General features: G+C 49.2%; 207 protein-coding genes, 7 tRNA genes and 2 pseudogenes (2 of these 216 cut by a window edge). 118 read left to right on the top strand and 98 right to left on the bottom strand.

Going from position 1 to position 230,686, the window contains the following annotated elements:
* Together CWE06_RS04230 and sohB are read left to right on the top strand one after the other, a co-directional pair.
* Positions 1–1,299 carry the 3' portion of a VolA/Pla-1 family phospholipase gene (locus tag CWE06_RS04230; protein WP_126791431.1) on the top strand. 1,143 nt of this gene lie to the left of the window's left edge, so 1,299 of the gene's 2,442 nt are visible here — the last part of the coding sequence; the start codon falls outside the window, past its left edge; the stop codon is at positions 1,297–1,299.
* Between the two features lie 158 nt (positions 1,300–1,457).
* Entirely contained in the window at positions 1,458–2,465 is a 1,008-nt protein-coding gene (sohB, locus tag CWE06_RS04225; protein WP_126791558.1) for a protease SohB, read from the top strand.
* A 45-nt stretch (positions 2,466–2,510) separates the two neighbouring features.
* Here the strand turns inward: sohB and CWE06_RS04220 are convergent, their stop codons facing one another.
* Genes CWE06_RS04220 through CWE06_RS04195 form a run of 6 tightly spaced genes read right to left on the bottom strand, consistent with a single transcriptional unit; the run spans position 2,511 to position 9,535 of the window.
* The gene (locus CWE06_RS04220) at positions 2,511–4,265 is read right to left on the bottom strand and encodes a BatD family protein (protein WP_157981129.1); all 1,755 of its coding nucleotides are present in this window, start codon (positions 4,263–4,265) and stop codon (positions 2,511–2,513) included.
* Position 4,266: 1 nt separating this feature from the next.
* The gene (locus CWE06_RS04215; protein ID WP_126791427.1) at positions 4,267–6,081 is read right to left on the bottom strand and encodes a tetratricopeptide repeat protein; all 1,815 of its coding nucleotides are present in this window, start codon (positions 6,079–6,081) and stop codon (positions 4,267–4,269) included.
* On the bottom strand, positions 6,074–7,069 hold the full coding sequence (locus CWE06_RS04210) for a VWA domain-containing protein (RefSeq protein WP_241972465.1): 996 nt from the start codon (positions 7,067–7,069) through the stop codon (positions 6,074–6,076). The genes CWE06_RS04215 and CWE06_RS04210 overlap by 8 nt, the downstream gene beginning before the upstream one ends.
* Complete coding sequence (locus CWE06_RS04205; protein WP_157981128.1) at positions 7,069–7,548, bottom strand: DUF4381 domain-containing protein; 480 nt, start codon at positions 7,546–7,548, stop codon at positions 7,069–7,071. Before CWE06_RS04205 ends, CWE06_RS04210 begins: the two co-directional genes overlap by 1 nt.
* Positions 7,548–8,576, bottom strand: coding sequence for a DUF58 domain-containing protein (locus CWE06_RS04200; RefSeq protein WP_126791423.1), 1,029 nt, complete (start codon positions 8,574–8,576; stop codon positions 7,548–7,550). Before CWE06_RS04200 ends, CWE06_RS04205 begins: the two co-directional genes overlap by 1 nt.
* Entirely contained in the window at positions 8,576–9,535 is a 960-nt protein-coding gene (locus CWE06_RS04195) for an AAA family ATPase (RefSeq protein WP_126791421.1), read from the bottom strand. The genes CWE06_RS04200 and CWE06_RS04195 overlap by 1 nt, the downstream gene beginning before the upstream one ends.
* Positions 9,536–9,658: 123 nt before the next feature.
* Here CWE06_RS04195 and fadI point away from each other — a divergent pair, with 123 nt between their 5' ends.
* Together fadI and fadJ are read left to right on the top strand one after the other, a co-directional pair.
* Positions 9,659–10,987: an acetyl-CoA C-acyltransferase FadI gene (fadI, locus tag CWE06_RS04190; RefSeq protein WP_126791419.1), complete on the top strand. Its 1,329-nt coding sequence runs from the start codon at positions 9,659–9,661 to the stop codon at positions 10,985–10,987.
* Entirely contained in the window at positions 10,987–13,119 is a 2,133-nt protein-coding gene (gene fadJ, locus CWE06_RS04185; RefSeq protein WP_126791417.1) for a fatty acid oxidation complex subunit alpha FadJ, read from the top strand. The genes fadI and fadJ overlap by 1 nt, the downstream gene beginning before the upstream one ends.
* A gap of 76 nt (positions 13,120–13,195) precedes the next feature.
* On the opposite strand, the gene CWE06_RS04180 is transcribed toward fadJ, so the two are convergent.
* From CWE06_RS04180 to nadK, 4 genes are all read right to left on the bottom strand, one after another.
* Complete coding sequence (locus CWE06_RS04180; protein WP_126791415.1) at positions 13,196–15,964, bottom strand: insulinase family protein; 2,769 nt, start codon at positions 15,962–15,964, stop codon at positions 13,196–13,198.
* Between the two features lie 120 nt (positions 15,965–16,084).
* Complete coding sequence (locus tag CWE06_RS04175; RefSeq protein ID WP_126791413.1) at positions 16,085–16,432, bottom strand: outer membrane protein assembly factor BamE; 348 nt, start codon at positions 16,430–16,432, stop codon at positions 16,085–16,087.
* 124 nt (positions 16,433–16,556) lie between these two features.
* Positions 16,557–18,257, bottom strand: coding sequence for a DNA repair protein RecN (gene recN / locus CWE06_RS04170; protein ID WP_126791411.1), 1,701 nt, complete (start codon positions 18,255–18,257; stop codon positions 16,557–16,559).
* A gap of 89 nt (positions 18,258–18,346) precedes the next feature.
* A complete protein-coding gene (gene nadK / locus CWE06_RS04165; protein WP_126791409.1) occupies positions 18,347–19,261 on the bottom strand; it encodes an NAD(+) kinase in 915 nt (304 codons plus the stop codon).
* A 237-nt stretch (positions 19,262–19,498) separates the two neighbouring features.
* Between nadK and grpE the strand changes: the two genes are divergently transcribed.
* From grpE to greA, 9 genes are all read left to right on the top strand, one after another.
* Complete coding sequence (grpE, locus tag CWE06_RS04160) at positions 19,499–20,113, top strand: nucleotide exchange factor GrpE (RefSeq protein WP_126791407.1); 615 nt, start codon at positions 19,499–19,501, stop codon at positions 20,111–20,113.
* A 98-nt stretch (positions 20,114–20,211) separates the two neighbouring features.
* The gene (gene dnaK, locus CWE06_RS04155; protein WP_126791405.1) at positions 20,212–22,134 is read left to right on the top strand and encodes a molecular chaperone DnaK; all 1,923 of its coding nucleotides are present in this window, start codon (positions 20,212–20,214) and stop codon (positions 22,132–22,134) included.
* Positions 22,135–22,241: 107 nt separating this feature from the next.
* Positions 22,242–23,387 carry a molecular chaperone DnaJ gene (dnaJ, locus tag CWE06_RS04150; protein WP_126791403.1) on the top strand — a complete coding sequence of 382 codons (1,146 nt, stop codon included), beginning with the start codon at positions 22,242–22,244 and terminating at the stop codon, positions 23,385–23,387.
* Between the two features lie 178 nt (positions 23,388–23,565).
* The gene (locus CWE06_RS04145; protein ID WP_241972464.1) at positions 23,566–24,411 is read left to right on the top strand and encodes a M48 family metallopeptidase; all 846 of its coding nucleotides are present in this window, start codon (positions 23,566–23,568) and stop codon (positions 24,409–24,411) included.
* 109 nt (positions 24,412–24,520) lie between these two features.
* Entirely contained in the window at positions 24,521–25,807 is a 1,287-nt protein-coding gene (locus CWE06_RS04140) for a dicarboxylate/amino acid:cation symporter (RefSeq protein WP_126791401.1), read from the top strand.
* Between the two features lie 17 nt (positions 25,808–25,824).
* Positions 25,825–26,637 carry a 4-hydroxy-tetrahydrodipicolinate reductase gene (gene dapB, locus CWE06_RS04135; RefSeq protein WP_126791399.1) on the top strand — a complete coding sequence of 271 codons (813 nt, stop codon included), beginning with the start codon at positions 25,825–25,827 and terminating at the stop codon, positions 26,635–26,637.
* A gap of 273 nt (positions 26,638–26,910) precedes the next feature.
* Positions 26,911–28,071: a glutamine-hydrolyzing carbamoyl-phosphate synthase small subunit gene (gene carA / locus CWE06_RS04130; protein WP_126791397.1), complete on the top strand. Its 1,161-nt coding sequence runs from the start codon at positions 26,911–26,913 to the stop codon at positions 28,069–28,071.
* Positions 28,072–28,085: 14 nt separating this feature from the next.
* Positions 28,086–31,313 (top strand): carbamoyl-phosphate synthase large subunit, encoded by a 3,228-nt coding sequence (carB, locus tag CWE06_RS04125; protein WP_126791395.1) that lies wholly within the window; start codon positions 28,086–28,088, stop codon positions 31,311–31,313.
* Entirely contained in the window at positions 31,310–31,786 is a 477-nt protein-coding gene (gene greA, locus CWE06_RS04120; protein WP_126791393.1) for a transcription elongation factor GreA, read from the top strand. Before carB ends, greA begins: the two co-directional genes overlap by 4 nt.
* 147 nt (positions 31,787–31,933) lie before the next feature.
* Here the strand turns inward: greA and CWE06_RS04115 are convergent, their stop codons facing one another.
* Complete coding sequence (locus tag CWE06_RS04115) at positions 31,934–32,206, bottom strand: helix-turn-helix domain-containing protein (protein ID WP_126791391.1); 273 nt, start codon at positions 32,204–32,206, stop codon at positions 31,934–31,936.
* A 100-nt stretch (positions 32,207–32,306) separates the two neighbouring features.
* Here CWE06_RS04115 and CWE06_RS04110 point away from each other — a divergent pair, with 100 nt between their 5' ends.
* A complete protein-coding gene (locus tag CWE06_RS04110) occupies positions 32,307–32,894 on the top strand; it encodes a hypothetical protein (protein WP_126791389.1) in 588 nt (195 codons plus the stop codon).
* A gap of 8 nt (positions 32,895–32,902) precedes the next feature.
* On the opposite strand, the gene yhbY is transcribed toward CWE06_RS04110, so the two are convergent.
* Positions 32,903–33,199, bottom strand: a complete 297-nt coding sequence (gene yhbY / locus CWE06_RS04105) for a ribosome assembly RNA-binding protein YhbY (protein ID WP_126791387.1) — start codon at positions 33,197–33,199, stop codon at positions 32,903–32,905.
* 166 nt (positions 33,200–33,365) lie between these two features.
* Between yhbY and rlmE the strand changes: the two genes are divergently transcribed.
* The 17 genes from rlmE to CWE06_RS04020 all read left to right on the top strand — a co-directional run bounded on the left by rlmE (position 33,366) and on the right by CWE06_RS04020 (position 51,443).
* Complete coding sequence (gene rlmE, locus CWE06_RS04100) at positions 33,366–33,995, top strand: 23S rRNA (uridine(2552)-2'-O)-methyltransferase RlmE (RefSeq protein WP_126791385.1); 630 nt, start codon at positions 33,366–33,368, stop codon at positions 33,993–33,995.
* A gap of 98 nt (positions 33,996–34,093) precedes the next feature.
* Positions 34,094–36,055, top strand: coding sequence for an ATP-dependent zinc metalloprotease FtsH (gene ftsH, locus CWE06_RS04095; RefSeq protein WP_126791383.1), 1,962 nt, complete (start codon positions 34,094–34,096; stop codon positions 36,053–36,055).
* Between the two features lie 147 nt (positions 36,056–36,202).
* The gene (folP, locus tag CWE06_RS04090) at positions 36,203–36,988 is read left to right on the top strand and encodes a dihydropteroate synthase (RefSeq protein WP_126791554.1); all 786 of its coding nucleotides are present in this window, start codon (positions 36,203–36,205) and stop codon (positions 36,986–36,988) included.
* A 1-nt stretch (position 36,989) separates the two neighbouring features.
* Positions 36,990–38,321, top strand: a complete 1,332-nt coding sequence (gene glmM, locus CWE06_RS04085) for a phosphoglucosamine mutase (protein WP_420808518.1) — start codon at positions 36,990–36,992, stop codon at positions 38,319–38,321.
* 119 nt (positions 38,322–38,440) lie between these two features.
* Positions 38,441–39,196 (top strand): triose-phosphate isomerase, encoded by a 756-nt coding sequence (gene tpiA, locus CWE06_RS04080; RefSeq protein ID WP_126791379.1) that lies wholly within the window; start codon positions 38,441–38,443, stop codon positions 39,194–39,196.
* Positions 39,197–39,200: 4 nt separating this feature from the next.
* Positions 39,201–39,518, top strand: a complete 318-nt coding sequence (gene secG / locus CWE06_RS04075; protein WP_126791377.1) for a preprotein translocase subunit SecG — start codon at positions 39,201–39,203, stop codon at positions 39,516–39,518.
* A gap of 32 nt (positions 39,519–39,550) precedes the next feature.
* Positions 39,551–39,637: transfer RNA gene (locus CWE06_RS04070), tRNA-Leu, on the top strand.
* A 113-nt stretch (positions 39,638–39,750) separates the two neighbouring features.
* A tRNA-Met gene (locus CWE06_RS04065) sits at positions 39,751–39,827 on the top strand.
* Between the two features lie 183 nt (positions 39,828–40,010).
* Positions 40,011–40,469: a ribosome maturation factor RimP gene (rimP, locus tag CWE06_RS04060; protein ID WP_126791375.1), complete on the top strand. Its 459-nt coding sequence runs from the start codon at positions 40,011–40,013 to the stop codon at positions 40,467–40,469.
* Positions 40,470–40,495: 26 nt separating this feature from the next.
* The gene (nusA, locus tag CWE06_RS04055; RefSeq protein ID WP_126791373.1) at positions 40,496–41,995 is read left to right on the top strand and encodes a transcription termination factor NusA; all 1,500 of its coding nucleotides are present in this window, start codon (positions 40,496–40,498) and stop codon (positions 41,993–41,995) included.
* 25 nt (positions 41,996–42,020) lie between these two features.
* On the top strand, positions 42,021–44,708 hold the full coding sequence (gene infB, locus CWE06_RS04050; RefSeq protein WP_126791371.1) for a translation initiation factor IF-2: 2,688 nt from the start codon (positions 42,021–42,023) through the stop codon (positions 44,706–44,708).
* Between the two features lie 542 nt (positions 44,709–45,250).
* Entirely contained in the window at positions 45,251–45,646 is a 396-nt protein-coding gene (rbfA, locus tag CWE06_RS04045; protein ID WP_126791369.1) for a 30S ribosome-binding factor RbfA, read from the top strand.
* 3 nt (positions 45,647–45,649) lie between these two features.
* Positions 45,650–46,579: a tRNA pseudouridine(55) synthase TruB gene (gene truB / locus CWE06_RS04040; protein WP_126791367.1), complete on the top strand. Its 930-nt coding sequence runs from the start codon at positions 45,650–45,652 to the stop codon at positions 46,577–46,579.
* Positions 46,580–46,665: 86 nt separating this feature from the next.
* A complete protein-coding gene (gene rpsO, locus CWE06_RS04035) occupies positions 46,666–46,935 on the top strand; it encodes a 30S ribosomal protein S15 (RefSeq protein WP_126791365.1) in 270 nt (89 codons plus the stop codon).
* Between the two features lie 207 nt (positions 46,936–47,142).
* Positions 47,143–49,263 carry a polyribonucleotide nucleotidyltransferase gene (gene pnp / locus CWE06_RS04030; protein ID WP_126791363.1) on the top strand — a complete coding sequence of 707 codons (2,121 nt, stop codon included), beginning with the start codon at positions 47,143–47,145 and terminating at the stop codon, positions 49,261–49,263.
* A gap of 331 nt (positions 49,264–49,594) precedes the next feature.
* Positions 49,595–50,512 (top strand): lipoprotein NlpI, encoded by a 918-nt coding sequence (gene nlpI / locus CWE06_RS04025; protein ID WP_126791362.1) that lies wholly within the window; start codon positions 49,595–49,597, stop codon positions 50,510–50,512.
* 19 nt (positions 50,513–50,531) lie between these two features.
* Complete coding sequence (locus CWE06_RS04020; RefSeq protein WP_157981127.1) at positions 50,532–51,443, top strand: hypothetical protein; 912 nt, start codon at positions 50,532–50,534, stop codon at positions 51,441–51,443.
* A 21-nt stretch (positions 51,444–51,464) separates the two neighbouring features.
* On the opposite strand, the gene CWE06_RS04015 is transcribed toward CWE06_RS04020, so the two are convergent.
* The 23 genes from CWE06_RS04015 to CWE06_RS03905 all read right to left on the bottom strand — a co-directional run bounded on the left by CWE06_RS04015 (position 51,465) and on the right by CWE06_RS03905 (position 75,744).
* Positions 51,465–53,879, bottom strand: a complete 2,415-nt coding sequence (locus CWE06_RS04015) for a S9 family peptidase (protein WP_126791358.1) — start codon at positions 53,877–53,879, stop codon at positions 51,465–51,467.
* A 187-nt stretch (positions 53,880–54,066) separates the two neighbouring features.
* The gene (lipA, locus tag CWE06_RS04010) at positions 54,067–54,978 is read right to left on the bottom strand and encodes a lipoyl synthase (RefSeq protein WP_126791552.1); all 912 of its coding nucleotides are present in this window, start codon (positions 54,976–54,978) and stop codon (positions 54,067–54,069) included.
* 109 nt (positions 54,979–55,087) lie between these two features.
* On the bottom strand, positions 55,088–55,738 hold the full coding sequence (gene lipB / locus CWE06_RS04005; protein WP_126791356.1) for a lipoyl(octanoyl) transferase LipB: 651 nt from the start codon (positions 55,736–55,738) through the stop codon (positions 55,088–55,090).
* 39 nt (positions 55,739–55,777) lie between these two features.
* On the bottom strand, positions 55,778–56,041 hold the full coding sequence (ybeD, locus tag CWE06_RS04000) for a DUF493 family protein YbeD (RefSeq protein WP_126791354.1): 264 nt from the start codon (positions 56,039–56,041) through the stop codon (positions 55,778–55,780).
* 15 nt (positions 56,042–56,056) lie between these two features.
* Positions 56,057–56,893 (bottom strand): D-amino acid aminotransferase, encoded by an 837-nt coding sequence (locus CWE06_RS03995; RefSeq protein WP_126791352.1) that lies wholly within the window; start codon positions 56,891–56,893, stop codon positions 56,057–56,059.
* Entirely contained in the window at positions 56,890–58,062 is a 1,173-nt protein-coding gene (locus CWE06_RS03990) for a D-alanyl-D-alanine carboxypeptidase family protein (protein ID WP_126791350.1), read from the bottom strand. The genes CWE06_RS03995 and CWE06_RS03990 overlap by 4 nt, the downstream gene beginning before the upstream one ends.
* Before the next feature lie 142 nt (positions 58,063–58,204).
* Positions 58,205–58,993, bottom strand: a complete 789-nt coding sequence (locus CWE06_RS03985) for a septal ring lytic transglycosylase RlpA family protein (RefSeq protein WP_126791348.1) — start codon at positions 58,991–58,993, stop codon at positions 58,205–58,207.
* Positions 58,994–59,003: 10 nt separating this feature from the next.
* Entirely contained in the window at positions 59,004–59,987 is a 984-nt protein-coding gene (gene mltB / locus CWE06_RS03980) for a lytic murein transglycosylase B (protein ID WP_126791346.1), read from the bottom strand.
* 17 nt (positions 59,988–60,004) lie between these two features.
* Positions 60,005–61,126 (bottom strand): rod shape-determining protein RodA, encoded by a 1,122-nt coding sequence (gene rodA, locus CWE06_RS03975; RefSeq protein ID WP_198679020.1) that lies wholly within the window; start codon positions 61,124–61,126, stop codon positions 60,005–60,007.
* Positions 61,110–63,119 carry a penicillin-binding protein 2 gene (gene mrdA, locus CWE06_RS03970; RefSeq protein ID WP_126791344.1) on the bottom strand — a complete coding sequence of 670 codons (2,010 nt, stop codon included), beginning with the start codon at positions 63,117–63,119 and terminating at the stop codon, positions 61,110–61,112. The genes rodA and mrdA overlap by 17 nt, the downstream gene beginning before the upstream one ends.
* A gap of 2 nt (positions 63,120–63,121) precedes the next feature.
* Positions 63,122–63,592 carry a 23S rRNA (pseudouridine(1915)-N(3))-methyltransferase RlmH gene (gene rlmH, locus CWE06_RS03965; RefSeq protein WP_126791342.1) on the bottom strand — a complete coding sequence of 157 codons (471 nt, stop codon included), beginning with the start codon at positions 63,590–63,592 and terminating at the stop codon, positions 63,122–63,124.
* A gap of 9 nt (positions 63,593–63,601) precedes the next feature.
* Positions 63,602–63,919, bottom strand: coding sequence for a ribosome silencing factor (gene rsfS / locus CWE06_RS03960; protein WP_126791340.1), 318 nt, complete (start codon positions 63,917–63,919; stop codon positions 63,602–63,604).
* An 88-nt stretch (positions 63,920–64,007) separates the two neighbouring features.
* Complete coding sequence (gene nadD, locus CWE06_RS03955; protein WP_198679019.1) at positions 64,008–64,694, bottom strand: nicotinate-nucleotide adenylyltransferase; 687 nt, start codon at positions 64,692–64,694, stop codon at positions 64,008–64,010.
* Positions 64,636–65,742, bottom strand: coding sequence for a DNA polymerase III subunit delta (gene holA / locus CWE06_RS03950; protein ID WP_126791336.1), 1,107 nt, complete (start codon positions 65,740–65,742; stop codon positions 64,636–64,638). Before holA ends, nadD begins: the two co-directional genes overlap by 59 nt.
* Before the next feature lie 2 nt (positions 65,743–65,744).
* Positions 65,745–66,215, bottom strand: coding sequence for an LPS-assembly lipoprotein LptE (locus tag CWE06_RS03945; protein WP_157981125.1), 471 nt, complete (start codon positions 66,213–66,215; stop codon positions 65,745–65,747).
* 43 nt (positions 66,216–66,258) lie between these two features.
* A complete protein-coding gene (gene leuS / locus CWE06_RS03940) occupies positions 66,259–68,838 on the bottom strand; it encodes a leucine--tRNA ligase (RefSeq protein WP_198679041.1) in 2,580 nt (859 codons plus the stop codon).
* 115 nt (positions 68,839–68,953) lie between these two features.
* Positions 68,954–69,166 (bottom strand): hypothetical protein, encoded by a 213-nt coding sequence (locus CWE06_RS03935; protein WP_126791331.1) that lies wholly within the window; start codon positions 69,164–69,166, stop codon positions 68,954–68,956.
* A gap of 55 nt (positions 69,167–69,221) precedes the next feature.
* Positions 69,222–70,742, bottom strand: a complete 1,521-nt coding sequence (gene lnt / locus CWE06_RS03930) for an apolipoprotein N-acyltransferase (protein WP_241972463.1) — start codon at positions 70,740–70,742, stop codon at positions 69,222–69,224.
* A gap of 57 nt (positions 70,743–70,799) precedes the next feature.
* Complete coding sequence (gene corC / locus CWE06_RS03925) at positions 70,800–71,660, bottom strand: CNNM family magnesium/cobalt transport protein CorC (protein WP_126791328.1); 861 nt, start codon at positions 71,658–71,660, stop codon at positions 70,800–70,802.
* Positions 71,661–71,717: 57 nt separating this feature from the next.
* On the bottom strand, positions 71,718–72,230 hold the full coding sequence (ybeY, locus tag CWE06_RS03920; RefSeq protein WP_126791326.1) for an rRNA maturation RNase YbeY: 513 nt from the start codon (positions 72,228–72,230) through the stop codon (positions 71,718–71,720).
* On the bottom strand, positions 72,223–73,302 hold the full coding sequence (locus CWE06_RS03915) for a PhoH family protein (protein ID WP_126791324.1): 1,080 nt from the start codon (positions 73,300–73,302) through the stop codon (positions 72,223–72,225). The genes ybeY and CWE06_RS03915 overlap by 8 nt, the downstream gene beginning before the upstream one ends.
* A gap of 13 nt (positions 73,303–73,315) precedes the next feature.
* Positions 73,316–74,749, bottom strand: coding sequence for a tRNA (N6-isopentenyl adenosine(37)-C2)-methylthiotransferase MiaB (gene miaB / locus CWE06_RS03910; protein WP_126791322.1), 1,434 nt, complete (start codon positions 74,747–74,749; stop codon positions 73,316–73,318).
* 83 nt (positions 74,750–74,832) lie between these two features.
* Positions 74,833–75,744, bottom strand: coding sequence for a DMT family transporter (locus CWE06_RS03905; RefSeq protein WP_241972462.1), 912 nt, complete (start codon positions 75,742–75,744; stop codon positions 74,833–74,835).
* Positions 75,745–75,801: 57 nt separating this feature from the next.
* On the opposite strand from CWE06_RS03905, the gene CWE06_RS03900 reads away from it, so the two are divergent.
* On the top strand, positions 75,802–77,031 hold the full coding sequence (locus CWE06_RS03900) for an FAD-dependent monooxygenase (RefSeq protein WP_126791320.1): 1,230 nt from the start codon (positions 75,802–75,804) through the stop codon (positions 77,029–77,031).
* A 155-nt stretch (positions 77,032–77,186) separates the two neighbouring features.
* Here the strand turns inward: CWE06_RS03900 and CWE06_RS03895 are convergent.
* The 7 genes from CWE06_RS03895 to CWE06_RS03865 form a co-directional block, all read right to left on the bottom strand.
* Positions 77,187–77,273 (bottom strand) — tRNA-Leu (locus tag CWE06_RS03895).
* A 21-nt stretch (positions 77,274–77,294) separates the two neighbouring features.
* Positions 77,295–77,369: transfer RNA gene (locus tag CWE06_RS03890), tRNA-Gln, on the bottom strand.
* Between the two features lie 58 nt (positions 77,370–77,427).
* Positions 77,428–77,502, bottom strand: a tRNA-Gln gene (locus tag CWE06_RS03885).
* A 26-nt stretch (positions 77,503–77,528) separates the two neighbouring features.
* Positions 77,529–77,613: transfer RNA gene (locus CWE06_RS03880), tRNA-Leu, on the bottom strand.
* Between the two features lie 23 nt (positions 77,614–77,636).
* Positions 77,637–77,713: transfer RNA gene (locus CWE06_RS03875), tRNA-Met, on the bottom strand.
* 219 nt (positions 77,714–77,932) lie between these two features.
* Positions 77,933–78,601 (bottom strand): SDR family oxidoreductase, encoded by a 669-nt coding sequence (locus CWE06_RS03870; RefSeq protein ID WP_198679018.1) that lies wholly within the window; start codon positions 78,599–78,601, stop codon positions 77,933–77,935.
* Positions 78,598–79,983, bottom strand: coding sequence for a class II fumarate hydratase (locus CWE06_RS03865; RefSeq protein WP_126791318.1), 1,386 nt, complete (start codon positions 79,981–79,983; stop codon positions 78,598–78,600). The genes CWE06_RS03870 and CWE06_RS03865 overlap by 4 nt, the downstream gene beginning before the upstream one ends.
* A 154-nt stretch (positions 79,984–80,137) precedes the next feature.
* Here CWE06_RS03865 and CWE06_RS03860 point away from each other — a divergent pair, with 154 nt between their 5' ends.
* From CWE06_RS03860 to CWE06_RS03845, 4 genes are read left to right on the top strand one after another with little or no spacing between them, the layout of a single operon-like run.
* Positions 80,138–80,824 (top strand): cupredoxin domain-containing protein, encoded by a 687-nt coding sequence (locus CWE06_RS03860; RefSeq protein ID WP_126791316.1) that lies wholly within the window; start codon positions 80,138–80,140, stop codon positions 80,822–80,824.
* Positions 80,814–83,132 (top strand): putative bifunctional diguanylate cyclase/phosphodiesterase, encoded by a 2,319-nt coding sequence (locus tag CWE06_RS03855; RefSeq protein WP_126791314.1) that lies wholly within the window; start codon positions 80,814–80,816, stop codon positions 83,130–83,132. Before CWE06_RS03860 ends, CWE06_RS03855 begins: the two co-directional genes overlap by 11 nt.
* Before the next feature lie 12 nt (positions 83,133–83,144).
* The gene (locus tag CWE06_RS03850; protein ID WP_241972461.1) at positions 83,145–83,987 is read left to right on the top strand and encodes a DUF3034 family protein; all 843 of its coding nucleotides are present in this window, start codon (positions 83,145–83,147) and stop codon (positions 83,985–83,987) included.
* A 9-nt stretch (positions 83,988–83,996) separates the two neighbouring features.
* Entirely contained in the window at positions 83,997–84,449 is a 453-nt protein-coding gene (locus CWE06_RS03845) for a group I truncated hemoglobin (RefSeq protein ID WP_126791312.1), read from the top strand.
* A gap of 77 nt (positions 84,450–84,526) precedes the next feature.
* Here CWE06_RS03845 and ychF read toward each other — a convergent pair whose 3' ends face one another.
* The 4 genes from ychF to CWE06_RS03825 all read right to left on the bottom strand — a co-directional run bounded on the left by ychF (position 84,527) and on the right by CWE06_RS03825 (position 88,037).
* Entirely contained in the window at positions 84,527–85,618 is a 1,092-nt protein-coding gene (gene ychF, locus CWE06_RS03840; protein WP_126791310.1) for a redox-regulated ATPase YchF, read from the bottom strand.
* 14 nt (positions 85,619–85,632) lie between these two features.
* Positions 85,633–86,223, bottom strand: coding sequence for an aminoacyl-tRNA hydrolase (pth, locus tag CWE06_RS03835; protein WP_126791308.1), 591 nt, complete (start codon positions 86,221–86,223; stop codon positions 85,633–85,635).
* A gap of 17 nt (positions 86,224–86,240) precedes the next feature.
* A complete protein-coding gene (locus CWE06_RS03830; protein ID WP_126791306.1) occupies positions 86,241–86,882 on the bottom strand; it encodes a 50S ribosomal protein L25/general stress protein Ctc in 642 nt (213 codons plus the stop codon).
* Between the two features lie 111 nt (positions 86,883–86,993).
* Entirely contained in the window at positions 86,994–88,037 is a 1,044-nt protein-coding gene (locus CWE06_RS03825; protein ID WP_126791305.1) for an alkene reductase, read from the bottom strand.
* A 174-nt stretch (positions 88,038–88,211) separates the two neighbouring features.
* Between CWE06_RS03825 and CWE06_RS03820 the strand changes: the two genes are divergently transcribed.
* Positions 88,212–88,655 carry a hypothetical protein gene (locus CWE06_RS03820; RefSeq protein WP_126791303.1) on the top strand — a complete coding sequence of 148 codons (444 nt, stop codon included), beginning with the start codon at positions 88,212–88,214 and terminating at the stop codon, positions 88,653–88,655.
* Positions 88,656–88,662: 7 nt separating this feature from the next.
* Positions 88,663–89,205 (top strand): EamA family transporter, encoded by a 543-nt coding sequence (locus CWE06_RS03815; RefSeq protein ID WP_126791301.1) that lies wholly within the window; start codon positions 88,663–88,665, stop codon positions 89,203–89,205.
* Between the two features lie 86 nt (positions 89,206–89,291).
* Here CWE06_RS03815 and CWE06_RS03810 read toward each other — a convergent pair whose 3' ends face one another.
* The 3 genes from CWE06_RS03810 to lolB form a co-directional block, all read right to left on the bottom strand.
* A complete protein-coding gene (locus CWE06_RS03810; protein ID WP_126791299.1) occupies positions 89,292–90,239 on the bottom strand; it encodes a ribose-phosphate pyrophosphokinase in 948 nt (315 codons plus the stop codon).
* A gap of 90 nt (positions 90,240–90,329) precedes the next feature.
* The gene (gene ispE / locus CWE06_RS03805) at positions 90,330–91,205 is read right to left on the bottom strand and encodes a 4-(cytidine 5'-diphospho)-2-C-methyl-D-erythritol kinase (protein ID WP_126791297.1); all 876 of its coding nucleotides are present in this window, start codon (positions 91,203–91,205) and stop codon (positions 90,330–90,332) included.
* Entirely contained in the window at positions 91,202–91,948 is a 747-nt protein-coding gene (lolB, locus tag CWE06_RS03800) for a lipoprotein insertase outer membrane protein LolB (RefSeq protein WP_157981124.1), read from the bottom strand. Before lolB ends, ispE begins: the two co-directional genes overlap by 4 nt.
* Positions 91,949–92,165: 217 nt before the next feature.
* On the opposite strand from lolB, the gene hemA reads away from it, so the two are divergent.
* From hemA to CWE06_RS03770, 6 genes are all read left to right on the top strand, one after another.
* Entirely contained in the window at positions 92,166–93,425 is a 1,260-nt protein-coding gene (gene hemA / locus CWE06_RS03795) for a glutamyl-tRNA reductase (protein ID WP_126791293.1), read from the top strand.
* Between the two features lie 3 nt (positions 93,426–93,428).
* Positions 93,429–94,523, top strand: coding sequence for a peptide chain release factor 1 (gene prfA / locus CWE06_RS03790; protein WP_126791291.1), 1,095 nt, complete (start codon positions 93,429–93,431; stop codon positions 94,521–94,523).
* Positions 94,524–94,554: 31 nt separating this feature from the next.
* Positions 94,555–95,415: a DUF3369 domain-containing protein gene (locus tag CWE06_RS03785; protein ID WP_157981123.1), complete on the top strand. Its 861-nt coding sequence runs from the start codon at positions 94,555–94,557 to the stop codon at positions 95,413–95,415.
* 26 nt (positions 95,416–95,441) lie between these two features.
* Complete coding sequence (gene kdsA, locus CWE06_RS03780; RefSeq protein WP_126791544.1) at positions 95,442–96,290, top strand: 3-deoxy-8-phosphooctulonate synthase; 849 nt, start codon at positions 95,442–95,444, stop codon at positions 96,288–96,290.
* Positions 96,291–96,426: 136 nt separating this feature from the next.
* The gene (locus CWE06_RS03775) at positions 96,427–97,062 is read left to right on the top strand and encodes a TetR/AcrR family transcriptional regulator (RefSeq protein WP_126791287.1); all 636 of its coding nucleotides are present in this window, start codon (positions 96,427–96,429) and stop codon (positions 97,060–97,062) included.
* Between the two features lie 50 nt (positions 97,063–97,112).
* Positions 97,113–99,428 carry an acyl-CoA dehydrogenase gene (locus CWE06_RS03770; protein ID WP_126791286.1) on the top strand — a complete coding sequence of 772 codons (2,316 nt, stop codon included), beginning with the start codon at positions 97,113–97,115 and terminating at the stop codon, positions 99,426–99,428.
* Positions 99,429–99,616: 188 nt separating this feature from the next.
* On the opposite strand, the gene CWE06_RS03765 is transcribed toward CWE06_RS03770, so the two are convergent.
* A complete protein-coding gene (locus CWE06_RS03765; protein ID WP_157981122.1) occupies positions 99,617–100,978 on the bottom strand; it encodes a S41 family peptidase in 1,362 nt (453 codons plus the stop codon).
* A 238-nt stretch (positions 100,979–101,216) separates the two neighbouring features.
* Here CWE06_RS03765 and nagZ point away from each other — a divergent pair, with 238 nt between their 5' ends.
* A complete protein-coding gene (nagZ, locus tag CWE06_RS03760) occupies positions 101,217–102,227 on the top strand; it encodes a beta-N-acetylhexosaminidase (protein WP_126791282.1) in 1,011 nt (336 codons plus the stop codon).
* A 9-nt stretch (positions 102,228–102,236) separates the two neighbouring features.
* Here nagZ and queC read toward each other — a convergent pair whose 3' ends face one another.
* Positions 102,237–102,923, bottom strand: a complete 687-nt coding sequence (queC, locus tag CWE06_RS03755) for a 7-cyano-7-deazaguanine synthase QueC (RefSeq protein WP_241972460.1) — start codon at positions 102,921–102,923, stop codon at positions 102,237–102,239.
* 80 nt (positions 102,924–103,003) lie between these two features.
* Between queC and queE the strand changes: the two genes are divergently transcribed.
* From queE to CWE06_RS03695, 12 genes are all read left to right on the top strand, one after another.
* Positions 103,004–103,675 (top strand): 7-carboxy-7-deazaguanine synthase QueE, encoded by a 672-nt coding sequence (gene queE / locus CWE06_RS03750; RefSeq protein ID WP_126791280.1) that lies wholly within the window; start codon positions 103,004–103,006, stop codon positions 103,673–103,675.
* A 118-nt stretch (positions 103,676–103,793) separates the two neighbouring features.
* The gene (locus CWE06_RS03745; RefSeq protein ID WP_126791279.1) at positions 103,794–104,108 is read left to right on the top strand and encodes a pilus assembly protein; all 315 of its coding nucleotides are present in this window, start codon (positions 103,794–103,796) and stop codon (positions 104,106–104,108) included.
* A gap of 2 nt (positions 104,109–104,110) precedes the next feature.
* Positions 104,111–105,358 carry a hypothetical protein gene (locus tag CWE06_RS03740; protein WP_126791277.1) on the top strand — a complete coding sequence of 416 codons (1,248 nt, stop codon included), beginning with the start codon at positions 104,111–104,113 and terminating at the stop codon, positions 105,356–105,358.
* A complete protein-coding gene (locus CWE06_RS03735; protein WP_126791275.1) occupies positions 105,355–105,981 on the top strand; it encodes a hypothetical protein in 627 nt (208 codons plus the stop codon). Before CWE06_RS03740 ends, CWE06_RS03735 begins: the two co-directional genes overlap by 4 nt.
* Positions 105,982–105,992: 11 nt before the next feature.
* A complete protein-coding gene (locus tag CWE06_RS03730; protein WP_126791273.1) occupies positions 105,993–106,610 on the top strand; it encodes a hypothetical protein in 618 nt (205 codons plus the stop codon).
* Positions 106,607–107,404: a Flp pilus assembly protein CpaB gene (gene cpaB / locus CWE06_RS03725; protein ID WP_126791271.1), complete on the top strand. Its 798-nt coding sequence runs from the start codon at positions 106,607–106,609 to the stop codon at positions 107,402–107,404. The genes CWE06_RS03730 and cpaB overlap by 4 nt, the downstream gene beginning before the upstream one ends.
* A 5-nt stretch (positions 107,405–107,409) precedes the next feature.
* Positions 107,410–108,924: a pilus assembly protein N-terminal domain-containing protein gene (locus CWE06_RS03720; protein WP_198679017.1), complete on the top strand. Its 1,515-nt coding sequence runs from the start codon at positions 107,410–107,412 to the stop codon at positions 108,922–108,924.
* A 59-nt stretch (positions 108,925–108,983) separates the two neighbouring features.
* Positions 108,984–110,228 carry a TadA family conjugal transfer-associated ATPase gene (locus CWE06_RS03715; protein ID WP_126791268.1) on the top strand — a complete coding sequence of 415 codons (1,245 nt, stop codon included), beginning with the start codon at positions 108,984–108,986 and terminating at the stop codon, positions 110,226–110,228.
* Positions 110,221–111,078 (top strand): type II secretion system F family protein, encoded by an 858-nt coding sequence (locus tag CWE06_RS03710; RefSeq protein ID WP_126791266.1) that lies wholly within the window; start codon positions 110,221–110,223, stop codon positions 111,076–111,078. The genes CWE06_RS03715 and CWE06_RS03710 overlap by 8 nt, the downstream gene beginning before the upstream one ends.
* Positions 111,078–111,641, top strand: coding sequence for a type II secretion system F family protein (locus tag CWE06_RS03705; RefSeq protein ID WP_126791264.1), 564 nt, complete (start codon positions 111,078–111,080; stop codon positions 111,639–111,641). The genes CWE06_RS03710 and CWE06_RS03705 overlap by 1 nt, the downstream gene beginning before the upstream one ends.
* A 25-nt stretch (positions 111,642–111,666) precedes the next feature.
* Complete coding sequence (locus CWE06_RS03700; RefSeq protein ID WP_126791262.1) at positions 111,667–112,080, top strand: DUF192 domain-containing protein; 414 nt, start codon at positions 111,667–111,669, stop codon at positions 112,078–112,080.
* Entirely contained in the window at positions 112,077–112,499 is a 423-nt protein-coding gene (locus CWE06_RS03695; RefSeq protein WP_126791261.1) for a hypothetical protein, read from the top strand. The genes CWE06_RS03700 and CWE06_RS03695 overlap by 4 nt, the downstream gene beginning before the upstream one ends.
* On the opposite strand, the gene smpB is transcribed toward CWE06_RS03695, so the two are convergent.
* The gene (gene smpB / locus CWE06_RS03690) at positions 112,496–112,969 is read right to left on the bottom strand and encodes an SsrA-binding protein SmpB (protein WP_126791259.1); all 474 of its coding nucleotides are present in this window, start codon (positions 112,967–112,969) and stop codon (positions 112,496–112,498) included. The two genes, CWE06_RS03695 and smpB, sit on opposite strands and share 4 nt — an antisense overlap.
* Positions 112,970–113,162: 193 nt before the next feature.
* On the opposite strand from smpB, the gene CWE06_RS03685 reads away from it, so the two are divergent.
* From CWE06_RS03685 to sixA, 3 genes are read left to right on the top strand one after another with little or no spacing between them, the layout of a single operon-like run.
* A complete protein-coding gene (locus tag CWE06_RS03685; protein WP_126791257.1) occupies positions 113,163–113,600 on the top strand; it encodes a type II toxin-antitoxin system RatA family toxin in 438 nt (145 codons plus the stop codon).
* A complete protein-coding gene (locus CWE06_RS03680) occupies positions 113,593–113,940 on the top strand; it encodes an RnfH family protein (RefSeq protein ID WP_126791255.1) in 348 nt (115 codons plus the stop codon). The genes CWE06_RS03685 and CWE06_RS03680 overlap by 8 nt, the downstream gene beginning before the upstream one ends.
* A complete protein-coding gene (sixA, locus tag CWE06_RS03675) occupies positions 113,941–114,423 on the top strand; it encodes a phosphohistidine phosphatase SixA (protein ID WP_126791253.1) in 483 nt (160 codons plus the stop codon).
* Between the two features lie 96 nt (positions 114,424–114,519).
* Here sixA and smrB read toward each other — a convergent pair whose 3' ends face one another.
* Positions 114,520–115,086: an endonuclease SmrB gene (smrB, locus tag CWE06_RS03670; protein WP_126791251.1), complete on the bottom strand. Its 567-nt coding sequence runs from the start codon at positions 115,084–115,086 to the stop codon at positions 114,520–114,522.
* 119 nt (positions 115,087–115,205) lie between these two features.
* On the opposite strand from smrB, the gene prmB reads away from it, so the two are divergent.
* From prmB to CWE06_RS03640, 6 genes are all read left to right on the top strand, one after another.
* Positions 115,206–116,141, top strand: a complete 936-nt coding sequence (prmB, locus tag CWE06_RS03665; protein ID WP_126791249.1) for a 50S ribosomal protein L3 N(5)-glutamine methyltransferase — start codon at positions 115,206–115,208, stop codon at positions 116,139–116,141.
* Positions 116,138–117,223 (top strand): chorismate synthase, encoded by a 1,086-nt coding sequence (gene aroC, locus CWE06_RS03660; protein ID WP_126791247.1) that lies wholly within the window; start codon positions 116,138–116,140, stop codon positions 117,221–117,223. Before prmB ends, aroC begins: the two co-directional genes overlap by 4 nt.
* Positions 117,224–117,277: 54 nt before the next feature.
* The gene (locus CWE06_RS03655; protein ID WP_126791246.1) at positions 117,278–118,444 is read left to right on the top strand and encodes an MFS transporter; all 1,167 of its coding nucleotides are present in this window, start codon (positions 117,278–117,280) and stop codon (positions 118,442–118,444) included.
* A gap of 87 nt (positions 118,445–118,531) precedes the next feature.
* Entirely contained in the window at positions 118,532–121,393 is a 2,862-nt protein-coding gene (locus CWE06_RS03650) for a S9 family peptidase (protein ID WP_241972459.1), read from the top strand.
* A 5-nt stretch (positions 121,394–121,398) separates the two neighbouring features.
* Positions 121,399–122,043, top strand: coding sequence for an elongation factor P hydroxylase (locus tag CWE06_RS03645; protein WP_126791244.1), 645 nt, complete (start codon positions 121,399–121,401; stop codon positions 122,041–122,043).
* Positions 122,040–123,200, top strand: coding sequence for an ATP-NAD kinase family protein (locus CWE06_RS03640; RefSeq protein WP_126791242.1), 1,161 nt, complete (start codon positions 122,040–122,042; stop codon positions 123,198–123,200). Before CWE06_RS03645 ends, CWE06_RS03640 begins: the two co-directional genes overlap by 4 nt.
* Before the next feature lie 26 nt (positions 123,201–123,226).
* Here the strand turns inward: CWE06_RS03640 and CWE06_RS03635 are convergent, their stop codons facing one another.
* Positions 123,227–123,547 carry a 2Fe-2S iron-sulfur cluster-binding protein gene (locus CWE06_RS03635; protein WP_126791240.1) on the bottom strand — a complete coding sequence of 107 codons (321 nt, stop codon included), beginning with the start codon at positions 123,545–123,547 and terminating at the stop codon, positions 123,227–123,229.
* 100 nt (positions 123,548–123,647) lie between these two features.
* Here CWE06_RS03635 and gpt point away from each other — a divergent pair, with 100 nt between their 5' ends.
* Positions 123,648–124,133: a xanthine phosphoribosyltransferase gene (gene gpt / locus CWE06_RS03630; RefSeq protein WP_126791239.1), complete on the top strand. Its 486-nt coding sequence runs from the start codon at positions 123,648–123,650 to the stop codon at positions 124,131–124,133.
* Between the two features lie 114 nt (positions 124,134–124,247).
* Here the strand turns inward: gpt and CWE06_RS03625 are convergent, their stop codons facing one another.
* The gene (locus CWE06_RS03625) at positions 124,248–125,969 is read right to left on the bottom strand and encodes a proline--tRNA ligase (RefSeq protein ID WP_126791237.1); all 1,722 of its coding nucleotides are present in this window, start codon (positions 125,967–125,969) and stop codon (positions 124,248–124,250) included.
* A gap of 84 nt (positions 125,970–126,053) precedes the next feature.
* On the bottom strand, positions 126,054–126,773 hold the full coding sequence (tsaA, locus tag CWE06_RS03620) for a tRNA (N6-threonylcarbamoyladenosine(37)-N6)-methyltransferase TrmO (protein ID WP_126791235.1): 720 nt from the start codon (positions 126,771–126,773) through the stop codon (positions 126,054–126,056).
* 195 nt (positions 126,774–126,968) lie between these two features.
* Here tsaA and CWE06_RS03615 point away from each other — a divergent pair, with 195 nt between their 5' ends.
* On the top strand, positions 126,969–127,595 hold the full coding sequence (locus tag CWE06_RS03615) for a DUF4097 family beta strand repeat-containing protein (RefSeq protein ID WP_126791233.1): 627 nt from the start codon (positions 126,969–126,971) through the stop codon (positions 127,593–127,595).
* 129 nt (positions 127,596–127,724) lie between these two features.
* On the opposite strand, the gene CWE06_RS03610 is transcribed toward CWE06_RS03615, so the two are convergent.
* On the bottom strand, positions 127,725–128,135 hold the full coding sequence (locus CWE06_RS03610) for an H-NS family histone-like protein (protein ID WP_126791231.1): 411 nt from the start codon (positions 128,133–128,135) through the stop codon (positions 127,725–127,727).
* 283 nt (positions 128,136–128,418) lie between these two features.
* On the opposite strand from CWE06_RS03610, the gene CWE06_RS03605 reads away from it, so the two are divergent.
* Positions 128,419–129,390, top strand: a complete 972-nt coding sequence (locus CWE06_RS03605; protein ID WP_126791229.1) for a hypothetical protein — start codon at positions 128,419–128,421, stop codon at positions 129,388–129,390.
* Positions 129,387–129,926, top strand: a complete 540-nt coding sequence (locus CWE06_RS03600; RefSeq protein ID WP_157981121.1) for an NUDIX hydrolase — start codon at positions 129,387–129,389, stop codon at positions 129,924–129,926. The genes CWE06_RS03605 and CWE06_RS03600 overlap by 4 nt, the downstream gene beginning before the upstream one ends.
* A 102-nt stretch (positions 129,927–130,028) precedes the next feature.
* On the opposite strand, the gene CWE06_RS03595 is transcribed toward CWE06_RS03600, so the two are convergent.
* From CWE06_RS03595 to CWE06_RS03555, 9 genes are all read right to left on the bottom strand, one after another.
* Entirely contained in the window at positions 130,029–131,678 is a 1,650-nt protein-coding gene (locus CWE06_RS03595; protein ID WP_126791538.1) for an electron transfer flavoprotein-ubiquinone oxidoreductase, read from the bottom strand.
* Positions 131,679–131,750: 72 nt separating this feature from the next.
* Complete coding sequence (locus CWE06_RS03590) at positions 131,751–133,946, bottom strand: putative bifunctional diguanylate cyclase/phosphodiesterase (protein WP_126791225.1); 2,196 nt, start codon at positions 133,944–133,946, stop codon at positions 131,751–131,753.
* 162 nt (positions 133,947–134,108) lie between these two features.
* Positions 134,109–136,064 (bottom strand): acetoacetate--CoA ligase, encoded by a 1,956-nt coding sequence (locus CWE06_RS03585; protein WP_126791223.1) that lies wholly within the window; start codon positions 136,062–136,064, stop codon positions 134,109–134,111.
* Between the two features lie 60 nt (positions 136,065–136,124).
* Complete coding sequence (locus CWE06_RS03580) at positions 136,125–137,018, bottom strand: hydroxymethylglutaryl-CoA lyase (protein WP_126791221.1); 894 nt, start codon at positions 137,016–137,018, stop codon at positions 136,125–136,127.
* A 12-nt stretch (positions 137,019–137,030) separates the two neighbouring features.
* Positions 137,031–139,007: an acetyl/propionyl/methylcrotonyl-CoA carboxylase subunit alpha gene (locus tag CWE06_RS03575; protein WP_126791219.1), complete on the bottom strand. Its 1,977-nt coding sequence runs from the start codon at positions 139,005–139,007 to the stop codon at positions 137,031–137,033.
* Positions 139,004–139,816, bottom strand: a complete 813-nt coding sequence (locus CWE06_RS03570) for an enoyl-CoA hydratase/isomerase family protein (protein ID WP_126791217.1) — start codon at positions 139,814–139,816, stop codon at positions 139,004–139,006. Before CWE06_RS03570 ends, CWE06_RS03575 begins: the two co-directional genes overlap by 4 nt.
* Before the next feature lie 11 nt (positions 139,817–139,827).
* The gene (locus tag CWE06_RS03565; protein ID WP_126791215.1) at positions 139,828–141,435 is read right to left on the bottom strand and encodes a carboxyl transferase domain-containing protein; all 1,608 of its coding nucleotides are present in this window, start codon (positions 141,433–141,435) and stop codon (positions 139,828–139,830) included.
* A 13-nt stretch (positions 141,436–141,448) separates the two neighbouring features.
* Complete coding sequence (locus tag CWE06_RS03560) at positions 141,449–142,621, bottom strand: isovaleryl-CoA dehydrogenase (RefSeq protein WP_126791214.1); 1,173 nt, start codon at positions 142,619–142,621, stop codon at positions 141,449–141,451.
* Positions 142,618–143,067: a MerR family transcriptional regulator gene (locus tag CWE06_RS03555; RefSeq protein WP_241972458.1), complete on the bottom strand. Its 450-nt coding sequence runs from the start codon at positions 143,065–143,067 to the stop codon at positions 142,618–142,620. The genes CWE06_RS03560 and CWE06_RS03555 overlap by 4 nt, the downstream gene beginning before the upstream one ends.
* Before the next feature lie 124 nt (positions 143,068–143,191).
* Between CWE06_RS03555 and CWE06_RS03550 the strand changes: the two genes are divergently transcribed.
* The gene (locus CWE06_RS03550; protein ID WP_126791212.1) at positions 143,192–144,373 is read left to right on the top strand and encodes a thiolase family protein; all 1,182 of its coding nucleotides are present in this window, start codon (positions 143,192–143,194) and stop codon (positions 144,371–144,373) included.
* Between the two features lie 385 nt (positions 144,374–144,758).
* Here CWE06_RS03550 and CWE06_RS03545 read toward each other — a convergent pair whose 3' ends face one another.
* Both CWE06_RS03545 and CWE06_RS03540 read right to left on the bottom strand, forming a co-directional pair.
* Positions 144,759–145,715, bottom strand: coding sequence for a PH domain-containing protein (locus CWE06_RS03545; RefSeq protein WP_126791210.1), 957 nt, complete (start codon positions 145,713–145,715; stop codon positions 144,759–144,761).
* A gap of 3 nt (positions 145,716–145,718) precedes the next feature.
* The gene (locus CWE06_RS03540) at positions 145,719–146,060 is read right to left on the bottom strand and encodes a PadR family transcriptional regulator (protein WP_126791208.1); all 342 of its coding nucleotides are present in this window, start codon (positions 146,058–146,060) and stop codon (positions 145,719–145,721) included.
* A 119-nt stretch (positions 146,061–146,179) separates the two neighbouring features.
* Between CWE06_RS03540 and CWE06_RS03535 the strand changes: the two genes are divergently transcribed.
* Positions 146,180–148,030, top strand: coding sequence for a hypothetical protein (locus CWE06_RS03535; RefSeq protein ID WP_126791206.1), 1,851 nt, complete (start codon positions 146,180–146,182; stop codon positions 148,028–148,030).
* A 2-nt stretch (positions 148,031–148,032) separates the two neighbouring features.
* Here CWE06_RS03535 and CWE06_RS03530 read toward each other — a convergent pair whose 3' ends face one another.
* The 6 genes from CWE06_RS03530 to CWE06_RS03505 form a co-directional block, all read right to left on the bottom strand.
* Positions 148,033–148,998, bottom strand: coding sequence for a metallophosphoesterase (locus tag CWE06_RS03530; protein ID WP_198679016.1), 966 nt, complete (start codon positions 148,996–148,998; stop codon positions 148,033–148,035).
* 39 nt (positions 148,999–149,037) lie between these two features.
* Complete coding sequence (rnk, locus tag CWE06_RS03525) at positions 149,038–149,454, bottom strand: nucleoside diphosphate kinase regulator (protein WP_126791204.1); 417 nt, start codon at positions 149,452–149,454, stop codon at positions 149,038–149,040.
* 163 nt (positions 149,455–149,617) lie between these two features.
* A complete protein-coding gene (locus CWE06_RS03520; RefSeq protein ID WP_126791202.1) occupies positions 149,618–150,475 on the bottom strand; it encodes an EamA family transporter in 858 nt (285 codons plus the stop codon).
* On the bottom strand, positions 150,460–153,549 hold the full coding sequence (locus CWE06_RS03515) for an efflux RND transporter permease subunit (RefSeq protein ID WP_126791200.1): 3,090 nt from the start codon (positions 153,547–153,549) through the stop codon (positions 150,460–150,462). The genes CWE06_RS03520 and CWE06_RS03515 overlap by 16 nt, the downstream gene beginning before the upstream one ends.
* Entirely contained in the window at positions 153,542–156,787 is a 3,246-nt protein-coding gene (locus tag CWE06_RS03510) for an efflux RND transporter permease subunit (protein ID WP_126791198.1), read from the bottom strand. The genes CWE06_RS03515 and CWE06_RS03510 overlap by 8 nt, the downstream gene beginning before the upstream one ends.
* Positions 156,788–156,820: 33 nt before the next feature.
* Complete coding sequence (locus CWE06_RS03505) at positions 156,821–157,888, bottom strand: efflux RND transporter periplasmic adaptor subunit (RefSeq protein ID WP_126791196.1); 1,068 nt, start codon at positions 157,886–157,888, stop codon at positions 156,821–156,823.
* 283 nt (positions 157,889–158,171) lie between these two features.
* Between CWE06_RS03505 and CWE06_RS03500 the strand changes: the two genes are divergently transcribed.
* Positions 158,172–159,467, top strand: coding sequence for an O-acetylhomoserine aminocarboxypropyltransferase/cysteine synthase family protein (locus CWE06_RS03500; protein WP_126791194.1), 1,296 nt, complete (start codon positions 158,172–158,174; stop codon positions 159,465–159,467).
* A gap of 53 nt (positions 159,468–159,520) precedes the next feature.
* Here the strand turns inward: CWE06_RS03500 and CWE06_RS03495 are convergent, their stop codons facing one another.
* Positions 159,521–160,387 carry a homoserine O-acetyltransferase/O-succinyltransferase family protein gene (locus CWE06_RS03495; RefSeq protein ID WP_126791192.1) on the bottom strand — a complete coding sequence of 289 codons (867 nt, stop codon included), beginning with the start codon at positions 160,385–160,387 and terminating at the stop codon, positions 159,521–159,523.
* Between the two features lie 162 nt (positions 160,388–160,549).
* Positions 160,550–161,830 (bottom strand): citrate synthase, encoded by a 1,281-nt coding sequence (locus tag CWE06_RS03490; RefSeq protein ID WP_126791190.1) that lies wholly within the window; start codon positions 161,828–161,830, stop codon positions 160,550–160,552.
* 296 nt (positions 161,831–162,126) lie between these two features.
* On the opposite strand from CWE06_RS03490, the gene sdhC reads away from it, so the two are divergent.
* The 10 genes and pseudogenes from sdhC (at position 162,127) to CWE06_RS03440 (ending at position 173,885) form a co-directional block, all read left to right on the top strand.
* Complete coding sequence (gene sdhC / locus CWE06_RS03485; protein WP_126791188.1) at positions 162,127–162,501, top strand: succinate dehydrogenase, cytochrome b556 subunit; 375 nt, start codon at positions 162,127–162,129, stop codon at positions 162,499–162,501.
* Positions 162,495–162,842 carry a succinate dehydrogenase, hydrophobic membrane anchor protein gene (sdhD, locus tag CWE06_RS03480; protein ID WP_126791187.1) on the top strand — a complete coding sequence of 116 codons (348 nt, stop codon included), beginning with the start codon at positions 162,495–162,497 and terminating at the stop codon, positions 162,840–162,842. The genes sdhC and sdhD overlap by 7 nt, the downstream gene beginning before the upstream one ends.
* The gene (sdhA, locus tag CWE06_RS03475) at positions 162,843–164,612 is read left to right on the top strand and encodes a succinate dehydrogenase flavoprotein subunit (protein ID WP_126791185.1); all 1,770 of its coding nucleotides are present in this window, start codon (positions 162,843–162,845) and stop codon (positions 164,610–164,612) included. It abuts the gene before it with no gap.
* Positions 164,613–164,625: 13 nt separating this feature from the next.
* Positions 164,626–165,339 carry a succinate dehydrogenase iron-sulfur subunit gene (locus CWE06_RS03470; RefSeq protein ID WP_126791183.1) on the top strand — a complete coding sequence of 238 codons (714 nt, stop codon included), beginning with the start codon at positions 164,626–164,628 and terminating at the stop codon, positions 165,337–165,339.
* Positions 165,340–165,500: 161 nt separating this feature from the next.
* Positions 165,501–168,305, top strand: coding sequence for a 2-oxoglutarate dehydrogenase E1 component (locus tag CWE06_RS03465; protein WP_126791181.1), 2,805 nt, complete (start codon positions 165,501–165,503; stop codon positions 168,303–168,305).
* A 15-nt stretch (positions 168,306–168,320) separates the two neighbouring features.
* Positions 168,321–169,889, top strand: a complete 1,569-nt coding sequence (odhB, locus tag CWE06_RS03460; protein WP_126791180.1) for a 2-oxoglutarate dehydrogenase complex dihydrolipoyllysine-residue succinyltransferase — start codon at positions 168,321–168,323, stop codon at positions 169,887–169,889.
* A 132-nt stretch (positions 169,890–170,021) separates the two neighbouring features.
* Positions 170,022–171,188 (top strand): ADP-forming succinate--CoA ligase subunit beta, encoded by a 1,167-nt coding sequence (gene sucC, locus CWE06_RS03455; protein ID WP_126791178.1) that lies wholly within the window; start codon positions 170,022–170,024, stop codon positions 171,186–171,188.
* Entirely contained in the window at positions 171,188–172,060 is an 873-nt protein-coding gene (gene sucD / locus CWE06_RS03450) for a succinate--CoA ligase subunit alpha (protein WP_126791176.1), read from the top strand. The genes sucC and sucD overlap by 1 nt, the downstream gene beginning before the upstream one ends.
* A gap of 504 nt (positions 172,061–172,564) precedes the next feature.
* Positions 172,565–173,284 (top strand): annotated as a pseudogene (locus tag CWE06_RS12620) (RHS repeat-associated core domain-containing protein); the annotation flags it as partial.
* 100 nt (positions 173,285–173,384) lie between these two features.
* Positions 173,385–173,885, top strand: a complete 501-nt coding sequence (locus CWE06_RS03440) for a hypothetical protein (protein ID WP_126791172.1) — start codon at positions 173,385–173,387, stop codon at positions 173,883–173,885.
* A gap of 191 nt (positions 173,886–174,076) precedes the next feature.
* Here CWE06_RS03440 and CWE06_RS03435 read toward each other — a convergent pair.
* Positions 174,077–174,261 (bottom strand): annotated as a pseudogene (locus tag CWE06_RS03435) (IS256 family transposase); the annotation flags it as partial.
* Positions 174,251–174,994: a tetratricopeptide repeat protein gene (locus CWE06_RS03430; protein WP_275065564.1), complete on the bottom strand. Its 744-nt coding sequence runs from the start codon at positions 174,992–174,994 to the stop codon at positions 174,251–174,253. The pseudogene CWE06_RS03435 and the gene CWE06_RS03430, both read right to left, overlap by 11 nt.
* A 384-nt stretch (positions 174,995–175,378) precedes the next feature.
* Between CWE06_RS03430 and CWE06_RS03425 the strand changes: the two genes are divergently transcribed.
* Complete coding sequence (locus tag CWE06_RS03425) at positions 175,379–175,567, top strand: hypothetical protein (protein WP_126791169.1); 189 nt, start codon at positions 175,379–175,381, stop codon at positions 175,565–175,567.
* 48 nt (positions 175,568–175,615) lie between these two features.
* Here the strand turns inward: CWE06_RS03425 and CWE06_RS03420 are convergent, their stop codons facing one another.
* Positions 175,616–176,530 (bottom strand): LysR family transcriptional regulator, encoded by a 915-nt coding sequence (locus CWE06_RS03420; RefSeq protein WP_126791167.1) that lies wholly within the window; start codon positions 176,528–176,530, stop codon positions 175,616–175,618.
* Between the two features lie 96 nt (positions 176,531–176,626).
* Between CWE06_RS03420 and CWE06_RS03415 the strand changes: the two genes are divergently transcribed.
* From CWE06_RS03415 to CWE06_RS03390, 6 genes are read left to right on the top strand one after another with little or no spacing between them, the layout of a single operon-like run.
* Positions 176,627–177,853 carry an acyl-CoA dehydrogenase family protein gene (locus tag CWE06_RS03415; RefSeq protein ID WP_126791165.1) on the top strand — a complete coding sequence of 409 codons (1,227 nt, stop codon included), beginning with the start codon at positions 176,627–176,629 and terminating at the stop codon, positions 177,851–177,853.
* A complete protein-coding gene (locus tag CWE06_RS03410) occupies positions 177,853–178,923 on the top strand; it encodes a phosphotransferase family protein (protein ID WP_126791163.1) in 1,071 nt (356 codons plus the stop codon). The genes CWE06_RS03415 and CWE06_RS03410 overlap by 1 nt, the downstream gene beginning before the upstream one ends.
* A gap of 3 nt (positions 178,924–178,926) precedes the next feature.
* Positions 178,927–179,661, top strand: coding sequence for a histidine phosphatase family protein (locus CWE06_RS03405; protein WP_126791161.1), 735 nt, complete (start codon positions 178,927–178,929; stop codon positions 179,659–179,661).
* Positions 179,662–179,693: 32 nt separating this feature from the next.
* Entirely contained in the window at positions 179,694–180,446 is a 753-nt protein-coding gene (locus CWE06_RS03400) for an SDR family oxidoreductase (RefSeq protein ID WP_126791159.1), read from the top strand.
* A gap of 3 nt (positions 180,447–180,449) precedes the next feature.
* The gene (locus CWE06_RS03395; RefSeq protein WP_126791157.1) at positions 180,450–181,277 is read left to right on the top strand and encodes a PhzF family phenazine biosynthesis protein; all 828 of its coding nucleotides are present in this window, start codon (positions 180,450–180,452) and stop codon (positions 181,275–181,277) included.
* Between the two features lie 43 nt (positions 181,278–181,320).
* Positions 181,321–182,256, top strand: a complete 936-nt coding sequence (locus CWE06_RS03390; protein WP_126791155.1) for an alpha/beta fold hydrolase — start codon at positions 181,321–181,323, stop codon at positions 182,254–182,256.
* A gap of 74 nt (positions 182,257–182,330) precedes the next feature.
* On the opposite strand, the gene CWE06_RS03385 is transcribed toward CWE06_RS03390, so the two are convergent.
* The gene (locus CWE06_RS03385) at positions 182,331–184,289 is read right to left on the bottom strand and encodes a PhoX family protein (RefSeq protein WP_198679015.1); all 1,959 of its coding nucleotides are present in this window, start codon (positions 184,287–184,289) and stop codon (positions 182,331–182,333) included.
* A gap of 197 nt (positions 184,290–184,486) precedes the next feature.
* On the opposite strand from CWE06_RS03385, the gene CWE06_RS03380 reads away from it, so the two are divergent.
* The 5 genes from CWE06_RS03380 to glnS all read left to right on the top strand — a co-directional run bounded on the left by CWE06_RS03380 (position 184,487) and on the right by glnS (position 189,241).
* Positions 184,487–184,927 carry a hypothetical protein gene (locus tag CWE06_RS03380; RefSeq protein WP_126791154.1) on the top strand — a complete coding sequence of 147 codons (441 nt, stop codon included), beginning with the start codon at positions 184,487–184,489 and terminating at the stop codon, positions 184,925–184,927.
* 3 nt (positions 184,928–184,930) lie between these two features.
* Positions 184,931–185,674: a 5-oxoprolinase subunit PxpA gene (locus CWE06_RS03375; protein WP_275065562.1), complete on the top strand. Its 744-nt coding sequence runs from the start codon at positions 184,931–184,933 to the stop codon at positions 185,672–185,674.
* A 91-nt stretch (positions 185,675–185,765) separates the two neighbouring features.
* Positions 185,766–186,524 (top strand): 5-oxoprolinase subunit PxpB, encoded by a 759-nt coding sequence (gene pxpB / locus CWE06_RS03370; protein ID WP_126791152.1) that lies wholly within the window; start codon positions 185,766–185,768, stop codon positions 186,522–186,524.
* The gene (locus CWE06_RS03365; RefSeq protein WP_126791150.1) at positions 186,524–187,450 is read left to right on the top strand and encodes a 5-oxoprolinase subunit C family protein; all 927 of its coding nucleotides are present in this window, start codon (positions 186,524–186,526) and stop codon (positions 187,448–187,450) included. Before pxpB ends, CWE06_RS03365 begins: the two co-directional genes overlap by 1 nt.
* Positions 187,451–187,567: 117 nt before the next feature.
* Positions 187,568–189,241 (top strand): glutamine--tRNA ligase, encoded by a 1,674-nt coding sequence (glnS, locus tag CWE06_RS03360; protein ID WP_126791148.1) that lies wholly within the window; start codon positions 187,568–187,570, stop codon positions 189,239–189,241.
* Positions 189,242–189,368: 127 nt separating this feature from the next.
* Here the strand turns inward: glnS and CWE06_RS03355 are convergent, their stop codons facing one another.
* From CWE06_RS03355 to CWE06_RS03330, 6 genes are all read right to left on the bottom strand, one after another.
* The gene (locus CWE06_RS03355; RefSeq protein WP_241972474.1) at positions 189,369–190,271 is read right to left on the bottom strand and encodes a saccharopine dehydrogenase family protein; all 903 of its coding nucleotides are present in this window, start codon (positions 190,269–190,271) and stop codon (positions 189,369–189,371) included.
* 199 nt (positions 190,272–190,470) lie between these two features.
* Complete coding sequence (fur, locus tag CWE06_RS03350; RefSeq protein WP_126791146.1) at positions 190,471–190,932, bottom strand: ferric iron uptake transcriptional regulator; 462 nt, start codon at positions 190,930–190,932, stop codon at positions 190,471–190,473.
* 109 nt (positions 190,933–191,041) lie between these two features.
* Positions 191,042–191,566, bottom strand: coding sequence for a flavodoxin FldA (gene fldA, locus CWE06_RS03345; RefSeq protein ID WP_126791144.1), 525 nt, complete (start codon positions 191,564–191,566; stop codon positions 191,042–191,044).
* Between the two features lie 33 nt (positions 191,567–191,599).
* Positions 191,600–191,875 carry a LexA regulated protein gene (gene ybfE, locus CWE06_RS03340; protein ID WP_126791142.1) on the bottom strand — a complete coding sequence of 92 codons (276 nt, stop codon included), beginning with the start codon at positions 191,873–191,875 and terminating at the stop codon, positions 191,600–191,602.
* A gap of 5 nt (positions 191,876–191,880) precedes the next feature.
* Positions 191,881–192,099: a DUF2788 domain-containing protein gene (locus CWE06_RS03335; protein ID WP_126791140.1), complete on the bottom strand. Its 219-nt coding sequence runs from the start codon at positions 192,097–192,099 to the stop codon at positions 191,881–191,883.
* Between the two features lie 125 nt (positions 192,100–192,224).
* Positions 192,225–193,016, bottom strand: coding sequence for an alpha/beta fold hydrolase (locus CWE06_RS03330; protein WP_126791138.1), 792 nt, complete (start codon positions 193,014–193,016; stop codon positions 192,225–192,227).
* 165 nt (positions 193,017–193,181) lie between these two features.
* Here CWE06_RS03330 and seqA point away from each other — a divergent pair, with 165 nt between their 5' ends.
* Together seqA and pgm are read left to right on the top strand one after the other, a co-directional pair.
* Complete coding sequence (seqA, locus tag CWE06_RS03325) at positions 193,182–193,754, top strand: replication initiation negative regulator SeqA (protein ID WP_126791136.1); 573 nt, start codon at positions 193,182–193,184, stop codon at positions 193,752–193,754.
* Entirely contained in the window at positions 193,751–195,388 is a 1,638-nt protein-coding gene (gene pgm, locus CWE06_RS03320; protein WP_126791134.1) for a phosphoglucomutase (alpha-D-glucose-1,6-bisphosphate-dependent), read from the top strand. The genes seqA and pgm overlap by 4 nt, the downstream gene beginning before the upstream one ends.
* Here pgm and CWE06_RS03315 read toward each other — a convergent pair.
* On the bottom strand, positions 195,385–196,680 hold the full coding sequence (locus tag CWE06_RS03315) for an MFS transporter (RefSeq protein ID WP_126791132.1): 1,296 nt from the start codon (positions 196,678–196,680) through the stop codon (positions 195,385–195,387). The genes pgm and CWE06_RS03315 overlap by 4 nt on opposite strands.
* Positions 196,681–196,877: 197 nt before the next feature.
* Here CWE06_RS03315 and CWE06_RS03310 point away from each other — a divergent pair, with 197 nt between their 5' ends.
* Together CWE06_RS03310 and hda are read left to right on the top strand one after the other, a co-directional pair.
* Positions 196,878–198,191: a DUF2066 domain-containing protein gene (locus CWE06_RS03310; protein WP_126791130.1), complete on the top strand. Its 1,314-nt coding sequence runs from the start codon at positions 196,878–196,880 to the stop codon at positions 198,189–198,191.
* On the top strand, positions 198,182–198,928 hold the full coding sequence (hda, locus tag CWE06_RS03305; RefSeq protein WP_126791128.1) for a DnaA regulatory inactivator Hda: 747 nt from the start codon (positions 198,182–198,184) through the stop codon (positions 198,926–198,928). Before CWE06_RS03310 ends, hda begins: the two co-directional genes overlap by 10 nt.
* On the opposite strand, the gene CWE06_RS03300 is transcribed toward hda, so the two are convergent.
* From CWE06_RS03300 to bepA, 3 genes are read right to left on the bottom strand one after another with little or no spacing between them, the layout of a single operon-like run.
* Positions 198,925–199,353: a DUF2069 domain-containing protein gene (locus CWE06_RS03300; RefSeq protein WP_126791126.1), complete on the bottom strand. Its 429-nt coding sequence runs from the start codon at positions 199,351–199,353 to the stop codon at positions 198,925–198,927. The two genes, hda and CWE06_RS03300, sit on opposite strands and share 4 nt — an antisense overlap.
* Entirely contained in the window at positions 199,350–199,706 is a 357-nt protein-coding gene (gene arsC / locus CWE06_RS03295; protein WP_126791124.1) for an arsenate reductase (glutaredoxin), read from the bottom strand. Before arsC ends, CWE06_RS03300 begins: the two co-directional genes overlap by 4 nt.
* A 50-nt stretch (positions 199,707–199,756) precedes the next feature.
* Complete coding sequence (bepA, locus tag CWE06_RS03290; RefSeq protein ID WP_126791122.1) at positions 199,757–201,241, bottom strand: beta-barrel assembly-enhancing protease; 1,485 nt, start codon at positions 201,239–201,241, stop codon at positions 199,757–199,759.
* Between the two features lie 202 nt (positions 201,242–201,443).
* Between bepA and CWE06_RS03285 the strand changes: the two genes are divergently transcribed.
* Complete coding sequence (locus tag CWE06_RS03285; RefSeq protein ID WP_126791120.1) at positions 201,444–202,520, top strand: AI-2E family transporter; 1,077 nt, start codon at positions 201,444–201,446, stop codon at positions 202,518–202,520.
* 240 nt (positions 202,521–202,760) lie between these two features.
* On the opposite strand, the gene bcp is transcribed toward CWE06_RS03285, so the two are convergent.
* Positions 202,761–203,222, bottom strand: a complete 462-nt coding sequence (bcp, locus tag CWE06_RS03280) for a thioredoxin-dependent thiol peroxidase (protein ID WP_126791118.1) — start codon at positions 203,220–203,222, stop codon at positions 202,761–202,763.
* A gap of 139 nt (positions 203,223–203,361) precedes the next feature.
* Between bcp and dapA the strand changes: the two genes are divergently transcribed.
* The 3 genes from dapA to purC are packed head-to-tail and all read left to right on the top strand — an operon-like array spanning position 203,362 to position 206,094.
* A complete protein-coding gene (gene dapA / locus CWE06_RS03275; protein WP_126791117.1) occupies positions 203,362–204,261 on the top strand; it encodes a 4-hydroxy-tetrahydrodipicolinate synthase in 900 nt (299 codons plus the stop codon).
* The gene (gene bamC, locus CWE06_RS03270) at positions 204,251–205,366 is read left to right on the top strand and encodes an outer membrane protein assembly factor BamC (protein WP_126791115.1); all 1,116 of its coding nucleotides are present in this window, start codon (positions 204,251–204,253) and stop codon (positions 205,364–205,366) included. The genes dapA and bamC overlap by 11 nt, the downstream gene beginning before the upstream one ends.
* Positions 205,367–205,383: 17 nt before the next feature.
* The gene (gene purC, locus CWE06_RS03265; protein WP_126791113.1) at positions 205,384–206,094 is read left to right on the top strand and encodes a phosphoribosylaminoimidazolesuccinocarboxamide synthase; all 711 of its coding nucleotides are present in this window, start codon (positions 205,384–205,386) and stop codon (positions 206,092–206,094) included.
* A gap of 76 nt (positions 206,095–206,170) precedes the next feature.
* Here the strand turns inward: purC and CWE06_RS03260 are convergent, their stop codons facing one another.
* From CWE06_RS03260 to CWE06_RS03245, 4 genes are read right to left on the bottom strand one after another with little or no spacing between them, the layout of a single operon-like run.
* Positions 206,171–206,431, bottom strand: coding sequence for a DUF2897 family protein (locus CWE06_RS03260; RefSeq protein WP_126791111.1), 261 nt, complete (start codon positions 206,429–206,431; stop codon positions 206,171–206,173).
* Complete coding sequence (locus CWE06_RS03255; RefSeq protein ID WP_126791109.1) at positions 206,432–207,130, bottom strand: M15 family metallopeptidase; 699 nt, start codon at positions 207,128–207,130, stop codon at positions 206,432–206,434. It abuts the gene before it with no gap.
* Between the two features lie 6 nt (positions 207,131–207,136).
* Positions 207,137–208,294 (bottom strand): succinyl-diaminopimelate desuccinylase, encoded by a 1,158-nt coding sequence (gene dapE, locus CWE06_RS03250; RefSeq protein ID WP_420808512.1) that lies wholly within the window; start codon positions 208,292–208,294, stop codon positions 207,137–207,139.
* The gene (locus CWE06_RS03245; RefSeq protein ID WP_126791105.1) at positions 208,284–208,634 is read right to left on the bottom strand and encodes a Spx/MgsR family RNA polymerase-binding regulatory protein; all 351 of its coding nucleotides are present in this window, start codon (positions 208,632–208,634) and stop codon (positions 208,284–208,286) included. Before CWE06_RS03245 ends, dapE begins: the two co-directional genes overlap by 11 nt.
* A gap of 319 nt (positions 208,635–208,953) precedes the next feature.
* Between CWE06_RS03245 and yfbV the strand changes: the two genes are divergently transcribed.
* On the top strand, positions 208,954–209,379 hold the full coding sequence (yfbV, locus tag CWE06_RS03240; protein ID WP_126791103.1) for a terminus macrodomain insulation protein YfbV: 426 nt from the start codon (positions 208,954–208,956) through the stop codon (positions 209,377–209,379).
* Here the strand turns inward: yfbV and xthA are convergent.
* Entirely contained in the window at positions 209,376–210,185 is an 810-nt protein-coding gene (gene xthA, locus CWE06_RS03235; protein WP_126791101.1) for an exodeoxyribonuclease III, read from the bottom strand. The two genes, yfbV and xthA, sit on opposite strands and share 4 nt — an antisense overlap.
* A 153-nt stretch (positions 210,186–210,338) precedes the next feature.
* Here xthA and CWE06_RS03230 point away from each other — a divergent pair, with 153 nt between their 5' ends.
* From CWE06_RS03230 to CWE06_RS03215, 4 genes are all read left to right on the top strand, one after another.
* The gene (locus CWE06_RS03230) at positions 210,339–211,409 is read left to right on the top strand and encodes a patatin-like phospholipase family protein (protein WP_126791099.1); all 1,071 of its coding nucleotides are present in this window, start codon (positions 210,339–210,341) and stop codon (positions 211,407–211,409) included.
* Between the two features lie 179 nt (positions 211,410–211,588).
* Entirely contained in the window at positions 211,589–211,792 is a 204-nt protein-coding gene (locus CWE06_RS03225) for a DUF3185 family protein (protein WP_126791098.1), read from the top strand.
* 132 nt (positions 211,793–211,924) lie between these two features.
* On the top strand, positions 211,925–212,785 hold the full coding sequence (locus CWE06_RS03220) for an AAA family ATPase (RefSeq protein ID WP_126791096.1): 861 nt from the start codon (positions 211,925–211,927) through the stop codon (positions 212,783–212,785).
* 37 nt (positions 212,786–212,822) lie between these two features.
* A complete protein-coding gene (locus tag CWE06_RS03215; RefSeq protein ID WP_126791094.1) occupies positions 212,823–213,989 on the top strand; it encodes a vWA domain-containing protein in 1,167 nt (388 codons plus the stop codon).
* Between the two features lie 31 nt (positions 213,990–214,020).
* Here the strand turns inward: CWE06_RS03215 and CWE06_RS03210 are convergent, their stop codons facing one another.
* Positions 214,021–214,824, bottom strand: a complete 804-nt coding sequence (locus CWE06_RS03210; protein WP_126791092.1) for a TlpA disulfide reductase family protein — start codon at positions 214,822–214,824, stop codon at positions 214,021–214,023.
* Positions 214,825–214,839: 15 nt separating this feature from the next.
* Positions 214,840–215,712, bottom strand: coding sequence for an MBL fold metallo-hydrolase (locus CWE06_RS03205; protein ID WP_126791090.1), 873 nt, complete (start codon positions 215,710–215,712; stop codon positions 214,840–214,842).
* A 250-nt stretch (positions 215,713–215,962) separates the two neighbouring features.
* Between CWE06_RS03205 and CWE06_RS03200 the strand changes: the two genes are divergently transcribed.
* The 10 genes from CWE06_RS03200 to CWE06_RS03160 form a co-directional block, all read left to right on the top strand.
* On the top strand, positions 215,963–217,756 hold the full coding sequence (locus tag CWE06_RS03200) for a putative bifunctional diguanylate cyclase/phosphodiesterase (RefSeq protein WP_126791088.1): 1,794 nt from the start codon (positions 215,963–215,965) through the stop codon (positions 217,754–217,756).
* Between the two features lie 64 nt (positions 217,757–217,820).
* Positions 217,821–219,182 carry an MBL fold metallo-hydrolase RNA specificity domain-containing protein gene (locus tag CWE06_RS03195; protein ID WP_126791086.1) on the top strand — a complete coding sequence of 454 codons (1,362 nt, stop codon included), beginning with the start codon at positions 217,821–217,823 and terminating at the stop codon, positions 219,180–219,182.
* Between the two features lie 10 nt (positions 219,183–219,192).
* On the top strand, positions 219,193–220,470 hold the full coding sequence (locus CWE06_RS03190; RefSeq protein WP_126791084.1) for an acetyl-CoA hydrolase/transferase family protein: 1,278 nt from the start codon (positions 219,193–219,195) through the stop codon (positions 220,468–220,470).
* 29 nt (positions 220,471–220,499) lie between these two features.
* Complete coding sequence (locus tag CWE06_RS03185; RefSeq protein WP_241972457.1) at positions 220,500–223,277, top strand: cation-translocating P-type ATPase; 2,778 nt, start codon at positions 220,500–220,502, stop codon at positions 223,275–223,277.
* Between the two features lie 7 nt (positions 223,278–223,284).
* Entirely contained in the window at positions 223,285–225,564 is a 2,280-nt protein-coding gene (locus CWE06_RS03180; protein WP_126791080.1) for a putative bifunctional diguanylate cyclase/phosphodiesterase, read from the top strand.
* Positions 225,565–225,614: 50 nt separating this feature from the next.
* Positions 225,615–227,198 carry a phospholipase D family protein gene (locus tag CWE06_RS03175; protein ID WP_241972456.1) on the top strand — a complete coding sequence of 528 codons (1,584 nt, stop codon included), beginning with the start codon at positions 225,615–225,617 and terminating at the stop codon, positions 227,196–227,198.
* A 113-nt stretch (positions 227,199–227,311) separates the two neighbouring features.
* On the top strand, positions 227,312–228,760 hold the full coding sequence (locus CWE06_RS03170) for a putative bifunctional diguanylate cyclase/phosphodiesterase (RefSeq protein WP_126791076.1): 1,449 nt from the start codon (positions 227,312–227,314) through the stop codon (positions 228,758–228,760).
* Positions 228,761–228,798: 38 nt separating this feature from the next.
* Positions 228,799–228,945: a hypothetical protein gene (locus tag CWE06_RS12370; protein ID WP_157981119.1), complete on the top strand. Its 147-nt coding sequence runs from the start codon at positions 228,799–228,801 to the stop codon at positions 228,943–228,945.
* Positions 228,946–229,013: 68 nt separating this feature from the next.
* On the top strand, positions 229,014–229,670 hold the full coding sequence (locus CWE06_RS03165) for a TetR/AcrR family transcriptional regulator (RefSeq protein WP_126791074.1): 657 nt from the start codon (positions 229,014–229,016) through the stop codon (positions 229,668–229,670).
* Positions 229,663–230,686 carry the 5' portion of an isovaleryl-CoA dehydrogenase gene (locus CWE06_RS03160; RefSeq protein ID WP_241972455.1) on the top strand. 641 nt of this gene lie beyond the right edge of the window, so only the first 1,024 of its 1,665 coding nucleotides appear in the window; it begins with the start codon at positions 229,663–229,665; its stop codon lies off the right edge, out of view. Before CWE06_RS03165 ends, CWE06_RS03160 begins: the two co-directional genes overlap by 8 nt.

Here is a 230,686-nt window from a genome sequence, read left to right as displayed (position 1 = left end):
CCATATGAAGCGGCAGCAGGTTCAGCATTGGCGCAACTTGACCGTTTCCGTCACTTAACGAAGTTCAACCCAATTCCACGTCCTACCACGATTAACTCTGTACCGTTATGGATGTCTGTCCCTGACGTCACAGTGGTGAACGCAGTGCGTGCTCAACTGGGTATGGACCCGATCACTATGCCTGCAGGCGGCTGGCCGGTCGTTATTTTCCAACACGGTATCACGGGTTCAAAAGAGAACTTCTTGCCGATCGCTGGTACTTTAGCGGTGTCAGGTCACGCAGTTGTGGCAATTGACCATCCATTACACGGTGAGCGTGGTTTTGAAATTACCGATGCTTCTGGCAACGTGGTTCGTGTGATTAATGCGACGACCGGTGAGGGTGGCTCGCCAACTGATTACTTGAACCTAGCAAGTTTGTTAACTGCGCGTGATAACTTGCGCCAGTCTTCAGCTGACTTACTTGGTTTGCGTGTTGGCCTAAACTTCTCAGATGTTGCTGGTGTTTTGATTAACCCAACGAATGTGAAGTTTGTTGGTCACTCGCTCGGTGCAATTGCTGGTACTAACTTTATGGCAGTGGCAAATACTCCGTTAACCGGTGATCTTGCGCAAGCACAAGGCTTGTTCCAAGTGCAAGCGGGTTCATTAGGTATGCCAGGTGGCGGTATTGCACCATTCCTAGTTGCTTCTGAACGTTTTGGACCAGTTATCGGTGGTCAAATTGCGTTCCAGTCATTTGAGAGCTTCCGTAACTATGCGATTCAAGAAGCTATGAGTGAAGGTATTGATCCACAAAGCCTTGCCTTCATGGACTTCTTACCAGTTGCTTACGTTCGCTTCTATCAGGGTGGTGTTGCCACTTCAGCTGACCAAGCGCAGTTACAAGCGACCTTAGGCCAGTTCCAATTTGCAGCACAAACTGTGGTTGACTCCGGTGACCCGATTAACTATGCCGCGAAATTACGTGCGACAGGCACTCCGTTGTATCTCATTCAAGCGAATGGTGACAAAGTTGTACCGAACAGCACGCCGCACCCACTTGGCGGTACTTTACCGTTAATTCGTGAACTTGGTTTACCGTTTATTTCTGGCCCAACCCAGTCACAAGACGGCAACCCAATTAGTGGTGCAGCTCGCTATGTTGGTGCTGGACACTCGTCGCTGTTGAACCCAGCAGACGCAGATGCCAACCCAGACACACGTGCTGCGATTACTCAAGACATGCAACAGTCGATTGGTGTGTACTTCGAATCAGGTGCTCGTATCCTGATGGTGACACCACAATTGCTTCAGTAAAGGCAATTAAGCACTGATAGAAGGGCTAGCAGCGATGCTAGCCCTTTTTTATTAGGTCGCACACGAGTGCGGATATGGTTGCATCACGGCGTAAATGTTCACATACTGCAACCATGCAAACGATGACCAAAACTTTGAAGTAAGGATGTTTTTCAATGATCGAATACTTAACTGAGTACGGTGTATTTTTACTGAAAACAATCACGATAGTGGTCGCCATTATTATAATTCTTGGCATGATATTTAATGCAGCGGAGCGACAAAAAGAGAAAAAGGGCGAATTGCATATTCACAATTTAAGTGAAGATTTAAAAGACATACAACAGCGTATGCAGTTTGCAATGCTTAGCCCAAAAGCGCGGAAACAGGCAGAGAAAGCGGCGAAGAAAGAAAAGCCAAAGGATAACGACAGCCAACGCGTGTTTGTCATCGACTTTAAAGGTTCGATGGATGCAAAAGAGACGGAATCATTACGCCGTGAAGTGACGGCTGTACTTGCTGTCGCTAACCCAAAAGAAGACAAAGTGGTTGTTCGTTTGGAAAGTCCAGGCGGTGTTGTCCATGGTTATGGCTTAGCAGCAGCGCAACTGAAGCGCTTGCGCGATGCAGAAATCCATTTAACGGTCGCAGTCGATAAAGTTGCTGCCAGCGGCGGCTACATGATGGCCTGTATTGCCGACCGCATTGTCGCTGCTCCGTTTGCTGTGCTCGGCTCGATAGGTGTCTTAGCGCAATTACCGAACTTTCACCGTTGGTTAAAGAGCCATGACATCGATTTTGAACAACTCACGGCGGGAGAGTTTAAACGAACGCTAACCGTATTCGGCGAGAATACCGAGCAAGGTCGCAAAAAGTTTCAGCAAGATCTTGAAGATGTTCATGGCCTGTTTAAAAACTTCGTCCAAGAACATCGCCAGAGTCTGGACATTGATGCCGTCGCAACGGGGGAGATTTGGTATGGAACACCAGCACTCGAGAAGGGGCTTATTGACGAAATTAGTACCAGTGATGATTTGTTACTAGCCTTAAATAAAGAAGCGCGATTATTTAAAGTGGAATATAAAGAGAAACTTAAGCTGGCGAATAAGCTTGCGCATGGTGCGCAAACGACCATTGATCGCTTGTTAATGAAGTGGTTCGAGCGCTTCAGTTTCTGGCGCTATTAAATTAGTCCCGAAGCCTCATGAATCTTGAGGCTTCGGGGGCTGGTTTTAGACCCGATAAAGCGGCGGTAACTTCGGTTGCGCTGCTTTTTTGCTACCTGTTTGATGCAGCTTTTGAATTGCTGACCAAAGCACCTTACCTTCATTCCAGTCTGGCTTATTGGCGCTATAAAGGCTTTCCTCAAGGGTGTTGATGGCTGTGATTAAACTCTCATGCCCCTCATAATCGGAAAGGTGACGACTGACGTCGCTCAATCCTTTGGCGACCTTGCCGGTGCGACTATGGTGCCACACAAGTAAGGCTTTACGAGCAGCGCTAGCGCGATTTTTCATACAGGCTTGCTTTAAATTTTGCAAAGGCTCACGAGCGTGCACAGGAATCTGTTGATTGCTCGTTGTTTTTTTCTTAGTGGCCGCCGTGCGTCGCCAAAAATAGACCAGAAGGGCGCAGGTCAACAGCCAGAGGCCTGCAAATGCCGCAGCAAGCCATCGCCACCAACTCGCACGTTCGACCTGCTCAGCGGGCTGCTCAGGAAGGCTCGGTTGCAGTTCTTGCGGATCAGCTTGAACGGGTTCTGGATCGACGATCGAGCCAGGCACCGTAAGTCCTCCGGGAGGTTCAATCACGTTAATTGTGCGCGCTGGAAGGACAGCAACCTCGGCTCGATCAGCTTCTGTGTTCCACCATGGTACTCGCACTTCCGGTAGTTCGAATTCACCCGGCGCGGCAGGCACAATAGCCGTTGCATAGACTATACGTGCCAATTGCGTACCCCGGGTCGCGACTTGTTCGCTTTGACCGCGATCAGGGTAGACTCTTAGCCCGTGAGGGTAGTCAACGCTTACTTCAGGAAGCTGCTCTGACCGCAAGCCGGCCGCGGTAAGGGTAATTCGTCGAGTAATTGGCTCGCCGACGGTAAAGGTCTGATTGTCCGGCTCCCACTGTTCTTCTAGTGTTAATCGAGGCGTCGGCAGCCAGTTACCGACCCAATTAGATGGCCGCGGCTTTACCATTAAGGAAATTGGGCGGGTGCTCATGCTCACTTGTTCGATGCGGCCGAGTGCACTGAATCCGGTTGCAGGTAAGCGGCGAATTTGGCCATCAAAATAAATAGCCGGTATAGTTAGTTCGCCACTGCGACGCGGGGTAAGCGCATAGTTGCGAGTAATAATAAGGTAGCGTTTACCGTCGATTAACTCTTGGGTTTGTTGGTCTTGACCAAGTTGCTCAATTTGTAAGTGTTCGACATCCGGAAAGTTGATTCCGCCGCCTTCGGGATTCATCGCAAAGTGCAAGCGCAATTGCGCACGAACTTGCTGTTGGACATAAGGTGATTCGGTATCCACCTCTAATGTAATAAAGTAATCAGGTGCTTCCCCCGTATCAACAGGCTCTAAAACCTCCAGTTCAATTGCTGAAGTTTGTGCATCAGCAACGACAAAAGAGGGAATCGTCGTGCGGCCTGGTTCACGCGCAAGCAGTGTGAGGCGCCATTCAGTCACGTGCTGAGTTTGACCATTAATCGTACTCATCGACTGCTGAAAGCTTGTATTCCGCAGTACTAACCGACCCAGGTCACTAGGAATAGTGAGAGCGTTGCGAGCCAGGGACTGGTCAGCACGAATGGTGAGCTGCAGTGATTCACCGGCAATGACAGGATTTTTATCCACGTTTGCTGTGACATTGAGCTGATTCGCTTGTACCGCCATTGTAGGCGTTAAGGTCATTAAAGTAATTAGCGTTAACAGCACAAGTGTGCCGATGAAAACCAAAGCGCGAGAAGGCGATAGCAATGTGCGCATTTTAAAATCCCCGTGGTGGTAACTGTTGTCGACGACGTTGTGCTTCGCGACGCAGTCGATTTTGCAACAATAAGCTCGGATCATCGTTTAGTCGATTGAGCAATTGCTGCAGTTCTTCACGCTCTTCAGCAGACAAGTTATCGACCTCAATCGCGTCTGCATCTGCGAGCTCTTGACCTTCGCTGTCTTGGTCTTGAGGTGCTGCATCGTTTTGCTCTGACTCTTGTCCTTCTTGAGCTTGTTCATCTTGACTGGGCTCTTGCGATTGCTCTTGATTCTGTTGGTCTTGCTCCGAACTTTGCTCTTCTGAAGGCTCGGGTTGGCCGTCTTCGCTTTCTTGAGGCTCACCATTTTCCTGTTGCTCACCTTGTTGTTGCTGCTCTTTTTCTTGTTGGTCTCGCAGTGCTTCAACGAGTTCTTTATTTTCCTGTAATTCACGCCAATCGGGCGCTAACGCGAGGCCCTCATCGTAGGCAGCAAGAGCAGCATCAAGGTCACCTAATTGAGCGAGTGCATTACCACGATTAAAGTGTGCCTGCGCATTCCCCTCAGCAGATTGAGCATAAGCTGCTGCAGACGCCGCAAAATCACCGGCTCGATAGAGCGCATCACCACGGCGCATGGGGTCTTTGAACCTCTCTGCGGCAGCCACGTAGTTACCCTGATCGAAAAGTTGTTGAGCTTGTTGTTCGCGGGTTAAAAACGGTCGCTGCCAAATAGGTATATCACGTCCTGACACCGTTGAACTTGGTTCTGACGCCGCAACGGCAGTGACTGGCATCTGCGTCAATACCAGCAAACTTAGCGCTGGCCACATCCATAGTTGTCCGCGACGCGCAAGTGGTAATAACCAGGGCAGCAACAATAAGGCGAGCCACGGTCCAGCGTCGAGCCAAATTTCGCCACTTAGGTCGCTCGCACTGATTTCACCTTCATGACGACTTGCGGATGCTTCAGCGTGCGCGAAGAGATTGGCAACGTCAGTGTTGTCGGCGGTCATACTTTGGAATCGACCACCGGTTTCAGAGCTTATACGCTGCAAATAATCCGGGATAAGTCGTGGCAACATGACGCGTCCACGCTGATCTCTCAATAACTCTCCTTGGGCGTCGCGCACCGGTGCACCTTCCGAAGTTCCTACCGCCAAGATATTAATGCGGTAGCTGTGGGCTCGGAGTAACGTGCGCAGTTCTTGCATGTCGCTTTGATTAATACCGGCGGTTAACCAAAAAATGTCGCCAGTTTGGTAGCCTGCGTTGGCTAACTGCGCAATCGCTGCTTGCATGGCCAGAACCGGATCATGGCCTTCGATGGGCATGATCTCTGGGGTGATTACTCGCAGGTTTTGCAGAATGGTCACACCGTCGCGGGTGAGCGGATTCACCGCAAATGCATCACCAGAGTAAGCAATAAAACCAAGCTGACCGTCTTTAAATTTCTCGACTAAATCGATAGCTTTGAAGCGCATTTGGGTAAATCGATCCGGCGCGATATCTTGCGCTCTAGTTTGCATACTGGCATCGAGCAACAGGACTGCACCACGGTCCTGGTTAAACACAGGCATGTCGACTTTATGTAATGCTGGCCCGGCAAGCGCAACGATGAGTATTGCGAAGAATGCCATACCACCTAATCCGCGCCACAGTTTGCTGTGGGGTTGTCGACCTTGAATCATCAATTGCTGCAAATGAGGCGCAATAATTTGTTCAAGTCCTAAGCGTTGGCGAACTCTCAGGATAATGAGTGGAACCAGCACAAACAGCCACGGAATCAGCAGCCACAAAGCTTGTGGGCGCAACCAAAATATCTCAATCATACGGCCTCCGAACTGTTCTCAGGCTGCCGAGACGAAGACCAAGCAGAAGCTGCAAGAACGCAAAAAACAGTGCTGCGGCGAGCGGGAAGGCGGCGAGACTCTGGAATGGGCGGAAATATTGCTCCGCCGCCGCAATAGGCTCAATTTCGTCAATGATTTGATAGATCTCTTCCATTTCTTCAGTGCTGCGGCCGCGGAAATATCGGCCTCCGGAAACTTGTGCAATGGTCGTAAGAAATTGTTCATCGAGGTCGGTACTTGGGTTAATTCGACGCTCACCGAACAAACCCTGCACCACCATTTCGTCAGAGCCGATGCCAATGGTATGAATCTTAACGTCATGATTTGCCGCTAAATGAATGGCCGCATTAGCATCAATGACACCCGCATTAATCATGCCGTCAGTAAGCATTAAAACAACTTTATTGTCGCTTGGTCGATCTTCAAAGTACTTAATCGCTAAACCAATGGCATCACCTAATGCAGTGCGTTGTCCGGCAAGTCCGATAGAGGCTTCTTCTGCTAGTGTTGCAACGGTATTCAAATCGGACGTGATCGGCACATAAACGTAGGCATCGTCTGCGTATACGATTAAGCCAATTCGGTCCCCGCTGCGACGGCGAATAAAATCGGCAAGAATTTTGTGGGCCGCTTCTAATCGAGTTGCCCGCCGACCATTGAGCGTCATATCGTCCATTTCCATACTGCCTGAAAGGTCGAGGGCAATCATAATTTCGCGCGCTTCAGGATTTAATGGAATCGGCTCGTCAAGCCAGCGAGGTTGCGCTGCAGCGCTAATTAATAAACTCCAAATTAGAATTGGAAGCAGCCAAGACCAACGTCGTTTTTGCCCGCTGCTCGCTGTTGGCACGAGATAATCTTGTTGTGGTAACCAGAGGGCCGCTTGTGGCGATCGCGGTAATAGCTTGCGAACAATAAAAGGTAGAGGCCAGAGCGCAAGAATCCATGGCAGTGCGAAAGTAAACACTAACGTACCTCCCGCTTCATGGTTATTAGGCGCGGCCACCAAGCGATCGTCACCCACTGCATGGCAATCTTGCGATAGTGTTCAACGAGTTCATCAGCTGGCTGAGGGCGATACAGCGCTGCGGTAATTTGTTCATAGTCATCAGCAACGTTGATCTGTTCTTTTGCTGGCCACGTGGCCAACCAAAACTCTTGCCAGGGTCTCCCTGTTAGTGCAGCAACAGCCGCACTTGGCCATAACATTAATGTTGCTCGCCGAACGAGGGTGTGAATGGCAAGTAAGCTATCGGCCTGCTCGAGCTGAGTGAGTATCTGCTGTTTTAATATTTGCTGCTGCCGGCGTTTGGCCAGTAAGACAAGAATATAAATGACGACGCCCAAGATTAGACCGAATAGCAGCCACCAACCCCAGCTAACTGGGGCAAACGCAACAGGTTCGGTGACTTGGATATCGTGTAAGTGGTCGAGCGGGTTCATCATTAGCGCACTCTCCCAAGGAACCATTGTTGCTGAACCGGCTCGGCCGCTGATATTTCAACATGAGCAATACCGGCACGGCGCAGCTGCGTGGTTAACTGTTGTTGCCGCGCGCTAGCGCTCTCTAACCAGTTCAGATGCACGCGATTTTGGCTTGCACTCAACTGGCTCCGTTCGTGTGCGGCATTGATGATATCGATATCTTGACGAAACTCAGGGGGTAACTGCCGTTCGAACGGATCAAAAATTTGCACTGCGGTCACACTATGATGGCGACGAAGTGCACGCATTAACTGTAACTCAGCGTCCTGACATTGGAAGAAGTCACTAATAATCACAATATCAGTGCCAGGTCGACAGATTTGTTGTAACCGGCGCAGTTGCGTGAGCAGCGTTTGTGACCCTAGCATTCTTTTGTTGGAGTCAACGACATTGCCACGTGATTCAGTCTCACCTGCGCAGTGACGTAACAACAGCAGTGCACCATGTTGGCGCCCCTGTGGCTTGATTTCGTGATGCTCAGAGTCGTTGAAGATTAGACCGCCAATGCGGTCACCGCGCTGCACCGTATGCCAAGCCAAGCCAGCGGCCACATGTGCCGCTTGCACTGACTTAAACAGGAGTTGCGAGCCAAATTGCATACTCTTGCTTAAATCGACGCACAGATACACAGGGCGTTCTTTTTCTTCACGATACAATTTGGTATGCGTTTTTCCTGTACGTGCGGTCACGCGCCAGTCGATAGCACGAATATCATCTCCCGCTTGATAATGACGAACTTCGTCAAACTCCATGCCGCGTCCACGAGTTTTACTTAAACGCTGACCACTTTGCACTGTGACCCCAGCACGTTTCGGTAAGGGCAGGCGTAATGGTTGTTGCCGATAGGCAAGAAGCTCCGTCAGGGTGACCGAGTGACCATTACTGTGCGCCTTTTCTAACCATGCACTGCGCTCATGTGCGGTCATTGGTTCGCGGCTTTCTTGCGCGGCAGCGCTGACCGGATTGTCCATAGCGTCGTTTTTCAACATTAAGGTGCTGGTACAGTTTCGAGTATGCGGTCAATGACCTGATCGGCATTAATGCCATCGGCTTCCGCTGCATAACTCAGAATGATTCGATGACGGAGAACATTATGAAGCAGACTTGCGATGTCATCTGGGGTGACAAAATCACGTCCAGCAAGCCAAGCTTTGGCGCGTGCGCAGCGATCCAGTGCAATGGTTGCTCGTGGGCTGGCACCAATGGCTAACCAGCTCGCCAAAGTTTCGCAGTAAGCACCTGGCTCTCGCGACGCCATAATCAGTGCAACCAGATAGGCTTCAACTTCGGGTGCCATATATATCGTCATGGTTTCCCGGCGCGCAGCAAAGATAGTTTCTTGTGCAACTGGCTCAGCCATCTCGATTTGACCTGCTAACGTTTCGCTGCGCGTTAAACGCAGTATTTCACGTTCCGTTTCAGCGTCAGGGTAACCTAGCGAAAGATGCAGTAAGAACCGGTCGAGCTGTGCTTCCGGAAGTGGGTAAGTACCTTCTTGCTCGAGCGGGTTTTGCGTGGCCATAACCGTATACAGCGCGGGTAGCTTGTAGGTATTACGACCGACACTAATTTGCCGCTCGGCCATTGCTTCAAGTAAAGCAGATTGAACTTTGGCCGGTGCACGATTGATTTCATCAGCTAGAATGAGGTTATGGAAGAGCGGCCCCTGCTGAAAGAGAAACTCACCGGTTTCTGGCCGATATACGTCAGTGCCGGTTAAATCAGCCGGTAGTAGGTCAGGGGTAAATTGTACGCGTTGAAAGTCACCTTCAATGCCACTAGCCAAAGCTTGTACGGCTCGAGTTTTCGCCAAACCTGGCGGTCCTTCAACAAGCAAGTGACCATCGGCGAGAATTGCAATGAGTAAGTGCTCAGTTAAACTTGGCTGGCCGAGAACTTGACTGTCGAGGTACGTTTGCAATTGGTGAAAAGCGTTTACTGCGCTCATAACTTCCTCATTATTTATTCGTGCGAACCGCTCATCTTACGGCTATGGTTTTATTTTTCTACATTTGTGTATAGAATCGTAAGATAATTTGTGGTCTGACCACTACGACAACAGGGGTAATCTATGTCAGCTTCAGGACATTCCGTAACCAAGCAACGCTTGCTTACTGCAAATGGCGACCGAATTGCAATCGTCGCCGGCTTACGGACACCGTTTGCAAAACAAGCAACTTACTTTCATGGTGTACCAGCTCTCGACATGGGGTCGATGGTGGTACAGGAACTCATTCAGCGTACCAATTTAGCCCCGGCATTGGTAGAACAATTAGTTTTTGGCCAAGTGGTCCAAATGCCGGAAGCGCCTAACATTGCCCGTGAAATTGTCCTAGCAACCAGTTTACCTGTAACTTGCGATGCATTTAGTGTTAGCCGCGCGTGTGCAACTAGCTTTCAGTCCGCGGTCAGTGTCGCTGAAGCCATGGCCGCAGGCACAATTAGTGTTGCCATTGCCGGCGGTGCAGACTCCTCTTCAGTGCTCCCAATCGGTGTCTCGAAGAAACTTGCTCGCGCTTTAGTCGACCTCAATAAAGCCCGCAGCCTTGGTCAACGCCTAAGCATCTTGAAACGGCTTGGACTCAAAGATCTGATGCCAGTTCCACCGGCCGTCGCAGAATATTCAACGGGCCTAAGTATGGGCCAAACCGCTGAGCAAATGGCCAAGAGCCATGGCATTAGCCGTGAAGACCAAGACAAACTGGCTCATCGGTCACACCAACTTGCGCACGAAGCGTGGGAAGCCGGTAAATTAGTCGACGAAGTCATGACGGCTCATGTCCCACCTTACAAAGATTACCTTAGCCGCGATAATAACATCCGTGGTAACTCTGAACTTGCTAGCTACGCTAAGTTGCGTCCAGTTTTCGATAAAAAGCATGGCACTGTCACAGCAGCTAACTCGACGCCATTAACCGATGGTGCGTCAGCGGTGCTAATGATGACGGAGAGTCGTGCGAAGGAACTAGGCTATACCCCGCTCGGTTACATTCGTAGTTATGCATTCAGTGCTATCGATGTTTGGGAAGACATGCTGATGGGGCCTTCATATGCGACACCGATTGCATTGGAGCGCGCGGGCATGACCTTAAATGACCTTACCTTAATTGACATGCACGAGGCCTTCGCGGCGCAGACGCTTGCTAACGTTAAAGCCTTTGCGAGTAAGAAATTTGCTGAAGAGAAGCTTGGTCGCAGTGAAGCAATAGGCGAGATCGATGAAGCTAAGTTCAACGTCATGGGAAGTTCGATTGCCTATGGTCACCCGTTCGCGGCAACGGGCGCGCGGATGATGACGCAAGCCTTAAACGAATTACATCGACGTGGTGGTGGCACTGCATTAACAACTGCATGTGCAGCTGGTGGATTAGGTGCAGCAGTAATATTGGAGACCGAATAATGGCTAGTTCAGAGACGAAAAGCGCCTTCCAACTCGACTTGCGCAAAGATGGCATTGGTGTGATCACAATTGATGTGCCCGGCGAAAGCATGAATACATTGAAAGCCACATTTGCTGATGAAGTGGCAGACTTGATGGCTCGCATTGAGCGGGAAACCGAGTTGAAAGGGTTAGTGTTTATCAGCGGTAAACCGAGCTCGTTCGTTGCGGGTGCTGATATTCGCATGATCAATGAATGTGAAACTGCAGCAGACGCAGAGAGCTTAGCGCGGCAGGGGCAGGCGTTATTTGACCGGATTGAAAGTTTACCGATTCCGGTGATTGCGGCGATTCATGGTCCAGCGCTAGGTGGCGGCCTTGAACTGGCGTTAGCTTGTCATGCGCGGGTGGTTAGTGACTCACCAAAAACAGTGTTAGGTGTGCCGGAAGTGCAGCTAGGGTTGTTGCCAGGTTCGGGCGGCACTCAGCGACTACCGCGCTTAGTCGGCGTGCAGAATGCCTTAACGCTAATGTTGACAGGTAAGCAGTTGCGTCCTAAGCAAGCGCTGAAAATGGGTTTGGCAGACGAGATTGTACCGCAAAGTATCCTTCTTGAAGCTGCGGTAAAACTGGCACTGAAAGGCAAACCAAAGAAGAAAAAGCCACAATTAAATTTTGTCGGTAAAGTCCTCGAAGGGCCGTTGAGTTCCGTGTTGTATAAAAAAGCGCGGGAACAAGCCCAAAAGAAAGCGCTTGGTAACTACCCGGCTATCGACAAGATTATCGATACAGTCATGTATGGCATGAGCAAGGGCATGCAAGCTGGCTTAGAGTACGAAGCTAAACAGTTTGGCGAACTGGCGATGTCAGACGTGTCTTATCAGTTGCGAAATATCTTCTTTGCCACAACAGAAATGAAGAAGGAAACTGGTGCTGAGGGTGTCCAGCCTGAGAAAGTGAAAAAAGCCGCGGTACTAGGTGGCGGTTTAATGGGCGGTGGTATTGCTCACGTCACTATTAATAAAGCCAAAGTACCTGTGCGATTGAAAGATATTAATCAAGAAGGCATTAAAAACGCATTGGCTTATCATCACAAATTATTGATGCCGCGGTTACAGCGCAAGATTATGCGCATGTCACAGTTTCAACAAGAATTGTTGATGTTGAATGGAACAGTTGATTACTCGGGCTTCAAGAATGCTGACATCGTAGTTGAGGCAGTTTTCGAAGATCTGAACTTGAAACAGCAAATGGTTGCCGACGTCGAAGAACACGCCGCAGCGCACACCATTTTTGCAACCAATACGTCGTCATTGCCCATTACGCAAATTGCGGCGAAAGCAGCCCGGCCAGAACAGGTCATTGGTCTGCATTATTTCTCGCCGGTTGAGAAAATGCCGTTGGCGGAGATTATTACCCATCCGGGTACTTCGGCGCAGACAATTGCAACAACGGTCGAGTTTGCCAAGCGCCAAGGTAAAACGCCAATTGTTGTGCGTGACGGAGCAGGTTTCTATGTCAACCGTATTCTTGCACCGTACATGAATGAAGCAGCGCGGCTTCTGTTAGCAGGTGAACCAATAGAAGTACTAGATAAGACATTTGTGAAGTTTGGTTTCCCGGTTGGCCCAGTGACTTTGCTCGACGAAGTCGGTATTGATGTTGCCAGCAAGGTTGCACCAATTTTAGCCAACGAATTGGGCGATCGATTTAAGGCACCAGATGCATTCAGTAAGTTGCTTGACGACGGCCGTAAAGGCCGCAAGAGTAACAAAGGCTTTTATGTTTACGGTAGCAAGAAGAAAGGCAAGCAAGTTGATAGCTCAGTGTATGCCTTGTTTGGCATAACGCCGGCCGCCAAACTCGATAAAGACGTCATGATTGAACGCTGTGTCTTACCAATGCTGAATGAAGCAGCGTGGTGCTTGCAAGAAGAGATTATTCGCTCACCGCGAGACGGCGACATTGGTGCAATTTTCGGGATTGGCTTCCCACCATTCCGTGGTGGTCCATTCCGTTACATGGATAGTTTAGGTGTGCAGCACGTTGTTGCACGTCTGCAGCACTATGCGGAGACTGAGGGTGAACGTTTTACGCCATGTCAGTTACTGTTAGATATGGCTGCGAAAGGAGAGTCGTTCTATAAGAAATAGCGATTTAAACGCTTAAGAGAAACCCGCGTCATGCGCTTAAATCAGTGCACCGCGGGTTTTTTATTGCTTGGTGAAATTACTCAGTATGACTACAGGACTGTAGCGTCATTGCACAGCGTTCGCTAAGAAAACGCCGCTGAAAAAATGCTTGAATTTGCGGCAGTGTCAGCACTTCAACGGTGTGACATATGTCGTTGGCGAGGCCAAAATTGGCATTGTTGTTAATAATGGCGCCCCAGTATCGCTGGGCTCGCACGCGTAAACTTGGTGCAGCCTCTTGCATTTGCCGAATCACACTGTGTTGGGCGCTCGTAAACTCGTCTTCACTCAATTGCTCGAGTACCTGATTAAAATCTGCGAGAAAAGCTTCCATGGCCTCATTGAGCACTGCCGGCGAGCTATGAGGCGACTGCACATAACAAAGTAAACCGGGTAAGCCATGCATGGGGACATAACTACTGCCGACTAAATAACCAAGTTGTTCCTGCGTTCGTAAACGATTAAAGAAACGCGGGCCGAGTAATTGATTGAGAATTAAAAATGATGCTTTTTCAGTGATCTCTGTTGTTTGCCCTTGTACAAATAGAGCGCAGGCATGATCAGAATGTTGGCTACTAAACTTCGTGCTCACAACACCTGAGCTTAAGCGTTTAACCGTGCGTTGTACCTGTAATCGAGGTTCGGCAACGATCGGTAGGGTGGTCTCCACCCAATGCGCGAGTTCTTGTGCCGTTTTCTCATCGATATCGCCATGAGCCAAAAGCGTTGCTTGAGCATCACGCAACATTCCGGGCAGAAGGTTACAGTAAAGCTCGAAGTCGAGGTCTTCAATGCTGGCCGCAAGCTCTTGGGCTGTATACGCACCATACTGCAATTGGTGGTGTAAAAGAGCGAACAAATGGTTAATCGGCTTGTTTTGGTTCATCGCTTGCCACTCACGAGCCAATTGATTGCGCACTGTTAAGAATTGCTGTTCGGTGCTGCGATGAGCATTTAAGCTTTGCATTAAGGCTTTGAATAGCTCTGACTGGCGGTCAGAGAAACCGGCTAAATGAAGCGTAACCCCCGACTGTTGCGGGTATAAATTAAAATGCATACCGGCTACTTCAGCAGCATAGAAGCGCTCATTAAGTTCTTCTAACGCCAGCTCACACCAAATACGGCTAATTGCATTGTTGCGCGCATTTGCTGTCGTCATTGGTAAGCGCAAGGACAAGTAAATATGCGCTTGCGGCTCGCGAAAGGTTGCGTCTTGCAGGTGCCAAAGTTCAACCCCAGTTTGCTTTTCGCTCGTTGAAGAGCTCTTTAAACTCGGCCAGTAACCATTGCGTTCATCACTTCCGGCAGAGGCGCTCGTGGCAGCTTGTTGGTCAAGTGGAAGTGGCTCAATGCGCTGCGGAATATATGGATTCGGCTGTGGTGGTTGTAATTCAGATGCATCTGCTGGCGCTTGGCGAAAATACTCAAGCTGCTCAGGCGTTAAGGGCTGAATAGTGTATTCCGCACCATAGTAATGCCCCATCTGGTTCGTTTCGACACTGCGGTGAATGACTGTGATACGACTTCTTTCCGGCGTCATTTCTGCAAGTAAGCGGCTGGCAAACTGGTGGCGCAAACCGTCCATCCGATAATCACCACTGATGACGTGCTGCGGATGATAATGCAGCATGTTGATCACCAACTGTGCGGCTAAATCAATAGGCCGCTGTGATTCTGGAAAGCGATAATTCAGCGCTTGCATTTGCTGCCGCTCGGCATAAATATCATCGCGCAAGCCTTGCTGAGCAACTACTCGAATATAGTGGTAACAGGTTTGCAGAATATCGTCGATATGCTCAAGCCCTAAATCGGTGAGCATCATATTCAAGTTGAAATCTTTAAAGTTATAGCCGCTCATTCCACCGCCAGCGGATAACTCGCTAATCCAATGTTTACTTCGGAGCAGGTGGCATAAACTACCGCGACCTTCGTCGCCAAGAATATGGGCAATAAACGAGGTGGTTTTATGCAAGTAGTCGCTATTAATTTCCGGAAATGAAAACGTGACGATCAGTCGGCTGGCGTCTTTCAATGGCCGCACGAAAATTTTACAACCAAGTTGTTCGGGCAAATAAATCGGTTGCTCTGGCATGGGTTCAGGTAGACGACTGCGCGGCAGAGATGCAAACACTTGTGCCAGAGCCGTCAGCTCAGCGATGGATTGCGGACCAATTAACACGAGCGCGGCGTTAGCCGCTGTATAGTAGGTTTGCCAGTAATCAAACAAGCGCTGGCGCACGGGTAGGTCGGGTAAATCTGCCAAGGTGGTTGCATTGCCCACGGAAAACTTGGCAAACGGGTGCAATGGGTTCGCTGTAATTTTGTGTACTTCGTATAACCGGCGCAGCTCATCGTTACGTTTTAACTGGTATTCGGCCTCGATCGACTGTCGTTCTTTTTCAACCCACTCGCTTGCTAGTAGGGGCTGCGTAAAAAGGCTACAAAAATGCTCGAGTATGGGCTCGAAGCGATCGGGCCGCACGGTTAAGTAATAATTGGTATGTTCGGTGGCCGTCCACGCATTATAGTGGCCGCTAGCAGCGTGTATGGCCTTCGCAAAGGCTTCAGGCTCAGGAAATGGGCGACTTCCGAGAAACAACATATGTTCGAGGAAATGAGCAACGCCAGCAGCGTCTTGAGGATCTTGAAAGTGACCGGCGTTGACCGCAAAGGCTGCGGCAGATTGCGTTAACTGAGGATTGTGCGCAAGGAGAACTGGCAGCCCATTATCGAGCCACAGCCATTGATATTCATGGCTATCATGTGGGCTCGATTCGGGGGTAAACGCATTTTGCGCACAGTGCATGCGGGTTAACCTTATAATTTATGCTAACTTCCTAATCTAAAAAGGTGCTAATACCGCATGCGCACCGTCAATTCCGTAACAACGAGATGACTTGATTTGGGCACAAAGTGCCCAGCGAACTTATTGTTCGATAGGAATATTGAAATCCGCGTGAGGTTCGTAATCACCGGTCACCGAGACAAGTTGACCATTCTCAAAATTGAGTGTCATTTGTCGTAATTGCACGTCACCACGACCAGGCTTTAAGCGAAACACGTAATGCCATTCGTCATGGTTAAATGCGTTTTCTGCAACTGGCGCACCAAGGACATAGCGAACTTGCTCGCGGGTCATACCCACGCGAAGATTATCAACATCACGTTGCTCAATATAATTGCCCTGAGGAATATCGATCTTGTACACCAAAGGATCGATTACTGAGCAATGTGTGAGTAGCAGCGTAGCCGCGATAGCAAGTGGTAATCTCATAATTCTTCCGTTTCTCTTAGTTAGGCACAAATCTTATCGCAAAAACCGCCTCGGATACCAGAGGCGAGGCGGTTATTTATTCAGGTTGCGAGTATTTGTCTCTAGCTGCGGTGAGAAGTTCCCTTTAACTAGCTAATAGCTCTCGTGCATTTGCTAAGGAATGGTCGGTCACTGCATCACCAGCCAATAAGCGAGCGAGTGCGTGGACACGATCGTTTTGGTCTAGAGACTGCATAAATGTCACGGTTTGGCCGTTACGCGACTCTTTACTTACGAATAGATGTTGATGGGCTCGCGCGGCAACTTGAGGTAAGTGAGTGACACAAATTACCTGATTTTGCTCGCCGAGTGCTTGCAGAAGTTTACCAACGGTGGTTGCTGTTGGACCACTGACACCGACATCCACTTCATCAAAAATGAGCGTTGGCATACCAGTCGCACGAGAAGATGCTTGATTCTTCGCATTTGTGCTTGCGGTTAAAACTTGAATCGCAAGGCTAATGCGCGATAACTCACCACCAGATGCAACCTTTGCAATCGGTTGTAGAGGCTGTCCTGCGTTCGCGCTCACGGTGAAGGTAATCTGGTCGATGCCTAAGGCCGAAGCGAATTCCTGTGCGCTCGATTGAATATTAACCTGAAACTCGCCGTCCGGAATGTTTAGTTTATGCATGGTGTCGGTTACTTTAACCGCTAGCTGTTCGGCTGCATGTTGACGACTCGTAGTTAATTCATTTGCCACCTTCACATAGGCTTTCTCAGCATCAGCAATGGCTGGATCAAGATCAGCCAGGCGAGTTTCAGCAGCATTTAATTCATTAAGTTCGGCCTGTAAACTATTGAGCAATTCACCAAGCTGTTCAGGCGCAACCTGATGTTTACGCGCAAGTTGCATTGCCGCACTCATGCGTTTTTCGCACTCGTTTAGCAATTCGGGATCGAGTTCAACATGGTCTTGATAATGGCGCAATTCACGCGCTGCTTCTTCAATTTGAACACTCGCTTCGTTCAGCAAAGCAACCATTGGCTGCAATTGCGGATCGAGTTCAGCACTGTTGGTTAATCGTTCGATGGTTGCTTGCACTAGGTTATACACATTATTGTGCTCACCGTCGTAGAGCGTGTTGACAGCATATTGACTGTCGGCTAATAACTCCGACGCATTGGCCAAACGTTTGTGCTCACTTTCTAACTCAGCATAAGCATCGGCACTAAGTGCGGCCTCTTGTAGTTCGTTCACCTGATAATCGAGCAATTGTTTGCGAGCTTCTTGAGCATCTTGTTGGCTTTGCAAGCGCTGCTTTTCGCGTTTAAGCTGGCGCCATTCGCGAAATAACTCAGCACAGGTGTTCAATAACTGACGGTGGCCTGCATATTGGTCAAGTAGCTGCATTTGATAGTCAGGTTTCATCAGTAAATGATGATCATGTTGGCCATGGATACTCACCAATAAACCACCGAGCTCTTTCAATAGGTTCATTGGCACGGGCGCACCATTGATGAAACCTTTCGAACGGCCTTCACTGGTAATAATCCGCCGTAAAATACATTCTTCGTCGTCAGCGACGGCCAACTCGTGCTCGTCTAACCATTTTTGCACGGCTGCCAACGCCTGAATTTGAAAACAGGCAGTAATTTCGGCTTTATCGCTGCCGTTACGAACCATGCCGCTTTCAGCGCGAGCCCCTAAACAGAGACTTAACGCGTCGAGTGCAATGGACTTACCGGCACCTGTTTCACCTGTGATGGCTGTCATTCCGTGACGAAAATCGATGCTAAGTTCATCGACAATCGCGAATTGACGAATATGCAGTTGTGTAAGCATGATTGAGCCTCGTGATAACGAATACTGTTGTTATATACAGTAAATATACAGTAGTTATCCAGTAGTGCAAGAGGCTGTTGAAAAAATATTCAGAACAGGCGGCTACCCCAGCTCAGTTTATTGCGCAAGACGTGGTAGTAGTTGTAGTGAAGAGGGTGGATTAAACGCAGTGGTTTCTGTTGCCGGTGAATGACAATTTCAGCGCCGGCAGCAACAGGCAACTTCAGGTGACCGTCACAACTGATGTGCAAAGGTTGGTCGTCAGGTGCAACCAGAATTCGCACCACACTGTCGCCACTGACGACGATAGGACGGCTGCTCAGTGTGTGTGGAAACATAGGGACCAAGGTCATGGCATCCAGTCCTGGCGTTAAGATTGGGCCGCCCGCTGACAGTGAATAAGCCGTTGACCCTGTCGGCGTAGCAACGATCAAACCGTCAGAACGCTGACTAAACACGAATTGACCGTCAACTTGAACTTCAAATTCGACCATGTGCGCAACCTGATCAGAGTGCAACACCACTTCATTCATTGCATTACTGCGCTGCACGATTTCGCCATTCTGTTCGACTCGAGCGTCGAGCAAGAAGCGATGTTCAGTGTGGTAGTGTCCTTGTAATACATCGCGCAATTGCGTGGCTGCGTCGTCGGGTGAAAGATCCGTGAGGAAGCCAAGGTTGCCCCGGTTTACACCAATCACGGCAATGTCATAGAGGCTTAGACAGCGCGCCGCTCCGAGCATTTTACCATCACCACCAATCACGATTGCTAGTTCCGCCCGTTGCCCTAATTCATCCAGCGAGCAGCGTTCAATTGTGGTCGGCAAGATGTGCACTGGACCACTTTCGTCAGCCAATACGGTATAGCCTTCTGCAATGAGTAGCGCAGCAATTTGCAGCAACGTTTCTTGTGCTGTATCCGAGTCATTTTTACAGAGTAAACCGATAACCCGGAACGGCGGGTGGTTGCTTGATTTGGCATTGTCTGCACTGTTTTCAGTCATTGCAAGGCTCCATTGGCGTTCTGTTGCATAAGCTACGGCCTTTAAGCGTTGAGATCAATAGAGAAGTTTGTTGCCAATTCGGTGTTATAGCGGTCACCAAATCACAAAAGAAAGTGAAAATTATTGCTTGAAATAAAAATCACCGTCCCCATATCCGAGGCAAGTTGAAAATTTTGGTGCGCAACGACCGTTCACGGACGCGTTCGCATGGGATTGAGTTTGAAGATGGAGAATGGCATGAGCACGCAAGGCCAACCAGAAGATCACAAGCAGAATCAAGAGACCGAGGTTGAAGCGGGTGCTGAACAAGTCACCAACGCTGCGGAAGAGATTGACGCGGACGACCAGCAAGAACAGTCAGAGGTGTTAAGCGAACGGGAAGCCGAGCTAGCACAACAAGTTGCTAACTTGCGTCAGGAGTTACAGAACGAACGTGACAAGGCTTTGCGAGTAGCTGCTGAAGCAGAAAATATTCGCCGCCGTGCGGCTCAAGAAGTTGAGAAAGCCCGAAATTTTGCGCTGGAAAAATTTGCCGGTGAATTACTTTCGGTGATCGATAACCTAGAGCGTGCTCTGCAAAATATCGACCACGATGACGCGGCACAAAAGAACGTCGCCGAAGGCATCGAAATGACGCACAAAGGCTTTGTGCACACCATTGAAAAATTTGGCATGGAAGTGGTCGACCCGCAAGGTCAACCATTTAACCCACAGCAGCACGAAGCAATGGGCATGCAAGAGAACGCAGAACTACCGGCGAATACTGTGCTGTATGTGATGCAAAAGGGTTACACCTTGAACGGCCGCTTGTTGCGCCCAGCCATGGTGATGGTTTCGAAAGCGCCAGAATAACTGGTCGTAAAAAAACCTTATTAAATGTATTGAAATCTTTACGGGTAGTCCCCAAATAGAAGACATCCCGGAACCAATTTGAAAGTGTGGAGATAGTTATGGGTAAAATCATTGGTATCGATTTAGGCACCACCAACTCTTGTGTTGCCATTATGGATGGTGACAAAGCTCGCGTGATTGAAAACGCGGAAGGCGATCGTACAACTCCGTCAGTGGTTGCTTTTGCCGATGACGGTGAAGTGTTAGTCGGTGCGCCGGCAAAACGCCAAGCGGTCACCAACCCGAAAAACACCTTATTTGCAATTAAGCGCTTAATTGGCCGTCGTTTTGAAGACGAAGAAGTACAGCGTGATATCGGCATTATGCCGTTTGGTATTGCCAAGGCAGATAACGGCGATGCGTGGGTGGAAGTGAAAGGCGAGAAAAAAGCGCCACCACAAATTTCTGCTGAAGTTCTGAAGAAAATGAAGAAGACAGCGGAAGACTACCTTGGTGAGAAAGTCACCGAAGCGGTTATTACCGTTCCGGCATACTTTAACGATGCTCAGCGTCAAGCTACCAAAGACGCAGGCCGTATTGCCGGTCTTGAAGTGAAGCGGATCATCAACGAGCCAACAGCTGCAGCGTTAGCGTACGGTATGGACAAAAAGTCTGGTGATCGCACGGTTGCTGTGTATGACTTAGGTGGTGGTACGTTTGATATCTCCATCATTGAAATTGACGAAGTGGACGGCGAACATACGTTCGAAGTATTAGCGACCAATGGTGACACTCACTTAGGTGGCGAAGACTTTGATAACCGTGTTATCAACTACTTAGTTGAGCAGTTCCAGAAGGACCAAGGTATCGACTTACGGAAAGATCCGTTAGCGATGCAGCGTCTGAAAGAAGCCGGTGAGAAGGCCAAGATCGAGTTGTCTTCAGCGCAACAAACTGAAGTGAACTTGCCTTATATTACTGCTGACGCGACGGGTCCGAAGCACATGGCAATCAAATTGACGCGCTCGAAGCTTGAGTCGTTAGTTGAAGACATGGTGCAGAAAACCCTTGAGCCAGTGAAGCAAGCCCTTGCCGATGCAGGTCTGAAAGTGGGTGACATCAACGACATTATTTTGGTTGGTGGTCAGACGCGGATGCCGAAAGTCCAGCAAGTTGTTGCCGACTTCTTTGGTAAAGAAGCACGTAAAGACGTGAACCCAGACGAAGCAGTTGCCGTCGGCGCAGCGGTGCAAGCTGGTGTACTTCAAGGTGACGTGAAAGACGTACTCTTGCTTGACGTGTGTCCGTTATCACTTGGTATTGAAACGATGGGTGGTGTCATGACCACCTTGATTGAGAAGAATACGACGATTCCAACGAAGAAATCGCAAACCTTCTCAACAGCGGATGACAACCAGTCTGCAGTAACGATTCATGTGTTACAGGGTGAGCGTAAGCGTTCGAGTGACAATAAGTCATTAGGCCAGTTTAACCTTGAAGGTATTCGTCCAGCGGCGCGCGGTGTGCCGCAAATCGAAGTGACTTTTGATATCGATGCCGATGGTATTTTGCATGTGTCGGCGAAAGACAAAGACACTGGCAAAGAACAGAAAATCACGATTAAAGCGTCTTCTGGTCTAAGCGATGACGAAGTCGAAAAAATGGTTCGTGACGCGGAAGCGCACGCCGAAGAAGACAAGAAATTTGAAGAAATGGTACAAGCGCGGAACCAAGCAGATGCTTTAGTTCACGCGACCAAGAAGCAAGTTGAAGAAGCTGGCGACGACCTACCTGCAGGTGACAAATCTGCGATTGAAGGTGCGATTAGCGAGCTAGAAGATGCAATCAAAGCGAGTGATAAAGAAGCTATTGAGGCGAAGTCACAAGCTTTGATGGAGAAGTCTGCGAAGTTGATGGAAATTGCTCAGCAGAAAGCTCAGCAACAACAAGCAAGTGGCGCTAATAGCAGTGCTGCGAGCGATGCGGCAGACGATGTCGTTGACGCTGAGTTTGAAGAAGTGAAAGACGACGAGAAAAAGTAAGACGCTCGCGTGATTCATGACTAAATAGCACGGGCGTATCCTTCGGGAACGCCCGTGTGTGTGTCTGCAACAGGCGCGAACAATCCAGTAAATTGTGGCGAGAATTTATGTCGAAACCTGATTATTACCAAGTCCTAGGCGTGGCCAAAGACGCAGGCGAGCGCGATATTAAGAAAGCATATAAAAAGCTTGCGATGAAGTATCACCCGGATCGTACCAAGGGCGATAAAGAACTAGAAGCCAAGTTTAAGGAAGTCAAAGAAGCCTACGAAGTCCTCAACGATCCGGACAAACGGCGCATGTATGATCAATATGGCCATGATGCTTTTGATCAATCGCGCGGCGGTGCCGGCGGCTTTGGCGGCGGCAGTGCGGATTTCTCGGACATTTTTGGGGATGTATTTGGTGACATTTTCGGTGGCGGACGCCGCGGCGGTGGTCGTCGAGCGCAACGTGGTGCTGATTTACGTTACGACATTGAAATGACCCTTGAAGAAGCAGTGCGCGGCAAGGAAATGGAAATTCGTATTCCGCGTATGAGTCACTGTGATGATTGTGACGGTACAGGGTCTGCGGACGGCAGCACGCCAGTAACCTGTGATTACTGTCACGGTGCAGGGCAAATTCAAGTGCGTCAGGGCTTCTTTGCCGTGCAGCAAACCTGTCCACAATGTCACGGTCGTGGCTCGATTGTGAAGAACCCGTGTCGCAGTTGTCACGGTCATGGCCGCGTTGAAAAGACCAAGACCTTGAACGTGAAAATCCCAGCAGGTGTCGATACTGGCGACCGTGTGCGCTTGAGTGGTGAAGGCGAAGCCGGTGAACATGGCGCGCCAAGCGGTGATTTGTACGTGCAAGTGCACGTGCGTGAGCATCGTATCTTTAAGCGCGATGGCAATAACTTATACTGTGAAGTGCCGATTAGCTTTACCCAAGCTGCACTCGGTGGCGAAGTGGAAGTGCCAACACTCGATGGTCGCGTTAAACTGAAAATTCCAGCTGAGACGCAAACCGGGAAGATGTTCCGCTTACGTGGCAAAGGGGTTAAGTCGGTTCGTTCCGGGGCAATGGGTGACCTCGTGTGTAAAGCGGTCATTGAAACGCCGGTGAACTTGTCAGCGAAACAAAAAGCGATGCTAAAAGAGCTCGAGGACTCCATGGGCGTCGGTGATGAAGCCGCTCGCTATCGGCCCAAGGAGCGTGGTTTCTTTGACGGTGTGAAGAAATTCTTTGATGACCTGACGGGAAATTAATCCAGTTATACGAAAATACCAACCTTGAATCAGGTTGGTATTTTTTTATCTACCGTCGTTCAAGTCTGCGAGCACGAAGCCGAGATTGTAAGAGATTGTTTAAAGTTAAAGTTAATACTTGGTATTGCTGAGTAGTGAACTCTATACTTTATGTCAATATGTGGCCAAGGAGAGTCTGATGAAATCTTTTATGAAGGTATTAACCGTGCTGATCACGGTGGCTGTGATTGCTGCCTGTACGACCTCACCGACTGGACGTAAGCAGTTAAACCTGTTTTCCGGGAGTGCGCTGAATTCAATGGGTTCCGAAGCATTTGCGCAAATTAAGCAGGAAGAAAAAGTTTCGACCGATCCGGCATTAAATCAGTACGCTCAATGTATTGCTAATGCGATTATTGAAGTTTTACCGTATGAATATAGCCATATTGAATGGGAAGTTGTGGTCTTCGAATCCGCTACAATCAACGCCTTTGCTTTGCCTGGTGGTTACATTGGCTTTTACACCGGCATTTTGAAATTGACCGAAAACCAGCATCAAGTCGCTGCAATCATGGGTCATGAGATAGGCCACGTCATGGCTGATCATAGTAGTGAGCGGTTGTCGACTAACCTGCTCATTAGTGCTGGTTTGCTGGCTGCTGACATTGCAACTTCTGATCGTTCGCCAGGCCAACGTGCTGCAATTATGGCTGGACTTGGTATCACCAGTCAGCTCGCTGTAGCGTTACCTTACAGTCGTCGACACGAGTCAGAAGCAGACGAAATTGGTTTAGATCTAATGGCGCGAGCCGGCTTCAAGCCAGAAGAGGCGCCGCGCTTATGGGAATTGATGGCACAAGCTGGAGGCGGCAGTACACCTGAATTATTATCGACGCACCCATCTCCCTCAAGTCGGATTCGTGACTTAACCAACCAAATTCCAGCCGTGATGCCTTACTATCAAGAGCGGGCTGCTCAGGGTCGCTTACCGAATTGCCCACGCCCAAGTGTGCTTGACCAAATGCACGAAGAAGAAAGCAACTAAAACAAATTGATCTAACCAAGATTAATCTATTCTTTCCGCAAAACCGTTCTGATCGATACAGTATAGGATCAGAGCGGTTTTTTGTTTTGTCTAACATCACGGGAAAGTTATGTTGAAAGCTTGGTTTGCAATTCCATTTTGGCAACGGGTACTTGGTGCCTTCGTTCTTGGCGCAGTGCTTGGTTTTGGCCTCCCTGAAATTGGCGCAGCCATGCAACCGCTGGGACAGTTGTTCGTGCGCTCGATTCAAATGCTAGTTGCACCGCTTATCCTGTTTGCAATCGTTAGTAGCATTACAAGCATGCAAAGCCAAAGTAATTTGGGGCGTTTAGCATCGAAAACGGTCGGGTTATTCTTGCTGACAGCTTTTATCGCTAGCGCAATTGGTTTAGCCGTTGGCACGTTCATGGATTTAACGCCAACGGTTGAATTAACCGCAGCTGAAGTTGTGGAACGTGACATTCCACCGGTTTCGCAAGTTTTACTGAGCGTCATTCCAACAAATCCGTTTGCTGCCTTGGCTGAAGGCCGAGTACTCCAGATTATCTTCTTTGCTGTGTTGCTGGCGATTGCGCTTAACGCATTAAAAGAAAAGGCCGCGCCGGTACGTGACTTCTTTCAAGCTGGCGCCGAAGTGATGTACCAAATCACCCGCTATGTACTTGAGCTGACGCCAATTGGCGTATTCGGTTTAATGGCATGGGTTGTTGGTACCTACGGTTTAGAAATGCTGTTGCCGCTTGGTAAGTTTATTATTGCCATTTACATTGCGTGCTTAATCCACATTATTTTTGTCTACGGCAGTTTGGTGCGTTGGGGTGCAAAAATTAAGCCGATGCAATTTTTCCGCGCGATTTTCCCAACCCAAGTTATTGCGTACTCGACGTCGAGTAGCTTCGGGACCTTGCCATCGACTTTGAAAACGACCACAGAACGTCTGGGCGTAAAGAAAGAGTACGCAAGCTTTTCGCTGCCGCTCGGAGCCACCATTAATATGGATGGCTGTGGTGGTATCTATCCAGCGATAGCCGCCATCTTCATTGCGCACTTGTATGGTATTCCGCTTGGCTTTACTGAATATGCAATTATCATGGTAACTGCAACGCTCGCGTCAATCGGAACCGCAGGGGTACCTGGCTCAGCGATGGTGATGCTTACCGTCACGCTATCGGCAGTTGGCTTGCCACTTGAAGGCATTGCATTTATTGCTGCAATTGACAGAATTATTGATATGATGCGCACAGCAACGAACGTAACTGGCGATATGGCCGTATCGGCTACCGTAGCGCGTTCAGAAAATATGATCGATGAGAGCGTGCTCGTGGCGGAACTTGAGCGCCAAAGCAATGGCGGACAAACGCAGAGAGATTACAGCTCCGAGCCACGCCAAAATTAGAAAAAACAAGGAATCGCATGACAGCATCAATCAAAGTCGCAGTAGTTGGCGCAAGTGGGCGGATGGGGCGCGAAGTGGTGCGTGCCGCAACGCAACAATCCAACTTTGAGTTAACCGCAGCAATTGGACGCGCAGGCTCGGATACTATTGGCCTTGATAGCGGTGTATTGGCAAGTGGGCAAGCCAATGGTGTTGCAATCACTGACGACTTAGCTGCGCTTGCTGGCGCAGACGTCATCATTGATTTTGCCTTACCAGAAGGACTAGCACAGCGCGCCGAAACTTATATTGAACTTGCCAAGCCGGTAGTCGTTTGTGTGACCGGGTTAGATGAAGCTGGACGAGATGCTTTAGCATTAGCCGCGACTTCCGTGCCGATCGTTTATGCAGCAAACACTAGTGTGGGTGTTAACTTGTTAGCTGCATTAACCGAGCAGGCGAGTGCAGTTTTTGGTGACCAAGCGGACATTGAAGTGCTTGAAGCACATCATACCCGCAAAGTTGATGCACCTTCGGGAACTGCGTTGTTGCTCGGCGAAGCTGCGGCACGTGGCCGAGGCCAAATCCTTAGCGATGTCGCTGAGCTTAATCGGAATGCGGACGACCATGTCTATGAAAAAGGCAGTATTGGATTCGCAACCTTGCGGGCCGGCGATATTGTTGGTGAACACACTGTTTATTTAGTGGTTGGCGGTGAGCGAATTGAGCTAACTCATCGCGTGGCAAACCGCAGTACCTTTGCTGACGGAGCGCTGCGTGCCGCAGCATGGTTGACGTTAGGGAAAAATCCGCAGATTTATGCAATGAAGGACGTTCTTGGGCTGGACTAGAAAGCCGATTTTACGTAAAATACGAACAATTTGCCGAACGCCGGCAAGCACAGGTGCAGCCATCCGTTCGTCGGTTACCTTTTTAACTTATTCAAGCATAAAACAATGCAAAGGAACGCTAAGCGTGCTCCTTTCGGCTGAACGCAAGCCGTGTTTAGGTGGGAAATAAGGGTAAAAGGTAGCGAAACTGAAGTGGGTCTGGCTGTGCATGATTCGGTGTAAAGCGGGGAAGTGAACGCAAACTTGCCCGTTTTTTTATGTTCGGAGGTACCCTTGAGTATTTCGGCGAGTAAGTCCACGCGTAGGGCCATTCTGGTTCTTGCTGACGGCTCTGTTTTCTATGGCACTGCAATTGGTGCGGAAGGGCAGGCTGTCGGTGAAGTTGTTTTCAATACGGCCATGACAGGCTATCAAGAAATTTTAACCGACCCCTCTTACGCAGAACAAATCGTTACCCTCACTTACCCACACATTGGCAATTACGGCACTAATCCTGAAGACACCGAGTCCGATCGAATTTGGGCTAAAGGTCTAGTCATCCGCGATCTTTCTCCAATTGCCAGTAATTTCCGCAGTACTCAATCTCTGAGTGATTATCTAAAGTCGCAAAACATTCTCGGTATTGCCGACATCGATACGCGTCGATTGACTAATCGTTTGCGTGAGACCGGTGCTCAAGACGGTTGTATCATGACCTATAATGCGGGTGAAGACGCACCTGTCGCTGCGGCACTCGAAGCGGCGAAAGCATTTCCAGGTCTTGCAGGAATGGACCTTGCGAAAGTTGCGACTTGCAGCAAACCATACCCTTGGACCGAGGGAACCTGGAAACTCGGACAGGGACACACGCAACAGGGCGAAACCAAATATCATGTAGTTGCCTACGATTTTGGCGCTAAGTTCAACATTCTGCGCATGCTAGCTGACCGCGGTTGCAAAATCACAGTGGTACCCGCACAAACGTCTGCTGAAGAAGTATTAGCATTGAGTCCGGACGGTGTCTTTTTGTCGAATGGTCCTGGTGACCCAGCGCCGTGTGATTATGCGGTAGCGGCTATAAAAGTATTCCTCGAAAAACAACTGCCAGTCTTTGGGATTTGTTTAGGCCATCAGCTTTTAGCGCTCGCTACCGGTGCGAAAACAGTCAAAATGAAGCACGGCCATCATGGTGCCAACCACCCGGTGCAAGACTTAGCAACTGGGCGGGTAATGATTACCAGTCAAAACCACGGGTTCGCAGTTGAAGAAGCCTCTTTACCAGCGCATTTAAAAGCGACGCACAAGTCGCTTTTTGATGGCACGCTGCAAGGCATTCATCACACTGACCTACCGGCGTTTAGTTTCCAAGGTCACCCAGAAGCGAGTCCAGGGCCGCAGGATGCTGCGCCACTGTTCGATCATTTCATTGAACTGCTTGAAGCTGCGAAGCAATAAGGACGGGTGCCACGATGCCAAAACGTACAGACATTAAAAGTATTTTGATTATCGGCGCTGGTCCTATTGTTATCGGCCAAGCGTGTGAATTTGATTACTCGGGAGCGCAGGCTTGTAAGGCACTGCGGGAAGAAGGTTACCGCGTTATTTTGGTGAACTCGAACCCAGCAACCATTATGACTGACCCAGAAATGGCGGATGCGACTTATATCGAGCCAATTCATTGGGAAGTGGTCGAGAAAATCATTGAACGTGAGCGTCCGGATGCCATCCTGCCAACCATGGGTGGGCAAACCGCATTGAACTGTGCGCTCGAACTCGACGCCCAGGGCGTTCTGAAGAAGTATAACGTTGAAATGATTGGCGCCACGGCAGATGCGATCGATAAAGCGGAAGACCGTGATCGTTTCGATAAAGCGATGAAAAAAATCGGTCTTGAAACACCGCGCGCAGAAATTGCTCACAGCATGGACGAAGCTTTCGATGTGCTCGAGCGCATTGGCTTCCCGTGTATTATTCGACCGTCATTCACCATGGGTGGCAGTGGCGGTGGTATCGCCTACAACCGTGACGAATTTGAAGAAATCTGTAAGCGCGGACTGTCATTATCTCGAACTAAAGAGTTACTCATCGACGAGTCGTTAATCGGCTGGAAAGAGTACGAAATGGAAGTGGTGCGTGACAAGAACGACAACTGCATCATTGTTTGTTCGATTGAAAACTTTGACCCAATGGGGGTGCATACCGGTGACTCGATAACCGTTGCACCAGCGCAAACCTTAACTGACAAAGAATACCAAATTATGCGTAACGCTTCGATGGCGGTACTGCGTGAAATTGGCGTCGAAACCGGTGGCTCGAACGTCCAATTTGGTATTTGTCCAGACACGGGACGCATGGTCATTATTGAAATGAACCCGCGGGTGAGTCGTTCTTCTGCACTGGCGTCAAAAGCGACCGGTTTCCCAATTGCTAAAGTGGCCGCGAAGCTGGCAGTCGGTTATACCCTCGACGAGCTCGCCAACGACATTACCGGCGGTGTTACACCAGCATCGTTTGAACCAGCGATTGACTACGTGGTTACTAAAATCCCACGGTTCAACTTTGAGAAGTTTGCTGGCGCTAACGACCGTCTGACGACCCAAATGAAATCGGTTGGCGAGGTGATGGCCATTGGTCGTAACCAACAAGAGTCGCTGCAGAAGGCGTTACGTGGCCTTGAATTGGGCATGAACGGTTTGGACCCAATTGTCGATTTAAATGAGCCGGAAGAAGCAAAAACCAAGATTATTCGTGAGCTAAAAGAGCCAGGTGCCGAGCGTATTTGGTACATTGGTGATGCCTTCCGCATGGGTATGAGTGTCGACGACGTTTTCAATTTAACTAAGATTGACCGTTGGTTCCTCGTGCAACTGGAAGAAATTGTGAAGTTGGAAAAGGAAGTCGGCCAACTTGGCTTAGCGGGAATGGACACGGACAGCTTGCGTTACCTTAAACGCAAGGGGTTCTCGGACGCGCGTTTAGCGGCAATTTTGGATGTTCATGAAAGCGAAGTTCGTAAACGTCGCGAAGAATTCGGGATCTTCCCGGTTTACAAACGTGTTGATACCTGTGCCGCCGAATTCGCGTCAGAAACTGCGTACATGTATTCAACCTATGACGAAGAATGTGAAGCGCGCCCAAGTGATCGTGAGAAGATCATGGTCATCGGTGGTGGTCCAAACCGCATTGGTCAGGGGATTGAGTTTGACTATTGCTGTGTTCACGCGGCGCTTGCCATGCGTGAGGATGGTTACGAGACGATTATGGTCAACTGTAACCCAGAAACGGTTTCAACCGACTACGACACTTCAGACCGCTTATACTTCGAGCCAATTACCCTAGAAGACGTTCTAGAAATTGTTCGTATCGAGAAGCCGAAAGGCGTCATCGTCCAGTATGGTGGTCAAACACCACTGAAACTAGCGCGAGACCTCGAAGCGAATGGTGTCCCAATTATTGGTACCTCGCCAGACGCAATCGACCGCGCTGAAGACCGTGAGCGTTTCCAGACGGCGGTGACACGATTAGGTCTGAAACAACCAGAGAACTCCACGGTAACAACCGTTGAGCAAGCGATGATTGAGTCAGAGCGCATCGGTTTCCCATTAGTTGTGCGTCCATCCTATGTTTTGGGCGGCCGCGCTATGGAAATTGTCTATGACCAAGCGGATTTACGTCGTTACTTGAATGAAGCCGTAAAAGTGTCAAACTCGGCACCGGTTCTGCTGGATCGCTTTTTAGATAACGCCATTGAGGTTGACATTGACGCAATTTGTGACGGTGAAGACGTGTTCATTGGCGGTATTATGCAGCACATCGAGCAAGCGGGTGTCCATTCAGGTGACTCAGCATGTTCGTTGCCACCGTACTCACTGAGTGACATTACCCAAGCTGAATTGCGTGAGCAAGTCCGGAAATTGGCATTTGAGCTGAATGTACGCGGTTTGATGAATACGCAGTTTGCGATTCAAAACAATGAGATTTACCTCATTGAAGTAAACCCACGCGCAGCCCGGACAGTACCATTTGTGTCCAAAGCAACGGGTATTCAGTTAGCCAAAGTTGCGGCTCGAGTGATGGCTGGCAAATCTTTGAAAGAGCAAAATTGCTTGGACGAAGTCATTCCGCCTTACTATTCTGTTAAAGAAGTTGTTGTTCCGTTTGCTAAATTCCAAGGCGTCGACCCAATTCGTGGGCCAGAGATGCGCTCTACGGGCGAAGTTATGGGGGTTGGCGAGAGTTTCGAAGAGGCTTATGCCAAAGCAAACTTAGGTGCAGGCCAAGCACTACCTGCGAAGGGTAAAGCCTTGCTGTCGGTGCGTGAAGGTGATAAAAAGCGCGTCATCGACTTGGCTCGTGGCTTGACTGCGTTAGGATTCAGCGTCGAAGCAACGCGCGGCACAGCCGAAGCCTTGCAGGCGCAAGGAATTCACTGTAGCGTAGTGAACAAGTTGCAAGAAGGTCGACCCAATATTGTCGATGCTGTGAAAAACGGCGAATACAGCTATATTATTAATACGGTGGAAGGGCGCCAGGCGATTGAAGATTCAGTCTACATTCGTCGCGAAGCGCTGCTGAATAACGTCAGTTACACCACCACATTGAACGCAGGTTTTGCGGCAGTGAAAGCCCATACTGTCAACGACCGAGCGCGGGTGAGCTCGGTGCAAGAACTGCACAAGAGGATTTTGAATCAATGACAAACATTCCGATGACAGTTGCGGGTGCGGAGGCACTACGCAACGAGTTGAAGCGTTTAAAAAGTGAAGATCGGCCGCGGATTATTCAAGCGATTGCCGATGCGCGTGAGCACGGCGACTTAAAAGAAAATGCTGAGTATCATGCTGCACGTGAACAACAAAGTTTCTGCGAAGGTCGAATTCAAGAAATTGAAGCCAAACTTTCGAATGCGCAAATTATTGATGTAACGAAATTGCAGAATAACGGCAAAGTAGTTTTCGGTGCGACAGTGACGGTATACAACACTAAAACCGACGAAGAAGTCACTTACCGTGTGGTTGGTGACGACGAAGCTGACATTAAGCAAAACTTGATTTCAGTGAACTCGCCACTTGCACGTGCCTTAATTGGTAAGGAAGTTGACGATGTTGCGGTGGTGACGACGCCGAGCGGTGAAGTCGAATACGAAATCGTGAACGTCGAGTACTTGTAAACGTAAGCGCTTGCTTTAAAAGAGCTTATCAATATAAGCAAAGCCCCAGTTAGTTGCGACTAATTGGGGCTTTTTCGTTGGCTTTGCTTGCATGAACCCATCTCAGTTAACGCTTTCTGAGGTTCACGCGAGTTGTTATAACACCGGTTAATCGTTCAGCAGCTTGGCCAGCTCAGCAGCCTTTTGTTCGCGAGCAGAATTTCCGCTGGGAAGAGGGTTGTGATAATCCTCAATATCTGGAAAAACCTCTTGTACAGGCATACCAATCGCTTTTGCTATCGCGTTGGCGACAATTCGCGATCGTGCCTTACGAGCTGCTACTTTAGAAATGAGGGATGGGCTACGCTCAATTGCAGCGGCGACTATCGAAAAGTCGTAGCCATTGGCCGCAAGTGCTTTTTTAATTTGATTTTTATCCATAATTAGTTTTACATACTGGCAGTTGTGAATTCCGTTTGAACTCATTTGAGTTTAGATTGCACTCAAATGAGTGATATTAAAATCAATAAAAGCACAGGCCATGATGAATAGCAAGGGAAAGGCGCAAGCAAACTCAATTAGTCTCGACCACTTCCTCCAAATGGGCCGGCAGGCTTCTGGTCTGAGCGATGAGTTAGATGTTTTAAAGTGGTATGGATTAACTCGTTCGGCGATTAATAACTGCCGGCAACGTGGACATGTGCCTTATTCAACACTGATTCCGGCGCTTCTCGACAAGCACATGTCGATTGATTGGATGTTGAAGCCGGAAGGCGGCCTTCGGGTGCCAGAATACGTTGTGTCAGAGAATTTGGTGGCTGCTTCTGCGACGAATGAGCGTGGGACCTATGCGAGTGGAGCCAATGCGAGAGGGAAAGCGAAGCCTTCCAAGCAAACTCAACAAGGTGATTCCGTGCAATCTAGCGGGGAATTCGGAAAAGCAGTCGCCTACTTCTATGCACTTTTGACGCGTCATCACGCACAAACGAGCGCCGAAAACTTGGAACTGTTATGGGCTGCGTATCGGGCCTTTCCGCAGGCCAGTGAGTTGCGCACGCAGGTGTTAGAGTCTCTAGCTGCTACTCTTGCCGGCCAAGAGCGAACAAGAGCAGCACGCCAACAACGATAAAGATTGCTTTAACCTTTCGGTAAACGCAGTTTTGGTTCCCGCGCAGGGCGATAAAGAACCAAGGTCTTGCCTATAACTTGAACTTGCGTTGCCGCCGTTTCACGCGCTATCGCTTCGTAGATAGCGACACGCAGCTCCCGATCTTCTTCAGGAACTTTCACTTTTATCAGCTCATGGTGCTCAAGTGCACTGTCAATTTCTGCGACAACACCTTCAGTTAACCCGTTAGCGCCGAGTAAGACGACTGGCTTGAGCGGGTGAGCCAAGCCTTTTAAGAATTGCTTCTGTTTATTACTAAGTTGCATGGTTGATGCCTGTTGTTAATCTGGTTATAAAATCGCCTTTCGATACAGACGAACAAGGCAATCGAAATGTTTTTACCTGAGTTCGCGAGCGAAACACTTGAATTTGCGGTATTCTACCGCCATCTCCTAATACGAGCCAGTCCGAGTTAGCAAAAGAAGAGGAAACATGGCGAAAAAGAAGCGTTCAGCCAGTAGTAGCCGATGGTTAAAGGAACATTTTGACGATCACTACGTGCAAAAAGCCCAAAAGCAGGGCCTGCGTTCGCGTGCAGTTTTTAAACTCGATGAAATTCAGCAGCGCGATAAGATCCTTCGGCCAGGTCAGGTCGTAGTAGATTTAGGTGCCGCACCTGGTGGTTGGTCGCAATTCGTTGCGGATCTCCAAAATGGCAATGGTGAAGTCATTGCTTGTGACATTCTCGATATGGACCCAATTGCTGGCGTTGATTTTCTGCAAGGCGATTTTCGTGAAGAAGCGGTCTTAAATGCCTTGTTAGAACGGATTGGCGGTGCCAATGTTGATGTTTTATTGTCAGATATGGCGCCAAACTTTAGTGGCACCGACGCTGTTGACCAACCTCGCTCCATGTATTTAGTTGAGTTGGCCTTAGAGATGTGTCGGTCGGTACTGAAACCTGGCGGTGCCTTTGTGGTCAAAGTGTTTCAGGGCGAGGGTTCTGACGTCTTCTTAAAAGAAGTTCGACAGGCATTCACCACGGTGAAAGTGCGCAAGCCCGATTCGTCGAGAGCACGCTCCCGTGAGGTGTATCTGGTAGCGACTGGATACAAAATATAGTACCCTGTTTTTAATATTTTGCGGTTTATGCTGTGTATAGGGAATGTAGAGTATAAACGAGTTAGCAGATTCTGCTTAGCAGTAGAGAGGAAATAACGTTGAGCGATATGGCGAAAAATCTCATTCTTTGGCTGGTGATTGCCGTGGTTCTAATGAGTGTCTTCCAAGGCATGAACCCAGGCACGAGTGACCAGCGAACCTATGCTTACTCGGAGTTTGTTCGTGATGTAAATCGCGGCTCAATCCGAGAAGTGACGATTAACGAGTCGAAGCGTTCAATTTCAGGTGTGCGTTCGGGCGGTGAGCAGTTCCGTACTGTCATGCCAGCGCAAGACCCAGACCTGCTGAATGATCTTCTGAATCAAAGCAACGTGACTGTTCGTTACGAAGAGCCAGAGTCGCGCAGCTTGCTAGGCACCATTTTCATTTCTTGGTTCCCTATGCTGCTTCTCATTGCGGTCTGGATTTTCTTCATGCGCCAGATGCAAGGCGGTGGTGGACGTGGCGCGATGTCGTTTGGCAAGAGCAAAGCACGCCTGATGGGCGAAGACCAAGTGAAAACAACTTTAGCTGACGTAGCAGGTTGTGAAGAAGCAAAAGAAGAAGTTGCTGAACTCGTTGACTTCTTGCGTGATCCGAGCAAATTCCAACGTCTTGGTGGTCGCATTCCCAAGGGCGTCCTGATGGTGGGTCCTCCAGGTACTGGTAAAACCTTGCTTGCGAAAGCAGTAGCCGGTGAAGCGAAAGTACCATTCTTTACTATTTCTGGTTCGGACTTCGTCGAGATGTTTGTCGGTGTTGGTGCATCGCGTGTGCGTGACATGTTTGAACAGGCCAAGAAGGCGGCGCCTTGTATTATCTTTATTGATGAAATCGATGCGGTCGGTCGCCAACGTGGTGCCGGTTTGGGCGGTGGCCATGATGAGCGCGAGCAAACACTAAACCAGATGTTGGTTGAAATGGACGGCTTCGAAGGCAACGAAGGTATCATTGTCATCGCTGCGACGAACCGTCCAGACGTTCTTGACCCTGCGTTATTGCGTCCAGGTCGTTTTGACCGTCAAGTGACCGTTGGTTTGCCTGATGTCCGTGGTCGTGAGCAAATTCTGAAAGTTCACATGCGTAAGGTTCCAATTGCAGACGATGTCGAGCCAGCTGTGATTGCCCGTGGTACACCTGGGTTCTCAGGAGCTGACTTAGCGAACTTGGTTAACGAAGCTGCATTGTTTGCCGCGCGTGAGAATCGCCGCATGGTTTCTATGGCTGAGTTTGAGAAAGCGAAAGACAAGATCCTCATGGGTAGTGAACGTAAGTCGATGGTCATGACTGAGGAAGAGAAAGCCATGACCGCTTACCATGAAGCAGGTCACGCTATCGTTGGTCGTTTAGTACCAGACCATGATCCGGTATATAAAGTGTCAATTATTCCGCGTGGTCGTGCGTTGGGTGTGACGATGTACTTGCCGGAACAAGATCGCGTGAGCCATAGTAAGCAGCATTTGGAAAGTATGCTGTCGAGCTTGTACGGTGGCCGTATCGCCGAGCAAATCATTTATGGCGACGAACATGTGACGACCGGTGCTTCGAATGATATTGAGCGAGCAACTGCAATCGCACGCAAAATGGTCACCCAGTGGGGCTTGTCGAGCAAAATGGGACCATTACTGTACGCTGAAGATGAAGGACAAGTGTTCTTAGGTCGCTCAGTTGCACAGAACAAACAAATGTCAGACGACACCATGCGTGCTATCGACGCAGAAATTCGGGAAGTGATTGACCGCAACTATGATCGTGCGAAGAAAATCTTAGAGGAGAATGTCGATATTCTCCATGCGATGAAAGATGCTCTTATGAAGTACGAAACGTTAGATGCCGGACAAATTGACGATTTGATGGAGCGCCGCGATGTTCGTGAACCATCTAACTGGCATGACAAAAATGACAGTGACAAGTCTTCGGGCGACGCGGCTCCCGTTGCGAAACCGAAGGCCAAAAAGAAAAAAGATGACGGTAACGAGCGCTTAGATATCGACGCACCGGATTCACCACCCGCCAAATAAGGGTTGGTTAGAAACAGAATAACCCCACGACGTTCGGCGCCGTGGGGTTATTTTTTGCAGCGAACTGCATTGTTTTTTGGTAGCATTGACCGCCGTGCAGGGTAAGACAAGGACTGAGCTTTGAAAAATAAACGTGCAATAGCAGTCATGGGTATTTTGAATGTAACGCCAGACTCTTTCTCTGATGGCGGGCAGTTTAATTCGCTCGATGCGGCTCTTTATCGCGCCGAACAAATGGTTAATGAAGGCGCTGCTTGGCTTGATGTCGGTGGTGAGTCGACGCGCCCTGGCGCTGTTGATGTCGCTGAAAACGAAGAGCTCGATCGTGTTGTACCTGTAATCGCCGCCTTAAGTGCGCGGTTTGATGTCAAGATCTCGGTCGACACAAGCAAAGCTGCGGTTATGACAGCTGCTGTAGCGGCTGGCGCTGATATGATTAACGATGTGCGGGCACTACGTGAACCAGGTGCTCTTGCAGCAGCTGCAGGAAGCAATGCGCTGGTTTGTTTAATGCACATGGTAGGGCAGCCCCGTACCATGCAACAGTCACCGAAATACGACGATGTGGTTGTTGACGTACAACGTTTTCTTGCCGAACGAATTGACGCATGTGTCGCTGCGGGTATTGCGGCCGAACGAATTTGGCTTGACCCCGGGTTCGGGTTTGGAAAATCGGTTGAACACAACTACCAATTGTTGGCACACTTAGCCGACTTGCACAAATTGGGTCGACCGTTATTAATTGGTGTGTCACGCAAGTCAATGCTCGGTGCAGTGACTGGACGCGACACCTCAGAACGTTTAGCTGCAAGTGTTAGCGCCGCAACCATTGCGATGCTGCAGGGCGCAGAGATTATTCGAGTACATGATGTTGCAGCCACGGTTGACGCCATGAAAGTGGTTCAGGCAACAATCGCAGGAGATGGAAGCTAGGATGGGTAAGTATTTCGGAACAGATGGAATTCGTGGTCGAGTTGGTGAACGGCCAATCACGCCTGACTTTGTTTTAAAGCTCGGGTGGGCTGCTGGTAAAGCGCTAGCTGCAAAGGGAAACACGAAGGTATTAATCGGCAAAGATACGCGGATTTCGGGTTATATGCTCGAATCGGCGCTTGAAGCTGGATTTTCCGCTGCCGGTGTCAGCGTTGAATTTCTTGGGCCAATGCCAACGCCCGCGATTGCGTATCTAACTCGAACTTTTCGTGCTGCCGCAGGCGTTGTGATCAGTGCGTCACATAATCCTTATTACGATAACGGCATAAAGTTCTTCTCTGATTCGGGCCACAAGCTATCCGATGAGCTCGAAGCGCGGATTGAAAGCTACCTAGACCAAGAAATTGACTGTGTTGAATCAGAAGAGCTCGGTCGTGCATCTCGGATCGAAGATGCAGCGGGTCGTTACATCGAGTTCTGTAAAAGTACCTTCCCAAGCCATTTATCCTTAGCTGGGATTAAGCTTGTGGTGGACTGTGCACATGGCGCAACCTATCACATTGCACCGAATGTATTCCGTGAGCTCGGTGCCGAAGTCATTGAAATGGGTACTACGCCAAACGGGCTGAATATAAATAAAGGCTGCGGAGCCACCGATTTAGCAGCACTGCAACAGCGCGTGCAAGCGGAAGGCGCGGCAATTGGCCTTGCACTTGATGGCGACGGCGACCGGATCATGATTATTGATGCCGATGGTCAAACCATCGACGGTGATGAAATCGTCTATGCACTTGTGCGTCAATCCATTCGTGATGGCAACCTAGAAGGCGGTGTGGTTGGTACTTTAATGACCAATATGGGCATGGAGTTGGCACTTGCTGACTTGAATGTACCATTCGTCCGTGCCAAGGTGGGCGACCGTTATGTCATGGAAGAACTGCGGAAGAACCGTTGGTGTATCGGCGGTGAAGGCTCAGGTCACGTCATCAACTTAAAGTATCACAGTACTGGCGACGGTATTCTGGCAGCGATTCAGTTTTTATCTGGCATGGTTAGAGAGGGGTGCTCAGCTCGAGACATGGTTGCCGGAATGAAGAAACTACCCCAGGTGCTCGTCAATGTTCGATTTACCCCAGGCACCGACCCGCTTAATGCGCAAAACGTGCAGTCAGCCGTGGCTGAAGTCGAAAAAGCATTAGCTGGTCAAGGCCGAGTATTGCTGCGCAAATCAGGCACAGAACCTTTAGTACGGGTCATGGTCGAAGGTCGTGATAGCAAACAAGTGAAGGCCTTCGCACAACAAATCGCCAGTGAAGTCGAGGCGGTTGACTAAGAAGAACGCGAATTGCTTAAAGCATGAGCAATTAACAAAATTTTCTCACGCGGTGCTTGTATCAAACCCTATTGTCGGGTACTATCTGCGCCGCTCAACGAACTGGACAGGAGCGTCTTGTGAGAACATCACTAGTCATCGCAAACTGGAAGTTGAATGGGGATGCCGAGCTGCTGAAAAGCTTTGCCGAGCACTTCCATCAGAGCGAAATACAGCAACACATTGGTGTCGCAATTTGCCCGCCAGCAGTTTATTTGAAAACCGCTGACGTTCTTCTTAACGCCATTGGCGTGAAGGTTGGAGGGCAAAACTGCAGCGAGTTCGAGCAGGGTGCATACACCGGTGAAATCAGTGCGCAGATGCTGGCTGATAGTGGCTGTCGTTATGTATTAATTGGGCATTCTGAGCGTCGCGCGTTATTTGCTGAAAGTGATGCAGTGATGGCAGGAAAAGTCCAACAGGCACAAGCGGCCGGCTTAACCCCCGTGTTATGTATCGGCGAAACGCTCGAGCAACGCGAAGCGGGTGAGCTCGAGCAAGTGATAGAGCAACAGCTCAGCAGTGCTTGTAAAGAAGTAGATTTTGAAAACCTAGTCATTGCCTATGAGCCAGTTTGGGCAATCGGTACTGGGAAAACTGCGACACCAGCGCAAGCACAAGACGTGCACCGACTGATTCGCAATTGGGTGGCAACAAAAGCTCCCGAAGCAGCGCAAAAGATACAAATTTTGTATGGTGGCAGCGTGAAGGCAGATAATGCCACTGAGTTGTTCTCGCAGGCCGATATCGATGGTGGCCTGATTGGCGGAGCAAGTTTGGACACAGAGCAGTTTGCTGCAATTTGCCAAGCCGCCAACGTAAAAAAGGACAGTTGAATTTATGTACGAAACATTATTAGTGCTGTATTTATTGGTCGCGATTGCTTTAATCGCTTTGATCATGATTCAGCAAGGTAAAGGCGCAGACATGGGTGCCTCATTCGGAGCCGGTGCTTCAAACACCGTATTCGGTTCTGGTGGTGCGGGAAATTTCCTAACCCGAATGACTGCGATTATTGCGGTAAGCTTCTTCTTGTTAAGTTTAATTCTCGGTAGCCTTGTTGCTGGCGAGCGAGCTCCTGCGGAAGACGACTTTATTGATTTAAGTGTACCTGCGACTCAGCAGTTACCGCAAAACGACTTACCGCCAGGAAACTAAATTCTAACGAACAGTTTTCTAGCAAAAGATTTGCCGAAGTGGTGGAATTGGTAGACACGCCATCTTGAGGGGGTGGTGCTCTTCTGAGCGTACGAGTTCGAGTCTCGTCTTCGGCACCAAAATATTGTTATGCTCTTGTTAATTCGCTTGTTTTCAACAAATTAAAGTCCGGTTTAAATTGCCGGTACGGTTGAAAACCTACCAGAAGAGAGTATAATGCTACCCATTCGGACGCGGGGTGGAGCAGTCTGGTAGCTCGTCGGGCTCATAACCCGAAGGTCGTAGGTTCAAATCCTGCCCCCGCAACCAGTTCGAGTTTAACCATTGGTATTTTGACAGGTTCAAATTACAATGTTTAAACTCAGGTCGAAAGGCGTGCCAGGTTTTAAGCCCCGACTTAGTCCGGGGCTTTTTGCTATCTAGCCTGACTGACATTAGTTTTGACACCGAAGAACTGGGCGTTACGCCCTTTTTTTGTTTCTGGAGGTTGAGTTGGCAACTTTGGTTGAACGACTGACAAATATGCTCGAACCGGCTGTTGCGGCAGCGGGTTATGAATTAGTAGGCATCGAATTCGTGCGTGCAGGTAAACATTCGACCTTGCGCGTTTACATTGATCATGAAAACGGTATCTCCGTCGACGATTGCGCTGATGTTAGTTATCAGGTAAGCGCTGTTTTGGATGTAGAAGACCCGATCAATACAGAATACAACCTTGAAGTGTCTTCTCCGGGTCTCGACCGACCGCTGTTTAATAGTGGTCATTATGAGCGTTTTATCGGCGAAGAAGCCTCTGTGCAATTGACGGCTGCGATTATGAATCGCCGTAACTTTAAGGCACAAATTAGCGCCGTAGAAGACGACAAGGTCACTTTCACTATTGGCGAAGAATCATTCACTGTACCAGTCAACGCAATTAAGAAAGCGAATCTGGTACCTAAGTTTGACTAAAATTAAAGCGTTGACGAGGCAAGATCATGAATAAAGAAATTTTGCTGGTTGCAGAGGCAGTGTCCAACGAGAAAGCGGTTCCGCGCGAGAAGATTTTCGAAGCGTTAGAAATTGCAATTGCGACTGCAACCCGGAAAAAATACGATGGGGATATCGAAGTCCGTGTGGCCATTAATCGTCAAACCGGCGATTTCGATACGTTCCGTCGTTGGCGCGTGGTTGAAGATCCAGACACAATTCTGGAAAACCCATATGCTGAGATTTCACTGTCAGCGGCCCAAATTGATGACCCTGAAATTCAAGTCGGCGAATACATTGAAGAGCAAATTGATTCAATCGTGTTTGACCGGATTACCACGCAAACTGCAAAGCAAGTTATTGTGCAAAAAGTTCGCGAAGCAGAGCGCGCACAAGTGGTTGAGCAGTATCAGGATCAAGTAGGCACGTTAATTAGCGGCATCGTTAAGAAAGCCACTCGTGACAACGTCATTCTCGATCTCGGCAACAACGCCGAGGCGGTCATTTTCCGCGATGATATGTTGCCGCGTGAAAGTGTTCGTCCAGGTGACCGCGTACGTGGTCTCTTATTCGCAGTGCGTCCAGAAGCGCGCGGCGCGCAGTTATTTGTTAGCCGTTCGCACCCTGACTTCTTAATCGAGCTATTCCGCATTGAAGTGCCGGAAATTGGCGAAGAAATGATCGAAGTAAAAGGTGCTGCACGAGATCCGGGTTCACGCGCTAAAATTGCTGTGAAAAGCAACGACCGTCGCATCGATCCAGTCGGAGCATGTGTTGGTATGCGCGGTGCACGAGTGCAAGCTGTTTCTAGCGAGCTTGGTGGCGAACGTGTTGATATCGTACTGTGGGATGACAATCCTGCACAGTTCGTCATTAACGCCATGGCACCAGCGGAAGTATCATCGATTGTGATGGACGAAGAAACGCACACCATGGACATCGCTGTTGAAGCCAGCAACTTAGCGCAAGCGATTGGTCGTAACGGTCAGAACATTCGATTAGCTAGCCAGTTAACTGGGTGGGAATTGAATGTGATGACGGTTGAAGACTTCAATGCACGTAACGAAGCTGAGTCGGAGCGCCTGACGTCGTTGTTTATGGAAGGCTTAGAAATCGACGAAGATTTCGCAGCTGTTCTGATTGACGAAGGCTTCTCATCACTCGAAGAAATTGCTTATGTACCAGCTTCTGAACTGTTGTCAGTTGAAGGTATGGACGAAGACATCGTGGAAGAGTTACGCAATCGTGCACGTGATTACTTAACGACCAAAGCATTAGCGAATGAAGAATCATTGGAAGGTGCTGAGCCAGACTCTACTTTATTAGAGCTGGAAGGCCTAGACCGTCACCTAGCTTACGAACTAGCGGCTCAAGGTGTACGGACATTGGAAGATTTAGCCGAGCAGGGAATTGATGATCTCGAAGCAATCGAGTCATTAACTCCGGAAATGGCCGGTGAGCTGATCATGAAAGCTCGTAATATTTGCTGGTTCAGCAACGAAGAATAATCGGTACAAGTGAGGGATGAATTAGATGGCAGAAGTCAAAGTCGAAAAACTTGCCAGTGATATCGGAACCTCCGTTGATCGCTTGCTCACGCAATTAAGCGAAGCTGGAATTAAGAAGTCCGGTGCAAGTGATACAGTTTCTGAAGATGAAAAGGCGCAATTACTGGCGCATTTGAACAAGGCTCATGGTGGCGACGGTAACGCCGCTCCGAGTCGGATGACACTGAAGCGGAAAACACGTAGCACCCTCAGCATTAATGCTGGCCCGGGTAAAGCGAAGGCAGTTCAAGTTGAAGTTCGCAAAAAGCGCACTTACGTGAAGCGTTCTGCAGAAGAAGAGCAGCGCTTAGAAGAAGAGCGTTTAGCTGCTGAGCAGGCTGAAGCCGAAGCGAAGGCGAAAGCTGCTGCGGAAGCAAAAGCAGCTGCCGAAGCGAAAGCTGCAGCTGAGGCAAAAGCCAAGGCGGAAGCCGAGGCGAAAGCGAAAGCAGATGCTGCGGCAAAAGCTGACGCAGCAAAAGCCAAAGAAAAAGCGAAGCCGCAACCAGAAAAGTCGCCAGAAGAAAAGGCGAAAGCTGAAGCTGCCCGCGCTGAAGCAGAAAAACTGCGTAAAGCACAAGAAGCTGAAGCGGCGAAGAAAGCGGAAGAAGAAGCCAAGCGTCAAGCTGAAGAAGCTCGTCGTTTAGCTGAAGAGAACCAAGCGCGTTGGGAAGAAGAAGAAGCCCGCCGCAAGAAAATGGAAGAAGAAGACGTTCACTTCACAACCTCTGCCACGGCTAAATTTGCCGAAGAGCAGCAAGACACTGAAGAAGAACGTCGTGGTCGTCGCACGCCGAAGAAAACCAAGCGTCGTGGTAAAGACGACGAAAAAGATGATTCGCCACGTCGTGAACGCCGCCGTAAAGGTAGCAAGCGCTCACCAAGTAGCATGCAGCATGGCTTTAATAAGCCAGCAGCACCGGTAGAGCGTGAAGTTCGGATTCCGGAAACCATTACGGTTGCGGACCTTGCGAACCGTCTGGCGATTAAAGCGACTGAAGTGATTAAAGCGATGATGAAGATGGGCGAAATGGTGACCATCAATCAGGTGCTTGATCAAGAAACAGCGTCGTTAGTGGTTGAAGAGCTAGGTCACAAATTCGTATTGGTAAATGACAACGAACTTGAGCAAGCAGTTCTTCTAGACCGTGGTGATGAAGGTGAACTACAGTCACGTGCGCCGGTTGTTACTGTAATGGGTCACGTTGACCATGGTAAAACCTCATTGTTGGACTACATCCGAAAAGCGAAAGTAGCAGCGGGCGAAGCAGGTGGTATTACTCAGCACATTGGTGCGTACCACGTTGATACCGGCCACGGTATGATTACTTTCTTAGACACTCCGGGTCACGCGGCGTTTACGTCAATGCGTGCACGTGGTGCGAGCGCAACCGATATCGTCATTCTAGTTGTTGCTGCAGACGATGGTGTGATGCCACAAACTGTAGAAGCAATTCAGCACGCGAAAGCAGCTGGTGTGCCGTTGGTTGTTGCCGTAAACAAAATTGACAAGCCAGAAGCTGATCCGGACCGTGTGAAATCTGAGCTTGCTCAGCACGACGTATTGTCTGAAGAATGGGGCGGTGAAGTTCAGTTCGTTCACGTTTCTGCGAAGAGCGGCGAGAACATCGACGGCTTGCTAGAAGCATTATTGCTGCAAGCCGAGATGCTTGACCTGAAAGCAAGCTTTGATGGCATGGCGAAGGGTATCGTTATCGAATCGCGTCTAGACAAAGGTCGCGGCCCGGTGGCAACCATTTTGGTCCAAAACGGTACGTTGAATCGTGGCGATATCGTTCTGTGTGGCTTGGAATACGGCCGTATTCGCGCTATGCGCAATGAGCTAGGTCAGGATGTTGAAACTGCTGGTCCGTCGATTCCAGTAGAAATTCTCGGTTTGTCGGGCGTTCCAGCTGCTGGTGACGAAGTTAACGTCGTGAAAGACGAGCGCAAAGCGCGTGAAGTCTCGAACTATCGCCAGGGTAAATACCGTGAAGTGAAGTTAGCACGTCAGCAGAAAGCGAAACTGGAAAACATGTTTAGCAACATGCAAGAAGGCGACGTTTCTGAACTGAACTTAGTGGTAAAAGCGGACGTTCAAGGCTCTCTCGAAGCTATTATCGAATCTTTGACTAAGCTCTCTACGGATGAAGTAAAAGTCAATATTATCGGTAATGGTGTCGGCGGTATTACAGACACCGACATGAGTTTGGCTGGTGCTTCGAATGCAATCGTAATTGGCTTTAACGTGCGTGCTGATGCAACTGCTCGCCGAACTGCCGAGAACGAAAGTATTGAATTGCGTTACTACAGCGTCATTTACGACTTGATCGACGAGATCAAACAAGCAATGACCGGTATGCTTGCTCCTGAGTTTAAGCAACAAATTATCGGCCTTGCTGAAGTTCGCGATGTCTTTAAATCACCGAAAATTGGTGCTATTGCCGGCTGTATGGTTACCGAAGGTATTGTGAAGCGTTCTGCGCCAATTCGTGTTCTACGTGACAACGTGGTGATTTACGAAGGCGAACTTGAGTCACTTCGTCGCTTTAAAGACGACGTGCAAGAAGTTCGTAACGGCATGGAATGTGGTATCGGCGTTAAGAACTACAACGACGTCCGAGTCGGCGACCAAATTGAGGTCTTCGAAACCATCCAAGTCGAACGCACACTGTAAAATGTTGAGGCAGCGCTTGCGCTGCCTCGCTTTTAAAAGTGGCATGATTGCAGCTTGTAGTTCGAGGTGAGTCTGCTTACGCACACCAGGAAACGGACTTTCGCAAAGACGCCGTGAACCCATCCATGGGGGCTTGTCTTCGCCATCCTTGGCTCAGACACTTTGCCAAAGTCCATTCCCTTCAGTGCTTGCAGACTAAATCGCCCGGCTTTGGCTGCACTCATGCCACTTTTTTAATCTGTTTGATTTTTTATCGTACAACGCTGATGGTTTATACCTGTAGTAGTCGAAAGATTACCGGTATCGGTTAACTGATACGCAAGCGAAGATGACAACGCTTACCGTGATCAATGACGGCGACGACTGCACCTGCAGGGTATTGCATAAGTGGGAGTCCGAGCCATGGATGGCGAGGCCAAGCCCCCATGGACGGGTTTACGGCGTCCCATGTTGCAATACCCTGCGGGTGCAGACAAAAGTCGACGTAACGCTAAACTATTAGCGTTGTTATCCGAGCTCGTAAGCAGGATTGAGGAGTATTTATGAAGAAGCAATTTAGTCGGACCGATCGGTTTTCGCAGCAGATGCAGCGCGAGATTGCGATGATTCTGCAGCGTGAAATTAAAGACCCGCGAGTTTTAATGCCGACTGTTAACGATGTGGAAGTGTCGAAAGACCTTGGCTATGCCAAAGTGTTTGTGACTTTCTTACAGGATGACCCAGAGCAGGTCAAAACAGCACTAGGTGTGCTTAACGAAGCGGCGGGTTATATTCGTTCGTTGCTCGGTAAGCGAATTAAATCGAGGGTGACGCCAGAGCTACGCTTTGTGCATGATGTAAGTTTGCTTGAAGGGATTCGCATGGCGAGCCTAGTGCGTGAAGCACGTGAGCGCGACGAAGAGCGAGCGAAGAACAATCCGGACGACGAACAGGAATAAGCTGTGGCGAGACGAACACGTGGTCGATTAGTCGATGGTGTGATCCTGGTGGATAAGCCGTCAGGGGAATCTTCTAATCGGATACTGCAACAAGTAAAACGAGCGTTCTACGCCCAGAAAGCAGGACACACAGGCGCATTAGATCCATTAGCAACGGGCATGCTACCGGTGTGTCTTGGTGAATCAACTAAGTTTGCTCAGTTTTTGCTCGACGCTGATAAAGGCTATCGAGTGGTTGCGGAGCTAGGTATTCGCACCAACACGAGTGACGCCGATGGCGAAGTTGTTGAGCGTCATGACGTGACGGTTACGCCCGAGCAGGTACGCGCTGCGATCACACCATTTATAGGCGATATTCTGCAAGTGCCGTCGATGTTTTCTGCCCTTAAGCATGAAGGTAAACCACTTTACGATTATGCTCGTCGCGGTATTGAAGTCGAGCGCAAAGCCCGTCCAATTACAATTTACTCGATAGACGTTGTCGCTATTGAGCTTCCTTTTGTCACGCTCGATGTACACTGTAGCAAAGGCACTTATATTCGCTCTCTAGTGGATGATCTTGGCCAAGCGTTAGGCTGTGGCGCCTATGTTAAAAGCTTGCATCGTACGCGCGTTGGCGACTATCCAGCTGACGCAATGCATTCTTTGGAAGAGTTGCAAGCGCTGGTCGCGGATCGTGACGATCCGGCTGAGTTTGATTATTCGACGCTTGACGCTTTTTTGCTCCCCATTGACGCTCCGGTGCAGCAACTTGCGGAAGTAAAGGTGTCTGATAAAGCCGCGGGTGGTTTCTTGCACGGCCAACCGGTCGCCGCGGAGACTACAACGCCATTATTACGTGTGCGTCGTGCCAGTGACGGAGTTTTTCTTGGCGTTGGTGAACGCCGAGAAAGCGACGGTTTATACTGGCCAAAGCGCGTTGTGGTGTTGTAATCGGCTAGTAACGCGCGTATAATTCGCGCTCCCGCTTGGGCTGAATTAGTGATCGGCTCGGGCATCATCAAAACTGGAGTAACATTATGTCACTAACAGCTGCTCAAAAAGCACAAATCGTAGCCGACTACGCACGTGGCGAAGGCGACACAGGTTCACCTGAAGTTCAGGTAGCTTTGTTAACTGCGCAAATCAACCACTTGCAAGGTCACTTCAAAGAGCACAAGCACGATCACCACTCACGTCGTGGTCTGCTGCGCATGGTAAGCCAACGTCGTAAGTTGTTGGACTACTTGAAGCGTAAAAATGAAGAGCGCTATGTAGACCTGATTAAGCGTCTAGAATTACGTCGCTAACAGTTTACATGCAAAGGGGCCTCAGGGCCCCTTTGTTATTTTTGGCGTTTGAATTGTGGTTTATGGTCAGGTTTTTGCTTAAAGATTGCGCACTTGCTTTCTTTAGGTGAGCTTATTCCGTTATAATGCAGCGTTGAAAGTAGTTAAAAAAGCACAGGGCCCGGGAAAAGTAGGGGCGAAATTAAGTAAGTAAAGGAAAAACAAAACGTGAATCCGATTATTAAGCAATTCCAATATGGTCAGCACACTGTCACTCTCGAAACGGGCGCAATTGCTCGTCAAGCGACAGCCGCTGTTATGGCAAGCATGGACGACACAACGGTATTAGTCACTGTTGTTGGTAAAAAAGAAGCGCGTCCAGACGCTGATTTCTTTCCGCTGACCGTTAACTACCAAGAGCGTACTTACGCTGCGGGTAAAATTCCAGGTGGTTTCTTCAAGCGTGAAGGCCGCCCTTCAGAGAACGAAACATTAACGAGTCGCCTTATTGACCGTCCAATTCGTCCGCTGTTTCCAGAAGGTTTCTTTAATGAAGTTCAGGTGATTGCAACAGTTATGTCGCTAAACCCTGAAGTTAACCCAGATATCGTTGCTTTGATTGGTGCGTCTGCCGCATTGACAATCTCTGGTATTCCATTCAATGGTCCAATCGGCGCAGCGCGGGTTGGTGTCATCAACAATGAATACGCTTTGAACCCAACGAAGACTGAGCTTGAGTCATCAGCACTTGACCTCGTTGTTGCCGGTACTGAAGCTGCCGTATTAATGGTTGAGTCAGAAGCGAACTTACTCAGCGAAGAAGTGATGTTAGGCGCTGTGGTTTACGGTCATGAGCAAATGCAGACAGTCGTTTCAGCGATTAATGAGTTTGCTGCCGAAGTCAATGCTCCGAAGTGGGATTGGGTACCGGCTGCTAAAAATGAACCACTGATTGCAAAAATCAAAGAATTGGCTGAGAGCAAAATCGGCGAAGCTTACCGCATCACCGATAAAGTTGAACGTAAAAACGCTTTAGGTGTGGCACTGAAAGAAGTGATTGAAGCACTGAAAGCGGACGACGCAGAACTGAATGAAAAAGAAGTGGGTGACATCTTCCACGAATTCGAATCACAAGTGGTGCGTCGTCGCGTTATCGCGGGTGAGCCGCGCATCGACGGTCGTGAACCAGACATGGTTCGTGCACTTGACGTAGCGACCGGCGTGTTACCGCGCGTTCACGGTTCAGCAGTCTTTACTCGTGGTGAAACTCAAGCAATCGTTGCAGCTACCTTAGGTACTGAGCGTGATGCACAGAATATCGACGAGATTATGGGTGCGCGCACGGATCGCTTCATGTTGCACTACAACTTCCCTCCGTACTGTGTTGGTGAAACGGGTATGGTCGGTTCACCGAAGCGTCGTGAAATTGGTCACGGCCGTTTAGCAAAACGCGGTGTGTTAGCGGTTATGCCAAGCCCAGAAGAATTTCCGTACACCATTCGTGTGGTGTCTGAAATCACTGAATCAAACGGCTCAAGCTCAATGGCTTCAGTCTGTGGTACCTCATTGGCGTTGATGGACGCTGGTGTGCCAATTAAAGCTTCAGTTGCTGGTATCGCTATGGGCCTTGTTAAGGAAGGCGACGACTTCGTTGTTCTTTCTGATATCCTTGGTGACGAAGACCACCTTGGTGACATGGACTTTAAAGTTGCTGGTAGTGCGACCGGTGTGACTGCATTACAGATGGACATCAAAATCGAAGGGATTACCAAAGACATTATGGAAAAAGCGTTGGCACAAGCAAAAGCTGCCCGTTTACACATTTTGTCGGTGATGGACCAAGCAATTAGCTCGGCGCGTGACGATGTCTCTGACTTTGCTCCACGTTTCCACATCATGAAGATCAACCCAGAGAAGATTCGTGATGTTATCGGTAAAGGCGGCGCGGTTATTCGCGAGTTGACCGAGTCAACCGGTACGAGCATTGAAATCGACGACGACGGCACCATTAAGATTGCTGCGACTGACGAAGCTGCTGCACAAGCGGCTGTGAAACGCATCGAAGCGCTTACTGCTGAAGTCGAAGTAGGTCGTATTTATGAAGGTAAAGTTGCACGTATCGTCGACTTCGGTGCGTTTGTAACCGTATTACCAGGTAAAGACGGCTTAGTTCACATTTCGCAAATCAGCGACAAGCGCGTTGAAGATGTGAACGACTACTTGTCAGTTGGCGAAGTCGTGAAGGTCAAGGTTCTTGAAATTGACCGTCAAGGCCGCGTGCGTTTGAGTATGAAAGAAGCGCAAGAGTCGACAGACAGTGCGGAAGCAACTGGCGACCAAGCCGAGTAATTCATCGAATAGGTGAAATGAAATAGCCCTGAGCATGATGCTCGGGGCTTTTTTTTGGGTTTTTGCTATGTTTACAAAATCTTGACGGAATAGGAGTGTGATCTGAGTCGTTATCTCAGTGTCATTCGCAATAACTGGAGGTAATGACGATGAAAAACTTACAAGCAACTTGGAACAAACCACTGGAGAATCAGATCAGGCGTTTACGCCAACAAGACTAAAGCATGCTGAAGTTTTATTGTTAGGTTTTGTTTAAAATTCTCCGCGCCCCTAGGCGCTCCGCTGTGGATGTGATTAAATGAGAATTCATGCTTGAAAGGCGGAGAGTACGGTGAAAATATTGCGTATAGTTGGTGTTGTTCTAGGACTGATATTGATCAGCGGTTGTACCAGTAGTGCGGGCTTAAACGGGGAACAGCAACCGGTTGAGCGTGTGCCAGACTCTATGGCCGGTTACGAACCAAATTTATACTTGGTTGAGCCTCTGCCCGTTAACCGAAGTATTGAGATTGAACTGCTTCAGTTAAACGAATTGCTCAGCTCCGGCAACCTCGATGATGAGCAACGAGCGTATTTACTGCAACGGCGTGCGGTGACACACGATCAACTTGGTTTGCGTACACTTGCGTTGGTGGATGCAAATCAAGCACTCGAATTAAAGCCAGACTTGGTCGATGCGTATCATGTCATGGGGATTTATTTGACCGCAATGGGCGATTACCAATCCGCGTTCGAAGCATTTGATAGCACAATTGAACTGGCGCCAGATCATGATTATGTCTATCTGAATCGCGGTTTAGCTGCGTACTACAATGGCCAGTATTTCCTCGCTCACACTGATTTTGCCGACTTCTACTTTCAAAATCCTGCCGACCCATTTCGAGTGATTTGGTATTACTTTGCTGGTCGCGAGCTCGATAGTGGCCGCGCCGAGACTCAGCTCCGTGAACATTGGCCAGCTGCGACGGAGAATCCTTGGGGCCAAGAGATTATTGCTTATATTCTTGGCGAAAAAAATGAAGAAGAGTTAATTCGCAGTGCATTTGAACGCAGCAATGATCAAGAAGAGTTGAATCATTATTTATGCGAAGCATACTTCTATATGGGAAAAATGGCTGCGACACGTGGGCAAACCTTTGCTGCGATTAATTATTTCAAGCTGGCCTTAGCGACCAACGCTTACAGCTACTTAGAACATCGTTATGCGCGAACTGAAATTCAAAAACTCCGCCAGCAACTCGAAGACTAGTCGCGCATTTGTTTGGCCCATGCTAGGGGTAGCATTAGGTGCTGCCTCTTTTGTCTGGTGGGCCAGCAGTTCCGATCAATGGCAAAGCTGGTTACAGAAAAAAGAATCATCACCGCAAACTATCGCCGCTTTTAGCAAGCAAGTTCCGGTGCAACTACCCGCGCCACACTGTGACGTTTTGCTGAATTTCTTTGGTCGTTTAGACGATCTTCCGTCTAGTCAGTCTTGGTTAGAAACCACTCAGAATTTGTATACTCATGAGGACGCAGAAGTGCGTTTTTGTGGACGTTTAATTACTGCAGTTTGGGCGGAAGAGTGTGCGGATCGAGATGGTCGAGCAACCTGTCAATTGCTTGATCCCGACACCTATGATCAGGTTTGGATGCAGCCGGCCTGGCCGGCGGCTCAGCAAGTGGACGTCGTACTCACTGATTCAGGTTTAGCGAATACCCGTAATGGTTTAGTGTTTATTGATCGCCAAGCGCGGGGTCGCGTGTTGGCTCATGAGCTTGGCCATACGCTGGGTTTAGCCGATGAATATCCAATGAGCCGTGATTTGGCTGAGCGTTTTTGTGCAGGTGAATTCGACTTTTCAGCGTTAAATATGATCATTACTGATCGTCAAGAGTTAACGACTGCGGAGCTGGTGAGTTTAACCCAAACGTTACCATGGGTGCAGCATCTGCAGCAGCCAATTGCGCAGAAACGCGCTGAGAATGTTTGGCAGTTAGGTTCAACCGACCCCTTGCGAGTAGGATTGCATCCGGTTGCAACTTGCGAAGATACAGGTTTCTACGCGTGGCGACCAGTTGGGTATGTCACCCTGATGCAGCAACATGAGGTGGGGCAAATGCCGAACGTTTACCTGCGTCTCATGCAAACTAGGCTAAATAAAAAGGCCAGTGATACCACTGGCCTTTATAGCGATTAGCTGGCGCTATCGTTACCGAAACTACTCGGCATTCTTAACAAACTCGTCAAGCCACTCGACGGTTTCCCACAACATGTGTAGGACCGACTCACGTGCACGGTAGCCGTGAGATTCAAGCGGCAGCATGACTAAGCGAACGGTGCCACCATTCCCTTTTACAGCTTGGTATAGACGCTCACTCTGCATCGGGAAGGTACCCGAGTTATTGTCGTCAGTACCATGAATGAGTAGTAAAGGCGTTTTCAGTTGATGCGCAGCAAAGAAAGGCGACATCCGCTGATACAGTGCTGGGTCATCCCAAATGGTCCGCTCTTCGCGCTGGAAACCAAACGGAGTAAGCGACCGGTTGTATGCACCGCTACGGGCGATACCTGCACGGAACAGGTCTGAGTGAGCAAGCACGTTTGCAGTCATGAATGCACCATACGAATGGCCGCCTAATGCAAAGCGATTTCGATCACTAACGCCACGCTCAACACCGTAATTGATGACAGCTTCTGAGTTCATAATTAACTGTTCAATAAAGGTATCGTTCGGGAGTTCGTCACCTTCACCGACAATCGGCATGGTTGCTGCGTCAAATACCGCATAGCCTTGAGTGGCTAAGAATTGCGGATTCCAATAACTAATGCGATTAAAGCGATAGGGTGAACCACTTACCTGAGCTGCGGCAGCTGTGCTGCGATACTCACGCGGATAAGCCCATACGATGGTTGGTAATGGGCCATCGCGCTCTTGGTCATAACCGGCTGGTAAGAATAGGTTCGCTGACATCGGTAGACCGTCCGCGCGCTCATAATTAACTAATTCACGGCTGATGTCCAAGGTATGAGGCATTGGGTGGGCAGTATTAGTTAATGCCACTAAGCTCTCATCAGTCAGATTACGAAGGTAGAAGTCAGGTGGCGTATCGACGCTTTCACGCTGGGTTAAGAATACCTTGTTCTCTAAATCGATCAGTGACCATGGGCGCTCGTAATAAGGTGCTTCTGAACGCCAGAGACGCTCTGTTTCGCCTGTTAAGAGGTTGCGACGGTCAATGAATGGACGATCACCTTCGTCTGAGGCGCCTGTACCAGTTAGAATTAAGTGACCGTCATCGAGCAGCAGCACGCGGCGACCATTTTCTAAGGTGGTGGTTAACGGCTGACCTGGATCATTGTAGCTGTCGTCATAAGCGCGTTCCCAAACAAGCACTGGTTCAGCGTCACCGTCTGGACTTATGCGCCATAAACGCTCTTGACGCTCAGCCCACCAGCGTTCCCACACGAGAGCGGTATTGCCGTCAGCTGCTAGTAAACGCGCGTAGCGAGTTTCTAATTCTGCTAATAACTTAGGCTCTGCGTTAAATGGTGCAGGTAATTGATAAACGCGGTCGCGAATATCAGCGGGGGCGCGTGAGTTACCGCCATCGCCGGCAACCGCCCAAACTAGGGTCGCGTCAGCGTCGTTACGCCAGCTAATGCTACGACGATCCGGAACAACGACGTCGAAACCGATCGGTAAGTTGTCCGCCACACCTTGTTCAACAACGGTATAGACTGGCTTACCTTGCTTATCCCAAACGACTGTATTGCGCGCGAAACGGAAGTGTGGCACCGCATAAGAATATGGTTTTTGCAGCGCAGTGACGAGGATAAACTCGCTATTTGGCGCCAGGCTGATGTTGTTAATCACACCAACTTTACCAAGGTTGTGGCTGCGACCACGTTGGTCGATGCGAGCAACTTGGCTAGAAAAATAATAGTCGAAAAGAGCAACGTCGTGGCTATCGGCGAGGAGGTCTTGATACGTCCGAGCAGGTGCTGAACGGCCACGAGATTCAGTTACAACCGGTGCTGCAGGTACGCGTGAACGTTGTGGTGCTGCGCCGCGCTTCGCGTCAACTAATAACGTATAGACCGATTGCGAGTCATGGCTCCACTCGATTTGCGCGCCCCAAACCGCATTAACTGCAGCTTTGCTCCACTGGCTAGCGCGACCTCGTTCAACGTCAATGCGCCATAAGTAGGTGCCGTTCTGTTCCATATTCAAGAATGCAATGGTTTTGCCATCCGGTGACCAGCTCATGCCCATAGCGCGCATGTTTTGCGGCAGACCACGAATAGTCCGGCTGGAGCCATCAGCGATATTTAGCAGGCGAAAGCCTGACACATAACGACTTTGGCTTATGGTTTGGTTGTCAGGATTAATTCGCATCCCGGCCAAGCGGTATTCACTGGCAGCCAAGTCCACTAAGGTTGGCAGCGCAGGGTAGTCAAGAACGAGAAGAACATCCCCATTCGGACTAAGGCTAGCACCAGGAGCTGGCGCCGCATCGACGATATCGATAATTTCTTGAGCGGGCTCTTGGTAACCGGTGTGAACCGGATTCGCAAAAGCGACGCTACTAAATATGAAGCACAAAAGTGCGAATGCACTAACTAAACGTGCCATGAGAGGTCTCCCTGAAGTATGAAACAATTCACCATGAAACCTGATTTTAATGCGGATGGCTAGCCTGATGAGATTAATTGATGAAATTAGCGATGGATGGCGTTTCGGCGCAGTGAACTAGAAATGAAAAAGGAGGCTAGGTTGCCTCCTTTCATGATTTAGTGAATTCACCTAAGGTTATTTAAGCTTATTTCACTTCAATACCAGCGGCCTGTAAATCAGCATGGTAGGACGAACGCACAAGTGGGCCAGATGCAGCTTGGGTAAAGCCCATCTTGTCAGCTTCGCGCTTAAACATGGCAAATTCGTCTGGGGTAACATAACGTGCAACCGGAATATGGTGACGGCTCGGTTGCAGGTACTGCCCAATCGTTAACATGTCGACGTTGTGACGGCGCAGGTCTTCCATGACTTCTAAAATTTCTTCGTTGGTTTCGCCAAGACCGACCATTAGTCCTGACTTGGTACGCACATCTGGGCGGCGCTCTTTGTATAGCTTCAATAAATCTAGCGACCACTGATAGTTGGCGCCTGGACGAGCTGCTTTATATAAGCGCGGCACGGTTTCTAAGTTATGGTTAAAGACGTCAGGCGCTTCACCTTCAAGAATATCTAAAGCCACGTTCATACGACCACGGAAATCAGGCACGAGTACTTCAACGCGAATCCCAGGACTGTGGGCACGGATCTCACGGATACAATCGGCGAAATGTTGTGCTCCACCATCGCGCAAATCATCACGATCGACAGAGGTAACAACGACATACTTAACGCCCATGTCGCGAATGGTCAGTCCCAGCTTGTGTGCTTCTTGCGGATCTGGCGGCAATGGACGACCGTGGGCAACGTCACAAAACGGACAGCGACGGGTACAAATATCGCCGAGAATCATAAACGTTGCGGTACCATGGTTAAAACATTCTGGTAGGTTAGGGCAGGAAGCTTCCTCGCACACAGAATGCAGCCCATGCTTACGCATCGCTTTCTTAATGTTATCAATTTTCTCAGTTGACGCTGGCAACTTCACTTTCAACCACTCAGGCTTGCGAAGCATTTGTTCACGTTCAACAGGAACAATTTGTACCGGAATCAAAGACATTTTGTCAGCGTCACGGAGCTTGGTACCCGCCTCAATACGTGCACTTTTAGCGGCAGTTTGTTTCGCGCTAGTTTGTTGACTTACTGGCTCAACTTTTACTACGTCTGAATTAGCCATGTTCTGGTAAACCTGTTTGTTCGTCGATTTCAGAGTATTGCAGCAGGCGAGCAAATTCGGATGTGACCAGCTCAGCAGCTTCTGCAAATGTGGTTGGCCCGCCATGGGCGCTTGTTTGTGTCATGACCATCCCTGCATAACCACAAGGGTTAATGCGCAGGAACGGTGATAAGTCCATGTTGACGTTAAGGGCTAAACCATGAAAAGAACAGCCGCGCCGAATCCTTAGTCCGAGTGAACATACTTTTTCTGCACCAATGTACACACCGGGTGCATCAGGTCTTGGGGCAGCGGTGACACCGTACTGCGCCAACATATTCACAATCGAATTCTCAATTTGTGTGACAAGTTCGCGAACGCCCATTTTGCGCCGGCGAATGTCGAGCATAAAGTATACCACGACTTGCCCCGGTCCGTGATAGGTCACTTGCCCGCCACGATCGACAGGAACCACAGGGATATCACCGGGCGCAAGCAAATGCTCTTCTTTCCCCGCTTGTCCTTGCGTGAAAACAGGTGGGTGTTCGACCACCCACAGCTCATCAACGGTTGACTCATCGCGAGCGTCGGTAAAAGCTTGCATTTTCTTCCAGACTGGCTCGTAATCCATACGACCGAGCTGACGAATAGTTAGTCGATTCATGTTCCGTGTTCTTTTTTAGCTCGCACAAGCGAATGTGACTTATAAGACGTAACGTACGTCGTCGATATCAGATAAGGATCGATATAATGTTTCAACGTGGAGTTTACTGGTAACGACCACAGAAACCGATACCGAATAATAGTTACCTTTGCTCGACGGCCGAATCTCTGGGCTGTAATCACCAGGCGCATGCTCTTGAATCACCGCAATGACTTCGTCTGCGAGAGTTTGTGTGGCAACGCCCATGATTTTAAAAGTAAAGTCACACGGAAAGTCGAGCAACTCGTCAAATTTGGTATTCATGCATTACTCCTCAAGTCACCGTGGGCGACTTGCTCTAAATCGTTCGATCAAAGTGCGGGTCACAGGACCGCACTGACCATTACCAATGACTTCTTGTCCAACTTGCCCAACAGGGATGATTTCCCGAGTGGCACTGGTCATAAAACACTCATCGGCGGCATACAGTTCAGCGGTTGAGAACGCTGCTTCTCGCACCTTTATATGGGCGTCAGCAGCCAATTTCAAGACGTGTTGGCGAGTCAATCCGGCAAGAATTAAGCTATCCGCAGGTGGTGTGATGAGCACACCGTCTTTGACGATAAAGTAATTGCACGACGCACCTTCGGTAATACGCCCGGCGCGGTGAAGAATCGGCTCTTGAGCACCCCCAGCTGTGGACTGGAGTTTTAACAAGATGTTACCGAGTAAACTGATTGATTTGATATCACAGCGTAACCAGCGAATGTCCTCAAGCAATTCAACACGCACCGGCGTTGGTTCGCCAACGGGTGGAGTGAAAGGTACTAAGTACGCCATCACAGTCGGTTGGATATCAGGACTTGGGGAATGATTACGAGGGAACTCACTACCACGGGTAATCTGCAAATAGAGAATCGCGTGGTCAAGCGCCTCTTCTGTTAGCAGGTGAGTAAGGATGCTGCGCCATTCATTTGAGCTTAACGGTGGAGTTATACCAACTTCGTGCAGGCTGTTCTGCAGACGTTGCATATGGCCGTCAAACATAAATGGCTGGCGATTATAAATAGGCACCACTTCGTAAATACCATCGGCAAACAAAAATCCCCGATCAAAGACGGAGATTTTTGCTTGTTCATGAGGAACATAGTCCCCATTGAGATAAATCAGGCTCATTCGTCGCTGAAGCTCTTCTTAATGCTATCGATAATCCGTTTGAAGAAACCACCTTCTTCAACGGCTTGCAGGGTGACGAGCGGGAAGCTGGCAATGTCACGGTCACCTAAAGTTAGATTTACCGTGCCAACCACTTCGCCAGCAGCGAGCGGCGCTTCAAGCGTGCGATCGAGAACAAAGTTAGCGCGTAAGTTCTGACGTTGGCCACGTGGCAACGTAACCACAACTTCAGTTCCTGTGCCTAAACGAATCTCGTCAACAGAACCGCCCCAAATCCGCTGGCTCACTAATTGTTCACCGGCCTCATAAGCTGTCACCGTTTCGTAGTAACGGAAACCATAGTTCAGTAGTTTTTTACTTTCAGCCGCACGCGCTTGCTCGCTTGCGGTACCCATAACAACGGTAATCAAGCGAGTATCGCCGTCCACTGCGGAGGTGACAAGGCTATAGCCTGACTCACTGGTAAACCCAGTTTTAATACCGTCGACATTCAGGCTGCGATCCCACAATAATGAATTGCGGTTGTACTGGCGAATACCGTTAAAGGTAAATTCACGTTCAGCATAGATGGCGTATTCTTCTGGGACGTCGCGAATTAATGCTTGCGCAAGGACAGCCATGTCGCGCGCTGTGGTGATTTGATCAGGATGTGGCAAGCCGTGGCTATTGGCAAAGACGGTGTTGTGCATACCAAGTTCACGGGCGTAGGCATTCATCAGGTTGGCGAAGGCGTCTTCAGTTCCAGAAATGTGCTCGGCCATAGCGACACAAGCGTCATTACCTGAGGCAATAATAATACCACGGTTCAAGTCTTCGACGCGGACTTGGCGACCCACTTCAATAAACATTAGTGACGAACCTGGGAAGTTACGTGCCCACGCATTGCGGCTTACGGTTACTTCGTCATCGAGACTAATGTTGCCGCTTTTGATTTCTTTGCCGATGATATAGCTCGTCATCATCTTAGTTAAAGAAGCAGGTCCATGGCCTTCGTCGATATTTTCACCGGCTATGATCTGACCGGTTTTATAGTCCATGAGCACCCATGCTTTGGCATTCACAGTTGGGGTCGGCGGGACTACGCCTTGTGCATGAGCGGGAATGGTGAAATGAGTGACGGTCAGGGTGACCGCGGCAACGAGACTTGCAACTAAACGGCTATTTTTCATGATCGAATACGTTCTCTGTTGTTTTGCGTTAGGCGAATAGCCTGCACTGTATGCGACTTTATCAGGGCACAGATTATGGGCAACGAGTATAGCAAAATGGTGATTCCGAGTAACTAACTCTGCTGCATAATTTATTCCGTTTTTACAGGCGTTCCTGCGGTAAACGGAATATCCCTTCAAAGCCGTCTGCTTGCAGGCGGTTCATCCAGTAGATGGTTTGACGATCGTCAAAGGGACCTAGTATCAACCGATTCAGACCTTGATGCACGCGAGTAGTTGCATCGAGGTCATAAATTTCTTGTAAACGCAGGCGCAACGCTTCTAAATTATTTAATTCGCGTGCGGCGGCGACTTGGATATAGGTTTGCTGGGTACTAACAGGCGTGGGTTGATCGAACTCGATCGCTTCTACTCGCACCGGCGCGGTACCGTGTAGGTGCATATCAAGCGCATAGGCGGCCGAGAATGACAAGTCGATAATCCGCTCAGCATGAAATGGGCCGCGATCATTCACACGAACAATCACCGATTTATTATTGTTCAAGTTAGTCACACGCACCCAACTTGGTAATGGCAAGGTTTTATGCGCAGCGCTCAAGCTATACATGTCATAAAACTCGCCATTCGAGGTTAAATGACCATGGAATTTTTTACCGTACCAAGACGCAATGCCTTCGGCAAAGTATCCCTCGGCAGTGTCACGAACCGAATAAGCTTGCCCATTCACTTGATAAGGTAGGTTGCCGCGCTGCGATAGCGGCTCAAGTCGCGGCGTCAGGGGAAACAATTCAGCAGCAGTTGGTGTTCGTGGTGGCGCATAATCTTGAGCGGTTCGATAGCGCTCAGTCCCAGCATTCGGACTACTCGCACAGGCACTCAATCCGAGTACTGCGAACATAGATATCAGCGACAAAACCAACGACTGCTGCATAATCGACTCCTTATCGGTGCGCTCGGAGTTGCTGTGCTAATTGATAAACAGCCATCGCATACAGCGGGCTGTGGTTATAACGAGTAATGGCATAGAAGTTCGGTAATCCCACCCAATAGGAGTGTGAACCGTCAGCTTCCTCAAACGCAAACAGGCGTGCGCGAGTTTCATCTGGCATGGCGGTAATGAACTTCACACCTGCAGCCTTGAGTTCCCCTACCGTATGAGTGAGTACTTGGCCGCGGCCAGCGGTGAGCTCAGTGACTGGCGTTTCAGCTCCAACCCAAGCAGGAATTGCAACCGGCTGGTTTGACTGCCATCTGTGCTCGGCAAAATAGTTCGCAATTGAGCCAATACCGTCAACGACATTTCCCATCAGGTCACGTACGCCATCACCGTCAAAATCAACGGCATAGTGTCGGTAGCTCGATGAAATGAACTGTCCGTAGCCCATGGCGCCGGCATAGGAACCTTTGATCGTGGTTGGGTCAATGTTCTCTTCTGTTGCAAGCAAAATAAACTGGCGCAATTCGCTACGGAAAAAGGTTTGTCGCGGCGGGTAGTGAAAACCTAGTGTATATAAAGCATCGAGCACACGATGGGTACCCATGACATTGCCGTAAAACGTCTCCACACCAAGTACGGCGACGATAATTTCAGCCGGCACACCAAATTTTTCTTCCGCCCGAGCGAGGGTGTCTTCATGTTTCGCCCAAAATTCAATGCCTTGTTGCAAACGACGCTCAGTTAGAAAGATAGGGTAATACTGGTGCCAAGGTCGCGCTTCCCACGGACGACTAATTGCATCAAGAATGGGTTGGCTTAATTGCGCTTGGCGCAGTAATTCTTCTGTCTTAGCGCGTGGAATATTGTGCTCAGTTTCCATTTGCGTAATGAACTCACGTTCAGCTGGAGACCAGTCGTTTGCAGTGACTGGAACAGAGAATAAGAGTGCGCAGGAGGCAGCGAGCGCGGGAATAATCGTTTTGAGCATACAAATTCCTTACGTAATTAACTAGGACTAATAACCAATCGGCGGTGGGTGGCAATGCCCATAAGAATGCCAAAACCTGCCATCATGGTGACCATGGAGGTACCACCGTAACTGATGAGTGGCAGGGGGACGCCCACCACGGGTAGTAATCCGGACACCATGCCGATGTTTACCAACACGTATATAAAGAATGTGAGCGTAATACTACCGCCAAGAAGGCGGTTAAAATTACTTTGCGCTCGCATTGAAATTAGCATGCCACGGAAAATGACAAAACCATAGAGGATTAACAATCCAATGACGCCATAAAAGCCAAACTCTTCGGCAAATACCGAGAAAATGAAGTCGGTATGCCGCTCCGGTAAGAATTCAAGCTGTGATTGTGTGCCTTGCAGCCAGCCTTTGCCTTCGACGCCGCCAGAGCCAATCGCTATTTTCGACTGAATAATGTGGTAGCCGGAGCCAAGCGGATCCGTTTCTGGATTTAAGAAAGTTAATACCCGTTGGCGTTGATAATCGCGTAATAGAAAGAACCAAAATATGGGCAGAGATGCAGCAGCTAAAAGGCCACCCGAGGTGACTGTACGCCAGCTCATGCCCGCCAAAAACAGAACGAAAAAACCGGAGCTTGCGACTAGGATGGCGGTACCTAAATCGGGTTGCTTCGCAATCAGCAAGGTTGGCACTAAGATAAAAATCAAGCCTAAAGCAACATGCTGCAAGCGAATGGGAATCTGGGAGCGAGAGCAATACCATGCCATGAGCATCGGCACGGATAACTTGAGAATTTCAGAAGGCTGAATACGTGTCACCCCAATATCGAGCCAGCGCTGGGCGCCTTTACCAACTTCACCAAAGAGCAGAACCGCAACCAACAAAAGCACGCCAACAAGGTAGATGGGAAGGGCGTAATGGCGGAAAGTCTTGGGGTTGATTTGGGCAACAATCAGCATGATGAAAAACGACACGCCCATTCGAATTGCTTGGCGCTGGACCAGACCACTGTCTTGCCCACCGGCACTGTAGATGACAAATAAGCTAATAATCGCTAAGGCAATTAAGCCGAGCAACAGAGGGCCGTCCAAGTGCACTTTGGCAAGCCAAGGATTACGCTGGCGTTCTTCAGTGGTTTGCATCATCTTGCGCTTGCCTCCGATTCGCTTCTTGCTCTGCTGCGGCACGAGCTTGCGCGCGTGCAGCCGCTCTTTCTTCTGCCTCGGCAAGAAGCTGACGATAATTTTCTGCTTGTGCTTTGAGTAGTGCCTGACGGCTTTCTTCGTCAGCGAAGTAATAATCCATCAGTGCACGTGCGATAGGAGCTGCATTACGGCCACCACCACCAACGTTTTCAATGGCCATGGCAATGACAATTTCTGGTTTGTCTGCTGGCGCATAGCCAATATAGGTGGCGTTATCACGCAAGTGTTCGGCGACATCTTCGATATCTGGGCGTTCGTTGGTTTCATCACTGAGCGCTGCGACCTGAGCCGTGCCGGTTTTTCCACCACTAGTATAGGTTGCGCCCCGAAATGCATTGCGGGCAGTCCCGTGCTGATCGGTGTGGGTCATTTCCATGCCGCGACGAATGGTTTGCCAAGCTTGCGGATTGCGCAGCACAATCGGTTCTTGCTCAATGAGTTCGCGAGTCGTCCGTTGCTCTCCTTCACCAACCGCATGTAATAGGCTAGGTTGAATGCGTCGTCCGTTGGTCACGAGTACGCTAGTCGACGTCGCTAATTGCAAAGGCGTGACGGTCCAGAAACTCTGGCCGATGCCTACTGATAAGGTTTCACCTTGATACCAAGGTTCATTGAAGCGAGCGCGTTTCCAACCACGGTCAGGCATCAGAGCAGGGCTTTCTTCGGCGATATCAATGCCGGTGCGTTCGCCAAACCCCATGCGTCGCATAAACGAGGAGATTTCATCAATGCCAAGCTTATGCGAGAGATCATAATAGAAGGTATTGCATGACTCAGCGATTGCTTTAGTGACATTGACCCAGCCGTGGCCGTGTTGGCGCCAGTCGCGGAAACGGCGAGAAACACCCTCAAGTTGATACCAACCTGGATCCCAAATACGTGTTTCGGCAGTAATTACACCTTGTTCGAGCCCAAGTAAGCCTAAGTGAGGCTTAATCGTTGACGCGGGCGGGTAACGGCCTTGGGTTGCTCGATTGATTAGCGGGTTAGCAGGGTTATTCAAGAGCTCACGATAATCCGCGCTTGAAATACCGTTGACGAATAAGTTCGGATCGTAGCCCGGATTCGAATACAAGGCCAGAACAGCGCCGTTATTTGCATCGAGAATGACAATCGCCCCACGCCGCGTGCCAAGTTGATACTGAGCGAGCTGCTGCATACCAATGTCGACTTCCAGGTAAATATCCTGACCCGGCTGTGGAGGGGTAAAGTCGAGAGTACGCACCACGCGACCACGGTTGTTTACTTCAACGGTTTGATAACCGACCTGACCGTGGAGGAGGTTTTCGTAGTAACGTTCGATACCAAGCTTGCCGATATTTCGGGTGGCGGCGTAGTTTGCATAAATTTCTTGCTGACGCAGGCGCGCAACATCTTGCTGGTTAATTCGGCCAACATAGCCAAGCGCATGGGTAAAGAGCTCACGGTGTGGATAAAAACGCTGCAAGCGGCCTTCGACATTAATACCTGGATATCGATGCTGAATGGAAGCGAATCGAGCGACTTGGTCTTCCGTCAGTTGTTCGGCGAAGGTTACCTGCGGGAAGCGGCGTGCTTGGCGCAAACGTTGATAAAAGTCATCGACCACGTTGGCATCGAGTTCTAGAATCGTTTGCAGTTCTTCAAGTGTCGCCCGCAAGTCGTGAACTTCTGTGGGTAATACTTCAAGGCTGTAAACTGGAATATTGTCAGCAAGTAGGACACCGTTGCGATCGTAAATAAGCCCACGATTTGGCGCTACCGGTAAGACCATAATGCGGTTGCTGTTGGAACGCGTTTGAAATTCTTGAAAGTTTTTAACTTGGAGGGTGTAGAGATTGTTCAACAACACCAAGAAGACGACGAAAACGATACCCAATGTCACTACGGCGCGGCGGCTAAATAAAGCGGCCTCGGCTTGATGATTTCTAATAGCGACGCGTTTTTTTGGCATTATTATTCGCGATGATAAGGGTGGTTATTTAATAAGCTCCATGCGCGGAACAAAGCTTCCGCAAGAATGACACGCACCATCGGATGTGGCAAGGTCAGTGGCGATAACGACCAGCGTTCGTCACTGCGCGCTTGCACCTCTGGTGCGAGGCCTTCTGGGCCGCCGACCATAAAGGCAACATTGCGGCCGTCGAGTTGCCATTGCTGAAGTCGCTGCGACAACTTATGGGTGTCCCATGGTTTGCCGTTCACTTCGAGTGTGACAACGTGGGTTGGGCCTTTCAAGGCCGCGAGCATCTTTTCACCTTCTTGCTGCGTAAGTTTGGCAATATCGGCTTTTTTTGCTCGCTTACCCGCGGTAATTTCGATCAGTTCCAGTGGTAATTCAGGGGGCATGCGTTTGGCATACTCGTGGTAGCCAGTGCTGACCCAGTCGGGCATTTTGTTGCCAACGGCAATTAGCTGCAAACGCATGCGAGTGAATTAACCCCAAAGTTTCTCTAGTTGGTAGAAGTCGCGTGTTGCATCCTGCATGACATGCACCACCACGGTACCAAAATCAACTAACACCCATTCGCCGTCGTTTTCACCCTCGACACCAAGTGGAGCTTCGCCGGCGTGTTTTGCTTCAGTAGCAACATGGCTAGCAATACTGCGAACGTGTGTTTTTGAATTTCCCGAGCAAATAACTAAAAAATCAGTTACATCAGTTTTTTTCCGAACATCTAATACTTGAATGTCACGGGCTTTTAAATCGTCTGCTTTATCGACAACGAAATCGCGCAATTGTTCAGTTTGCAAGGTTCACTTACTCCTCATGAATTTTTAACCGCGCAAGTGTACCACGAGTTCGGTCCGCGGTGCAGCATGAAGGCGGGTAAAGCCATCTTTAATTGTTTAAGGCCGCATCGTTATTATTGCTCATGGCGTAGAGGTTATGGGTGCGGATATAGTCCCAGACTGGCTCTGGTAACATGGCAGGGCATTCGGTTAGATTAACCAGTTGTTCACGCAGTTCCGTTGCGGAACTATCGACCGGTTCGCACTCGGCTAGATATATTTTACCGACGCCACCTCTGAATTCGTCGGCACTGACTTGACGTTGCTGCAATAGCTCAGTCAGTTCTGGGCGACATTGTTCGAGCTGATAGCCAGGGCGCGGCATCACCACGAAATTTGCGTAATCAAATAATCGCTCCCAATGCAGCCATTCAGGCAAGTTGAGTAGACTGTCCATGCCGATAACAAAGTATAGGCAGGCATCGGGACATTCTTGATGAAAATGTTTCAGAGTTGGTAGCGTGCGCGAGGGTAGACCTTGGCGTAGCTCCCAATCATCGACATGGAAACGACTATCGAGTGTTGCAGCAGCATCGAGCATCCCTAAACGGTGGGTATCGAGCACTTGCGGTTGCGCGCGATGAGGTGGCGCGCAGGTCGGCAACAAATGAATACGTTGCCAATCGAATTGGTCGGCTAGGGCAAGAACAGGTTTGAGGTGTCCCCAGTGAACGGGGTCAAAGGTTCCACCCAAAATGGCTATATGGCGAGTTGCTGTAGAATTCGTCTTTGGCATAGGTATTAAGTGCAAGCGCACGATTTCCTTGCTGAAAAAATAGAAGTCCTGCATGCAGGGCTAAGATGATTGGATCTTCGCCACTATCGCGTTTAATTGCAAGTTCGAGCCGCTCTAAAAGTTCAATTCGAGCATGGTTTCGCGTCGGACTATCGGCAGCTAATAGGGCTAAAAACGCAGACTGATTCTTGTCCCAAATTTGCTCAGACTCCATTGCTGCTTTTAACGGCTTATTCTGCCGTTGGGCGTGGCGAACCTTCTTTAAACTATTATGTACCCGTAGGAGCAGCCAATGCACGAGAACAATATCGGTACCGGTCTCGAGTAGTCGCTGTAGGCAATGCACGAATGCGCCGTAGTCCTGATTCAAGATGGCGTCTTGCAAAGCAAAAAGGTCGTAGCGACTATTGTCTTCAACCATACTCTGAACCTGGTCGGCCTGCAATTCGCTCGCTGGCGTATTGGCGCTGTCGAGAGAGAGTAATTGCAATTTTTCGAGGCTTTGCTGGAGAGCCAGTAAATTCCCTTCATACAGACTTGCAAGAAGCTGGACTGCATCGTTACTTAGCTGCAATTGCAATTGTTGCGCTCGAGTGCGGATGTAATTCGGTAATTGCGCAAGGCTCGGCGTGTAAACCGGAACAAAGACCCCGTTCTGGCTCAAAGTCTTGAACCATTTACTGTCTTTGTGAGCTTTTTTCAGTTGTGGCCCAAACAATAATAAGAGCTGATCTGGAGCCTGTTGCGCGGCAAAATCAATTAAGGCTTTGCCACCCTCGCGACCAAGTTTTAATTCAGGTAATTCGAGTTCAATCAGCTGTTGGCTACTGAATAAAGATAGCGTCTGACTGCTTTCAAACAGTGTGTGCCAGTCAAAGTCTTTGTCCTGAACGAGCCGTTTGCGTTCGTCAAACCCTTGTGTTTTGGCGGCCTGGCGAATGCGATCGCAGGCTTCGGCCACGAGAAAGGGGTCGTCTCCAAACACCAAATAGACAGGCACAAGCTTGTCTTGTAACTGTTGCGGCAGGCGTTCGGGATAAACTTGCATAGTTATTCCCGAACTGTACGATTCAAGAGCATAAGAAGGCGGCGCGCTGCTTCTGAGCGCATTTCCTGAACGAGTAACTCAAGTTCCCGAGTTTTTGCTAAGGCAAAATTAGGGTCGTCTTGGTAGTCACGTAGAATCTGGATGTTATGCTCATGGGCATCGCCATTGGCAAGGATGATAGTGACAGGCATGACGTAAATGAGCTCATATTCTGCGACTTGTCCGGACGCTAACATCGAGAGAATGCGCCGCTCGAGACGATCATCACCAAGAATGACGGCAGGAAAATAATCAGAGCCTTCTTTAAGCTCGACGGCGCGGCGCTCGAGGGCACCCGCAACGGCACGGTAGGCTTCGCTGCGGTTGTCGCCTTCGAGTCGTAAATGCTGAATTTCTGTGGCGATATGGTAGTCGTCACGCAGTTGGAAGCCACAGCTACTGACAGCCGCGGCAAGAACAAGCGCAAGTAGCACTTGTCCAGCCTTATAAAGGTGCTGATTTACTTTACGAGACGGATTAATTCGCAACGATATTCACCAATTTGCCGGGAACGTAAATGACTTTACGCACAGTCACATCTTCTAGGAACTTCTGAATCTGTGGTTGCGCAAGCGCTTCACGCTCGATGTCCTCTTTGCTAATGTCAGCCGGTACGGTAATTTTCGCTCGTACTTTACCGTTAACCTGCAACACAACAAGTTTCTCGTCTTCGATTAATGCAGCTTCGTCAAGGACAGGCCATTCGGCGAAGTTAATATCATTCGCGTGACCCAGCGCTTGCCACATCCGTTCACAGATGTGCGGTGTAATCGGTGACAGCATCAGCACAATAGCGTCAAGCGCTTCTTGCATCAAGGCTTTGTCATTCGCGGTCGCTAATGGTGCTTTCTGCAGGTGATTGCTCAGCTCCATGATAGCCGCGATGGCTGTATTGAAGTTTTGACGGCGACCCATATCGTCGGTTACTTTGGCAATTGCACGATGGATTTCGCGGCGCAGTGCTTTCTGCTCGCCAGTTAAAGTTGCCAGATCAAGTTGCTGTTGGCCAGCAAACTCTTGGAAATCGTAAACCAATTTCCAGACCCGGCGGAGGAAGCGGTGGGCACCTTCAACGCCGGAATCAGACCATTCGAGAGTGAGTTCTGGTGGCGCGGCGAACATCATAAACAAACGCACGGTATCGGCACCGTACTTGTCGACCATGATTTGCGGGTCGATGCCGTTATTCTTCGACTTCGACATTTTATTTACACCGCCGTGAATCACGGGGAGACCGTCTTTGACGTAAATCGCTTCGACCACTTCGCCTTTTTCATTCCGCTTGACTTCCACGTCAACTGGCGAGAACCAAGTCTTGCCGCCGTGTTGGTCTTCGCGATAGAAACTGTCTGCCAAAACCATGCCTTGACAGAGTAAGCGCTTGAACGGTTCGTCAGACTGCACAAGACCAGTGTCACGCATGAGTTTGTGGAAGAAACGCGCATACAGTAGGTGCAAAATAGCATGCTCGATGCCGCCAATATACTGGTCGACCGGTAGCCAGTAATTTGCTTTCTCTGGGTCTAGCATCGTGTCAGCATTCGGCGAACAATAGCGAGCATAATACCAGCTCGACTCCATGAAGGTGTCGAATGTATCGGTTTCATGCTCTGCAGGTTGGCCGTTGTATGTCGTCTTACGCCATTCAGAATCCGCTTTAATGGGTGATGTCACGCCGTTCATTACAACGTCTTCTGGCAAAACCACGGGTAGCTCTTGCTCTGGAACTGGCACTGATTCGCCATTCTCTAAGTTCAACATTGGGATTGGTGCACCCCAATAACGCTGGCGAGACACGCCCCAATCACGCAAACGATAGTTGACCTGGCGCTCACCAATGCCCATCGCAGCGAGCTTATCGGCGATGGCATTAAAGCCGTCTGCTGAGGTTAGGCCATCGAATTCACCGGAATTGATCAAGATTCCCTTGTCGGTAAAAGACTCAACTGCGAAGTCATGCTCACCTTCTAACGGTTGGATGACCGGTTTGATAGCCAAGCCGTAGGCTTTGGCAAATTCATAATCGCGCTGATCATGGGCAGGAACGGCCATCACTGCACCGGTGCCGTAATCCATGAGCACGAAGTTAGCGACCCAAATTGGCACTTGCTCGCCCGTTAACGGGTGGGTGGCTGTGTAACCGGTGGCAACGCCGCGCTTTTCCATGGTCGCAAGGTCGGCTTCAGCGACTTTTTGTTGTTTGCAACTTTCGACAAAAGCAGCAACTTCAGCATGTTCTGCTGCGGCAAGCTGTGCCAATGGATGCTGTGCGGCAACTGCCATATAGGTGACGCCGAAGAAGGTGTCTGGGCGCGTGGTGTAGACACTCACTTGCATGTCGATTTGGTCAACGTTAAAGGTAATTTGAACACCTTCTGAGCGACCAATCCAATTGCGTTGCATTGCTTTGACTTGATCGGGCCAGCCTTCAAGCTGGTCAAGATCTTGCAGTAACTCTTCAGCGTAGGCGGTAATTTTGACGAACCACTGAGGAATTTCTTTCTGCTCAACGATTGCACCCGAACGCCAGCCGCGACCATCAATCACTTGCTCATTGGCAAGCACGGTTTGGTCGACTGGATCCCAATTTACGGTTGCGTTCTTCTTGTATACTAAACCTTTTTCGTAGAGCTTCGTGAAGAACCACTGTTCCCAACGGTAGTACTCAGGGGTACAGGTTGCGAACTCGCGATCCCAGTCATAACCAAAGCCAAGGGCTTTTAGCTGGCCGCGCATGTCGCTGATGTTTTGGTAGGTCCATTTCGCCGGAGCGGTATTATTTTGAATCGCCGCATTTTCCGCCGGTAAGCCGAACGCGTCCCATCCAATTGGATGGAGTACGTTTTTACCGTGTAAGCGCTGATAGCGTGAGACAACGTCACTCAGTGTGTAGTTGCGAACATGACCCATGTGGAGTTTGCCGCTCGGATACGGAAACATCGAGAGGCAATAAAACTTCTCTTTGCTTTCGTCTTCATGAGCTGCAAATACTTGCTCAGCTTCCCAGCGCTGCTGGACTTCGCTTTCCAAGGCGCTCGGTTGGTATTGTTCTTCAATTCTCCGGGTCATGTATACTACCTGTATGCTCTGTATTTTTGTCTTTTAAAATTGGCTGGCTTAATTTTAATGGCTTACTTTAAATGGGCTAGCTCTTCGATTCGATTGAAACGATTTAGCTATTAAAAATGATGCCCAACCATAAAACCAATGCAACGACGATACCGCCAATGCCAAAAAAGAAATTCTCGATGCGGTATTTTACTTTGGCGTGCTCTTCGGTACTTTCTGGCGCAGGTAAAAAGCCGACGATTAAATATGCAATCCCTAAACCTGCAGCAGCTACGAGACCAGTAAATAAAACTGCATCAAACAAATGACTCATCATGCTCATATCCTCAACTTGACTAGCTCTTAAGTGTATAATCTTTACTATGAATTGACTACGCTGAATTTCGCTTTTTCCAGCGCCAACTCACGCTGGCAAGAAACAACGCAATTAGCCAGACAGGTGTGTCGCCAAAACGGGCAAAATAGGTCATGCCGGTCACGTGCAGAACGTTCGTCGTTGCGACCGCCTCAGTAAACTGCGGTATCTTAGTTAACGTCGCTCCGGTGTGATCAATCACGCCAGTAATCCCATTGTTTGTTGCTCGCAACATGGGTCGTCCCAATTCGCGCGCCCGCATGGCAGCAATTTGCCAGTGTTGATGGGGTCCGTGGGAATCCCCAAACCACGTATCATTGCTAATGGTTAGTAAAAAATGGGTGTCGGCATTCACATTGGCACGAATTTGTCGTGCAAAAGCCACCTCGTAGCAAATGTTGGCGGCGATATTAATCCCGTTGGCATTCAAGTTCGATTGCAAGTAACTGCCGCGACTAAACGATGACATCGGTAAATTGAATAACGGCGCTAACGGACGTAAGAGGCTTTCAAACGGCACAAACTCGCCAATTGGCAAGAGCTGGTGCTTCTGATAGCGATTCTCGTGACCGTAATACCAACCACCACTCGGTTGTTCACCCATGACAATCATACTGTTGTAAAACTCACCCGTGTAGCGATCTAAATCAATAATCCCGCTAATCAGTGTGGTCTTTTCCGCTAATAGTAACTGATTTAGGTTTGCCAACGGCCTTTGTGCGAGCGGCTCAATGAAAGTAATTGCTGACTCCGGCCAGATAATCAAGTCATGTTCGAGATAAGGCTGAGTCAGCTCGACGTAGGTGTCATAATTAGGCCATTGTTGTTCGGCGTCCCATTTGAGGTCTTGGACAACATTTCCTTGTACGAGCGCCACAGAGGTTTGTTCGCCGGTGTACTCAAGGGTGTTGAGGCGTGGCGCGTTCCAAGCGAACAGAACGACAACCAATGGCAAAAATAGCCATTCATAGCGACGATGTAGGATAAAGTAGGTTAGTCCGAGTGCGATCAACCACAAAGCTAAGGTGATGCCGAGCTCGCCAAGGTGTGGGGCGAGATTGCCTAACGCCGAGAAAGTTTGCGTATAGCCGAGACCTAACCAAGGAAAACCCGTCAGCAGCCAGCCACGCAAGAATTCGCTGACTAACCAAATGAATGGCAAGACAAACAAGCTCAAGCCACTGGTGTAACGTCGGAGTTTAAACCAGGTCCAAGCTGCTAACGTCGGATAGACAGCGAGATAGGCACACAGCAGGGCCATAATTAACACTGAAACCAGCATGGGCGTGCCGCCGAACTGGTCAATACTGACATAAACCCAACTGATGCCAGCTGCAAACCAACCGAAGCCAAAACTAAAGCCCGTTAACGCAGCTTGCTTTGCAGTCTGGCTGCGGACTAACAAGAGCAGCCACAAGCAGAGTAAAATAGGGGTCAGCCAAGCTTGTGAAAAGGGCGCATAACTGAAGGTTAGTAAAGCGCCTGCAAGGAGCGCTAACCCATATCGCCAACGGGGCTGAATTAGTTTCTTTTGCACAGATTGTAACAACACCAAAGACACCTTTGTCATTGTTTGCGAAAACGATTACCGGCTTTATTTGTCGTCGGCTGGCAAGGTCACTTGCAGTTGCTGAATTCGACGACGATCGGCAGCGGTTACTTTAAAGTTTAATTCGCCAATAAAGACGGACTCACCTATTTCTGGTAAATGACCAAAACTATGTGCGACCAGACCGCCGATGGTGTCGTATTCATCATCGGCAAAATCAGTTCGGAAATAGTGGTTGAAGTCTTCAATTGTGGTGAGCGCTTTAACGTTAAAGCGATGCGCACTAATACGGCGAATATCACCACGGCTTTCGTCTTCATCAGTTTCGTCTTCGATATCACCGACGATCTCTTCAAGAATATCTTCAATGGTGACAAGACCTGAAACGCCGCCATATTCGTCAACAACGATGGCCATGTGATAGCGCTTAGAACGAAACTCTTTCAGCAAAGCGTCCACGCGCTTACTTTCCGGCACAATCACTGCAGGGCGCATGACTTGCTCGAGAGAAAAAGGCTCGTCGACGAGGTGAAAACCATATGCGAGTAGGTCTTTCGCAAGCAAAATGCCTTCGATGTGATCTTTGTTCTCGCTGACGACAGGGTAACGCGAATGTTGGGTTTGAATGACAATCGGCAAAAACTCTTCAACCGATTGATTTTTGTCGATCGTGACCATTTGTGAACGAGGGATCATGATGTCGCGAACTTTCAGTTCGGCAACATCGAGTACGCCTTCGATCATTTCTTTGGTATCGATGTCGATTAAGTCACGATGCTCGGCATCTTGAATTAAATCAACGAGTTCCTCACGAGTGTTCGGTTCACCATTAAATGCTTGGAATAGTTTTTGAGCCCAAGTACGTTTTGATGAACCGCTACTTGGGTGGGGTTTGTCATCGTTCATCGATGGTCGTTCGCTCCGTGGCAAAAAAATCGAAATTGCAGATTAGCATAGGCTCACTTAGTCGCGCACTATTTCTGTGTCTTGATACGGGTCAGGAATACCTAAACCAGCAAGAATCACACGCTCAAGTGCTTCCATCGCTTCTGCTTGTTGTTCTTCTATGTGGTCATAACCTAGCAAATGCAAGGTACCATGCACAACTAAATGCGCAAAGTGATGCCAATAAACTTTGCCCTGCGCAGCGGCTTCGGCTGCCACAGTCGGTTCAGCGATAATAATATCGCCAAGCAGAGGAATATCGAATTCAGCTCCTTCGGGGAGATCCGCAACAAATGGAAACGACAAGACGTTGGTGGGCTTGTCTTTACCGCGGTAGTCGCGATTCAGTTCTTGAACCTCGGCGTCGTCGGTCACGCGTATGGTTAGTTCGGCATCGCTTTGATCGACAGCCGCTAGAGCGGCTTCTGCCCAAGCAGTCAGTTGCTCGGTGCTTGGCAGACGTTGACGCATTTCTACACTTAAGCTTTCAGGCCAGTCGTCATGCCATTGGATATCAATATAATTAGCCATTATTTTTGTGCGCTCCGCTACTGATTGACTGCGCTTGAGCGACGTTTTGTGCGGCTTTACGTTCCTTTGCGGCAGCATTAGCTTTGGCTTGGCTCTCACTGTCAAATTTCTCATAAGCGACGACCACGCGTTGGACGACCGGATGGCGAACAACATCTTTGGCGTTGAAAAAGGTAAAGCTAATACCTTCGACATCGTTCAGCACTTCAATGGCTTGTCGTAAACCTGATTTTTGGCCTCGAGGTAAGTCAATTTGTGTAATATCACCGGTAATTACGGCCTTTGAATTAAAGCCGATCCGGGTCAGGAACATTTTCATTTGTTCCGTCGTGGTATTTTGGCTTTCATCCAGAATAATAAACGCATCGTTCAATGTGCGCCCACGCATGTAGGCGAGCGGCGCAATTTCAATAACACTGCGTTCGATAAGTTTTTCGACTTTTTCAAAGCCCAGCATTTCGAAGAGCGCATCGTAAAGAGGGCGCAAATACGGGTCGACTTTTTGAGCGAGGTCACCGGGTAAGAAGCCAAGCTTTTCTCCGGCTTCTACCGCCGGGCGCGTTAATAAAATCCGGCGTACTTCTTGGCGTTCGAGCGCATCAACGGCAGCAGCGACTGCTAAGTAGGTTTTACCGGTACCAGCTGGGCCAATGCCAAAGTTAATGTCATTGGTCACGATCGCCCGCACATATTCTTGCTGGTTTTTGTTGCGAGGTTTAATTAAGCCACGCTTGGTTTTGATCAAAGTAACCGGATCATCGTCCGGCGATTCGTCCTGTTCCAGTGCATTACTTTCTTGAATGGCAAGATGCACTTGATTCGGCTCGATGTCACGCTGCTTACCGCGAACTGGCGCAGTTTCGACATATAGGTTCGTTAATATGTCGCGGGTTGCTTGAATACCCGCAGCCTGTCCAATAATCCGAAAGTGATTGTCTTTGTAAATCACTTCGACGCCTAAACGGCGCTCGATGTGGCGGATGTTGTCGTCGAATGGACCGCAAAGACTTGCCAGCCGTTGTGAGTCGGCAGGCTCTAAGTAAAGATCAAAACTGTCGATAGACGTGCTCAACTAGATTCCTCGTTTATGACGCTGGATTGAATGTCGTGACGCCCAATGCGTCGGTATTCTCGCTATTCTTCGCTAAAATGGCGTGCGGTGCAGTATCAACGCGCAGGCCCATTTCGTGTTCTTCGCGAATAATATCACCGCGCAGTGAGTTCGGTAATGCTTCAGTGATGACGACATCGACAAACTTGCCGATCATGTCGGGGCGACCAACAAAGTTTACAACTCGGTTGTTCTCGGTGCGACCACTGAGCTCCATTGGGTTCTTTTTCGACGGGCCTATGACCAAAATACGCTGTTCGGTATTGAGCATTTGTCGTGCATGACGCTGAGCTTGTTGATTGATGCGAGCTTGCAACAATTGCAGCCGTTGCTTTTTGGTGTCTTCACTGACGTCGTCTGGCAAGTCGGCGGCTGGCGTGCCCGGACGCGCACTATAAATAAAGCTAAAGCTCAGGTCGAAGTCGATAGCTTGAATCAGGTCCATTGTCGCTTCGAAGTCTGCATCCGTTTCACCTGGAAAACCGATAATAAAATCTGAGCTCATCGCCAAGTTCGGACGCACTTTCTTCAACTTGCGAATTTGTGACTTATATTCGATGGCCGTATGACCACGCTTCATCAGTGCTAGCACACGGTCAGAACCACTTTGCACCGGTAAATGTAAATGGTTCACCAGCTCCGGAATTGTCTCGTAGGCGGCAATAATATCGTCAGTAAACTCAACTGGGTGCGATGTGGTGTAGCGAATGCGGTCAATACCATCGATGGCGGCGACTAAGTGCAGTAATTCTGCGAAAGTACAGATACTGCCATCGAAATGCTCACCACGGAACGCATTCACGTTTTGACCGAGTAGGTTTACTTCCCGCACACCTTGGCTAGCAAGTTGCGCAATTTCATACAAGACGTCGTCAACTGGACGACTGACTTCTTCACCGCGGGTGTATGGCACCACACAGAAAGTACAGTACTTGCTGCAGCCTTCCATAATGGAAACAAACGCAGTTGGACCCTCAGCTTTTGGATCGGGTAAGCGGTCAAATTTTTCAATTTCAGGGAAAGAGACGTCAATAACGGATTCTTTGCCTTCACCGAGTTCTTTAATCATTGCCGGTAAACGATGCAACGTTTGCGGGCCGAAAACTAAGTCGACATAAGGCGCACGTTGACGAATAGCCGCACCTTCTTGAGAGGCAACGCAGCCGCCAACGCCGATAATTAAATCGGGTTTGTCTTGTTTCAAAAGCTTCCAGCGACCTAACTGATGGAATACTTTTTCTTGGGCCTTTTCCCGAATAGAACAAGTATTCAAAAGAATTAAATCGGCTTCTTCAGCTTCTGCAGCTGGCTCATAACCCATATGGGCGTGGAGTAAGTCTGCCATTTTTGCCGAGTCATACTCGTTCATTTGGCAGCCCCAGGTTTTGATATAGACCTTTTTGCTCATAACCTTCGTCTTCATTTACCGCGTGTGCTAAGGGGAGCATATTCTACATGGTTCACAGCAAAGTGGCTACCATCTGCGCAGCGCTATGGGTTGGTTGTACCCGTGGGTGGTATTTTAATTGCAGGACTGCGCCCAGAACGAATCGCAATATAGCCAGCACCGATGATAATGAGCGAGCCAATGAGCATGTGAATAGTAAAGGCTTCGCCCCATACGAGGTAACCGATAAGCGCAGCAAACAAGACTGAACTATAAGTAAACACACCGATTTGCGAGGGCGAAGCAAGGGCAAATGCCCGCGTCATTGCCAACTGACCAGCAACTGCGAAAACCCCCATGATCATGACGCCAAGCCATAATTGGGTGGTTAGGTTTTGCCAATTGACCAAAACGGGTATTGCGGTCAGCAGTGTCGCGAAAAAAGAAAAGTAAAAAACGATTTTACTTGGTGACTCATGAACCGAGAGTCGCCGCACCACGGTTTTTGCCCACGCAGCGAGTCCAGCAGCAATCAGTGCGACAAACATAATAATCGGGAAGGGGCCACTGAATGGATTGAGAAAGACGATAACGCCTAAGAAGCCAAACGCTATCGCGAACCAAAGTTTTGCCGAGACCCGCTCTTTAAACCAAAACCAACTGATGACCGGAATAATAAACGGTGCCATTAAAAGGACGAGAGTTGCTTTGGCTAATTCAACTTGGGTGATCACGTAAAAGAAGAGGTACATGCCACCGATACCGGTTACGCATCGCAACAGGTGTAATTTTAACTGTGTCGTTTTGAATGCTGTAGCGCGCCGCTTATAAAGCCATGGTAACAAGACTAAAAGAGCAAAAAAGTTACGAAAAAAAACCAGATGTGTCGACGGAATATCGCTGCCGAGATGTTTAACCATGGCACTCGTGCCAGCAAAACAAAGCTCAGCAAGTAATAGCAGCAATGATGCAAGAATGACCGGATTCAGCGTGGACTCCAGATGACAGCGATTCACAATGGCCTAATTATGGCATAATGCAAACAGACAAAACATAAGGTGGTGAGTTTCAGCATGAAAAATAACCCAACACAACAAGCAGCATGGGTCGTGGTCGGTGGCGGTATGGTCGGCGCGGCAATGGCTCTGAGTCTCGCCGAGAGTGGTCGTCGAGTCGTTGTGCTTGAGCCGCAATTAGAACAGATGCTATCGATTAAAACAGACGCAGACTATACAGCCCAACCTTATGATCTACGTATATCCGCGGTAACTGCTGACAATATCGCATTACTCGAAGAGCTTGGGGTGTGGTCGCAGGTTGTCGCTTTGCGTGCGCAGCCATTTAACCAATTGGCGGTGCGTGAAAATGGCGGCGACTGGCTCGAATTTGGTGGCCTTGTTGCGGCTCAGAATGAAGCGAAGCCAAAGCAGCCTTTAGGCTTTATGGTCGAAAACAATTTGTTGCAGGCCTGTTTATTGCAGCGTCTGCAGTCTACGCCGGGTGTTGAGTTGCTAGCTGCAAGTTTTGCCGGACTTAATAATCAGTCTGAGGACCCCGCCGTCATGATTAAAATGTCAGACGACACGCTTGCTACCGTACCCTATGCTCGTTTGATTGTTGCTGATGGTGCTCAATCTCATGCACGGCGCGCATTGGGAATGGGGACGGTCGGAGCTTCCTATCACGAACGTTGTTTATTGAGTGTGGTGCAATTAAACGAACCAGCCGGCGAACGCACCTGGCAAACCTTTGCCGACCGAGAAGTGCATGCGCTATTACCGCTCAGCGCGAACCAAGCTTGTTTAATTGTATATGCTGATAGCCCTGTTATTCAGGCTTGGCAGCGTGCAAAAAATGGTGTCGCGGAGGTATTACAGGCGAGGTTTGCTGCGGAACTTGGTGAATTTGAACTGTTGAATTATGCAAGCTTCCCGCTGCAGCACCAGCAAGCTATTCGCACGTTTGACCGTCAACAACGAGCGCTACTTATAGGCGATGCAGCGCATGCAATTCATCCACTGGCCGGGCAAGGGGTTAATTTAGGTTTACGCGACGTTGCTGCTTTAAATGAATTGTTGCAGCAAGTGACCGATGAAGACACGGCGTTCGATAGCAAGATAGAACGTGTGTTGCGTCGCCGTCAGGTTACGAATATCGCCATGGGGCAAGGCTTAGACGCTGTGGCACGGGTTTTTCGTAGTCGCAATCCGCTGCTGCAGTGGACCCGTCGGCTTGGCTTCGTTGGTTTACAAACATTACCGGGCGTGCGTGAATTACTTGGGAAAATGGCGGGGCAGCGCTAGCGTTGCTCGTCATCACACAGTGGGTTGTGCTGTGGTTTGTACTATGAGCGACCAATCGTATTCGTCGCTAAAAAAGCTAACTTGGGAACAGAAAACTAGGGGCTTTACGAACAACAAGGGAATGTAACTGAGAACTGAAGTACCGAAGCGTGAGTTGGTGCGGAGGGTGGGACTCGAACCCACACATCCTTTCGGACACTAGCACCTGAAGCTAGCGCGTCTACCAATTCCGCCACCACCGCAACTCGATGCTTCGGACTAAATGGCTGGGGTACCAGGATTCGAACCTGGGAATGGCGGGATCAAAACCCGCTGCCTTACCGCTTGGCTATACCCCAGCAGAAGATCTTACTTGCTGAAGTGCCATAGTGTCATGGAACGCGCTCGGACAGAAAGTGGCTGGGGTACCAGGATTCGAACCTGGGAATGGCGGGATCAAAACCCGCTGCCTTACCGCTTGGCTATACCCCAACTGACGTTCTTTATCATTTCGTTTTTGGTGCGGAAGGAGAGACTCGAACTCTCACGCCGTGAGGCACTGGAACCTAAATCCAGCGTGTCTACCAATTCCACCACTCCCGCCCATAAAAACGAAGTGAATCAGTTGGTGGCTACGGCGGGATTCGAACCTGCGACCCCATCATTATGAGTGATGTGCTCTAACCAACTGAGCTACGTAGCCGTTTTACTGATGTACTTTCTGTGCGTCTCAGCGGCGCGTATTATGCGAATCCACCGCCGTGCAGTCAACACCTTTTCGGAAAAAAAAATGTATTTCACTGTCAACTGCTCAAAAAAACACTGAAATGGCTAAAAGAGCAGCAAAATATTCAATTTACTGCTCAATTTTGTTGAGCAAGTTTGCGCAGCGCTCGATCCATTCGAACTCAGCGCAAAATAATTACCACGGTAAAACTTCTCCGTTACTGTGCCAGAAAGTTCCACTATTTGCCATGCTCAGTTCGTCGATTCGTTGGCGTAGGCGTTGGGCCGACTCCGCAGCAGAAATGTCACCGGTGTTGTTGACCATATCGGTTTGCACGTAACCTGGATGTAGCAGTGCGACGGCAATACCGTGATCTTTTAAATCTCGAGCAAGTGAAACACCTGCGGCATTTAACGCTGCTTTCGACATTCGATAGCCATAGTAACCACCACTGCCGTTATCGGTTAAAGACCCCATGCGGCTGGTGATCATCGCGACCTTCGCATGCTTGTTTAAGTGCGGGAGTAACCCGAGAGTGATCATTAAAGGCGCTAAGGCATTCACCTTGAACTGTTGTTGAATATCTTCCGCTGGCGCATCGTCTAAGGTTTCACGGGTTAAGATGCCTGCATTGTTAATCAACAAGTCAATTTTTTCATCGCCCAACGCTTGGCTAATTTGTTGTGGCGCGTCTGGAGCGGCAACATCGATATTGCTGATAATCTCGACTTTGCTGCGCTCGAGCTCGGCACTTGGCTTGCGACAAGTTGCGAAAACTTTGGCTCCAGACTCAGCGTATTGTTTTGCAAGTTGTAAACCAATCCCACGGTTAGCACCCGTGATTAAAACGTTCAACTGACTCATTTGGATAATCCTCCTTCGGTTAGTTTTAACGGGTCGAGCAAGCGTTTTAGTTCTGACTCACTTAAATCCGTCATGGCGACCGCGACTTCGAGAATAGGTCGATTTTCTTGATAAGCTGTTTTGGCGATGGCCGCCGCTTGATTGTAACCAATCACTGGATTGAGTGCGGTGACTAGAATTGGGTTACGTTCCAAGGCGGCATTCAGTTGTTCGTGGTTCACGGTAAAATCAGCAATACATTGCTCAGCAAGTGTGTTTGCGCTCTTCCACATCAGCTCAATGCTCTGCAAAAGATTATAAGCAATAACAGGGAGCATCACGTTGAGTTGGAAATTACCACTTTGGCCAGCGACGTTGATGGTTGTTTGATTACCAAATACTTGCGCACAGGCCATGGCAACGGCTTCCGGAATCACCGGGTTGACTTTTCCAGGCATAATGCTTGAGCCAGGTTGCAGTGGCGCCAAACTAATCTCGCCCAAGCCAGCAAGTGGCCCCGAATTCATCCAGCGTAAGTCATTGGCGATTTTCATCATGACGGTCGCTACAGAACTCATGATACCGGCAGTAGCAACCGCAACATCCTGACCAGCAATGCCAGCAAATTTATTGGCAGCGCTAGTGAAGGGCAGCTCAGTAAAGTTCTCCATCGACTGACAGAATAGGGCAGCGAAATCAGGATGCGCGTTAATACCAGTGCCAATTGCTGTGCCACCTTGTGGCAAACTATATAACTGCGGCAATATCGCTTCTAAGCGCTGTTGGGCTTGCTCAAGTTGTGCATCCCAAGCCATCAATTCTTGCTCAAGCGTTAATGGCATCGCATCCATTAAATGGGTGCGACCGGTTTTTACAGTTGTTTGATGCGCTTGCGCTTGCTGTTGAATGGTCTGACGCAAGCGGGCCATTGCCGGTAATAATTTCCGTTGAATTCGACGAGCGGCACTCACTTGAATTGCAGTTGGAATGACATCGTTACTGCTTTGGCCTAAATTGACGTCATCATTTGGGTGCACTTCCACACCAGAATTTCGCTTGGCAAGATTGGCCAACACTTCATTCACGTTCATGTTTGTGCTGGTACCTGAGCCTGTCTGAAACACATCCACCGGAAATTGGTTTTGCCAACGGCCTTCAAAAACTTCAAGAGCGGCTTGCATGATGGCATCGGCTTTCTTTTGACTGAGTAAACCAAGCTCACTGTTTGCTTCTGCGGCACAATATTTAATTAATGCAACAGCGCGAATGAAGGCAAACGGCAGAGTAAGCCCACTGATTTTAAAATTATTGATTGCGCGCTGGGTTTGCGCGCTCCACTGCGCATCAAAAGGCACTTCCACGCTACCCATACTGTCGCTTTCAGTTCGAAATTTCTCAGCCATGTCACCTTCACTCCGTTTAATGATGCGATTCATAAACCATAGTCATAAAAATAGGAAAAAGAATTATTTGCAGTCTATAGGTGTTTGCATTTAGCTTATCACATAATGTTTTCAGAAACGTGTGAGCGTTTTATTGACCTCGGAGTTCAACGAATTGAATAAATTAACGGCTGCTACCTTGGTGCTTGCCCTTTTTTTCGTTGCCAAGCCGATTGCTAACCCAATTGGATTGAACGACCAGATTGAGAACCAAAAGTATAGCTCACAGTTGCAACTACTTGATGCGAACGATGCCCCGTTAGTCGGTGCAGTCTTGTTTGATACTTCGCCGAGTGCCGAGAATACAGCTCAGGTAGAGCACATCATGGACCAAGTACAACGGCAATTCGTTCCAGCTGTATTGATGATCCAAGCCGGTGACACGGTCAAGTTTCCCAACAGTGACTCTATTCGCCATCATGTTTTTTCATTTTCAACGGCACGCTCTTTTGATTTGGAATTGTACGGCAACAGTACCGCACCAACGATTGATTTCCCGAATGCTGGCTACATCGTGGTTGGCTGTAATATTCACGATGACATGATTGGTCATATTATTGTCAGTAGCTCTGGGCAATTTTACGAAAGTGATAAGGCGGGGAATATTGATGTGTCGATGCTCGACGTTTTTGACGGTTGGTATCTCTGGCATCCTTGGATGGCAGCGGCCGGTTTAGCACCGATAGCACTCACTGAGATTGCCTTAACAGAGCCTTTTCGTCTTGCAATTGAAGCTCCTCCCGCACGCGAAGAATCGGAATTAGAGTCGCGTTTTCGCAGGAGATTGCAGCGTGGTCATTAATTTTCGGACCCGTTTGCTCCTTCTTATCGCAAGTTGCATTGCTGCCGCTCTTTTTGTTGTGGTTGTGGCCATTGTGTTTGCGACGAACCAAAGTATTACTGTCCACACGGATCGTGAGTTAGCGGTAAGTGAGCGAGTCCTGACGCAAGTGATCGATTATCGTGATCAGCAACTGCGGCAGGCTGCTTTTGTGTTGGCCGATGATTTTGGATTTCGCCAAGCGTTAGTTAGTGAGGATGAAGAAACTATTATTTCCGCCCTCACAAACCACGCCCAACGCTTAAATGCGGAACTGGTTATGTTGCTCGACCCGCAACAACGCACGGTCTTAGCTAGTCACGAAATGAGCACTGAAGAACGTTCTCGATTAAATCGCTATATGACCCTCGACGGATCGGCGCAACATGCGCAAGGCGGCGTGATGATTCTTGCTGAGGGTGAATTGTTTCAAGTGGTTTGGGTGCCGATAAGAGCGCCGCATTTACTTGGTTGGCTCACGTTAGGTTTCGCTGTTGATCGTGCGCTTGCAGAACAATTACAACAATTGACGAATTCGTATGTGCATTTTGTGATTGGTCGAAATACCGCACAACCTAAGGTAATTTCTTCTGCTCAAGCAGAGATTCAAAATGACCTGCAACAGGCATTAATGGCAAACGAACTGGACTTGTTTTTTCAAGCAGAATCAAAAGCGGGACGCTGGTTGACATTAAGTGGTGGGAGTAGCGATGTGGCCGAATATCCTATCGATATTCTGCTGACCGCAAGTCAAACTGCCGCCGCGGAACCCTTTACCGTCTTGCGAACGCAACTGTTGGCGATTGTCATCTTAACGCTTTTAATCACAGTTGCAGTAACACTCATTGCGAGTCGACGCTTTGTTCAGCCGCTACGAAACCTTGCAAAGGTATCAGACGCTATTGCTCGTGGTAAGTATGAGCAGAAAATCCCTCACCAAGGTCGCGATGAAATTGGCCTCTTAGCGCTTGCACTCGATAGCATGCAAAATGCGATTGCAGATCGCGAACAAAAAATCTGGTTTCAGTCACAACATGACGTCTTAACCGGCTTACCCAACCAGCGGGCGTTTCATGAGGTTGCAGAGCAACGTCTAGTCAGTCAACAAGATTGGACTGTTATTGTCTTAAATCTCGATAATTTCCGCCGCTTGAATGAGATGTTTGGGCGCAGTGTGTGTGACGCTCTTTTGGTAGTTTTTTCTCAGCGTTTACAGCAATTAGCTGACGATCGCTTCAAACTTTTCCGATTACAGGGTGATGAATTCATTCTGACTTATGACGGCTCAACGGCACACGCAGCGATCGAGTTAAAGTCGTTGATCGAGCAGGCGTCGGAACCGGTTATTGTTGCGGAAGTGAGTTACGGCATCACACTGAGCGCCGGAGCTGCGGAGGCACCACGTCAGGCAAGTTCTCGAGATGAATTGGTTCGCTTAGCCCAATTTGCGCGAAACAAGGCAAAGCAAATGAAGAGCAGTTTTGCAGAATATCAAGAGGGCGAAGATAAGCCTTACTTGCGAACATTGGCGATTTCAGCAGCCATCCCGCAAGCGATCGAAGCAAAACGATTTTCTCTTGTGTACCAACCACAGATTGATAGTCAAAGTGGACACACCTTGAGTGTCGAAGTTTTAATTCGTTGGAACGATCCGGTACTTGGTTTTGTCAGTCCAGCTGAATTTATTCCCTTAGCAGAGCAATCAGGAAATATTTTTGCAATCACCCGTTGGGTACTGCATAGCAGCATTCAGCAACTTGCAAGCTGGCAAGTCGTGCAGCCGGGACTTCAACTTTCGGTTAATCTATCGGCTCGCGACTTAATGGAACCGCAACTACTTGATGAAGTTTTTGGTGCGCTCGCCGCAGCCAATGTTCAGGCTGATTTGCTAACCGTCGAAGTCACTGAAAGTGCAGTAATCAGCGAACCGGAGAAAGCCTTAGCGCAACTCAGCAAACTAAGGTCCGCTGGGGTTAAAGTTGCCATTGATGATTACGGAACTGGCTATTCATCGTTAGCGCAATTGCGCGACATGCCGGCAACAGAATTAAAAGTTGACCGCAGCTTTATCATGAATTTGAGCCAACATGAGGGCGACCAAACGATTGTGCAGTCGACGATTCAAATGGCGCATCAGCTCGGCTTAAAAGTTGTTGCAGAAGGGATTGAAGATGAAGCAACCGCAAATTTGCTGCGCCAGTATGATTGTGATGTATTTCAAGGTTATTGGTTTAGCCGTCCTATATCAGCAGCAGAATTAACGGAATGGCTGAAGCAGTCACAGGGTTAAAATGGGATCTCTATGAAGATAAAACAGATAGTAATGACCAGCGCTTTATTGGCTTTCCTCCCATGGGGAGCTGAAGCGGCCGAAGGGCGCTTATTGGCGACGGGCGGAGCGACCACCACGGAGGGAGCTGCCGGTGGCGGATTAGTCCCATGGGCGGTGATTAGTGGTTACACGGAAGATGATGAAATGGGTGGCACGGTCGCGCTGACTCGTGCACAAGTTGATGATTATCGCCTCGATGTAACGGCCGCAAGTTTTTCATATAAAAACCGTTTCGAAATATCGATAGCGGCCCAACAATTTACGCTTGAAAATCTCGGTGCCGAATTGCGCCAACAAGTTTTTGGTATGAAATATCGCGTTGCTGGCGATTTAATTTACACCGCAATGCCCCAAGTCAGCGTTGGAGCGCTCTATAAAAGAAATACCCGTTATGACATTCCTGAACTCGTTGGTTCGCAGCGAGAGAATGACTGGGAGGCTTACATTGCAGCGAGCAAGGTTTGGCTTGCTGGACCATTAGACAGAACTTGGCTTGCGAATGTGACGGTTCGCGCCACTCGAGCGAATCAGTTTGGACTGCTCGGCTTTGGGGGCGATTTGAATGATAGTTATGATGTTCGTGTTGAAGCGGCGACGGGTGTGTTTCTGCATCGTTCGTTGGCAATTGGACTTGAGTACCGACAAAAGCCGAATAATTTGAGTTTTGCTCGTGAGGACGATGCAATGTCAGCTTTCATTGCTTGGTTTCCGTCGAAGCGCGTTGCTCTCGTGGGTGCATTTCTCGATTTAGGTTCAATTGCAGGAGCCGACAATCAAACGGGCTATTACTTGAACTTGCAAGCGTCGTTTTAGGGGGAGGGTATGAATAAATTACAAACAGGTTGTATTCATCTCGTTGGCTTAATCTTCATAGTTGCGATCGGTTTTTCTCCGATAACTAGTACGGTAGCGCATGCAAATGATTCCTTGTATGACGCTTTAGGTGGTACAGACGGCATTGAAAAATTAGTCGAAGAATTATTGTTTAACGTCGCTGAAGACCGCCGCATTCGTCATCATTTTATGGATATTGATGTTGTGCGTTTACACGAAAAACTTAGTGAACAAATTTGTGAGTTGGCCGGTGGTCCGTGTACATACACGGGCGATGATATGGTTAAATCGCATACTGGCATGGGCGTGACACGCAGTGACTTTAATGCACTGGTGGAGGGGCTGCAGTTAGCGATGGACGACTTGAATATTTCGATATCAGCTCAAAACCGGTTGCTTGCGCTGTTGGCGCCGATGCATGACGAGATTGTTGGGCGATAAGCATCTAGCAGGCAATAAAAAAGCTGCCAATTCAACTTGAAGGGCAGCTTTTTTGGACTTACTCTGACGTCGAGTGTTTAAACGTTGAAGCGGAAATGAATAACGTCGCCATCTTTCACAATGTACTCTTTGCCTTCTAAGCGCCACTTACCAGCGTCTTTGGCACCTTGTTCGCCATTGTGGTTAATAAAGTCGTCGTAACCAACGACTTCAGCGCGAATAAAGCCTTTTTCGAAATCAGTATGAATACGGCCAGCCGCTTGTGGTGCGGTCGAATTCTTTTTAATCGTCCACGCCCGCACTTCTTTCACACCCGCAGTAAAATAGGTGTGCAAGTTAAGCAGTTCATAACCAGCACGGATGACTCGATTTAAGCCGGGCTCTTCAAGACCCATACTCGACAAGAACTCTTCCTTGTCTTCGTCGTCAAGCTCTGCAATTTCTGATTCAATTGCAGCACAGACTGGTACAACAATAGCGTTTTCGCTCTCGGCCATCTTGCGTACTGTCTCGAGGTGAGGGTTATTCTCAAAACCATCTTCACTCACGTTACAAATGTACATGGTCGGCTTTAACGTCAATAAGTTAAAAGAACGAATGACTTTACGCTCGTCATCAGTCAGCTCGACAGCTCGCGCCATTTGACCTTCTGATAACGCCGGTAACAACTTCTCAAGCACGTCCATTTCGGCTTTCGCTTGCTTGTCGCCACCTTTGGCTTTTTTGCCAAGACGGTGAATTGCTTTTTCAACCGAGTCGAGGTCTGCCAACGCTAATTCGGTATTGATGGTGTCGACGTCGTCGAGTGGATTCACTTTACCAGCAACATGGACAATATTGTCGTCTTCGAAGCAGCGCACGACGTGGCCAATGGCATCGGTTTCGCGAATGTTGGCAAGAAACTGGTTACCTAAACCTTCACCTTTCGATGCGCCCTTAACCAAGCCCGCGATATCCACGAACTCCATCGTCGTTGGAATGAGCTTCTGTGGTTTGACGATGTCGGCCAATGCGGTTAAGCGTGTATCTGGTACTGACACCACGCCTGTGTTGGGCTCAATGGTACAGAACGGGAAGTTCGCAGCGTCGATGCCGGCTTTGGTCAAAGCATTAAAGAGGGTTGATTTTCCAACGTTGGGTAAACCAACGATTCCGCATTTAAATCCCATGAGTGCAGTCCAACTTATTCAGGTTTGATGGAATGTAAGTATTGCTTGGCGGCGGTCCAGCCGTCGCGCAAGGCAATTTCGACACCGCGTAAAGACGCTCGCACGGCGTCGTCTATGAGCTGTTGCTCTTGGCTCGGCGCTTTGCCAAGCACATAACCCGTCACTTGAGAGGCGTGACCGGGATGACCGATACCGATTCTTAAACGATGGAAATTATTGTTATTTCCAAGTGCTCGGATAATGTCTTTTAAGCCGTTATGGCCACCATGACCTCCACCTTGTTTAAACTTCGCCACTCCGGGCGGCAGGTCGAGCTCATCGTGAACCACGAGAATTTGTTCGGGCGTGACTTTAAAAAAGTTCGCCATTGCGCCTACAGCTTGTCCGCTTTTATTCATGAAGGTCATCGGCAAGAGGAGGCGAGTATCGCTATAGGGAGGGCCTAAGCGAGCGGTTTGACCGAAGTACTTACTGTCAGGGCTCAACGGTGCGTTGAATTGCCGAGCAAGGTCTTCAACAAACCAGAACCCGGCATTGTGCCGGGTTGCTGTATATTCGGGGCCTGGATTTCCCAGGCCCACGATGAGACGAATGTCTGCTGACATCGATACGATTCCGCAGATTATTCTTTGTCTTCGCCTGCTACGTCAGTTTCTGGTGCTTCAGGAGCATCGTCAGAAACTTTTTCGCCTTTCGGCTTGCTCACGGTTACAACCACTGAGTCGTGATCAGCGCCGCGCGTTAGTTCAACGAAAGTAACGCCTTTTGGTGCAGTAACTTGGCTCAAGTGAATGTTGTCACCAACGCCTAAGCCAGATACATCAATTTCGATGAACTCAGGCAGGTCTTTTGGTAAACAAGTGATTTCGATGTCGTTCAACTGGTGAACAACAACGCCGCCAGCTTTTTTCACTGCTTCTTCACCAATGAAGTGTAAAGGTACGTTGGTGTGAAGTTCTTCTTTCGCGCTGACGCGTTGGAAGTCTAAGTGAGTGATTTTTGGCTTGAACGGGTGACGCTGAACGTCTTTCAAGATTGCTTGGTGCTTTTTACCATCAATGTGCAAAGTCAAAATGTGGCTGTAAAAACCTTCGTGGTCTGCAGCGTTAATGATTTTGTCATGGATTAAAGTTAAAGACACAGCTTCTTTATCACCGCCATAAAGAATGGCAGGAACTTTACCTTCGTGACGCAGGCGGCGGCTCGCACCTTTACCCAAGTCAGTACGGATTTCAGCGTTGAATTCGTAAACTGGTTGACTCATTTCGTTTCTCCGAAAATTAATGGACTGTGCTCCGCGACCAGAACACAGTAGAAGCCCCTGAATTCAGGGGTCGCGCATTCTAACACCGAATGCGCTTTTAGAGCAAGGAGACTAAACCAATTCAGCGAGCATTTCTGGCTTGTAAGTAACCAACGGCTGGTTGTCTTGAACACGCTTAACAAAGTCAGGGTTGGCAATAAACAATCGGCCGATCGCAGCAAGGTCAAATGCACCGGACTCGATACCGGCAGCAGCGGTGTCAGGCGTTAAACCACCAACATTCATGAAGGTGCCACGATAGTGTTCACGGATATACTGACTGGAGCGGCCGCCAAGAAAGTCAAACTCGAGGCTGTCGTCAAATATTCCAAGATGTAAGTAGGCAAGCTCGCGCTGATTAAGCTGCTCAATGAAGTAGTCAAAGACCTCGCGGTCACGTGGGTCGGGCTGAATGTGGGCGTAGGCGCCCGGAGTAATCCGCAAGGCTGTGCGTTTGGCGCCAACGGCAGCACTGACGGCGTCGACGACAGCGAGCGCAAAGCGGCTCATATTCTCCGGGGTTTGGCCGTATTCGTCATCTCGTTTGTTGGTGTCGTAATGCAAAAACTGGTCAATCAAATAACCATTGGCACCATGAATTTCAACACCATCAAAGCCTGCCGCCATCGCATTTTTAGCAGCCGTGACATAATCATTCACCAGCACTTGAATGTCGTCAGAAGTGAGCGCTTTCGGAGTTTCATAACTTAAATCACGCATGCGTGGCAGGGTGCCTTCGTGTCGAATTGCACTGGGCGCAACCGGCGGTAGGCCGGAAAAATAAGAATGCGCAACGCGACCGACGTGCCAAAGCTGCATAAAGATCTTGCCGCCATTGGCATGCACTTTGGCAGTGACTTTTTTCCAGCCTTCAATTTGCTCAGTGGTAAAAATTCCGGGTACGTCCGGGTAGCCTTGGGCATCGGCACGAATAATCGTGGCTTCAGAAATAATCAAGCCGGCTTCGGCGCGACGTCCATAGTACTCGGCCATTTGCTCAGTCGGGACAAGCCCTGGATCGGCCATACAACGGGTTAACGGAGCCATGGTGATACGATTAGGCAGCGTTAGTTCGTCGTTGAGGGTGATAGGTTGAAATAAAGCAGTAAGGGCCATACAAACTCCGTAGGCAGAACAAGTAAATAAATGTTGTATAGGTATATGAGGCGTCGAGCGGATCAATTCAAGCGTAAAATTATTCTTTGGTTATTATCTTTTAAAGAAAGTTGCGGTAATCTGCAGCAACTTATAAAAAGCTAACAATAATAACGAATAAGGAAAAATCTCATTATGGGACGTTTGCAACAACGCATTCTTGGTACGTTAACGCTCGGTGGTAGTTTTGTCGGCATGGTGCTTATTGCCGGTGAAATGGTCAAAATTAGCAATACCTTGGCCATGTTGCTGTATGCCGCATTTCTCTTAATTTACGCTTGGGGTGTTTGGTGTGGTATTCGAATCTTCGAGAATCATCCAAGTGGTGCCCGCATGGGCTTCTGGTACTGGCTCATTCAAGTACCGGTATTAAGCTCACCTGTTTTTGGTTACTTTTTCGCGGCAGGTGGCTTCATCACCTTCATTCTGCAACCGTCGAACTGGGGTTATCATTTTAATCTCCACTTTGGCAGTGCCTTCAGTGCGTCTTTCTTCGAGAGTCATCAGCCATTCTATTTTGGTGTGAATGTGTTCGCACTTTTCATTGCTTTGTGGCTAGCAACCAAACGACGCGGCTAAGTCTGGCATGAGTTTAGTTGCGAGTTCATTGCGTACTATGGCATGGACAGCATTGGCCATGCTGGCTTTCGCAGCGAATTCGCTCTTGTGCCGAGCCGCGTTACTGGAAACCGATATAGACGCAGCGAGTTTTACTTCACTGCGTTTAATTTCGGGGGCGTTGATGCTCGCTTGTATTGTCATGAGCCGCCAACGGTTCGCAACCATTCAAATCCTGAGTAAGGGAAATTGGCAGTCAGCTTGCATGCTGTTTGTTTATGCCGCCGGATTTTCGTTTGCGTATGTGAGTATATCCGCCGCAACGGGCGCATTCTATGCGATTCTCTCAGGTGCAATTGCGTCAGGCGCTGGCTACGCACTTTGGTATGCGGTATTACCGATGTTACGCGCAACGAGTGCAGCAACGTTACAGCTCAGTGTGCCGGTGATAACTGCGGTGGCCGGGGTATTTTTACTCAACGAACCGCTGACATTACGAATTGTTTTGAGTTCTTTGGTGATTCTTGGCGGCGTCGCGCTCGTGATTCGCTTGCAGCCAACAGAGCGCTGAATTGAGTAGTTGTTTATCACCGACCTAAAATTAAAAAGCCAACGCATTGCATGCGTTGGCTTTTCTTGCAGACGTTACAGTTGAGTTTAGTACTCGAACATCGCTGAAATTGACTCTTCGTTGCTGACTCGGCGCAAGGCTTCCGAGAGCATACCACTCAGGGTTAGTTGGGTAACTTTGTCGAGCGATTTCATTTGTTCCGACAGCGGAATTGAATCGGTCACAACGACTTGGTCAATCACAGAGTTCTTCAGGTTTTCGTATGCGTTTCCTGAGAACACTGGGTGAGTGGCATAGGCGAATACGCGCTTCGCACCATTCTTCTTCAATGCTTCAGCTGCTTTACACAAGGTACCGCCGGTGTCGATCATGTCGTCGACCATCACACAGTCGCGACCGTTGACGTCACCGATAATGTGCATCACTTGCGATTCGTTCGCTTTCGGGCGGCGTTTATCGATGATGGCTAAATCAGCGTCATTCATTAGTTTAGCCATCGCCCGTGCACGTACGACGCCACCAATATCTGGTGAAACCATCACAGGGGAATCCCAAGACTGCTGCTTCATGTGTTCGAGAATGACCGGACTGCCAAATACGTTATCAACCGGCACATCGAAGAACCCTTGAATCTGTTCAGCGTGCAGGTCAACCGTTAGAACGCGGTCGACCCCAACGCTCGAGAGGAAGTCGGCAACTACTTTCGCTGTAATTGGCACACGAGCAGAGCGCACGCGGCGATCCTGCCGAGCATAACCAAAGTAGGGAATAACAGCTGTAATACGACCCGCCGAAGCGCGGCGCAACGCATCAACCATGACGATTAATTCCATTAAGTTGTCATTGGTAGGCGCGCAAGTGGATTGGATAATAAAGACGTCTGAGCCGCGAACATTTTCATTGATTTGAACACTGATTTCGCCGTCACTGAAACGACCTACATCAGCATCACCAAGTTTGATGTATAGGCGATCAGCGATCTTGCGGGCTAGCTCGGGTGTTGCATTGCCAGCGAAGAGCTTCATGTCAGGCACGGTTAACCTCGACCAGTTTGTAAGTTATGAGCGGATTACGACAGGTATCTTGGCTTCCGAATGTTGTCGCGAGGAGGTGCCGGCCACTCGTTACTCCGACTGAAGCGCTTGCGCTAGAGCCACGTGAGCAGGTGAGTGATTCACTCCTTGGGCGACAAACCCCCGATACTGCTCCGGAAGCTCTCGCAAAGCTTGCTCCGCTTGCTGTTGGGTGGAGAAAACAGCAAACACGCAGGCTCCGGTCCCCGTCAATCTGGACGGAGCGTATTTTAACAACCACTCGAGGGCGCTGGCAACCTGTGGGTTTAGTGAGCAGACCAATTTTTCACAGTCATTGTGTAATTCAAGCCATGCTAAGTCCGAGCAATGCCGCGTAGGCTCTGGTAATTTTGCAGTTGAGCGCGGCAGATCCGAATGTTGAAATATTTCTGCAGTACTGACGTGAACTTGCGGATGAACGACCAAATACCAACTTTCTTTCGGTGTTGCTGGTAAAAATTGCTCACCAACGCCACGGGCAAAGGTTGCTTGGCCATGGACAAAAACGGGCACATCGGCACCGAGAGCTAAGCCAATGGCGGCAAGTTTGCTTGGACTGAGTTGTAGATTCCAAAGTTGATTCAATGCAAGCAGGGTTGTCGCCGCGTCGGATGAACCACCACCGACACCGCCCCCCATGGGTAGACGCTTGGTCAGTTTGATATCCGCACCCAACTTTGAGTTGGCGCAATACGGCTGCAGTGCCTGCGCAGCTCGGTATATTAGATTATCAGCGAGGGCAATGGGTTCTGGCGAATCACTATTTAAGCGGATAACACCGTCGTCATTGAGCGTAAATTCAAGCGTATCTGCGATAGTTAAAAACTGAAACAGGGTCTCAAGTTCGTGATAACCATTGTCGCGTCGACCGGTAATGTGCAAAAAAAGATTGAGTTTCGCTGGTGCTGGGAGAGTGAGTTGTTTCATTCTCTGTCAGAGCCTTCAATCGCAGCCAACTTGGTGATATCAAGGCTAGTGACATCAGCCCGACTCACATCCCGCCAACGACTAATCGTCAAACGCACACGCAATTGATCTTGAGTTGCTTCTATAAAATGAGGCAGTAAAACACTGTTGGTGTTGGTACTGACTAACTGGTAATCGCCCAATAACACCTGCCAGCGCTCTTCGCCGCCTGTCCAGATCGGGTAGCTCGCTTGATAATGCGCTAAGGTGCCGTCTGGATACCACAAGCGTTGGCTTAGGCGAACTTGGTGTTGCTGATCGGGTTGCTGACCTAGTATTGCGCTCTGAAGTAATTCAAAAGGAATAACCATTCCGGTGTGCTGCCAAAGCAAGGTGGTTAAATCGTTACCCCGAAAAACATTGCCATGACGGTCAATAAATCGGCTTTCATTTTCATCTTGTTCAATTCGAGCCAAGGTACCGCTTAGGTGATGAAAAAGTCGAAAGGATGTTGTGGTTTCATTGTGATTCCAGCTATAGCGACCGGCATCACGACTGCCGTCAGCGTCATTAAAAAATGCCACCTGACCGGTAATTTGGTAGCCGTTGATCTGCGCGATATCCTCTTGATGCGCTTGATGTAAACGCTGGTCAATTTGGTGGCTGCGCAAGGTATTCTCGATACTCGGTGGCCGTGCGCTACAGCCAAATAGCGCTAGGGTTAACAAGAAGATGCTAAAAACTCGCAACAGCGACGAAGACATAAACCAACCTCGAAACAAAAAAGGGTACGGCAAAGACGAAAACGCCATTGTAGGCAGTTTTTTTCGCTATTGCTATGTTCGGCCAATGCTTTAATTGCGGGCGTAACTCGCATACAATAGCGACCATTCGAATTATTGTATGCATTGATGTATGCATTTTTGCAACTGCACGATCAAGCCAAGCGCGCAGGGCACGAGGTTTTAAATTTCATTTGCTATGACCATCTTAGCTTTAGGCGTTAATCACAAAACGGCTTCCGTTGATATTCGCGAACGCGTCGCTTTCCAGCCCGAACACTTGGAGCTGGCGCTGAAGTCGTTGGTGCAGCAAGGTCGTGTCAGTGAAACCGTGATTGTGTCTACCTGCAATCGTACCGAGCTTTATTGCCATGCGGACGCCAGTGAAATGGATGCGATTGTTGACTGGCTTGCGACTTTCCATGCAGTTCCCACCGAAGAGCTGCGCAAATATGTTTATCATCATGCCGATAGCGCGGCAGTTGAGCACTTAATGGCCGTGGCTGCTGGTCTTGATTCTTTAGTGTTGGGCGAGCCGCAAATACTCGGTCAGGTGAAACAAGCTTTTCAAAATGCGCGTGACGCCGGTACGGTCGGCACGGTATTTGAGCGTTTATTTCAGTCGACATTTGCTGCTGCTAAGGTGATTCGGACCGAAACCAATGTCGGCCAAAACGCAGTGTCAGTCGCCTATGCGGCGGTCAATTTAGCTAAGCATATTTTTACCAACCTAGAGAAAACTCAAGTCCTCTTAGTCGGCGCCGGTGAAACCGCCGAGTTAGCGGCGCGACACTTGCGTGAGCAGGGTGTGAAAACATTACGGGTGGCGAATCGCACGGTTGCGCGAGCAGAGGAATTAACCCGCCATGTCGGCGGTGAAGCCTATGCTCTATCGAGTTTGCCGGAATTACTGCCACAATCTGATATCGTCATCAGTTCGACCGCTAGTCCTGTGCCGATTATCGGTAAAGGTTTGGTGGAAAGCGCTATTCGCAAACGCAAGCACAAACCCATGTTATTGGTGGATCTTGCGGTACCGCGCGACGTCGAAGAGCAGGTGAGTGAATTAGACGACATTTATTTATATACGGTCGACGATTTACAGTCGATTGTTAGTCGCAATATGGAGCAACGGCAGCAAGCGGCCGCGGAAGCGCGAGATATTATTGCTCAGTACGTTGTTGATTTTAATGCGTGGATGGAAAGCCTGAACAGTGTTGATTTGTTAAGACAATATCGACAGCAAAATAACGAGGTCGCAGAGCAATTGAAAGAACGCGCACTCGTGGCCTTACAAGCCGGCAAGGACCCGCAACAAGTGGTCCAAGAATTGACCCAACGCCTAACCAATACTTTAATGCATAAACCGACCCGCGCGATTCAAGAAGCTGGAAAGCAAAAAGACTTGGCGGCATTGGCGGCTTATCAAAAACTACTTAACGAAACTGCACAGGATTAATTGATGCTAAAAGCTTCATTAGTAAGCAAATTAGAAGGCTTGCTGGAACGTCACGAAGAACTCGAAGTGTTACTCGGTGACCCGACAATTATTAGTAATCAGGACAAGTTTCGTGCGCTGTCGAAGGAATATGCGCATTTAGAAGAAACCGTGAAGTGTTTTCGTGCTTATCAACAAGCAGCGGAAGACTTAGCGACTGCACAAGAAATGTTACAAGAAGGCGACGCTGAACTACGTGAGCTTGCGGAAGAAGAAGTTGCTGCTGCAAAAGCGAGCCAAAGCAAGTTAACCGATGAGTTACAGATTCTTTTGTTACCGAAAGATCCGAATGATGATCGCGCTTGTTACGTTGAGATTCGCGCTGGAGCAGGTGGTGACGAAGCGGCAATTTTTGCTGGCGATGTATTCCGTATGTACAGCCGTTATGCAGAGCGCAATAGCTGGCGCACCAACGTGATAAGCGCGAATGAAGGTGAGCATGGTGGCTTCAAAGAAATCATCATGCACGTTCAAGGTGATGGTGCTTACGGCCAGCTTAAATTCGAATCGGGTGGGCACCGCGTTCAACGCGTGCCGGAAACTGAATCGCAAGGGCGGATTCACACATCCGCATGCACCGTTGCGGTATTGCCGGAAATCCCAGAGGCCGAAGCGATTGAGATTAACCCAGCCGACTTGCGGATTGACACCTACCGAGCGTCGGGGGCAGGCGGCCAGCACGTCAACCGAACTGATTCTGCTGTACGGCTTACCCACATTCCCACCGGTGTGGTGGTTGAATGTCAGGACGAGCGCTCGCAACACAAAAACAAAGCCAAGGCGATGTCGGTGTTAGTGTCTCGTTTACAAGCAGCGGAAGACGCTAAACGTCAGGCCGCAGAAGCAAGTACTCGGCGCTCATTAGTTGGCAGTGGTGACCGTTCAGAACGAATCCGCACCTATAATTATCCGCAAGGGCGAGTGACTGACCATCGGATTAACCTGACCCTGTATCGTCTTGACGAAGTATTGGAAGGATCGTTACAGCTGCTTCTCGAACCTATCATTCAAGAGCATCAAGCGGATCTGCTCGCAGCATTGGCGGAGGGTGGTGAGTAATCACCCTCGCAGCTTGTAATGCAAATTGACCGTGCGGGCAGCCTTCGGTGACGAAGCAGAAGTTGTTGTCCAGCGACCGCTCAAAGCAGCCTTACCTGTTTCTGCATTGCGTGAACTTGAGCAAGTGATTGCAACGCGAGAGCCTTATTTCAGTGATGAGTTAGCACTTGTGTACTGTCAAGCTGGAGCTAAGCTTGGCGGCTTACTTTGCTTAAGCGGTTTGGCACGCTCGCTCAGTGAGAAAGAACAAGATTTGCTGAACTTGTTCGCGCAACAAATTCAGTTGGCTTTAAATAACGTACTGCGTGAACAAGATACTCAGGACTTTATTCGCCGTACGCTCGAGCACGCTCAGGAATTAGAACGTGATCATCTATTTAGCGAAGACAAGCAACTGCATCCAGCGGCAAAAGTTGCGGCGGTACTCGCACAAGCACTTGGTTTACCATTGGAAAATCATGAGAATGTTGCACTAGCAGCGATGATCGCTGCTTTGCTGGCGCCGTATAGTGCCGTTGGTGAAGGTCATGAGCGCACCCAAGCACGCTTAGGCTATGAGCGTTTGCAGCGGGTTTTACGGGGTCTCCAGAACGACCAAACAGACGTGATGACGTTGGTCTTAGCTGCGGCAGACGCGCGTTTCGAGCGAGTCGACGGCGAAGGCTTTCCCGGTGTATTGCAAGGCAAAGGTTTTCCTCTCGATTTGCAGTTATTGGTTCTTGTTATGCAAATTTTCGCTTTGCAAAGTCAGGGCGACTCACCGCAACAAGCACTGCGCAAAGTTTTAGAAGCCGCCGACGGCTGTTTTGCGCCTGAGTTGATGAAAGCAGTGAAGGATTACCTTGGGATACTGCAAGAGCGTCTTCAACCGCCAAGCAGTATGAAGTCTTAATTTCAGGTACAGAGAATAGAAGCATGATGAAAGTAGAACAGGTGAATGTTGCCGGTATTGACGTTGCAAATGATAAACCGTTTGTCTTGTTTGGCGGCATGAACGTTTTAGAAAGCCGTGATTTGGCAATGCAAGTGGCAGAATATTATGTCGAAGTAACCACTAAGCTTGGTATTCCCTATGTTTTTAAGGCATCTTTTGATAAAGCAAATCGCTCGTCGATTCATTCTTTTCGTGGTCCAGGCCTCGATGAAGGTCTGAAAATTCTGCAAGAAATAAAGCAAACTTTTCAAGTGCCGGTGATTAGTGACGTCCATGAACCTTGGCAAGCGGCGCCGGCTGCAGAAGTCATTGATGTCCTACAATTGCCAGCGTTTTTGGCACGACAAACTGATTTAGTTGTCGCAATGGCGCAAACGGGCGCCGTGGTGAATATCAAAAAACCGCAGTTTTTAGCACCACATGAAATGCGTCACATCATGAATAAATTCGCCGAGGCGGGTAATCAGAACATTCTCCTTTGTGAGCGCGGATCGTGTTTCGGCTATAACAACTTGGTGGTCGATATGCTCGGCATGGATGACATGAAAGCGATGGCTCCGGTGATTTTTGATGCGACACATGCGTTGCAACGTCCAGGTGGGCGTTCAGATTCCGCCGACGGTCGCCGTGCACAAGCAGCGCAGCTGGCACGAGCGGGCATGGCGCTGGGCATCGCTGGTTTGTTTTTAGAAGCGCATCCGGATCCGAACAAAGCTCTGTGTGATGGGCCATGCGCGTTACCGCTCGATAAGTTACCGGCCTATTTAAAACAAATGCAAGCCGTTGATGAGCTGGTTAAATCATTTCCGGTGCTGGATACTTCAGCAAACTAAAATCCCTTCATTAACATCCCCTAAGCCCCGATTCATTTGGTCGGGGCTGATGCACATCGGACTTGCTGCAACCTCATAAGTACGTTAAATTGACTGCAAATTAAACGTGCGTTTTAAATGTGAGGTGCCACGGGTCGTGGTCAAAACTAAAGATAAAATTATTCTTGCCGCAGAAAAGCTGTTCTCCGAACACGGTTTCGAACAGACGTCGCTGCGCCAAATAACATCCGAGGCGGACGTCAATTTAGCGTCGGTCAATTATCATTTTGGCTCGAAGAAATCCTTAATTCAGGCGGTAATGGCGCGCTATCAAATGGTCTTCCTACCGGCATTAGAAGTCGAGTTGCAGCGTTTAGCTGAGCAACCAAACTACACGACCACGGATGTACTGGCGTGCATGACCCAGCCATTAATCGCATTGCGGCAGGTACGCCTTGATGGGCCGGTTATTTATTTGCGGCTACTTGGTTACGCTTATAGCGAAATCCAAGGTCATTTGCGGAAATTCACCATGACTCATTATGGCCACGTGGTTCAAGGTTTCTTCGAAATGATTCAAACCGCGAATCCACATTTGAGTCGTAAAACGCTATTTTGGCGCTTGCACTTTAGCCTTGGCGCCATGCTCTTTGCTCAGGTTTCCGGCCAAGCATTGCGTGAGATAGCCCTAGCTGACTTTGGCGAAGCAACACAGGCCGAAGAGACCTTCCTAAAACTATTACCTTTCGTTGCCGCAGGAATTTCAGCGGTGGATCCAGAAGCGCAAAACTAGACTACTATTAAAGTAGATTGGTGACACAAGGGCATTCGAGGAGTTGGATTATGTCCATATTACTTATTTTACTGGTGGCCGTACTGATTGTATTTGGGGTACCGGATATCCGCCGCAGTCTGATATCGAAGCCAGTTTTTCAGGTTTTTAAGAAGATACTACCACCCATGTCAGCGACTGAACGCGAAGCGATGGAAGCAGGTGACGTGTGGTGGGACGGTGAGCTTTTTTCCGGTCGTCCAGACTGGTTTAAGCTTTTAAAGACGAAGCCGCATCAGTTTACAGCGGAAGAACAGGCTTTCATTGATGGACCACTTGAGCAGCTACTGGCCATGCTCGACGACTTTAAAATCAATACAGAAGTCCATGACTTGCCGCCTGAAGTTTGGTCACATTTAAAAGAACATCGTTTCTTCGCAATGATCATTGGCAAGGAGTATGGCGGCTTAGATTTCTCTGCTAGTGCCAATTCACACATTGTTTCGCGGATTGCGACACGTTCACTATCAGCAGCCGTCACCGTCATGGTGCCGAACTCGCTTGGGCCGGGCGAATTGCTCACCCATTATGGAACCATGGAGCAAAAAGAACATTGGTTGCCAGCCTTGGCAAAAGGTCAAGAAATCCCATGCTTTGCATTAACAGGGCCGGAAGCAGGTTCCGACGCTGGCGGTATCCCAGATACCGGTGTGGTCTGCAAAGGTGAGTTTAACGGTGAAGAAGTCGTTGGCATAAAACTGAATTGGAGTAAGCGCTATATCACGTTGGCGCCGGTCGCAACGGTATTAGGCTTGGCCTTTAAGTTATATGACCCCGAACAGCTCATCGGCGACAAAGAAGATATCGGCATTACCTGTGCGTTAATTCCAACTAACCACGCGGGTGTCGAAATCGGTGACCGTCATTTACCATTAATGCAAGCATTTATGAACGGCACCACCTACGGTAAAGATGTATTTATTCCACTGGACTGGATTATCGGTGGCGTCGATTACGCGGGCAAAGGTTGGCGCATGCTCGTTGAGTGTCTGTCTGCAGGGCGAGGAATTTCTTTGCCGGCGCTTGCCACTGCCACGGGCCACAATGTCCAACGCTTCACCGGCGCTTATGCCTATGTTCGCCAACAGTTTGGCTTGCCTATTGGCAAGTTTGAAGGTGTGCAGGAAGCCATGGGCCGAATTGGTGGCCTCAACTACAGTATCGAATCAATGCGGCGCTTAACGTTAACCGCACTTGATGAAGGCTATAGCCCATCCGTGATTACGGCAATGACGAAATACCACATGACTGAAATGGGCCGACAAGTGTTAAACGATGGCCTCGACGTGCATGCGGGTAAAGGCATTCAAATGGGCCCTCTGAATTACCTTGCGTCAAACTACATGGGCATTCCAATCTCGATTACGGTTGAGGGAGCGAATATTTTAACCCGCAATTTAATGATTTTTGGCCAGGGTGCAACACGCTGTCACCCTTATGTTCTGGCAGAAATGGAAGCTGCTGCTGACAGCGATGAAGAGGCTGGTCTGCGCAGTTTTGATCAGCTTTTGATCAAGCACATTGGCTTCGCCATCAGTAATGTATTCGCGAGTGTGTGGCATGGTCTTACCGGTGCGCGTTTTGCCAATGCGCCGGTTGGTGGTGAAACGATTCGCTACTATCAACAGCTCTCGCGCATGAGTCGGGCGTTGGCGTTATGTGCAGACGTTGCGATGTTGACCATGGGTGGCGACCTTAAGCGCAAAGAAATGATTTCAGCGCGTCTTGGTGACGTATTGAGCCACTTGTATATTGGCTCCGCCATTCTCAAGCGATTTGAAGATGATGGTCGTCAGGTTGCTGATTTGCCTTATGTGCATTATGCCATGCAATTGCAGTTACACTTGATTGGGCAAGCGTTCCGCGGCTTCTTCAAGAACTTCCCGAAGCGTTGGATGGGTCGCGTTTTATCCTTCTTAGTGTTCCCTTGGGGTAACCGTTATGACCGTCCAGCGGATGATTACGCTCAGCAGATTGCAGAGTCAATGATGGAGCCGGGCGTATTACGTGAGCGGCACACCTTCTTAAGTTATTGGCAAGATGACGAGAATGATGTCACTGGCCATATGGAACTTGCGTTCCTGCATATGCATGAGAACGAAGCTGTGTTCAAGAAGGTTTATAAAGCGCAGAAACAGGGCGTTTTAGACAGCAATTTGAGTGGCGATGCACTGGCTGAGGCAGCAATTGCAGCCGATGTAATTACGGTCGAACAGGGCCAACGTTTTGCGGTTGCTGAGCGCTTACGACAGCGTGCCATTGCAGTCGATAGTTTTGAGCCAGAAGCGATGAGCAAAGGTCGTTACATCGCCCGCGATGTTGTTTAGCAGCTGCTTCATTTGCGAAAACTGTCGTGTTAACAAGTCATGTCAGCAAATAGTGACAACAAAAAACCGTGGTTCAATTCAACTTGAATCACGGTTTTTTTCTAGCTATCAGCTCTGTTGTGCCGGTGCTTATCTCATGTTCAGGCACTCGTGCTTGCAATCAGTGTTGAAGCGCAAGTCCTGACACATTAGTGCTCGTGACGCCACTTCCAAAGCAGCGGATGCTCTTGCCACTGTTCTGGGATGCCACGAGAAACCGTTTCATCCGTACTAAGTGTCATTGCGCCGTCGACATCACTCACACCGGCAGTGCCAGGGCATTGTCCGTTCGCGATATGGTAACGTGCGCTATCGAGTAATGGGTCGCCAACCACGCCCCAGTCACCAACGATGGTGTCGCTGGCTGCACAATTCACCGGCAAGCCATCGAAGTAATCACCTTCACCGTCGGCATTTACGGTTTGGAAGGTAATCGCAAAGACGATCTTGTCACAAATTTGCCCGGGTTGTTGGCCAACAGGCTTACCACAGGTTGGTTGACCAATGGTGACGACTTCAACGAATGGCTTCAGCGAGTTTATCACCAGCTCCGATGATGAACAGCTAGCACCCGTGGTGAGCACATAAACGCGATCAAGATTTAAACGCTCAATACCACGACCGAGGCTAAATAAATAATCTTCGTCGTTGAAATTCCGATTGTACTGGTAAGTTAAGAAGATTTCGCCGTCGACGTTATTCCAAGCCGCTTGGCTGGCTAATTGGTTGGCGACACGCACCAAACCGCCGCCATTGTAACGAAGGTCAATGACTAGCTCGTCAACACCAATTAATTGGTCGTAAGTGTCATTTAAATCGTCTTCGGAGCGGTTGATGAAACTATCAAAGACATAATAACCGACCTCTTTGCCGTCCACATTAAAGCGGTCAACGGCCATGACGGTGTTGGTTTCGACTTGGGTTTTGCGCACGGTTTCAGTCAGCATTGTGCCGTCAGGGCGGCGCCAAGTGAACTCACGCTCGACACCATCTTCGTTGGGCCCAAAGACATCAACCCAAGTGGCTTGGCCACTTGCAATGCGATTAAACCAAGTCGCCATACTGACGCCGTTGACGGCAGTAATTTCGTCACCACGACGCACACCTGCTTGCGCAATTGGCGACGTTTCATAGACATAAGTAATTTGGATAACACCTAAGTCGGTGCGGTCGCGACGCCCGAAGCCGAAGCCAAAAAATACCGCATCGATGTAGCGCTCTTGATATTCACTTTCGGTGAGAATAAAAGAGAAAATATCTTGCGGTGCGCGCAAGGCATCAAGCATTTGATAAATGCTACCATGGTTTGCTGGGTTCACGTTGCGGCGCATATCGTCGAGCCACAAGTAACGATTCTCCATAAAACTAAGCAGTTGTTGGTTTTGTCCAACGACCGAGCACTGTGCATTGCCGAGATTCGGAGAATCTCCGGTTAAGACCGAATCGCTGCCACAGGCTGCTAATAAGCCAGCGCTGAGGGTGGTGAGTAAAAATTGTTTGGTTGTTAACATGGCAATCATCTCGCTGGCGAAGTCTTTACAACATAGACCGTAAATCTGGTATAAGATTCACTTTTCTATAGCTGGTTCGTGTATCGGCATGCTTGTTGTAGCATCCATACATACAAGGAACGTGTCTGTTCCTAGCATAGTCATATTTTAGATACTTTGAAATAACAGTTTTCGTTCAATTACAGCTTTCTCGCGGTCGAATGTCCGTTAGCATGCATTTGTTAAGTATAGGATTTTTATGTTTCATACTGGATTGCTCCTCGATATCGAAGGAACTGAACTAACGGCACAGGACGAAGAGATCTTGCGTCATGAGCGCGTTGCAGGTGTCATTTTATTTACCCGCAATTACGAGAATCCAGCGCAACTAGCCGCGTTGACTCAGGCTATTCGAGCAGCGGCAGGGCGGGAAATCTTAATCACAGTTGACCACGAAGGTGGTCGGGTGCAACGTTTTCGCGAGGGTTTTAGCGCCATACCCGCTATGGCATCGCTTGCTAGTTTCTCTGACCAGCCGGCTCGCAATGCCGCTTATGCGCGTGAACTAGGTTGGTTAATGGCGAGTGAGTTGTTGGCTTGTGGCGTTGACCATAGTTTTGCACCTGTCTTAGATGTTCATGGCCCAAGTTCTGTGATTGGCGATCGCTCGTTTGGTGTCGACAGCAAGGCAATCGTGCCGCTCGCTGCAGCGTTTATGCGCGGTATGCACGAAGCCGGTATGCGCACCACAGGTAAGCACTTTCCTGGCCATGGCACTGTGGTTGCTGACTCGCATATCGATATTCCTGTCGATGATCGACCTTTGGCTGAGATTCTTCAGCTCGACACCCAAGTTTTTATTGAGCTGCTGCCTCATATCCAAGCCTTGATGCCCGCCCATGTGATTTATCCGCAAGTTGATCCAGACCCAGCAGGTTTTTCAAGCTTCTGGATGCAGAAAATTCTGCGTCAGGATTTAGGCTTTCAGGGCGTGATTATTAGTGATGACCTCTTGATGGCGGGAGCGACGGTCGCTGGAAATATCAGTCAACGTGCAGAAAAAGCACTGTCTGCTGGTTGTGATCTGTTATTGGTGTGCAATGACCAAGCTCAAGCCAGAGTTGTGTTAGAGACAGTCGAGTTTCCCATGACCGAACGTGATCCAGTGAAAATTTTGGCCGGCCAAAGTGCCTTTGACTCACTTGCAAGCGTACAAGCGAGTCAGCGTTGGCAGGACGTACAAACGTTACTCGCGCAACGAGCGCAATAAGTCGTTCGCTTAGTTGGCTTGTTCTTCGTAGCGCAGCGGGTCAGTCAACTGATGCGCTGCGAATGCACCGAGTCGCTCACGGCAGGCACTGCAATTACCACAGGCGAATTCGCGGCCGTTATAGCAAGTCCAGGTTTGGCTGTAATCAAGGCCCATACTTAATCCATCGGCGAGAATTTCAGCCTTGCTGTTGTATAGGTAAGGAGAGCGCACTGGAATCGCTTTGTAATTGGCGAGCTGGCTAACTTGGTTCATGGCTTCGACAAACTCGGGGCGACAATCAGGATAGATATCATGGTCACCGGAATGAGCGCCGTAATACACTTCATCGGCATCAATAGACACGGCATAGCCGATCGCGAGCGATAATAAGATCATGTTGCGGTTGGGAACGACAGTCGCTTTCATATTGCCTTCAGCGTAGTCGGCCGCCGGCACTTCAATGTCATCAGTGAGCGCTGAACCCGCCAGCAGGGTATTGATGCTGCGAATATCCACTAATTTGTGCGCCAAGCCCAATTGCTCGCAGACTGCGGCAGCACAATCCAGTTCTTTACTGTGGCGTTGGCCGTAATGAAACGACAATGGATAGACCTCAAAGCCGTCGGCGATCGCGCGATGCAGCACAGTAAACGAGTCCATGCCACCGGAATAAATAACCACTGCTTTTTTCATACTTGGAGTTTTTTCCTGCATCTTTTTGCTCCTGCTATGCCGACTCACGTATAATCACAGTTTACCCGATTCAAGTAGCTGACAGAAGCCGCAGGAGCGTTATGATTTACCCAATTAATGAATTGTTTGAAACAATTCAAGGCGAAGGTGTGTATACCGGTGTGCCGGCTATTTTTATTCGTCTCCAAGGTTGCCCAGTCGGTTGTCCATGGTGTGATACGCAACATACATGGGACAAAAGCGCTGACGATCGGATTGCCATTACTGATGTGCTGGCCAAGCAACAAGCGAGCACACAATTTGCAGAAGTGAGTCCAGACGATATTCTGGCGCAAATCCAAGCACTCGGCTTTACGGCTAAACATGTGGTGATTACCGGCGGCGAACCCTGTATGTATGACTTACGGCCACTTGCAGCAGTGCTTGAAGCGGCAGGTTATCGTTTACAAATCGAAACCAGCGGTACATTTGAGGTATTAACGAGCCCGCAAACATGGGTTACGGTGTCCCCGAAAGTGGACATGCCCGGCGGTTATGCGGTGCGTGCCGATGCCATGTTACGTGCAAATGAAGTGAAGTACCCGGTTGCCATGCACAAGCACATCGAGCAACTTGATCAGTTACTGCTTGATTGTCCTGTACAACCGGGCACAACCATTTGTTTGCAACCCATTAGTCAGCGTCCGCATGCGACCGAACTGGCGATGAGAATTTGTCGGCAACGGAACTGGCGTTTGTCCGTTCAATTACATAAATACTTGGCAATCGATTAAAACGCAGCTCAACACTTTTCTTTTTGCATAGCGTTCTCTAAGCTCTCTTTGACCGGCCATGTTGGCTCGGTTAATTGGGAATTTAAGTGACGGAAAACTCACGTGCCATGGAGGCGCTATGTCAAAAAATCATGCTTTATCTCACTCTGTACGTCCGCAACGTTATTCTAAGGCTGCACGCTATGCGCGCGGCCAAGGGATGACAGAATATATTGTTGTATTAGCCCTGGTGGTGGTTGCTGCGATCGGTGTGTATTCGTTTTTTGGAAAAACGGTACGCACGCAGATGGCAGGGGTTGCGAAAGAAATTTCTGGCCAGCCCGCTGATCAACAAATACGTCAAGCAGAACAAGCGGCCAACACCGCTTCAAGTACTGCAAACCAAAACTACGGTTTAGGCAATTACGACGAAGGTACCCATTCGGGTAATTAAGTATGCGCCTAAGTTCACGTCATCGAGGTTTCTATCTCGTTGCGATGACCTTGCTGTTTGCTGGGTTGCTGGTGGCTGTGCTCCTTACGGTGCAGCTCACCAGTCAGCTACAAAAGCAGTCAGCAGCAACGCAAGTCGCAGAATATGCGGCTGAAAGTGTTGCCGTCATTGCTGCCCGAGATCTCAACTTCAAAGGTATTACTAACCGAGCCATGCTGGCCAATGAGATTGTCATTGGTCAGCTCATGGGGATTCATTCTTGGTACGACATGAATCGTCGTAGTATGACCCGAATTGCTCAGTTCACCGCATGGATACCGAAAGTGAATATCGTTACGCTCAATATGGCGCGAGCGGTGGAACGCATGCGCGTGCCGATGGAGCGAACCATGCGGAGCTTGATTATCGTGCAGCAATCAACCGTGGAAATGTTGCAACTGGCACAGTTTACGTTTCATCAAGCCAGCTGGTTGAGCACGATCGCAACGGCAACGGAAGTGGTGGAGCAGAACGATCCGGAACTTGAGTTACACATGTTTAATCACCAGACGCTGATTGATGCGGAATATTTGTGGCTGCGAATGCAAACGCGGACGTCAAATATGACCGACCAGAACGACTACATCCGCATGGCGATGGAAAGCCGCGACCCGTTCAGTCAACGTCGAACGTACCGGCTATTTGACGCCCGGCCAATTATCTATGCCCATAAAGCCGGAGGCTCGGATGTAAAAAACTTGCTTGGTCGCATTGAGTGGCAAAGCGTTGATACCTTCTCGTTTCATGTCAATGCCATTTATCGTTGGCAGGAAGCGCCTCTTGGCGGTGGTTCGGCCTATTTTCGTCAGCGTTTACCGAGTCGTGGTCGCACCCCCGGTTTTGGGGAGAGTTATCGCTTCAATCGGCGCGCTAGCGCAGAAGCAGGCCGTTTTGGCCGCAATTTGGGCGTCGGCCATTCGATTCCTAACTTCTATCGTTTAAGCGATAGCAATCGCGAGCCACAGATCACCTTGGTTGTGCGTTCCAAGCGTCCTGAAGTGGCTCATAGTAATGATGAAAGCGCAGACAATCACTTTGTCCCGGTGATCTGGGGCGTTGGTCGTCAACAACTGTATTTCTCGCGCCCGAGAAACTTTTGGCAGCGTCGTGATGGCAGGGGAGAGCGAGCGAATTTGCACAATGCGCTGTGGCAAACCCGAGCGGTTGCTGTGCCAATTTGGGAACTTGAATTTTTAAGGATGCAATTATGAAACGGAATTTTGGACAGGCATTAGTTGAAATTACGCTTGCGATTAGTTTACTTGGGCTTCTCTTACTGGTGTCCATGCCACAGGTTGAGCAAAGTTTAGCGAAGCGCTGGCGCGGACAACAGTTGCTGCCTGTGGTATTGGCGGATCACCCCTTGCGCGCGACCGCTGGACTCGAAAGTCGTGAACTTGAAGATTATGAAAAAGAATTTCGACTTCCGGTGGGTGACGACTATGAACTTGATTATCGGACCACGAGCGACTACGCCTTTGCTAACTTAATTGCGCCGGTCTGGGACATCCTTAGTACGCAACGTGGCTTTTCACTACCAACCAACAACTTAGCTGTTGTTCAGTTGCAGCATGAAGAGTCCGAACAACCCTGGCTGACCTTTAGTCGTCTAAGTAATGCGTGGCAGCCCCAGAGCTTAGCGCACTTAAGTAGTAGGCCCAAAGCCCTGACTACCACGGAGTTTCTGAACCAACTTGGCTTTCAGGAGATTCAATCGCTGTTGGGATTAATTCCGTTTGCGCGCGAATTTAGCCCTGACCAATTACGCGTCGGACATGTGGATGTGGATGTCGTTCCTGCCCATGCTCGTTGTCAAAACGCCAATTGTAACTAAAGGAGCAAATCATGCGTATTCAATTTTTGTATCCGCTCATGCTCAGCTTTGGCGTTGTATTGTGTGCAGGAAGTGGGGCTGTGCAAGCAAAGTTTTTAACCGAACGACCGAGTTATCTGCCGCGGCCTCTAGTGTCAGAGAAAATTATTGACGTCGCCAAAGTATTTGGTCTCGACGTAAGAATTTGGCTGCTCGAATCGCGTCATGAACCAATTTTAGAACTGATGGCAGGCGTGCAAGACTGCTTAATCCTGCCAAGCTCAGATGAGCTGCGAGTTGATTGCTTAGGTGACAACTTTATGTTGACCTTGATGTGGCATGACGACAACTTGCTGTGGACTGAGACGCTACTCACCGATGCGGAACATCATGGTGATGAAGTCTATGTGTATCGTTCGCAAAGCGGTGAAGTCCGCAGTGAGATTTCCAATCAACCGTTAGCAACGCACTACTATGCAGCGATCGATAAGATGCAGGCCAATGCGGTTGCTCCGGCATATATCCATGACCGCTATCAAGGGAGCTTTGTCCTGAGTTACCAGACCGACCAAGGGGTTTATTCAGTGGTAGGCTGGGAACAGGAACCGGGTGTCGTTTGGCTAACCCATACGCTCGAGGTTCGCGAATGAAGTTGGCTGCCGGCTTAAAAGGTAAACTCTGGCTGCTGATCCCGTTGCTCGTGGGAGTGCTGGCGGCGTTGTTCGCATGGTTTGTCTTGCAGAACTATCTTCGGCAAACGGAGATGGACTTGCAACAACAGTACCGCCGAGAGTATCAAACGTTGCAAATTGCCAATGAACGAGTCGCCGTTGTGGTGCCAGCACAAGCATTGATCGCAGGGGAGCAACTTACCGCTAAAAACATGCGTGTTCGTCAGGTTCATCCTGATGGTCTTGCGGCTGACGCAATACTTGCACAGGATGCTGAGTCGATTATTGGTCGCGTGCTGCGTAACGATCTCGCTGGCGAGCTAGCGCCCGGCCGACCGCTGCAGCGTATTCACTTGTTGCCGTATCAAGATCACCGTTTAAGTAGTCGCTTGAACGAACAGCAAACGGCGTTTAGCTTTCGAGTTAGAGACGAAGATCATCATGGTAACGCGCTGCAGATTGGCGACCGGATTGATCTCTATACGGACGCTGTTGGCGGCACAAAGCTGTTGGCGTCGGCATTGGAAGTGTTGGCAATCGATGGCCGCTTGCAAGAAGGTGAACAAAGAGGCGGTATGAATGTAGTAACCGTTGCCATTCCGCTGCAAGACGCCGTGCGTTTTCAAGAAGCGTATGCGGAACAGTCATTACTGGTATTCCTGCGTACACGGCAGCAGGAAGTCACGTCGCCTCGGCGTCTATATGGTATTCCGAAAGTAGAATGGATTGTCCCAAGTTCACAAACACAACCAACAACCGATATAGGGTGGTAGCACGGATGCAGGACCAAAATAAGGCCGAGGAACGGCTTCGCAATCAACCACAACCAAGCGACAACCAAGCAGGCAACAAATCAGATAACAAAACAGATAACAATCAAGCGCTGTGGATTGTCGTCGTTATCGTTCTCTGTATCGCATTGTTTAATCGGGCAGCGCTTGCTGCCGACCAAGTATTTGCTGTGAACCAAGTTGTTGCTGCTAAACAAGTTATAGCGGCGAACCAACACGTAGCGAGCGACGCTGAGATCGCAACGCTCAGTTTAGTGGTCGATAGTGCCGAACTGATTGTCAGTCACGATCAGATTCAACGCATTGCCATGGCGCGCACCGACATTATTGAAGCACGCCTAATGAATGAGCGCGAGCTACTCATTTTGGCACTGCAAGTTGGCGAAGTGGATTTGTGGTGGTGGACAACCAAAGGTGTGCGCCACAGCAAGCGGGTGCGTGTCGTGGCGCGACAAGATCGCCAATTAGAGCGACAAGTACGCGCTATCATGACGGCTCGCGAACATGCAGAAGAGACATTCGGCGAGCTTGCTCCAGTAACCAGTCATTGGGAAGACGGTTTTCTTTTTCTGCGCGGTGAAGTCAATGCGCAAGAACTTGCTCAATTTAGTGAACTGCAAAAGCACCACAGCCAACTGGATTTGCATGGTTTGCACTACACACCGGAAATTGCTGAAGTTATTGAACTTGAAGTACAAGTTTACGAAGTCAGTACCCGTTGGTTGCAACAACTCGGATTACGTTGGCAACAAACCGCTGCAGGACCCGTATTCGGAGTACTTGCCGATGGGGTTGGAGGTGATCTTTGGCGCGTGGAAGGCGCCATGGACTTAAACATAGTACCGGGTGACCAAGACTTATTACAGGAACTGGGGCGGGGACAACGTAGCTATTTAGGCTGGATGGCGAGTTTGCGCAGTATCTTACAATTAGTACAAGAACGCGGTGCTGGTAAAGTCTTGGCAACGCCAAGGCTACGGGTGGAAAGTGGTACCCAAGCGACTTTTTTGGCCGGTGGTGAAATTCCTGTTCCGCAAACCAATGGCCTTGGACAAACGGAAGTCACCTTTAAAAACTATGGGGTGCAACTTCATGTGTTGCCGGAACTGCTCGCGGATCAGCAAATTCGCACCCATCTAATTAGTGAGCTTAGCCATCCTGATTTAAGTGTTGCGGTACAAGGGGTACCCGGATTACGCAGTCGCCGTACCGAAACCACAGTCACGGTTGCTGATGGTGAAACGCTGGTGGTTGCCGGCTTAATCAGTTACGAGGAAAGCTCGACACGGAGTGGCTTGCCGGGTGCGATGAGTGGCCCAGGAACGGGCAGCAACCTGCTCAGTGCGGAGGATTACAGCCAACAGCATACGGAAGTTGTGGTGTTTGTTACCCCGCGCAATGTTAGTCGCGTGCAGCGTCAACAAAAGCTTCAGCGTGAGCAGCAACAAGAATTCATGCAGTTGTTTCAGTCACTCGGTTGCACGGGCATGGAAGAGCGCTAAATCCACAAGTAGATTAATTGCACAAGTACGCTAAACCGATAACAAGGCAAGGAGAGCCGATGAAAACCTATGCGGAATTACTCACCCATACCGTCGAAGCATTGAATTTACATCAAACTGATGTGCTTCAACTCGATGATGATGCATTGCGAGAACTCGTGCGCCAAGGGCTGCGCGAGCAGCTTCGAGAAGGGCGAGATTGGCAAATTGAAGAGAGTGAACAGCAGCTCACGCAGCGGGTACTAGACGATGTGGTTGGCCTCGGTCCACTTGAGGGGCTGCTGCGCGATGAATCCGTGTCAGAAATCATGGTAAATCGTTACAACCAAATCTTTATCGAGCAGTCGGGGCGTTTGCAGCTAAGCAACGTGCAATTTATGCATGAAACCGCTTTGCGGCAAGTACTCGAGCGCATTGTAGCACCGCTCGGTCGACGCATTGACGCAAGTTCACCGATGGTTGATGCGCGCTTGGCGAATGGCTCACGAGTCAACGCGGTGTTACCTCCGTTAGCTGTAGCTGGTGCTTGCTTAACGATTCGAAAATTCAGTAATCAGCGCATTTTCATGGCTAATTTAGTTGATTTTGGCAGCATTTCGCCGCTTTTAGCAGACCTGCTTGAAATTGGTGTTAAGCATCGACAAAACCTAGTGATTAGCGGTGGAACGGGTAGCGGCAAAACCACGCTCCTTAATGTTTTGGCTGATCACATACATGCAGGCGAACGGGTGATTACCATTGAGGATGCTGCAGAACTAAAACTGCATCATGAAAATTTGGTGTGTTTGGAAGCTCGCCCCGCTAACCAAGAAGGTGCTGGCGCAGTGTCGATCCGGCAGCTCGTTATGAATGCCTTGCGGATGCGTCCTGATCGTATTGTGGTCGGAGAGTGTCGAGGTGGCGAAAGCCTCGATATGTTGCAAGCGATGAATACAGGTCACGCTGGCTCGATGACGACCTTGCACGCAAATACACCGCGCGACGCCTTAAGTCGGCTAGAAACCATGGTGCTCATGGCTGGGCTTGACCTACCGTTATATGCGGTGCGGCAGCAAATTGCCGGTGCGATTCAGCTCATTGTGCAAATCTGTCGTCTTGCCAATGGTAAACGTGTGGTCAGCAGCTTAACCGAAGTGCGTGGGCAAGCTGGTGATGTCATGCAGCTAGCGGAAATCATGCGCTATAACCAAGCAACGGATCAACATGAATGGACGGGGCAAATCCCCAGCTTTATTGACGACCTCGCAGAATCACAGCGAAGTGAGCTAATTCGTCGCTTACAGCAGGTGAGTAGTCATGAGTGAGTTGCTCTGGGCAACGTTAGCAGCAGCGCTAATTGCTGCTAGTTTAAGTTTTATGCTCTGCGTTGTGGTTCGCGGCTTATTGCAGGATTATCGCCAACACTATGAGCAGCGTTGGCAAAATAACCTGACCTCTTTGTTTTTGTTTGTGCGCGTCCGAGACCTTGTCTTAATCTGGTTTATTGTGCTTAGTTTTATCGTCCTCATTGCCAGTTTCACGCTCGATTCATGGTTAAGTATTGGCGTTCTAACTGGGCTTGGAATTCTCGTGCCATGGCAGGGCTATAAACGCATGCAAAAGCGTCGCCAAGAACAAGTCACGCGCCAATTACCGGCCATGTTGACCCTGTTGTCGACAACCTTACGCAGCGGCGGCACAGTTGCCCAAGGCATTGCCTTTGCTGCTGCAGAAATGGCAGTACCACTGGGGCAGGAGCTACAAATCCTCAGCCGGCAGTTGCGCCTTGGTAAGAGTTTGCCAGTGGTATTTAAAGTGTTTGCCGAACGCTACCCGTCCGACGATCTCCATCGAATTTATCTGGCGCTCGACCATGGCCAAGCGCTTGGTGGTAAGCAAGCTCAATTACTCGACAGCCTCGCGCAAACTTTACGGCGCAAGCAGCAACTTGAGCAGCGGATTAAAAGCCTCAGCGCTCAAGGGCGTTTGCAGGGCAAAGTGATGACCGCAATGCCGCTGTTTATTCTTCTCGTGCTCTGGGGCATCGAAGGTGAATCACTAGAAAAGTTGAGTCAACACCCGATCGGTTGGGGGCTGGCCATTTTCTTGGTGGTGATGCTGCTTGGCGGACATTGGCTCATGCAAAGATTGCTGAAGATTGAGGTGGCGCTGTAATGTTACTCGTAGCCGTGACGATGTTAGCGACAGGCTGTCTGAGTTTTGTCTTGATGATCGTGGCAACGGCACTTTATCAGACTCTTAACGCGCGCCAACTGCGGCAACAGCGTTTGCACCAAGTTCGTTGTCAATTGCCCGCCATGATGGAGCTCTTAGCCATGCTGCTTACGGCAGGTTTGCCGCTAATGGCTGCGATGCAGCAGTTATTGTCACAAGGCAGTCATAACAGTTTACAGAAGGAACTGCGCATGGTCGTTGCTGCGGTGCGCACTGGCGAGCCATGGGTAAACGCCATGCAACGTTTTCGCGAGCGTAATCCTGTTGCTGAAGTCAGTATGTTCGTAACCATGCTCATTCAATCAAGTCAGCATGGTGGTGCTTTATCAGGCCTACTAGGCGAACAAGCTGCATCGTTTCGCCAAACGTTAGCGGAAGAGGTTGAGCAGCAGGCGCAAGAATTGCCAGTGCGCCTGCTGTTACCGTTAATCGTATTTGTTTTTCCGGCAACTATGTTGCCATTTATCGGCATTATCGCCGCCAAAGTTATGTGGCAGACTTAAGCGCTGCTGCGCCCATGGAGGGGTTATGAAAGATCGTGATAAATATCTTGATGTACGTTTAAGAGAATATGGCAGCTACGCCAATTTTGCTGTGCGACAGCAGGAACATTGGCTGTTTATTGGCTATTTGCGGATAGCTCGGCGGTTTTTTCCGCGCCTATTCGGTTGGCGCCAGCGTCATCGCGGCAATGCGGGCGAACGCTGCAGTGGCATTTGGCTACCGAATTGTCGCGTCGTACATAGTTTTTTCTTACATCAGACACTGCAATTAATCTGGTTGAATGACGCCGGACAAGTGGTACATGAGCAAACCCTGCGCCCATACCGAATCGCTTGGTGTAAAGAAGCAACAGGAGTCATTGAACTAGCTGCCGATACATTGGCGTTAAAGCGTCAACCTCATGCCATTCACATTCAGCCGGCAGAGGATATCCAATGAGAGCTCATTTAATTGTGGTTTTGAGTGTATTGTTTCTAAGTGCCTGTAATAGTGCAGCGCCGATGCGTTCCGACGAAGTCAGTCGACTTGAAGAGAAAGCTTTAAATGCGTATCGCTATGGTGATTTATTGGCAGCGGAGAGCTATCTGCACCGATTGCTGGCACAACAGGATAACGATGCGCAAGGCTGGTTATTACTTGGCAATATTCAGCTGCGCCAACAGCGTTTAAATGCAGCACAACATGCCTATGAGCAAGCTATTCTGCGGGATGATTCGTTATTATTGGCGCATCATAATTTGGCATTAGTGTATTTGCGTTTAGCCACGCAGACACTAATTAATGGCCAAGCCCATACGAGTAAGCGGTCACCTTTGCTCGAAGCTTTATTGCATTTGCAGGCGCCGCATGTGCCTTAGCGTTGCTGGTGCTTCATCAGTCGTTCTTTTTGGCGCGCCCAATCGCGATCTTTAATGGTATCGCGTTTGTCGTGGGATTTTTTCCCTTTCGCCAAATAGATTTCAACTTTGACCCAGCACTTCTTCCAATACATAGCGGTGGCTACAATGGTGTAGCCTTCGCGCTCAACTTTACCGATTAGCGTGTTTAACTCACGTTTTTTCAGCAGTAACTTGCGCGTGCGATCGGGATCGCAAACGACATGCGTTGAGGCTTGGTTGAGAGGCTGAATTTGCGAGCCGAGCAAGTAAGCTTCGCCGTCGCGCAGGATCACGTAACTGTCGGCAATATTGACTTTGCCGGCACGGATACTTTTGACTTCCCATCCCTGCAACTCTAAACCCGCCTCCATCTTGTCTTCGAGGAAATATTCGTGGCGAGCTTTTTTGTTCAGTGCGATGGTCGATGATGGATTTTTTTTCTGTTTCATGAGACGTATTATACGCTTGCTCGCGCCTTAGCAAAAGGGGCTGAAAGAAAAGATGCACATCCTTTTTAGATTAGTTAGAATGCGCAGCTTCGCCGATTGTCGAAATCTTGAACACATCGTGCGCATTAGGCTCCAAACCTCGCCGTAAATTGGCTAAAGGAGTTGCGCAGGACGAAAGGAAGTAGGTAACTGGATGCCACAAATTGAACGCAGCGCCTTGGTGCCTTATAGCTGCCGTCAAATGTATGAGCTTGTAAACGACGTTGCTGCTTATCCGGAATTTGTGCCGGGCTGTGTGGCGGCGCGTATTTTGGAAGAAAGCGAGTCGAGCATGGTCGCCGAACTGTCAATTAGTAAGGCAGGCATTCGCCATGCGTTTACCACCCGAAATACCTTCGTGAATGAGCACGCAATTGCCATGGAATTGGTGCAAGGACCGTTTCGGCACTTACGCGGCGGCTGGGAATTCAAGCCTCTAAACGCCGAAGCATGTAAAGTGGTTTTGCGCTTAGACTTCGAATTCTCGAGTAAAATGTTGCAGTTTGCCTTCGGTAAAGTCTTCAACGAAGTCACCACACGTATGGTGGACGCATTTGCTGCGCGAGCACGACAGGTTTATGGCCATGGCTGAACGTTTAATTAGTATTGAAGTGGTGTATGGCACACCGGAAAAGCAGAAGATCATTCCAGTTTCGGTGATCGAAGGTACGACGGTTGCAGATGCGATTATCCAGTCGGGAATTCAGGTTTATTTTCCAGAGATTGATCTACAAACCAATGCGGTAGGTATTTGGAATAAGACCTGCAAACCGACCGATACGGTACGGCAAGGGGATCGCATCGAAATCTATCGCCCCTTGATTGCCGATCCAAAAGAAATCCGTCGTCGTCGCGCTGAACAAGCGAAAGAAGATGGACGGGCAGACAAAGTCACCGGTGGTCGACCTGATCGACAGCGGAGTCAGAAGTAAATGAAATTGTATGTAATGCGTCATGGTGAAGCTTGTTCACCCACACTGTGTGCCGGTGTTGTGCAACCTGATCAAGAGCGTGAACTCACGGCCCACGGTCACGAGGAAGCGAAAACCGCAGGCGAATGGTTAGCAAGCCAAGTCGAGAAAATTGACTTAGTTATTGTCAGCCCTTACGTGCGTGCCCAACAAACCTGGCATGAAGTCGCTCAACATGTTGCCGCTGAAGTGATTGAAACATCCAGTGAAATCACGCCTGAAGGTGATGCAGAGTTATTTGCGAGCTCATTGTTGGCACGATTACAGATCGAACCCGCTGAGCACGTCTTGCTCGTTTCCCACATGCCATTTGTTTGTTATCTCACGGCGTACCTTGACCGCACGGTGCAGCCACCGCTATTTCCTACTGCAGGGATTGCGCAACTTGACCTAGAACCTTTAGCAATGCAGGGATTCTGGCAAGGCATGCATTGCCAAGACTAGTCGACGCAGTGAGGGTCTTGTGGCGTTTAAGTTTGGGCGCTTAAGTTTGGGCGCTTAAGTTTGGACGCTTAAACCGTCGGCCTTCACTGGCAGCTGCTAGTTTTCAGTGACACGCAGTAACACTAACAAAGCGCCTTGCCCGCCCCACTCAAGTGGCGCTTGATGGAATGCACGTATCGCCGGATGCTGAGTGAGCCAAGCTGGTACTTGTTGGCGTAAAATGCCATGCCCAATACCATGTACAACACACAAACAGGCTATGTTTTCCGCAACGCATGCGGCAATTGCAGCGGCAAGCTCTAAGCGCGCATTGGCCTTGGTGTAACCGTGCAAATCCAAAATCATTTCCGGGTCAAAATCGCCGCGGCGCAAGCGTTTAGCCAAATAGGGCTCGTCGCCTGTCGCCACCCATTGCATGGTCCCTGTTGGTAAATTGGGCTGAAAGTGATCAGAGAATGGATCTGTGGCTTGCACCCGCTGGAGGGTTTTCTCGTGGCGTTGCTGAAAAACTCGTTTAGCTTTTAGCTTCGGGGCCGGCGGTGGTATTTCGTCTTGTTGCAATGGCGTCGCACCGGCAACTGCCGCTTGGAATAATGCCAACTCTTCGGCACTTAGCTGCTCTGGGGCTTTCGTGTCCGCCGGAGCCTTAGGTTTTTTCGCCATTGCAGATAAATCCTTACAGTTTTCTGTGCTTCTTTCTATTCTTGGTCGCCCTATGATACAAAATCATGCGTATAATAGGCAGTTATACAATACAAAACGTTTAGTTTGGAGAGTAAAACGTGACTCATGAATATGCCCAACTTACCGACGATCTTCTAACGATTGCTGACTGGCAGCGCTACATTGCGTCGACCTTGCATGGTGCAGATGTCTATTTTGGTCACGGTGCAGCGAATGGCTGGGAAGAAGCCAATCTACTACTCTCCGCAATCACTTCGATGTCGTTTCCAGAGCTGTATGAATTCCGTGATTGCCGCTTAACCTATGACGAAAAAGTGCAACTTGCGGCATTAGTCAACCGGCGCATTCGCGACAAGGTACCAGCTGCCTACCTCGTCCACAAAGCGTGGTTTTGCGACCTACCTTTTTACGTCGACGAGCGTGTGTTAGTCCCACGTTCACCGATTGCGGAACTTATCGAGAAACAATTTCAGCCGTGGCTGACCCATGAACCCGAGCGTATCTTAGACTTATGCACCGGCTCAGGCTGTATCGCCATCGCTTGTGCCTATGCATTTGCAGAAGCCGAAGTCGATGCCGTCGATATTAGTCTCGATGCATTGGCTGTGGCGCGCATGAATATCGAGGAACATGGTTTAAGTCATCGAGTTGAAGCAATAGAGTCCGACGGCTTTAACGCGTTAGAAGGCCGTTTATATGACTTGATTGTGACCAATCCACCGTACGTTGATGCGGAAGATATGGCCGATCTGCCAGACGAATATCATCACGAGCCAGAATTAGGACTAGCGGCAGGTCTAGATGGTTTGGACTTAGTCCGTCGTATTCTGCTCGACGCACCTGCGCACATGACCCCTGGCGCCTTACTTATCTGTGAAGTGGGTAATAGTATGGTGCACATGGATGAACAATGGCCGGATGTCCCGTTCATGTGGATCGAGTTTGAACGCGGTGGCGATGGTGTCTTTATGATTTCGCGCGAACAATTACTCGACCACGCTGAAACCATTCGCTCTGGAGGACGTTACGCATGAGTGCAAATACCTTTGGCGAACTATTTCGAGTCACGACGTTTGGCGAGAGCCATGGTCCTGCATTAGGGGCTATTATTGATGGTTGCCCACCGGGTTTAGCGATTGACGAGGCATTCATTCAAGCTGAGCTTGATCGCCGCAAGCCGGGCGCTAATCGTTACACTACACCGCGCCGAGAAGCTGACGAAGTGAAAATTTTGTCCGGTGTATTTGAAGGTAAGACAACCGGAACACCGATCGGGTTGGTGATTGAAAACACGGATCAGCGCAGCAAAGATTACTCAGACATCAAAGATTTATTCCGTCCTGGTCATGCGGACTACACCTACGCGCATAAATACGGTTTTCGCGATTATCGTGGTGGTGGTCGCTCGTCCGCACGGGAAACGGCAATGCGTGTTGCGGCCGGTGCAATTGCCAAGCAATTATTAGCCCAAATGGGCATAACTGTGCGTGCGGCAATGACCCAAATGGGTGCCATTCACGCCGAGCAATATGATTGGACTCAAGTCTACGAGAATCCATTTTTCTTTCCAGATCCTGCTCGCCTCGATGATCTCGACGCTCTCATTCGTCAATTGAAAAAAGAGGGTGACTCGATTGGTGCGCGTATTCGCGTGGAGGCCATTGGCGTGCCTGCGGGGCTTGGTGAACCAGTATTTGATCGCCTCGACGCGGATTTAGCGAAAGCTTTGATGTCAATTAACGCAGTAAAAGCAGTGAGCATTGGCGATGGCTTTGCGGTGGTTGAACAACGAGGTTCAGAACATCGTGATGAGATGACACCGACTGGATTTAGCTCAAATCACGCCGGTGGTGTTTTAGGCGGTATTAGCAGCGGTCAAACGGTCGTTGCTGAAATTGCTCTGAAACCGACGTCCAGCATTAAGAAGCCAGGGCAAACCATTGACGTTCACGGCCAAGCACAAACAATCAGCACGCATGGTCGGCACGATCCGTGTGTCGGTATTCGTGCCGTACCGATCGCCGAGGCGATGATGGCATTAGTTTTAATTGATCATATTTTACGTCAACGTGCCCAAAATGGTGCCGTTTCACATCAATTCCCAATTTTAAAATAGCGTGGCGGGTAGGCTGCGCTGCCCAGCCTATCTCCCATAAAAAGGACGTCAGCAATGACCGATACAACGGCTGCCTTTAAGCGCCAATGCCGGCGCTTGAGTTGGTCTTATTTTGGCTATTTTGCCGTGCTCGCATTGATGGTGCCGTATCTTGGGGTTTACCTCGATGCGCTTGGCTTTGAATCACGACAAATTGGTGAGCTGATTGCCATTTCGACCTTGTGTCGAATTATAGGCCCACCGGTTTGGGCGAGTGTCGGCGATCGCCTTGGTCGCTTGTTGCCACTAATCCGCGCAGGGGTTGTTGCTTCGTTGGTGCTTTTGTTGGCGCTAACACAGCTGGAAAGTTATACCAGTGTGGCACTCATGCTCGGGTTGATCAGCTTCTTTTGGTCGGCAATTTTACCCCAACTCGAAGTCGTGACGCTCGGCTCACTTGGCGCCCAACAGCACTTGTATAGCCGGATTCGCATGGGTGGTTCGATAGGCTTTATCATCGTCGCCTTGATCACCGCTGAAATCCTCGCTTGGGGCGGCAAACAAAGCTTTCCGCTGGTCGCCGCGGTGCTGCTATTACCGCTCTTAATTGCCGTCAGTTTATTACAAGAACCAAGCAGCCATACGGCCAGTCACGGCGACATTGACGAAGAAAAGTTCTGGCGACGTGTGCGGCGGCGACCGTTCGTCATGTTTATGCTCTCAACCTTGCTACTACAAATCAGTTTCGCTCCGTTTTATGCCTTTTTCGCCTTATATTTAAACCAACTTGGCTATGCGCCAATGGCGGTAGGTGGGTTAATTGCGCTTGGAGTTGCCGCTGAAGTGGTAATGTTTATGGTGGCTGGCCGCACCGTAGTTCGCTACCCAGTGCGTTATTTACTGATGTTCTGTTTAGCTGTGACTGCCATTCGCTGGGCGCTGCTTGCCCAGTTTGCCGGATCATTACTATGGTTGGTTGGTATTCAACTGATTCATGCCTTTAGCTTCGCCCTTCATCACAGCGCCGCCATGCGTTTTGTCCATCGGTATTTCCCCGCTGCACAACACAGCCGTGGCCAAGCAATTTATGTCAGTATTTGCTTCGGTGGTGGCGGTGCCCTTGGCGCTTGGTTAGCCGGTTTAACTTGGCAGCAGGGGGCTGGTGCGGAAACCACGTTTATGTTTGCGGCATTCGCCACTTTGCTTGGATTCTTTGCGGCTGCGGCCATTCCGCGAGATTAACGTGCCGACCGCTGCGATTAAGGGGCTAGAGCATTCACTTCGATTTGGCGATAATCATTCTAAATCAAACAAAAAGTGAGGACACTCATGCAGCACATGTTTACTCGACACATGCTTAACCGACTGCGCCATCGTTGGTTGCCGGTTGTCATGATCGTCGCGCTGTTGCCATTCGGCATGCAGACTAGTGATGCTCAGGCACAGAACCGTTCAGCAACGACACAACCGCGGGCGTTGGAACTAACCGACATTATGCAGTTCCGCGAGATTCAACAGCAAGTTACCACCGATGACCTCAGTGTCATCGCCTTTTCTGCCAACCCAGACTATGGCGATCGTGAAGGTCAAGTCGTGCGTACTAACGACGGAACTATCTATCTTGTCGAGCGAGGGATGCGTCCACAGCTTTCTAGTGATGGCCGTTTTGCGGTGTTTTTGCAAGAGCCACCGTTACTTGAGCGCGAACGCGCAACGAGTCGGGAAGAGCGCCGTAAGTTGGTTCAAAATGCCGTTTTAGTGGACGTGACGAGTGGTGAGCAGGAAGTATTCAGTCACGCTCAAGCGACCGGTTTTGCCGCAGACGGACAGTTTTTCTATGTGCTACACAACGACACTTACGCAAAAGAGAACGGCAGTGAACATGGTTCTTTGTTGCGTTTGATTGATTTGAATTCAAGTGAGCAAACGTTGATTCATAATGTTGTCGACATTGTCGCTGCTAGCGAAGGTCATCGTTTAGCACTGCACCTTGTGCGGGAACTTGCGAATACCGAATCGACGGGCAGCGAGGCAACTAGCGAAGAGAAGAAGCCTGCAACTGAGCATGCTGTTGTGGTCTATAACCTTGCCAATCATAGTGGCAGCACCTTACTGCAAACAGCAAACAAAGTGGCTAGCAAACTGACTTTTGCACCAAATGGCCAAGCCTTGGCATTCTTGGTTGCCGACAGCGACAGTAATTTACGCGAAACACCGCAAACACTGTGGTTGTGGCAAGCGGGTGGCGGTGCTGAAGCGGTTAACACAGACCGCCCCAATATGATTTTGTCGGAGCATAGTCCAATTCGTTGGAGCGACGACAATGCGCGATTGTTCATTGGCCACCGGCCAACACCAGCGGTGAAAGCAGAGTCACGCCCACAGCCAGAAAGCATGGCTGATCTGTACGACCTTGATCGCTTATTAGTTGATCGCCGACTGCAAGTTTGGCACGGTGATGACGGCATGATTATGCCACAGCAGCGGCAAACCCATAGCCAACGTCAACGCGCGACGGCGACCTCGGTGTTGCACCTAAATGAGCGCACATTAGTAGCGCTTAGCGACAATGTGAATGAAAACGTCATGATCAGTGACAACCCTCATGCAGTGATGGTGTCAAACCAAGAGCCACACTTGCGGGACCGAACTTGGGACGGTTTTTATCACGATTTATATTATGTTGATTTACGCAGCGGTGAACGTCAGCGTGTTGCTGAACGTTTAACGTCGAGTCAGCGCGGCCTAATTTCTCCGGACGGTCAATACGTTGTCTTTATGGCTGATAGCCAAGTGCAATTGTTCACTGCAGCCAATGGGCAGGTAACAACATTAGCAACCGACGTTGCGGTGTCATGGGTTGACGAAGAGAATGATCGTCCTGCTGAGCCAAGCCCTTATGGCTTTGCCGGCTGGTTGGCTCATAGCAGCGGTTTCTGGATTTATGACCGCTTCGATATTTGGCAGGTGACGGTTGATAACGTTGCAACTAACTTAACTCGAGTGGGTCGTGACCAGAATCAACAATTCCGCGTTGCGATGTTTACCGAGCAGCGTCACATTGACGCGACACAGCCGGTTTTGGTGCGGATGTACCACGAGCAGTTAAAACACTCGGGTTTCTATCAGCTCGAAGTGCAAAGCTCACAACTGAATCAGGGACAACAGGCGTTATTAGTACCACTGCTCGAAGATCAGAAAACCTATTCCCTTGTTGCGCATAGCGATGACCATCAACGTTTGCTCTTTACCGAGCAAGACTTCCGTCAATTCCCAGACTTGTGGATTGCACCGCGCGACTTCTCGACTCGCCAGCGCCTCACCGATGTGAACCCGCAACGGGACGAATTCATTTGGGGCCATGCGGAACTCGTCGAGTGGGAATCTACCCGTGGTGAACCATTGCAAGGAGTGCTAATTAAGCCGGACAACTACGATCCAAACAAACGCTACCCGGTGATGGTCTATTTTTATGAGAAGTTCTCACAGCGCCTGTACCAGTGGAATCAAATGCGTGTGAACCATCGCCCTAATTTCCCATTCTACTTGGGTCAGGATTATGTGGTGTTCCTGCCGGACGTACATTTCCGAATTGGTGCTCCAGGTCCCAGTGCGACTGAATCACTCGTACCTGCGATTGAGAAGATTATCGAGATGGGCGTAGCAGAGCCGAATGCGATTGGTTTGCATGGCCACAGTTGGTCGGGATATCAAGCCGCTTTCTTAGTCGCAGAAACCGATATCTTCACGGCTGTGGTTTCGGGTGCGCCAGTCTCCAACATGACCAGTGCTTATAGCGGTATTCGTTGGGGCACAGGGTTAGCTCGCCAGTTCCAATACGAAACTGGGCAAAGCCGCATTGGTGAGAGCATGTTTGACAACCTCGAACCGTATCTTTTGAATTCACCGGTGTTTGTTGCTGACCGCATCAATACACCGATGTTAATTCAGTTTGGTGACAAAGATGAAGCGGTTCCATGGGAGCAGGGAATCGAGTATTATTTAGCCCTGCGCCGCTTAGACAAGCCTGTGGTCATGCTGCAGTACGAAGGCGAGCCACATCACTTGCAGCGGTTCGCAAATAAGATCGACTACAGCATTAAAATGCTCGAGTTTTTTGACCACTTCTTAAAAGGCGCCCCAGCACCAAGTTGGTGGCAAGAAGGACTAGAGTATCAACACTATGAGTAAAGGTTATGGTTGCCGCTGAAGCAACGGTAGCAGCAACTTCAACAACTCAAACGGTACAGGCGGATCAATTGATCCGCCTGTTTAATAGTGAGTTTCAGCAAAGCGAGCAAACCGTCCTTGTTGACGGTCAGCGCGCTGGCTTTGCTGAACCCATTTATCTGCCTGCAAGCCACTCACGACACGGTAACTATCCGTATCATCGGATCATCTTTGCACATGGATTTGCCCGCTCAGCATTGCACGAAATTGCCCATTGGTGCGTCGCCGGTAAGGTTCGCCGTCAACTGCTCGATTTTGGTTACTGGTATGCGCCTGACGGCCGTAGTTCGGAGCAACAGGCTGCCTTTGAAGCCGTCGAAATTACGCCGCAAGCAGTGGAATGGTTGCTTAGTCTTGCGGCTGGCATCAACTTTGAAATCAGCGTTGATAATCTTGCCGGCGATGAGCCACCCAATCGATTACAGTTTGCTGAGCAAGTTTTGGCAAGAGCTATATTGCGCAGCGAACAGGGTTGGCCGCCGCGAGCGTGGCGCTTTGCTCAGCGTTTAGCGGTATATTATCGCCAGCCATTGCCGGATACCGCATTGTTTAAATTAGCTGGCGCGGCTATGATCCGCCGCGAATTATCTCGGTTACAGGAGTTATCATGACCACCACTGTTTATACCTTAGCGCTCGTCATTAACCCGTATGCAGGGATTGGTGGTGCAGTTGCGTTAAAAGGCAGTGATGGAGCTGAAACCCGTCAACAAGCCTTAGCACGCGGCGCCGTTCCGAAAGCGAATCAACGCGTCGCTGAAGCCTTAACGCTGCTGCAGCCCTATCGAGAGCAAGTTCGCTTTGTGACTGCGAGCGGTGCGATGGGGGCCGACTTGCTGACCGCCTTAGGATTTGAACACGAGGTTCTGTATCGTGCGCCGCATAGCCAAACCGAAGCAGACGATACGGAGCGTGCGGTACAATCGTTACTGACTGCACAACCGGATTTATTGATCTTTGCGGGTGGTGACGGCACCGCTAGGGACGTATACCGCGCCTTGAATAGCCCAGCTGGGCAACCAGATTTGCCTGTTTTAGGAATTCCTGCCGGGGTTAAAATTCATTCTGGCGTGTATGCAATTACGCCGGTCGCTGCCGGTAAAGTCCTCGAACAATTAGTGACCGGTCAGCTGACGACGTTACGGGCAGCAGATGTCATGGACATTGACGAAACTGCTTTTCGGGCCGGTACGGTTCGAGCTCGGCGGTATGGTGAAATGCAAGTCCCTGGGGAGCTTGAGTATTTACAAGCGGTAAAAATTGGTGGCAAAGAGTCAGATGAACTAGTTCTTGCGGATATCGCCGCAGACGTGATTGAAAGCATGGAAGACGATGCTTGGTATATTATGGGCTCGGGTTCGACTGTAGAGTTTATTATGCAGGAGCTAGGGCTTCCGAACACGCTACTAGGTGTCGATTTAATTCGCAATCAGTCGGTGGTGGCGAGTGATGTCACTGGTGCAGAATTGGAGCAATGGGTTGCCCAAGCACAAGCGCAAGAACAACCTGTCTATCTGGTGTTGACTCTAATTGGCGGTCAAGGTCATGTGTTTGGTCGTGGTAACCAACAGCTGACACCTGCGGTTATTCGTGCGGTTGGCCGTGAGCGATTTGTCGTTGTGGCGAGTAAAAGTAAACTCCAACAACTGAACGGACGACCGTTACGAGTGGACACCGGTGATGCCAAACTTGATCAAGAGTTAAGTGGTTTTATTCCAGTCGTGACGGGTTATCACGACCGGACATTAATGGCGATAACGGCAATTTAATCGTTGCGGTTATTTGCCTGTGAGGGTTAAAACTGACTCACCGGTAAATGGACAACGATGCCGTCAAGCTCTTCGGTCATTTCAATCTGACAACTCAGGCGGCTGTTGTCCTGCGGATCGCGGGCGACGTCTAACATGCTCTCCTCAATGTCACCAACCGCTGGTAGCTTGTCGAACCATTCCGGGGCAACGTAAACGTGGCAGGTAGCACAGGACATGACGCCGCCACACTCACCAATAATGCCATCGATACCTTGGTCAGTCGCGGCTTCCATAAGGTTCTGACCGATTTCAACCTCTATCTCGTATTGACCACCTTTACTATCGATAATTATTGCGGTTGGCATATTATTTTTTTCCTATTTGTTTCCAATCAAAAATTAGCACTGGCTTAGTGTTATACTCAGTTGCAATCAAGAATTGAATGCTAGCATAAAAGGAGCACGCATGGGATTGCACGATCATCAGGAATACTTTGTTTCATGGGAAGAGTTGCACCGTGCGACTCGCGAATTAGCGCGTCGACAGTTACCGGCTGAGCAGTGGCGGGGCATCATCGCAGTCAGTCGCGGTGGTTTAGTTCCTGCAGCAATCATTGCCCGTGAACTCAACATTCGCCTCGTCGAAAGTGCTTGTGTGCGCAGTTACGCCCATCAAGAACAATCGGCAGAGCCTGAACTCTTGAATGAATTAACTGCGACCAAAGACGGCGAAGGCTTTTTGGTGATTGATGATCTGGTGGATACCGGCAACACCTTGCGCTTTTTACGCAAACGCTTACCGAAGGCTAAGTTCATTACTGTTTATGCTAAGCCAGAAGGTATGCCATTAGTTGACGAGTACGAAGGCGAAGTAGAGCAAGCAACGTGGATTCATTTTCCTTGGGACATGCATTTGCATTATGTCGACCCGCTCGCTGGTGAAGACCGCTAACTGGCAGAACTCTAGTTCTAGAAGCATGAAGTGAAACATAAAAAAGCGAGCCGAGAGGTGTTCTCTGGCTCGCTTTTTGTTTTCAGATAAGACTTACTCGATTTTCGATTCTATCTAAGCAAGATTCCGCACAAAAGAGACAACGTCGGCAATCGCCAATTTATCTTTTTCACCAGTGCGGCGGTTTTTATATTCAACCGCTTGCTCGTCAAGGTTCCGCTCGCCGATCACGATGGTATGCGGAATACCAATGAGTTCCATGTCAGCAAACATCACACCTGGACGTTCTTTACGATCGTCAAAGAGTACTTCAATGCCTGCTGCTTTCAAGTCAGCGTACAGTTTTTCAGTGACTTCTTGTACGCGGGCAGACTTATGCATATTCATTGGCAGCAATACGACTTGATACGGTGCCATCGCAGCTGGCCAGATAATGCCGTTGTCGTCGTGGTTTTGTTCGATGGCTGCAGCGACAATGCGTGAAACACCAATACCATAACAACCCATGATAAGAGTCTGATGTTTGCCTTCTTCATTCAAAACGCCGACTTTCATGGCGTCACTATATTTGGTACCGAGTTGGAAGATATGACCGACTTCAATACCGCGAGCAATGCTCAGTGTTCCGTTACCGTCTGGGCTAGCGTCACCGGCTTTGACATTACGAATGTCAGCGATTTCGGTGTAATTCGCATCGCGGTTCCAGTTGATATTGAAGAAATGGAAACCGTCTTCGTTAGCGCCTGCGGCAAAGTCACTCATGACGGCAACGCTACGATCAACAATACATGGCATTGTCAAACCCACCGGACCGAGCGAACCTGGACCAGCGCCAATGGCAGCTCGGATTTCTTCGTCACTGGCAAACACTAACGGTGATGCAACTGCCGGGTGTTTTGCTGCCTTGATTTCGTTTAATTCATGGTCACCACGGACAAGTAAGGCCACCAATTTTGGTGCATTGGCTTCTTCGCTCGGTGCCGCGTGGACAATCAGTGTTTTGACTGTTTTCTCAATGACGACGTCAAATTGCTCGACCAATGCTTTAATTGTTTTCGCATCAGGGGTGGCAAGTTTGGTCATTTCTGCGGTCGCTGCGGCCGGCGCTTGAGCTGGCGCAACGGCTTCGGCTAACTCAACGTTCGCTGCGTAGTCTGAGCTATCAGAGAAGGCGATATCGTCTTCGCCAGAGCCTGCAAGCACGTGAAACTCGTGGGACATGCTGCCGCCAATTGAACCGGTGTCAGCTATGACTGGACGAAAATCCAGACCCAAACGGGTAAAAATATTGCAGTAGGCGGTGTACATCGCTTGATACGTTTCTTCCAAAGACTCTTGTGAGGTATGGAATGAGTACGCATCTTTCATAAGGAACTCGCGAGCTCGCATGACACCAAAGCGTGGACGAATTTCATCGCGGAATTTGGTTTGAATCTGGAACAAATTCATGGGCAGCTGTTTATAGCTACTAATTTCCTTGCGCACGAGTTCAGCGATAACTTCTTCGTGGGTCGGGCCGAGCACGAAGTCACGCATGTGACGGTCTTTAAGCCGCAATAACTCAGGACCGTAATCTTCCCAGCGACCTGATTCTTGCCAAAGATCGGCAGGCTGTACCATAGGCATTAAAATTTCGATGGCGCCGGCACGCTCCATTTCTTCGCGTACCACTTGCTCAACTTTCCGTAACACTTTTAAACCGGTCGGCGTCCAAGTGTAAAGGCCAGAAGCAACTTTACGAACCATGCCTGCACGCAGCATAAGCTGGTGGCTGATGACTTCCGCATCGGCTGGCGTTTCTTTTAATGTTCCTAGAAGGTACTGACTCGTCCGCATGTCATTTTTTCTCGCACAGATGGGGTGATAAATAAACGCGCATTCTAGCAGCCTGAGCGCAGGCAACAAAGTGTTTTACTTGCTTTAATCGACGCTAATACTAATTACCGTACTTGTCTGCTCTTGCACACGCCACTTAATATTAAACTCATACAAATGCATACCGTATTCTTTGTCCCAATTCTGTTCGCGTTGATAACCAGGACGCGGATCTTGCCCCAACACTTCGCAGATTAACTGGCGCAAATGCGGCACATGATGAGCACGCGTTAAACTTGCTTCCGCTGCCGCGCTGAATTCAATCCGCATATCGGTTGTTGGCCGATCGTCAGCAAAACCACCACGAGCGTCGGTAATGGCGTCGGCATAGGGTAAATACGGTTTAATGTCGACGATAGGTGTACCGTCGAGCAGATCAAGGCCTCTGACAATTAAGCGTGGAGTCGGTTGGAGTTGCACGTCGACTAATTCCACCACTGACAGACCAAGTGCATTCGGACGGAAGGTTGCTCGGGTCGCAAACACACCTTTGCGTGCATTGCCACCTAAACGTGGTGGGCGGACTAACGGTTTCCAGCCTTTATCGGCGGTCTCGTGAAAAACAAAGCTCAGCCACAGGTGGCTAAATTCCTCAATGCCACGCAGGCAGTCGGGATGATTGTAGGGGGCAACCAGTTCGAGTGTGCCAATCGCACTTTTAACTAAGCCAGGTTGGCGGGGAATGGCGAACTTTTGTCGATAAGGCGAGCGAATATAACCGACCGGCTCAATACGATAACTGTTTTCTGTGGGTGAATGGCTCACGACGAGTGCCTTCTGCAGAATGAACTGGCGAATTTGATGTATTTGACCATAATTTTGTCAGAATGACTACGCTACCCTTGCCGAGATAGCTTTATTATTTATTTAATATTCTTATAAAACAATACGTTAGTCGTTTTGGCCTGAACCTTGCTTTATTGATCTTAATTGCATGATGACAAAAGGGGAACAACAGCAATGAAAAAACTAGCAACGATAGTCACTTTAGGACTAACTTTGTTTCTATTTATGGCGCCATTGAGCTATGCGAATAACGGCAAAGTGACGCATACGTTTGATCTTGGTGGCATTGAAAATGTGGTGATCAATAATGCGGTCGGTGAAGTTACCTTGCGCACGAGTAGCTCGAATGAAGCAAAAGTTGAGGTGACCTTTGAAGTCAAAGGCCATGGCTTCTTTCGTCGTAAACCGGATGTTGATAATCTCGACATCGAAATTTGGCAACACAACAGCACACTGGCACTAAGTTTTAAAGAGAACAATGTGAATGCTGCTTGGGTAATTACCTTACCGGCTGTAACGAATATCGAAATTCAACAAGGTGTCGGTACGATTAACGCTGTAATTGGCGCGTCGCACTTGACGGTCGACTTAGGCGTTGGTGACATCAAAGTAACAGCACCTTTGGCTTCTATAGGAAAAGTCGATGTGAGTTCGGGCGTCGGCGCAGCGCGAATTTCAGGCAGTGATAAAGTTGAAACGCGGCGTCGCGTGGTGACCGAAAGTGCTGACTTACGCCTTGACGGTGAGTTTAATATTGATGCGACAGTCGGCGTTGGCGACGTGGAAGTACGTCTGCGTTAAACTTGGCCAAAACGAATAAATCGAATTACAGTATAAACAAATAAAAAAGAGCGAAGCAGATGAACTGTTTCGCTCTTTTTGATGTTTTCGACTCAGACGCTTTTAATTAAAGGGTCTAATTCAGGCGTATTAGATTTTAAAGCTGTCGAGGCTTTTACCTTGATCTAAAGCAGCTTGAATGACCTTTGGCGTGCGGCCTTGCCCGGTCCACGTTTTACGCTCTCCATTTGCGTCTGTGTAAGCATACTTCGGAGCGACAGGTGCACGCTTCTTGCGTGGTTTGCTAACAGTGCTTGTTGCTACGTCACCGCCAAAAAAGTCTTCAGGGCGTAAACCAGCTGCTTCGATTTGCTTGCGAATCCGTTCGACTTCTGCCAATTTTTCAGCTTGCTCAGCACGCTGTGCTTCTTCGTCGGCTTTACGTTGCTCAATGACACTGGCTAATTTTGTCGCCACATCTTCAAGTTCGACAGAAGTTAGGGTCTTAGTCGCTGCATTTAGGCGACGGGCATGGGTCAGAATATCGGTGAACTCTTTCATTGGGTATCCCGTTGTTTTAGTTGGATTGAATCTACTATTGATTTCTACAATTTCTGTAGAAGGAATCTGCCGAAATCCTTTATACTGCTCGATGTTTGTAAATCCATATTAACACTTCATTTAAATACGTTTAGCTGCATTTAATTGGATTGATCATAAACTAAAAAAATAAATGACGACAAGTTAATTTCAGTTATTTACATTGTTTTAATCCATGGCTTACAAGAATTATGAATCTCGCAACCATGGCTATTTGGTATTTGCATAATAATAAGGCACGTTTATGTTGCTAAAAGAAAAAGTGTACTTGTCTAATTGTGATTCAGTGCGAGCCTTGCCAGCAACCGAATTACAAAAGCGTTTCTTACTCGGCTTAACCATGGCTTCAGGTGTGGTACTTTCGCCGAATACAATTCTTGATAATCGAGAGATAGCGGCAATTCTGGCTAAACGGAATGTCCAAAAATACCTAAATGAAGAGGGTGCTGGTCGCCTCGTGATTCATGGATTCAATATTACCCAAGACATGAGCCTTGATGATTATTTTGATTCTTTGCCAGCTACTTATATTATTTCTAGCCTAGACGGTGCGCCGATGAAACGTGAACTTACGCAGATTCAAGTGCGTAGTTTTCGTCAACGCTTGCGCGATACTGAACTTGCACTGAGGGCGTTACAGCCGCAGTACAAAACAATTCAAGTTGCACCTGATAGTTTGCAGCATGCGATTTTTAACCGTTTAGCTGACCCGGAAGTATTTGCGCATTATTTTAAAGATGACGGCGAACGACAACTATTTATGCATCGGGCTTCTGGTACCTGCAGCCGCTCTGACTGGTATCATTTTGCCAATGATTATTTCGCGAATAACCAGCGTTTTGCGTCGACGACAGAAGAAGAGTTTCGGCTTGAAGTCATCGACCCAGAATACCACTCATTATTTGTTGAAGCAGGCGATGGTTTTTTACAAGACCGTATTAAACACTTAACCGAAATACCGCAGTCACTTCTCGATGCGGGTTTAACGATTAAAAGTTTACAACGCGAGCTAATGGTTTTAGCTATTCCATATAAATTATTTCAACTCGTCAGTGCGCTTGGGGCGGGGGAGTTAGCGCAGTTTATCTATTCGGAAACAATGAACTATGCCGAGACAAAACTTGTCGACAAAGGCTATGACGGATTCACGCGCAAAAATTGGTTTGGTTTGTATCCAAAATTGCGTCATTACATCGGATTGGAAATAAAGCAGTGACAACAAAAGTCGTCTATCAAAATAATTGGTTTCGCGTACTCAATAGCGGCCAGTGGTTTTTTGTCAAAGAAGAGAACTCAGACAACGGTGCTTTGGTTCTGTGCTACGTCGGTAACCGTTTAGTGTTAGTTAAGGTGCCAAGGCGTGCTCACGAGACAACGTTGCTAGAAGCTCCACGTGGCTACGGTGACCCAGGGGAAACTGCAGTGGCTGCAGCTGCACGCGAACTGTTTGAAGAAACCGGCTATCGCGTTAGCGAGAGCGACTTGCAAGCGCTGGGTCAAGTGAAACCCAACAGCGCAATTTTAATGACCAATGTGAATGTATTTCGATGTGTCCTGCCAGCAGACAGCCGACCCGAGCGTCAGCATGCCGAGCAGGTCGCCAAGGGTCAGGAAGGGTTTCAAGAAGTGGATAGTGTCGAGCTAATTGAACCTGCACAACTGACTCGCTTAATTGCAACCGGTCAGATTAGCTGCGGATTAACCCTTGCAGCCTTGATGTTAGCGGCAAGTGTTCCGGCGAAGAGTGAATAGCAAAGCAAAATGGCAGCCGAATTTAAAATTAAAAAAGCTCATTGGCAAAACCAATGAGCTTTCTATTTGGTAAGTCGTCACACGTTACATTGAGGACGATTGTCACATGTTTGGATAATTTGGACCGCCAGTTCCTTCTGGAGTCACCCAGCGAATATTCTGGCTTGGGTCTTTAATGTCACAGGTTTTACAATGAATACAGTTCTGTGCATTAATTTGAAAGCGTTTTTCACCATCATCACTGGTGACAACTTCATAGACGCCAGCCGGGCAATAGCGTTGTGCTGGTTCATCGAACTTCGCTAAATTAACGCTGATAGGAATTGAAGCGTCGGCTAGTTGCAAGTGACATGGTTGATCTTCTTCGTGGTTGGTATTCGATAAATAAACCGACGAATTGCGATCAAACGAAATCTTATTATCAGGCTTTGGATAATCTATCTTTGCCGCTGCTGACGCAAGCTGCATGCCTTCATGATCCGGCTGCGTGTCTTTAATCGTGAACGGCAGTTTTCCGCCAAAGAAGTTTTGGTCAATCGTATTATAGGCGCCACCCAGCCACATACCAAACTTGTGCACGGCCGGGCCGAAGTTACGCGAACGGTAAAGTTCATCGTAGAGCCAAGAGCTTTTGAAGGCTTCTGTGTACTCGGTTAAATCGGCAGCATGCTTGTCGCTTTGCAGGGCGGCAAAAATCGTTTCAGCCGCTAATAAACCGCTTTTCATGGCGGTATGATTGCCTTTGATTTTGGCAAAGTTCAATGTACCGGCATCACAACCAACCAATACAGCGCCTGGCATGGTCATTTTGGGCAGTGAATAGAAACCGCCTTTGGCAATTGCCCGAGCGCCATAACTAACCCGTTTGCCGTTCTCTAAAACCTTGCGAATTTGTGGGTGTTGCTTGAAACGCTGGAACTCTGCAAATGGGTTCATATGTGGGTTGGTATAATTTAAGTCGACAATTAAGCCGACAAAGACCTGGCCACCTTCAGCGTGATACAAGTAACCACCACCAGTGGCGTGATCTTTTAATGGCCAGCCTGTGCTATGAACCACGACACCTTCTTCGTGTTGCTCGGCAGGCACATCCCAAATCTCTTTAAAGCCAATGGCGTAATGCTGTGGCGTGCTGTCTTGGTCAAGCTGATAATGAGCAATCAGCTCCTTGCCAAGATGCCCGCGACAACCTTCGGCGAACACGGTGTACTTCGCGCGCAGCTCCATTCCCGGCATGTAACCGTCTTTCGGTTCACCATTAAGGCCAACACCCATGTCACCAGTAATCACACCTGCGACGGCATTGTTGTCATCGTAAATGACTTCAGCGGCAGCAAAGCCAGGGAAAATTTCAACGCCAAGCTCTTCCGCTTGTGCGGCTAGCCAACGGCAGACATTACCCATGCTAACAATATAGTTACCGTCATTATGGAAGGTTTTTGGCACCATAAAATTAGGTAGTTTGCTCGCGTTCTCGGCGTTTTTAAACATGAAGATGTCATCACGTTTTACCGAAGTAGAAAGTGGAGCACCGCGTTCTTGCCAATCTGGGAATAACTCTGCAAGGGCACGCGGCTCAAACACAGCGCCAGAAAGAATGTGGGCACCGACTTCAGAGCCTTTCTCGATGACACAGATTTGTAAGTCGCCACCTTGCTCTTGGTTGAGTTGAGCTAATTTACATGCAGTACTGAGTCCAGCAGGGCCTGCGCCGACAATAAGGACATCAAACTCCATGCTTTCGCGTTCCACTTCATGGTTCGCCATCGCGGATACTCCTTGCAATAAAGAAAGAATGAATAATGTGTTTAAATTTCGTAGATTTTAACTGATTTTAGCAGGAATTACGCCATTTGATTGCGACAATAGCTGAGTAATTTCGTCCACTGGCAGCGGTTTACTGTAATAAAAGCCTTGTGCAATGGTGCAGCCACGTTCGATGAGGAATTGCGCTTGCTCTTCGGTTTCGACCCCCTCGGCAACGATCCCGATGTCAAGGTTGTGCGCCAAACTAATAATGGTTTGGGTAATAGTCGCGTCATCTTTGTCTTCAGGAATATCTTTAACAAACGAGCGATCGATTTTCAGAGCATTGATGGGGAAATGCTTTAAGTAGCTCAGTGAGCTATAGCCAACACCAAAGTCATCAATGGCAAGCGTAATACCGTTTTCACGCATATCGTGCATGAACTGGGTATGTGACTCTTGGTTCTCAATTAACACTTGTTCGGTCAGTTCGAGCTCGACGTACGCAGCCGGAATGCCGGCATTGCGAATCGCAAACAGAATCTGTTTAGTCAGGTCTGGCGTTTGGAATTGACGCCCAGACAAATTCACCGAAATACGTAAGTCGGTGAAGCCTTGTTGACGCCAACGGCCGAGCTGTTTACAGGCATTTTGTAAGACAAAATCAGAGATAGGTAAAATAAGGCCAGAATCTTCAGCGATTGGAATGAATTGATCCGGACCAATGATAGTGCCGTCATCTTCTATCCACCGGACGAGTACCTCTAAACCAATAATCTTACGGGTCGTCATATCCACTTGCGGTTGATAGTACAAGGTTAGCTTTTCATGTTCGATTGCATGCCGTAAGCGTTTTGAAATCTCGAGTCGGCTGGCAAGCTCATCGTGGAGTTCCTGACTATACACGTGCCATGTATTACGACCTTTTTGCTTGGCACGATGTAGCGCAGTGTCCGCGTGGCGCATCAGTGTTTCACCGTCTTCGTCACCGGTTTGGGTGAGGGCGATACCGATACTCGCGGTGACAAATACTTCGTAACCCTCTAAATTGAACTGCTGGTCGAGAGCATGAATGATCTCTTCGGCAAATTTTTCAAGGTCGAGCTGGCTGTGCACAATGGGAACGAGGATAGCAAATTCGTCACCGCCTAAACGCGCTAGGATACTGGGGCTAGAAATGACTTCGGAAATACGTTTTGAAACTTGCTTTAGGAGCAGGTTGCCGATGTTATGACCGAGTGTGTCGTTCACTTCTTTGAAGTGATCTAAGTCGATCATCATCAAGCCAATATGTTTTGCGTTCGCTTGCTTAATTTGGAGCTGTCGCTCGAGCTGGGCAAGGATAGCATTCCGGTTGGCGAGGCCGGTTAACGGGTCATGTTCGGCAAGATAAGCGATGCGTTTTTCAACTTTTTCGCGTTCTTCAATTTCATCATATAGCTCGCGGTTGGCGTCTTTCAGGAGCTTTTCGCGCACGCGGCTGATGCCCAAAAGATACAACACGAAGGTCAGTAAGCAGGTAACGAGAATTCCGGCCACAAAAACGAGAATCGGTAAATTACTCCGCAGTGCGTCTAATCGTTGCGGTGACGGCCAAAGCTCAAACTCCCAGGTTTCACCGAATAATTGGAATGGCTGAGTATGCCCCCAATCTTCTCGCAGTTGATAGGAGCGGATATGACTGAAGAGCAACTGCTCGTCGTCGACCCGTTTTACTTGGAATTCGGTATTTTCGGCTAAATGGGTTAACGCAATAAAGCTGAATAATTGATGCATGTTAATCGTTGCCGCGTAATAACCAACGGCCGGTGTCTCATGCTGTGGAATGACCAGCAGCAAGTCAGCGGGGTGTTCACTTAGCTGTCCCGCCGGAACCAAATAGCGAATACCGTGATTAAATCGCTGCAACCAGGTTAGGGTTTCTGCGGATACATGGGTGGCGGTTTCGGATTCAGAGGGATAAATGGCGCTAATTTCGCCTTGCTGATTGAGCCAGAATAAATGCCGGAAGTGGCGGTAATAATTAAAAATTTCTGGACCGTTGTTTAACCAATTTTGCTGTTGCGCGTCGCTCTGACTGATCCAACTGAAGCCAAACAGGTGCAACTGCAACTCCCGGCGAATTTCCAGTTGCAGGTTGGTGAGCTCTTGGCTAAGTTGTTTTTGCACCGATTGATCGTCCGCAATACGCAGCCCGAGGGTGGCAGCTAAAGTAATAATGACCCCAAAAATAGCCGCTCGTATCGCGTGACGATGTCGCTGTAATTTGCGCATGTGCACCCAAATTTATTGTTTTTATTCTTGTCTGTACAACATTGCCTGAATCGCCAACAATTGTCCACCGCTAACTGACTGAAAAATAGTTGTTTCTGTCTCAGCTGGTGAATAATTTGTCGTTAGTGATTTTCAGCGGCTCAAAGCGGATTATCAGCGACCTTATTGCAGTTCAGGACGATCACGGAAATACTCTAATGCTTCTGGGTTTGCCAGCGCGTCGGTGTTTTTTACCACTTCATTGTGAATAACTTGGCGCACGGCAATTTCGACAATTTTACCACTAATGGTGCGCGGAATATCCGGAACTTGAGCGATCACAGCCGGCACGTGGCGCGGTGTCGCATTCGCTCGAATGATTTGTTTAATGTCTGCGCGCAAGCCGTCGTCGAGTTCGATTCCATCGCGTAACTTCACAAATAGAACGATGCGTTCGTCGTCTTGCCAGCGCTGACCAACCGCAATACTTTCCAGCACTGCGTCGACTTTTTCCACTTGTCGGTAAATTTCTGCAGTGCCAATACGGACGCCACCTGGATTGAGAACGGCGTCAGAGCGACCGTAAATGATCACGCCGTTCTCGGCGGTCAATTCAGCGTAGTCTCCATGTGCCCAAATATTGGCAAAACGATCAAAATAGGCGGCCTGATAGCGGCTACCGTCGGCGTCATTCCAGAAACCGGTTGGCATGCATGGGAAGGTTTGTTCGCAGACTAATTCACCTTTCTCACCACGAACCGGCTCACCTTGGTCGTTAAATACATTCACCGCCAGCGCTAAGCCACGACACTGTAATTGGCCACGATACACTGGCAGAATCGGATTACCCAAGGCAAAGCAAGAAATAATATCGGTGCCACCAGAAATTGAGCTAAGGCAGACGTCGGTTTTGATGTCACGGTAGACATAGTCAAAACTTTCGGGTGCTAGGACTGAGCCTGTGGTTAAAATACTGCGCAAGGTGTCTAAGTTATGACTTGTTTTCGGTGTCTCGCCAGCCTTTTCTAGCGCTGCTAAATACTTGGCACTGGTGCCGAAAACGGTAATCCCTTCGCGATCGATAAGATCCGGCATAGCGGCAGGTGTCGGATAAAATGGCGACCCATCGAAAAGGGCTAGGCGGGCACCGATGGCGAGGCCTGACACCAGCCAGTTCCACATCATCCAGCCACATGTCGTGAAGTAAAAGAGCGTATCGCTGCGGCGCAAGTCAGTATGCAACGCATGTTCTTTGATGTGTTGTAGTAGGGTACCGCCAATGCCATGGACAATACATTTAGGGACGCCGGTGGTCCCTGAACTAAACATGATGTACAGCGGGTCATTGAATGCGCGGCGAACGAATGTCAGTTCAGTCGCACTCGGGTCGAGGAAGTCGTGCCAACGAACGCGATGCTCGAGGGCGACTTGCGGTGACGTAATGCCGGCAAAATCAATTTCAATATGAGTTTGCACGGACGGTAAGTCAGCCAGAATATCGTTAACTTTGCTGCTGATATCGAGGGTTTTGCCATTGTAAAAATAACCGTCAACGGTAAACAGCACTTTGGGTTCAACCTGGCCGAAGCGGTCAAGAACTCCCTGTACGCCAAAGTCTGGTGAACAACTTGACCATACTGCACCGAGGCTGGTGGTCGCTAACATGGCAATGATGGTTTCGATGTAGTTCGGTAGCATGCCGGCGACACGATCACCTGCACTTACGCCGACAGCGCGCAAACTGGCCGCTAATTGAGCGGTTTCCCGATAGAGTTCGGCATAACTGATTTCACGCCGTTGGCCATGCTCATTGGTAAAAACCAAGGCCGGGCGGTCATCACGATAACGCAGTAGGTTCTCAGCAAAGTTTAACTGCGCTTGCGGAAACCACTGTGCACCGGGCATGCGCTCGGCATCTTCGAGCAGTATCGAGCCTTTGTCACCAATGACATGGAACTCATCCCATAACAATGACCAAAAGTCCGTTTTGTGGGTGACAGACCAGTCATAGAATTTGTGGTAATCACCGGCAAACGAGAGCGCAAATTGGTCTTCAACGGTGCGCATAAATTGCGTCATTTGCGCGTTTTCAATTTGGGCTGCACTGGGTTGCCAGAGCGGATTATTCACTTCAGACATGACTTTTTAAATTCCTATGCGTTTTTGTTATATTTGGATTAAAAATTGAATTGCAGCAATTTATGCGCGTCGTGCCACACTAACATTCGAGCGTGGCTGGGTGCCGAGTTCTGCACAAATCACCTGGCCCGCATCAATAATTTGTTCTAAATCGACGCCGGTACGAATGCCCATGCCGTTGAGCATATACAGAACATCTTCAGTAGCGACGTTGCCACTGGCACCTTTTGCGTAAGGGCAGCCACCTAGGCCGGCCACGGCGCTGTCGATGACGCTCACCCCAAGCGGCAAACACATGGCTAAATTCGCCAGCGCCTGACCATAGGTGTTGTGAAAGTGCAGTGCAAGCTTATCGATAGGCACAACGTCTGCCACCGCTGCAAGCATGCGCTGGGCTTGCAAAGGTGTACCCACGCCTATGGTGTCGCCGAGTGATATTTCGTAGCAGCCCATGTCGTATAGGGCTTTAGCGACGCGTACGACGTCGGTCAACGGCACTTCCCCTTGGTAGGGGCAGCCGAGCACACAGGACACATAGCCGCGGACACGGATATTAGCAGCTTTAGCAGCGGCCATAACCGGCGCAAATCGCTCAAGCGACTCGTCAATCGAGCAGTTAATGTTCTTCTGACTAAATGCCTCTGATGCGGCACCAAACACAGCAACTTCATCGGCGCGCGCTGCCATTGCTAACTCAAAGCCTTTCAGGTTTGGCGTGAGTGCCGAATAGGTAACGCCACTGGCGCGTTGTATCTGGGTCATGACATCGGCGCTGTCGGCCATTTGCGGTACCCATTTGGGGCTGACGAAACTGCCAGCCTCAATGGTCCTCAAGCCAGAGGCGCTTAATGCATTGATTAACGCCACTTTGGCAGCAGTGGTAACAGCTTTTTCATTCTGCAAGCCGTCGCGTGGGCCAACTTCAACAATACGAACGTGTTTCGGTAATGCCATGACGTTGACTCCTTATTCGTCCGCAGCGCTAAGACTAATTAATTCCGCGCCATCACTAACCAATTCGCCAGCTTGGAAGAAAACTTGTTCGACCGTGCCAGCAAACGGCGCACGAATGGTGTATTCCATTTTCATTGCTTCCATGACAACCAAGGCTTGGCCTTCGTTAACGGTGTCGCCAGCGGCAACGTTGACGGCAACAATCGTGCCGTTCATTGGCGCAGTCAGGCTGCCAGCTTCTTCGTCATGAGCTAATTCAGCCAACTCGTCAAAGAGTGTGGCTTGGAAGCGACCATAGTCGGTAAACAAGGAATATTCGCCGTTCACCTCAGCCACTTCAACGGGTAAGCGTTGGTCGTCGAGCAACACAGCTCCGTCGGCGGTAAACGCTACATCTAAATTGTGCAGTGGCCAATGGAAACGCTCGCCATGTTGTTGTAAGTCGAGCACGACATGGCTTTCGCTACCTTTAGGGGTTAATGCCACATGATGTTTCGCCGCGGCATTCATGCGCCAACCGCTCGTCGCCGCCCATGGGTCGGTCGACACGGTATTGGCTTGCTGTTGCTGAATACGGAATGCAGCAATAATGAGCAGAGCTTGGTCGGTGCTGAGATTAAACTCAGTTTGCTGCAGATCGTCGCCATATTGCTCGATAAAGCGAGTGGTGAGTTCAGCTTTTACAAAGGCTGGATGAGTCGCAATCCGATGTAAATAGTCGGTATTGGTGGTCACACCGGCAATCCGGGTTTCGCGTAGGGCATTGGCTAACCGCCGCAAAGCACTCTCGCGATCTTCGTCCCAAACAATGAGTTTGGCGATCATGGGGTCGTAGAAGGTCGTTACTTCGTCGCCAGCCACAATACCGGAGTCCCAACGCGAGTATGGGGAGGCTTCGGGGTGACGCAAAAAGGCGACAGTTCCGGTACTGGGCATAAAGTTGTCGTCGGCATTCTCTGCATAAATACGCGCTTCAAAGGCGTGACCGTCCAGTACTAGCTCGTCTTGTTGCATGGGCAAGACTTCGCCAGCGGCAACCCGAATTTGCCACTCGACTAAGTCAACACCGGTAATCATTTCAGTGACGGGGTGCTCAACTTGTAGACGAGTATTCATTTCCATGAAGTAAAAGCTTTGATCTTCGTCGAACAGGAATTCAACAGTTCCAGCCCCGACGTAGTCAATCGCTTGCGCGGCACGTACTGCTGCTTCACCCATGGCACGGCGAGTTTCAGCGGTTAAACCAGGTGCCGGAGCTTCTTCAATGACTTTCTGATGACGACGCTGAACCGAGCAGTCGCGCTCGGCTAAATAAATCGCATTGCCATGTTGATCACAGAAGACCTGAATTTCAACGTGGCGGGGGCGGGTGATGTATTTTTCTACCAACATTTTGTCGTTGCTAAACGCGGCTTTTGCTTCGCGCTTGGCCGAGGCGAGCGCTTCAGCGAAATCACTGGCTTTTTCGACCACGCGCATGCCTTTGCCACCACCACCATAGGCCGCTTTTAACAGCACCGGATAGCCAATTTTTTCAGCTTCATCTGCCAAAAGCTCGGCGCTTTGATCGTCGCCGTGATAGCCAGGAACTAACGGTACACCAGCGTCTTGCATAATGTTTTTTGCTGCGCTTTTAGAACCCATCGCGGCAATGGCTGGAACCGGTGGACCGATAAAGATCAGACCCGCGTCAGCCAACGCTTCGGCAAATGATTCGTTTTCTGACAAAAAGCCGTAACCGGGGTGAATAGCTTGCGCACCGGTCTTCTTTGCTGCGGCAATAATCTTGTTGGCGCGTAAGTACGACTCACTGCTGGCCGAGCCGCCAATGTAAACTGCTTCGTCAGCTTGCAGAACATGTTGAGCGTTGCGATCGGCATCAGAAAATACGGCGACTGTTTTAATCCCCATGTCACGAGCGGTGCGAATGACACGACAGGCAATTTCACCACGGTTGGCAATCAGAATTTTGTGAATTGACTGGCTCATGCGTGGCCTCCATCTTTTTTGTTCGATTGTTGCCAGGCTGGCGCGCGTTTCTCTAAAAATGAACTTAACCCTTCTTGACCTTCTGCTGATACCCGAATTGCAGCAATGCGACGGGCGGTTTCGGCAACGACTTCTGGGTCGAGTGGGTGATTACTAACATGATGAATTAAACGTTTACAGGCTTGCACTGCCGCCGGGCTGTTCGCTAACAGGGCCGTTAATAATGGCTCCAGCGCCTCGTCGAGGGAGTCTGTCGTGACGATGTCGACTAAACCTAAACGCTGCGCTTCCATGGCAAAGAAACGCTCAGCAGTCAGCATATAGCGGCGCGCCGCTGGCTCACCAAGTGCACGGACAACGTAGGGGCTGATAACCGCTGGAATTAAACCGATTTTCACTTCCGATAAACAAAAACTCGCGCGCTCATCGGCAATGGCCATGTCACAGCAGGCCACTAAACCAACCGCACCACCAAACGCAGCGCCATTGACCAGCGCGATAGTTGGTAATGGGAGCTGATCCAACTCCCACATCAAAGCGCCCAAATGACCAGCGTCTTCGACATTTTCTTGGTAGTTTTTCGTCGCCATCGAGCGCATCCAGTTCAGATCCGCTCCGGCTGAAAAGTTTTTACCATTGGCACGCAAGACGAGTACGCGGGCGTCGTTGTGTTCGGCAACTTGCTGCAATGCTTGGCGTAATTCCGCGATCATGACATCGTCAAACGCGTTGTGCACGTCCGGACGATTCATCGTCAACGTTGCCACGCCGCGCTCGTCAATGACGAGCTGGGTATATTCAGTAGACATGAGACCCTCCATTACATGCGGAAGACACCGAAGCGGGTGTCTTCGATTGGTGCATTAAGGGCTGCGCTTAGGCTCAGTGCTAGCACGGTGCGGGTCTGCGCAGGGTCAATGACACCGTCATCCCAGAGGCGGGCAGAGGCATAATAGGGGTGGCCTTGCTGCTCATAGGTGTCGATAATCGGCTGCTTAAAGCTGGCTTCATCTTCTTTGCTCCAGCTCTCGCCTTTACGCTCTTTACCGTCGCGAGTGACTTGCGCCATCACGCCAGCGGCTTGCTCACCGCCCATGACGGAAATACGCGCATTCGGCCACATAAACATTAAAGTTGGGTCGTAAGCGCGGCCACACATGCCATAGTTACCGGCACCATAGCTACCACCAATCAAGACTGTAAATTTCGGCACTTTCGCACAACTGACGGCGGTCACCATTTTCGCGCCATGCTTGGCAATACCTTCGGCTTCGTATTTTTTACCGACCATGAAGCCGGTAATGTTCTGTAAAAACACCAGCGGGATTTTGCGTTGAGCGCAGAGCTCAATGAAGTGTGCGCCTTTTTGCGCCGATTCGGAGAACAAAATACCGTTGTTGGCGACAATGCCCACGAGGAAACCATGAATGCGGGCAAAACCAGTTACCAGTGTATTACCGTAGTTTTGTTTGAACTCGTCAAAATCAGAGTCGTCGACAATGCGGGCAATCACTTCACGCACGTCGTACGGCTTACGTAAATCGGTACCGACAATGCCATAAATCTCTTCGGCGGGGTATCGCGGCGGCTTCACTTCAGCGACATCAAGCTTGGCTTTTTCCGGACGATTAAGGCGCGACACTGAGCGTCGTGCGAGTTCAAGGGCATGTTCGTCGTTTAAGGCAAAATGGTCAGCCACGCCAGAAATACGTGTGTGCACATCGGCGCCACCAAGCTCTTCAGCGCTGACTTCTTCACCGGTTGCCGCTTTCACCAATGGTGGGCCAGCAAGGAAAATCGTGCCTTGTTCTTTAACGATAATTGATTCATCCGCCATGGCCGGCACGTAGGCGCCGCCGGCAGTGCATAACCCCATAACCACAGCGATTTGGGGAATGCCTTTGGCCGACATATTAGCTTGATTAAAGAAGATACGGCCAAAGTGATCACGGTCTGGAAAGACTTCGTCTTGGCGTGGCAAATTCGCACCGCCCGAGTCGACTAAGTAAATACATGGTAGGTGACAGCGCTCGGCGATTTCTTGGGCGCGCAAATGCTTCTTCACGGTCAGCGGATAATAGGTTCCACCTTTCACGGTCGCGTCATTGGCGACGATCATACATTCCGTGCCGCTCACGCGGCCAATACCAGCCACAACGCCCGCTGCAGGTACGTAGTCTTCGTAGACTTCCCACGCGGCAAATTGACCAATTTCAAGAAACGGCGAGCCGGCATCGAGTAAGCGCTGGATACGGTCACGTGCCAGTAATTTACCTCGCGCCACATGGCGCTCTTGGTAGCTTTTACCGCCACCTTGTTTAATTTGTTCGGCTTTGGCTTGTAAGTCAGCAAGCACATCAAGCATGGCTTCGCGGTTGGCTAAAAAGCCCTCATCGCGAGGATTCACTTTACTAGTAAGGATAGCCACAGTTCGGTTCCTTTTATTTGGATTCGGTAAATAACTCACGGCCGATCAACATACGGCGAATTTCCGAGGTGCCGGCACCAATTTCATAGAGTTTAGCATCCCGCAATAATCGACCTGTCGGGTACTCATTGATGTAGCCGTTACCACCGAGCAATTGAATGGCGTCGAGCGCCATTTTTGTCGCCAGTTCGGCAGCATAAAGAATGGCACCGGCAGCGTCTTTACGAGTGGTTTCACCGCGATCACAGGCCTTCGCAACGGCGTAGACGTATGCACGTGCAGCGTTCATTTGCGTGTACATGTCAGCAACTTTACCTTGCACTAACTGGAATTGACCGATGGACTGACCGAATTGCTCACGTTCGTGAATATACGGTACGACCACGTCCATACAGGCTTGCATAATACCTAATGGACCCGCAGCCAGCACTGCACGCTCGTAATCAAGGCCGCTCATTAAAACTTTGACGCCCTGATTCAGTTCACCCAAGATATTTTCGGCAGGGACGCGAGCGTCTTCGAACACTAGCTCACAGGTATTCGAACCGCGCATACCGAGCTTGTCCAGCTTTTGCGCCGTGCTAAAACCAGGGGTGTTGTCTTTTTCGATAATGAAAGCAGTAATACCTTTTGAACCAGAACCCGGCTCGGTTTTCGCGTAAACCACCAAAACGTCAGCATCAGGACCGTTGGTAATCCACATTTTGTTACCGTTTAGAATGTAGTGATCACCGTCTTTCTTCGCATGCAGTTTCATGCTGACGACGTCAGAACCAGCGTTTGGCTCACTCATAGCCAACGCACCAACGTGTTCACCGCTGACTAACTTAGGTAAGTATTTCTCTTTTTGCGCTTGCGAGCCGTTGATTTTAATTTGGTTCACACACAGGTTTGAATGAGCACCATAGCTGAGGCCTACCGATGCTGATGCACGGCTGATCTCTTCCATAGCGATAACGTGCTCGAGGTAACCCATGTCTGAGCCACCAAATTCTTCAGGGACAGTAATGCCGAGCAACCCCATGTCACCAAACTTGCGCCATAAATCAGCAGGAAACTCATTTTTTTCATCGATTTGAGCCGCGCGCGGAGCGATTTCATCACGAGCAAAAGCATTGACTTGCTCACGAATCATGTCTGCTGTTTCGCCGAGGTCAAAATTAAATGGTTTATAGGTGCTGATCATAACGACTCCTTGGATTTTTCATTGAGTTCCGCACGGCAGCCGGCTTCAACCGCAGTGAGCTCGTGCAAAACAACTTTAATATCTTCTAATTGCTGGCGTAGCGCTGATTTTTTGTCTTCAATTAAACGCAACATGGTTTGTAATTGATTCACGCTACTACCGTCACGGTCATACATATCGAACAAGGTTTTGGTTTCCGCGAGGGTAAAGCCTAAACGTTTGCCACGTAGAATGAGTTTTAACCGCACTCGGTCTTTTTGATGGTAGATACGCGTTTGGCCGCGACGCTCTGGGATAAGTAAGCCTTGGTCTTCGTAGAAACGAATGCTGCGCGTGGTAATATCAAACTCGCGAGCAAGGTCGCCGATGCTAAATGTGTCTTGAGTTCGCCGCACCCGTTCTGGGCTAGTTTCAAACTCAGGCGTGTCAATTTGCGGTTTATTCATGATTCGAATCCAATGGTCACTTGCCATGAGGCATTCACAGGCGTTAAGCTATCACGAAGTTTACGTTAACGTAAAGTGCTGAGCATGCTCAGCCTAACAATTTTATTACAGCAGGAGAAGTTAAATGAGCTCAGATTCAGTTGTCATTGTCGCCGCTGCGCGCACCCCAATGGGCGGTTTCATGGGAGAACTCAGCGCAGTAAGTGCGCCTGACCTTGGTGCCCAAGCCATTCGCGCTGCGATTGAGCGTTCAGGGCTTGCCGGTGAAGACGTCAGTGAAGTGATTATGGGCTGTGTCTTACCTGCAGGTTTAAAGCAAGCACCGGCACGTCAAGCTATGTTGGCGGCAGGTCTGCCATTAGGTACTGGCGCAACCACCATCAATAAGGTTTGTGGCTCAGGCTTGAAAACCGTAATGTTTGGCCATGACTTGATTAAAGCCGGCTCTGCCGACGTAGTCGTTGCTGGTGGCATGGAAAGTATGTCGAATGCACCGTATTTGCTCGACAAGGCACGCAGCGGCTATCGCATGGGCCATGGTCAAGTACTCGATCACATGATGCTCGACGGCCTGCAAGACGCCTACGAAGGCAAAGCGATGGGTTGCTATGCGCAAGATACCGCCGATGCCTATGGTTTTACTCGCGAAGCGATGGACGATTTTGCCATTCGCTCATTAACTCGTGCGCAAGAAGCGATTCAGAGCGGCAAATTTGCCGACGAAATTACGCCGGTTTCTTACAGTGATCGTAAAGGTGAAGTCACCGTGAGCACCGATGAGCAGCCAGGTAAAGCGCGGATTGATAAAATTCCATCGTTACGTCCAGCGTTTGCTAAAGATGGTACCGTCACCGCAGCGAACTCTTCGTCGATTTCCGACGGCGCTGCTGCATTAGTTCTGATGCGTGAAAGCGACGCCAAAGCGAAGGGCTTGCAGCCTTTGGCGCGGATTGTCAGCCACGCGACGCATTCGCAAAAGCCGTCTGAATTCACCATGGCGCCAGTCGGTGCAATGAACAAAGCACTTGAAAAAGCAGGGTGGTCGAAAGACGACGTCGATGTTTGGGAAATCAACGAAGCCTTTGCCATGGTGACTATGATTGCCATCAAAGACATGGATTTGGATGCTGACAAAGTCAACGTTCACGGCGGCGCCTGTGCATTAGGCCATCCGATCGGCGCTTCCGGTGCGCGCTTGTTAGTGACCCTATTGCATGCCTTGAAACAACGTGGTGAAACCAAGGGTATGACTTCACTGTGTATCGGTGGTGGTGAAGCCGTCGCTTTAGCGGTTGAAATGCTCTAATAGCATTCACTGCATAGAAAAAATCCCCGTCGCCGGTTGGGAGGCTACGGGGATTTTTTTATGTGTTTGATTTGGTTTGACACATTAACCAACAGGTCGCGAATCCTGGGTTAATGACAGCGCCGAGACCTACAGCACATACATGTAGAGATAGGCCGACCCAACCAAGATGCCTGCTACAGTTAAAATGCCTGGCACGATAACGTTAACAAGTAGGTTTTTGCGGATTTCTTCGATCATGGCTGACTCCTTAGTCAATAATATAATTAACTTGAAGCAGGAATAGGTGTCTGGGCGCTTCAATCTTCAGACGCCCATATTATATACCGTGCAAGCTTTTTTTGGAGATTATTCGCATGAAATCGATTAATGGGTCGCACGAGTTTTATTGCGGATGTTCGAGTGCGCTGTAAAGTTTCGCCTGTAATCGATCGGCATTGTGCATGCTGTCATTTAAGGGCAGCTGCAAACGTTGAACCTGGCCTGTGCTGGTGCGCCATTGAATCATTAATGAGCGGCTGTCTAAACCGCTGAAACGGTCTATCCAGTAGCGTTTTACTTTGATTGAGATAATTTGTACAAGAGGGATTTGCGTCTCACGAAAAACGCTTCTCACAATGAGTGTGTCGTCTTTGAGGTCGTAGCTGTTCCAGGGAATGCGATTCCAGTAAACCGTTAGTACCGACAAAATGGCAAATGCAGCGGATACGAGCGGATGCATGTTGCGGAACATGCCGATATTGAAAATCCCGAGGATCGCGATCACGGCCAGTGCGGACATATAGAGAACGATATATAAAGCAGCGTACTTCTTTTTCCGATCGACATACACATGCGATGCACTTTTTGGGTCCGGCTTGGCTTTGACCACGACGAAGCTCATGGTGTAACTCATCAGCAAAGCAAAGAGCGGTGCGTTGAGCATAGGCACGAACAACCGTGTCCAGAAGCCAGGAGTTTCGACTAGAGGGTACTCTGTCGGTGTATAGGACCAACCCATAAACAATGTTATCGCGATAAAAGCGAGGGTGCTGATACTGAAGATTTTGGCAAATTTGATTAACTTGTCGCGCCGAAGCGTTCGCCCATATTGAATCGGATCGCCAAATTGTGTCGTCACCTGTTCGGCTGCAAGGTCGCTACTTTCGCCACTCGCGACTAACTGCGAATGGTGCTCAAGTAAATGGTCGCGAACTTCTTCGAGCATTTGACAACGCAAGGCTTTGCGGCCTGGCAATTCCTGTTCAATTTGCTGCAGGTACGAGTCAATAGCCGGAATGTCAGTGGCCAATTCTTGAGGGAATTGTGGTGAAAAAAGTCGAGTAACGCGAAATAAACGCATAAATTAGTCCTTGTTAGTGAAAATGGTACGCTCAAGCAAGCTTGCTACCTTGCGCCATTCTGCTGTTTTCGTGCGCAGGTAACTGCGCCCGAGATCCGTGATTTTGTAATATTTCCTTGGCGTACCGCGCTCACCCGGCTGGCGGTAGGAAATTAAGAGTTCGCGCCGTTCTAAACGATGAAGTAGGGGATAAAGTGTCGCTTCTTTGACGACGTCTGCATCCGCACCAAGTTGTTGGTGCAGTGCTTCGCGAATACCAAAACCGTAGTTTTCGCCTTGGGTGAGGACATTCAAGACCAGCGTGTCCAAAAGTCCTTTGAGAATTTGTTCATTATCAGTTTTCATTTTTTAACTATACATAGTAAACCTTATTTGATCAAGGTTAAAATTTGTCGCTTTTTTCATCATTGATTTGCGCAATCAGTTACACTCATGCGGTAAGCGGATGTATAAGGTGCTTTTTTGTGTCGACAACACCACTCTATCATTGGTTGATTCAGCTCCCTGAGCCGGTATGGCTGTTGCTCTTGCTGGTCGTGACCCTGATTATCTTCTTCTATCTCGACGCAGTAAGAATGTTGCGTCGCCAAGCCTTTTTAGCGTTTGTCTATGCAAGTGCAGGAAAGATTCGTCGTTGGCTCTGGGACAGCCTGATCCTGCGAATTGGTTACGTCTTCATTGCCATGATCATGGCGCTGCTTGCCATCATTGTCATGGCACACTTACATTGGTTGGAGTGGCTCGTATTTGCCTGCGGTATGCTTTCCTTGGGGATCTTTTATCGTTTGTTTTCCCGTGGTTTGCGTGCAGAAGCGCAGCCTGAGTTTCTAGCGGTTGTAGCACTGCGGCTGAGCGCATGGTGTAATCTCGCTGTGATGGTCATTGCATTAGCGCTTGTGCAGTTTTTCTGGCTGGATTTACCCGATACCCGGGCTTTTGCCGTGAGCGAGTATGTGACTTACGCCTGGCAACAATACGATCTTGAGCACGCATCTGTACCGGTTTTCGCGATATTGCTGGCTGTGGCTGGAACACTGCAAGATGTGCAATGGTACTTGCTACAACAGGCGAGTGGTGTGGCATTACCCGTGACGATGAAAATTGCGGCTTGGTTAGTCGTACTCATGATTCAAGCAACCAAGCTCGGCGTGCTGCAGCTCGTCATATTAGGGTTAGTGAGTATTGTCACTGCAAGCTCGGGAGCGAATCGTCAGGTATTACGCAAACGCCTATGGCGACGCAGTGTGTTATTACCTATTGCCTTGGTGTTTGTTAGTTACTTAGCGCTGACGAAGATGCCACAGCTATGGAGCGCCGCTAGCGAGAAAGGCGCGAATGAAGTCAGCTCGGCTAGTGCTAATTCAAACGGGGAGCCAAGTGATCCCTGCGACCGTATTTGGGCAAATAACGGTGCGGGCGCTGGTACTGACGTACAAGGCAAAACGCGTCGGCAAGCTGAATTAGCGAGTCTCGAAAGCTCTCTTTCAGCCGCGTTGCAAACCGACCATGCGCAAGCTCAAGCGCGTTTGCAACGAGACATTGAAATGCAAGTTGCAGCGGCGTATGCGCAAGCAGAAGCGGGTGTCGACGCATTTCTTGATTGGAATTTTAGTCTTGCCGGCCAATATGCCCAACTCATCTATTTGGCTGGAGCAAGTGTGAGCCAAGCGAGTTTTGCCGATTACCTCAGCGGTAAGATGAATGGTTTTATCCGTGAGCCGCTAACGCCGGCTCTGCTAGCGGCTCAGCAGCACTTCAATGGCAACATGGAAGTCGAAGTGCAACGTGCGGGGCAAGCTTATCAGCGTCTTTTCAATCAATTCGCGGCACAAACCGCCTGTTTACAATTACCGGATTTCGACTTTGATCCGAGTCAGTACGTCGACAAATCCCTCGTTGGTCTCGGTGCGGGGGCAGCATTAGCCGCACGTATTGCGCTGGCAGCTGGGACACGAACAGCAACACATTCTGGGGTGCGGCGGGCGATTAGCGCAATATTTACTCGTGGTGTTGCGCGAGCGGGGGCGGTCACCTCAGGCGGCGCTGGCGCAGTTTGCGGACCTTGGGCGATTGTCTGCACGCCAGCCATCATTGCTACTGTTTGGTTGAGTACCGACTACGGCCTCAACAAAGCAGATGAAGCATTGAATCGAGAAAGTATGAAAGCAGAAATGATGGCAGCATTAGCAGACGAACAAGCAGAAACCGTCGCTACTTTGTATGCGTTTTATGCGCGAATCTTGGACCAGTTTTATGCTGAATTAGATGAACACCAAAACCGTCAATTTAATATTCTGCGTGATGGTGTTCGTTGAGTTTAATTATCGGATGTACAAAAGTTGTCATTGCTGAGCTCTTGTTCACCGCTCCAGCGATAGGCAACTAATGGCCCAGTGCGGCCAGCGGAATAATCCACACAAGCTGATTTTGGTGTCAGTATTTGCGGTGTTCCAGCGAGCCAATAATGGCCAAAAAACACCGGGCAATCGCCTAAGTAAGCCAAACGCTTTAGCAAGGCTGTGTCGGCCGGAACTTGTAAGAGGTGGTTCATCGCGTGCTGGTTCTTGCTTGGATTTGGGATGTGAGCAATATCGGCCAAGGTGTCAGCATCGGAGCGCCACCAAGAGATTCGCACTTCCCAGCGTTCCTTACCTTTGTGATCCACAAACGAAACACCTTCAGGCAGTGTTTCTTCCACACCTTTCAGTAGGTTCTCAACCGCAATAAAAGGTGCGGTGTCGCGTTCAAAAATAGTCTCCCAAGCGTCCTCGCGCAGCGAGTTATCAGGATTTAAAAAGGGTTTAACCACGGCAAAGGAAGGTTCATGCCAACATGCGTGGATAATCCGCAGTTCGCCGAGGTCGAGAAACAGCGGCAAGGTCTTGAACCAGTCCAACCAAGGTTGACGGTCGGCGATATCGGGTAAATTATCCAGAAATGCTTGGTGATGAGCCTGATTAGTCGCGCTGTGCTCGCGCAGGAATTCGCCAGTTTTACTGTGGCGCAGCGACCAGCCGACAGCATTGAGCTCATGATTACCCATGACAACCCGCGCATGGCCAGCGTCGACCATGGCTTTGACGGTTTCGAGAACAGCCACGGTTTGGTCGCCGTTGTCGATGAGATCGCCGACGAAAATGGCTTCACGACAAGGGTGTTGGTAAACACCCTCGTGCTGCTGATATCCTAGGTTCGCCAGCAGGGCAAAGAGTTTGTCGGCCATTCCATGAACGTCACCGATAATATCAAATCCCGGCTGCATGTTGGTGTCCTGTTTGCTCACTGCTGTCACTCCTTTTCCTTGAGACTCGGATGGTACTGTTTAGCTGACGAAATCACCGTCACGCTCAGGCTGATAAACTATCTCGATGACTTCGACATGGGCAAGCCCCGATTGCATTGGCCATTCGATGGTCTCACCGACACGCACCCCAATGAGCGCGCTGCCAATGGGAGCGAAAATTGAGATGGCGTCCTCAGTTTTGCCAAGGTCGGCCGGATAAACTAAGGTTTTTTCAAATTCTTTCGCACTTTCAATTAAACGAAAGCGAACCCGCGAGTTCATGGTGACCACATCGGCAGGGATATCTTTTGGCTTAACCACTGTTGCTCGAGCAAGCTCTGATTCTAAATGTGCAACTTGTTTGCTTAAAGCTGGTGTTTTTTCAATTAGCGATTCAATGCGAATAACATCGAGTTCAGACATAATTAATTCAGGTTGTTTAATTGGCTCAGTCACAGACTACGTCTCCTTAATTTCTTCCACCAAGGTGATTGCAAAATAAACTTAGCGGAATGAATAAAAAACCGCCTGCTCAAGACAGGCGGTTAGGTATTTAATGTATATCTTATATATGGCGCTTTCTGCTTGGAAAATCAAGCTTTAATCGCAGCCTTTGCAGTTATTTGTGACGGGTTCGATAATAGCTTGGTAACCACACCGCAAAACCGATGATGATTGCGCCTAAGGTGAGAGTGGCCCAATTTACGTCTTGCCCCCAGAGTAAAAAGTTAACGAGTAGCCCAGCCGGAATAAGAGCATTATTCATCGTGGCTAGTTGACCGACATTGACCTTTTTCGAGGCGATACTCCACGCTAGATAACCACAACCGGAAGCACCAAGGCCAAGCCACAACAAGACCGTCCAATGCACCCATGTGGTTGGTAAACGCTCGAAATTACCGAATAGCAACATACCAAGTCCAGAGACTAACGTGGCTCCAAGAAAGAACAAGCCATAGACCTGGAGCTGCTCGCGATCGCTACCTAGCGGTAAACGTTTATAAGCCACCTGACCGAGGGCAAAACAGATATTGGCACCTTGAATGAGTAGGAAGCCAGTAAGGAAATCTGGGCTAAGCCCCTGATAACGAATAACCGCGGCACCAACAACGGAAATAACTGCGGCTAACCACCAGATTTTTGGCAGTGGTTTGCGGTTGAGAATTTGCTCGTCTAGCAAGGTTATATAAAGCGGCGTGAAAATAGTAAAAAGTAAAACTTCAGCGACACTAATGTATAAAAAAGCGTGATAGAGCAATAAATACATGACGCCAATTTGAATGCCACCGATGGCCATGAGCTGTAGCCGTCGAGAGCGGCTCAAATGGCCGATTTTAAGAAAGGGTAATAATAGAATTAAGGCTAGAATCATGCGAATAAAGACCGCGATGTAGGCGTCTACATCGCGGGCAAGGAACTCACCGATTAAAGAAAAACTAAAAGCCCAAAGTAACGTGATAATTATGAGTGTTGGCATTTCCGCTCCCGACGCCAAGTAAACGCGCCGCTAGTATGCCAAACGTTTGCCCAATACGCACGCCATGCAAGCAGTCGGCTATACGAATGTGGCACAAAGTACAAACTCGTTAGGGTGCTGAATAATAGCCCCGCAATAATGGTAATTGCCATGGGTGTATAGGGAGGGCCGTCACCACCAATTTGCGTGTTGCCGAGTGCGAGCGGCAACATACCGAGAATGGTGGTCGCAACCGTCATCAGGATGGGCCGTACCCGTCGTGATGCAGCTTCGATGATGGCATCTTCTAAGCTTTGTCCATCGTCGATTTGTTGGTTAATCGCATCAACCAACACAATGCCGTTATTCACCACAATTCCCATGAGAATCAGCATGCCAATCAGCGCCATGAGCTCAATACCTGTGCCAGTTAGCCAAAGCCCCCAAAACACGCCGGTAATGGCTAATAACAATGAACCAATAACTGCCGATGGTAAGAGTAACGACTCAAACAGTGCCGCCATCACCATGTAAACCAAGGCGACAGCCAGCAGCATGTTGACGATCATAATCGAGTTTTGCTGCTGTTGGGTTCGAAAACCGCCATCGAGAGTCCAGCGATAACCGTCAGGTAAGCTCACTTGTTGCATGACTTCTTGAATGGCGGTACGTGCTTCGGCAATCGTCATGTTGTCTAAATTGGCACTGATACGTATGGCGGTTTGGCGATTGAAGCGGCGCACTGTGCCCAATTGCGGAACCTGCTGAATATCCGCAACTTGGCGCAAGGTGATTAACGCTTCTTGGTCGCGAGCGATGACTAAGTTTTCCAACTCAGCGAGTGACAAAGCGACTAACTCAGGGTAGGTCATACGAATTCGCACATCTCCAGTGGGGTGGTGGCGAAATGAGCGTAAGTTGCGGCCACGCAGCGCAACCGCAATTTGCTCGGCAACCTCTTGGGTATTGAGATTAAAGCGCTGTGCTTGTTCACGATCAATTTGAATCCGCAATTCAGCTTGCGCATTGCCGGTGTCGGTTTGCACATCGGTTAAGCCTTGAATGCGTCCGAGAATTGGAATGAGGTCTTCAGCGACTTGCTCCAACTCGGTTGTCGAGCGACCTTGGAGGGTGATTTGTACGCCATCCCGAGGGCCGCCTTGAAAACCAAACACCGGCTTACTGCGTGCCAACGGTGGCATGCCATCGCGTACTCGGCGTTGAATTTCGGCGACGGATAACTGGCGATCCTCTTTCAGCAAGAGTACCGAGTTGGCATAACCCGGTGTGAAATAGCTGTAAACGTGCTCAATCTCAAACTCATCTTGATTGGCATACAAATAGGCCTCTAAGCGGCTTACCTCTTGTTCTACTTCATCTAATGTATATTGCCCGATGATATTGTAATTAATAAATAGTCGGTTGTTGTAAGCGGTCTGAGTTTGATCCGAACCAATATTGTGAAATGGAAAGGCCGTACTAATTAGCATCGCTAAAATAATAAACGTGGTGCTTTTCGGATGACGATGAGACCAACGCAGACTTCGTAGGTAAAAATCTTTTATGCGACTGTGCTGGTTAGCTTGCGGCAATTTAGCCGGCTTAAGTTTACTAATCAGCAATGGAATGAGGGTTTGTGCAACTAACAGCGAGGCCAGTAACGAAATACAAATGGCAATGGCGACATGCTCAAGAAAAATAGTGATTTCTTCTTGTTGGCCAAATAAATTGGGTAAAAATACAATGGCCGTAGTGAGCGTACCGGCAATGATTGCAAGGGATACGCGGGCACTACCATTCAAAACGGTTGTGCGATCCGGCGTGCGTCCCGCGAGTTGTTCGTCGTGTTGCTCGTGTTTAATACTCTCACTGACAACAACAGCATTGTCGATGAGCATGCCGACAGCGAGCATGAGCCCCATCATGGACAGGATGTTGAGGCTATAACCGAGCAGATACATAATGCCGAGTGTCAGGCATATCGCAATCGGTACCGACAAAACGATAATTAGCGTGGTACGCCAATCGCGAATAAACAAGAACAGCACGATAACTGAGAGAACTGCGCCAATTCCGCCGGCTAAAAGCAAGTCGCGCAGAGAGGTTGTTACGCTCTCTGCAGTATTGTCCATCACCATCAGGTCGATTCCCTGAAACGAGGAACTGGTTTGGGCCTGCTCAATGACCGCTGTTGCTAAGCGAGCAACGTCGACGAGATTGGCACTCGATTCTTTGAAAATATCAATGCCAATTGCGTAGGTTTGATTAAAGTGTCGCCCGGCAAGACGGCGTGGCAACTCGTAGTTGACCTCGGCGATATCACCGACGGTAATGAACGGCGTGATTGGTAATTGACGAATATCATCGAGGTTACGGAACTCACCCGCAGGTTTCACTAACACGCGTTCGGCATCGGTTTCTAAATGACCGGCGCTCATGGTGAAATTTGCCCGATTGAGAATTTGCCCGACTTGGCTGGCGGTTAAGTTTGCGGCAACGAGTCGCTCTGGCTGTAGGCGAATGACAATTTCACGTTGATCTACGCCATAAAGCGCAACACGCGAGACACCTTCTAAGCGCTCTAGTGGTTGCTTAAGTTGACGATTAATCAGGTCATAGGCGAGCGAGAGATCTTGGCGGCTCGAAATCCGTAGCTGCAACACCGGCATATCGTCGGTGTTGAACTGAAAGATGAATACCCGCTCAACGTCTTCTGGTAACAAGTGGCGCACAGTTTCAATGCGTTCACGCGCTTCCATGCTGCGTGCGGAAATATTGTCTTTCCACTGAAACATGAGGTTAACGTTGGCACCTTCCGCATTCGAAAATGAATTCAGCTCTTGAATCCCCGACATGGTTGCTAACGCTTCTTCCAATGGTCGCGTGATTAGGCGCTCAACCTCAGCGGGCGTTGCGCCCGGGTAGGGCACTTGCACCATGATTTGTGGAATATCAATGCCAGGGAATTTCTCCAGTGGTAACAAGCGACTCGAGACCAAACCAAGTAATAACAGGCTTAAGAAGATCATGCAGACGGTTACGGGCCGCCGCATCGCAAAAGCGGCAAGAGGCGCGCTTAATTGCAACTTATTCATGCGTGTCTCCTTGCGCAAAGTGCTTGCGATCAAACAGTTGGTAAACCAACGGAATGAAGAACAGAGTTAGCAAGGTTGCAAATAGCAAGCCACTGATGACGGTAATGGCCATGCTGGCGCTAAGTTCGGCACCTTCACCAATGCCCAGTGCAAGAGGCACTAAACCTAGCACAGTGGTGAGCGTTGTCATCAGAATCGGGCGTAGACGCTGCGCTGCTGCTTGCTGAATCGCTTCGAGCTTCGCGATACCTTCGCGACGTAGTTGATTAATTCGGTCAATCAAGACAATCGCATTGTTAACGACGATACCGGCGAGCATGATCAAACCGATAAAGACCACCACACTCAAAGGTGTATTGGTGATCCACAAGCCAATCAATGAGCCAGCAGCGGCTAATGGTACCGAGAACATAATCAGGAATGGGTGACCGAAGCTTTCAAACTGTGAAGCCATGACCAGGTAAACCAAGAACACGGCAAGGGCGAGGGCCATTAACAACGAATTAAACGATTGCTCAACTAACTCGCTTTGACCACCAATGTTCGCGGTTACTCCGGCAGGCAAGCTCATATCTTGCAATAGCGTAATCAGACTTTGCTCGGCTGCTTTTAGGTTGCCCTGACTTGGACTGGCGCTAATGAGTGCAACACGTTGCTGACCAAGGCGGGTTATTTCGCTTGGGCCAGTAATTTGCCGAATGGTGGCAATCGCACTCAAAGGTATCTCCGGGCTACCACCTGGATTGACTATCAGTTGCTGGACGTTGGCTGGGTCATTACGAACACTGTCTGGCAAACGGACACGAATGTCGATTTGGCGGTCGTGCAAGTTGTACTTCGTTGCGACTTGGCCACCGATTTGCGTGCTAATTAACCGCGCCACATCGGGGGCGGTAAGGCCTAAATGAGCCATGCGCAGGTGGTCGAAAATGATCTCCAGTTCCGGCTGACCGCGTGTCAAACCGTTCCGCACATCGGCAAAGTCCGGGTGTTCGGTGAGCTGCTGACTGATGCGTTCAGCGGCAATCAGCAAGGGCTCTAATTCATAGCCTGAGAGCTCGATCACAAGCGGTAAGTCAATACTGACTAATTCAGGAAAATCGATAGTCGCTTGAACGTCGGGTTGTTGCTCAAGAAATGTCCGTAGATCGCGAATGACGCCATCGCGCTGCTCGGCAGTTGCTGTCGGCTTGACCACCACATTAAAGCGTCCCCAAAAATCGCCACCTTGATTCGCTTGCACTTGCATCAGTGAGCCAGAGCCGGCTACAGAGTAAGAGCGCAGAACTCGGGTATCGGCTTGGAGGCGCTCGGCAACCTTGGCCATAAATGCATCGGTCTCGGCAATCGGGGTACCACGCGGTAGTTGAATATCGACATAAAACTCACGCTGTTCCATTTGCGGAATCAGTTCCATACCAAGGCGTGGTGCGAGGGTAAAGCTGGCAAGGGTAATGGCGGCAAACATTAAAAAGAATGGCCATGGGTTACCTTGCATAGCTTTTAGGCTTGTCGCGTGGCGCTGATTAACTTGGGTCATGAAGGCCTCAAATACCCAGACAATCGGACGACACAGCTGTTTCGCCAGAAAACCTAACCCTTGTGTAATTTTGCGCAGAACAGCGAGTACCAAGATTGGCAGCCAGTAGAAGAATACGCGACTGAGCATCCGAAATGGCCAAGTGAGCCAACGAACCCAACGGCGGGTTGGGGTCGCCGGTGGGTGCGCTGACTCTGTGGTTTGGGCTTGGCGTTTAAACTCACGGCTGGCAAGCATGGGAATCAAGCTTAATGCGACAAATAATGACGCAATGAGGGCAAAGCTGACGGTCAGAGCTTGGTCAGTGAAAAGTTGCCCCGCCATGCCGCTAACAAAGATTAAAGGGATAAACACCGCAAGTGTGGTCAGGGTTGCAGCCGTGACTGCACCGGTGACTTCTTGCGTACCGGCAACAGCAGCGGTTTGTTGATCGTCACCAAGTTGTTTGCGCCGGTCGATGTTCTCTAAAACAACGATCGCGTTGTCGACCAACAGCCCCACGGCCAAAGCGATCCCACCTAGTGACATCAAGTTCAGGCTAAGACCGGTCATGAACATGAAAAAGAAGGTGGCAATAATCGAAACAGGAATGGCCAGAGAAATAATAATGGTCGGTCCAAGCTGACGCAGAAATAATAAAATGACCCCCATTGCTAGTAATCCACCAACGACAGCGTTACTTTTTACCGCTTTAATGGCGTTGCGAATGAAGGTTGACTGGTCGGCGAGAATCTCAATTTCATAGCCGCTCGGCAGAGTACGTTGGATTTGCGGTAAGCGCGCCCGCACGGCATCGGCCACCAGTACAGTGTTAGCATCGCCCTCGCGGTAAAGATTTAGCTCGATACTCTCGCGGCCATTCACACGGCTGATCGATGTCCGGTCTTTAAAGCCACTGCGAATCTCGGCGATATCTTGCAATTGAATCGGCGCTCCATTGCGAGTGGCAATGTAGATATTGCCAATGTCATCGAGGCTCTGGAACTGATTCACGGTGCGTACTAAGAACTCTTGACGGCCACTTTGCACGCGCCCGCCAGCTTGGTTCATATTTTCTGCACGTAAGCGTTGGACGATAACTTGCATGTCAATATTCAGTTGGCTTGCTCGTTGCTGGTCAATCAGCACTTGCACTTCGTCCTCGTAGCCACCACCAATACGGACAGCTGCAATGCCGGTAATACTCTCGATTTGCCGTTTTAGTTCGTCGTCCGCATAGCGGCGCATTTCTTGTAGCGCGCCAGGGCTTGTCTCGTCGCCACCGGCTAGCGCTAAGCGCATAATCGGTTCAAGGTTGGGGTTAAAACGCAACAGCACAGGTTTTTCGACGTCGAGAGGTAACATGACCATGTCAATTTTCTCGCGTACTTCAATACCCGCATAGTCCATATCGGTGCCCCAAGCGAACTCGAGAACGATATCGGATTGACCGGCCCGGGCAAATGAAGTGATGGTACGAACACCGCGCACGGTGCCGACGGCTTCTTCTAAAGGCCGGTTAATCAGCTGCTCAATTTCCAACGGCGCTGCGCCAGGGTAGGCGGTGCGCAGCGTCAGCGTTGGATAGCTTAAATCGGGTAAGAGGTTTACCGGCAAGCGACCTAAGCCGACTAAACCGAACAGAATAACCGCCAAGGTAAACATCGTGATAGTCACTGGGCGACGCACTGCTAATGCTGCTATGCCTTTGTTTTTCATTGTTTTGTCTCGCTAGCAATCGATCAGAGCAATTTAAAGTTGAATCACTTCAATGGTGGCATCGTCGCGCAGAGTATTCTGGCCAGTCACAATCACCGGGGTGCCTTCGCTAATCCCGTCGATGACTTCAATCCAACCATTCTCACGAATACCTGTGGTGATTTTCACACGCTGCGCTTTGTTTTCATTAGCAATAAACACGTAGCTGTCTTGGTCAACCCGGACAATCGCTTGGTTTGGAATCCGCAACACTTGGTCTTTCTGGGCATAGTGCAGTTGCACTCGAGCAAACATGCCAGCGCGCAGTGCATGGTCGTCGTTGCGAATATTTAAGACCACACGGAAGGTGCCAGAGCCAGAGTCGATAATTGGGCTGATACGAGTGACTTGCGCTGTCACTTTTTCACTGCGTTGACTAGCTTGTAGTTCAAGATCGGCATTTTGGCCAACGCGAATTGAAGACAAAGCATGCTCAGGCAAGTGTACCGTGGCTCGCAAGTTGTCAGCATTGACGATGTGGAATAATGTTTTTGGCTGGTAAGCTTGAATCATGTTGCCGTTTTTGACGAAACGGTGGGCAATATGACCACTAATTGGTGCCCGAATGACGCTTTCATTTAAATCCAGCTCAGCAATTTGTAATTGCGCATTGAGTGCATCGTGACGTGACTGTAAGCGCTCAAGTTGCTCAGTACTGACCATTTGCTGGCGTGCGAGTTGCTGTAAACGACTCAGCTCTTGCTCGACGCCACGAAGTTCAGCTGCGATTTGATCGCGGATAAAACGGTAACGCGCTGACTCAATGCGAGCAAGTGCTTGCCCTTGTTCAACATAGTCGCCTTCTTCCACAAGAACTTCTTCGACAATGCCGCTTACCCGGGCGATGACATCGGTTTCCTCGTCGGCTTCTAAAATGGCGCTAGCTTGGAAGCTTGCTCGTACCGAGCCCTTGCCGACATAGACTGCCTCCACCGGAATTCCGCGTTCTGCTGCTTGCTGCGTTGATGGCTGCACACCACCTGCATTCCCACAAGCACTTAAAGACAGCGCTAAAGCACCGATGACACCAACATAGAGCGAACGAACAGTTAAAGTTTTCATTGTATTGTCCAGTTAACCAAATTGCCTCACATACACAGAGATATGCTAAAACCGTGCCAGTTTTATTATATTCCATAAATGACTGATCTGATTGTAATAATTTGTCAATTAGAGGCGTCTAATGAATAAAGTTAGTGAGTTTCCGCACCAATCGTTAGTGAAAATCGCCATTCCAGCTACGGTCCCTAAATCCATTGCGGACCGTAGCTGGAATGAAAAAAGGACTAGACATTTAGATGGCTAAATGGCTAGAATGCCAAAAAATGCAATGAGGAGATTCACAATGCGGTTAGAAACTTTAGCGTTACACCATGGTTATTCGGCGGAAGCGACGACGCGCGCAGCGGCGGTACCGATTTATCAAACCACATCATTTACCTTTCGTGACACTCAGCACGGTGCTGATTTGTTTGACCTGAAAGAAGAGGGCAACATTTATTCGCGGATCATGAACCCGACGAATGCAGTGCTTGAGCAACGGTTGGCAGCGATTGAAGGGGGCGTGGGAGCACTAGCGGTGGCTTCAGGGATGGCCGCTATTAACTACACGATTCAGACGATTACCGCTGCGGGTGACAATATTGTCAGTATCAGCCAACTGTATGGTGGCACCTATAACTTTTTTGCGCATTCATTGCCGCAACAGGGTATCGATGTGCGCTTTGCTGATGCTGATGATTTTGCGGGCATAGCCGCTTTAATCGACGATAAAACGAAGCTGCTTTTCTGTGAGTCGATTGGTAACCCTGCAGGTAACGTTGTCGATATTCAACGCCTGGCTGAAATTGCTCATGCGCATGGCATTCCGTTGGTGGTCGACAATACTGTGCCGACGCCGGTGTTGTGTAAGCCAATTGAATTTGGTGCGGATATCGTGGTGCATGCATTAACGAAATACATTGGCGGTCACGGCACCACCATTGGCGGAATTATTATCGACAGTGGCAAATTCCCGTGGGCTGACTATCCGGAGAAATTCCCGCAATTGAACAAACCGGACCCGTCCTATCATGGGGTGGTGTATACCGAGGCTTTGGGTCCTGCTGCGTTTATTGGTCGGGCACGAGTGGTACCTCTGCGCAACACCGGTTCGGCGCTGTCGGCACAAAGTGCGTTTAACTTCCTTCAAGGTTTAGAAACACTTGCGTTACGGCTTGAGCGTCACTGTGAAAATAGCCAACGAGTTGCGGAGTACCTGCAACAACATCCGGCGGTTGAAAGTGTCAATTATGCCGGTCTGCCAACCGACAAACATCATGCGTTGGCCCAGAAAATTACCCAAGGCAAAGCTTCTGGAATTCTGAGCTTTACTGTCAAAGGTGGTCATGAAGCCGCGGTGAAATTTATTGATTCCCTGCAGTTATTCTTGCGCTTAGTCAATATTGGTGATGCCAAGTCGCTGGCGTGTCATCCGGCGTCGACTACTCATCGGCAATTATCACCCGCCGAACTGGCGAAAGCTGGTGTTAGCCCTAGTCTAGTGCGTCTATCGGTTGGTATTGAACATATTGACGATATTATTACCGATCTTGAGCAGGCGCTCACTGCATCGCAACGCCCAGCGCTAAAATCCGCTTAGTGCTGGGCATATAGGGCTGGCTATTTACGCGTTACTTATGCGTAACTTACGCGTTATTTAGCCACCCAAGCTTGTAGCCAATTCTGCAGTAATTGCACCCCACTGGCTTGCCAAAAGGCGGTGGGGAGTTCTTTCCCTTCTTCATCAAGAAAATAGTATTCAGGTGCTTGTGGCGACAAGCCTTTGTCGAAATCACGACGGAATTCTTTATACAGCGTGTCGGCTTCATACTCGGGGTGACCGAAAATGAATGCGCGTCGGCGTAAGTCGTCGGCAGCGAGGAAGGCTCCAGCATTCGGTGCATGCATTAAAACTTGAATTTCGTTATGGGCAAAGAGCTGTTGTTGCCTCGCTTCAGCGTGGCGCGAGTGGGGAAATTGCACACCACTGGTTAAGTTTTGTACAAGGGGGTGCGGGCGCACGATACGGTGACCAAACACACCGCTTATTTTTCGAGCTTTTTGCTTACGAGGAATGTTGTAGTGGTGGTACAAAGCGGCGTTTGCAGCCCAACATAAATACAACGTACTTTCGGCGATATCATCAGCGTAATCGAAAATTTCTTCGAGCTCTTGCCAATATCCAACCTCGTCATATTCTTTGGTGCCGAGTGGTGCGCCGCTAATCACCAAACCATCAAGTTGCAACAAATCACTGACCGGTGAATAGTATTGGCGGATATGGTCGAGCGAGGTGGTTTTTGGGGTCCAACGGTTGAGAAAAAGAAAATGAATTTCAATGTTGACGTCGACCTGGGCAAATAGACGCAACCACTGCCTTTCGCAGACTTCTTTTTCTGGCATTAAATTTAAAAAACCGAGCCGAATTGAGCCACGCTCCTTAGGCGCAAAACGAATATCTAAACCTTCTTCCTGTAAGATTTCGACAGCGGGTAATGGGCGGTGAACAATCACAGGCATGAAGTCTAGAGCCTCGCTTACTTAATTAGAAAAAACAATCATGGCATTGCGAAGCACGGAGGGCAATAGTAAAAGCACCAGTGAATGGCTTAAATAAATGATCGAGAATAAAAAAAGTCGCCCGCAGGCGACTTTTTAGTCAGTCTATTCGACTGGAATTACTTACTTTTTAATCGGGCTAAACTCACGCTTTGCTTCACCGGTGTAAAGCTGACGTGGACGACCGATTTTCTGGCTCGGCTCGCTGAGCATTTCGTGCCAGTGTGAAATCCAGCCAACTGTCCGTGACAGGGCGAAAATAACTGTAAACATATTGGTTGGAATGCCAATTGCTTTCAGGATGATACCTGAGTAGAAATCGACGTTCGGATACAGCTTTTTCTCAACGAAGTATGGGTCTTCAAGGGCAATGCGCTCGAGCTCCATCGCTACGTCTAATAACGGATCTTTAATGTTCAGTTCGCTGAGAACTTCGTGACAGGTTTCGCGCATTACTTTTGCACGTGGGTCGAAGTTCTTGTAAACACGGTGACCGAAGCCCATGAGACGGAACGGGTCGTTCTTGTCTTTCGCTTTGTCGATGAACTCAGGAATACGCTCGACTGAGCCAATTTCCGCTAACATCTTCAAACAGGCTTCGTTAGCACCACCGTGCGCAGGACCCCACAAGGATGCAACACCAGCAGCAATACACGCATATGGGTTAGCGCCTGAAGAACCGGCTAAACGAACCGTTGATGTTGAAGCGTTTTGCTCGTGATCAGCGTGTAAAGTGAAGATCCGATCCATTGCTTTGGCGATAATCGGACTGACTTTGTACTCTTCAGCTGGCACCGAGAACATCATGTTTAAGAAGTTCTCTGAATAGCTTAAATCATTACGTGGATAAACAAACGGCTGGCCGATATTGTGCTTGTAACACATTGCCGCGATTGTAGGGATTTTCGCGATTAAGCGGTAAGCACTACGTACGCGCTGTTTCGGGTCAGCAATGTTTAAGTCGTCATGGTAAAACGACGACAATGCACCAGTCACCGCACAAAGCATTGCCATTGGGTGAGCGTCACGGCGGAAGCCACCGAAAAACTCATGAATGCCCTGATGGACCATGGTGTGCTTGGTAATGGTCTTTTTGAACTCTTCGTATTGCTCTGAGGTCGGCGCTTCGCCGTGAATCAGCATGTAACAAACTTCAAGGTAGTCTGCTTCAGTGGCTAGTTGTTCAATTGGATAGCCGCGGTGCAACAACACACCGTTGTCACCGTCAATGTAGGTGATCTTTGATTCACAAGAGCCGGTCGCTAAGAAGCCAGGGTCGAACGTGAAGTAGCCGTGCTTGCCTAGGGTCCGTACATCTATTACATCGTGCCCGGCGGTGCCTGAAAGCACCGGCAGCTCGATACTATTGCCATCGATTTGAATAGTGGCTTTACGCTCAGCCATGGAAATCTCCTTGTATTCTGTGCGTCTTGGATAAAAAAGTGCGCTAGTTTTACTTGATCTTGGGGGTATCTGTCAATTTAACGTAAAGGGTAGAGGTTTGGATGACTACTGATTTTCGACTACAACTTTAGTCTAATTGTTAGGAATTTGTGAGTGACCGATTCCTGATTTTTTCTACGATATCACGTATATTCGTGAACCAGAATTAGCCTTCCTTGGTAATTGTAATTGTACAGCGCGCCCGATATACTTTAGCGCACTGATTTCAACAGCGTTTTCAGAAAAGGCAAACACTAGTGAAAAAACAAAGACCTGTTAATCTCGACTTGGCTACGATCAAGTTACCTCCGGCGGCTCTTTCGTCGATCCTCCACCGGGTGTCTGGTGTGATTATGTTGGTTCTTGTCGGACTTTTAGTTTGGCTCCTAGCTAAATCACTAAGCTCTCCACAAGGCTTCGCTGAAGCACAAAGCGTCATTGAACATCCTTTCGTGCGTTTTGTGGTTTGGGGTTTCCTTGCCGCTATCGGTTACCACTTGCTGGCCGGTATTCGCCATATCTTCATGGATCTCGGTTTCGGTGAAGAAAAAGAATCCGGAAAAATCACAGCAATCATCGCCATCGTTGGTGGTGTCATTCTAGCGATTCTGGCGGGAGTTTGGTTATGGTAAAAATCGCATCGACATTTGGCCGCAGCGGTACTCACGATTTCGTGTTACTTCGCGCTTCCGCGGTGATCATGGCAGCTTACCTCATCTTTATGGTGTGCTGGTTCTTATCAACGCCTGCAGTTACTTATGAAGTCTGGGTTGGTTTGTATAGCAACCTAGCGATGAAAGTATTCACTTTACTCACGCTAACGGGCTTATTAATCCACGGCTGGATTGGTATTTGGCAAGTCTTAACTGACTATGTGAAATGCTCTCGTTTACGCGGCGTTATTCAATATATTTTTGTTGTTGCTCTCGTTGTGTATTGGTTCACCGGCTTATTCGTATTGTGGGGTGTTTAAGTGAGCAAGTTAAAAGAACTCCAATTTGATGCAGTGGTTATTGGTGCCGGTGGTGCTGGTATGCGCGCTGCGCTGCAAATTTCAGAAAACGGCATGAGCTGTGCGCTGATGTCAAAAGTATTCCCAACTCGTTCTCATACGGTGTCGGCGCAGGGCGGTATTACCGTTGCGTTAGGTAACGCCCATGAAGACAACTGGGAATGGCACATGTTTGACACGGTTAAAGGTTCTGACTATATCGGTGACCAAGACGCAATCGAGTACATGTGTAAAACTGGTCCAGAGGCAATTTTAGAACTTGAGAATATGGGTTTACCGTTCTCTCGTTTTGAAGATGGCCGTATTTATCAACGTCCGTTTGGTGGTCAGTCGAAAGAGTTCGGCGGCGAGCAGGCGGCACGTACGGCAGCAGCGGCAGACCGGACTGGTCACGCGTTGTTGCACTTGCTGTACCAGCAAAACGTGAAAAACAAAACAACTGTGTTGTCAGAATGGTACGCCTTAGACTTGGTGAAAAACCAAGATGGCGCGGTCACTGGTGTGACTGCGATTGATATCGAAACTGGCGACATGTATCACATCAAAGCGAAAGCTGTGGTCTTGGCAACAGGTGGTGCGGGTCGTATTTTCGCCTCAACCACGAACGCTCACATTAACACCGGTGACGGTGTTGGTATGGCGATTCGTGCCGGTGCGCCAATGCAGGACATGGAAATGTGGCAATTCCACCCAACCGGTATTGCCGGTGCGGGTACCTTGGTCACTGAAGGTTGCCGTGGTGAAGGTGGCTACCTGTTGAATAAAGACGGTGAGCGCTTCATGGAACGCTACGCGCCAAACGCGAAAGACCTAGCGGGTCGTGACGTTGTTGCCCGTTCAATGATGACCGAAATCCGTGAAGGTCGTGGTTGTGATGGTCCTTGGGGTCCACACATCAAGCTGAAACTGGACCACTTAGGTCGCGAAACGCTTGAGTCACGCTTACCGGGCGTCTGTGATTTGTCGAAGACGTTTGCTCACGTTGACCCAGCGGTTGAGCCAATTCCAGTCATTCCAACCTGTCACTACATGATGGGTGGCGTGCCAACGGACGTGAACGGTCAGTGTTTACAAATTGACGCAAATGGTAATGCAACGCCAATTCAAGGCTTGTTTGCCTGTGGTGAAATTGCTTGTGTATCTGTACACGGTGCTAACCGCCTTGGCGGTAACTCACTGCTTGACCTTGTAGTCTTCGGTCGCGCAACCGGCTTGCACCTCGGTGAAGCACTAGCGGCTAACACTGAAGCACGTGAAGCATCAAAAGATGACGTTGACGCGGCAATGGCGCGGACGAACCGTTGGAACAACACGCAGAAGGGTGAGGATCCGTTCCAAATCCGTAAAGACCTGCAACAATGCATGCAGTTGAACTTCTCGGTCTTCCGTGAAGGCGACGCTATGGCAGAAGGTCTTGAGCAGCTGAAAGAAATCCGCGAGCGTTTAAAACATGCACGTTTGGACGACACCAGTACCGATTTCAACACCCAACGTATTGAGTGTTTAGAGCTCGATAACCTGATGGAAACTGCCTATTCAACGGCAGTTGCAGCGAACTTCCGTACTGAGAGTCGTGGTGCGCACAGCCGTGCAGACTTCCCAGAGCGTGATGACGAGAACTGGCTGTGCCACAGTGTTTATCGCCCAGAAGATGAGTCCATGGTGAAGCGTGAAGTGAACATGCAGCCGAAGACTCGTGACGCATTCCCGCCAAAAGCGCGGACTTATTAAGAGAGGGCTAACGATGAAGAAGTTGAAGTTTTCCATCTATCGTTACAACCCAGACGTGGACACGAAACCACGGATGCAGGAATACGAGCTGGAAGTTGAAGAAGGTCGTGACATGATGGTGCTTGACGCGCTGTTATTGTTGAAAGAAAAAGATCCAAGCCTTTCGTTCCGTCGCTCTTGTCGTGAAGGTGTATGTGGCTCTGACGGTTTAAACATGAACGGTAAGAACGGTTTGGCATGTATTACGCCACTGTCTTCGCTAAAAGGCAGCAAAATCGTTATTCGCCCACTACCAGGATTACCTGTCGTGCGTGACTTAATCGTTGACATGACTGCGTTCTACAAGCAGTACGAGCGGATTAAGCCATATTTAATCAACGACGACAAAACACCGCCAGCGCGCGAGCGTCTGCAAAGCCCGGAAGAGCGTGCTAAGCTTGATGGTTTGTATGAGTGTATTTTGTGTGCATGTTGTTCAACTTCATGCCCGTCGTTCTGGTGGAATCCAGACAAGTTCGTTGGCCCAGCAGGCTTGTTACATGCTTATCGTTTCTTAATCGATAGCCGTGATACTGCCACTGAAGAGCGCTTAAACGAGCTTGACGACGCATTTAGTGTGTTCCGTTGCCACGGTATTATGAACTGTGTCAACGTATGTCCGAAAGGACTGAACCCGACAAAGGCTATTGGTCACATTAAGTCCATGCTATTAGCCCGCGCTGTTTAGCGAAACGGAACGGGTTCTGATATAGTAGTGGTAACGTTGTACAAATAGCCATCCCGCTACGGATGGCTATTTTTTTAAAAAGATCGCTGCAAGACGAAGCGGTTGTGGTTTTAACGCGTATCTGCTGTTTTTCGCAGTCCAAACCAGTGAAAGGAAAAGCAATGCAAGAAGGCGCAATGCAAGCCTGGATTGAGTCCTCCCAGTTCTCTGGAGGTAACGCAGCTTACATCGAAGAGCTGTTCGAACTGTATCTTGATGACCCGAGCGCAGTCCCAAGTGAGTGGCGCAAGCTGTTTGACAGCCTGCCAACTGACGGTGCCGCGATGGATGTTAAGCACAGTCAAATTCGTGATCAATTTCGCGAAGCCGCGAAGAATAAGTTAAAGCAGTCAGGCTCTGGCTCTTTAAACTCGGAGCTTGCTGAAAAGCAGGTACGAGTACTACAACTGATCAACGCCTATCGCTTCCGTGGTCACCAGCACGCTAACCTCGATCCACTTGGGTTGTGGAAACAGGAAAACGTGCCTGATTTGAACCCGGAGTTTCATGGCCTTACCAAAGACGACATGAGCACTGAGTTCAATGTCGGCTCATTGGTGATCGGCAAAGAAACTGCGAAGCTAAAAGACATTCATCAAGCGCTAGACAGCATCTACTGCGGCTCTATTGGTGCAGAGTACATGCACATTGTAGACACCGAAGAGAAACGCTGGATTCAGCAGCGCTTAGAATCGCAACTTGGCCAACCGAAGTTTTCTGAGGAAGATCGCCAGAAGATTCTAAAAGAGTTGGTTGCCGCAGATGGTCTGGAAAAATATTTAGGCACGAAATTCCCAGGCGCGAAGCGCTTCTCGCTGGAAGGTGGTGACGCACTTGTTCCTTTGGTCAAGTCGCTAATTCGTCGTGCTGGTTCGCAAGGCGCGAAAGAAGTTGTCATTGGTATGGCACACCGTGGTCGCCTAAATTTATTAATTAACGTGCTGGGTAAGCACCCGCAGCAGTTATTTGATGAATTCGCGGGTAAAAACACCACCGACAAAGCGGGTGACGTGAAGTATCACATGGGCTTCTCGTCGGATTTTGAAACCGATGGCGGTAATGTTCACCTCGCGCTTGCGTTTAACCCGTCGCATCTTGAAATTGTCAATCCGGTCGTTATGGGGTCTGTCCGTGCGCGGATGGATCGTCGTGGCTGTAAAGACGGTTCACAAGCACTGCCAATCACCATTCATGGCGACTCAGCAATCGCTGGTCAGGGTGTTGTACAGGAAACCTTTAACCTGTCAAAAACCCGCGCTTACCAAGTTGGCGGTAGTATCCGGATTGTCGTGAACAACCAAGTTGGTTTCACCACGTCAAAACGTGAAGACGCGCGTTCAACTCAGTACTGTACAGACATCGCGAAAATGGTGCAGGCACCGATTTTCCACGTCAATGCTGACGACCCAGAAGCGGTATTGTTCGTTGCCCAACTGGCCGTTGATTATCGCAACACATTTAAGCGTGATGTGGTCATCGATCTCGTTTGTTACCGTCGTCACGGTCACAACGAAGCAGACGAGCCGAATGCAACTCAACCGTTGATGTATCAAAAAATTAAGAAACACCCAGTGCCACGTGAAATCTATGCCAAGCGCTTAATTGACGCTGGTGTGGTCAGCGAGGACGCGGTGCAACAGCTCGTCAGTGATTACCGGGATGCGCTCGACAAAGGCGATTGCGTCGTTGACGAGTGGCGGCCGATGAAAAATCATTCGGTCGACTGGTCGCCATTTGTGGATAAAGACTGGGATGTTGAGTATGACTCGTCAATTACCTTGGCAGAGCTAAAAGACCTTGGTGATAAAGTCAGTCACGTTCCGAGCGGCTTTAAACTCAATTCGCGCGTGAATAAAGTGTACGAAGAGCGCGTGAAGATGGCGAACGGTGACCGCAAGTTAGACTGGGGTATGGCTGAAATTCTAGCTTATGCTTCGCTTGTCAAACATGGCTACCGGGTGCGAATGACCGGACAAGATTGCGGACGTGGAACCTTCTTCCATCGTCATGCGGTGTTGCACAACCAAAAAGACGCGTCGACCTTTATGCCGTTAACGGCGATTGATGACAAGCAAGCACCGATTGAAATATATGACTCGGTGTTGTCAGAAGAAGCTGTTTTAGCATTCGAGTATGGTTATGCAACTGCAGAGCCGAATACGTTGGTATTGTGGGAAGCGCAATTTGGTGATTTTGCCAACGGCGCCCAGGTCGTTATTGACCAATTCCTTAGCTCAGGTGAACAGAAGTGGGGCCGCTTATGTGGCTTGACGATGTTGTTACCGCATGGCTACGAAGGTCAGGGCCCAGAGCATAGCTCGGCGCGACTCGAACGGTTCTTGCAGATGTCAGCTGACCATAACTGGTCAGTGTGTGTACCAACGACGCCTGCGCAAGTGTTTAACATGATTCGTCGTCAACAATTACGCCCAGTTCGCCGGCCGTTGATTGTAATGACACCGAAATCATTGTTGCGTCACCCAGATGCCGTGTCTTCATTAGAAGAATTGGCAGAAGGTAAATTCCATAACGTCATCGGAGAAATCGATAAGATCAATCCGAAAAAAGTGAAACGCGTAGTGTTCTGTAGTGGTAAAGTATACTTCGATTTACTAGCCGCTCGTCGCGAGGCCGAAAAGGAAGATGTTGCCATTATTCGAATCGAGCAACTCTACCCATTCCCGCACGAAGAAATGGCAGAAATTCTGAAAGATTATCAGCACGTGAAAGACTTCGTCTGGTGTCAGGAAGAACCACAGAACCAAGGCGCATGGTACTGCAGTCAGCACCATTTCTGGGCCGCAATCCCAGACGGTGCGAAACTGACCTATGCAGGCCGCGCTGCATCTTCATCTCCGGCAGTAGGTTATGCGTCGGTGCATAAAGAACAGCAGCAGAAACTCGTTAACGAAGCGTTAAGTATTTAACAGGTGAGATAAAACATGGCGATTGAAATTAAAGTACCTGAATTACCGGAATCCGTAGCGGATGGCACTATCGCAACTTGGCACGTGAAGGAAGGCGATAAAGTAAGCCGTGACCAAAACCTGGTAGATATTGAAACCGACAAAGTGGTTCTGGAAGTCGTTGCTGAAGCTGACGGCGTGATTGGTAAAATCAACGCTGAAGAAGGTGCGACTGTGAAGAGCAAAGAAGTCATCGGTAGCATTGAAGAGGGCGGCGCTGCGAAATCAGACGACAAAGAAGAGAAGTCTGAGAAGAAAGCAGAGAAGTCTGAAGACAAAGCAGAAGAGAAAGCAGAAGAGAAATCCGACGCTGATGACGATTCTGGTGAAACCATCGAAGTGAAAGTACCAGAGTTGCCAGAGTCAGTTTCTGAAGCGACGATTGCAACCTGGCACGTGAAAGCAGGCGATAAAGTTAGCCGTGACCAAAACCTGGTCGACATCGAAACCGACAAAGTGGTTCTCGAAGTTGTTGCTGAAGCAGACGGCGTCCTTGCTGAGATTTTGCATGATGAAGGTGCAAACGTTGGCGCGAAAGAAGTCATTGGTAAAATTACCAAAGGCGGAAGTGGCGCATCGTCAAAATCTTCGAAAGAGTCAGCGAGCAACGAAGAAAGTAACGACAGTGGTTCTGACAAAGACGCTGACGCAGTCAGCCCGTCAGTACGTCGTTTATTAGCCGAGCACGACCTCAGCGCAAGCGACGTCAAAGGTACAGGTAAAGACGGCCGCATCACCAAAGAAGACGTTGAGAAACACGTCAAATCTGCTGGTGAGAAGAAAGAAGCAAAATCTGAGAGCAAGTCTGAAAGCAAGCCAAGCAGCCAGCCAGCAGTGAGCGGCGATCGGACACAGAAGCGTGTACCAATGACTCGTCTGCGGAAGACCATTGCAAAACGTTTGCTTGAAGCCAAGAATTCAACGGCGATGTTAACGACGTTCAACGAAGTCAACATGAAGCCGATTATGGACTTGCGCAAGACCTATCAGAAAGAATTCGAAGACCGTCATGGTATTCGTTTAGGCTTCATGTCGTTCTACGTGAAAGCTGTGGTCGAAGCGTTGAAGCGTTTCCCAGAAGTGAATGCGTCGATTGACGGCGACGATATCGTTTATCATAACTATTTTGACGTGAGCATCGCGGTGTCTACACCACGTGGCTTGGTCACGCCAGTACTACGCGATTGTGACAAGCTAAGCTTGGCCGAAATTGAAAACGGTATCAAAGAGTTAGCGATTAAAGGCCGTGATGGCAAATTGACCATGGACGAAATGCAAGGCGGTAACTTCACAATTACCAACGGCGGCGTATTTGGTTCATTGTTATCAACGCCTATTCTGAACCCACCACAAAGCGCAATCTTGGGTATGCACAAAATCCAAGACCGCCCAATGGCTGTGGACGGAAAAGTCGAAATTCTACCAATGATGTACTTAGCGTTGTCGTACGACCACCGCATCATTGATGGTAAAGAGTCGGTTGGCTTCTTAGTCACCGTGAAGAACCTGCTTGAAGATCCTCAGCGTCTCCTGCTGGATATCTAATAGCACTCGAGCGGCAGTCTAATTTCTGACTGCCGCTGTTATTTTGGGCGGGAAAAACGTATAATCCCGCGCGAAAATCGGGTAAGCAGCCTCGGCTGCTTTCGTTTTGAATGAACAAACGGAATAAGCATCATGAATTTGCATGAGTATCAAGCAAAACAGCTGTTCAGAGAGTTTGGACTGCCAGTCTCTGAAGGCTTCGCGGTCGACACTCCAGAAGAAGCTGTCGAAGCGGCCAAGAAAATTGGTGGCGACAAGTGGGTTGTTAAATGTCAGGTACACGCTGGTGGCCGCGGTAAAGCGGGCGGTGTGAAGCTGGTAAGCAGCCTTGATGAAGTACGTGCATTTGCTGAGAACTGGGTTGGCAAAAACCTAGTGACTTATCAAACTGACGCCAATGGCCAGCCAGTTGCAAAAATTCTGGTTGAAAGCTGCACTGATATCGACAAAGAACTTTATCTAGGCGCAGTGGTTGACCGTGCTACCCGTAAGATCGTTTTCCTGGCATCAACTGAAGGTGGTGTGGAAATCGAGAAGGTTGCAGAAGAAACCCCGGAAAAAATTCTAAAAGCAATCATCGACCCAACGGTAGGCCCTCAGCCTTTCCAAGGTCGTGACCTTGCTTTCCAACTGGGCTTAAACCCAGAGCAAGTGAAGCAGTTCACAAAAATCTTCTTAGGTTTGGCGAAGATGTTCGAACAGTATGACTTCGCACTGTTAGAAATCAACCCATTGGTTATTACTGACGAAGGCAACTTGCATTGCCTTGACGGTAAAATCAACATCGACAGCAATGCGATGTATCGTCAACCAAAAATCAAAGAGATGCACGATCCTTCACAAGAAGACGCTCGTGAAGCTCACGCTGCTAAGTTCGAACTGAACTATGTTGCCCTTGACGGTAACATCGGCTGTATGGTTAACGGTGCTGGCCTTGCAATGGGTACCATGGACATCGTTAAGTTAAGCGGCGGTGAGCCAGCTAACTTCCTTGACGTTGGTGGCGGAGCAACTAAAGAGCGTGTGACGGAAGCGTTCAAAATCATCTTGTCTGACGACAACGTTAAAGCAGTATTCGTAAACATCTTCGGTGGCATCGTCCGTTGTGACATGATCGCTGAAGGTATCATCGGTGCCGTTGAAGAAGTTGGCGTTAAAGTTCCAGTTGTTGTTCGCCTTGAAGGTAACAACGCAGAACTAGGTGCGCAGAAATTAGCCGAGAGCGGCTTGAACATTCAAGCAGCTACCAGCCTGACAGACGCAGCTCAGAAAGTAGTTGCTGCAGCCGGAGGTCAATAATGTCTATCTTGATCGATAAAAACACCAAAGTTATCTGCCAAGGTTTCACCGGTGGTCAGGGTACTTTCCACTCTGAGCAAGCGATTGCCTACGGCACACAAATGGTTGGCGGTGTAACTCCTGGTAAAGGCGGTCAAACGCACTTAGATTTACCAGTATTCAACACAGTAAAAGAAGCGGTCGCAGCAACAGGTGCAACTGCATCAGTTATTTACGTTCCAGCACCATTCTGTAAAGACTCAATCATCGAAGCTGCTGACGCAGGTATCGAATTGATCGTGTGTATTACTGAAGGTATCCCAACGTTAGACATGCTCTACGTGAAAGAATACCTAACGCACAAAGGCGTGCGTATGATCGGTCCAAACTGCCCGGGTGTTATTACTCCAGGTGAATGTAAAATCGGTATCATGCCAGGTCACATCCACAAGCCAGGTAAAGTTGGTATCGTTTCTCGCTCAGGTACGTTGACGTACGAAGCAGTGAAACAAACCACTGACGAAGGGTTTGGCCAGTCGACCTGTGTTGGTATCGGCGGTGACCCGATCCCTGGTTCTAACTTCATCGATATCCTAGAGATGTTCGAGAAAGATCCGAAAACTGAAGCGATCGTCATGATCGGTGAAATCGGCGGAACAGCAGAAGAAGAAGCGGCTGAATACATTAAAAACAATGTAACTAAGCCAGTGGTTTCTTACATCGCAGGTGTTACTGCTCCTCCAGGTAAGCGCATGGGCCACGCCGGTGCAATTATCTCTGGTGGTAAAGGTACTGCTGACGAGAAATTTGCTGCGCTTGAGGCTGCTGGTGTTAAAACCGTTCGCAGCCTTGCCGATATCGGTAAAGCGTTACGCGAGAAAACTGGCTGGTAAGCTTAAAGCTTTCGCCAAATAAAAAGCGCCTTTGGGCTAATGCCAGTCAGTTTCTGCTGACTGGCATTTTTATTGCCGCCATTTCCCATTTTCACTTTGATTGATACTGCGTAGCTCCTTATCTCGCGCATATTCGTTATTGCGCTTTTGTACCGGCTGCTGTAGGTTGGATTTAATAAGATTCATCAAAGTGAGCTGATAAGGGAATCCCATGCTAACGTCCGCAGCGAGCCATGTCAGTTCAATCGAAAACGCTGTCGGCGGTCGACATTCCGACCGCTGTCAAGTGCACGACACGTTCAGTTGTCCTCAGTGATTCAGTCGCGTGATGGCGATACGTATACAACCGATTACCAGTACCAAACAGACCAGTCATCTAGCGCTTATTCGCTTGGCAAACCGTCCTTTCGCAGGTAGGCTACCAGCCGTCGGGGCAAGTAACAGCGATGACCTATGGCAATGCTCAGCAGTTCACCCAAACCTTAGGCGCGCACAGTAACACTTCATTATGACAGGCAAAATCGCCTGACCGGCAGTGTGGACAGCGGCTGGAACGGGACTCGGGATTTCGAATATGACGCCCGCGGCAATGTAACAACTGCCGGTCAGTTGCAATTCGTTTATGATAGGTCAGAGCAGCCGGTCGCAATCACTGGAGCCGCCAATGGCATTGGAAGCGCCGATGGCAGCTACCGATACGACGGCCATTTTAAGCGAGTGAAACAAGAAATAAATGGCAACACCGTTTATTCAGTGTATGACCGTGCTGGGGTACTGGTTCACATCGATGCAGTAACGGCAAATGAACTAACGGACTATCTTGTCGGTCCGCAGGGAACACTCGCACGCATTAAAAATAATGATATAACCTACTTACACCCTGATATCTTGGGTAGTGCGCAAAGCGGGACGGATAGCAGTGGGGCAGTGCAATGGCGTGAGCAATACACGCCATTTGGTGAAGAGCTTCAGAGTATCAGTGCGAACGACAACCAAGCAGGGTATACGGGACATATTCGTGATGCGGCCACGGGTCTGAATTATATGCAGGCACGATATTATGACCCAGTCATCGGACGCTTCTATTCGAATGATCCTACTGGAATGTGTTCTACTGACGCAGATGGGAATGCAGTAAGTGGTATATGCCCGGTTCCCGGCGATAGTAAAGCAGAAGAAATTATTCACCAGCAGCTATCTTTGGAGGAACTCAAGGTATTGTAGGATTAGGTATGGTAGTTGCGCTGGCTACTTGTGGGAGTTTATTGCGTTAATGAAAAAATTTAATTATACCTGAATTCAGGATTTAAATAAAGAGGTTAACATGAATCTAAGGAAGTCTAAGTTAGCGTTTCTAATCGGTATCTCCCCCGCTTTAGGAAGCTTGTTTTTTGCAATACACGTCATGGATGTCGGTGGATTTTTGATAATACCAACAAGCACCGAAACGTTAGTTTCGGTTGAAAAAATATATTATGCTTGCGTTGTTTTTATCTTATGCATTGGATATCTTTTGCTCCAATATGTAATTAAATATGTATCATCCCCTCGAGATTTAATCATCGACTTTGAAAATAGAATCATAAAAAACGTCCATGGAGAGGAGTTGTCTAAGCAATTTATCAAAGTGAAAATAGTTTCATTTTCGAAAGGTGCCCAGCGTTATTTAATGGATTTTCATGATTTAGAGAAGCGTATATATCGCATTCAAATGATGTATAAATCCGACTTAAGCGTTCGAGAAGTCCTGGACAAACACACTAAAGATGGTGCTTTACATGTAAACCCGTTCAGTTACTTCAACAAGAGTTTATCGAAAGGTTAGTTGGCAGCGAGAGGGGTAGTGTTCAGAATTCTGTGTCATTTCGATAAACTAAGCAAAAACGAGATGACACTACATGACCAAACCAAACTTCGATATGGAAGCCGCCTTAAAGCAATTGCGTGAAGGCAAAGACCTTACTGGTAAAGACGGTATCCTAAGAGGGTGTTCAATATTCTGTGTCAGCCAAGTTTTCATAGGTCTATGTGATGATCCAGTCGGCCTTCAAAGTGGATGCTCAGTTGCGGCAGCGTCAGGTTTCAGTTGAACTGGGTGTGACCAGCGCTCGGATGCCTTTAACATACCCGCGTAAAGCCGCCTTTGGTTTTGTCAGCTTGCGGAACTGACGGTGGACAGCGGCTGCAACGCTATTGGTCGTTCAAGACATCAAACAAGTCACTATGGCGCGAATTTGGTCGCACACTGGCGCAGTTAGTGCCGAAGTCACATTCCTGTGAGCGAATTCTGAACATGGTACCTCGATTAAACAATGCGTCACGTTGAAAGGTGACATTGGCGATGGCTGATTCTGTGCGACCCCAAAGCGGTGTTCCAACGACGCTAATCCGTTCAATGTCGAGTGCCTCTTGCAATTGCTTGGCGATCTGCAATTCAGCCTCATCTTGTTTTTCATCTCGAGCTTGCTGTTGCAGTTGTGCAATAACTTGTCGCGACAACGCACGAGCTTCGGTATGGCCATTGACGCTGAGACGTTGCAGTAAACGCGTCGCACCTTCAAGATCATACTCAAATAGCTGGCCGTTTAACTTGAGTCGCGCCAGTAAGAACATAGCCGGTGCAGACCCACGTTGTGCTGCAGCCTCAAGGAGCTGATTAGCGGCAGCTGTGCTTTCATCACTTTGCTCCATATACAGTTGTAATGCTTTTTGGTATTGGGCTGGGGCGTATTGATGGTCAACGCCATGTTGTAAATAGCGATCGGCTTCGGCTGCGTCTTGCTCAACAAATGTTCCTTGGCGATACCAAGTTGCAAGAGTGAAGTTTGCCATGGGGTTACCACCGCTAGCAGCACGTTTCATCCAGCCTACACCACGCTCAATGTCTTGCTCGACACCATCGCCGGTAACATACAGCATCGCCAGAATAGACATGGACGTCAGGTCACCGTAGCGTGATTGCCGATGCAACATCATAATATGAGGACGACACGAACCGTCATTGCAGAGACCGCTGCTTGTTTGTTGCTCTATCGCTGGGCGCTCGTTAGCCGCCAGGTCAGAAGCGACTGCGTGCTGGAGCCCGAATGTAACAGCAGTGGACGTAATAAGGACAGTTGCGTACAGGGTTGACGTTGCTTTTGTCTTCCAAGCCATCATAAAACAGAGCCTTTATCTGGTTGATATATAGTTAAAATAGTTCAGCAAGACTAAAAGGTATAGTTATTCGTGAGACGAATTTGTAACAGGGTGTTTCGCAAACTTGCATATTAAATTAGGATCTTCTAATATCTGGCTATTCACATAGCGGAGGCTCTTATGACCACGAACAAAGCACGCACAACTCAAACTACGCCAGAGGCGGTTCCGGTAACCGCTGCGCGGGAGCGCGTTTTTCAAGTGTCGAGCAACCGTGGTTCAGCACGGCACAAAATGCGGTATGTCGAAGCGTCTGCACCCGCACAAGCAGGTGAGTGTCGTATGTGTGTTGGTAACCTAGTCGACTAAGCTGCAAATGCCCCCCAAAACAAAGCTATCAGCCGTGATTTGAATAAGTCACGGCTTTTTTATGGCCGGTGATAAGACGGCAGTCACTTTATTCAATAGCCACTGTAAGCCGGGGTCAGCGCTATGAGCGTCGTGCCAATAAAGTTGTAAGCGCGTGTCCGCTATGGGCAAAGGGACAGGCCATTTACGCAGTGGAAATTGGGTAACTAAGCGGTCGGCGATACGCTCTGGCAGTGTTAGTAGCGCATTTGAGGACGCACAAAGGCTCGCGGCGGTTTGGTAACTTTGTACGCGCACCGCTAATTGTCGCTCTACACCCAGTTCCCGCAGTAAATAATCTTCCAGTACGGTGCCTCGGGCGCGTGACGATACAGCAATATGGCGACTGGCTAAGTAGCTGTTAACGGTTAATTGTTCCTTGTTGCTGTCCCGCCGCAGAACAACAAAAGGTTCTTGTGATAGAGGCCGTTGCTGCACTGGGCTGCCGATCGGTAAGGCGACGTCAATCGCAAGATCAGCGTGGCGTTGCAGCAGCGTATCGGCTAGCTGCGCATGGGGTATCGCAATGCTCTCGAAGCGACAGTTTGGCGCAAGCTTGACTAATTTTCGATACACAACGGGAAACAGTTCAGCTTCGATGGCTTCAGGTATGCCAAGGCGAAAAGTTCGCAAGCTGCGAATAGGCTGGAAGTCTTGGCTGCGCTCGACGAGGCTAGTCATGCGTGCAAGGAGTTCCTGCATTTCGGGTAGCATTTTTTCACATAGAACAGTAGGGCGCATGCGTCGGTTGTCGCGCTCGAATAATGGATCGTTAAAATGCTCTCGCAAACGTTTCAGCGCATGGCTAATGGCTGACGGCGTGATGTGTAATGCCGCAGCGGCGCGATTGAGCTGACCTTCCCGATAGATAGCCACCAGCACACGGAGTAGATTGAGATCTAAACGAAAGTGAATTTCATTCATGTTAGTGCCTTAGTAAATTTCACTTTATTCATGTTAGTGGAGTTATTAGCATGAGGCGAGTTGTTTTTAATTGGCACATACGCCAAGGAGTCGAAAATGTTTGGCTTGAACCCGAATGCTCAGCAATACCTTGCTCGCGTAAAGTCATTTATGCAGGAGCATGTGCTGCCCTATGAAGAACAAATTTTGCGCGATTATGTCACGCAGCAGGGGCATAGTGATTGGACGCAATGGCGTGTACATAGCAAAGTTGAAGAATTAAAAGAGCTGGCGAAAAAAGAAGGGCTTTGGAATTTGTTTTTACCGGACGCACGCTTAGGTAAAGGCCTGTCGACAGTTGAATATGCGCCGCTTGCCGAGCAAATGGGGCGCAGTATTATTGCCCCAGAGATATTTAACTGTAACGCCCCAGACACTGGCAATATGGAAGTGTTATACCATTTTGGTACAGAAGCACAAAAGAAAGCGTGGCTGGAACCTTTACTGCGCGGTGAAATTCGTTCGGTATTTGGGATGACCGAACCACAGGTTGCGTCTTCCGATGCGACGAATATGGAAACGACCATTATTGCTGATGGCGATGATGTAGTGATTAATGGCACGAAATGGTGGTCAACCGGTTTGGGTCACCCGCATGCGAAGATAGCGATTGTCATGGGCTTAACTGACCCAAGTGCGGACAAGTATCAACGTCACAGTATGGTGTTAGTTCCGCTGGATGCCGCTGGCGTGAAAATTGAGCGGATGTTGCCGGTGTTTGGTGACTACGACGCGCCGTATGGTCATGGTGAAGTGAGCTTTAATGACGTGCGCGTGCCAAAGGAGAATGTTATTGGACGCCTAGGCGCCGGCTTTGCGATTGCTCAGGGTCGCCTTGGCCCTGGGCGCGTGCATCATTGTATGCGAGCGTTAGGCGCCGCCGAGCGTGCGTTAGAGATGCTCATTAAGCGGGGAATGAACCGTGTTGCGTTTGGCCAGCCACTGTTGAAGTTGGGTGACAACGGGACTAAAGTGGCGAAACATCGCATGGCCATCGACCAAGCGCGTCTGTATACCATGTACACTGCCAATGTAATTGATAATCATGGCGTGAAAGCGGCCATGAGTGAAATTGCTGGCATTAAAGCGGTTATTCCAAGTGTGTTGCAAAGCGTCGTCGATGATGCCATTCAAATCCACGGTGGTGGTGGTTTAAGCCATGATTACATGCTCACCGGGTTTTACGCGATGGCGCGAGCTCTGCGTCTTGCCGATGGGCCAGATGAAGTGCATCAAGCCATGGTGTTACGCCAAGAACTTAAGAAATATCGACAGGAATCATAATGAGCAATCAAGTGATTGATCAGGGGGTAGCGGTTCGTGAGCAGGAGCAATTTGACATTGCTGCGGTGGACCGTTGGATCAAACAAAAGCGTTCCGACATTACGGGGCAGCCAGAAGTCACGCAATTTCCTGGTGGCGCATCGAATTGGACTTACCGCTTAGAGTATACGAATGCAGATTTAATTCTGCGCCGTCCGCCAGCAGGAACTAAAGCCAAATCAGCGCACAATATGCAACGTGAACATGACTTACAACTCATGCTCAAGCCGCATTTCGACAAGGTTCCAACCATGTTTGGTTACTGCAGCGATACCAGCTTAATTGGCAGTGATTTCTATGTGATGGAACGGATTGTCGGAATTGTGCCGCGCAAAAACCTTCCTCGCGGCGTCGCGATGCCCGCCGAACAAGTTCGGGAGTTGTGTACCAATATGCTTGACCAGCTTATTGCACTGCACAAAGTCGATTACGTTCACGCCGGGCTCGATGCCTTGGGTAAAGGTGAAGGGTATATCGAACGCCAAGTTGAAGGTTGGTGTGGTCGCTACGAAAAAGCGCGAACTTGGAATGTCCCAAGTGGTAAGAAAATTATGCGTTGGCTGCGCGCAAATAAACCGCAGCATGAGCGTTTATGTTTGACTCATAATGATTTTCGTTTCGATAACCTAGTATTAAACCCCGATGATCCCACTGAGATCTTAGCGGTTCTAGACTGGGAACTAGCAACGATTGGTGACCCCTTGGTTGAACTGGGCAACTTGCTCGCCTATTGGGTGCAAGCGGACGATGACCGCGTCGCCAAGGCCACTCGCCGTCAACCCACTCACCTAGAGGGCATGCTGACTCGTGATGAAGTGATTGCTTATTACTGCGACAAGATGGACTTGCAGGATGTCGATATGGCCTTCTATCAGGTTTTTGGATTGTTTCGTTTATCGGTAATCGCCCAACAAATCTATTATCGCTACTACCACAAGCAAACGCGCAATCCAGCGTTTAAGAATTTCTGGTTTGTCGTGCACTATCTGCACCGGCGTTGTCGCCGCCTGATGAAGCAGAAGCAGGGTTAACCGATGGCTAAAAAACGCACCACGGTTTCTTTAATACGCCATGGTCAAGCCTCGTTTGGCCAGAAAAATTACGATCAGTTGTCACCGCTTGGCATGCAGCAGCTCGAACATGTAGGTGCCCATTTAGCGCAGCGAGAAGAGCAGATAGACGTTATTCTGCGTGGTAATTTAGCTCGCCATGAACAAAGTGTTGATGCACTACTTCGTGGTTATGGCAGTTCAGCAGGCAGCAGTCCCGATGTGGTCGAAGTGCCCGAGTGGAATGAGTTTGATCATCGGGCAGTGATGCACGCCTACGCTCAAGACCATGCGGAATTGAGAGCATGGTTGGCGAACCCAAAACCAATCGACACCGGCTCGCGCGCAGAAACACAGCAGGTCATGCAGATATTTCGAGAAGCTGTTGTGCGCTGGCAGAGTGGTCAACATGATGCCGATTACGCGGAAAGCTGGCCACAGTTCCTCGCTCGCGTGGATCAAGCTTGGCAAACGACACAAGAGTCGATTGCAATGCACCAAAACGTTTTAGTGCTGACCTCTGGCGGGCCGATTTCGTTGTCGGTGATGGCTAGCTTGCAGTTACCCGCTGAATCTCTCATTAGTCTTAATAAGCGTTTAGTGAATGGCGGCTTCACGCGCTTTCTAGTGGCGTCTGAACAGTCGTCCCGTGAGCTACTCAGCTTAAATGAACAACAACATTTTGGCGGTAAGTTTCAGCACCTATTAACCTATATTTAGGTGCGACCGTTAAGCAACGAACGAGAAAAATCATGAGAAAAACAATCATTATTACTGGCGCAAGCTCAGGTCTTGGTGCGGAAATGGCACGGCAGTTTGCTGCGAAGGGCTATGACTTAGGTCTTTGTGCACGCCGTACAGAGCGCCTTGAAAGTTTGCGCGATGAAATTCAAGCTGCTGATTCACAAGCAAAGGTTATTTTAAAAGAACTCGACGTCAATGATCATGATGCTGTGTTTCGGGTGTTCAATGAATATCGCACGGAATTTGGTCGGATTGATCGAGTCATTGTCAACGCGGGCATGGGCAAGGGTGGTCCTTTAGGTACGGGCTTGTTCAAATACAATAAAATGACTGCCGAAACGAACTTTGTTGCCGCACTAGCACAGTGTGAAGCCGCACTAGAGATATTTCGGGAGCAGAATTCAGGTCACCTTGTGACCATTGCCTCGATTAGTGCCTTGCGCGGAATGCCGCGTGCCATGACCACCTATGCGGCAACCAAAGCAGCGTTGTTAAATCTAACCGAAGGAATTCGTGCTGACTTAATGCGTAGCCGCTTGCCTATTCCGGTTAGTTGTATTCTCCCAGGTTTTATCCGCTCGGAAATCAACGAAAAGGTTAAGAATACCCCGTTTATGTGTGATACCGTACCGGGTGTACGCAGTATGGTCAATGCGATTGAAAAAGAGAAAAAAGTTGCATTTGTACCAGGCTGGCCGTGGCGACTCGTGGCATTTTTGATGAAACGTTTGCCGCTGAAAGTGGTGATGAAAATGGGGTAAACCATGCAGATTAAGTTGTATCAAGTCGATTCGTTTAGTGACCGTCCGTTTGCGGGTAATCCAGCCGCAGTGTGCCCATTAGGCGCGTGGCTTGATGACGATATGCTGCAAGCGATAGCCGAAGAAAATAACCTGTCGGAAACAGCGTTTTTCGTTCCGGAAGGGGACGGTTTTCGTTTACGTTGGTTCACACCAGAAGCGGAAGTTGATTTGTGCGGACATGCAACCTTGGCCGCCGCTCACGTTTTATACACCCACTTACACAGCGAAAAACCAAGTTTGCATTTTTATACGCGCAGCGGTGAATTAGTGGTCAGTAAAGAGGACGACAGCCCAGCGCTTACTATGGACTTTCCAGCGTCCTATCCGCAAGCGATCAGTGGCGAAGCGCGGGCTGGGCTCTTGAACTTTTTTGAGGGAGCGCTCGGGGTGCGTCCCGTCGCAGTAGCGAGTGCATTCGATTATATCGTGGAGTTTGCCAGTGCAGCCGATGTGCAAGCTGTCGTGCCCGACCATGGTCAACTGAGTCTACTTGATGGCCGTGGTGTTGTGATTACTGCACCCGGTGACGATTGTGATTTCGTTAGTCGCTGCTTTTTCCCGAAACTACGTGTCAATGAAGACCCGGTGACAGGCTCGGCACACTGTGAGCTAGCGCCTTATTGGTTTGCGCGTTGGCAACAAGAACGTTCAGAGTTTGTCGCCAAGCAGTTGTCTCGTCGGGGTGGTACTGTGCATTGTCGAATCACAGGAGATGGTCACCAGCGCGTTGAATTAAAGGGCACAGTCGCTGACTACTGCCAAGGTACGATTACACTCGTTAATCCTTAGTTTCGGTGTTGTGCTGAGTAACCGCCGATAAGAGAAACCATACATGAAAATTTTAAAGTGGCTCGGTATTGCGCTTGTTTTACTACTCATCGCAATTTTGATTTTTGTGTTTGTAAGTCATCGTCAGAACTTTGTTGAGCACCGTAACTATGATGAGCAAGTCCGCCTCGAGGCTCCGGGCTCACTTGTCCAGCTAAGCCAAGGCTATACGCATTATCATTTGCAGGGGCCAAGCGATGCTCCGATGGTTGTGTTGGTGCACGGCTTTAGTATTCCAGCTGAAGCGTGGGGCGAGACAGCGGAGTTTTTGCTGGCGCAAGGCTACCAAGTGTTGTCCTATGATTTATACGGCCGAGGTTACTCCGAACGTCCTCGGGTGATGTACACTGGCGAGGTATTTGAACGGCAGTTAATCGATTTGCTTGATGCATTGCATGTGCAGCAGCCGATTGTTCTAGCCGGCTTATCAATGGGTGGGGCGGTGGTTATGCGCACTGCGGCGAATCACCCAGAACGGGTGCGTGGTAATATACTTTTAGCACCGCTACACCAACCATTGCAGCCACCACCGATGCCGGAGCGTATTGGCCACTATATGATTTCTGGTTTCTATGTACCAACCCTGCGCGCGAGCCTTGCAGCGGACTACCTAACGCCAGAACAGCAAGAGCAGATGCTCGAGGCCTATGATGCGCAAATGCAAATTCGTGGCTTTACACGGGCGCTAACATCGTCGTTTTATGCGTTTACCACGGAAGATCACCCGAGCTTCTACCGACAAACTCAGGAACATGGACAACCGACTTTGTTGATTTGGGGCGAGCGGGACAATGTTGTGCCATTTCGTCAGTCTGAAGGTGTTCGTGCCGATGCGCTTGTGGTGGACTTTTTGGCATTTCCGGACGTTGGTCATGCACCGCATCTTGAACGCCCAGAGGAAGTGCAGAGGACAATGTTGCAATTTCTGCAGTCGTTGTAGCATAAACTTACACCTACGAAAAAGCCCGCAATGCAAATGATTTGCGGGCTTTTTCATGGTGCGCTTGCGGTCAGTTAAGTGCCAATAATGCCGCCGTCTTCACGTTCAATGATCACTGTGGCGGAACGCGGTCGGCTATTGCCACCATCGGGCCAGTGACTCGAGGCTGACTCTGGTGTTGAGCCTTCGCCCGGATGCTGCACATTAATAAACATCGTACGCCGGTCGGGTGTCGTCACAACGCCGGTAATTTCACTGCCCACCGGGCCGGTTAAAAAGCGTTTGACGATGCCGCGATCAGGGTCTGCGACCAACATCGCATTGTTGCCGTAGGTTTCACCGCCCTGAATTGCACCGCTCATGTCGGTTTGAATCCACAGTAAACCAGAACTGTCGAACCACAGCCCGTCAGGACACGCGTGGTGATTGTCGTCGGTTAAGGTAATGGCGGTGTCTCGCGTATAAGTTCCTGGTGATCCGGCTAACAAAAAGAGATCCCATGCAAAGGTTTCGTCACTGCGTTCGCGCCAACGAATGATGTGGCCGGCATAGTTTTCTGCTCGGGGGTTTGCGGCATCGACTTGCTCTGCGCTACGGCGCGTATTATTGGTCAGGGTAAAGTAAACTTCGCCCGTCTGTGGGTGAACGGCTCCCCACTCAGGTCTGTCCATCGGTGTTGCACCGACAATATCCGCGGCTAAACGTGTATTCAATAGGACGTCGCCTTGGTCGCTGAATTGGACGTTCGCAGCAGTAGCACGGCGCTGAAAAATAGGGTCGTTAATATCGAGCGGCAACCATTCGCCGCTGCCATCGTCATTGAAACGAGCGACGTAGAGGGTACCGGTTTCCAGTAGGTGAGAGCCAGCGGTTGCGCGATGATAAGGCTGTGCGGAAACAAATTTATAAATGTACTCAAAGCGTGAGTCGTCACCCGAGTAAGCGACTAGTGGCTCACCTTCGATTGCTTCTGCGAAAATAATGCCTTCGTGCGCAAAACGACCGAGCATGGTGTGCTTAATCGGTGTGCTGCTGGCATCAAATGGATCAATTTCGACAATCCAACCATAAGTATTGGCTTCGTTGCGGTAATCTTCGTGTGGGTTAGCACCCCTAGGCGTGACGTCAAAGCGTTGATATTCGTCAGCACTTGGGGTCGCAGTTTCCCAATAGTAGCGGCCATGCTCCGAGGCAACACCGTAACGCGTCTGTTCACGGTTGTGTTCGTCTCGATTGACAAAACAACGCGCCCAGTTTTCTTCACAAGTTAAGTAAGTTCCCCAAGGCGTTACGCCATGCGCACAGTTGTTCAGGGTGCCACGAGCGCGGGTGCCGTCTGGGCTATACAGAGTTTGCATTTTTTCATGACCAGCAGCGGGTCCAGCTAAGCGCATCGGCGTCGACCCAGTAATGCGGCGGTTATAAGCGCTGTCTGCAACTAACTGCCATTGCCCGGCCGACTTGCGGATATGGGCAACGGAGACACCATGGGCTGCTATTTCTTTGGCGACTTGCTCTAGTGGCCTCGGCGCTGCATTTGGGCCGTTCGGGTGCAGGAAAGCTGGGTCGACATACTCGTGATTCATAACCAGCAAGCCTTCTTCAGAGTTTTGTGCCGTCGTACGCGCGTCAATCGGAAAGAAGTGCATGCCGTCGTGGTGTGCGCCAATTTGCTGGGCTTGAGCAGTGGCGCTATCACTGCCATCGCCTTGCCAGGCTGCTTCGGTGTTCGTCAGCGGGGTTCCCCAAGGTAAAAATGCTTGCGCGCGGTAGCCAGCAGGCACTCGCACTGCGTCCGCAACGCTGGTACTCACGGCATTAAATGCAAGACCCGGTTTCTGGGGCGCCAACACGGACCGACTTGGTGTTGTGCAGGCAGCTAAAAACATGGTTGCGGCAGTGGCCGCAGATCCTTGCAGAAAGCGCCGGCGACTCATATTGACATTCAATACATCGGCGAACGAACGATTATCACTAAAGTTAGTGCGCGGATCTTCGTTGTTAATATCAAATCGGGGGGTGTGCGACGGCATCAGTAGCTCTCTTTTGTCCTAAACTTTGCTGCCAAGTTTTAGCAAACTGGCATGACAACTTTATGACAACGAATAGAAAACTAATTTGCGACCATGGTCTTGTTTGTTTTCGAGTGCGTATCTGGCATGATAAAGACTAACGATTATCAAGACTAACTATTAGTAAGACTAACCCAGTTCAGTTAAATGAGACCTGTATGCCGACCGATAAAGACCGCGAACCTTTTATTCCGCAGCCTGTGAGCAAAGAGAAAACCATACAAAAAACCATTGCCTTGGTCACTGCACCTATCGGTTTGATTTTTTTATTGTCTGACGCCCAAGATTTATTGCGCCTGATTCAATCAACAGGGCTAAATTGGTACCAAGTGTTCAGTCCCATTGCCTGGGGAATCATCATCGGCGCCATTCTTGGTCTGATGCGCTTTGATAAAGTTCAAGTGGCAGCAAAAATTTCAACTTGGTTAGCAACGGCATTGACGACGTTCGGTTTGGTTGGCTCAATTGCCATCTATTTTGAACATCGATTGTGGTATCTTGCTTGGCCAACACTTTGGCTGGCGGCACTAGGTATCGGCATCTATGCGCTGTTTTTAATGCAGCTGCGTTTTTCAGAGAAATATCAGCAAGGGCAATAAACGGTGAGTAAACAGCTACTGTTAAATTGTGATCTTGGCGAAAGCTTTGGCGCCTGGACTATGGGTGATGACGCCGCGGTTATGCCGTTGATTGACTGCGCCAACATCGCTTGTGGTTTTCACGCCTCAGATCCGTTCACGATGGCAACAACCGTAGCACTTGCTGCTCAACACCAAGTTAAAATTGGTGCCCACCCAGCATACCCGGATTTAGTTGGTTTCGGTCGTCGATCAATGGCACTGTCGCCAGCTGAAGTGCAGGCCACTGTGTTGTATCAAATTGGTGCTCTTGATGCGTTTTGTCGCAGCCACAACAGCCGTGTCCATTACGTTAAACCGCATGGTGCCTTGTACCACGATATGATGCGCGACGAAGAAACGTTGCGCGCAATACTTTCTGCTGTGCGCGCCTATCACCCGCAGCTAAAACTTGTACTTCCGGCGCAATCGAACCCAGAACCGTGGCGCCAAATTGCTGGTGAGTACGGCATTGCGCTGTGGTTTGAAGGCTTTGCCGATCGAGCCTACCAAAGCGATGGAAAACTCGTGCCACGCAACCAAGTCGGAGCTGTCCATCACGATTTAAATGCTATGGTATCGCAAGCAATACAATTTGCTGCTGGGCAGGTGACAAGTTGCGATGGGGAAGTTCTGACACTACCTATCGACACGCTTTGTGTTCATGGTGACACACCACAAGCACTGGCCGCTATCCAAGCAATTCGCGCCGCATTGCAGGGACAGTAACGACTCACTGTCGAACGGATAAGCAAGACCCATGCCGAGAATGCCGCGCAGACGCATTAAATTTACGCTTTGAGAAAGGAGTAGTCAGTCTATGACCAATTTGGTCACAACTGCTCAAGAAACTGAACTTGCGGCACCCGTCGCAGAGTTTTGTAACGCCGGTGTTGACGCTTTACTGGTTAAGTTTGGCGACGAGATAGACGCCTGTATGCCAAGTTATCTGGCAAGCATTCGCGAACGTGTATTGAACCAACTCGCCGATGTCGTCAATGAAGTGGTTCCAGCGTACGCTAGTTTGTTAGTGTATTACGAACCGCGGAATGTTCGTGTCTATGACCTCCAGTTAGCGCTGCAAGGTATTATTGATGAAGTGCCATGGTTATGCAGTCCGTGGTCGGCAGAAGATGCGAATGCACCGGGTAAATTGGTAACCGTACCGGTTTGTTACGACCCTACTATGGCTCCGGATTTAGAGCGCGTATTACAACACACCGGGCTAACAGCGGAAGAACTCATTGCTGCGCATAGTGGCCAGCAGTTGCAAGTGTATGCTCTTGGGTTCGCCCCGGGCTTTGCCTATTTAGGCTCATTACCAGACGCACTCAAAGTCCCGCGTCTCGATGCCCCCCGCACACATGTGCCAGCGGGCAGTGTTGGTATTGCAGAACGTCAATCTGCCGTGTATCCGCAAGACTCACCGGGCGGTTGGAATATCATTGGTCGCAGTCCGGTACAATGGTTTGATCCGAAACGCACACCCATGACAGCGGTACAGGTGGGTGATCGTATTCAATTTAAAGCCATTACGCTGAGTGAGTATCAAGCTTATGCTGAGCAAGGAGCGCAATAATGACCGGCTTTCGGGTGATTAAGGGCGGTATTCTAAGTTTAATTCAAGATTCGGGTCGGCTTGGTTTTCAACACTTAGGCGTGACTCGTGGTGGTCCGTTAGACGCAAATTCTGCCTACTGGGCAAACCGTTTACTCGATAACGTGCCGGACGCTGCCGTGATTGAAGTGACAGCGGGCGGACTCGAGCTTGAGTCACGCACGCAAACCATGGTGGCGATTACAGGTGGTGACTTAAATTTAACGGTCAATGGTGAGCCACAGATACCTTGGCGGAGTTTTTGGGTGCGTCAGGGCGACCGCCTAAAATTTGGTACGCCACGCTATGGCTTTCGCGCTTATTTAGCTGTTAGCGGCGGCTTCCAAACCCCAGAAGTGCTTGGCAGCCGCTCAACGGTTATGCGTGATCACCTAGGTGGCGTGAATGGCAATGGTGAGCCATTGCAAGCTGGCGACGAGTTACCTTGTAAGCATTTAATTCACGAAACATTGAGCCGGCAAATTCCCCAAAGTTATTTGCCGCAATGGACGAACGAGGTGGTGTTGCACGTAATTCCTGGCTATCAACAGCATCATTTCAGTAAAGATGCTTGGCAAACGTTGTGGCAGAGCGAGTTTACCTTGTCGACCGACAGTAATCGCCAAGGTGCGCGCTTGCATGGTCCAGAAATAGAGGCGCCGAGTGGCAGCTTCCTATCGGAAGGTGTTAGTTATGGTGCTATTCAGATACCACCGGACGGTCAACCGATAATCATGCTCGAGGATCGGCAAACCTTAGGCGGCTATCCGAAGCTCGGAAATATTTTGCCGCTGGATGGTTTTGAGCTCGCACAATGTGCCCCAGGTGCAAAAGTTCGCTTCCAACCCATTTCGCTTGCTGAAGCCCAGCAACAAATGCGAAGATATCTTCGCTTTTTCGGCTTGTAAGCTGCGCATAATATTGCGATCATAGCGCCCATGTTTTTTGCGTCGGTGCGGCGTGGGCGCGTTTCCCGCCATATCGACAATGAATTATTTAAGTTTTGCTGTAACGGAGAGTCCTGAATGGCCGAAAGTGCCTCGCGTCCGACGAATTTTATTCGCAAAATTATCGACACCGATTTAGCTTCAGGGAAGCACACATCGGTTCACACCCGTTTCCCGCCAGAGCCGAACGGCTACTTGCATATTGGTCACGCAAAATCGATTGTCTTGAACTTCGGTATTGCTGAAGACTATCAAGGTACCTGTAATCTGCGTTTCGACGATACCAACCCATTGAAAGAAAGCATGGAGTACGTGAGTGCAATCAAAGCTGACGTCCGTTGGTTAGGTTACGAGTGGGAAGGTAAAGAGCGCTATTCATCGGATTATTTTGAAGCATTGCACGGCTTCGCCATTGAGCTGATTGAAAAAGGCTTAGCTTACGTTGATTTCTCGTCGCAAGAAATCATTCGGGAAATGCGTGGCACGTTGAAAGAACCTGGCAAAAACAGTCCATACCGCGACACAGCGGTTGACGTGAATTTAGCTGAATTTGCCAAAATGACCGCAGGCGAATATCCCGAAGGGCATTGCTCATTGCGAGCGAAAATTGATATGTCATCGCCGTTCATGTGCATGCGCGATCCAGTTATCTATCGAATCCGTCATGTGCATCACCACCAAACCGGTGACAAGTGGTGTGTTTATCCCATGTATGATTTCACGCATTGTATTTCGGATGCGTTGGAAAACATTACCCACTCATTGTGCACGCTGGAGTTCCAAGACAACCGCCGCTTGTACGATTGGGTATTGGATAACATTTCAATTCCGTGCCACCCGCAGCAAATCGAGTTTTCGCGTTTGAACCTCGAATATACTGTCATGAGTAAGCGTAAGCTTAATCTGTTAGTGACTGAGAACCATGTGAGTGGTTGGGACGACCCACGCATGCCGACTATTGCTGGATTGCGCCGCCGTGGTTATACGCCAGCGTCAATCCGCGAGTTCGCACACCGAATCGGTGTGACAAAAATGGACAACATGGTGGAAATGGGCATTTTAGAAGCCTGTATCCGCGATGACCTCAATGAAAACGCGCCACGGGCAATGGCTGTGCTCGACCCGGTGAAAGTAGTGATTGAGAACTACCCAGCTGGCGCTAGTGAAACGTTGCAGGCACCGAATCATCCGAACCGTGATGAATTAGGTCAACGTGAAGTTCCGTTTAGTGGCGAAATCTACATTGAGCGAGAAGACTTCCGCGAGGAAGCAAATAAGAAATTTAAGCGTTTGGTGTTAGGTAAAGAAGTTCGCCTGCGCAACGCCTACGTGATTAAAGCGGAGCGCGTTGAGAAAGACGAAAATGGTGAAATTACCACGATCTTCTGTACCTATGATGCGGATACTTTGGGTAAAGATCCTGCTGATGGCCGTAAAGTGAAAGGGGTCATCCACTGGGTTTCAGCAGCGCATGCAATTCCAGCGGAGATTCGCTTGTACGACCGTTTGTTTAACATTCCAAATCCAGGTGCAGCGGAAACCTTAGACGAAGCTTTAAACCCAGAGTCACTCGTGGTGGTGCAAGGCTTTGTCGAACCTTCTCTAGCACAAGCGCAAGCGGAACAAGGGTTCCAGTTTGAGCGGATGGGATATTTCTGTTTAGACAATCGTGACGCAAGTGCCGAGAAGTTGGTCTTTAATCGGACAGTCGGTCTACGTGATAGTTGGGCCAAAATTAGTGGCGATGATTAATTCAAGTTATTAAAAATCGCGTCATTTAGTTGATTAGAAAAGCGGCTACTGAGTAAATCAGTCAGCCGCTTTTTTGTCGGTGTTAACACTTCAAGTGCTCATACTGCTGATGCGAATAGTTGTTTATTCAGCTTGGCTGATACAAAAACTTTTCAACTAACTCAGGCCCGTAGAGTTTCGATGGCGTATAAAAGCCTCCCGCTGGACCAGTTGCAAGTACATGCATCGCCATAAACACTGCGCCTTGAGCTGTCAGGGTATAGCCATTCAGCACTTGTTTGCGCATTGTGAGAGTCTCGCCTTGTGCATTTTTAACTTCACCCCAAACCCACGTGTAGTGTTTTTCACGCTCTTCGTCTTTTGGCCCCGCCGGTTGATTATCAATCTTCTTCATCAACCAGTTTTTCATCATTTCGGTGCGGAATAACCAACGGAACCAATTCATGCGGCGCATGCGGCTGACTAGTTTTGGGTGCGCTGGAATAAAGACTTCAACATTACCAATGCCAGTACTGTAATAAGCGGTTGAAACATCCCCCCACGGAATGGTCATTGCCATTTTTTCACCACCGCCGAAATCGATTTTCTCGGCTTTATAGGCGAGTGGTACCGCGGTAATCTTACCATTCTTGCGAATTGCACCACCTTCACCAATACGGCGTACGCTGGTTTTAGCGGTCCCGCGACTCATTCGTGAGCGAGAGTCAAAGCCGAGGCGTAAATGCGTTGCATCGGGCATTTGTTGCTTTAACTGAGCTGCGACACAGTCGGTCGGGATAACGTCGAAACCGACACCGGGGCAGAGCACGACGCCGGCAGCTTTGGCTTGGTCTTGGAAGCTAGCAGCAAGCTCGAACACATCAAGTTCACCAGTAATATCAAGATAATGGGTTTTACTGGCAATACATGCCTTCATCATCACTTCAGCTGTAAGCTCGAAAGGACCAGCACAATGCACAACGAGATCAATGTCTTTCAGTTGTTTGGCAACCTGACCCACACTATTTAATTCGAATGCGCGCGCTTGCAGCCCAAGTTCAGTCGCTAAAGCGGCTACTTTCTCGCTATTGCGGCCAGCTAAAATGGGTTGCTGTTGATGGGCCTATCGCTTCTCTGGCAATTAGCTCACCGGTGTAGCCATTCGCGCCGTATATCATCCACTGCATAAATAATTTTACCTTAAAACGTAAAACAGGCCGGAGTCGGCCTGTTTGTCATCCAAATTGGACTTAAAGTTCAATGCGATGATGCTCTGCATCTTCGCGATTATAGTCACAGGTGTCTGCATTTTTGCATTCACCATAGAGGTACAAGCTATGATTAGTCAAACTGAGGCCATGCTCTTTTGCCACAGCTAATTGCCGTTTTTCTATGGTATCGTCTTCAAATTCAATGACGCGGCCGCAGTCTAAACAGACGAGGTGATCATGGTGGTCTTTGGCGCTTAACTCGAAGACTGAGCGCCCACCTTCGAAATGGTGGCGGGTGACAATACCAGCGTCGTCAAACTGATTGAGGACCCGATAGACAGTTGCAAGCCCAACCTCGTCACCTTGCTCAAGGAGAATCTTAAACACCTCTTCGGCGCTAACATGCTGGTGCGCTGGATTTTTCATCACCTCGAGAATTTTAATTCGCGGTGATGTGACTTTTAAGCCAGCTTTCTTGAGTTGAACATCAGCATTACTCATTATCAATCCTCATTGTTGCTCTACCATTCTCGATTATAGCCACAACTGAGTAGGGAATGAAACAAAAACGCCCGCAACAAAGGCGGGCGTCGTTGGATTTAAGACGAGTTTAGGCGAGTTCGTCTAACCCCATTTCTTCACGGAGCTGCGCGCACCACTTTTCAACGCGCTCTTTGGTCAGCTCTGGTTGGCGATCTTCGTCAATGCCCAAGCCAACAAAATGGTTGGCGTCGGCCATGCCTTTCGATTCTTCGAAGTGATACCCTTCGGTTGACCAATGACCAATAATAATGCCGCCGCGCGCTTCAACGATATCGCGGATCATGCCCATCGCATCAAGGAAATACTCAGCGTAGTCTTCTTGATCACCTAAGCCGAAAATGGCCACGACTTTACCTTCGAAATCAACTTCTTCCAACTCTGGGAAAAAGTCATCCCAATCACATTGGGCTTCGCCATAATACCAAGTCGGGATACCAAAAATCAGCAGATCGTAATCTGCAATTTCTTCTTTGGTTGATTTTGCGATGTCTTTCACGTCAATTAGGTGCTTACCTAATTCTTTTTGGATCATCTGTGCAACAGCTTCAGTGTTGCCGGTATCGCTACCAAAAAATAAGCCAACAGTCGCCATAGTTACTTCATTCCAAAGTGATCAATTTATTCGTTACTTGTCTGCCAAAGCTTGCTGCAGTATCTGTTCGATTAATGCGCTACGACTGATACCTTGCTCTTCGGCTTGACGGTTCAATGTTTCGTACATCGTTTCGTCGAGTTTTAACTCAACCCGGCGTAAACCGTTTTTACGGTCGCGCTGAAGTTGCCGACGTTTGTTTACACGCACCTGCACTTCACGAGGAAGCGGATTAGTACGTGGTCGCCCTGGGCGACGGTCGCTCTGAAATAAATCAGGCGTGACAAGATCGCTGCTTTCTTTAGCCATGGTTATTATTGTAGTTGAGCTTCAAGAACAAATTGGATAATGCCTTTGGCAATAAAGCCGAGCATTCCCAAAAAGAGTACCAGCCAAACGGCAATGCGACCAAATTTTGGCACATTACCTTTCTTTAGAACATCTTGAATTGCTAAACCGATCAGAACAAACAGCGCAGCAATGGCAAAGTTTGTCATGAGTGATTCAATTTGTTCTAAATTTTCAGCGAACATAGCGTTTTTTACTCCACTTGTGTTTCGGCGCGGAGAATACCACAAAGCGCCAGTTGGTGCGAGTCAGCGGGAAATTTTTTCAACCTAACGTCGTGCGAACCAATGCATTGGTATGAAAGCTTCAGTTAAGTGTTTTGTTCTTCCAAAAAGCGGCGCACAATCCCGTTAAATACGGCCGGTTTTTCTGCGTGTAGCCAATGGCCAGTTTCGGCAATCGTTTTCGCTTCAGCCTTCGGGAAACGACTTGTAATCGCGTCTCGGTGTTGTTCCTGGATATAGTCGGAACGTCCGCCGCGAATAAACAAAACCGGGCCCTGGTACTTGCCCTCACGCTGCGGCTCACCAATTAAGTCTTCGTAGCATTTACGTAAGCCTTCAAGATTAAGGCGCCAATGCCATTCACCATCTTCATTCTTGCGTAGGTTTTTCAATAAGAACATGCGAACACCGGCTTCATTGATTGACTCACTCAACTGTTTGTCAGCGTCCTGACGACTTTTCAAGTCACTCAGTTTCACTGCTTCAAGCGCATCTAAAATACTGGTATGGCGCGCGTCGTAGGCAACTGGGGCGATGTCGGCGACAACGAGCGACAACACTTGCTTGGGATGGCGTAACGCAAATTCCATGGCGACTTTGCCACCTAGGGAATGGCCAAGGAGGTGGGCTTGTTCAATGTTTTCGGCGTCGAGAACAGCGCTAATGTCTGCAGCCATGGCCGGGAAAGGCATACTGTCAGTCCAAGGCGAGCTGCCATGATTACGTAATTCGACATTGACAACATAGTAACTGTCGCTGAGTTCGCGGCTAATACTTTTGAGATTATCAGCATCGCCAAATAGGCCATGAATTAACACTAATGCAGGGTTCTCGCGATCCCCAGATGTTTCGTAATTCAGCTTTACCGCTTCACTCATGCTTCGGTTTCCTTTTAATTCCAACAAAGACCTGAATTTCTATTGTCGCCTAGCTGCTTGTGCGGTGCAAATAGCAATCGACTTCGGTATACTTCCCGCAATTAATCGACGAGATAATCGAGCAGTACATCCAGCTTGCGCGAATGAATTGGAAGTTCACCAACTATGAAAAAGATTGAAATCGACGAAGAGCTCTATACGTATATCGCTTCACATACGCAGCATATCGGCGAAAGCGCCTCTACTATTCTACGCCGTTTACTCGGATTAAGCCCAGTGGCGGTGCATACCGGTTCTTTGCAGACTAGCTCTTTGCATACAAGTAATGAGCAAGAAGGCTCTGTACAGGAACCGCGAACTTCAGCAGCTGTAGCAGCTACCAGAGCGGCAGCCAGCTCAACGAGCGTCTTTGACGTCCTCGACCGCGCTGATTTAGCCGCTCAAAAGGGCGCCGTTGGTCGCTTCTTGTTTATTCTGTCGATGCTTCACCGCTGCCATGTGACTCAGTTTACGCAGGTTTTGGACATTCGTGGCCGCAATCGCTTGTACTTCGCCACCACAGAGCAAGAATTACTGGCCGCAGGAAATAGCACGAATCCGAAACAAATTCCGGGTTCACCGTATTGGGTTGTGACCAACAACAACACCACGAAGAAGAAATCGATATTGACCGCTGTCGCCACAGAGATGGGTTATAGCAGCAGTGACGCTGAAAAAATTAGGGACTTTTTATCATGAGCAAACACCCACGTGCAGGCACACCGGCTACCAAAGCGGACTTAATTAACATACCCGCGTTGATGGCTGCGTATTACGTCAATGAACCGAATCCTGGTAAAGAAGCTGAGCAAGTGAGTTTTGGTACCTCGGGGCACCGTGGTAGCGCATTGAAGCACTCGTTTAATGAAGCTCATATTTTGGCGATTAGCCAAGCCATCGTGGCCTATCGTGAAGAACATGGCATTACCGGCCCGTTGATGCTCGGTAAAGACACCCATGCATTATCAGAAGCCGCTTTTATCACGGCTCTTGAAGTGTTTATCGCCAATGGTATTGAAGTGCATATTCAAGCTGACCTCGGTTACACGCCGACACCGGTCATTAGTCACGCTATCTTAACTTATAACCAAGGTCGTAGCTCAGGTTTGGCTGATGGTGTTGTCATTACGCCGTCGCACAACCCGCCCCAAGATGGCGGCTTTAAATACAATCCTCCGCACGGCGGACCAGCTGACAGTGATGTCACTAAAGTCATTGAGAAGTACGCGAATGCAATTTTGAGTAGCGACCTGATCGGTGTCAACGTGGTGTCATTTGCGCAAGCTGAAAAGTCGAAACGGGTGAAGAAAATCGACTGGATCAGTTCGTATGTATCGAGTCTCGATCAAGTCATTGATATGGCAGCTATCCAACAAGCCAACTTGCGTGTCGGGGTTGATGCAATGGGTGGTGCAGGCGCCGCTTATTGGCGAGCCATTAAAGAACAATTTCATTTAGATTTAACGCTGTTTAATGATCATGCGGATCCAAGTTTTTCGTTTATGGCGCTCGACAAAGACGGGGCCATTCGCATGGACTGCTCATCTGCCGATGCAATGGCAAGTTTACTCGCTTTAAAAGACAAGTTCGATCTTGGCTTGGGTAACGATCCCGATTACGACCGTCACGGTATTGTGACGCCAGACGGGTTGATGAATCCAAATCACTATTTAGCCGTTGCCATCGACTACTTGTGTAAGCATCGTGATTGGTCAGCAGATAAAGTCATCGGTAAAACATTAGTATCGAGCGCGATTATTGACCGAGTGGTGGCAGGTGCTGGACGTCAGCTACTGGAAGTACCGGTCGGCTTTAAATGGTTTGCTGAAGGTTTGGCAGCTGGAAGTTTGGCGTTCGCTGGTGAAGAAAGTGCCGGCGCAAGCTTTTTAGATCGTCAAGGAAAGGCTTGGAGCACAGACAAAGACGGCTTAATTCTGTGCTTATTAGCATTAGAAATTCAAGCGGTTACCGGAAAATCGCCAAGCGAATATTACCGCGAACTTGAAGCTCAGTACGGTCAATCGAGCTATGCGCGAATCGACTGTCGGGCAACCAGCGAAGAAATGGCTGCATTTGCCGATTTAGAGGCGAATCCGCCAACCCTAGATAGTCTTGCAGGAGAGCCTGTGACTGCGGTACTGAATCGAGCGCCCGGTAATCAGGCTGGTTTTGGTGGGATTAAAGTGACCACCGAAAATGGTTGGTTCGCGGTGCGCCCGTCGGGTACTGAGCCGGTGTATAAAATCTATGCCGAAAGTCTGCGAGGGCCTGAACACCTTGCGGCGATTCAGGCACAGGCACAGCAGCTGTTAAGTGGCTGGCTCAAGGCCTAAACCACGCCATCGGAGCCAGGTTTAACCGGGATATTACCGTCCGGTTCTTCGAAGTCTTCGTTGGCTTCCTCAACAAGGCTCGCTAAGAGTTCTTCAGACGGCGCGGCTGGCGCTAGAGCGGTTAAAGGTGAATGCACCTGCTCTGGCGCACGTTCGCGTTGACTGACGCGATAGAACGCGTACACGGATACTGTGGTGGTGAACACTGCCATGAGAACAAAGAATAAATACATCTCACCAAACTGCATGAGTATTGCTGCAAGCGGGGCACCAACGATTGCGCCGACGCCACCAACCTTAATAATCGCACCTGTTGCGCCGATCATTTGATCTTTTGTGAGGTAGTCATTGGTATGCGCCATCGCCAGTGAGTAAAGCGGCAGTAGTGCGCCACCAAGAGCAGCCATGACGAGATAAATGAGAATTGGTTGTGATGCTGGTATTTGTGACAACACTAACGCCAAACCGGCTGCAACAATCGCACAGCAAGCCAGCACCAATCGCCGGTCAAAGCGATCGGAAAGCAGGCCGATTGGTGTCTGTGACAACATTCCGCCAAACAAGAATGCCGCCATAAAAATAGTCACCTGACCCACAGTTAAGCCAATAGCTGTTGCGTAGACGGGGCCAACGCCATAGAACATAGCGCTACAGGCCTGTACGATGAATGCGGTGACAATCCCAAGAGGCGCTTGTTCCAGTAACAGTTTCAGCGGTACTTTACGTGACTCGTGCGTGGTCGGCTCGACAGTGACTGTGGCTAAAATCGGAATCAGCGATAAATTGATCAGGAGTGCGATGATGGCAAACGGCACAAACGTCGCCGGATCAGCGAAACCTAAAATTAATTGGCCGACGACCAAGCCTGCGTAAATTAAGACTAAATAAACAGACAACATGGCACCGCGATTGCGATTATCGGCCATGGTGTTCAACCAACTTTCAGCAATGACAAATAGCGCGGAAATTGCGAAACCACTGACGAAACGCATGACAAACCATACTACGGGGTCGATCCAAATTGCTTGCACCAAGACAGCCACGGAGGCGAGGGCGGCTAAGCTACCAAAGGCACGAATATAGCCAACCCGGCGAATGTCTTTGGGTGCACGCGTGGCACCAAACAGGTAACCTACAAAGTAGGCGGACATGATCAAACCGATAGTAACAGTGGAGAAGCCTTCCATGGTGCCGCGCAGACCGAGTAAGGTACTGGTCATCCCGACGCAGAGGCCGATGAGGGTCATGGTTGAGAGTAGTGAGCTGACAGCGCGAATTTGTTGTCTGAGCATCGGGGCAGCGATCCTTGTGGTCGGGTCCGCAAGTACGGTTTGTCATGTTTTCTTGGGGTAGCAGGTACTCTAACAGTGAGAATTAAATTTGGCCACAATTTCCCCAAAATTCTCCGGTACTTATCCACAGTTTGTTACTTGCTGTTCCCTAGGTAGGCGTTTATTATCACTGCAACGTAGTTAAAAAGGCGGTCTTTGTGCGCAAGCAAACTTTCTTCAGCAGTGAAGCTGCTGAGCAACAACCGACAAGCTCGAGCCAAAGTTCATTCGCAGCAGCATGCAACGGCAACCGGGTGTTGTCTAATCAATCTGCCTGCATGACCTATGTCGTGGCATTCATGTTGTTGATTACCCTCGCGATGACAATGACGTTGTACAGTGCTTCAGCGGCAGCCAATCAGGGGCAATTAAGCGATTTGTTGCGCGGCGAAATTGCCGTGGAAGGGCAAACGCGAAATGAGCGTCAACGTGAACTACCAAACATTTTTCGCGATGTGCTCGTGCGTTTAACCGGTACCACTGAAGTACTGGAGTATGATCGTGTGCGCGCTGAATTACGCCAAGTGAACGATTACCTCCTGCAGTTTGGTTATCAGCAACGTGACGGCCAGCTCTATCTGCAGGTAAGTTTTGACGAAACCCGGGTGCGTCAATTACTCGAACAAGTCAACATGCCTATCTGGACCGGTCAGCGACCAAATTTATTACTCTGGCTCGCTGAGGATCATCCCGAGCGCGGCGTGCGTCTAGTCACGCGTAATGAAGAGCGAGCGTTTCTCGACAGTATGCGTGCAACCATGCAACGACGTGGCGTCGAGTTCTTGATGCCACTAATGGACTTGGAAGACCAATTGTCGATTGGTGCTCGCGACGTATGGGGCCGATTTCAGCGTGAAGTTATTCGTGCCTCGCAGCGTTATCCAGTGAATGGCATCGTAAGTGCGCGCATGTATCGTCAGCTCGACGACGATTATGGTTTAGCGGACCCTGAGTATAACGAATTGGCTGATAGCGATGTCACCGAAGAAGATTTGGAAGCATTGCCGCTCGTCCTCGAAGTGACAGTTTTAGTAGGTGAGAACAGCTTTAATGAGTTCTTTGTGGCAGATGACGAAGCCGCGTTGGCGGAAAAGTTTGTGAACGCTGTATCAGACCGAATTGCAGCATTGTTTATTAGTCGCGAAGATCGTGAACTCGCAACTATTTGGGTTCGCATTCACAATGTACGCCAGTTGAGTCAGGTGCTTGCTGCAGAAACCATGTTGCAGCAGCAAGCCCAGGTGCAACGGGTACACTTGCAAGGATTCCAGCAAGGCGTTGCAGACTTTCAAGTACAAGTGCGTGGCGGAGCCAATGCGCTCGCAACAGCACTCGACTTCGAGCGCCGAGTACGTCGCACTGCGCTGCGTGAAGCGCAGCAGGAGAATGACCTGAGTTTTGGTGAGTTGCTTGATTCTGAGCAAGCGCCTGCTCGCAGTGGCGAGCCCGATGTGGAGTTTCAATGGCAGTAGCGGACTCAAATAGCAGGCGTAGTGCGGAGTTAGCTCAGCAATTGGCCTTACCCGTGCAGTTACCGGTACATGCGAGCTTTAAAACCTTTATTGGCACGCAAAATGAGGCCGCCGTTGGGCATCTGCTGCAGCTGAATCAGAGTGAATGGCGTGCCGACCAACAGTTTACGCTGTTAGTCGGGCCATCGGGTACTGGTAAAAGTCATTTGTTGTGTGCGTTGTGTGAGCAAGCTGCCGATATGGGTCAACAAAGTATCTATTTGCCGCTCAGCGAATTGAACCAACCCGATGCTCACGTCGTTTTGCAAGGACTCGAGCATTATGATCTCGTCGTGCTCGATGACATTGATCAGGTGTGTGCGGATCGTGACTGGGCCGAAGCACTCTTTGCATTGATTAATCGCTTTAGTGATCAACGTCAGAGCCTGCTAGTGATGAGCGCTGCAAGCGGTGCCAACTCACTGGCTATTGCTTTACCCGACTTACGCTCACGATTACAGTTAGCGGTAACATTTAAGCTCCAGCCATTGCCTGATGATGCCAAAGTTCATGCACTGCAATTGCACGCGAAAATGCGTGGGCTGGAATTATCTCGCGAAGTAGGGGAATTTTTATTGTTGCGCGTTGAACGGGATATGCAGGTATTGATGGACTTGCTTGATCGGCTCGATAAAGCATCAATGGCACAGCAGCGGCGGCTGACTGTGCCATTTGTTAAGCAGGTATTGGTGCTTTAATCGGCAGATTTACCCGCGTTGGTGACCACCGCCTCATCTTTCTTCCGCTTAATACCTAATCCAAGCTCACGGCCACGATAGCGGGCGTAATAGGTTGCACCAATAAATGCACCGGTTGTTAAAAGCAGCTCGATAGCTGCCCAAAGGCGCTCATCTGGGTGCGTCCACAACGTCGTTAAGCTGTGAAGGAAGTAGAAAATTAGAATAAAGTTCGCCCATGCATGCGTGTAAGGGTTGCCTTGCAAGATTCCCTTCAACGGGAATAACAAAGGGGTTACCCAAATCACTAGTACTAACCAGGTACTCAGAAATTCATTTGGCTCGAGCAGTGCATGCCAAAGAATGACAAAGAATAATAGCCCCGGATAACAGACGAGCGTGAGTTTGCGATAGAACGCAGCAGACGTTAACCAAGCAGGTTTCACAGTAACTCCAAAACTAATTCAGGTGGACGACCAATGCGTGCCGCTTGGTCTGAGTGGCGAACAACAATTGGACGCTCAAGAAGCTTTGGATATTCAGCGACCAGAGCTGCGAGCGCCGCATCGTCGCCAGTGAAGCTTGCTAGATTCAATTGTTTGTATTCGTCTTCTTTGGTGCGGAGTATCGCGCTGACCGGTTGCTCTAAGCTCGCAGCAATGCTCAAAACGTCAGCTGCCGACGGAGGAGTCTTTAAATACTCAATCACTCGCGGCTCAACGCCATTGTCTTGCAGTAACTGCAACGTTTGGCGGCTTTTTGAACAGCGCGGGTTGTGATAAATCGTGAATTGACTCATAGCTACCTCAAGATTCGATGTCATTTGCGCTGCACTTTACTGAGTTTTGTCTAAAAGTCAAAAGCACGGTTCTTTTCTGCTTCAAGAGCACGGAACTGTTGCACTCGAGCTTGAATACGTTGTCGACTTGCTGATTGTGACTCTGGCGTCTTACTAAAAGCAGAGTGCAGCTCTTCTATGGCCATTTGAAAATTACTGCGCAACGCAAGAATTTCTGCTGTAGCTTCATGCGCGGCCACCGCGTTGCCGTTGCGTTGATGCGCTTCTTGCAGCAGTTGCCACGCCACCACATCTTGTTTGTTGTGAATGAGATAGTCGTTGAGCACAGCTCGAGAGAGTTGATACTCACCGGCATAATTGGCCGCGTAAGCTAGATTCAGAGTAACGACCTGATTGTTCGGCCGTCGCATATATTCACGAGTCAGCCATTCAACCGCCCGGTCATACTGCTGCTGGCCGATGTAAACGTCCGTGCGCGTGTCGAGGTAAAACAAATTCATCGGCTCGTCAGCAAGGAGCTTCGTAATAATTGTCTCCGCTTCATCAAACCGCTTCAGCTCGTGCAGTGCTAGAGCACGACCGTATTCAATCGCTTGCCGTTGAATAGGGTGCGAAACTCGCCGAGTTTCCTCGTTAAAGTCGAGCAAGAGATCTCGTGCAGAGCGACTCGAATAACGTACCCGCAAGCGCATCTTCGCTAATTCATAGTCGAGTGACGGTTCCAGTTGTCGGGCGCCAAGCGCTTGTGCACGCGATTGCGTGTCAGCAATGCGCGATTCAGGTAATGGGTGAGTCATTAAAAACTGTGGTAACTGCGTCGCATAGCGGTAGCGAGCCGCTAAACGACCGAAAAAGCGCGGCGCACCCTCAGGGTCATAACCCGCCCGAGCAAGGGTCGTCATACCAACTCGGTCAGCTTCTAATTCAAACTGACGGGTGTAGTTAATCGCACGTTGTTGAGCACCTGCTAAACCAGTCGACAGAACTGCCATACCAACTTGCGGGTTCACAATTCCGATTAAAATGCCCCCTAATACTTGCGCTAAGGTGAGCGGGGCAGATGCTGTCATGCGCTCCATATTGCGAGCAATATGCCGTTGGGTGACGTGTGCAATCTCGTGGCTTATGACAGCAGCTAATTCTGACTCGTCACGTGTTTCCAGCATTAAGCCTGAATGCATGCCGATATAGCCGCCTAAAAATGCAAAGGCGTTGATACTGTCATCACGAATCCAAAAAAAGTGAAAAGGGTAGCGCACATTATCAGCATGGCGAACTAATCGATTACCCACGCCGGTTAAGTATTCGCGTAAGACAGGGTCTTCGATCATCGGCGCTAAACCGCGGACTTCACGCATGTAATGCTCGCCAACTAAACGTTCGCGTTCAATCGACATAAAAGCACCGCCGGTTGTACCAATCGTGGGTACCTCACGGCTTTGGGCTTGCGCTTGCTGATGGGAAAAGGGCACGAAAAAAACTAGTAAAGCCGTGCATGACAGCAATAAAAGCTTAGGCCAAAAGGCTTTCAACATGCGCCGGAGTCTCCTTGTCTACAATAATATCCTAGGACGTTAAAAGGCAGTGGTAGTTCCTCGATACGAAAAACTTTCCCCTCAGGTTCACGCTTTGAGTTTAAGGGTGGCAGTAGGTATTGTCGAGCATTCTGCGTTAGTATAGAGTGACAGCCCGAAAAGGCAGGTGAGCCTGACCGGATTTATGAGAGGAAAAGCTGAAATGCTTGGATATTTACGTGACTGGTTTCAACGCCGTTTTTCCGACCCTAACGCGATCACGCTGACACTACTATTGCTGATTGGCTTCGGCCTCATTATCTTCTTCGGCACAGTACTCGCTCCGATACTTGTTGCAATTGCTCTTGCATATCTACTTGAATGGCCAGTGAATCGGCTACAACGCGTGGGACTTAAACGACTTTATGCCGTGCTCGTCGTGTTCACCCTGTTTATCACCTTGTTTTTCGCATTCGTATTCTTTTTAATTCCGGTCATTTGGCAACAGAGTGTCAACCTACTTGCCGAATTACCACAAATTGCCCAGGCCTGGCGGGAAATGATGGAGAGCGTTGAAGAAATCGCGCCTACCTTTATTGACGCAAGCCAAATTCAAATGTTTACCGATAAAGTGAATGACCGATTATTGGCACTGGGACAAACCATCCTTGAGCGTTCATGGAACACACTCATGTTGTTAGCCGTGCTCTTGGTTTACATGATTATTGTGCCCTTGCTCGTGTTCTTCATGCTCAAAGACAAAGTTCTGCTTTTAGAACATTTTAACCGAGTTTTACCAGAACAGCGCCGCCTAATCAGCCAAGTTGGTAGTGAAATGAACCTCCAGATCATGAACTATATCCGCGGAAAAGCGCTGGAAATCGTTATTGTTGGGGTCGTTTCGTATGGCGTGTTTTACTTATTTGACCTGCGCTATTCGGCGTTATTGGCGACCCTCGTTGGTTTCTCGGTACTTGTGCCATATATCGGTGCCGCCGTTGTGACCATTCCGATTGCGTTAGTCGGCTTGTTCCAGTTCGGCCCGTCGATGACCTTGTTCTGGTTAATCTTTGCTTACGGCATCATCCAAGCCCTCGATGGTAACGTGTTGGTGCCCATACTCTTCTCAGAAGCCGTTGCCTTACATCCGGTTTATATCATTGCCGCAGTGCTTATATTTGGCGCGATGTGGGGCTTTTGGGGCGTTTTCTTCGCAATTCCATTAGCCAGCCTAGTCAAAGCCGTCATCACCGCTCTCTCGACGCGAGCAGAAGACGCCCGCAATAGCGAAGTAAATTAGACGAGTAGGGGCAGACAAGCTAGGTTGCGCAGGGCAAGCAAGGTCAGTTCAGCAGGAGCAGGCAAGCTTTATTCAGCAGGAGCAGGCGTGAGAGGCGGGGCATAGGGGATGACAGAGTATATGAGGCATGGATGCCGAATATAAGCCCCCATGGATGGGTTCACGGCGTCTCTGACATCCCCTATGCCCCGACTCGGAAGCCTGCTCCCAGCGCTGAGCGTGAGAGCCGGCGCAGATATCTTACAGAGCCGCTAGAACGACTTCGTGGTGATCTTTGGTTTTGAATTTGTCGAAGACGTGAGCGACTTTACCGTCTTTGCCAATCAAGAAACTGATTCGGTGAATACCATCGTATTCGCGCCCCATGAATTTCTTTGGACCCCACACACCAAAAGCATTGGCAACTTCGTGCTGCTCGTCGCTAAGTAGCGTGAAATTCAGTTCATCTCGTTCCGTGAACTTGGCTAGACGCTTTGGGGCGTCTGGACTAATGCCAACCACAGTGACACCTTTCGACGCCAGTTCATCGCGCGTATCGCGGAGCTTTTGAGCCTGGACAGTACAGCCCGGAGTCATCGCTTTGGGGTAGAAATAAACGAGAACCTGAGCACTTTTCAGCAGTTCTTTTAAACTTACCGCTTCACCTTGTTGGTCGGGTAAAGTAAACATTGGCGCAGCGTCGCCAACTTGCAAAGTTTTCATGAATAAACATCCTCATCATTAACTGTAAAGCCTCGTATGCACATGAAAGCATAGAATCCATGCAGAAGCCAGTGAACTACACTTGTCATTAACCCGCCACACAAGTAAGATTGAGCCCTTATTTTAAGAGGGAGAATCTATGCTAACCGGCAGTATGGTGGCGCTTGTCACCCCGTTTACCAGCAACGGCAATGTTGATTATAAACTCCTCGCAGAATTAGTTGAGTTCCATGTTCAGTATGGAACCGACGCAATTGTCTCGGTAGGAACCACAGGCGAATCGCCAACCCTGAGCCACGATGAGCATGTGGACGTGGTGCGTGCTACCGTTGAACTGGCTGCAGGACGAATACGCGTCATAGCAGGTAACGGTTCAAACTCAACCCATGAAGCAGTGCAGCTCACAGAGCGCATTGCACCACTCGGTGTCGACGGTTTTTTAAATGTCACTCCGTATTACAACAAGCCAAGCCGGCGCGGTATCCTTGAGCATTACAAACACGTGAGTGAGGCGAGCGACCTCCCACAGTTTCTTTACAACGTACCGGGCAGAACTTGCTGCGATTTGCCACCAGAACTCGTTGCAGAGCTAGCACAGAACCAGAATATTATTGGCATTAAAGAAGCGACTGGTGATGTTTCGCGAGTTGCTGAATTACAACGTTTGTGTGGCCATGACTTTTTGCTGCTGTCTGGTGACGATCCAACAGCGCGCGAGTTTATGCTAGCGGGTGGTCATGGCGTGATTAGTGTGACAGCTAACTTGATGCCACAAACCATGAAGCGCATGGTTGACGCCGCCTGTCGTGGCGATCGTCAAGCGGCGGAAGAATTTGATGCTAAGCTAGCATCGCTCCATCAGGCCTTATTCATTGAAGCTAACCCGATTCCGGTGAAGTGGGCAATGGCTCGGTTAGGGTGGATTCAAGCTAATTATCGATTACCGCTCACTCCTCCGGAACTTGAGAACGAAAAAGTAATCGAACAAGCACTCAAAGATGCAGGATATTTAACAGAGCGGAGTTCGGATGACGTTTAATAAATTAGGGATTATCGGTCTCGCAGTTGTTTTGGTGAGTGGTTGCGCTGCCCAACGCGAACTTGCCGAAGGTGGTTTCGATTATTTAGAAGTTGAAGATCGTGGGCAATTAACTTTTCCCGATGACTTAGAAGCTCGGCAACAACGAGCCCAGTTCCAAATCCCACCATTATCAGACCAACAACGTGGCGGTTCACTCGGTGAAGCTGTGAGCGTGCGTTCACCAGCGCAAGTTCTTTCATTAGCTCCCGGTAGTCGCGTTGACGAAGCAACACGTGAATCACGTATTGCCTTTGACGCGGTCGAAGGCATTTCTGACTTGCCAAGCTGGGTTTGGGATGCAGTTGAAGAGGTTGTCGCAGAAACGGGCGCACAGATTATTGAGCGTGATAGCGAACGCTTGATCGTGACAGCACCTTATCGCATTGAGCAATATAGCCAACGTCGTGGTGGTTTCTTTTCATTATTCAGTCGTGAGCGCATTCGTTTTTCTTCGGAGCAAGCGTTACGCATAGAAATGCAAGCCGCATCACACCGCCGCAGTGCGGCGCTTGATGTGACCGCCACTGATATCCGCTGGTTACGCAATGGACAAGCGGTCAGTCGCGAAAATGTGCCAGTGATGTTGCAACGTGATCTGGAAGTTGGTTTCTTAAATCAGGTTTCACAACGCTTAGCCCGCTCTTATGAGGGCGAGCGCTTACAAGCAGCGCAACTTGGCATCGATCTTCGTCGCGGTGAAAACGCTGATGCCAATGCAGCATTTATTATCGACAGTTCATTTACCGTTGCGTGGGCGTTAATGCCGGGCGTATTCGAACGCGCTGGTTTTGCAATTGATGATTTAAATCAAAGTGAAGGTACCTATTACACCTCCTATGAGCCAGGTGGCAAACGGAGCATATTCCGTCGCTTAGCCTTCTGGTCGCGTGCGCAAGAAGGTGATCTTCCGCTTGATCGTGGCACCGAAGTGGTATTTACAGTAGACGAGCGTGACGGCGTTACTTATATCGTCGCGCAAATTGATGACGAGCCAGTAAGCGCAGAGCAACTGGACGCTTGGTTCCCGGTGTTTGCGCGAGCATTCCGGGATAGTGATGACTAGGAACTTGAGAAACTTCCATGCAAAAACGTGATGAGCTGTACCGCGGTAAGGCAAAAACTGTATTCACCACAGACAATCCGGACTTTTTAGTTTTAGAGTTTCGCGATGACACGTCTGCTTTTGACGGCGAGAAAGTCGAACAACTTGCTCGCAAAGGCATGGTGAACAACAAATTTAACTACTTCATTATGGAAAAGCTGGCTGCTGCGGGAATTCCAACGCAGATGGAAGCGCTGCTATCAGACAATGAATGTTTAGTTAAAAAGCTCGACATGATTCCGGTTGAATGTGTCGTACGCAACCTTGCTGCGGGCTCATTAGTGCGCCGCTTAGGCGTTCAAGAGGGGCTTGAACTCAATCCTCCGACGTTTGAGTTGTTTCTCAAAAATGACGCATTACACGACCCCATGGTGAATGAGTCACACGTTGCTACTTTTGGTTGGGCAACGGCCGACCAAATGGCGGAAATGAAGCGTTTAACCTTCGCGGTGAATGACGTTCTGAAACCACTTTTTGCCAATGCTGGTATGTTGCTAGTCGATTACAAGCTAGAGTTCGGTGTCTTTAACGGGGAAGTGGTGTTGGGTGATGAATTTAGCCCAGACGGCTGCCGTTTATGGGACAAAGAAACCCGAACCAAACTGGATAAAGATCGCTTCCGCCAAGGTTTGGGTGGCGTCGTTGAAGCTTACGAAGAAGTTGCACAACGTTTGGGTGTGCCATTATAACTCTTGGCTGCCAGCGCACTTCACAACACAAGTTATAAGACAAGTTATAACAACAAAGGAGGCTAAATAGCCTCCTTTACTTTTTGTTGTCTTCGGACTTTTTGTCACTGTTTTGTGCAGTGTCGTCTTCCCAATTTTCTTTATCCCAGTCGTCCTTACCCCAGTTATCCTTGTCCCAATCATCCTTCTGCCATTGATCCTGCTGTTGTGGATTGTTTCCAGCGTCAGGCTTCGACTTGGTTGGCATTTTCATGTTCGCCGTTTTTTTCAACAACATGATGTTGCTAAGAATAATGCCAAGGGCTAACACAATAATAATCCAAGCACCGAGTGACATTTACTGGTCTCCATGCGTTCGTGCGGCCAATGCTTCCGTCGGCGCAGGCGTTGTGCGCAGCACGTAGTTAGCAACAATTGACTCAAGCTGAGATAACACCAATTTCAGGCCTGGTAGTTGCGCCGCGGTAAGTCGCTGCGCAAGTTCTTGAGGTTGAATTTGTTCTGGGTACGCTTGCGACAGTGGTGCATATGAGAAATGCCAAGGCTCAATGGCAACGCCACTTGTTGCTGAGTCAGCGTAGCAACGATAAAAACCAAACCGGGCGGCGTGGTCGTCAAGCCATTGATTAAGTTTGGCAAACGGACCATGCTCTGCGTATTCCCATGGCTCGAGCTGTAATTTTTCAGTACCGAGAGCGTCGGGGTCAAAAACGTCGAGATCGGTACCCCAGTGATGTCGTGACGTGCCTGGCAACGCCGACCAATGCAGTATTTCAATAAGAGCATCTTGGTTTTGGTTGCTGTTCGCCCACTTACGTGACCAAATACTGCATTGGCGCGCAAAATCTCGATAGCCACTGGCTATTTGCAAGTTGTGTCCAGCTCGCGCCGCGGCTTCTTGCATGCGTAAAAATGCCCGCGCTGCAGCAGGTTGTAAACGAATGAGGTGTGAGCTCGCGCCGCGCACTGCCGCCACGTGACTATCATCAAGTCCGTAAAGTTGTGCTGGTAGCAGTGTACACCGCGGCGTTAGCATGAATGATCAACCCATATTGTCACTGACAAGCACGCGCTCAAGAATGCGTTCGTACATGTCGGTCAGTTTAATTAAATCATCGTGGCTCACTTGTTCATTGACTTTGTGAATGGTGGCGTTAACAGGACCGAGTTCGAGAACTTGGGCGCCCGTTGGTGCAATGAAACGACCATCGGAAGTCCCCCCTGCGGTCGACAACTCAGGCGTTTTACCAATCACATCTGCGACAGCAGCTGTCGCAGCATCAATCAAGGTGCCTTTATCGGTTAAGAATGGCAGACCATTCAATATCCAGTTTAACTCATAGGTCAGCCCATGTTGGTCGAGGATCTTGTAAATTCTTGCTTTCAGGCTGTCAGCCGTCGACTCCGTGCTAAAACGCAAGTTAAAAGTGACATTGAGCTTGCCTGGTACCACATTGCTTGCACCTGTGCCGGCGTGCACATCGACGATTTGAAAACTGGTCGGTGGGAATGCATCATTGCCTTCGTCCCAGACTTCACCTGCTAGTGCAGCTAGCGCAGGCGCTGCCGCATGAACGGGGTTGCTTGCCAAGTGCGGATACGCAACATGACCTTGAATGCCATGAACCGTCAAAAAACCGGTTAAACTGCCACGGCGACCATACTTTATGACATCGCCGCAGTAATGAGTGCTGGAGGGTTCACCAACCACGCACCACTTAATTTTTTCATTGCGGGCTTCAAGAGTTTCAACCACGCGCACAGTGCCGTTAATAAATGGGCCTTCTTCGTCGCTGGTAATTAAAAACGCGATACTTCCAGCATGTTCAGGGTGTTTGGCAACGAAACGCTCAGTTGCGACGACCATTGCAGCGAGACTGCCTTTCATATCTGCGGCGCCGCGGCCATAGAGAATACCGTCCTTGTCGGTCGGCTCAAACGGCGGCGTATGCCAGTCAGATTCAGGTCCTGGCGGAACGACGTCAGTATGGCCGGCAAAGCAGAATACAGGGCCGCTGTGATTGCGCCGAGCCCACATATTCGTGGTGTCTTCAAAAACCATGGTTTCAATGTCAAAACCAAGAGGTTTTAGACGGTCGGCCATGAGCTGTTGGCAGCCCGCATCATGCGGTGTGACCGATGGGCGAGCAATTAAATCGCGTGCTAACTCTAGAGTAGGGTGGGACAAATCAGACACCAAAAAACTCCTGCCAAGTGGCTTCGTCAAAACCAACGATAATTTTACCTTCGCGAACGACTAAAGGACGCTTAATTAACGTTGGATGGGCTTGTATTAAATGTACGGTGCGCGGTAAGGTCAGTTCACCTTTGTCATCGTCTGGTAATTTTCGCCATGTCGTTCCGCGTTTATTGATGACGGTATCAGCACCGAGGTTTTTTACCCAATGTTCAATCGTAGAGGCGGCTAAAGGCGTCGTTTTTAAGTCTTCAAACTGAAAATCGACCTTATGCTCTTTTAACCATTTCAATGCTTTTTTAACAGTGTCACAGTTTTTGATGCCAAACACGACCGCGCTCATAAGGGCTTCCTCTTGCTTGAATTAAAAAGAAATAATGCCTTTGCAGTATACACTGCAAATCAGACCTGACCCAAGGGGCGTATTGACGTTTACGGTTTATTCAAAAATGTTATTCAACTCATCCACCGTTTCTGTGGATAACCTTGTTAATTAGCTGAATTCAACTTGATAAGTCATTGTTATATAAGTTTAAAAATAATTGAGTGAGATTTGTTCAGGCATCTGGAAATTGATCGAAAAGCGTTCTTTTTGCGAATATATTAGCAACAGCTAGGCAATGTGTGGATAATTTAAGGGTAGTCGAGAGGAAGTAGCAAAGATGATCAAAACATTGAAACGCGGTAACCAATACATGAAAGTTTGGCCAAACCATGCGGTAGTTGGCAACTTACCAGAATCAAGACTCATTCCCGCTTTGAAACTAGGAAGTAAATTGTTACCCGTTGCAGCTGTTGCTAACTTTTACGTGCAGTTCCAATATTTAGGCATGGAGTTTCTACCGCAAATTATCGCGACCACATTGTTCTTATTGGTGTTGCCGCTACAGGGCTACTATTGGCTCGGAAAGCGCAGTTACAAAGTACTACCACCGCCATTGAAAAGCTGGTTTTTAGACTTGCAACATAAGCTCAATCAGGCGGGAGAAGATATACGCCTGCCTGGTCATCGACCAGGACCGGCGTACATTGATTTGGCCAGAGTGTTACGGAAAGCTTTATCGGTGTTACCACCAGAAGAACATTAGTCCTTAAACTCGCTCCAAATGGGCGCATGGTCTGAAGGCTTGTCGATACCACGCAATTCATAGTCGATGCCTGCGTCGATACAGCGACTAGCGAGTTCTTTGGTCGCTAAAATCAAATCGATGCGTAAGCCTCGGTTGTCATCAAAACCGCGTGAACGATAGTCGAACCAGCTAAACTCTTGATCGGACTCCGGTTTGAGCTGGCGATAGGTGTCAATAAAACCCCAGTCTAATAGACGCTGCATCCATTCACGTTCTTCAGGTAAAAAGCTACACTTACCGGTTTGTAACCAACGCTTGGCATTTGCGGGGCCAATACCCACGTCAAGATCGGTGGTTGAAATGTTCATGTCACCCATGAGAACGACAGGCTGGTCTGGTGACTGTGTGCTATCTAGGTAGCTCATTAAGTCCTGATAAAACTTTTCTTTTGCTGGAAACTTAATCGGATGGTCACGTGACTCACCTTGCGGGAAGTAGCCATTCATAACCCGGATTTGCTCGCCAGCCGGTGAGGTGACAGTGGCCATAATCATGCGCCGTTGGGCGTCGGCATCATCGCCAGGCCAACCATAAGTCACATCGGTGGTTGGAACTTTGGTGAGGAGGGCAACGCCGTAATGGGCTTTTTGACCAAAGAAATAGACTTGATAGCCCATCGCTTCGACGTCGGCGAGCGGAAATGCTTCGTCGTGCACCTTGGTTTCTTGTAAACCAATAACGTCCGGTTGGTGCTTATCGATGAGTGCTTGCAACTGATGAAGGCGAGCACGTAAACCATTAATATTAAAACTAATAAATTTCATAAAACGATTCTTTTTATTGGCATGAAAGAAAAAGCGTGAGCTAAGGATACCACTGCTCGCAGGAATATGCAGCTCACGGATTTTGGGGTGTAATTCAGGCTTGTCAGAAGTATACTGGCGGCCATGCATAATAAGAATGAGTAAGGTTGGATAATGACAAATTGGGTTGAAGTCAAAGCAGGTCAGCGTGCCTTTGCACAGATTCAAGAGCATGGTTTACGACAAGACGATATCTCGCTGCTGCTCGGTGCCTCTGGTGGTCCCAAATGGTTCATTTTGCAAGGCCTAGATAACTATTTCTTTGGTGACTTTTTTAGCCAACGGCAGGCGCCGCTTGAACTTCTGGGCACGTCTGCGGGGGCTTGGCGTTTCGCAAGCTTAGGGCGAAGCAATGCGGCCGAAGCAAGTGCGTTGTTTAGTCGTTTATATCGAGCAACTGTCTATAGTGACAAGCCTGATGTGCGGGAAATCACCGACAAAGCGATCGAGTTGCTGCACGAGTACGTGCCAAACGAGGCGATTACAGAAATTCTCAACCAACAGACCTTCCGCCATCACATGATTGTGGTGCGCAGTAAAGGCTTGTCGGCGTCTGAGAGTCGCCTAGGTCAAAGTATTGGTCTACTCAAGGCTGCAGCGCTGAACGCAATTTCGCGACGGACATTAGCAAGTAGTTTTGAGCGTGTCGTTTTTCATCATCCCTCGGCTCAGCCACCTTTGGGTTCTGACTGGAATGATTTACCTACGCAACATGTGACTTTAACCCAAGATAACTTTCGAGAAGCGCTGTTAGCGAGTGGCTCCATTCCGATGGTTTTGGCGGGAGTGAAGGATATTCCTGGCGCACCGCCAGGCATTTATCGTGACGGTGGTGTCACTGACTACCATTTCGACCTTCCTCTTGGAGCACGTGACGGCTTAATCCTGTATCCACATTTTCAACGTGAGATAATTCCAGGCTGGTTTGATAAGGGCCTAAAAAAGCGTCGAACTCGCGCTGAGCAGTGGCCAAATGCCGTACTGATCATGCCGACTCAAGAATTTATCGATGCATTACCCTATCAAAAAATTCCAGACCGCCACGATTTTGCCAACCTTGACGTGGCCAGCCGTCAGAAGTTTTGGCAGCAAGCAACGGACGCAGGATACCGGCTTGCAGAGCAATTACAAGATTGGATTGAAAGCGGCGAGATACGCCAGAAAGTACAACGCTGGGAGGACTGAGTGTTCTCCCTTATATAACGCTAAAATGTTGTAAATTAGGAGAATATTGCATTTAGTTTCTGGACATCTGCGGATCATCGACTAAATTTAGTCATGTAGTTTCGCTATAAAACATACGTTAAACAACATACCTAGAAAAAGCATAAGTAACTATGTGTGTACACAAGGAGTAATGTTGAATGAATAAGTTTGTTTCGTTAGCCATCTTAGTCGCAGGTTTAATTGTGTTGTATTTTGGATGGCAGGAAAAAGAGTCTGCCGCATCACAAGTATCGGAAGCGTTCACGGGTCAGCCGACCGATAATGCCATGTGGTTCTTAATTGTAGGTGCCGTACTAACTATCGTTGGTATTGGCGGTTTTATTTCTGGAATGAAGAAGTAACGCCAAATCCTCGCATTTGTGCGAATCGCAAGTCTGTATAAGCGCCATGATTTTGTTATCATGGCGCTTTATTTTTGGTTCATTTTAGGTGGCACACTAAAGCTCCTTAGAACGTCGACAGGATGAAGTAGCATGGCTCGTCAAGCAGCAGGATTTCAAAGTACCGAAAGTTATATTGTTTCTCCCGAACTCGCACTTGCGGTAAATGCCGCGGTGACATTAGAAAAGCCTTTGTTGATTAAAGGCGAGCCAGGTACCGGGAAAACGAAACTTGCCGAAGAGTTAGCGGCCGCACTCGATACTGACTTATTGCGTTGGCACATCAAGTCAACGACTAAAGCACAGCAAGGGCTGTATGAATATGATGCGGTGTCACGATTGCGCGACAGCCAACTTGGTAGTGAACGGGTTCACGATATTGCCAACTACATCAAACCGGGGAAGCTTTGGCAGGCCTTTACTGCCGACAAGCGACCTGTGCTGTTGATCGACGAAATAGACAAGGCAGATATCGAATTTCCCAACGATTTGCTGCACGAACTCGATCAAATGGAGTTCTATGTTTACGAGACTGGGGAGCAGATTAAAGCGACGCATCGTCCTATCGTGATTATCACTTCAAATAATGAAAAAGAGCTACCGGACGCATTCTTGCGTCGTTGTTTCTTTCACTATATTCGTTTTCCTGACGCACAAACATTGAAGCAAATTGTGTCGGTTCACTTTCCTAATTTGCAGCCGAAATTGCTGAATGCTGCACTTGAGGTGTTTTTCGACTTGCGTGACGTGCCACACTTGAAAAAGAAACCAAGCACCTCCGAGCTACTCGACTGGTTAAAGCTGCTTCTCGTTGAGGACATCGGCCCGGAACAACTACAGTCAAATCAAGCCCACGGCGGTCTGATGCCGATGTTTGGTGCGTTGCTGAAGAACGAGCAAGACGTTGAACTGATCGAAAAGCTCGCATTTATGAGCCGCCGCCAGTCGAAATAGTCTCGGTATCTTCGCCGCCGTGAACAAGTGGTAAATTATGTTTATTGAATTTTTCTTCAAGTTACGTGAGCACGGACTGAAAGTAAGCCTGACCGAGCTTATGGACCTGCTGCGAGCGCTTGAGCAGCAAGTTGTGTTTGCCAGCATCGAAGATTTTTACGTCTTAGCACGCATGACGTTAGTTAAAGATGAAAGCCAGTATGATCGTTTCGATCGCGCATTTGCTGAATATTTTGAAGGTGTGAATGAGGTTGACATTGCCGCGAGTATTCCGCAGGAGTGGCTTGAGCGCTCTTTGCAACGCCACTTAAGCGTTGAAGACAAAGCCAAATTGAAAGCGCTTGGTGGACTTGATGAATTACTCAAGCAATTTCGTGAGCGTTTAGCCGAGCAACAAAAGCGCCATGCCGGTGGGAATAAATGGATTGGCACCGGCGGTACCTCACCGTTTGGCGCTTATGGTTATCACCCTGAAGGTATTCGAATTGGGCAGGACGGCAGCAATGCTCGGCGTGCCGTCAAAGTGTGGGATAAACGCGAATTTAAAGATCTCGACAGCGACGAAGAACTGAATAACCGGACAATTAAATTGGCGTTGCGTAAGCTGCGCCGTTTTGCTCGGACAGGAGCGGCAACGGAGCTTGATTTAGCCGAAACCATTCGGGCGACGGGTAAGCAAGGTATGCTTGATTTGCGTTGGCAACCGGAGCGACACAACGCTATCAAAGTCATTATTCTATTTGATGTTGGTGGCTCGATGGATGATTACATTTACGAATGCCAACAATTATTTCAGGCGGTTCGCTCGGAGTTTAAACACCTCGAGTTCTATTATTTTCACAACTGTGTGTATGAAGGGGTGTGGAAAAACAATCAAAGACGCTGGCAGGAGCAAATACCTTTGCAGGAAGTGCTGCATACCTATGGCAGTGACTATAAGCTAATCCTGGTTGGCGATGCGACCATGGGCCCCTATGAAATTGCATACCCCGGCGGCAGCGTCGAGCATTGGAATGAAGAGCCAGGGCAGGTGTGGATGGAGCGCCTGTTACGGCAGTATCCAAAAGCAGTTTGGATCAACCCCCAACCGCAGGAGCGCTGGCGCTATTACCCATCGATTCGGATGATGGCAGACTTAATGGACCAACGCATGTTTCCGTTTAGTCTCGAGGGTTTGAGTCAGGCCATCGACCGGCTACTGTAAGAAGACTCAAACGCCTCTCAAATACGCTTAGTTAGAGTATTTTATCGACGGCTTGCTGCAAGCGGGCCGCCGAAAACTCACCGACGTGACTATCAATGAGCATCCCATCACGATTAAAAAATAATGTGGTTGGCAACGCAAACGAGTTGATTTCATTACTCAACGTACTGTTGTAATCCATCAGCATGTCACTCAGGTTTAAGCCCTGCTCAGCAATAAACTGTAAGACCATCTCTTTGTCATCGCCTTGGTTTACGGTGACGAAAGCAACGTCCGGCCACTTCTGTTGAGCGTCTTCGAGTAATGGCATTTCACGTACGCATGGCGGACACCAAGTTGCCCATAAATTCACGACTAAGGGTTGGCCCAAGTATTCGCGATTGAGCCATACTTGGCGATCGTCTAGGGTCGCGACACGTACTTCAGGAACCCACAACTCGTCACCGTACTTGTAGTCATAAAAACCGGTCATTGCGGTATAGGCAATGACGCCCGTGCCACAGGCTATTAATACGGGTTTCCATAGTGGTCGACGGCGGAATATCTCCCAAACCGCCATTAGTGCGCCGCCGATAACGCCAGCCCAAAGATCAAAACCACCATCGCGAACATTCAGCATTTGCCACGGTGCGTCTGCATACAAATCAAAATAACGAATAATGAAGCTCGCGCGAGCAACGATAAGTCCGACCGCCAGAATGTTGAATACAGAGTCGCTTACGCGCAACTCAGTACGCCGAGCTAGAAGCCACGCAACCAACAGGGCACTAACTGCAGCAAGAATGAAAATGAGATGCGTCGTCGCAAACGCAAAAGGCCCGATAGTAATCGACATGGAACAGCTCCTGATTTACAGCTGGTTAATTGGAATTTTCAAATAGACCGCGCCGTTCGCTTCTGCGGGTGGCATTTCGCCCGCACGAATATTCACCTGAATTGCTGGCAAAATGAGTCTTGGCATGGCTAATGTCGCATCGCGTTCGTCACGCATCCGTTCAAACTCTGCGCTTGTTACACCAGTGCGCACATGAATGCTCTCTTCGCGCTGTGCTTTCACTGTGGTGACAAACTGATGGGCACGACCCTCAGGTGGATAATCATGACAGATATACATTTGTGTGTCTGCGGGCAGCGCGAGTAACTTTTGAATTGACTGATAAAGCGTCGCACTTGAACCACCGGGGAAATCGCACCGTGCAGTTCCGACGTCAGGTAAGAACAAAGTGTCACCGACAAAAAGAGCTTGGCCATTCAAGTAATAGGCAATATCTGCAGGGGTATGCCCAGGGGTGTGAATGACTTGGAAATGTAAGCCGCCGACAGAGAAGGTATCGCCATCTTTAAACAAGCGGTCGAACTGCGCTCCGTTCGGTAAGAACTCTTTCTCGAGGTTAAAAACGTCTTTGAATATTTTCTGGACATCACGAATGTGTTCGCCAATACCGATTTTGCTCTGCAATTTGTCACGCAAATAAGGTGCAGCGGATAAATGATCAGCGTGAGCGTGGGTTTCCAGAATATAGGCAATCGAAAGTTCATTCTGTTGAACAAAGTGCAAAACACGATCGGCGCCTGTAGTTGATGTGCGTCCAGATTTAATATCGAAATCAAGCACCGGATCGATAACGACGCCCTGACCACCTTGTTGGTCAAAAACGACATAGGTAAATGTTTCGCTATCCTCATCGAGGAATGCTTGGACGTTAAAATCGAGATTGCTCATGTTTGTTCCTTGGCTAAATTTAGTCGCTAATTTGCCATAGTTTAGAGGCATTGTTAAGGTGAGTACGTTGTTAATTTAAAGTTGGTTTTGCCTTATTCTTCTCAGGGTAACGAAACTCAACGGGAAACAAAATGGCGGAACTTTGCGCTGCGTCAAATTGCACAGTCGTTGTTGAGCTGGTTTGCAAATAAAATTCCAGTACACTCGCAGTGAGTCCTTAATGAAATAAGTAGCATGTATTAAGAGAGTTATGGCCAATAAATCCGTGTCGAGTGCTCGTGACGAACGCGCGCATTCAAAGAGTGAAACAACGAGCTCATCGAGCTCAGCCACGGAAGCGGCGCTAACAGAAAGCCAAGCAAGTTCGGCCATGACGAACAAGGAATGGTTGAATACCTTATATAACAGCTTAATCGATGCGGTTTTAGTCACCGACTTGCGAGGTACGATCATTGAAGTGAACCAGGCTGTCACTGCAATGTTTGGTTATGAGTATCAAGAGCTGGTTGGGTGTAATGTCGGCATTTTAATGCCTGCAGCGATGGCTGGGCAGCACGAACAGTTAATGCAGCGTGCGCTCGATTATCCAGAAGGAAAAAACTACGTTATCGGCAAAACTCGGGAATTAGAGGCAGAACGAAAAAATGGCAGCAGATTCCCAATCACGATTCATCTGAGCAAGGTCGCGTGGGGTGCTGAACACCGTTATATCGCAACGCTGCGGGACATTAGTGAAGAACGCAAAGCAGCCGAAACGATTGAGACTTTGTCTCTGTTTGATCGCAACACGGGTTTGCCCAATCGAACCCACTTTTTGAAACTCGTTGCTCACATCCTAAAGGAGCAGAGTATTAAAGTGGTGGCCGTCAACATGGACTTTTTTAACCGCGTGAATATTGTCGCTGGTCCAGACGAAAGTAATCAGATTTTGCGTGTGATCGCTCGGCGTTTAGAGCATTTTGTCGCGAGTTTTGGTGGCTTTGTGGGAAAGGACATCGAAGACCGGTTTTGGTTAGCGGTTCCTGTCAGTGGTAACAGTGCAGGTGAGTTTCGGCATGATCGGTCGAAAGCATTGTTGGCGTTGCTGCGACAGGAAGTGATTGTGCAAGGGCGCAGCTATTATTTCACCGGCAGTATCGGTTTGGCGCGGGCTGATCGCGGCAACGAAGCGTCACAAGTTATTGCGAATGCTGAAACTGCAGTCCATGAAGCTAAAGCCAATGGGCGCGATCAATATTCTGAGTATAAACGTGTGATGACGGCGCAAGTTGTCGATGATTTTCGTCGCGAAGAGCAGCTGCGTCATGCGATTGAGAAAGGTCACCTGGAATGCTGGTTGCAAAGCAAGGTTGATGCTAATCAACGTTGGGTTGCGGCCGAGGCGTTGGTACGGTGGCGGCATTATGAGGAATGGATTCCACCAAACAAATTTATCCCGTTGGCGGAGCGTTTAGGTCTCATCGTGCCGATAGGTCAGTTCATGCTCGAGTCTGTTGCGCGAATTCTTCCGCGTGCTCGAGCACTGTTTCCAAATTTTGAAATCGCTGTGAATGTTAGCCCACGGCAGTTTCGTAGCGAACATTTTGCAGAAAACGTGATACGCACATTTCAGCGTCTTAATGCGCCTTTAGAGGGGCTGAAACTGGAAATTACAGAGAGTCTATTGGTCGATGATAGCGATCAGGTGCAACAAACGATGGAACGTCTGAAGGCACATGGTGTTACTTTTTCAATTGATGACTTTGGCACGGGCTATTCAAATTTGCGGCGCTTGCAATGGATGCCTGTCGGTGAAGTGAAAATCGACCGGGCCTTCGTTCACGCGGGTATGCAATCTGAGCGAGAGCGTGCCTTGCTCGATACGATCGTGACGATGGGTGCAAATTTAAGTTTAGAACGGGTTGCCGAAGGAATTGAAACTATTGAACAGTTTGAATATTTGCGGGAGCTCGGATGCCAGCAGTTTCAGGGTTTTTATTTTCACCGTCCAGAGCCCGCACTGGATTGGTTAAAAAAATTAAGTGAACTCAAAGTAAGTGAGTGACGAGCAGGAGTAATTGGCAAATTTGAGCCATACTTTTGATTCTCATTTTAAAAAGGAGCACAGGATGCGCATTGTTTTTCTTGGCGGTACAGAAACGGTTACAGGCTCGAAATATTTAATTGAAACGGACAGCACTCGGATTCTCGTCGATTGTGGCTTGTTTCAAGGTTACAAATGGTTGCGTCGGCGCAACTGGCAACCATTGCCTCTCAGTATAGACAAAGTGGATGCTGTGATCCTGACTCATGCGCACCTTGACCATAGTGGCTTTTTGCCGGTGCTTTATAAACATGGCTATCGCGGACCGGTGTACGCTCATGAAGCGACAGCTGATTTATGCAAAGTACTTTGGCCTGACTCCGGAAAAATCCAGGAAGAAGACGCCAAGTACCTTGGTAAATACGGCTTAAGTAAACATGAAGCTCCAGAACCTCTGTATACCGCTGAGCAAGGTGAAAAGGCTGCAAAGCTGTTCCGTACAGTGGATTTTCGGCAATCATTTAAAGTTGGTGATATTCACATTGAGTTGCACCCGGTTGGCCATATTCTTGGTGCTGCTGCGGTGATTTTGCGCAGCAATGGTAAGCGAGTTGGCTTTTCCGGTGATGTGGGTCGTCCGCACGACCTTCTAATGAAGCCGCCAGCACCGTTGCCGCCAGTCGATGTATTGATGCTGGAATCGACTTATGGCGATCGGCGCCATGAAGAAAACAATATTCTGGAAAAGCTCGCAGATATCATAAATGACGCAGCGAAGAAGGGTGGGCCAATTCTCATCCCAAGTTTTGCGGTAGGGCGCGCACAGTTGCTACAACATCTGATTGTCACGTTAATGGATGAAGGCAAGATACCGCGTATTCCGGTTTTTCTTGATAGCCCGATGGCCATTCGGGTATCTGATATTTATCGCCGTCATCATGAGTACCATCGTTTGACGGCCGAGCAATGTGAGCGCGCTGAACACGTGGTTGAATATACCCACAGCGTCGATGAATCGAAAGCGATTGCAAGCCAACAGGGCCCGCACATTATTATTGCGGGTTCGGGCATGGCAACGGGCGGTCGAATTTTACATCACTTCAAACATTGGTTGGCAGATCACCGAGCAACTGTGCTGTTTTCCGGTTATCAAGCTGGCGGTACCCGCGGCGACAAAATGTTGCAAGGTATGGAAAACATTAAAATTCATGGTGACTGGATACCGGTGCGAGCTGACATTCGCATACTCGACGGTCTTTCTGGTCATGCAGATTATGCAGAGCTAACTGACTGGCTGAAGGCTTCTAACATAGCTGCCGGAACGCAGATTCATTTAGTTCATGGAGAGCCTAATGCGCTTGAATGTTTCCGTGATTATCTGTCCGAAAAAACGCAGTTTAGTGTAGATATCCCCGATTACATGAGCATTTTACACATCGACGATTAAGGAAAAAATTATGCAAGTGCAGTCTGCTGCAGAAGCAGTTTCCGTGATTGGAAACGACGAAGTTATTTGGTGTCAGTCGATGGCAGCGACACCTTATGTATTGCTTGACGCCTTAGCCGAAGTGGCGCTCATGCGGCGTAATTTGACCTTGTTACAGCTGCATACGGAAAAAAGCGGCTCGCTGTGTCGCCCTGAATTACAAGGTCATTTACGTCAGCGCGCGTTCTTTGTTGGAGCCGCAACACGTTCGGCTGTGCGCGATGGTCTGGCTGATTATGTACCGATCTTCCTGTCTGAAATTCCGAAGTTATTTCGCTCGGGAGATCAACCGGTTGACGCGGTGCTTGTGCAGGTATCGCCTCCGGATGCTCATGGTTATTGTAGCCTCGGCATTTCGGTTGAAGCGACGCGGGCGGCCTTGCAGGTTGCCAAGAAAGTTATCGCCTGGGTTAACCCGAATATGCCGCGCACCCACGGCGATTCTTTTATCCATGTCGACCGTTTTACCCGTTACTTTGAACATGCGGCACCATTGCCGTTGCATACACCCGCAGAACAAGATGAAGTAACGATGCAAATCGGTCGTCATGTCGCGAGCTTGATTGGCGATGGTGATTGCTTGCAAATGGGTATTGGTGCAATCCCTGACGCAACCTTGGCTTGCCTAGGTGATCGGCGTGATCTTGGTATTCATACGGAAATGTTTTCCGATGGCGTGTTGCCGTTAGTCAAAAGCGGGGTGATTAATAACTCTCGCAAACGCAAGCATCGTGGTCGCATCGTGACTACCTTTGCCATGGGCAGCCAGGCACTCTACGACTTTATTGATGATAATCCGGAAGTGGCGTTTCTCGATGTGGAATACACCAATGACACATCGGTTATTCGTCAAAATAAACAAGTCATGGCAATTAATAGCGCCTTGCAAGTCGACCTTAGTGGCCAAGTCTGCGCAGATTCTTTAGGCACCTCGATTTATTCAGGGGTCGGGGGGCAAATGGACTTTGTTCGCGGCGCGAGTTTGTCCGAAGGCGGACGTTCTGTCATTGCGTTACCAGCCACGGCGTGTGGCGGGAAAGTATCGCGCATTAGTTCAGTGCTCAGCCCAGGCGCAGGCGTTGTGACCACTCGAGCGCATGTGCACTACATTGTGACCGAATATGGTGTGGCTAATTTACGTGCGAAAAGCCTCAGTGAGCGCGCGGCAGAGCTCATGCGAGTTGCCGCACCGCAGTTTCAAGAGGAACTTGCTCGCGAAGCTCGAGATATTTGGGGCTTGCGCATTTAGCTCGCTTAAAACTTATGGAGGACTCCCCTGTGAGCAAAGAACCATCACCATCCACTCCATTTACGCAAACTGGTGCAGCAGTTGTTAACGACTTAGGTAGTGATAGCGAGCAGGGGCTGACAACAACTCAGGTACGCGAACGACAACAGCAGTATGGCGCCAATGAACTTGCTGTGCGCTTGGTGGCGCCTGCTTGGAAGCGATTATTACGCCAGTTTAACAATTTACTCATCTATGTTTTGTTGGTGGCAGCGGTACTGGCAGGGGTTTTGACAGAATGGCTCGATATGGCGGTTATTCTTGCCGTTGTCGTTGCAAATGCAGCAATCGGTTTTGTTCAGGAGGGCCGAGCAGAACATGCGCTAAGTGCCATTCAGAACATGCTCACTGTTCATGCAATCGTGATTCGCGATGGCAAAAAGCAACAAGTTTTAGCCAAAGAACTTGTTCCTGGTGACTTAATTGTGCTTGAAGCGGGTGACAAAGTTCCCGCGGATGTTCGTCTCCTACACGCTCGTAACTTACATACTCAGGAAGCTGCGCTAACCGGAGAATCGGTGCCCGTCGCTAAAAACGTTCACGCGGTTTCTGCTGACGCTGTTCTCGCTGAGCGAAGCTGCATGGCATATTCGGGAACGCTGGTCACGCAAGGGCGAGCAAGTGCGGTTGTTGTCGCGATTGGCGGTGACACGGAGCTGGGTAGAATTAATAAGCTCCTTAATCGGGTCACCACATTAACCACGCCACTGCTCGAACAAATGAGCCAATTTGCTCGATACTTAACTTTGGTTGTTCTCGCTATTGGCCTCGCCGTATTTGCGCTCGGTTTAATGCGTGGTAATGACCCAGCCTATTTATTTATGGCGGTTGTTAGCCTAATTGTCGCCGCCATCCCGGAAGGTTTACCCACTATTCTAACAGTCGCATTGGCAATCGGTGTCACGCGAATGGCCGCTCGACACAGCGTTATTCGTCGATTACCTGCGGTGGAAACACTCGGCGCAGTATCGACCATTTGTTCAGATAAAACCGGCACACTAACGCGCAATGAAATGATGGTCAGTGAGGTGTATACCCAGCAAGGACGGTGGCAAGTTACCGGCAGCGGTTATAGCCTCGAAGGCAAGCTGTTAGCGCTGGATCAACGAGCAGAGCAAGCGGAAGCTGCGGATAAATTACAGCCTCTGACGGGTTTAGCCCTTGCTGGTGCCTTGTGTAACGATGCTCATATGGGCGAGTTGCAGGGCAAGGATGGTAGTAAGGGTGATGGTCCAGAAATAACCGGAGACCCGATGGAAGCCGCATTGTTAGTCTTAGCGCATAAGACAATGCAGAATTTATCGCGTTTACAGGAAGATTTTCCGCGTCTTGATAGCATTCCATTTGACTCCCGTCATAAATACATGGCGACTTTGCACGCGGTTGCTGAGCAGGTAGATGTTTCGCAGTGGTTCGCCACGCAAACGACGTTGACTCAATCAGCGCAGGTCATTTTCATCAAAGGAGCTCCAGAGCGAGTTCTAGCCATGTGCACACTGAGCCCAACTGAAAAGGAGCAACAGCAAAAACAAATTGAGCGCATCGCAGCGGCTGGTCAGCGCGTGCTAGGTTTTGCTGTTAAGTGGGTGGATGGTGACGTTCGTGAACTGAGCGACGACATGCTCGCCGACAACATTGAGTTCTTAGGGTTTTGTGGTTTGATTGACCCGCCTCGCCCGGAAGCACAAGCTGCCATTGCGATCTGCAAGGAAGCTGGGGTTCATGTGAAAATGATTACCGGTGACCACGCCGCAACCGCAAAGGCAATTGGCCAAGACTTAGGTCTTGAACACACAAGCCGTGTGCTTGAGGGACATGACATTGAAACCATGAGCGACGATGACTTACGTGCTCAGGTACTCGATGTCGACATCTTCGCTCGTACTACGCCAGAACATAAGTTACGTCTCGTTACAGCCTTGCAAGCACATGGTCAAGTTGTGGCGATGACAGGTGATGGTGTCAATGATGCACCAGCGCTCAAGCGCGCTGATGTCGGTATTGCGATGGGCAAAGGCGGCACTGAAGCGGCCCGGGAAGCCAGTGAAATGGTACTCATTGATGATAACTTTGCGACTATAGTCGATGCTGTCAAAGAGGGCCGAAACGTTTATGATAACCTTAAAAAAGCTATGGGCTTTCTATTGCCAGTCAATGGTGGCGAGTCGCTCGCAATAGTACTTGCGCTGCTGTTTGCGCTTACCTTACCCATACTGCCGTTACAAATCCTCTGGGTGAATATGGTCAGTTCGATTGCCTTAGCACTTGCCCTCGCTTTTGAACCGGCTGAGCGCGATATTATGCGAAGACCGCCCCGCCAGAAACAAGAGGCGTTGATTTCGCGCTTCTTGTTATGGCGTATTGTGTTGGTTTCGGTGTTATTTACCATCGGTATTTTCGCTGCATTTCAGTGGGCGCTAGCGAATGGATATAGTGAAAGTTACGCGCGAACATTTGCAGTAAATACCTTAGTGGCGATGGAAGTCTGGTATTTATTCAGTGTGCGCTATTTGCGCCGAGGCTCACTATTCAAGGAAGGTGTAAAAGGAACCAAAGCGGTGCTAATAGCTGTCAGTTTGGTGTTCGTGTTACAGCTCGCATTTACTTATTCACCTGTGTTACAACGGTTATTCCAGACTGAAAGTTTACTGTTGGTACATGGTTTGGCAACGGTTCTGATCGGGATCGCGGTTTTCTTGATATTAGAACTCGAAAAAGCATTACGACAGCGGATGTCGGTATACCAAAAATTAAAAATAACGAATTAGGGTAGGCATGGAACTGACAACAACTGGCGTAGTTCTGAGCGTGTTACTTGCGCTCGTTAGCCTTCTGTGTGCTGGTGTCTTCGCACAGAAACTCAAGCAATTTCGACGTGTACGCAAAGTTGAAGCTGAGCTATTGCATTGCGCGATGAGTGATGCGCAGTGGCACGATAAACTCACTGCTGTATGTCGGTTAATCGAAACGAAGCACGAGGGCGCCCATGCCACCGTCATGGAAGTCGCAAGTGGCGGCGATACTTTAGCGTGTATTGCGCACGCTCGTTTGCCAGCCAGTTTTGCTGAGCAACTACAACAACTGCCCATTGCTGACGGTATTGGTGCCTGTGGCACGGCAGCTGCGCGGAATGAACCGGTGTTGGTTGCCGACATGCACACAGACCCCCGATTCAGAGACTATTTGCCATTAGCAAATGCTTACAAGTTAAAAGCCTGCTGGTCGCATCCGTTTACCAATCAAGACGGAGCGGTGGCTGGAACATTCGCCGTTTACTTCACCGAGATTAAAGTACCGACGCAACAAGCGCTCGCTGTTATTAACCAAGCACTCGATTGGGTTGCGTTAATTTTACAGCAAAAACAAGAGCGCGAGCGGCGTCAGGCGAGTGAAACGCAAATGCGGATACTCGAGCGTGGCATTGACGCAAGTGTGAATGGCATCGTCATTGCTGATGCCCGCAAGCCAGGTAATCCGTTGGTGTATATCAACCCTGCATTTGCTCGCATTACTGGCTGGAGCCAAGAAGAAATGCTGGGTAAAAGTTGTCGGTTGCTGCAGGGCGAAGATACCGATCCCCGTGCGATTGAGCAAATTCGTAATCGGTTGCGTCGGTTTAAAGAAGTGCAAACGGTTATTCGCAATTACCGTAAAGACGGGACGCCGTTTTGGAATGACCTTTATATCGCGCCAGTAAAAGATGCAGAAGGTGTGGTGACGCACTTTATCGGAATTCAAAATGACATCTCTGAGCGTAAGCAGCAAGAAGAACGAATTGCTTGGCATGCGACTCACGACACGTTAACTGAGTTACCCAATCGTGCTTTGCTTGCTGATCGCCTAGAACAGGCTCTGCGCTTTGTTCGCCGTTATCATTTGCAGTTAACCGTGATGTTTATTGACCTCGACGGATTTAAGCCGATTAACGACACCCTCGGTCATGCGATTGGTGACAAAGTACTGAAAATTGTGGCGAAGCGTTTAGCTGCCGTATTACGAGATGGTGACACGCTAGCACGATTTGGTGGCGACGAATTTGTTGTGGTGTTACCCAATGCTGGTAACACTGATGAGGTGAATGCGATTGCCGAGCGCTTGCTGGTTAGCCTTGCCGAGCCCTATGAAATTGAAGGGAAGGCTCTGACGTTAACGGCGAGTATTGGCATAGCGCAGGGCAACGAAGACATTCAAGAGCCTAATGTTCTCGTCCAACAGGCTGACATGGCGATGTACAAAGCCAAGCGCCGAGGTAACCACAATTTTGAATGGTTTAGCCATGACATCAATAGCAAGGTCGAGCGTCACGTTGTTGTTCGCCATGAGCTGCAAGAAGCCTTGAATAACGATGAGTTCAGGTTAGTTTATCAACCCATGACCAATGCGGCTGGCGAAATGCGTTCGGTTGAAGCATTGCTAAGGTGGCAGCATCCTCAGCAAGGGGAAGTGTCGCCAGCCGAATTTATCCCAATTGCCGAACACACCGGCCAAATTATTTCAATTGGACGTTGGGTATTCGAGCAGGTCTGTCGCGATATGGGGCGCTTAATTCAATTGGGCGTGCAAACCGTAAGCGTCAATTTGTCGCCATTACAACTGAGCCGCAACCGATTTATCGAAGACCTAGATACCACACTGGCGAAGTATCAAGTTCAGCCCGAACAGATAACTTTAGAGATTACTGAAAACGTGCTCGTGAATGAGCTCACGCATGCGCCAGAACTGTTACAAGCGTTGCATGAACGCGGATTTACCATCGCCCTCGATGATTTTGGTTCAGGTTACTCGAGTTTACGTTATTTACATGAACTACCGATTGATGTAGTTAAAATTGATCGGGTGTTTACCCAGCAGATTGGCTTGAAAAATGGTAAAGAAAGCATTGTCCGCGCGATTATGGCCATAGCCGCTGAGCTCAAGCTCAAGGTGATAGCGGAAGGTATCGAAACAGCAGAGCAACTTGACTTTTTACAGGCGCGACACTGCGATGGTTATCAGGGTTTTTACCTTGGTCGGCCGGTCCCTATTCAGGAGCTGATTCAATATGCGCCTGCATGAGTATCTGTTACACTAGGGGCATCTGCCACGAAGTGAGGCTCGTATTTACCGTGAAGAAAACGCTGCATTACGCGACAGCTATTCTGTTGAGTACGTTTTTGCTTGGCTGTTCGTTATTGCCACACGACCTACCTGGGGTGACTTTACCTGCGTTAGAAGAGCGCACCATAACCACAGCGTTAACCCTTGAAGAAGCTAATCAGACAGCGTTAGGACAAACCCTATCGCCACTAGTTGCTGACCATCCTGATAAGTCCGGCATTGTTGCGTTAACTGACGCATTAGAAGCATTTGCGGCACGTTTGCTGTTAGTTGAAAACGCCGAAAAAACACTGGACGTGCAGTATTATATCTGGCGAAACGACGATACCGGTCGGCTGTTGCTGTCGGCGTTGCATGAGGCAGCAGAACGCGGTGTGCGGGTTCGTTTGCTGCTCGATGATCTTAACTCAGGGCCGCTCGAAGGCATTTTGACTCACTTACATGCGCACCCAAATATCGAAGTTCGCATGTTTAATCCTTTTCCCGCGCGACGTTCGCGGGTACTTGGTTTTATAACCGATTTTAATCGTGCCAATCGGCGCATGCACAACAAGTCGTTCACTGCAGACAATCAGGTAACAATTATTGGTGGGCGCAATATTGGCGACTCCTATTTTGGTGCTGGTGAAGGGTTTCTTTTTACCGATTTAGATGTGCTTGCAATTGGCCCTGTAGTGACAGACGTCTCAGACGACTTTGACCGTTTTTGGTCAAGCCCTTCGGCTTACCCGTTGCATCAGCTTGTTGACATGCAGCGCAAACGCTCGCGCTATAAACCGCAGCCCGTCGCACAAATGTTAGCCGCTAACGACGCATTAGTTGAATTTATGGACGAGGTCATGGCGACCACGTTTGCCGCTGACGCACTGCGCGGTGACGTAACCTTTATGTGGGCCGAAACCACCATGGTTAGCGATGACCCACTCAAAGGTTTAGGGAAAGCCGAAGAAGAGCAGATGATCATGCATCAGCTGCAAAAGGCTGTTGGTGAGCCGCAGCACTACTTTGAATTGATTTCTCCCTATTTTGTGCCCACCCGCTGGGGCGTTGACGCGCTAATCGAAATGGCTGAACAGGGCGTTGAAATCATCATTTTAACCAATTCGCTAGAAGCAACTGACGTTGCAATCGTGCATGCCGGCTATGCAAAATGGCGCAAAAAACTGTTACGTGCCGGTATTCGGATTTTTGAAAAGCGACAAATTTTACCACTTGACCCGTTCATGGACGAAGAGCCAGCCGTTGGTCGGTTAGGCAGCAGTGCGGCAAGTCTGCATGCGAAGACGTTTGCAATTGACGGCCAACGGGTTTTTGTCGGTTCATTTAATTTTGATCCGCGTTCGGCATTGTTGAATACTGAACTCGGTTTTGTGATCGATAGTCCAGAACTTGCGCAAATGATTGACCAAACGTTTACGGAACGTATGCCAATGCAAGCCTATGAACTCCAGCTATCACCACAAGGCCGTTTGTATTGGCTCGAGCGTAAGCCTGGGCACATCATTCGCCACGAAAAAGACCCCTATACCACGTGGTTACAGCGTTTCAATATGCGTTTTTTCTCATTATTACCCATCGATTGGTTACTATGAGGTTTGTCACATAGTGTAAGTGAGGGTTTACACCTATCTTTAGCTGATTGTATATCCAAGTTGAAAAATTGCCGCTATAGTCGATGTAAGCCACTAAAAGTAGTGAAGATTTTATGACCAAAAAGGCCCACAATGAGGTTATTCCAACGACCTTCGCGAGCACTGCCGTGAAGCCGGAAGAGTATTTGTGGCGTTTAGCCTACGCAGACCCTATTACAGATTTACCGAATCGAGCCGCGTTAGTAGAAACATTGGACGCGCTGTATGGGTGTCATCGAGATGGTTTCGATGCTGTCGCTCTTGAACTGCCGCCATATTTTCGGTTTGCGAGCACCGATGTTTTGCAATCGAGCGCTAGTCACGACCACATTTCCTTACTCCTGGTTAACGTTCGTCGATTTAAAGAAGTCAACGATACTTATGGCCTTGAGGTTGGTGATGCATTACTGCGGGAAATTGGCAAACGACTGCAGGCTCAACTCGAACCCTATGAACTTGTGGCACGCTCTGCGAATGACGAGTATGCCATTCTCTTACCTGGTACTTCCGGTGCTGCCTTGCCGCTAGCGATCGAACACGTGAAAATGGTGTTTTTAGAACCATTTGTCGTGCATGACATGAATCTATCGCTAGAAGCACACATTGGTGCGGCGCATGCGTATAGCCTTGATAGTTTCGATGGTGAGGGTGGGAAAGCAGTTAACTTGTTTCAACAAGCCAGCATAGCCCTCGACTTCGCCCGTCAAGTTGAAACCCATTCACGTATTTATGACCAGTCGATGGGTAAGCAGCTTCGCCACCGCCAAAACTTGCTTGATCGCTTGAAGCTTGCAATTCAAAACGATGAACTGGAGCTGTACTACCAGCCTCAGTTTGATTTGCAATCAGGTAAACTTGTGGGTGCGGAAGCACTTTGTCGCTGGCACGACAGCGAACTCGGACAAATTAGTCCGCTTGAGTTTATTCCATTGGCGGAAGAGCGTGGGCTCATTCGCGCATTAGGGGACTGGGTGATTCAAACCGCGGTTGCGCAGTTACAAAAATGGAATAAGCAAGGATTACCGTATCCTGGTTTATTAAGTATCAATACCTCAGCGCACCAGTTTGATACGCCCTACATGGTCAATTACTTCCTTGAGCGCACTCACGCGATTCCTGCTGAACATATTGGCATTGAGCTGACTGAAAGTGTGATGGTGCGCAATCTAGACCGCTCGATGAAGTTGTTAAAGCGTTTGCGGGAACATGGCTATCATGTTGCCATCGATGACTTCGGTACAGGTTTTTCATCGTTGTCCTATTTGAGCCAATTTCCCGTGTCGACGTTAAAAATCGACCAGTCGTTTGTACAACGAATGGAAAAAGAGCAGAGCTATTTTGCACTTGTGCAAACAATCATTGCGATGGCCAAAGCGCTTGGCTTAAAAACCGTTGCCGAAGGTGTCGAGAACGAAGAGCAATATAACCTCCTAGTCGAATTGGGCTGCGATACCATGCAAGGGTTCTTGCGTGGCAAGCCCGTCAGTGCGGATGAATTTGCCAAGCGCTGGCTGAAAAAGTAAGCTACGGCAACGATACTCATAATAAGAATGGTGAAGTTATGGCCATGGGCCCTGTTTTAATGCTGGTCTTTATTCCAGTTGCGGTAATCGCATTGATTGCCGGCTACCTCATTTATTTCTTCCGTAAAGAAGAAGAGAAGCGCAACCTACAGCACAACCAGCAGCACAACCAAAAGCAAAAGTAAGTTGGCTTGACACAAAATATGAACCATGATTCACTTCTTGCATGAGTCCTTCATGTGAGGAGTAGGTTATGGCCTACCGAGAAACGGATAAAGTCCGCAGTCGTAAAGCACAAACCTTTGATAAAATCCTGGTCGCAGCACTCTATGTGGTCGCTGAGCAGGGTTTTAATTCCGTGCAAATGGCAGACCTTGCGAAGCGAGCAGGAGTCGCGACTGGCACCTTGTATCGCTATTTTCCTTCCAAAGAAGCTTTATGCACCGAAGTGTTTCAGCGCGCTACCGACGTGGAGGTCAGTAAAGTACAGCAGGCACTCGCTGAAACTTCTGGCAATGGTGCCGAACGGATCGCTGCCGCCTTACGAACATTCGCTGAACGAGCGCTGCGTGCACCAACTATGGCATGGGCGCTGATTGCCGAACCCGTCGACCCAACGGTTGACCAAGCACGGTTAGATTACCGCCAACGTTATGCTCGCTTATTTGAGTTGGCTATTCATGACGGTATTCGTGACGGCTCATTACCCGAGCAAAATGCACAGTTGAGCAGTACCGCCCTCGTAGGTTGTATTGCCGAAAGCCTCGTTGGTCCCTTAGCACCCGCTCGAAGCCAAGAAGTTAACTCACCAGAACAAACCCGCAGCGCAGCGCTCATTATTGCGCCGATTGTCAATTTTTGCCTGCAGGGCCTTACCGGCCGCCCATATGAGGAAAAGTTTCATGACTAGTCATTACTTAGGCACCACACACAGTGTCGATAATCAACCTGTGGCACTCGAAAACTACAATCTGTTTCGTGCAGATCGTGCTTTACAAGAAGCCGTCGTGCGCGAGGGCGCAGCTTGGGCACAACAAGACTTAGTCGATTTTGGTCGCTTAGCTGGTTTACCTGCAACGATTGCACTTGGGTTTGACGCCAATCACTATAAACCCGAGTTACGCACCCATGACCGTTATGGTCACCGGATTGATCAGATTAACTTCCACCCGGCGTATCACGAGTTAATGCGAATCGCTATTGAGAATGGCCTGCACTCGAGTCCTTGGCAATCGCCAGGCGCAGGAGCTCACGTTGCCCGAGCCGCAAAGTATTATTTGCATACGCAAGTAGAAGCTGCTCATGGTTGTCCGATTACCATGACGTTTGCCGCTATTCCAGCTCTGCAACATCAACCTGATCTGTTGGCAGCCTATGGCCCGAAGATCATCGCCAATACCTACGACCCACGGAATGTTCCCGATGGCCAAAAACAAGGGTTAACCATTGGTATGGCGATGACCGAGAAGCAAGGTGGTTCAGACGTTCGAAGCAACTCTACTCGTGCGTATCCAGTCGGTCAACGCGGTCCAGGGCAAGCTTATGAGCTGGTTGGACACAAATGGTTTGTGTCGGCTCCGATGTGCGACGCTTTCCTCGTGCTCGCCCAAACTGAAGGGGGATTATCTTGTTTTTTCCTGCCACGTTGGCGACCTGATGGCACGAAGAACGAGCTGCAAATTCAGCAGTTGAAACAAAAAATGGGGAATGTCGCCAACGCCTCAAGTGAAACCGAATTGCGTGGGGCTCTGGCTTGGATGGTCGGCGAAGAAGGGCGTGGAGTCAGAACGATTATTGAAATGGTCGCCATGACTCGCTACGACTGCATGATCGGCTCGTCCTCCGGCATGCGCCAAGCAGCGGCGCAAGCAATTCATCATGCTCAGAACCGTGCTGCGTTCGGTTCGCGATTGTCGGAGCAACCTC

Source organism: Aliidiomarina haloalkalitolerans (assembly GCF_003987315.1).
Lineage (GTDB): Bacteria > Pseudomonadota > Gammaproteobacteria > Enterobacterales > Alteromonadaceae > Aliidiomarina > Aliidiomarina haloalkalitolerans.
The sequence above is the reverse complement of the archived record's forward strand: the minus strand, read 5'-3'. Positions and strand labels throughout refer to the sequence as shown.

Coding starts and splice junctions, on each gene's coding strand:
- CWE06_RS03815 (WP_126791301.1), top strand. CDS start 88,663: ATGAGTTTAGTTGCGAGTTCATTGCGTACTATGGCATGGACAGCATTG.
- sdhD (WP_126791187.1), top strand. CDS start 162,495: ATGGTAAAAATCGCATCGACATTTGGCCGCAGCGGTACTCACGATTTC.
- dnaJ (WP_126791403.1), top strand. CDS start 22,242: ATGTCGAAACCTGATTATTACCAAGTCCTAGGCGTGGCCAAAGACGCA.
- CWE06_RS03735 (WP_126791275.1), top strand. CDS start 105,355: ATGAAACGGAATTTTGGACAGGCATTAGTTGAAATTACGCTTGCGATT.
- CWE06_RS03555 (WP_241972458.1), bottom strand. CDS start 143,067: ATGAATAAACCGCAAATTGACACGCCTGAGTTTGAAACTAGCCCAGAA.
- CWE06_RS03870 (WP_198679018.1), bottom strand. CDS start 78,601: ATGAGTCAGTTGAACGTTTTAATCACGGGTGCTAACCGTGGGATTGGT.
- CWE06_RS03495 (WP_126791192.1), bottom strand. CDS start 160,387: ATGCCTGTGATTGTTCACCGCCCATTACCCGCTGTCGAAATCTTACAG.
- CWE06_RS03395 (WP_126791157.1), top strand. CDS start 180,450: ATGCAGATTAAGTTGTATCAAGTCGATTCGTTTAGTGACCGTCCGTTT.
- CWE06_RS03770 (WP_126791286.1), top strand. CDS start 97,113: ATGTCCATATTACTTATTTTACTGGTGGCCGTACTGATTGTATTTGGG.
- CWE06_RS03205 (WP_126791090.1), bottom strand. CDS start 215,712: ATGAGCAATCTCGATTTTAACGTCCAAGCATTCCTCGATGAGGATAGC.
- CWE06_RS03740 (WP_126791277.1), top strand. CDS start 104,111: ATGCGCCTAAGTTCACGTCATCGAGGTTTCTATCTCGTTGCGATGACC.
- CWE06_RS03650 (WP_241972459.1), top strand. CDS start 118,532: ATGCAGCACATGTTTACTCGACACATGCTTAACCGACTGCGCCATCGT.
- CWE06_RS03585 (WP_126791223.1), bottom strand. CDS start 136,064: ATGTCTGAAGTGAATAATCCGCTCTGGCAACCCAGTGCAGCCCAAATT.
- prfA (WP_126791291.1), top strand. CDS start 93,429: ATGCTAAAAGCTTCATTAGTAAGCAAATTAGAAGGCTTGCTGGAACGT.
- CWE06_RS03560 (WP_126791214.1), bottom strand. CDS start 142,621: ATGATCAGCACCTATAAACCATTTAATTTTGACCTCGGCGAAACAGCA.
- CWE06_RS04205 (WP_157981128.1), bottom strand. CDS start 7,548: ATGATGAACCCGCTCGACCACTTACACGATATCCAAGTCACCGAACCT.
- aroC (WP_126791247.1), top strand. CDS start 116,138: ATGAGTGCAAATACCTTTGGCGAACTATTTCGAGTCACGACGTTTGGC.
- cpaB (WP_126791271.1), top strand. CDS start 106,607: ATGAAGTTGGCTGCCGGCTTAAAAGGTAAACTCTGGCTGCTGATCCCG.
- sucD (WP_126791176.1), top strand. CDS start 171,188: ATGTCTATCTTGATCGATAAAAACACCAAAGTTATCTGCCAAGGTTTC.
- CWE06_RS03285 (WP_126791120.1), top strand. CDS start 201,444: ATGCTTGGATATTTACGTGACTGGTTTCAACGCCGTTTTTCCGACCCT.
- nusA (WP_126791373.1), top strand. CDS start 40,496: ATGAATAAAGAAATTTTGCTGGTTGCAGAGGCAGTGTCCAACGAGAAA.
- CWE06_RS03255 (WP_126791109.1), bottom strand. CDS start 207,130: ATGCTAACGCCGCGGTGTACACTGCTACCAGCACAACTTTACGGACTT.
- nadK (WP_126791409.1), bottom strand. CDS start 19,261: ATGACTGAAAACAGTGCAGACAATGCCAAATCAAGCAACCACCCGCCG.
- dapB (WP_126791399.1), top strand. CDS start 25,825: ATGACAGCATCAATCAAAGTCGCAGTAGTTGGCGCAAGTGGGCGGATG.
- pgm (WP_126791134.1), top strand. CDS start 193,751: ATGAGCAAACACCCACGTGCAGGCACACCGGCTACCAAAGCGGACTTA.
- CWE06_RS03170 (WP_126791076.1), top strand. CDS start 227,312: ATGACCAAAAAGGCCCACAATGAGGTTATTCCAACGACCTTCGCGAGC.
- holA (WP_126791336.1), bottom strand. CDS start 65,742: ATGCAAGTTTATCCCGAACGCCTGCCGCAACAGTTACAAGACAAGCTT.
- CWE06_RS03390 (WP_126791155.1), top strand. CDS start 181,321: ATGAAAATTTTAAAGTGGCTCGGTATTGCGCTTGTTTTACTACTCATC.
- CWE06_RS03210 (WP_126791092.1), bottom strand. CDS start 214,824: ATGTCGATTACTATCGGGCCTTTTGCGTTTGCGACGACGCATCTCATT.
- lolB (WP_157981124.1), bottom strand. CDS start 91,948: ATGTCTTCGTCGCTGTTGCGAGTTTTTAGCATCTTCTTGTTAACCCTA.
- CWE06_RS03405 (WP_126791161.1), top strand. CDS start 178,927: ATGGCTAAAAAACGCACCACGGTTTCTTTAATACGCCATGGTCAAGCC.
- CWE06_RS03215 (WP_126791094.1), top strand. CDS start 212,823: ATGTTTATTGAATTTTTCTTCAAGTTACGTGAGCACGGACTGAAAGTA.
- CWE06_RS04140 (WP_126791401.1), top strand. CDS start 24,521: ATGTTGAAAGCTTGGTTTGCAATTCCATTTTGGCAACGGGTACTTGGT.
- CWE06_RS03845 (WP_126791312.1), top strand. CDS start 83,997: ATGAATAAATTACAAACAGGTTGTATTCATCTCGTTGGCTTAATCTTC.
- CWE06_RS03935 (WP_126791331.1), bottom strand. CDS start 69,166: ATGATGAGTCATTTGTTTGATGCAGTTTTATTTACTGGTCTCGTAGCT.
- CWE06_RS03865 (WP_126791318.1), bottom strand. CDS start 79,983: ATGGCTGAGAAATTTCGAACTGAAAGCGACAGTATGGGTAGCGTGGAA.
- sixA (WP_126791253.1), top strand. CDS start 113,941: ATGAAATTGTATGTAATGCGTCATGGTGAAGCTTGTTCACCCACACTG.
- CWE06_RS03745 (WP_126791279.1), top strand. CDS start 103,794: ATGTCAAAAAATCATGCTTTATCTCACTCTGTACGTCCGCAACGTTAT.
- CWE06_RS03730 (WP_126791273.1), top strand. CDS start 105,993: ATGCGTATTCAATTTTTGTATCCGCTCATGCTCAGCTTTGGCGTTGTA.
- odhB (WP_126791180.1), top strand. CDS start 168,321: ATGGCGATTGAAATTAAAGTACCTGAATTACCGGAATCCGTAGCGGAT.
- CWE06_RS04180 (WP_126791415.1), bottom strand. CDS start 15,964: ATGCACTGTGCGCAAAATGCGTTTACCCCCGAATCGAGCCCACATGAT.
- CWE06_RS03385 (WP_198679015.1), bottom strand. CDS start 184,289: ATGCCGTCGCACACCCCCCGATTTGATATTAACAACGAAGATCCGCGC.
- CWE06_RS03830 (WP_126791306.1), bottom strand. CDS start 86,882: ATGAGTCAACCAGTTTACGAATTCAACGCTGAAATCCGTACTGACTTG.
- CWE06_RS03380 (WP_126791154.1), top strand. CDS start 184,487: ATGCCGACCGATAAAGACCGCGAACCTTTTATTCCGCAGCCTGTGAGC.
- CWE06_RS03510 (WP_126791198.1), bottom strand. CDS start 156,787: ATGAAAAACAAAGGCATAGCAGCATTAGCAGTGCGTCGCCCAGTGACT.
- fadI (WP_126791419.1), top strand. CDS start 9,659: ATGTCAGCTTCAGGACATTCCGTAACCAAGCAACGCTTGCTTACTGCA.
- CWE06_RS03700 (WP_126791262.1), top strand. CDS start 111,667: ATGAAAGATCGTGATAAATATCTTGATGTACGTTTAAGAGAATATGGC.
- CWE06_RS03850 (WP_241972461.1), top strand. CDS start 83,145: ATGAAGATAAAACAGATAGTAATGACCAGCGCTTTATTGGCTTTCCTC.
- CWE06_RS03570 (WP_126791217.1), bottom strand. CDS start 139,816: ATGTCTACTGAATATACCCAGCTCGTCATTGACGAGCGCGGCGTGGCA.
- CWE06_RS03545 (WP_126791210.1), bottom strand. CDS start 145,715: ATGCGTTTATTTCGCGTTACTCGACTTTTTTCACCACAATTCCCTCAA.
- seqA (WP_126791136.1), top strand. CDS start 193,182: ATGAAAAAGATTGAAATCGACGAAGAGCTCTATACGTATATCGCTTCA.
- fadJ (WP_126791417.1), top strand. CDS start 10,987: ATGGCTAGTTCAGAGACGAAAAGCGCCTTCCAACTCGACTTGCGCAAA.
- nadD (WP_198679019.1), bottom strand. CDS start 64,694: ATGCCAAAGACGAATTCTACAGCAACTCGCCATATAGCCATTTTGGGT.
- CWE06_RS03605 (WP_126791229.1), top strand. CDS start 128,419: ATGTTGCTAAAAGAAAAAGTGTACTTGTCTAATTGTGATTCAGTGCGA.
- CWE06_RS04220 (WP_157981129.1), bottom strand. CDS start 4,265: ATGCGCACATTGCTATCGCCTTCTCGCGCTTTGGTTTTCATCGGCACA.
- CWE06_RS03590 (WP_126791225.1), bottom strand. CDS start 133,946: ATGCGCAAATTACAGCGACATCGTCACGCGATACGAGCGGCTATTTTT.
- lipA (WP_126791552.1), bottom strand. CDS start 54,978: ATGTCTTTGATTCCGGTACAAATTGTTCCTGTTGAACGTGAACAAATG.
- bcp (WP_126791118.1), bottom strand. CDS start 203,222: ATGAAAACTTTGCAAGTTGGCGACGCTGCGCCAATGTTTACTTTACCC.
- kdsA (WP_126791544.1), top strand. CDS start 95,442: ATGAAAGTAGAACAGGTGAATGTTGCCGGTATTGACGTTGCAAATGAT.
- queE (WP_126791280.1), top strand. CDS start 103,004: ATGATTTACCCAATTAATGAATTGTTTGAAACAATTCAAGGCGAAGGT.
- recN (WP_126791411.1), bottom strand. CDS start 18,257: ATGCTTACACAACTGCATATTCGTCAATTCGCGATTGTCGATGAACTT.
- grpE (WP_126791407.1), top strand. CDS start 19,499: ATGAGCACGCAAGGCCAACCAGAAGATCACAAGCAGAATCAAGAGACC.
- rodA (WP_198679020.1), bottom strand. CDS start 61,126: ATGATGCAAACCACTGAAGAACGCCAGCGTAATCCTTGGCTTGCCAAA.
- CWE06_RS03440 (WP_126791172.1), top strand. CDS start 173,385: ATGAATCTAAGGAAGTCTAAGTTAGCGTTTCTAATCGGTATCTCCCCC.
- sucC (WP_126791178.1), top strand. CDS start 170,022: ATGAATTTGCATGAGTATCAAGCAAAACAGCTGTTCAGAGAGTTTGGA.
- CWE06_RS03430 (WP_275065564.1), bottom strand. CDS start 174,994: ATGTCTATTCTGGCGATGCTGTATGTTACCGGCGATGGTGTCGAGCAA.
- ispE (WP_126791297.1), bottom strand. CDS start 91,205: ATGAAACAACTCACTCTCCCAGCACCAGCGAAACTCAATCTTTTTTTG.
- yfbV (WP_126791103.1), top strand. CDS start 208,954: ATGATCAAAACATTGAAACGCGGTAACCAATACATGAAAGTTTGGCCA.
- CWE06_RS03415 (WP_126791165.1), top strand. CDS start 176,627: ATGTTTGGCTTGAACCCGAATGCTCAGCAATACCTTGCTCGCGTAAAG.
- CWE06_RS03515 (WP_126791200.1), bottom strand. CDS start 153,549: ATGAATAAGTTGCAATTAAGCGCGCCTCTTGCCGCTTTTGCGATGCGG.
- CWE06_RS03315 (WP_126791132.1), bottom strand. CDS start 196,680: ATGCTCAGACAACAAATTCGCGCTGTCAGCTCACTACTCTCAACCATG.
- CWE06_RS12370 (WP_157981119.1), top strand. CDS start 228,799: ATGGCCATGGGCCCTGTTTTAATGCTGGTCTTTATTCCAGTTGCGGTA.
- CWE06_RS03990 (WP_126791350.1), bottom strand. CDS start 58,062: ATGAAAAATAGCCGTTTAGTTGCAAGTCTCGTTGCCGCGGTCACCCTG.
- CWE06_RS03640 (WP_126791242.1), top strand. CDS start 122,040: ATGACCACCACTGTTTATACCTTAGCGCTCGTCATTAACCCGTATGCA.
- CWE06_RS03900 (WP_126791320.1), top strand. CDS start 75,802: ATGAAAAATAACCCAACACAACAAGCAGCATGGGTCGTGGTCGGTGGC.
- CWE06_RS03765 (WP_157981122.1), bottom strand. CDS start 100,978: ATGTTAACAACCAAACAATTTTTACTCACCACCCTCAGCGCTGGCTTA.
- CWE06_RS03420 (WP_126791167.1), bottom strand. CDS start 176,530: ATGAATGAAATTCACTTTCGTTTAGATCTCAATCTACTCCGTGTGCTG.
- CWE06_RS03610 (WP_126791231.1), bottom strand. CDS start 128,135: ATGAAAGAGTTCACCGATATTCTGACCCATGCCCGTCGCCTAAATGCA.
- bepA (WP_126791122.1), bottom strand. CDS start 201,241: ATGTTGAAAGCCTTTTGGCCTAAGCTTTTATTGCTGTCATGCACGGCT.
- gpt (WP_126791239.1), top strand. CDS start 123,648: ATGGGATTGCACGATCATCAGGAATACTTTGTTTCATGGGAAGAGTTG.
- CWE06_RS04200 (WP_126791423.1), bottom strand. CDS start 8,576: ATGTTGAAAAACGACGCTATGGACAATCCGGTCAGCGCTGCCGCGCAA.
- CWE06_RS04020 (WP_157981127.1), top strand. CDS start 50,532: ATGCTAGGGGTAGCATTAGGTGCTGCCTCTTTTGTCTGGTGGGCCAGC.
- CWE06_RS03550 (WP_126791212.1), top strand. CDS start 143,192: ATGAGCTCAGATTCAGTTGTCATTGTCGCCGCTGCGCGCACCCCAATG.
- CWE06_RS03625 (WP_126791237.1), bottom strand. CDS start 125,969: ATGCGGACGAGTCAGTACCTTCTAGGAACATTAAAAGAAACGCCAGCC.
- dapA (WP_126791117.1), top strand. CDS start 203,362: ATGCTAACCGGCAGTATGGTGGCGCTTGTCACCCCGTTTACCAGCAAC.
- CWE06_RS03505 (WP_126791196.1), bottom strand. CDS start 157,888: ATGAAAACTTTAACTGTTCGTTCGCTCTATGTTGGTGTCATCGGTGCT.
- CWE06_RS03500 (WP_126791194.1), top strand. CDS start 158,172: ATGCGGTTAGAAACTTTAGCGTTACACCATGGTTATTCGGCGGAAGCG.
- folP (WP_126791554.1), top strand. CDS start 36,203: ATGGGTATTTTGAATGTAACGCCAGACTCTTTCTCTGATGGCGGGCAG.
- CWE06_RS04115 (WP_126791391.1), bottom strand. CDS start 32,206: ATGGATAAAAATCAAATTAAAAAAGCACTTGCGGCCAATGGCTACGAC.
- CWE06_RS03230 (WP_126791099.1), top strand. CDS start 210,339: ATGACAAATTGGGTTGAAGTCAAAGCAGGTCAGCGTGCCTTTGCACAG.
- CWE06_RS03200 (WP_126791088.1), top strand. CDS start 215,963: ATGGCCAATAAATCCGTGTCGAGTGCTCGTGACGAACGCGCGCATTCA.
- CWE06_RS03245 (WP_126791105.1), bottom strand. CDS start 208,634: ATGAGCGCGGTCGTGTTTGGCATCAAAAACTGTGACACTGTTAAAAAA.
- CWE06_RS03195 (WP_126791086.1), top strand. CDS start 217,821: ATGCGCATTGTTTTTCTTGGCGGTACAGAAACGGTTACAGGCTCGAAA.
- CWE06_RS03365 (WP_126791150.1), top strand. CDS start 186,524: ATGACCGGCTTTCGGGTGATTAAGGGCGGTATTCTAAGTTTAATTCAA.
- corC (WP_126791328.1), bottom strand. CDS start 71,660: ATGAACGATGACAAACCCCACCCAAGTAGCGGTTCATCAAAACGTACT.
- hemA (WP_126791293.1), top strand. CDS start 92,166: ATGACCATCTTAGCTTTAGGCGTTAATCACAAAACGGCTTCCGTTGAT.
- dnaK (WP_126791405.1), top strand. CDS start 20,212: ATGGGTAAAATCATTGGTATCGATTTAGGCACCACCAACTCTTGTGTT.
- CWE06_RS03330 (WP_126791138.1), bottom strand. CDS start 193,016: ATGAGTGAAGCGGTAAAGCTGAATTACGAAACATCTGGGGATCGCGAG.
- miaB (WP_126791322.1), bottom strand. CDS start 74,749: ATGAGCAAAAAGGTCTATATCAAAACCTGGGGCTGCCAAATGAACGAG.
- purC (WP_126791113.1), top strand. CDS start 205,384: ATGCAAAAACGTGATGAGCTGTACCGCGGTAAGGCAAAAACTGTATTC.
- fldA (WP_126791144.1), bottom strand. CDS start 191,566: ATGGCGACTGTTGGCTTATTTTTTGGTAGCGATACCGGCAACACTGAA.
- xthA (WP_126791101.1), bottom strand. CDS start 210,185: ATGAAATTTATTAGTTTTAATATTAATGGTTTACGTGCTCGCCTTCAT.
- CWE06_RS03465 (WP_126791181.1), top strand. CDS start 165,501: ATGCAAGAAGGCGCAATGCAAGCCTGGATTGAGTCCTCCCAGTTCTCT.
- CWE06_RS03685 (WP_126791257.1), top strand. CDS start 113,163: ATGCCACAAATTGAACGCAGCGCCTTGGTGCCTTATAGCTGCCGTCAA.
- CWE06_RS03520 (WP_126791202.1), bottom strand. CDS start 150,475: ATGCCAACACTCATAATTATCACGTTACTTTGGGCTTTTAGTTTTTCT.
- smpB (WP_126791259.1), bottom strand. CDS start 112,969: ATGAAACAGAAAAAAAATCCATCATCGACCATCGCACTGAACAAAAAA.
- CWE06_RS03165 (WP_126791074.1), top strand. CDS start 229,014: ATGGCCTACCGAGAAACGGATAAAGTCCGCAGTCGTAAAGCACAAACC.
- ybeD (WP_126791354.1), bottom strand. CDS start 56,041: ATGAATACCAAATTTGACGAGTTGCTCGACTTTCCGTGTGACTTTACT.
- CWE06_RS03705 (WP_126791264.1), top strand. CDS start 111,078: ATGTTACTCGTAGCCGTGACGATGTTAGCGACAGGCTGTCTGAGTTTT.
- ybfE (WP_126791142.1), bottom strand. CDS start 191,875: ATGGCTAAAGAAAGCAGCGATCTTGTCACGCCTGATTTATTTCAGAGC.
- lipB (WP_126791356.1), bottom strand. CDS start 55,738: ATGAATCGACTAACTATTCGTCAGCTCGGTCGTATGGATTACGAGCCA.
- carB (WP_126791395.1), top strand. CDS start 28,086: ATGCCAAAACGTACAGACATTAAAAGTATTTTGATTATCGGCGCTGGT.
- CWE06_RS03410 (WP_126791163.1), top strand. CDS start 177,853: ATGAGCAATCAAGTGATTGATCAGGGGGTAGCGGTTCGTGAGCAGGAG.
- CWE06_RS03400 (WP_126791159.1), top strand. CDS start 179,694: ATGAGAAAAACAATCATTATTACTGGCGCAAGCTCAGGTCTTGGTGCG.
- CWE06_RS03680 (WP_126791255.1), top strand. CDS start 113,593: ATGGCTGAACGTTTAATTAGTATTGAAGTGGTGTATGGCACACCGGAA.
- ychF (WP_126791310.1), bottom strand. CDS start 85,618: ATGGGATTTAAATGCGGAATCGTTGGTTTACCCAACGTTGGAAAATCA.
- CWE06_RS03655 (WP_126791246.1), top strand. CDS start 117,278: ATGACCGATACAACGGCTGCCTTTAAGCGCCAATGCCGGCGCTTGAGT.
- CWE06_RS03820 (WP_126791303.1), top strand. CDS start 88,212: ATGGGACGTTTGCAACAACGCATTCTTGGTACGTTAACGCTCGGTGGT.
- CWE06_RS04015 (WP_126791358.1), bottom strand. CDS start 53,879: ATGGCACGTTTAGTTAGTGCATTCGCACTTTTGTGCTTCATATTTAGT.
- infB (WP_126791371.1), top strand. CDS start 42,021: ATGGCAGAAGTCAAAGTCGAAAAACTTGCCAGTGATATCGGAACCTCC.
- pth (WP_126791308.1), bottom strand. CDS start 86,223: ATGTCAGCAGACATTCGTCTCATCGTGGGCCTGGGAAATCCAGGCCCC.
- CWE06_RS04110 (WP_126791389.1), top strand. CDS start 32,307: ATGATGAATAGCAAGGGAAAGGCGCAAGCAAACTCAATTAGTCTCGAC.
- mltB (WP_126791346.1), bottom strand. CDS start 59,987: ATGCTCAAAACGATTATTCCCGCGCTCGCTGCCTCCTGCGCACTCTTA.
- bamC (WP_126791115.1), top strand. CDS start 204,251: ATGACGTTTAATAAATTAGGGATTATCGGTCTCGCAGTTGTTTTGGTG.
- CWE06_RS04175 (WP_126791413.1), bottom strand. CDS start 16,432: ATGAGATTACCACTTGCTATCGCGGCTACGCTGCTACTCACACATTGC.
- ybeY (WP_126791326.1), bottom strand. CDS start 72,230: ATGGCTAATTATATTGATATCCAATGGCATGACGACTGGCCTGAAAGC.
- CWE06_RS03710 (WP_126791266.1), top strand. CDS start 110,221: ATGAGTGAGTTGCTCTGGGCAACGTTAGCAGCAGCGCTAATTGCTGCT.
- CWE06_RS03190 (WP_126791084.1), top strand. CDS start 219,193: ATGCAAGTGCAGTCTGCTGCAGAAGCAGTTTCCGTGATTGGAAACGAC.
- CWE06_RS03720 (WP_198679017.1), top strand. CDS start 107,410: ATGCAGGACCAAAATAAGGCCGAGGAACGGCTTCGCAATCAACCACAA.
- CWE06_RS03220 (WP_126791096.1), top strand. CDS start 211,925: ATGGCTCGTCAAGCAGCAGGATTTCAAAGTACCGAAAGTTATATTGTT.
- glnS (WP_126791148.1), top strand. CDS start 187,568: ATGGCCGAAAGTGCCTCGCGTCCGACGAATTTTATTCGCAAAATTATC.
- pxpB (WP_126791152.1), top strand. CDS start 185,766: ATGACCAATTTGGTCACAACTGCTCAAGAAACTGAACTTGCGGCACCC.
- CWE06_RS03260 (WP_126791111.1), bottom strand. CDS start 206,431: ATGTCACTCGGTGCTTGGATTATTATTGTGTTAGCCCTTGGCATTATT.
- CWE06_RS03645 (WP_126791244.1), top strand. CDS start 121,399: ATGGTTGCCGCTGAAGCAACGGTAGCAGCAACTTCAACAACTCAAACG.
- CWE06_RS03180 (WP_126791080.1), top strand. CDS start 223,285: ATGGAACTGACAACAACTGGCGTAGTTCTGAGCGTGTTACTTGCGCTC.
- rlmH (WP_126791342.1), bottom strand. CDS start 63,592: ATGCGTTTGCAGCTAATTGCCGTTGGCAACAAAATGCCCGACTGGGTC.
- smrB (WP_126791251.1), bottom strand. CDS start 115,086: ATGGCGAAAAAACCTAAGGCTCCGGCGGACACGAAAGCCCCAGAGCAG.
- CWE06_RS03575 (WP_126791219.1), bottom strand. CDS start 139,007: ATGAGCCAGTCAATTCACAAAATTCTGATTGCCAACCGTGGTGAAATT.
- glmM (WP_420808518.1), top strand. CDS start 36,990: ATGGGTAAGTATTTCGGAACAGATGGAATTCGTGGTCGAGTTGGTGAA.
- CWE06_RS03985 (WP_126791348.1), bottom strand. CDS start 58,993: ATGCAGCAGTCGTTGGTTTTGTCGCTGATATCTATGTTCGCAGTACTC.
- fur (WP_126791146.1), bottom strand. CDS start 190,932: ATGAGTAATGCTGATGTTCAACTCAAGAAAGCTGGCTTAAAAGTCACA.
- CWE06_RS03335 (WP_126791140.1), bottom strand. CDS start 192,099: ATGTTCGCTGAAAATTTAGAACAAATTGAATCACTCATGACAAACTTT.
- arsC (WP_126791124.1), bottom strand. CDS start 199,706: ATGAGTCAATTCACGATTTATCACAACCCGCGCTGTTCAAAAAGCCGC.
- secG (WP_126791377.1), top strand. CDS start 39,201: ATGTACGAAACATTATTAGTGCTGTATTTATTGGTCGCGATTGCTTTA.
- CWE06_RS03825 (WP_126791305.1), bottom strand. CDS start 88,037: ATGGCCCTTACTGCTTTATTTCAACCTATCACCCTCAACGACGAACTA.
- CWE06_RS03995 (WP_126791352.1), bottom strand. CDS start 56,893: ATGAGCCTGATTTATCTCAATGGGGACTATGTTCCTCATGAACAAGCA.
- yhbY (WP_126791387.1), bottom strand. CDS start 33,199: ATGCAACTTAGTAATAAACAGAAGCAATTCTTAAAAGGCTTGGCTCAC.
- CWE06_RS03715 (WP_126791268.1), top strand. CDS start 108,984: ATGAAAACCTATGCGGAATTACTCACCCATACCGTCGAAGCATTGAAT.
- CWE06_RS03225 (WP_126791098.1), top strand. CDS start 211,589: ATGAATAAGTTTGTTTCGTTAGCCATCTTAGTCGCAGGTTTAATTGTG.
- CWE06_RS03615 (WP_126791233.1), top strand. CDS start 126,969: ATGAAAAAACTAGCAACGATAGTCACTTTAGGACTAACTTTGTTTCTA.
- greA (WP_126791393.1), top strand. CDS start 31,310: ATGACAAACATTCCGATGACAGTTGCGGGTGCGGAGGCACTACGCAAC.
- CWE06_RS04195 (WP_126791421.1), bottom strand. CDS start 9,535: ATGAGCGCAGTAAACGCTTTTCACCAATTGCAAACGTACCTCGACAGT.
- queC (WP_241972460.1), bottom strand. CDS start 102,923: ATGCAGGAAAAAACTCCAAGTATGAAAAAAGCAGTGGTTATTTATTCC.
- mrdA (WP_126791344.1), bottom strand. CDS start 63,119: ATGCCAAAAAAACGCGTCGCTATTAGAAATCATCAAGCCGAGGCCGCT.
- CWE06_RS03540 (WP_126791208.1), bottom strand. CDS start 146,060: ATGAAAACTGATAATGAACAAATTCTCAAAGGACTTTTGGACACGCTG.
- CWE06_RS03580 (WP_126791221.1), bottom strand. CDS start 137,018: ATGGCATTACCGAAACACGTTCGTATTGTTGAAGTTGGCCCACGCGAC.
- CWE06_RS03470 (WP_126791183.1), top strand. CDS start 164,626: ATGAAGAAGTTGAAGTTTTCCATCTATCGTTACAACCCAGACGTGGAC.
- CWE06_RS03695 (WP_126791261.1), top strand. CDS start 112,077: ATGAGAGCTCATTTAATTGTGGTTTTGAGTGTATTGTTTCTAAGTGCC.
- rbfA (WP_126791369.1), top strand. CDS start 45,251: ATGAAGAAGCAATTTAGTCGGACCGATCGGTTTTCGCAGCAGATGCAG.
- nagZ (WP_126791282.1), top strand. CDS start 101,217: ATGTTTCATACTGGATTGCTCCTCGATATCGAAGGAACTGAACTAACG.
- CWE06_RS04215 (WP_126791427.1), bottom strand. CDS start 6,081: ATGATTGAGATATTTTGGTTGCGCCCACAAGCTTTGTGGCTGCTGATT.
- CWE06_RS03425 (WP_126791169.1), top strand. CDS start 175,379: ATGACCACGAACAAAGCACGCACAACTCAAACTACGCCAGAGGCGGTT.
- CWE06_RS03635 (WP_126791240.1), bottom strand. CDS start 123,547: ATGCCAACCGCAATAATTATCGATAGTAAAGGTGGTCAATACGAGATA.
- CWE06_RS03490 (WP_126791190.1), bottom strand. CDS start 161,830: ATGGCTGAGCGTAAAGCCACTATTCAAATCGATGGCAATAGTATCGAG.
- CWE06_RS04145 (WP_241972464.1), top strand. CDS start 23,566: ATGAAATCTTTTATGAAGGTATTAACCGTGCTGATCACGGTGGCTGTG.
- rlmE (WP_126791385.1), top strand. CDS start 33,366: ATGGCGAAAAAGAAGCGTTCAGCCAGTAGTAGCCGATGGTTAAAGGAA.
- rpsO (WP_126791365.1), top strand. CDS start 46,666: ATGTCACTAACAGCTGCTCAAAAAGCACAAATCGTAGCCGACTACGCA.
- hda (WP_126791128.1), top strand. CDS start 198,182: ATGGCAGTAGCGGACTCAAATAGCAGGCGTAGTGCGGAGTTAGCTCAG.